Origin of the sequence: Streptomyces sp. NBC_00090 (assembly GCF_045160815.1) — a bacterium.
Taxonomy (GTDB): Bacteria; Actinomycetota; Actinomycetes; order Streptomycetales; family Streptomycetaceae; genus Streptomyces.
In genome coordinates, this window is the sequence record NZ_CP108224.1 from 1547477 (window position 1) to 1778162 (window position 230686).

Here is a 230686-nt window from a genome sequence, read left to right on the forward strand (position 1 = left end):
CCGTCGCCGAGGGCGCCGAGGATGCGGGAGTCGTCGGCGGCGGCGGTGCGCAGCTCGAAGAGCTGTCGCTCGGCGGAGGTGACGGCCTGGTCGAGCATGGAGCGCAGCTCGTCGGCGTACCGGTCGAACTCGGTGACGGTGAGCGGCCCCTGGGGCGCGGCCCCGGAGCCCGCCGCGATGCCGAACGCGGCGCCGGGGACGGTCTCGCCCGGGACGGTGGCGTCCCCGGTGCCGTCCTGCGGGGCGGTGTCGTCGGGTGCACCGGCCCGGGCGGAACCGGCCGGGCCGGTGGTGCCCGCGCGCTGCCCCGGGAGGGGGGATCCGGTGGACGGCAGGCTCAGGAGTTCGGCGAGGCGCTCCTCGGAGGCGAGGGCTTCGGCGGCGCGGCGCTCCGCGTCGTAGGCGTTCCCCGCGGCCTCGGCGGCGTCCGCGGCGCGGGCGGCGGCGAGCTCGGCGCGGGATTCGGCGCCGGCGGCCTCACGGGCGCGGTCGGCGGCGGTACGGGCGGCCTCGCGGGCCGTGTCCCAGACGGCGACCGCGGTCTTCTCCGCGTCGCTCGCGGCGAGGGCGGCGCGGGCCGGGTCGGCGTCGGGCGCGGAGTCGTCGAGCCAGCCGGCCCGTACCGCCTCCGCGGTCTCCTGCTCGACCTCGGCGAGCCGCTGGCGCAGGTGACCCGCCTCGCTGCGGGCCCGCTGGGCCTCGGTGGCGGCGGCCGTGGCGTCGCGGTGGGCGGTCTCGCTCGCGTCCTGGAGGGCCGTGGAGCGCTCCTCCTCCTCGGCGGCGTGCCGCTCGCCCTCCTCGGCGGCGGCGGCGAGGGCCCGTACGAGATCGGCGGCGGCCTCGGCGCGGGCCGCGAGCGCGGGGGCGGCGTCCCGCTCGGCCTCGCGGATGGCGGCGGCCACGCGCGCGGAGCGGTCGCCGGCGGCGCGATGGCGGAGGACGACCTCGGCCGCCTGCCAGGCGGAGTGCATCGTCCGGGCGTCGGTGAGTTCGCGGCGCTGGGAGGCGGCGCCCTTCTCGGCGGCGGTCAGCGCCAGGGAGGCGTGCCGGTAGGCGAGTTCGGCGGCGATGAGGGCGCTGCGGCCGCGGGCGGTCTCGGCCTCGGCGACGGCGTGGGCGGCCGAGGTGACCTGCTGGGCGAGTTCGGCGGCCCGGCCGCGCTCCTCGTCGGCGCGGGCGGAGAGGCGGCGGGCGAGCGTGCGGGTGCGCCGCTCGGCGGCGACATGGACGTCACGCGCGTGGGACCGGGTCTCGGCTGCATCGACGATCCGGCCGAGGAGGTCCACGGAGCCGGCCGTGAACTCGCGCTCGGCGACAAGCTCGGCTCGACGGCCGAGTTTGTTCCCGAAGCCGCCGACGAGGTCGGCGAGGCCGTCGGTGTCACGGGTGTCGGTGACGGCGCGCAGCAGCAGGTCGGTGAAGTCGGAGTCCTTCTTGACGGCGAAGAGGCCGGCGGCCTCGCCCTCGTCGGCGTTCATCTCGCGCTGGTAGCGGAAGAGTTCGGGGTCGAGGCCGAGCTCGCCGAGGTGCTCGTTCCAGCGGTCGTGGATCTCCTCCCAGACCACCTCCAGATGCGGGTACGCCTTGCCGGCCTCGGTGAGCGCGTCGCGGAAGCCCTTCATCGTGCGGCGGCGGCCGCTGGCTCCGGAGGCGCCCTCCACGGGCGGGCGGACCGAGGTCGCCTCGGCGACGGGGAGGTTGTCCAGGCTGAGTCCGGGGCCGGGACGGAAGGAGTACCAGGCCTCGGCGAACTTCCGCGGGTCGTTGGAGACCTGGCGGCCGCGCCACTCACTGGCCTTGCCGACCACGACGAGCTCGCCGGTGAGGGTGTGCTGCCACTCCAGGGCGACGTGTCCGCAGTCGTCGGCGAGGAGGAACTTGCGCAGCACGCCGGAGCTGGCGCCGCCGAGGGTGTTGCGGTGGCCGGGGAGCATGACCGAGAAGATCAGCTTGAGGAGGACGGACTTGCCGCCGCCGTTCTCCAGGAAGAGCACGCCCGCGGGGGCGGGGCGGCGCGGCGGGCCGACCGGCTCCTCCTCGAAGAACTCCGCCTGGGTGGGGGCGGGGTGGGGCACGGGCGCGCCGACCCCGCGCAGGTCCAGGACGGTGTCGGCGTAGCGCGCACCGGCGGGGCCGATGGAGTAGAGGCGGACCCGGGACAGCTCGTACATGGCGGGGGACTCTCGTGCTCGTCGTGCTGAGGAAGGTCGGTTACGCGGCGCGGGGCGGGGCGGCGGCGCTACGCGTGGAAGGGGAGGCCGGCGTCGGCGGCGAGTTCCAGGTCGTCGCCCTCGGGCGGCGGGAGGAGGGTCGCCGAGCCGTCGCTGACGGGCACGACACCGAGTTCGAGGAGCTCGGCCATGGCGGCGGAACCGGCCATGTCACGGACCTGGAGCTGGTAGCGGGCGGTGGTGCGGTAGGAACCGCCGCCCTCGTCGCCGGTGCGCTGGAGGAAGCCCGACTCGGTGAGGAAGGCGGCGGCCTTGCCGACGATGCCGGTGGTGGATCCGGCGAGGCGGCGGGCGTCCTTGGTGGCACCGGTGGCGCTGCGGCGGGCGTAGATCCGCCAGGCGGCCTCCAGGCCGGGGGCGTCGGACGCCGGGTCGGTGTTCTCGCCCTGCTCCTCGGCCCGCTGCTCCAGGCGCAGACAGGCCTGGCGCACGAAGGCGTCGACGCCGTTGACGGTGAGGCGGCCGATGTAGCCGTCGTCGGCGAGGTCCTCGGGGCGGGGGAAGGCCATGGCGGCGACGGCGAGGTGGGCCAGGCCGTGCAGGAACCGGTCCGCGGAGTCCGTGGCGGCGCGGCGGGCGTAGTCGCCCATGCGGACGGCGAAGACGGAGTCCTCGCCGGCGGTGACGGCCATCCCGGCGCGCGGGGAGACCTCCAGGACGACGAGGCCGAGGCCGGTGGCGACGGCGTCGGCGAGCCGCGCGAAGGCGGGGTCCTCCCGGTACCGGCGGAGCAGCTCGGTGTACTCGGCGTCGCGGGCCGGGAGCAGCTTGGGCTGGAGCCCGAAGGAGACGAGCCGGGCCGCGTCGGCCGCGTCGGCGGGGGTGACGGAGGACGGCGAGGAGGGGGCGGCGAAGGTGGGGGCGGGTGCGGGGCCGGCCTGGGGGTGCGGGGGCTCCTGCTCGCTCCACGCGTCGGCGTACTCGGCGTGGGTTTCGCTCACGGCTGGGGCTCCTCGGTACGGCTCTCGGTCGGTTCGTCGCGGGTGACGGTTCGGGGCAGGGGCAGTGGCAGTGGGACGGGGGTGACGGCCGCCGGGGCGGGGGCGGGGCGGCGCGTCGGTCCGGCCGGTTCGGCCGTCAGCCGCACGGCGCGCACGGTCGGGACGCTCCTGCGCCGGGCCGCGGCGTCCGAGCGGGACGGCTCCACCGGGGGTACGGCACCGAGTCGGGGCCGGGTATCCGGCCCCTTCGGCGGCACGGCCCCGAGCTCGGGACGCGCACCGGCCGGCGGGTCCACGAGCACGGCCCGCACGCGTGGTCCGGTGTCCGGGCGGACGGGGCGGGCCGCCGGGAGGACCGGTTCCGGATCCGACTCGGGCTCCGGCTCGGGCTCCGGCTCGGGTTGGAGCTGGAGCTCGGGATCCGGTTGGGGCTCGGGCTGGAACCGGGGCTCGGGCTGGAGCTCGGGCTGGGGTTCAGGGTGAGGGTCGGACTCCGACCGCTGCTCCGGCAGGTCGGTGGGCATACCGGCCGTCGGCGCCGGGAGCGTGGGCGTGGGGAAGACCGGGTCGTGCGGCGCGGCGGGGTCGGAAGCCGCCGTAACGGATGCCTCCGTATCGGGCGCCTCCGTACAGGAAGGGTCCGTACAGGAAGGGTCCGAGGGGGCGACGGGCGTGAGGGTCACGTGGTCTCCGAGCGATCGGCGGCCATGCCTGCCGCGTCGAGGAGGGCCGTACCCACGATCAGGTCGGCGCCGCCGAATTCGGGGTCGTGGAGCGGGGTGCCGTCGTCGACGGCGAAGAGGAGGCGCTCCTCGCCCTGGCGGTAGGCCGTACCGACCGGGGGGCTGGCCGCGTGGACGGCGAGCAGGGCGACGAGGTAGGGCAGGTCGTCGTCGAGGAGGCGGGCCTCGGCCAGCAGACCGGAGAGGCGGCGCGGGGCGTCGTGCTCCAGGTCGAGCAGGCGCATGGCGCTCGCGAGCTGCTCCTCGCTGAAGCGGGAGTCGTCGGGGGTGGCGATGAGGTCCGGCTCGGGCATCTCCGCGCCGAGGTGCTCGCGCTCGACGGGCGGGGTGAGGAGCAGGTCGACGAGGTCGCCGAGGCGGACGGAGGCGGGGGTGCGCAGTCCGGTGCCGCGGGCGAAGAAGGCGTCGGTGACCGTCGTGGCCCGCTCGACGGGGAGCGGCAGGATCGGGGCGAGCAGCTGCCCGTACAGGTCGAGGCCGGTGTACGCGGTGGGGGCGGCGAAGGCCTGCCGGTCCTGCTCGGCGCGGAAGAGCGGGCCGGCCTCCAGGAGGCGGGACTGGAGCTGGGTGTGGCGCCGGATGCAGTCCTTGACGATGTCGACGAGCTCGGCGGCGCGCCGCTTGTGCTCGTGGTCCTCGGCCTCGTCCCGGGCCTTGCGGATGTTGGTGAGGATCGCGTTCTCGTGGCGGTAGCGGTCGGCCACGTGGTCGAGCGCCTCGTCGATCATGTCCGGGACGGCCTGGAGCCAGTCCACCGCGCGGACGTTCCGCCGGGTGGCCTCCAGGGTCTTGCGGAGGGTCTCGGCGTACTGCACGGTCCGGTACCGCGCCTGCTCGGCGGCGAGCTGGGCGTCGGCGAGGCGGCCCCGGCTGATGAGGACCTCCAGCTTCACCTCGGCGGCGATCTGGGCGCTGGTGACGTCGGTGTCGAGGGCGCCGACGAGGACGTTGACCGCTTCGTCGGTGGTGCGGAGGTAGACGCCGCCGCCGTAGCCCGGGACCTCTTCGATGAGCTTGAAGTCGTAGTCCCTGCGGACGTAGACCCCGTCGGTGCCGAAGGTGCCGTAGACGGCGCGGAAGCCCCGGTCGACGCTGCCGACGTTGATCAGGTTCTCCAGGACCCAGCGGGCCACGCGCTCGTGCTCGGCGGCGGGGCGGGTGGGGGCCTGGGCGGCGACACGGGGCAGCAGCCGGGCGACGATCTGCTCGTGGTCGGCGCCGGTGTCGAAGTCCATGTTCAGTGTGACGAGGTCGATCGCGGAGAGGGCCACCTCGGCCATCGCGTAGACCGTGTACTCGCCGGCCAGGTTCGCCTTGCGGGCGTCCAGGTCGTGCAGCGGGGCGGTGCACGCGAGCGCGCGGAGGCGCCGCGCGAGCCCTTCGTCGGCGGCCGGGCCCTGCGCGGGCCGCGGCCCCACGCTGAGCTGGGGCGGAGCGAGGTCCGTCGAGGCAGGCGAAGTCACGGTGCACAGATTAGGTCCTCGAACTGACAACGGTCGAAACGGCGCAGATGCGACCGGCGTCACACGGCTCGTTCCGGGTCCGCCTCGCGGCGCGTTCCGGGTCAGGCCGCCGGGCCCGCCGGGTCGTCGACGGCCCGGGCGTAGGCGGCGGCGACCCGGGTGCGGGAGTCGTCGAGGTAGCGGGCGAGGAGCCGTTCCGCCGAGGTCCGCTCACCGGCGCGCAGCGCGTCCAGAATCTCCCGGTTCCGCAGGAGATAGGGCTCGTGCAGGCCGCGTGGGTCGTCCACGACGTGGAGGGCGAGGCGGAGTTCGGCGAGGACGCCGCGCATCAGCTCGTCGGTGCGCGCGCTGCCCGCGAGGGCGACGAGCTCGCGGTGGAAGTGGATGTTGGCCGTGGAGACGCCCGTCCAGTCACCCGCGCGGGCCGCCGTCTCGCCCTCCGCGACGGCCGCGACGAGGCCGTCGACGGCGTACGGCGGCTGCCCGAGGCCCCGTACGACGGCGCACTCGACGAGCCGCCGGGTGCGGTAGATGTCGTCCACGTCACCGACGGCGAGCACCCGGACGAAGACGCCGCGGTTGAGCTCGTGGACGAGCAGGCGTTCGTGGGTGAGGAGCCGGAAGGCTTCGCGGAGTGTGTTGCGGGACACACCGAGCGCGCCGCCGATGCTCTCCTCGGAGAGCCGGACGCCCGGCGGGAAGTAGCCCTCCGCGACGCGCGTGCGCAGGATGTCCGCGACCCGTTCCGCCGTGCTCGTACGCCCGAGCAGCGCGCGGTCGTCCGCCAGGCCTCCGGCCTCACTCACGTCCACAGCGCCTCTCCCCTTCCGTCGTCCGCGGGCGAGTCAACCGCAGAAACGGGGAAGCGACAACACACGTCTTGTCGGATTGTTGAACAATCCTCTAGCTTGACGGCACCGCACGGTTCGTCTCGCGCGCGTGGTTTCCGCAGGCACCACCGCACGACCGGGTGAGAAGGGGAGCACCACATGACCTGGGCCTCGATCGACCTCAACGCCGACCTCGGCGAGGGCTTCGGCCGCTGGACGCTGACCGACGACGAGCGACTGCTCTCCGTCGTCACCAGCGCCAACGTCGCCTGCGGCTTCCACGCCGGGGACGCGGCGACCATGCGGCGCGTCTGCGAGCTCGCGGCCGAACGGGGGGTACGGATCGGGGCCCAGGTCTCGTACCGGGACCTGGCCGGGTTCGGGCGGCGCTCGATGGACGTCCCTGCGGCGGAGCTGGCCGCCGAAGTGGCGTACCAGATCGGCGCCCTGGAGGTCTTCGCCCGGGCTGCGGGCTCGCGCGTCGCGTACGTGAAGCCGCACGGCGCGCTCTACAACCGGGTGGTCCGGGACGCGGAGCAGGCGGCGGCGGTCGTCGAGGGCGTGCTGCTCGCCGACCGGACGCTGCCCGTCCTGGGGCTGCCGGGGTCCCGGCTGCACGAGGCCGCGGCGGAGGCCGGACTCCCGGCCGTCCCCGAGGCCTTCGGCGACCGGGCCTACCTGGCGGACGGCTCCCTGCTCCCCCGCGGGCAGGAGGGGGCCGTCGTCAGCGATCCGGCCGAGGTCGTCGAGCGCTCGGTGTCCATGGCCCGGTCCGGGGTCGTCACGGCGCACTGCGGGAGCTCCGTCACCGTACGGGCCCGGTCGCTGTGCCTGCACGGGGACACCCCGGGCGCCGCGGGCCTCGCCCGCCGGGTCCGGGAAGGTCTTGAGGCCTCCGGGATCCGGGTGGAGGCCTTCGCGTGAGCGGCGTGCGGGCGCTGCGCGTGGGCGAACGGGGGCTCCTGGTGGAGCTGGCCGGAAGCGCGGAGACCGAGGCGTTCCACGCCGAGCTGCTGCGGCGGCGGGCGGCCGGTGCGCTCCCCGCCGTGCGGGAGATCGTGCCGGCCGCGCGGACGGTGCTGCTCGACGGGGTGGCGGACCCGGTCCGGCTCGCGGCCGAGGTGGAGCGCTGGGAGGTGGCGCCGCTCCACGCGCGCGCGGGCGCGGTGGTGGAGGTGCCGGTCCGCTACGACGGGCCCGATCTCGCCGAGGTCGCCGCGGTGTGGGGGGTGTCCGTCGAGGAGGCGGTACGCGTCCACACGGCGGCCGAGTTCCGGGTCGCGTTCTGCGGGTTCGCGCCGGGCTTCGGCTATCTGACCGGTCTCGGCGAGCGGTACGAGGTGCCGCGACGGGCCACACCGCGGACCGTCGTCCCGGCAGGGTCGGTCGCCCTGGCCGGGCCCTACACGGGCGTGTACCCGCGCTCCTCCCCCGGCGGCTGGCAGCTGATCGGCACCACGGACGTGGTCCTGTGGGACGCCGGGCGGGAGCCCGCCGCACTGCTGACGCCCGGCACCCGGGTCCGGTTCACGGTGGACGGCGGACCGGCGGAGGGCGGGCGATGACCGACCGCGCCGTCGCCGTGGTCAGGGCCGGGGCTCTGACCACGGTGCAGGACCTGGGGCGCACCGGGTACGCGCACCTCGGTGTGCCCCGCTCGGGCGCCCTCGATCCCGGGGCCGTACGGCTCCTCAACCGGCTCGTCGGCAACGTCGACGTCCCGGACGGGGCGGCAGCGGCGGTCCTGGAGACCACCGTCGACGGGTGCGCGCTGCGGCCCCGGTGCGCGGTCACCGTCGCGGTGGGCGGCGCGCCCTGCCCGGTCCGGGTGGACGGGCGCCCCGCCGCCTGGGGGACGGCGGTCCGGGTGCGGGCCGGGTCCCTTCTGGAGGTCGGCGCGGCCGTCGGCGGGCTGCGCTCGTACGTGGCGTTCGGCGGCGGGATCGCCGTCGAACCCGTTCTCGGCAGCCGCTCCACCGACCTGCTGTCCGGGCTCGGCCCGGCGCCGCTGGTGGACGGGGCGGTGCTGCCGCTGGGAGCGGACCCGGCCGTACGGGGTTCGGTCGACGCTCCCCCCTGGCCGGGGCCGCCGGACGAACTGGTCCTGCGGGTCCGGCTCGGTCCCCGCGACGACTGGTTCACCGCCGGGGCGCTGCGCACCCTCGCCACGCGCGCGTACCGGGTGTCGTCGTCGAGCAACCGCATCGGGCTCCGGCTCGAGGGCCCGGCCCTGGAGCGGGCCCTGCCGGGAGAGCTGGCGAGCGAGGGCATGGTCCTGGGCGCGGTCCAGGTGCCGCCGGACGGGCGCCCGGTGGTCTTCCTGGCGGACCACCCCACGACCGGTGGCTACCCGGTGGTCGCGGTGGTCCGTGAGGCCGATCTGGGCGCGGCGGCGCAGGCCGTGCCGGGAACGCCGGTGCGGTTCGTGCCGGTGCGCTGAAGGGGTCCCTCGGTCCCTCGGTCCCTCGGTCCCTCGGTCCCTCGCGGACGTTGTCGGGCGCGGTCCCTCACTCGGCGGCGGGTGGCGGGCCGTAGCCACCGCCGCCGGGGGTGCGCAGGACCAGGACGTCATCGGGGCCGACCTCGGTCGTCGCGGCGCCGCCGAGGTGCTCGACGGTGCCGTCGGCGCGCTCCACGAGGTTCTCGCCGAGGGCGCCCGGCTCGCCGCCGGCCATCCCGTACGGGGGGACCCTGCGGTGTCCGGTGAGGAGGGCCACCGTCATCGGCTCCAGGAAGCGGATGCGGCGCTCCACCCCGTGGCCGCCGTGCCACCGGCCGCGCCCGCCGCCGTCCTCCCGTACCGAGAAGGCGTCGACCCGGACGGGGTGGCGCCACTCGAGGATCTCGGGGTCGGTGAGCCGGGAGTTGGTCATGTGGGTCTGGACGGCGTCGGCGCCGTCGAAGCCGGCCCCCGCGCCGGAGCCGCTGGCGACCGTCTCGTAGTACTGCACGCGCGCGTTGCCGAAGGTGAGGTTGTTCATGGTGCCGGAGCCCTCGGCCTGGACGCCGAGGGCCGCGTACAGCGCGCCGGTGACGGCCTGCGAGGTCTCGACGTTCCCGGCGACGGTGGCGGCCGGGTGGACGGGCGCGAGCATGGAGCCGGGCGGAACGCGGACTTCCAGGGGCTCAAGGCAGCCGCTGTTGAGCGGGATGTCGTCGTCGACGAGGGTACGGAAGACGTACAGGACGGCGGCCATGACAACGGACGTGGGGGCGTTGGCGTTCCCGGGCAGTTGGGCGGAGGTCCCGGTGAAGTCGATGACGGCGGAACGCCGTTCGCGGTCGACGCGGACCGCTACCCGGATGGTCGCGCCGCCGTCGGTCTCGTAGCGGTAGGCGCCGTCGTGGAGGCGCGCGACGATGCGGCGCACGGACTCCTCGGCGTTGGCGCGGACGTGCCGCATGTAGGCCTGTACGACATCGAGCCCGAACTCGTCGACCGTCCTGCGCAGTTCCTCGATGCCCTTCTCGTTGGCGGCGATCTGGGCGCGAAGGTCGGCGAGGTTGGTGTCGGGGTCGCGGGAGGGGTGGCGGGCGCCGGTGAGCAGGGCGCGGGTCTCGGCCTCCCGGAGGCGCCCGTCCCGGACGAGCAGCCAGTTGTCGAAGAGGACGCCCTCCTCCTCGATGGTGCGGCTGAAGGCGGGCATGGATCCGGGGGTGATGCCGCCGATCTCGGCGTGGTGGCCGCGGGAGGCGACCAGGAAGCGGAGCTCGCCCCCTGGGGCGTCCCCGTCGCCGGCTTCGCCGAACACCGGGGTCACGACGGTGACGTCGGGCAGGTGGGTGCCGCCGTGGTACGGGTCGTTGATCGCGTACACGTCGCCGGGCCGCAGGTCGTCGCCGCGCCGCCGCAGGACCTCCTTGATGGACTCGCCCATGGAGCCGAGGTGGACGGGGATGTGGGGCGCGTTGGCGATGAGGTTGCCCTCGGCGTCGAAGAGGGCGCAGGAGAAGTCGAGGCGTTCCTTGATGTTGACCGAGTGGGCGGTGTTCTCCAGGCGGACGCCCATCTGCTCGGCGATGGCCATGAAGAGGTTGTTGAAGACCTCCAGGAGGACGGGGTCCACGTCCGTCCCGGCGGCCACGCGCGCGGGGCGCGGGGTGACGCGGTGGAGGAGGAGGTGGCCCCCGTCGGTCGCGGTGGCCCGCCAGCCGGTGTCGACGACGGTCGTGGCGTCGGCCTCGGCGAGGAGCGCGGGGCCGTCGACGGTGTCGCCGGGGCGGAGGTCCTCGCGCCGGTGGAGCGGGGTGTCGTGGGGCGTTCCGCCGCTGTGCATCCGGACGGTGGCCCGGGGTGCGAGGGGGCTTGTCCGCTCGTCGGTACCGGTGTGGGTGTCGGTATCGGTGCCGGTGCCGGTGCCGGTGCCGGTGCCGACGAGGACCGGGCCGTGCGGTCCGGCGCGGCCCACGGCCTCGACGGAGACCGCCTCGACGACGAGCGGCTTGTCCATGGTGAAGGCGTACCGCGTCCGGTGGACGTCTGTGAACGCGGCCTTCATCGATGCGGCGGGGGCGAGTTCGACCTGGAGGCTCGCGTCCGTCCCCGCGTACCGCAGGAGCACGCGCGCGTGCGTGGCGATCGCCGCGTCCGGGAGGCCGTCGGCGCGCAGCTCCTCTCGGGTCCGGTCGGCGAGTTCGGCACAGAGCGCCGTCACGCGCGCGTGGGTGCCGGGGGCGTCGAGCTCGGCCTCGACGGACCGCTCCCGCATCGCGGTGGCGTCGGCGAGCCCGATGCCGTACGCGGAGAGCACTCCGGCCAGCGGGGGTACGAGGACGGTGTCGACGCCCAGGGCGTCGGCGACGGCGCAGGCGTGCTGGCCGCCGGCGCCGCCGAAGCTGGTGAGGGCGTACCGGGTGACGTCGTGGCCGCGCTGGACGGAGATCTTCTTGACGGCGTTGGCCATGTTGAGGACCGCGATCTCCAGGAAACCCGCGGCGACCTCCTCCGGGGTGCGGCCGCCGCCGGTCTTCTCGGCGAGGGCTGTGAACCGCTCCCGTACGACCTCGGCGTCCAGGGGCCGGTCACCGGTCTCGCCGAACACAGCCGGGAAGTGGGCGGCTTGGACGCGGCCGAGCATGACGTTGGCGTCGGTGACCGTGAGGGGGCCGCCGCGGCGGTAGCAGGCGGGGCCGGGGACGGCGCCCGCCGAGTCGGGGCCCACGCGGTAGCGGCGGCCGTCGTAGTGGAGGACGGACCCGCCGCCCGCCGCGACGGTGTGGATGCTCATCATCGGCGCCCGCATCCGCACCCCTGCGACCTGTGTACCGAGTTCACGCTCGAAAGTGCCGGCGTAGTGCGACACATCGGTGGAGGTGCCGCCCATGTCGAAGCCGATGACACGGTCGTGTCCCGCCTGCGCCGAGGTACGGACCATGCCGACGACGCCGCCGGCGGGTCCGGACAGGACGGCGTCCTTGCCGCGGAAGTGGGCCGCCTCCCGCAGCCCGCCGTTGGACTGCATGAACATGAGGCGGATCCCGGCGAGTTCGCGCGCGACCTCGTCCACGTACCGGCGCAGGATCGGCGAGAGGTAGGCGTCGACGACGGTGGTGTCCCCGCGCGGGATCAGCTTGATGAGCGGGCTGACCTCGTGCGAGCAGCTGACCTGGGTGAAGCCGGCGGCACGGGCGGCAGCGGCGACCCGGTCCTCGTGGTCGGGACGGCGGTAGCCGTGCAGCAGGACGACGGCGGCCGAGCGGAACCCCTCGCGGCGGGCGGCGGCGAGCTCCTCGGCGACGGCCCTCTCGTCCAGGGGCAGGACGACGTGCCCGTGGGCGTCGACGCGCTCCCGGACCTCGATCACGCGCGCGTACACCGCCTCGGGCAGCACGATGTGCCGGTCGAAGAGTCGGGGCCGGTTCTGGTAGGCGATGCGCAGCGCGTCCCGGAAGCCCTCGGTGACGAGGAGGACGGTCGGTTCGCCGCGCCGCTCCAGGAGGGCGTTGGTGGCGACGGTGGTGCCCATCTTGACGACGGCGATCCGGTCGGCGGGGACGGGTTCGCCGGGGCCGAGCCCGAGGAGCGCGCGGATTCCGGCGACGGCGGCGTCCTGGCGGCGGGCGGGGTCGTGCGAGAGCAGCTTGCGGGTGACGAGGCGTCCGTCGGGCCGACGTCCGACGACGTCGGTGAAGGTGCCGCCCCGGTCGATCCAGAACTCCCAGCGCCCGTTCATCTCTCCATTGTGGCCGTGAGCGCGGCGGCGAGGGCGGCATCCGCGCGCGCGTCGAGGGGTGCGGTTCCGGTGCCGTCGGCCCAGTGACGCAGCTCGGCGCCGGCGAGCAGGAGCAGCTGCGGGAGGAGGTCGCGGCTGCGGCGCAGGACCCAGCCGGTGCCCGCGGTGGCGAGCCAGAGCAGCGCCTCCACCCGGGTCGGCGGCGGCTGTACGGGCTCCCGGGCGGGCGGGACGCCGTGGGCGAGCCCACGGGCGGCGAGGAGCCGGTGGAATCCCGCGGCGACGGCACGGTGGCCCCGCTCGCCCGGGTGGAGCCGGTCGGCGCTCCACAGGGTGCGGTCCTCGGTCCAGGCGGGGTCGGCGAGGTGCAGATGGACCGCGTCGTACCGGTCGGAGAGGGCGTGCACGACCGCGTTGACGGAGCGCTGGCGGCGGGCGAGCGGCCGGGCCAGGGGCGGCGGCAGGCCGAGCATCCGGCCGGGATCGGGCAGGCAGGCGGTCAGGAGGACGGCTCCGAGGGCGTCGAGGTCCGTAAGGACCCGGTCGAGGCGGTGGGCGAGGAGCCCGATGTCGAAGGTGTGGCGCAGGGTGTCGTTGACCCCGACGACCACGGAGGCGAGGTGGGGCCGGAAGGCGAGGGCCCGGGGTGCCTGGTCCGCGGCGACGTCCCCGCTCAGGGCCCCGCCGGCGGCGAGGTTCAGGAACACCGTGTCCTGGCCGTCTGCCGCGAGCCCCTCGGCGAGCAGCGGCGCCCACCCGCGCCAGGCCCCGTCGACCCGGTCGCCGACGCCCTCGCTGAGCGAGTCACCGAGCACGACGAAGCGGAGCGGGCCGGGACCAGGGACGGTGCCGGGGCCGGAACCAGAGACGGGACCAGGGCCGGGCTCGATACCGGGAACAGGGACAGGACCGTGACCGTGTGGAGCCGTCGGCGGGAGTGGGGAGGCCGTACGGGTGGCCCCCGCGGGCTCCCCCGTCATCGCCGTGCCCCCTCGGTAGGGGCCGGGACGGACCGTGGCGGGAACGGCGGAAGCGCCGGCCGGGGGCGGGGCGACGGCAGAGCGTCGTGGGCCCGGAGGAAGGCGGTGACCGAGCGGTCCCAGGCGAAACCCTCGGCACGCGCGCGTGCCGCCGCGCGGCGGCAGGTCTCGGGAGCGGCGAGCACCCCCCGTACGGCGTCCGCGAAGCCCTCGGGGGTGTCGGTGGCCACGGCGCCCGCGGTCCCGACGACCTCCGGGAGGGCGGAGGAGTCGCTGACGACCACCGGGGTCCCGCAGGCGAGGGCCTCCAGGGCGGAGAGGCCGAAGGTCTCCGCAGGCCCCGGGGCCAGGCACACGTCGGCCGCCGCCTGGAGGTCCGCCAGGGCCTCCCGGTCGGCGACGTGCCCGAGGAACCGCACCGGGAGCCGCCGCTCGCGTGCCCGTCGCTCCAGGGCACCGCGCAGGGGCCCGTCGCCCGCGACGACCAGCGCCGCCCGGACCCCCGCGTCCCGCAGCTCCGCGAGGGCGTCCAGGGCCGTGCCGGGCCGCTTCTCGACGGAGAGGCGCGAGCACAGCACCAGGAGGACCCGTTCCCCGTCCGCGTACCGGGCGCGCAGCACGGTGCTGCGGCGGCCGGGTCGGCAGCGGTCCAGGTCCACGCCGAGCGGAGCCCGTACGACGTTCCGGGCCCCGATCCGGACGAACTCGCGCTCCGCCCACTCCGTCGTGCAGACGATCCGGGCGAAGGCCCAGGCCGTGCGGCGGTTGAGCCGGTCCGCCGCGCGGGCCGCGAGCCCCGGCGGGACGCCCCAGGTGCGCAGCACCCCGTCCGCCGTCTCGTGGGAGACCATCACCGACGGCACCCGGGCCCGGCGCGCCCACTCCCCCGTCCACCGCAGGGTCGTACGGTCCGATACCTCGATCCGGTCGGGGGCGAGCTCGTCGAGGAGCCGGCGCACCCGGTTCCGGTCGGCGAGGACCCGGTAGCCGCCGGTGCCGGGCAGGACGGGGCCCGGGAGGGTCACCACCCGGCCCTGCTCGGTGTGGTGGTCGCTCGCGACGTCGCCGGGGACGACGAGGACGGGTTCGTGTCCGGCGGCGAGGTAGCCGCGGCCCAGCTGGTCGAGCGCGGTGCGCAGGCCGCCGGAGGTGGGGGTCACGAAATTGGCGAGCCGCACGATCCGGAGCCCGCCGCCCGCGGTCCTTCCCGGGGCGGTACGGATGGCGTTCACGCGGCCACCGCCGTCCGGTCGCGCAGGACCTCCCGGTAGTGGCCTATCAGCTCGTCGCCCAGCGCCTCCCAGGTGCGGCTCTCGACCGCGGCCCGACCGGCGAGACCGTAGGCGGCGCGTACCTCCGGGGCGGCGGCGAGGGAGGCGACGGCCTCCCGCAGCGCCTCCGGGTCGCCGGGCGGTACGAGGATCCCGGTGCGTCCGTGGTCGACCAGGTCCAGGGGACCGCCGGCGGCCGGGGCGATCACCGGAACCCCGCTCGCCATGGCCTCCTGAACGGTCTGGCAGAAGGTCTCGTACGGGCCGGTGTGGGCGAAGACGTCGAGGGAGGCGAAGATCCGGGCCAGGTCGTCGCCGGTGCGGCGGCCCAGGAACCGGGCGTCCGGCAGGGCGGCGCGCAGCCCGGGCTCGCTGGGCCCGTCGCCGACGACCACGGTCCGGACCCCCGGCAGGCCGCGGACCCCGGCGAGCAGGTCCACACGCTTCTCGGGCGCGAGGCGCCCCACGTAGCCGAGGAGGAGCTCACCGGCGGGGGCGAGCTCGCGGCGCAGGGCGTCGTCGCGCAGCCCGGGGCGGAAGCGGGCGGTGTCCACGCCGCGTCCCCAGAGCCGGATGCGGCCGATGCCGTGGGCCTCCAGGTCGCGTACGGCGGCGGAGGACGGGGCGAGGGTGCGGTCGGCGGCGCCGTGGACCGCCCGCAGCCGGCGCCAGGCGGCGCCCTCGCCGGTTCCCACGTACGTCCGGGCGTAGCCGGCGAGGTCGGTCTGGTAGACGGCGACGGCGGGGATGCCGAGCCGGGCGGCGGCCGTCATTCCGCGTACCCCGAGGACGAAGGGGCCGGCGAGGTGGACGAGGTCGGCGCGGTGTGCGGCGATGGCGGCGGCCACCCGGCGGCTGGGCAGGGCGACCCGTACCTGGGGGTAGCCGGGCAGGGGCACGGAGGGCACCCGGACGACGGCGCAGGGGGCGTCGGCGTCCGTGGCCTGGTCGGCGACGGCGGGGGCGATGACGAGCGGGGCGTGGCCCCGGCGGACGAGGTGGCGCGCGGTCTGGAGGGCGCAGTGCGCCACACCGTTGACATCGGGAGGGAAGGATTCTGTGACGATGACGACACGCATACGGGTGTTGTCGTCCCGCTTGGCGTGTACCCGCCGACGTCGATCTGGACGGCGGGGGAACGTCCCATGAGCGTTTCGCCGCGGCCCCGGACCGCCGGTCCGTCTCCCGGGGATCCGGGCCCGCCGCGCCCCGACCGCCGGTCCGTCTCCCGGGGATCCGGGAGACGGCCACCAGGCGCCCGGGGATCCGGGAGGCGGTCACCCGGGCGCCCGGGAATCCGGGAGACGGCCACCGGGCGCTGAGGATCCGAGAGCCCGTCACCCGGTGCCCGGGGCGGGGCCACGATCGGCGGGGTCTCCGCCGCAGGCCGCGCCGCCCCGGGGTCCGGGCAGTGGGACGGGAAGGGTCAGACCTGAGGAGGGGGCAGGCCTGGCAAGGGTCAGACCTGGAGGTCCGGGCCTATCCGATTGCGCACCGCGGTCTGGACCTCGGCTTCCTCGGCCGGGTCGGCGGCGAGGCGGCGGAGGCGTTCGGCGACCCGTACGTCCCCGGTCTCCGCGTGCTGGGCGGCCACCTCGCGGGTGGTCTCCTCGCAGTCCCAGAGGCACTCGACGGCGAAGCCGGTCGCGAAGGTGGGGTCGGTGGCGGCGAGCGCGCGGGCCGCGCGGCCGCGCAACTGGGAGGAGGACGTCTCGCGGTAGACGTGCCGGAGCACGGGGGCGGCGCAGGCGATGTCGAGGCGGCCCGCTCCGTCGACGAGGACCGCGAGCTCGGGTGCGTCGGGGCCCGCGGAGCGAATGGTCCCGCGCAGGGCGCCGAGGACCAGGCCGGCGTCCTGGGCCGTGCCGCGGCAGGCGAGCACCTCCGCGGCGGCGGCACCGAGGGCGTCGGTCCGCCGGACCCACGCTCGGGCGCGGGCGACCGCGTCCTCGCCGCACATGCGCCGGTAGGCGGCGACGGCGGCCTCGGCTACCGCGTGGGAGTCGCCGTCGGCGGCGGCCTCCACGAGGTCGAGGACGGCGGGGTCACGCGATTCGGCGAGGTGGTGGAGGGCGGCGCCGCGCGCGCCCTCCGAGCCGTTGCGGGCGGCGTCGAGGAGCTCGGGGCGGTCCTCGGGTCCGGCGACGGCGGTCAGGCACCTGGCGGCGGGGCCGTAGAGGACGGCACCGCGCTCGTACCCCTCCTGCGCCCAGTCGAGGACGGCCCGCACGCTCCAGCCGGGGCGGGGCCCGGTGGGGCGCATCTGGCGCTGCCAGCGGTCGAAGGAGCCCTGTTCCTGGGCGGCCCTGACCCGGGCGCCGACGGCGTCCCGCTGGTCCTCGGCCCACAGTCGCCACGGCCGGGGCTCGAAGGCGTCCCGCACGGCGCTCGCCAGCTCGGCCTCGCCCGCGGGGTCGGCCGGGAAGCGGGCCAGTACGGGCAGGGCGAGCCCGCGGAGTCCGGCGTCGTCGTCGCGGAGGGCCAGCTCGTCCAGGGCCCAGGCCCAGTTCGTGCCGGTCGCCGCGTAGCGCCGGAGCAGCAGCAGGGCGTCCTGGCGTCCGTAGGAGGCGAGGTGCCCGAGGACGGCGAGCGCGAGCCCGGTCCTGGACTCCTCGGAGTCGAGGTGGTCCTCGGCGCCGAAGAGGTGCGCCTCGATCTCGTCGAGACCTCCGTGGAGGTCCAGGTAGAGACGGGCGTAGTAGAGGGAGCGGTTCTCGACCTGCCAGTCGTGGCGGGGGTCGTCGAGAACGCAGTGGTTGAGGGCCGCGAGGGCCTCGGCGCGTGGCGCGGCGAGCGCGTGCAGGGTGCCGTCGCCGCGGCCCCTCTGCAGCAGGCCGAGCAGGGTGCCGCTCGGCGCTATGACTGGTTCGAACATGGAAGACGCCTCACATCAAGCTGTCGACACGACCGGGGGAGACCGGGATGACCCGGGTCAGGCGATACATCTCTGTACGCCTAGGCCGTGCGGCAACATGTCGGGCCGCTCGTCGTCCTGTGCTTGCCAGTGACCATCTTCCTCTGCCTCTCGTCGGTGGCCCGGTCCGCCGGGCCCGACGTCATGATGACCCACCCATTTCGCCACCGCGACCACATTTACGACGCTGCTCTCACCTGGGGTTCAGTACCCGTTCACCGAGCTCCGAAGAGCTCCAGGAGTTCGGCCTTGCCGAACATGCGGGCGGTGTCCACGGCGGACGGAGTCCCGGACTCCGGATTTGCGCCGCCGGCGAGCAGGGCGCGGATCACGGCGTCCTCGCCCTTGAAGACTGCGCCCGCGAGCGGGGTCTGGCCGCGGTCGTTGGCGCGGTCGGCGTCGGCACCGCGCTCCAGGAGGGCCGAGACCGCGGCCGCGTGGCCGTGGTAGGCGGCGAGCATGACGAGGGAGTCACCCTTGTCGTTGGTGAGGTTCGCGGGGACACCGGCGTCGACGTACGCGGCCAAGGCGTCGGCGTCACCCGTACGCGCGAGGTCGAAGACCTTGGACGCCAGCTCGATGACCTCGGGGTCCGGAGTCTCGCTCATCAGGTGGAACCGCCTCTCTCCTGCTGTGTTGACCTGCGCACGGCAAGCGCGGCCGTACGAGTGAATCGACAGGGTACTGCCCGTTCGGTGACATGACCGCGCCCCACCGAGGCAAAGATCACGGCAGTCCGCCCCCGGCCCGTCTCTAGCGCACCGCCGGGTTTTCGCCACCCGACAGGGCTTCCACCCTCCGCCGGTCAAGTGAAATCACCCGAATTTCACTCTATTGCACCTTTAGTCACATAGATACTTGCTGTGAACCTGGAAGGACTCATGGTGACTGTCCCCTCAACCAGGAGAACACCAAATGATCCTGTCCATCTCAGGCGTGGTCCTGCTCGGCATCATCTGCTTCCTGTTCTTCAAGAAGGACGGGATGAAGGCCTCGCACGCCCTCGTCAGCGCGCTGTTCGGCTTCTACCTCGCGGGCACCGCCATCGCCCCGAGCATCACGGCGGGCGGGCAGAGCCTCGCCGGCCTCCTGGGCGGAATCAAGTTCTGACGCCCCGAGGGGGTTTCCCTCCCCTGCCCCCTCAACCAGCCCCTTCCACGACTCCAGGAGTACGACGTGGCCCGGCGACCACTCCCCCGCATTCTGAGCAGCGGCAGCACACAGATCGCTCGTAGCCGAGAGATCGCGCGCACGGCCGCCGACAGCGCCACCGACGTGCTCCATCCGCTGATCACGGTCTCCCGTGGTCTGCGGAAGCTGGCCGCGACCGCGCGCGCCAGGTGGGCCGCGACCCCCAAGGAACGACGCGGTCCCACGCTGTTCCTGGTCGCGGCCTGCTTCGTCGTCGTCGCCCTCGTGCCGTACGGGCCGCTGCTCGCGCTCGTCACGGTCATGGGCGCCGCCGCGTGGAAGGGGCGCGAACGCCCGGTCGTCAAGACCGGGCCCGACGACGCGGAGATCGCGCGGCTCAAGGGCCTGTACGAGGCCCTCGTGCCGTACTTCTCCGTCCCCGAGGACCCCGCGCCGCTCTTCGCCCACGGCGGCGACTGGAGCGGCGCCTTCGGGGAGTACGCCTTCGACGAGGACGGGCGGCCGACCCGGCTGCGGATCGCGTACCCCCCGTACTTCACCGACGGCGAGCCGGCCGCGCGCGCCCGCATCGAGCAGCTGCTGCACGCCAAGTCGGGGCGCGGCCGCGAGTACCTCTTCGACTGGGACGAGGAGGGCAACCGGCTCGTCATGAGCGTGCTGCCCGCCCTGCCCACCACCATCGCCGCCCAGCGCTTCGTCACGGTGCCGGGCGAGACCGTGCTCGGCTTCACCGACGGCGACGCCGTGCAGCGGACCGTGCCCGTGGTCGCCGCGGACGGCACGGAGGACGCCCCGGCCGTCGTCTGGCGCACCGGCCCCCGCTCCACCGAGCCGCACCTGCTGGCCGTGGGCCAGCCGGGCAGCGGCACCACCTCCCTGCTGCGCTCGATCGCGCTCCAGGCCCTCCCGCACGGCGACGTGCTGATCATCGAGGGCGGCGGCACCGGCGAGTACGCCTGCCTGACCGGCCGGGCCGGGGTCCTCGCCGTCGAGTGCGGGCTCTCCGGGTCCCTGGCCAGCCTGGAGTGGGCGGCCCACGAGACGGAGCGGCGGCTGATCGCCGCCAACCGCGCCCGGCAGGCGGGCCACCCCGCGCCGGAGGACACCCGGCGGCCGCTGTGGATCCTCGTCGACCGGCCGAGCATCCTCGGCCACCTGGCCGCCGCCGACGGCCGCCCCGACCCGCAGGAGCTGCTCCAGGTGCCGCTGCGGCACGGACGCGCGGCGCAGGTCACGGTGGTGGTGGCCGAGCAGTTCGACAGCACGGACACCCTGAGCGAGACGGTACGGACCCACACCCGGGCGCGGATCGTGCTCGGGCCCGCCGCCCCCGAGCAGATCGAGTCCGTCCTCGGTGCCGCGCCGCACACCACGCCGACGCCCCAGGTGCCCACGGGCCGCGGTTACGCCCGCCTCGGTTCGGGACCGGTCCTGCGGCTCCAGGTGCCCGCGACGCCCGACCCGTACGACGACGCCACCAGCGAGGCGCACCGCAAGGCGGTCCTGGAGCTGCTCCCGGAGCGCCGCACGGCGACGGCCGCGGCGGTCGTGACGGTCCCGGGCTCGGCCCCCGACCCGGCCCCCGCGCCGCGCCACGAACCCGACCCGGCCCCCGCGCCCCGACACGAGCCGGAGCCGGCCCCTGCCCGTCGGCCCGAGCCGGAGCCGGCCCCGCGCCTGGGAGCGGATCCGGGCCCCGCACCGCTCCACGCCCCGGTCGCGGCCGAGGGCTGAGCGTCCGGCGGGCATGCCGGGAGGCCGGTACGGACCAGGGTCCGTACCGGCCTCCCGGCATGTGCGCTACGCGACGAACGAGCGCGGCGGTTCGATCCCCCCGCCCACGCCCGACTCGACCAGGCGCGCCGCGGCGGCCAGCCGGGCGGCGGCCTCGTCGGCGACCGCGCCGCCGACCGTGAAGGGCAGCCGGACGAAGCCCTCGAAGGCGCCGTCCACACCGAAGCGCGGGCCCGAGGGGACGCGGACGCCGACCCGCTCGCCCGCCTCGGCGAGCCGGGAGCCGGAGAGGCCACCCGTGCGGACCCAGAGCGTCAGCCCGCCGCGCGGCACCGAGAACTCCCACTCCGGGAGCTCCCTGCGGACCGCGGCGACGAGAGCGTCCCGGTTCTCGCGCGCCTGCTCGCGCCGGAGGCGCACGGCCTCCTCCCAGCCGCCGGTCCCCATCAGCCAGTTCACACCGAGCTGTTCCAGCACGGGAGTGCCGAGGTCGGCGTAGGCGCGCGCGGCCACGAGGGAGCGGATGACATCGGGCGCGGCCCGGACCCAGCCGATCCGCATGCCCGCCCAGAAGGCCTTGCTGGCCGAACCGACCGTCAGGACCGTCGAGCCCGCCGGATCGAAGGCGCAGACCGGCCGGGGCATCTCCAGATCGTCGTCGAGGTGCAGCTCGGTCATCGTCTCGTCGACGACGAGGACCGTGCCGGCCGAGCGGGCCGCCTCCACGAGCTGCCGCCGCTGGTCCTCGTCGGCCAGCGCGCCGGTCGGGTTGTGGAAGTCGGCGACGACGTACGCGAGGCGGGGCGCAGCGTCCCGCAGCACCTGGCGCCAGCGGTTCATGTCCCAGCTGCCGAGCCCCTCGGACATGGCGACGGGCACGAGCCGGGCGCCGGCCTCCCGCATCAGCTGGAGGATGTTGGCGTACGAGGGGGACTCCACGGCGATGCGCTCGCCCCGCCCGGCGAAGAGGTGGCAGATGGCGTCGATGGCGCCCATGGCTCCGGTCGTCACCATGATCTGCTCGGGCATGGTGGGGATGCCGCGGGCGGTGTAGCGGTCGGCGAGCATCTGCCGCAGCGCGGGCAGCCCGGCCGGGTAGTCCCCGTGCGTGTGGGCGTACGGGGGCAGCTCCTCCAGAGCGCCCTGGATGCCCCGGGTGAGCCAGGGCTCGGGCGCCGGCAGCGCCGCGCAGCCGAGGTCGATCAGCGAGCCGAGCGCCTCCGGGGGCAGCGGTTCGAGGCCGCGCGCGGGCAGCGGGTTCCCGGCCGGTACGGCGGTCCAGCTGCCGGCCCCGCGGCGCGACTCCAGGAAGCCCTCGGCGCGCAGCGCCTCGTAGGCCGCGGCCACCGTCGTCCGGCTGACGGTCAGGGCGACGGCGAGCTCCCGCTCGGCGGGCAGCCGGGCGGCGACGGGGACGCGGCCCTCCAGGACGAGCAGGCGGATGCCGTCGGCGAGGGCGCGGTAGGCGGGCGGCTTGCGGACGCCGGGCGCGGCGGGCCGGGCCTGCTGTGCCTGGAGCTGCCGGGCGAGCTGAGCCGGCCCCACCGCCGAAGTCCACTGAGCCACAGAAATCAGTCCACCTTCATCGAATTGGCCATGGTTGGCGCCCTGCCCACCGCCACAGAGTGTCACGAGTCAGTCCACCACGACCACCCTGGGAGACAGTCCCTTGTCCATCGCCTCCGGTCTCCACGGCCGGCACCTCACCCGTCGGCTCGTCCAGCTCTACGCCGGACTGACGCTGTACGGGGTCAGCTCGGCGCTCCTGGTGCGCAGCGGCCTCGGCCTGGAGCCCTGGGGCGTCCTCCACCAGGGTCTCGCCGAGAAGACCGGGCTGACCATCGGTGTGGTGTCGATCATCGTCGGGGCCATGGTGCTGCTCCTGTGGATCCCGATCCGGCAGCGGCCGGGCCTTGGCACCGTCTCCAACGTCTTCGCGATCGGTCTGGCGATGGACGGCACCCTGGCGCTGGTCCCGGACGTCCACGGCCTGACCGGCCGCGTCCCCCTCCTCGCGCTCGGCATCGTCCTCAACGGGGTCGCCACCGGTCTGTACATCGCGGCGCGGTTCGGCCCCGGCCCGCGCGACGGCCTCATGACCGGTCTGCACCGGCTCACCGGCCGGTCGATCCGGCTGGTGCGGACGGCGATCGAGGTGGCCGTCGTCGCGACCGGCTTCGTCCTCGGGGGTTCGGTGGGCGTCGGCACGGTCCTGTACGCGCTGGCGATCGGGCCGCTCGCCCAGTTCTTCCTCCGCCGGTTCGCCGTCCCCGAACCGGAGGCCGTCCACCCCGAGGCCGCCCCGGAGCCCCGGCCGGTACGCCCCGAGGTCGCCCCGGAGCCCGGGCCGGTACGCCGCAAGGTCGCCCCCGAGCCCGGGTCCGTCCTCCCCGAGGTCGCCACGGAGACACCGGGACAGGCCATACTGCGGCCGTGACTCGCGTACGCCACCCCTATCTCGACCACCCCTCCCCGATCGCGTTCGCCCATCGTGGCGGCACCGCGAACGGCCTGGAGAACACCGCGGCCGCCTTCCGCCGGGCCTCCTCGGCGGGCTACCGCTACTTCGAGACCGATGTGCACACGACGACGGACGGCGCGCTCGTCGCCTTCCACGACGCGACCCTGGACCGGGTGACGGACGCCTCGGGCCGGATCCGCGACCTGCCGTGGGAGGCGGTGCGCGAGGCGCGGGTGGCCGGTCAGGAGCCGCTGCCGCTCTTCGCCGACCTCCTGGAGGAGTTCCCCGAGGCCCGCTGGAACGTGGACCTCAAGGCCGAGCCGGCCCTGGCCCCGCTGGTGGACCTGATCCGCAGGACCGGCGCCTGGGACCGGGTGTGCGTGGGCTCCTTCACCGAGTCCCGGGTGGCGCGGGCGCAGCGTCTGGCCGGTCCCCGGCTCGCCACCTCGTACGGCGTCCGGGGGGTGATCGGGCTGCGGCTGCGCTCGCTCGGCATCCCGGCGGCGCTGCGGGCGGGCGCGGTGGCCGCGCAGGTCCCGGAGCGTCAGGGCGGGATCCCGGTGGTCGACCGCCGTTTCGTACGGGAGGCGCACGCGCGCGGGCTCCAGGTGCACGTCTGGACGGTGAACGATCCGGCCCGGATGAACTCTCTCCTCGACCTGGGCGTGGATGGCATCATGACCGATCATCTGGAGACGCTGCGCTCGGTGCTGACCGAGCGGGGGGCGTGGGTCTGAGCGTGCCGCCGGGTGGCGCGGGACGGATCACGGGGACGAACGAGGGGGCTCGGCCTTGACCGCAGACACCACCGAACCGGAGGAGTACGCCACCGATCCCGCCGAACGGCGGCGCGAGCAGCGTGGCTGGTACTTCTACGACTTCGCGTGCTCGGTGTACTCGACGAGCGTGCTGACCGTCTTCCTCGGTCCCTATCTGACCTCGGTGGCGCGGGCGGCCTCCGACGCCGAGGGGTTCGTGCACCCGCTGGGGATCCCGGTGCGGGCGGGCTCGCTCTTCGCGTACGCCGTGTCGGCCTCGCTCGTGGTCGCGGTCCTGGCGATGCCGCTGGTGGGCGCGGCCGCGGACCGTACGGGCCGGAAGAAGCCGCTGCTCGCGGCGGCGGCGTACCTGGGGGCGGCGGCCACGGCGGGGATGTTCTTCCTCGAGGGCGAGCGCTACCTCCTCGGCGCCTTCCTGCTGATCGTGGCGAACGCCTCGCTCGCGGTGTCGATGATGCTCTACAACGCCTATCTGCCGCAGATCGCGGGGCCGGACGAGCGGGACGCGGTCTCCTCGCGCGGCTGGGCCTTCGGCTACACCTCCGGCGCGCTGGTCCTGGTGCTGAACCTGGTCCTGTACTCGGGGCACGACTCCTTCGGCCTCACCGAGGGCGAGGCGATCCGGATCTGCCTCGCCTCGGCCGGTCTGTGGTGGGGCGCGTTCACCCTCGTACCGCTGAAGCGGCTGCGCGACCGGCGGATCCACGCGGCGGGGCCGGAGGGGGCGGCGGGGAACGAGCGGGCGGGCGCGGTCGGCAGCGGCTGGCGTCAGCTGCGGGCGACCCTCAAGGACATGCGCCGGCATCCGCTGACGCTCTCCTTCCTGCTCGCCTATCTGGTCTACAACGACGGCGTGCAGACGGTGATCTCACAGGCCTCGGTCTACGGCTCGGAGGAGCTGGGCCTCGACCAGACGACCCTGATCACGGCGGTGCTGCTGGTCCAGGTGCTCGCGGTCGTGGGCGCCCTGGGCATGGGGCGACTCGCCCGGTCGTACGGCGCCAAGCGGACGATTCTCGGCTCGCTCGCGGTCTGGACGCTGATCCTGGCGGCGGGGTACTTCCTGCCGGCCGACGCGCCGGTGTTCTTCTACTTCCTGGCGGCCGCGATCGGTCTGGTCCTGGGCGGCAGCCAGGCCCTGTCGCGCTCGCTCTTCTCCCATCTGGTGCCGCGCGGCAAGGAGGCGGAGTACTTCTCGGCGTACGAGATGAGCGACCGGGGACTGAGCTGGCTGGGTCCACTTGTGTTCGGTCTCGCGTATCAGGTGACCGGAAGCTATCGGGATGCCATCATCTCTCTCGTGATCTTCTTCGTCGTCGGTTTCGCCCTGCTCGCCCGGGTCCCGGTGCGGCGCGCGGTGGAGGAGGCGGGGAACCCGCTGCCGGAACGAATTTAGACGCGGAAGTGAAAGGCCGGTAGTGTACGTCTTTGGCCTGCCAGGCGGACCGTTACTGCGTGCTGCTTTGGTGAAGACAGTGGGTCACATCTGCCGTCAGATGTGACAAAACCGGCACTGGTGGGTACAACAAGGGGCGGCACGACGGGCGACGCATGACCCGGCACGGGAATCTTTACCGCCGACCGGACGTTGACCGGATAACGACGACAGCGACACCTGTCCTGTGGGCGACAAGCCCGGGAGGCACGATTCATGAGTGAGCGAGCTCTTCGCGGCACGCGCCTCGTGGTGACCAGCTACGAGACCGACCGCGGCATCGATCTGGCCCCGCGCCAGGCCGTGGAGTACGCATGCGAGAAGGGCCATCGTTTTGAGATGCCCTTCTCGGTGGAAGCGGAAATTCCGCCGGAGTGGGAGTGCAAGGTCTGCGGAATCCAGGCACTCCTGGTGGACGGGGACGGACCTGAGGAGAAGAAGGGCAAGCCTGCGCGTACGCACTGGGACATGCTCATGGAGCGGCGCACGCGTGAGGAGCTGGAGGAGGTCCTCGCCGAAAGGCTGGCCGTCCTGCGCTCGGGCGCGATGAACATCGCCGTGCATCCGCGCGACAGCCGCAAGTCCGCCTAGCGGACCTCCGGAAGAACAGAACAACGCCGCGGGGCCCGGTACACGATCTGTGTACCGGGCCCCGCGGCGTTTCCGCATTCGGATTCCGCTGATCAGATCAGGGCATCAGGGGCGGGTGGGGCTCCTCGGGCCGGCGGGGGCCCTGGTGCGCGTCCTCGCGGACGACCTCACCCTGGACGACCTTTCCGTCCGGCCGGTGGATGCGGGCCTGCTGGAAGGCGTCCTGGAGGCTGCCGGGAGGTGCGGCGGCCATACGGCGCTCGACGGCCTTCTCCCCGTACCGCCCGAGGAGCGAGCGGACCTGCGGGATCAGCAGCAGCAGTCCGGCCGCGTCCGAGACGAGGCCGGGGATCATCAGGAGCAGGCCGCCGAGCATCAGGAAGCCGTTGCGGTCCTCCGCGCCGGTCTTCTCGGGCGCCGAGGGCGCTTCGCCGGTCTGGGCGGCCGCCTGGGCCTGCTGGAAGGTCGTGGTGAGGTTCCGGAAGGCGCGCCGGCCCGCCCGCTTGACGACGGTGGCGCCGAGTACGGCACCACCGACGAGCAGGGCGAGCACGGTCAGCGCGCCCACCGCGTTCGCCACCACCGTGAGCAGCCAGATCTCCAGGACCAGCCAGACGGCGATGCCGAGCGGAAGGAACGTGCGCGCGCGGGAGCGCTTCGGGGCGAGGGGAGGCGGTGCGCCGGTCGTCATGGTCCCCAGTGTGCCTGGCACCCCGCCGGAACGTCGTAAGGGAAGGATCAGTACGCGCGACGGGGCAACGGCTCCGGCGAGGGGGTCAGGAGGACTTGCGGCCGAGCAGTCGGCCGACCTTCTCCGCCCGCGCCGTCAGACCCCAGCCGGTGACCCGCCACAGCGCCTCGACGACGATGTTCCGGCTCATCTTGGAGTCGCCGATCTCACGCTCCACGAAGGTGATCGGGACCTCGACGACGTGGAAGCCGGCGGCGACCGCGCGGCGGGCCAGGTCGACCTGGAAGCAGTAGCCCGCGGAGGCCACGTCGTCCAGGCCCAGGCCCTCCAGGGTCTCCTTGCGGAAGGCCCGGTAGCCGCCGGTGACGTCGCGGATCGGCACGTCGAGCATCACGCGCGAGTAGAGGCTGCCGCCCCGGGAGATGAACTCGCGGGACTTCGGCCAGTTCACGATCCGGCCGCCCGGCACCCAGCGGGAGCCGAGGACCAGGTCCGCGCCCTTGAGCGCGGTCAGCAGCCGCGGCAGCTCCTCGGGCTGGTGCGAGCCGTCCGCGTCCATCTCGACGAGGACGCCGTAGCCGTGCTCGATGCCCCAGCGGAAGCCGGCGAGATAGGCGGCGCCGAGCCCCTCCTTGCCCTTCCGGTGCAGGACGTGGACGTGATCGTCCTCGGACGCGATCTCGTCGGCGAACTTGCCCGTACCGTCAGGGCTGTTGTCGTCGGCGACGAGAACGTGCGCCTCGGGTACGGCCTCCCGCACCCGCGCGACGATCGGCTTGATGTTCTCCGCCTCGTTGTAGGTCGGAATGATCACCAAGGCCTTGCCGAGCGGGCCGTAACGCCTCTGGCCACCGTCGTTCACTACTGCCCCTTCGGATACAAACGCAGGACCCCACCATAGCGAGGTCCTCGGAGTGCTCCGGCGCGGCGGGTCGTACGGGGCAGGTGCAGGGCGGATACGGCGCGGGTGCGGGGCGGCGAACGTGCGGCGGGAGCCGTGCGGTGCGGGGCCCGTCGTCCTTCGGTCCGACCTGGGATCCGCTGGCTGCGAGTCGACCGAGAGCCGTTGTCTACTGAACGTCCGGGCCCCACCCGGGTCGCACCTTCCGCCGGAGAAACCTTCCCTCGCGGCCGAGGCGCGGGCGGCGGTCGGCGACTGCGGGGCGGTTTCAACCGGTCGGACGTCCTGTGGTGGACGCAGAGAACCTACCCGCCGGTGACGGTCGACTGTCAACACCGGCTTGACCTGCGGAGAGTTCCCGAAAGGCCAGGCCGGAGGGGAAGATCCGCAGGTCGGGGACAAGCGTACGGAGCGGTGATCCGTGGTCGGAAATGTCCCTACATCACTCGTTCGGCCGTACGAACACCGTCTGCCCGTACACCACCGTGCGCAGGCAGACCGGGAGGGCGGCGCCAGGCGACAGATCGGGCAGACCGGGCGTACCGGAACGGGGGTCGGTGGACCAGCGGGCCACCCGGTCGTCCGGCGCCTGGACGAGGAGCTCGCCGGTGCGCCAGACCGCGTAGTCGGCGGGGGCGCCCGGGACGAGCGTCCCCGCGTCGTCCCGGCCCACGGCCCGCCAGCCGCCCCGGGTGTGGGCGGTGAAGGCGGCCCGGACGGAGATCCGGTGCTCGGGGGTGCGGTGGAAGGCGGCCGCCCGGACGGTGCCCCACGGGTCGAGCGGGGTGACCGGGCTGTCGGAGCCGAAGGCCAGCGGCACACCGACGCGCAGCAGCGCCGCGTACGGGTTGAGGGTCCTGGCCCGCTCGGCGCCGAGCCGGTCGGCGTACATGCCCTCCTCGCCGCCCCAGAGCGCGTCGAAGGCGGGCTGGACGGAGGCGGTGAGGCCCAGCTCCACGAAGGCGGCGATCGTCTCGGGGGTGAGCATCTCGGCGTGCTCGACGCGGTGCCGGGCGGCGCGGATCCGGGCGAGGCCGAGCTTCTCGGCGGCGGCCCGGACCCCTTCGACGACCGCGGTCACGGCGGCGTCCCCGATGGCGTGGAAGCCGGCCTGGAGCCCCGCCTCGGTGCAGGCCACGACGTGGGCGGCGACGGCGGGCGCGTCCAGATGGGCGGCGCCCGTGTGGGCGGAGTCGGCGTGGTCCGCGTACGGCTCGTGGAGGCAGGCGGTGTGCGAGCCGAGGGAGCCGTCGGCGAAGAGGTCACCGGCCGCACCGAGGGCGCCCAGCGCCCGCGCCCGCTCGATGTCGAGGTCGGCCCAGTAGCCGACGACCCGGGGTCCGGCCTCGGCTCGGGCCAGGTCCAGCAGGCCGGTGAAGTCCTCCTCGGAGGAGATCCGGGGGCCGCCGCACTCGTGCAGGGTGCCGATGCCGAGGGAGGCGGCGTGACTCCGGGCGGCGCGCTGCGCCTCGGTGCGCTGCTCCGGGGAGACGGCGGCGAAGGCGGCGGCGCGGACGGCGTGATGTGCGTCACCGGTGAGCGGCCGCTGTCCGTCGTGGAATCCGTCCAGGGCGCGGACGCCGGGGACGAGGTCGAGGAGGGCGGTCGTGACGACGGCCGAGTGGACGTCGATCCGGGTCAGGTAGAGCGGCCGACCGCCGGTGAGTTCGTCGAGCTCGGCCCGGGTGAGCGGGCGGCGCTCGGGCCAGCGGGAGGCGTCCCAGCCGTGACCGATGAGGATGCGGTCCCCGGGGCGGCCGGCGGCGTGGGCCCGGATCAGCTCCGCCGCCTCGGCGAGCGAGGCGGCGGAGGACAGGTCGAGGCCGGTGAGGGCGAAGCCGGTGGCGGTGGTGTGGACGTGCGCGTCGACGAACGCCGGGGTGACGAGCGCGCCTTCCAGGTCGACCACGTCGTCCACGCCGGAGGCGAAGGCGTCGGCCGCGCCCTCCGAGCCCACCCAGGCGACGTGCCCGCGCTCCACCACCATGGCGGTGGCGAAGGGGTCGGCGGGGCTGTGGACTTCCCCACCGCGCAGCAGCACGGTGCGGTGTTCGGCGGGAGACGCAGCAGGCATGGACTCACTCATGCGACCAGGCTAGGACCTACGGGGACCCGGTTTGTCCGGCAGGTCCCCGATTCCGTGTTCGCCCGCGGTCGTCCGGGCCCTCAGCGGCCCTCAGCGGTCAGATGCGCGGCGGCCGGGCCTCGTACGGGGTGGACAGGACGACGGTCGTACGGCTGGAGACCCCGGCCTGGGAGCGGATGCGGCTGAGCAGGTGCTCCAGCTCCAGCGGGGTGGCCACCCGGACCTTGAGGATGTAGTTCTCGTCGCCCGCGACGCTGTGGCAGGCCTCGATCTCCGGGATGTCGGCGAGCCGGTCGGGGGTGTCGTCGGGGGCGCTCGGGTCGAAGGGTTTGACCGAGATGAAGGCGGTCAGCGGCAGGCCCACGGCCTCCGGGTCGACGACGGCGGCATAGCCGCGGATGACACCGCGCTGCTCGAGTCGGCGGACGCGCTGATGCACTGCCGAAGTGGACAGGCCGGTGGCCTTGCCCAGGTCGGTGTAGCTCATGCGCCCGTCCTTGACGAGCAATTCGACGATCTGACGATCCAGCTCCTCCATGCGGTGACCCTAGTGCGCCCCGAGCCGCCGGGCACAGTCGGGGGCGACCCGTATAGGGCGCTTTGGGCGGTCACGGGGCACCTGCGACGGGCATGTGACGAACGCCACAGGTTTGTGTCCGCCCTGAGGTGTCCGCTCACGGTTATGCGGAGTTCCGTATGGGAAGTGCTTGCTGTGGTCGAGGCCGTAAGGACCCGGCCGACGCACCCGAGGGGGAGATTCTCCATGCAGGAGCCTGTTGATTCCGTCGACACGTTCGACGAGCTCGACGCGTACGACACCTTTGAGATGTTCCGGGTCATCTGCCCGGAGTGCGTGCAGCCGATCGCGCTGCTCGCCGACGAGGACGTGCTCCCGGAGCACGCGCTCTGCCCCACGCCGTGGAACCCCTTCGTCCTGACGGTCTGCCCGGGCACGGATCTTCCGGCCTCCGCGGCCCGCCCGGCGGACGACAGCCTGGAGGTCCAGGAGCAGGACACCGCGCTGCTCCTGACGCTCCCCCAGGGTCTCGACTGGCGGACGCAGCCCTTCTCGCACGTCGGCGGTCCGGGCTCGCGTCCGATGCGGGTGCCGCAGATGCGGCGCGCCGCCTAGGGCCTGTCCGGCCCTGATCCGCCGGACAGGCCCTGGCGGTTCCACCGCCCGCGGTCCTGTCTCACCAGTAGCTGCCCCGCACCATCGCCGCGAGCGTGGCGTGGTGCAGGATGAGGGCGTCCGGGTCTCCGGGCACCTCGACCTCTCCGAAGTGAGCCTGTCGGTACGCGATCCTGAGCATCACGATCGCGTGCCGCAGTGCCGCGTAGAGGGTGTGGAACTCCATGTCGCGCGGGGTGTGGCCGGTCAGTTCCGCGTAGCGCCGCTCGATCGCCTCGCGCCGCAGGAAGCCGGGCAGCCCGGGCCCGCCGAAGGAGACCGTCAGGTCCTGGAAGAAGCGGTGCAGGTAGACGGTCCAGCCGAGGTCGACCTCGCGCGGGACGCAGGCCGCCATCTCCCAGTCGAGGACGGCGACGGGCGTGAACCCGTCGTAGACGATGTTCCCGATGCGGGCGTCGCCCCAGCCGAGGACGGCCGGGCCCTCGTCCGCCGGCCAGTGCTCCTCCAGCCAGTCGAAGGCGGACTCGATCAGTGGCGAGGGGGCGAGCCCGTCCACCACCCAGGCGTAGTAGGCGCGCTGGGCGTCGACGTGCCGGCGCAGCGGCGTGCCCGCGCCGTCCGGCAGCAGGAACTCGGCCTCCTCGGCCGGGAACTGCTCGTGCAGCCGGGCCAGTACGGAGACGGACTCGGCCTCCAGGAGGGCGCGCTCGGCGTCGGTGGCGGCGTGCAGCCAGTTCCCCTCGTACGTGTAGGGCATGACGTCCGGCGGGACCCGGCCCTCGGCGCGGGCCATCACGAAGAAGGGGGCGCCCAGCGGCGCCGGGTCCTCCTCCAGCCAGAGCACCCGCGGCACGGGGACGTCGGTGTGCTCGCCGACCAGCCGCATCACACGGTGCTGCCTGGCCATGTCGTAGACGGGGAAGACCGTGTACGCGGCGGGGTCGGCGGCCAGCCGCAGGGCGCAGCCGCGCACGGGGGCGTCGGGGTGGTCCAGGTCGAAGAGGAGGGTCTCGCTGGACATGCCGTTGGAGCCGGGGACGGCGAGGTTGGTGACCCGGGCGCCGGGCAGGTGCCGGTCCAGCCAGCCGGTGAGCCGCCGGCCGAGCTCCTCGGGGTCGCGGGTGGTGGTGCGGGGACGGGGTGCGGTAGCCACGGGAGCCTCCTCAGTTCGCCGTCGAGGTGTGATCGGCGAAGCCGCTGGGGTCGTGGCGGCCGAAGGAGCCGTGTTCGAAGATGCCGTAGCCGGTGTGGCCGTCGAGGGTGAAGCGGGCGGCGTGGTCGGTGACGCCGTAGGCGGCCATGGGGTGCGCGGACGGATCGGAGAGGTCGTAGACGCGCCGGTCGGTCCAGCCGCGGCCCTGCCAGGTGCCGTGCTGCCAGTCGGTGGCGGGCGGGTAGCCCGCGCCGACGGCCAGCGGTGAGGAGGCGAGGATCTCGACGCCGATCTCCAGGGGCTTCCCGGTCGGGTCGGTCAGGTGGATGGTGGCCCGTTCGGGGTGGCGGGTGCCGGGGCGGTACGTGATGTCGGTGCGGGGCCAGCCGAGTTGGGTGTCGCGGTGGCCGTTCCGTACGAGCAGGGCTTCGTTGAGGGTGCGGTAGCCGTCGGCGTCCTCCTGGGCGATGACCATGAGGAAGCGGTCCTCGAAGCGCATCGGGATCCAGAGCCAGTGGAAGCCTTCGGGGCGGAACTCGGCGGCGCGGCCGGGTTCTTCGCCGGGTATCGGGCGTACGCCCCAGCTGCGGTCGCGGGTGCCGGTCCACTCCCCCGCCGTGACCGTGAACTCCTCGCCGCCGGCCCTGATCGTGCCCGCGCACTGTCCCGCCTGGACGAAGCGGCGGCCTTCGAGGGTGAGGCGGCCGCCGTGGCGCTGGGTGTGGTGGGGCTCCCAGACGGTGGGGAAGTCGCCGGTCCAGGTGAGGTCGAAGGAGAGCCCGTCGGAGCCGCCATGGTCATCGGGGGCGGCCTCGCAGCGCAGGGAGAGGCGTTTGAGGGGTTCGTCGACCGTGATGACGAGGGGGCCGACGGAGAGGTTGGTGCGGTCGTCGCCGAGGGCGTCGGAGGCGCGGACGGCGTGCAGCCGGTCGCCGGTGCGCAGCGTCGCGTAGGCGTCGATGACACCGGTGTTCGGGTAGACGCCGAGGCCGACGATGAGCAGGGCCCGCCCCTCGTGGTCGAAGACGTGGAAGATGCAGCGGTCGTAGGCGTTGCGGTCGCTGCTGACGTGGTGCTTCATCGAGAGCGGAGCCTGGTGCACGGGGTACTCGTCGAGCGCTACGGGCCGGTCGTCGACGTGCCGGTTCACCGACATGGCTGACCTCCTGATCTGCGGGCGGTTCGGCGTCGGCGGGTGGATCCGCGACGAGAGCTGACGGTACGTCAGATAGCGGCCGGGGGACCAGAGTCGCGCACCGGGTACCGGACGAACTGCCGCTCGAATCCGGTCGGGGGTGACCCCGGCCGTCCGGAAAGCGTTGGTCCGGGCATGACCACGCTGTACACGACTCCCAGCGGTTACGGTCGGCACCGCCAGGCCGAACCGCACAGTGAAGAATCGGTTCGTCAGAACGCGCCGGTGCCGCCGCAGGCACCCGCCCCCACGCCCGTACCCGCCCCGGTCCCGGTCCCCACTCCCGTACCCGCGCCCGGGTCCGCGCCCGGGTCCGCACCCGCGCCGGTGTCCGTACCTGCGCCCGTACCCGCGCCCGTGTCCGTACCCGCGCCCGTACCCGTCCAGGTCTTCGCCGACCCGCCCATCTACCGGGACGTGCTCAGCCTCTGGGCGAGCCAGGGCCGCACCCTCCCGGGCCATCGCGACCAGGAGTGGAGCCGGCTCGCCGCCGGCCCCGTCTGGGCGGACCGCACCGTCCGCGTCAGCGGGATTCTGGTCCGACCAGGTGACGTGCGATGACGACCCGCTGGATCTGATTGGTCCCCTCGACGATCTGCAGCATCTTCGCCTCCCGCAGATACCGCTCCACGGGGAAGTCCGCCGTGTAGCCGTACCCGCCGAGCACCTGCACCGCATCGGTCGTGACCCGCATGGCGGCATCCGTGCAGAAGAGCTTCGCCATCGCCGCCGACCGCCCGAACTCGCGCCCCTCGTCCCGGAGCCGCGCCGCCTCCAGATAGAGCGCCCGGCCCGCCTCCACCAACGTCGCCATGTCGGCGAGCAGGAAACGGAGCCCCTGGAAGTCGGCGATCGGCCGCCCGAACTGCCGGCGGTCCCGCGCGTACGCGACGGCCTCGTCCAGCGCCGCCCGGCCGAGCCCGACGGCGCAGGCCGCGATGCCGAGCCGCCCCGAGTCCAGGGCGGCGAGCGCGATCGGGAAGCCCTGCCCCTCCGCGCCCAGGCGCCGCGAGTCGGGGACCCGCACCCCGTCGAAGTGGAGCTGGGCCGTGGGCGAGCCCTTCATGCCCATCTTCCGCTCGGGCGGGGCGGCGCTGAGCCCCGGCGCGTCCCCCGGCACCAGGAAGGCCGTGATGCCGCGCGCTCCCGAGCCGCCGGTGCGGGCCATGACCGTGCAGAAGTCCGCGATCCCGCCGTGGGTGATCCAGGCCTTGGTGCCGTCGATCACCCAGTCCCCGCCGTCCCGGACGGCCCGGGTCCGCAGCGCCGCCGCGTCCGAGCCCGCGGAGGGCTCGGAGAGGCAGTACGCGCCGAGCAGACCGCCGCCCAGCATCGCGGGCAGGTGCGCGGCCCGCTGCTCCTCGGTGCCGAAACCGGCGAGGGCGTGGCAGGAGAGCGTGTGGACGCTGACCCCGAGGCCCACGGTGAGCCGGGCCGCGGCGAGCTCCTCCAGGACCTGGAGGTAGACCTCGTACGGCTGGCCTCCCCCGCCGTGGGCCGGATCGTAGGGCAGGCCGAGCAGTCCCGAGCGGGAGAGCAGCGCGAACAGCTCGCGGGGGAAGTGCCCGGCGGCCTCCTCCTCCGCGGCGCGCGGGGCGATCTCCCGCCGGGCGATGTCACCCACCAGGGCGAGCAGCTCGCGGGCCTCGTCGGTGGGCAGCCGGCGTTCCACGCCGCCCTCGGGGCTTTCGGACATGGCCGGGCGCTCCTCCCTGCCGGGCGCGAACGGGCGCGCGCGGGGTCGCGGGGAGTATGCCCGTTCCGTACCCGGGGATCACACGGCTGCCCTCACATGAGGCCCGCCCGGGTGACGAGGACGGCGAGCAGGACGACCAGCGTCCAGCCGAGCACGTGCTCCAGGATCTTGGGGCCGTCGCCGTCCCGGGGGCCGCCCGTCCGGGCGCGGGAGAGGAGGCGGGTGTAGGTGGTCGCGGTCATGGCCACACAGTGCGGCACGGAGGCGGCCCCGGAGTAGGACGTCGGTCACGTCCCCCGGAGCCGCCCGGCCGGGTCAGACGAGGCCGAGGGCTGCGAGGGCCTTGCGCTGGGCGGGCGACGGGCTGTCAGGGAAGTAGAGGTAGCAGACCCCTCCTGTGCCGGAGACCACTTTTCCGCTCGCGTTGTACCGCTTGGTCCGGAGCCAGATGTTCTCCAAATGGGAGGGCGCCGCTTACCACGCGACGCCCTCCCGCACAAACATGCAGGTCAGAGGCGCGGACCGCGCGAGGCAAATCGAGCGCAGACGCGCTGGTGCTGACCTGGTGCTGACTTCCGCTGACGTCCGTTCCGGCCCGTTCGGGTGCGTCGTGCTGGATCGGTGCTGACTCCGGGGCCTTCGCCGCCCGGCAGACCTCCACTCGCTTGGTGCGGCCGTCTTTCCCCACTACCGTCCTCGCGAGCAGCTGAAGCAAGCGTAGAGGAATTGTTTGTGAGTGAGTCGATGTGGGACGTCAAGATGTTTGCCGCCTACCTCGGGAAGCCGGTTTCTTGGGTGTACGACAACCATCTCAAGGAAGAAGTGCCAAGCTTCCGCGTAGGCCAGCAGCTTCGATTCTCTCCGGCGGAGGTTCGGCGATGGCTGGAAGAGCGATGCCGAATGGTCGCATAAACGTCAAGTACAAGGAGACCGCCCGCGGCGGTCTCGCGGTGAACATCATCGAGTGCTGAGGTTCTAGGCCCTGACCAGCGCGTTTCATTCTTTCGGCGCTGTCAGGGCCTTCCCTGCTTGCACGGCGGAAAGTCCCTTGAACCTCCCTGGGACAGACGTGAAAGTCCCTGCAAAGTCCCTGGGGTATCCCTGCCCAGTCGGGGCCCCGGCAGGCATCCGCGTCCTGTCCGCTTGGATCAGCCGCGCTGCACCCGCCCATCCGAGCGGCGATCGAACCTGGCCCCGGACACCCACGTCCCGGGCCAGTTCGCACTTCTCAGATCAGAGCAAGCGTCGCAGTCGTTTCACCCACGTACGCCCCCCGGCACGCTCGCCCCGTCGCTCCTGCACGGGCGTTCACGAGCGTACCTAGGGCAGGCCATCACTACGACCGTGAGGCCAGGCATTCAGATCGCGAGAATACGGACAAGATCGAGCTCGATGCCCACGTCCGACGCCTGCGTCAGGGCGACCTGGTTGAGGTGTCGCCCGCACGCGTGAAACCAGTTCCGATCAAGGGAGTCTCCCTTCCACCGGACCCTCCAGATCGGCCAAGCAGGGCAGCTAGCCGACTCGCTCCCCTCGCACCTTGGGCGGTAACTCATGGACGCCTCCTCCACCACGTCTTGCCGACGGGTGCGCTGGAGGGTTCGGGATCGAACGCCTCACTGCATGAGCGCACCTATCGGAAGCCGGCGGACTTCGCGGGGAGCCATCGCTCCCTGGTCGGGCTACCTTCCCGTTAAGCAACAATGCCCTGCATCGCACGGCCTGTCCACAGAGATCAGCAGTCAAGCGATAGATTCTGTTAAACAGAAACCGAAAGGACGTCATGGTCGGTCGGCCGCGCACAGGGCAAACGAAAGTGATGGGCTTTCGCCCGCCGAGACAGCTCCGCGAGGACTTTGAGGCTCTGGCAAGGCGCGAAGGGCGCAGTCCATCCGACGCACTGATCGAGGCCATGCACGACTGGATCGGGAAGAAGCATCGCGAGAGTCCGGAGGGGGCGCAGGAGTAGGCCGCCCCTCACCGGATCGCAGCTACTGCAACCTGCAACTCTCGCCCAGCCTGAGGGCTGCCCATCGCTACCCTCACTGTTACCTGGCCACAGGAAGGGCGAGCATGACGCGGCAGGCTTGGAGTAGCGACCGGAGGTTGACCGCGATCGGCCGGGCTAGTCTCTCCGTGCCAGCCAGACAAGCATTGATCGACAAGCAGGTAGTTCAGGGCCGCACGGTTCTGGACTACGGCTGTGGCCGCGGTGGCGATGTGCGCGCACTCCGGCAGCTTGATTGCAGAGCGGTTGGATGGGATCCGTTCTATCAGGCCGACACGAAGCTGGAGCCAGCCGATGTCGTGCTCCTCACCTACGTCCTCAACGTCATCGAAGACCCACACGAGCGCCGCAAGACCCTCAAGGAAGCGTGGGATCTTGCTGGCACGGTCCTCGTCGCCTCCGCGCGACTGACATGGGAGAAGTCGAAGGTCAGGGGCGAGGCATTCGGCGACGGGCTGCTCACCAGCCGGCAAACGTTCCAACATCTCTTCGGCGTGAGCGAGCTGCGGACCTACGTCGAGGAAGTGACAGGGGTACGAACGGTCGCAGCCGCACCAGGAATCGTCTACGCCTTCAAGGACGACAGAGCCCGTCTCGGATACCTCGCCAGCCGGATCGTTCCTGACGCAGAGTGGCTCAGTTCCGAGGACACAACCTCAGCGATCGCAGCAGTCGTTGACTACGTCGAACGTCGGGGGCGGCTGCCTCGGATGGAAGAAGTACCTCAGTCGATGGGCGCGCTACTTGGCCACTTGCGAGCCAACGAGGTGCGTCGACTCGTGCGGGACTCCGCCAACGCCAGCAAGGTGGAGCAAGGCGGGAAGCAAACAACCCTCAACACCTTGCTCTTCTTGGCCGTGGAGCTGTTCAACGGCCGAGGCCCCTTCAACAGCCTCCCGCTCAGCGTCCAACTCGACGTTCGCGCCTTCTTCACCTCATACAAAGAGGCATGTCAGCGATCCGACCGCCTTCTGCTCAAGCTCCGTGACGACACGTACATCCGTGGAGCCATGCACGCCTCCGCCGTCGGGAAGCTCACCCCGACTGCGATGTACGTACACCAGCGTGCCGTCGACCGCTTGCCCACAGTGCTGCGCCTCTACGAGCACTGTGCCTCGATCGCCGCCGGCCGGCCGCAATCGTGGACGCTGGCCAAGCTACGCCATCAGGGCCGGGCGGTGAGTTGGCTCGACTACCCGGACTTCGACGCCGACCCGCACCCACGGTGCCAGTCCTCCTACCAGGTAGACCTCAGGACCCTTGAAACATCCCACGCGTCATACGCAAACTCGGAGAACCGACCCTTGCTTCACCGCAAACACGAGTTTCTCGCCCCCGACGACCCTGATGTCGAGCGGTACAAGCGGCTGACAGCGGCAGAGGTGAAAGCCGGGCTGTACGAGCACCCTCACCTCATCGGCACCGAGAACGGCTGGGAGTCGGAGCTTGTCCGCTGCGGCCGATCCCTTCGCGGGCATCGGCTGGTGCGCCGCGCTGAAGGGTGAGCCCTCAGGCTGCGTCGGGCTGCATCTGCGCGATCATCTCTGCCAGTTCATCGACGTCGAGGTCAGCTGCTTGACTCGGGAACCAGGACAAACGGAGCCCGTTCTCTGCCGCTTCCTCAGGCAGTCCCATGGCAGTGAGCACATGGCTGGGGGTGTACGAGGCGCTCGTGCATGCCGAACCCGTAGCAACGGCCACATGCCGCTTCAGGCGGACGATGAGCGCCTCGGCATCCACGCCGTCGAACGAAAGATTGAGGATGTGAGGGACCGAATGGTCCTGGTCTCCATTGATCTGGAATCTGGTCTTCTCAAGCGCGGCCAAGAGCCGGGTGCGAAGCTCCATCGCTCTCGCGCTCCACTCCTTGTGCTCCGCCTGGAAGATCCGCGCCGCCTCCGCCATTCCCATGATCAATGGCACCGGGAGCGTCCCGGGTCGAAGCTTCCGCTCCTGGCCACCACCGAACATGATCGGCTGCAGAGGCAGCCGATCCAGGCGACGACGGCGTGTGACCAGCATGCCGACACCCTTCGGAGCTCCGATCTTGTGGCCGCTCATGCTGATCATGTCGATCGGAGCAGTCAGATCCTCGGGCAGCTTCCCGTACCCCTGCGCAGCATCCACGTGCAGGTAGGTCGGGGTCTCCCGAAGGTGGCCGGCGAGTTCGGCAACGGGCTGGACGACACCCGTTTCGTTGTTCACGTGCATCAGTGAGACAACGAGCGTGTCGGGACGCAGCCGCTCCAGCACCTCCTCGACAGCAACCCTGCCGGACGGACCAGGCTTGATGAAATCGACTTCGAAGCCTCGAGACTGCAGGTGCTCCAGAGGTTCGATCACCGCCTTGTGCTCGATGGCCGAGGTGACGATGTGACGCCGACCACTCTGCTCGCCGTAGGGAGCAAGACCGAGCAGCGCGATGTTGTTGCTCTCTGTGGCCCCGCTAGTAAAGATCAACTCATCCGGTTCGGCACCCACAGTGCCGGCAAGGTAGTCCCGCGACTGCTGCACCGCGCGCTTCGCACGGGTCCCATAGTCGTGCGTCCGAGAGCCGGCGTTCCCGAAGTCCTCGGTCATCCAGTGCAGGACAACTTCAGCCACGCGCGGGTCAACACGCGTCGTAGCCGCAGCGTCGAGATACGTCACCACTAGCCCCACCACACCCTTGTGCGTTAATCCTGCACATCATGTACGTCTTATCTCTGACGTACGATAGCGTTACGCGAGTGGGATCACCGTCATCTTCGCAGGTTGCCGACACCGCTACGTCCGCTGGCTTTGACTACATCTTTCCAGCCATCCGGGGCGTCCAAGCGGGGCGCGAGTTCTACGTATCCATGTGCCCGCTCCGCCTCATCCCGAAGATCTTCCTCTTCGACGAGGACGAGCTGGCCCCAGAGGTTCGCGCCCAGCGCGTCCTGAACAAGGGGCGGCTTCCAGCACTCACCCGGTACATCGTCGACAACCCAGACGACTATGTCTTCAGCGCGCTCACCGCGTCAGTCGACGGCGACATGTACTTCGAGAGCATTGCCGACTCGGGTATGGGGATGCGCGCGGGCCAGATCCGCATCCCCATGGCTGCCCGCTTCCTGATCAACGATGGGCAGCATCGACGCGCGGCCATCGAGCAAGCCCTGAAGGAGAACCCCGACCTCGGCGAGGAGACGATCGCGGTCGTCTTCTTCCACGACACCGGCCTTGCCCGCTGCCAGCAGATGTTCGCGGACCTCAACCGCCACGCCGTCCGCCCCCCACGCTCGATCGGTGTGCTCTATGACCACCGAGATGACCTGGCGATCATGGCTCGCCTCTTGGCGATGAAGTCCCCCGTCTTCAAGGGACACGTCGAGATGGAGAACAGCACCCTGGCCCAGCGCTCCCGCAAGCTCTTCACCCTGAGCGCCGTCTACTCCGCCACCCAGTCACTCCTGCAGGGCTTCGAGATCAAGAAGGACAAGGCCCAGGAGCTCGCAGAGGCATACTGGGAGGCTGTCGACCTTGTGGTGCCCGAGTGGGGGATGGTGCGCAAGCGCGAGCTCGCAGCTCCCGAGGTGCGCAAAGACTACATCCACAGCCACGGCATCGCTCTGCACGCTCTCGGCCGTATCGGGAACTCACTCTTGCGACACTCTGAATCCCCCCAGGTGTGGCATTCGAAGCTCAAAGGCCTGACTTCGGTCGACTGGTCCCGCACCAACCCAGATTGGGAGGGCCGCGCGCTGATCGGCGGACGCGTTTCGAAGAGCCACCAAAACCTGACCTTGACTGTGAACTACCTGCGCCATCGCATGAAGCTCGAACTCAGCCCGGAAGAGCAGCGTGTAGAGGACGCATACCTGCGAGGAGACGCATGAGCACCCCGAAGTCGACGGCCCCCTTCCAAGGGAGGGCCCTCGCCGAAGTAGTCAGTGAGCTCACAGAGGAGATCCGTGAACTCTATACAGCTGACGAGGTGCCGTGGGTTATCGGCTACAGCGGCGGAAAGGACTCCACCGCCGTACTCCAACTTGTCTGGCTCGCCCTTCAGGGCCTGCCGGATGAACAGCGCATCAAACCCGTGCACGTCATCAGCACGGACACACTGGTTGAAAATCCGGTGGTCGCTGCGTGGGTCACCCAGTCACTTGAGACGATGGGGAAGGCGGCGAAGGAGCAGGGGCTGCCTATTGAGCCGCACCGCCTGATTCCTGAGGTGAAGGACACCTTCTGGGTCAACCTGATCGGTCGCGGTTACCCTGCCCCTCGCCCCAAGTTCCGGTGGTGCACAGAGCGGTTGAAGATCAAGCCGTCCAACGCGTTCATTCGCCGCGTGGTACGCCGGCATGGTGAGGCAATCCTCGTTCTCGGCATTCGCAAGACCGAGAGCCAAGCACGCGCCCGCGCTATGGCGCGGCACGAGAAGCGTCGCGTGCGCGACCGCCTTTCCCCCAACGGCAATTTGCCGAATTCCCTCGTCTACAGCCCCATTGAAGCGTGGGGCACCGATGAGGTCTGGATGTTCTTGATGCAGTACTCCAACGCCTGGGGGCATCGAAACAAGGATCTCCTCACAATGTATCAAGGCGCCTCCGAGGACTCCGAATGCCCCTTGGTCGTGGACGACACCACACCTTCCTGCGGTGACAGTCGCTTCGGTTGCTGGACTTGCACTCTTGTGGACAAGGACAAGTCCATGACCGCAATGATCCGCAACGACGAAGAGAAGGAGTGGATGCGGCCTCTCCTTGAGCTCCGGAATGAACTCGATGACGTGTCGAAGGAGAAGGAGACCCGCGACTTCCGGCGGATGAACGGCGCAGTCCAACTGTTCCACGACGGTGTCATCCAAGGGCCGTACACACAGGAAGCGCGTCAGAAGTGGCTGAGGAGGCTGCTGGAGGCGCAGACCCTTGTGCGGAAGACCTCACCGGAGAGCGTGCGGGGCATTGAACTGATCTCGGAGGCAGAGCTCCATGAGATCCGCCGCATCTGGGTCTTCGACAAGCACGAGGTTGAGGACACTCTGCCGGGGATCTACGAGAAGGCTACGGAAGAGAAGTTCCCCGGCCAGCCTCTTGATGAGCAGCTCGTCCTCGGAGCAGAGGAGATGGATCTCCTCAAGGAAGTTTGCGACGGAGACGAAATTCATTTCACGATGACGCGTGAACTCCTCGCGGTCGAGCGACAGCACAGGACCATGACACGACGCTCCGGCCTCCTCAAGGAGCTGGAGAAGACGATCAAAAAGGGATTCTACGAGAACGAAGACGACGCACTTCAGTTCGCGAAGCGTAAGCAGGAGATCCGCGACACCGTCCCGACCTACGTGACGCTGGACGAAGAGAAGACCACCGATGCACCTTCATAAGATTGAACTTCACGACTTCGGCGCCTACCGCGGCAAGCAGTCCCTCGACCTGAGCGTTAAGCCTGGACGACCGATCATCCTGATCGGCGGCCTCAACGGTTGCGGCAAGACCACTCTGCTCGACGCCATCCAGCTGGTTCTCTACGGTCCTCGGGCCCGGTGCAGCGGTCGCGGAAACCGCTCATACGATTCCTACCTGCGAGAGAGCATCAATCGCAAGGCGAATTCAGCCGACGGTGCGCAGATCGCGTTGGAGTTCTCCATCGTCGTGGACGGCAAGGAGCGGCATTACAGGGTGGTCCGGAGCTGGCACATCAGTGGCAAGCAGCTCAAGGAATTCCTGAATGTCCATGTAGACGGCCTGTTTGACCGGATCCTCAGCGAGGGTTGGCCCGACCATGTCGAGGACATCCTTCCGCTAGAAGTGGCATCACTGTTCTTCTTCGACGGCGAAAAAATCGAGTCGCTCGCGGATCCCGAGCGCGCGGCCACGGTTATCCAGTCCGCAGTCCATTCACTCTTGGGAGTGAGTACTGTGGAACAGCTCCGGACGGATCTCGTTGCACTGCAGCGTCGCCAGCGGCTGTCCAACGAAGACCAGGCCGTCATCGACCAGATCCGTGCCCAGGAAGCGGAACACGAAGCGGCGAGACAAGAGTACGCCGACCGCAAACTCACCTTGGGTGGCATGCAGTCAAGGTGTGACCGGCTGCAGTTGCAGCTGGACAAAGTGGAGAAGGCGTTCAAGGAAGCCGGCGGCAACCTCTTTGAGCGCCAGAAGGAGCTCGAAAGCAATCAGAAGGGCATCGCCGAACGCCTAGCGGCGCAGCGTAGTGCGCTGCGATCCCTTGCCGCCGGCCCGCTTCCGCTGCTCATGCTTCCGCAGCAGCTGGCCACGCTTCGTGAACAGGCGGTGCGGGAGAAGGATGCTGACAACGCTACGCGGGTCGTAGGCGTGCTGGACGAGCGCGACGCCTGGCTCCTTGAGCAGCTCCCCGCATCGGTTACGGCCGCCGCACGCACGGCTTTGAAGAAGAAGCTGGCCACAGACCGTCTGAAGCGCGAGGCTGCAGCAGAGCTCAAGCAGACCCTCAACCTTCCGCTTGACGCACTCGAGCAACTCTCTGCTCTCGACGAAGCGCTGTCCCGCGACGCATCCCGCGCTCGTGAGCTCCTCAAGGAGTCAGCCGAGACGAGTGACCATCTCGACGACGCTGATCGTCTCCTTGCGGGTGTCCCGGACGAAAAGCTCATCAAGGACCTCGTTGAGGAACGTAACGCGGCGATCGAAGCTCTCGCCGTTGCCAAGGATGAGCTCAGGCGAGGCAAGGAGCAGTTGGAGGAGATCAAGGGCCGTCGCGATCGCATCGGCGCCGATCTCGAACGAGCACAGCAGAGGCGCGTCAAGACGCTGATCGAGATTGAGGAGCTCGATCGCATCGTCGAGTATGCCGAAAAGGCTCGGGACACACTGGAGAAGTTCGGCGAAGCGCTACTACAGCGCCACATCAGCCGTCTCGAGGTCGCAGTCCTGCAGAGCTTCAAGGCGCTGATGCGCAAGAGCCTCATCCACGACCTGCGGATCGACATGGACAAGTCCAGTCTGACCCTCGCTGATTCAGACGGCGAGCCCATCAATCCCGGACGGCTCAGCGCGGGCGAACGACAGCTGCTTGCGATCTCTCTACTCTGGGGTCTCGCCAAGGTTGCAGGCAATCGCTTGCCCAGTGTGATCGACACCCCTCTCGGACGCCTCGACAGCCAACACCGCCGGCACCTCGTCGATCGCTACTTCCCGAACGCCGGCCGACAGGTCCTTCTCCTTTCCACCGACGAGGAGATCGACGAGACCCTCCTCGGCCGGTTGAAGCCCGCTCTGGCGCACACCTACACGCTTGTTCACGACGACACAACGTTCACTACCACCGTCGAGGCTGGGTACTGGTGGACTGCAGGAGCATCGCATGTCGCTTGAGACAGTCCGCCTCTCGCAAACTGCGAAGGATCAACTCATCTGGCTGAAGCGCAGTACTGGGCTGACCCAGTGGAATGAGCTGTGCCGATGGGCTCTCGCCCTGTCGCTCCGGGACTCGTCCACACCGCTGGTGAAGGAGGTAGTGACGGACTCCAACGTCGAGATGTCCTGGAAGACCTTCACCAGCCCGTACGGAGACATCTACCTTGCCCTGCTGAAGCAGCGGTGCCTCGCTGACGGCGAGGAACCTTCGGACGAGGCTGTCGCCCGGACTCTGACGGTCCATCTGCACCGCGGCATCGGCTACCTGCACGGCCGAAGTGACCTTCGGTCCATCGAACAGCTCGTCTCCACCACCACGGGATAGCTAGCCTCAGCTACCCCTCGTCGGGCCCGCCTTCCTGCTGGAAGGCGGGCCCGACTCGTTGACCAGCACGTTGTGCCGGCCCGTCATCGCAACCACCACCTTCCCCAGGAACGACCGCAACAACCGGCGCTCCCACCCGACCTCTTTAGGTGAGGGCCAGTCAGGCTTGGTACGGGGTAAGGGAATTCGCACCCACCGTGTCCGTGCCATCTAGTACCCTCGCAGGACAACCACATAAGCAACGCTTCACCCTTCGGACGCGCGCCACCGCATGGGGCTCGCCGCCAGTCAAGACGGAGCGAACATGATCAGCCACCCGGTCGAGGGGGCAATTTTTGCGCTGCAAAAGCGTGCCCTGGCCACCTGCGACACCTATCAGCTCGACAGGATCGATCGAGCCCTCGACGAGCTTCTGCGGAACCCCTCTGACGCGTCCACGCCAGCGCCTTTTCGCGTGCGATCCGCGATGGGCCACGCCTACGAGGCACTTGAGCGCCGCAAGACCATCGCTCCCAGCATCTCCCTCGGCGAGGAACACGCCGATCACGGAGCCATGGATCACGGGTACCCCGTCGTCGAAATTGTCGAGTGGCTCCGTGCTGAGCCCGGGATCTCCCATGCCCAACGCGTGGTGCTTCAGGCCCTGGCGCACGGAGACGACGCCGAGACCCTGGCGGATCGGCAAGGGCTTCCCGTGCCTCGAGCAAGAGAGCAGATTTCACGTGCCCGAAGGCATGCCCGTCAGCTCTGGGCTGCATCTGCGGGGGCCGCATGAGGCCCCGTCTCATACGACTGCGGCCCTGGCTCATACGGTCCCTCATCCCGCCAGGCGTCGTCGGCAGCTACGTCCTCTACACGGCCACGGGCCTGCCTCGCTACGTAGGGCGGAGCGATACAGACATCCGCCGACGCCTTCTTCGGCACTGCACTGATCAGCGGGGCGCGTACTTCACCTACGACGTCCACAACAACCCAGTGAACGCTTACGACATGGAGTGCGCCATGTTCCATGCGTTCTCTCCTCAGCTGACCAACCGCATCCACCCTGACCGGCCAGACTTCCACGAGACCAGCTGCGTCTTCTGCCGACCAGAACAACGCGCCACCCGACGGTTCCGCGACCTGCAGCAGACTTCCGCCCCCAAAGAGTGAGGTTCCTCGCCATGACCAACCCCTTGTTCCTATCCCCCGAAAGCCAGCGTTCCAACGTCATCCAGATCGACCGCGCTTTGGAATCGATGCGTGACGCCGGCTTCGACCTCACGGCTGCCATCGGGGAGCCCTTGGACAACTCCATTCAGGCCGAGGCCACGCTGATGCGTGTGCTTCCGGTCTATGGGCCGAAGAAGAAGTCCATCGACACCTTCATCATTGCTGACAACGGGGTTGGCATCGACCCCGCGATCATGCACAACGTTCTATCGATGGGGTACAGCGCCCGCTACAACCAGCGCCAGGGCCTCGGTCGCTTCGGAATGGGGCTGAAGCTCGCAGGGCTGAGCCTGGGCAGGCGCATCGACATCTACAGCAAGCGAGCCAGCGGACCCGAGATCGTCCACAGCTACATCGACCTCGACGAAATCCGGGAAGGCAAGCAGCAGTACATCACTTCTGATGAGGTCAGCACCTGGCCCGAAGAGGCCACCAAGCTCATGGTTGGGCGAGATGGACGTCCACTTGCTTCGGGCACCGTGGTTGTCATCGGCAAGATCGACCGCCTCGACGGCGGAGGGGCGTATGGCACCTCGCTGGAGGAGAAGATCTCGGATCTTCGCAAGTTCATCGCGCGCGCCTACCGTACCTACATCGACACAGGTCGCGCGTTTGAGCTCGACGGTAAGCCGGTAACCCTCCACGACCCCCTCTTCCTTCGGGACAACCCCCGCATCATCTCTCGGTACAAGCCCCAGAAGCTGGACCCGCGAGGCCAGTTGATCGAGGAAGGGGACCTGGAGGTTGACGGGCACAAGGTGCACGTCTCTGTCGCTCTGGTACCCGCCGAGTTCCGCCCTTGGAAGGGAGCCGGTGGCGAAGTTGACCACCGAGGCGAGGACATCAAGGAATTCCAGATCAACCGTGTGAATGCCGCCAGGATCAGCATCCTGCGCAACGGTCGGGAGATCTACTACGACGTGGTTCCTTACCTCCTCGACACCAGCCGTACGGACAAGGTGATTCGGTACATCGCGATCGAGATCAGCTTCACGGCGGAGCTGGACGAGTTCTTCCAGGTGCGGAACGTGAAGCGTGGCGCAGAGCCTGTGACGAGGCTCCGCAACGAGCTGCGAGACTGGCTGAAGCTCCCTGTCCTGCGGGCTCGGAAGGTGATCCGCGAGTACTGGGGAGAAGTCGAGACGCGGGAGCGCCTCGCTAAGGGAGAGCACAGCAGCAGCATGGCAACGGCGGAACGGACCGATCCGAGCCTCCCCAAGGGAGTCGCCGGCAGGACGGCTACCGCGGAGCAGGAGGAGGAGGTTGTCCAGCACGCCGCCCAGGACATGGGGCTGGACCCTGAGACCGACGGCGCCAAGATCGAGACACTCCGCGAGCAGGTTCGAACCAAGCCCATCACCCTGCTTGACGGCAGTTGGCCGGGTAAGGAGTTCCTCGAGGTACACCACCTCAACGGTAAGTCGGTCGTGAAGTTCAACCATCGGCACTCGTTCTTCCGTGACGTCTATGGGCCACTGAAGAAGATCGCCGACGACGGGGCCGAGGGAATGAGCCCCGAAGACGTACTGGATCTCGCGCGTCGGGCCGAGGCGGCCATCGACCTGCTGTTCATGGGCTACGCGCGGGCGGAGGCCATGCACGAGAACCCTGATGAGCAGTTCAGCCAGCTCCGTACGTACTGGGGTTTGTTCACCGGAGTCATGCTCAAGGAAGAACTCAAGGACGAGTGAGCCTGCGGGCTGTGCTGGACGGGCGTGGCAGCCGTCCAGCACAGCCGCACGGGGGGCATCTGTTGTGGCGCGCACTGTGGATGAGGCGAGTCACTTCCCACATCCGCCCACGCGGCCAGCACGTGACCTGCAGGATGTTGTGAGAACGCTCAGCAAGCAAGACGCCGAGACCAGCGCCATGGCCGCTGACTTCGGCACCTACGCAGTTTGGAAAGGCAGTGAAGGATGTTCGGGTCGGGCAGTGGGCTTACGTTCCGAGATTACGTGCAGGGAACGTGGGGCAGCTTCGACACCCCGGCGGGGCGGGTCGACTACATCATGACAAAGGCTCGACTCGGTGGTGACGCCAACACACCCGAGCGCCAACTCACGAAGAACCTCGCCCCGGTTCGCGAAGTCATGGATGCCGGCGACCTTGACTTCAACCAGCTTCTGCAGCGTGACCTCGACGATCACCGAGTAGCTGTCAACCTGATCCCCTACTTGCTCAAGCCCCAGACCACGGGGCCGGCCTTCTTCCCGCCGATCGTGGCTGTTCTGCTCCCCTTCCAGAACAAGCGTCCGACATCCTTTCCGGTGCTGGGGGACGTGACATCGATCAGCGCCGACGAAGCGCACTGGCAGGAGCAGCGTGCTGGTAACGCGTTCCAGGTCCACCGCCTGCTCGGCCCTGATGGGCAGCCGCACGGGGCAAATGTCGGCAAGTTCTGGTGGAACCGCACCGAGTCCAGCCTCGTGGTTCTCGACGGCCAGCACCGAGCCATGGCCCTCCTTGCGATTGAGCGCACCCTTACCAACTCATGGGGAGACACCTCTGCGGTCAAGTACCGGTCCTTCTATGAGCACCAGGTACGACGCGTGCTCGAACAGCACGGCGCCGGCGAACCCGACCTGTCGAAGGTCGAGGTGCCCGTCACTGTGTGCTGGTTCCCGGAGCAAACTGGAGATGGCTCCCGCCCCCACGAAGCAGCGCGGAAGCTGTTCGTCGACGTCAACAAGGAGGCGCGCCCCCCGAGCGAGTCCCGCATCATCCTGCTCTCGGATGCCGAACTCTCCAACGTCCTGACGCGAAGCATGCTGAGTGAGCTGCGGAGCCGCAACGACGACTCGTACCTGCCCCTCTACGCAGTGGAGTACGACAACCCTGAAGTGAACAGCCACCGGCCGGCACGGTGGTCGGTACTCACGAACATCAACCTCCTCAAGATGGCCGTGAACCGCTGCATCTTCGGGCCGTCGAAGTACCTCACCAACGTCGCACAGGGGATCTCTGGTAAGGACAGCGAGCAGCAGCGCGACGACTTCATGCGTAGCCAGCTCGACGTAGCCAGTCTTCTAGAGCGGTACTTCGAGGATGGCGGCATCACGTTCGACCGAGACTCTCTCGGCGACAAGCAGTTCCCCCTCGGCCAGATGGAAGCAATCAGCACCCGGTTCAAGGAGACGTGGGGCCGGGCCATCCTGACGTTGCTCTCGAGGACCGCGCCGTACGCAGCACACGCCAGAGCGCTGACGAAACTCAGGGACGACTGGCATGTAGCGGACACCTTCGCTGCTCTGGCTCACGACGCCCTCTTCGGCGGCGTTGGCGTCTTCTGGACGCTGCGCGATAGCTACGACCACTACACAGAGCACAGGGACAGCGCAGACCGCAGGCTGCCCAAGTCGGATGTCATCCGAGCGTGGGAGGCGCTCAAGGGTAAGGAAGAGGATTTCGACCAGTACCGAGCCCAGGAGTACCTCGGATCGACTCGTCCCGAGCGTGTGAAGCGTGGCAAGGACGCCTACGCTGTGCTCAACACCCACGCCTGTCAGCTCGGTCTCGTCATGACCATGGGCTCGCTGTGGGAAGTACGGAAAACACAGCCTGGCGGCGTCGAGCTCAAAGACCTCCCGGGCTTTGCGGAAGCTCTCGTTGAAGCCTGGAATGCCTTCTTCCAGATCGAGCACAGCCGCGCACGTGACCGGAAGGTCGCCTTCAACAAGGTTGGCATCTCAAACCCGATCAACCAGATCGGGAACATGGAGTCGGCACAAGCCGTCTACTTTCGGTATTTCTGGTTGCAGGCCCTCGCTGTCCCCGCTGCGTGGGTTCACGTGGCCGCATGGTTGCCGGACCGCGAAGAGTTCGACATCAAGCTCAGTGAGGCCCGGCGCATGTACCTTGACCTCTGCATCAAGCAGCAGCTCAAGGCCCTCAAGACGAGCCAGCCGTCAGCTCAAGAGAGCGATCTCCGACCCATCGCCGAGACCCAAGCAAAGACGGCGCTTGGGAAGGCCCTCAAGGACTGGTTCGCGGTGTCCGACGACGACTTCGATGCTTGGTTGAGCAAGCCAGCTCGCCGCAGCAAGCAAGGTGAGCTCGACCTGGATGATGTCGCTGCGGAGGCAGGGTAGCCGAGCCCGGAGAAGGCGCCGGCGGGCGCGACGAGTCGCTCGCCGGCGCCTGCCGTATAGAGGCGGATCCTCGGCCGCTGGTACAGACGCTTCCTGTGTGGCGGTCGTTCGGCTCAGGCGGGGTCATACGTGCACGTTGGCGTTAGCCGCCACCACGGAATAGACACCTCGTGGACTCAATTACATGTTCTGAGATCTGAGAGCCATGGGGGACGTATGAGCAACCTGAAGGTCTTCAGGGTGAGGGGCGGGGAGGCCACCGAGGTGCCGGGAGCAGCCGTGGGAGTCGAGGTCGAACTGCAGCGGCTCATCGAGGCCAACATGGAGACGATGCTCGGCATCCGCTTCCTGGCCACCGAGCACCGCACGGGGCGGCACGGCAGTCGGATCGACTCTCTCGGGCTGGACGAAACCGGCACGCCGGTGATCGTGGAGTACAAGCGGACCCGGGACGAGGCCGTCGTCGTCCAGGCGCTCTCATACCTGTGCTGGCTCCAGGATCACCACCACGAGTTCGAAAAGCTGGTCGCGGGGAAGCTCGGCGAGTCGGTGGCCGAAGAGATCGACTGGAGCGCGCCCAGGATCGTGTGCATCGCCGGCGCCTTCACGTATCACGAGACGGTGGCGGTGGAGATGATCAGCCATCGGATCGATCTGCTCGCCTACCGAATCTTCGACGACGCTCTGACCCTGCAACTCGTCACCTCTACCGGCGGCACTCGGACCACCGCGCGCGGCAAGACCCTGCCTGCGGCGCGCTCCGCGTCATCGTCGTCGAAGACGTTCCAGCAGTACCACGACGAGTCACCCGCGGACCTCAAGGAGCTTTTCGCGGATCTCGACGAGCTGTTGTTGTCGCACCAGGACGTGATCAAAGAGCCGCAGCTCCACTACGTCGCCTATCGGCGCTTCACGAACGTCGCCACGGTGCGTATGCAGCCGCGCAAGAGACAGGTCGTGATCAACCTGCGGCTGGATCCGGGAGCGGTCGAGTTGCAGGAAGGCTTCTCCCGAGACATCAGCGGCGTGAGCGCCCTCGGTCTCCGTGGTGGCGTCGAGGTGCGGATCAGCTCGCGCGAGGAGCTCGCGCGGGCGACCGATCTGATCCAGCAAGCTGTCGAGGCGACCTAACCTCGATCTTTCGTGACGGTCCGTCGGTTCTGCTGGCGGTCCGTTTCGGTGTTCGGGCTGGTCGTGGGCATGTTCATGTCCCGGCTGTCGCGTCGGGTGGGCGCCGGGTTCCACGATTCCGGGCGGTGTGCTGCTGGTCGTAGGGGCGGGAACGTGCTGGTCAGCCAGGGTTCGGGAGGGTTTGGAGTCGTTCCAGTGCGTCGGTGATCACGTCGGTCCAGGGCCAGTGGCGCGCGAACCTCAGGCACCTGCGGCGGGCGGTCGTAATGATCTGGGCGGCGGCGCTGAAGAGGCGGAACCTCAGGCGGCGGGGCTCCCACCTGCGGGCTTTTCCGGTCAGGGCGAGCATCGGCATCCAGGCGAGCAGGTCGAGGGCGAGCTGGACGATCTCCAGCCAGATCTGGTTCTGCGCGGTGTCCTGCAGGGGGAGGTTGCGCAGGCCGGTGGCCCGCGCGCTTCGGATGCGGTCCTCGGCGCGGGCCCGCTGGCGGTGACGCAGCTCCAAGGACGCAATCGGGACATCCACGGTGTTCGTGGCGAAGCAGGTCAGCCGCAGGCCGTCGGCATCGGTGATGCGCAACTGAGCGCCGGGGTGAGGTCGTTCCTTGCGGACAATCAGCCGCATCCCCTTCGGCCAGCTCGTGAGGCAGTCTCCGTCGACCTCAGCGACCCAGGCGCCGTCGCGGACCTCGCCGTCCGGCTCGACAGCCGGCGTCCAGGCCGACGGCGGCACCTTCAAGACGGCCTGGTGGATGGCGTCGGTGAGGGTCATCCCGACCGAGTACGACAGCCACCGGCCACGCTGGGCGAGCCAGGCCACGAACTCATGCGTGCCGCCGCCGGAATCGGTACGGATCAGCGTCTGCCGTCCGCGCTGGTAAGTCTTCGGCAGCTGGGCCAACGCCAGCTGAGCGGTGTGGATGTGATCGCTCGCGGTGTTCGAGCCCGCGTTGCCCGGCCGCAGCCGCCCCGCCACCGGCTCACCGGAGCCACCTGGGCCGTGGTCGACGAAGGCCATGAGCGGGTGGTGGCCGAAGGTCTTCTTCCAGGTCGCGGTCGCGTCCTGTTTCTCGGAGTGCGCGAGGACCAGGACGCCGTCGATGTCCACGATCACCTGCCCGCCCGCGTCCGGCGCCACCTCGCTGGCCAACTTCCACACCCGGTCGCGGACTTCGGCGCGGGCCGCGCGGATTGCCGTCAGCGTTCGCCTGCCGCCCGAGGCGAGTGTGTCGATCAGACGGGAAACCGTCGGGTCGGAGGCCACCGGCCCGAACACACCCGGCTCGGCCCGCAGCATGGCGACGTCGGCCAGACAGTCCCCGCCGAGTGCAACCGTGAGTGCCACGTCGAGGAGGATCTTGCCGGGGTCGTGCACGGCCCGCGGCTTGCGCCAGGGCGCCAACCCCGCCGATATCGCCGCGTCCAGACCGGACTTACGGATCGTCTCGACCAGCAGCACGACGCCGGCCTGCGAGACCACACCGCGACCACCCCCCTCGACACGGACACGCGGATAGAACCCGATACGCTTCTTCACCTGGGAAGTGCCTCCGGCTGGTGCGGGAACAAGGACCTCGACAATCCTCATTCTCGCTGGTCAGAGGCACTTTCTGCTGTTCTGATCACCTGCCGGACAGCCCGCTTCATGAAAGCGCGAGGCTAAAGCCCTCCTCGCGGCAAAGGGCGGCTGCTCCACCAACATGACGGAGCAGCCACCCTTTTCTGCGTTCTGGTCCTGCCGCCTGGGGCTTTTCGGTCTCACTCTTCAGGCCCGGCGAGTTCGAAGTCGTCCCGGGTCAGTGCGCTTCGGAGTCGCTGCTCAGCGATGGCCGCGTAATGGTCGGAGAGTTCGACGCCGACGAACTTGCGGCCCTCGCGCAGGGCTGCGACGCCGGTGGTACCGGAGCCGGTGAAGGGGTCGAGCACCGTTCCGCCCGGCGGGCAGATCTTCACCAGCTCCTGCATCACCTCCACGGGCTTCTGCGTGATGTGCACGCGGTCCTTCCGGGGCTGGCTCGCGGTGTAGAGGCCAGGGAGGTAGACGGGGTTCCGGTCGGGGTCGACCGGGCCCTTGGTGCCCCAGACGATGTACTCGCAGGACTGCTTGAGCCGGCCCTTCTGCGGTCGGGAGACCGGCTTGTGCCACGAGGCGATGCCGCGCCAGGTCCAGCCGGCGGCCTGGAGCGCGTCGGTCGTGGTGGGCAGCTGCCTCCAGTCGGTGAAGACGAGGGCCGTACCGGACTCGACGGTCGCCCGGTAGGACTCGGTGAGCAGGAGGGTGAGCCAGTAGCCGTACGACCGCTGGTCGCGGTTCTCGCCGGGGAAGTTGGCGAGGTCGTGCTCGGCGTCGCCCGAGGTGTACTTCGCCCGGGCGCTGCGGCCGGTTCGTTCGCCGCTGGTTCGGCCGCCGCTGTTGTAGGGCGGGTCGGTGATGACGGCATCGACGCTGTTGTCGGGGATGCCGGCGAGGGCGGTCAGCGCGTCGCCTCGGTGCAGGGTGTACGGCATTGCGCGGTTCTCTCTTTCCGCAGGGATGGGGCGTGCGCTGATTCCGCGTTCCCGGAATGCTGCACACGTCACGGAGCCACTCCCGGGGGGCGCCAAAGGCAGCCATCTAGGGATAGCGATGGGTGGAGATTAACCGTCGTTCCCGGCCGTACCTAATGATGCTCTGGGTCCAGATGGCAGGTCGGGGTCGGCCGTCAAGGTGTCGTTTGGTGCGGCCGGAATTCGTCTCTACAGTCTCGCCGTGTTCGACCGACGGGGCCCAGCTCCTGGCCTGTTGAGCTGTGCTGATGCGTGCTTCCTCGTTCAGATGGCGCCACGCCAGCACCCCCAAAGGATCTGGCATTTCGGCGGGAGGGATCTCCATGTGGCGCGTGAGATTACGAGCGCGGCTGGCTGCCGCATCCTAGTAAGAGGGATTCCAGGGGACGAGAGTTAGCCGCTCCCGACCTCTGGTCTCTCCATTCCCTGATCTCAGGTGATGTGAATCCCTGACCGGTGCGGTGCCGGTGACCTTATCGACGAGAACCCCGGCGCCGCGCTACCTACGAACAAGGAGTTGCTGATGCAGCATGCCCACGCACGCCCGTCGCCGGAGCCCGTCTCCCGCCCCCAGCCCTTGGCGGACGGCCCGCGACCGTGAAGGCGGGCGCGGCGATAGTCGGGGCCGTGGCGCTCGGCCCGCTGCTGCTCGTCGCCCCACTCGTGATGGCTGTTGCTGGTGCCGGCAGCGCCCAGGCCGCCTGCGCGGGCAGCGATGCGCAGGCTGTGGATTCCGCAGCGGTCGCCAAGCAGGTGGAGTCGATCCTGAAGGGCGGCGGCAAGGCCGCGGTGTCGGTCCCGGGGTTGGACGATCCCGCGGACCAGATCCCGAACGCCAGGACGATCCAGGCCACCGGTGTCGCCATGAAGGTGCCGGCACGAGGTCAGATCGTGGCGCTGGCCACGGCCCTGCAGGAGTCGGGGCTGCGGAATCTGGACTACGGCGACCGTGATTCGCTCGGACTCTTCCAGCAGCGCCCCAGCCAGGGCTGGGGAACGGCCCAGCAGGTCCGCGATCCGGTGCACGCCTCGACGAAGTTCTACGAGTCGCTGTTGCAGGTCTCGGGCTGGCAGTCCATGACCGTGACGCAGGCCGCTCAGGCGGTCCAGAAGAGCGGCTTCCCCGACGCGTACGCCAAGTGGGAGCCGCTCGCCACGGCTCTGCAGAAGGCCATCGCCACGTCGCTGTCGACGGGGTCGGGCTCTGGCACCGGCAACAGGGGCGAGCAGGTGGATCTGGCGCCTGGAGGGTGCGACACCGGTGAGGACGGGGAAAAGTTCGGTCCGATCCCCGCCGGCTCCGTCCCCGAAAGTTACGAGATTCCGGCTGACGCACCGAAGTCCGTTCGTACGGCAATCCGTTGGGGTCTGGAACAGCTCGGAACTCCGTATCAGTGGGGTGGCGCTTGCACCGCTCCGCGCGGCCAGGACCCGATGGGGCGCTGCGACTGCTCGTCGCTGATGCAGGCGTCGTACAAGGCCGGCGGCATCTCGATCTCCCGGACCACGTACACGCAGGCCAATGAGGGCAAGGCGGTCAGCGTCCAGGCTCTCAAACCGGGCGACCTCCTCTTCACTCGCGGCACGGCCGAAGTCCCGGAACACGTGGGGATGTTCATCGGTTCCGGACTGCTCCTGCACGCCCCGCGCACCGGCGACGTGGTCAAGATCTCGACCCTCGCCGACTGGCGGCCGGACGTGCTCGCCGCCCGCCGGGTCATCTGACACCCGGCCTCTCTCTCCTCTCCTCGCTTCACCCTTCCGGGCCCTCGCGCACCCAAATTCGTACTGGAGTCCTAAATGAAGCTCATTCAGCACGCCCAGATGCTGGCGTACAACCCCGGCGTCACACCGAGCGAGGGTGGCCTGCCCGGTCTCGACGTCCTCAAGAAGGTCATGGGCAGCATCAACCTGTTCGGCATCATCGCCACGGTCGGCGCCCTCGCCATCTCCGCCATCGTCTGGGCCTGGGGCCACCACAGCGGCGGCCACCAGGCGGAGGCCAACGGCAAGAAGGGCACGGTCGTCGCCGCCGGCTGCGCCCTCCTGCTCGGCGCGGCCAACGGCGTCGTCGCCTTCTTCTCGGCGATGGGGACGCAGGTTCACTGATGCCGAAGGAACGTCTCTCCTCCGCCAGGACTCGGCGGCATGGCGCCCCCTCCTTGGTTCTGCGCCGCGCTTCGATCGGCGGCGTCGTCCTCGCCGTTCTGCTGGCTGTCGCCGGGCTGGTCGCGTACGTCACCCGTACGGAGAGCCCGGCCCCGGCGAACACCGCCCCGGCGCCGTCGCCCTCCTCGGCGCTCCCCTCCCCGGCCGTCACGACGCATCACGGATCGGCGGCGGCCGCGCCGCCCAAGACGACCGATCCGATCGAGTTCGCCAAGGCCGCCACCAAGGTCCTGTGGACGTACGACACCCGGTCCTCCTCGCAGGCCGAGCACTTGGCCGGCCTCAAGCGGTGGATGACCGGCGAGAAGAAGTACGCCGACTGGAAGTCGGTCACGGACCAGGTGCCCACCCCGGTGCTTTGGTCGCGGATGCGTGACAACGGGCAGCATGCCAGCGCCAGTGTCGGCGAGGGGCACTTCCCACAGGCATTCAAAACCGCCCTGGCCCAGGACCCCGGCGCCATCACCGAGGCGTACGTCTACGCCGTCACGGTCACCGGCAAGCAGTCCATCGCCTGGAAGGGCTCCGGAGCCGGAGCCGAATCCCGCTCGACGACCCTCGCCGTCCAGTGCCGGCCACGACACGACTGCGCCCTCGTCGGGGTCCTGCCGAAGGTCTCGCCGTAATCACCCCAACCTATGAAAGGAGGTGCGCTCATGGGAACTTGTGACCTCCCTCTGATGAACACGGTCTGCGACACCGTCGGCGGCGTGGTCGGCGCGACCGGCGAAGCCGTCACCGACGGCATCGGCGCCTGGATCGCCAAGTCGATGGGCGAGATGGCCCAGGCTGCGGCGGACCTGGCCTCGAAGGCCGTCGACAAGACCACGGCCGTCGATCTCGACGCCGAGTGGTTCAGGAGCAACTACGAGCTGATCCTGCCTATCGGCCTCATTTTGACCGTCGGCACGTTCTGCCTGCAGCTCACCCGTGCCGCCTGGCGCCGGGACGAACGCGCCCTGGCGCAGGCGGTGTACGGGACCGTGGCCGGAGTGTTCTTCGCCTTCGCCGCCATCGCCTGCACCACTGTCGCGATCACGGTGGTCGACGCGCTCAGCGCCAGCCTCTTCAAGGCGGCCAACAGCTCCGTGGACGACGCCGTACGCCGCATGATCAAGGTCAACGAGCTGGGGGCGATGTACGGCCTGGGCTGGGGCGTCCCCGCCCTCGTCGCACTCGGCTGCGCGGTGGGCGCCTTCCTCTACTGGGCGGTCATGGTCGCCCGCAAGGTCGGCATCATGGTCCTGGTCACCCTGGCCGTCTTCGCGGGGGCTGGCGGGGGCTGGGAGGTCGCGCAGCGCTGGCGGCGCGGCTGGATCGAGGCGACGAGCACCCTGATCGTCTCCAAGCTCCTGATGACGATCGTGTTCCTACTGGGCGTCTCGGCCATGGGCAAGACCGACGCTAACGACGGACTCGGCGCCCTGGCGGACGCGATCGCGGGCATGGTCGTGATGGTCCTGGTGCTGCTCTGTCCCTACGCCACGTACAAGTTCGTGCACTGGGCGGCCGATGGCGGCGGCCATGACGATCTGCACCGCACCGGTATCGCGGGGATGGCGGTCGCCGCGGGCGCGGCAAAGACCGCGGGGCAGCTCGCGGTCCAGGCCGGCACGGGGATGCGTGCTCCGCAGGGACCGGCGAAGGTGCCGGGCCAGGGGTCGGACGGTGTCGCCTCCGGGATCGATCCGACCGGCGGATCCGGCGGTGACGCTGGTGACACCGGGCCGAAGCAGACCCACTTCCGCTTCGGTGAGGACACGGGCGCAACGGGCGACAAGGGCCGGGCGCTGATCCGTCGACCGCCCACGGACGGCGATCGCGGAGTCCCGCTCATCCAGCGCTCCGGTCAGAACCACGCGGCCGACTCGACACCGGCAGTTTCCGGGGGCGACGCCGCAGGGCGCTTCGGTCGCGCCGCCGCAGGTCACGCACCTGGATCCGCCGGCACCACGGCGCAGTGGACCTCCTCCGGAGGGTGGCGCCACGCCGCAGCGGTGGATCTATCCCGGGCCAGCGGATCGATCGGGCTCGTAGCCCGTAGCTGACGGGGCGGGCCGAGATCCCGCCCGGCCCGCCCCGTCTTCCTCTTCTTCCCTCTCTTCACGCTCCAAGGACGGCTTCGCCATGCTCCCTGACGCTCCACACCCCGACGGCCCGGCCACGGTCAAGTTCCCTCACCGCTCGCGCCGGGGCGTGCTGCTCGGGCTCTCGGCCCCTCAGCTGATCGTCGTCGCGGTCTGCGGTCTGCTCCTGCTCGGCGTGCTGCTCACCTCCGGCGTGACCGGAGCGCTCAAGCTCATACCGCTGTGGGCTCTGGTCCTCGCGGCGGTCTTCGTCCGCCACCGCGGGCGCGCGCTCGCCGACTGGGCACCGATCGCGATCCGGTACGCGCTTCGCCGCTTCCGGGGCCAGCTGGTCTGGCTCGCCCGGCCGTCCACCCGACCGCGGCGCGAGGGCCTGCTCCACCTGCCCGGCACGGCCGCGTCGCTGCGGGTGGTCACCTCGCCGGACGGCCGCCTCGGCGCGGTACACGATCCGCACCACGCCACTCTCACCGCCGTGGTGAAGGTCTCCTCCCGCGCGTTCGCCCTGCTCGACCCCGCCACCCAGAACGGCAACGTCGCCGGCTGGGGCCGCACCCTGGCCGCGCTCGCGCGCACCGGGCACATCGCCCGCGTCCAGGTCCTGGAGCGCACCGTCCCCGACTCCGGCGACGCGCTCAACCGCTACTGGCACGAGCACGGCAACGCACACACCCCGCTCGCAGGTCAGGTCTACAGCGACCTGCTGGCCGCCGCCGGCCCCGCCGCCGCACCCCACGAGGCGTACGTCGCCCTTGCCCTCGATCTCAACGCCGCCCGCCGCCTGATCAACCAAGCCGGTGGCGGACTCACCGGAGCGTTCGCCGTCCTGGCCCAGCTCGCCTCGACCTTCGACCAGTCCGCCCGTACCTCCGGTCTCACACCGAGCGGTTGGCTGGCCGCAAGTGAGATCGCCGCCGTGATCCGCACCGCGTACGACCCCAAGGCGTCGGCCGCCCTCGACCGGTGGTCCGACTCGGGCCGGCCGCAGGCCGACCCCGCTGCCGCCGGGCCGGTCGTCCTGGTCGAGAAGGCCGACCGGATCCAGACCGACTCGGCCCACCACGCCACGTTCTGGATCGAGAACTGGCCGCGCATCGAGACCAACTCCGGCTTTCTCCACCAGCTCCTTTTCACCACCGGCGTCCGCCGCACCCTCTCGCTCACCTACGAGCCCAAGGGACTCGACGCCGCCCTCAAGGACGTACAGCGCAAGAAGGCCACCGTGATCGCCGACGCCGCCGAACGGGCCCGCAAGGGCCAGGTCGACTCCGAGGAGGACTCGGTCGAGTACGCCGACATCAAACAGCGCGAGCGCCAGCTCATCGCCGGACACGCCGATGTCGCACTCACCGGCCTGCTCACCGTGAGCGCGGACACCGACGAGGAACTCAACGCCGCCTGCGCCGCCATCGAGACCGCGGCCGTCGCCGCCCTCGTCGACCTGCGCCTGCTGACCTGGCAGCAGGCCGAAGCCTTCACCAACGCCGCCCTGCCGCTCGCACGCCCGTAGCCCGGCCCAGCACCACCGCCCGCGCTCTACCGAAGGGCACCCCATGCCGACCGAACCCCTATCCGAACTGGCTCCGGACTTCGTCCCGTTCGCCACCGCCGCGCTCGACTTCCACCGGGCCATCAACATGCCCGTCGCCCCGGTCGCCGCCGGCCGCACCGAACTGGACTCCCTGCATGCCCACCTGGTCGCCCTGTACGGACTGCTGGACGCGCACACCGCGCGAACCTCTCCCGTGGACGCCGCCGAGGGCGACCACCTGAGGGCCTGCCGTATCCGGCTGTGGCAGGCGGCCGAGCACCTCCACGCCGCGTATCACGCGGCCCCGCACCCGGTCACCGGCCGCCTCCCCACGCGGGAAGCGTGCCGGGCCCGCCTCCCCGAGGGCGCCCCCGACCTCACCGTGTGCCAGCGCCACCTGGCCACCGCCGCCCGGGTCCGCCGTTCCCACACCCCGGCCGATCTCCGCGACCCCTTCACCGGCCTCACCCGCCACTGACCACCGGAGCACCACCGGCATGTCCACTCGAACCACCCGAGCCAGCGCCAGCCCGCTCTTCGTCCCCCGCAGGACCGACCGCCGTACGGCCCGCGCCGCTCGCGACCAGTTCGCCGCCGCCCGCGACAAGGCCCGCCACGCCAGCCAGCCCGAAGCCCGCCGTACCGAGACCGGCGCCGATTCCGAGCTGCGCGCCACCTATCCGACCGCCGGCCGCCCTGGTCCCGCCTCCGCCCGTGGCAGCCATCTCAAGCTCCCGGCCCACCGGATGACCACCGCCACCGCTTCCGGCGCCTACCCCTTTCTCGCCGAGGGCGGCCTGGGCGGCCAGGGCATCTATGTGGGCCGCGACGTGCACGCCGAGGCCGCCTTCACCTACGACCCGTTCGCGCTGTACGGGCGACTCGACGGATTCACCAATCCCAACATCCTGCTCGCCGGGATCATCGGCATGGGCAAGTCCGCCCTGGCCAAGTCCCTCGCCGTGCGCGCCGTGGCCTTCGGCTACCGCATCTACATCCCCTGCGACCCCAAGGGTGAATGGACCGTGGTCGCCCAGGCCTTGGGCGGTCAGACCATCGCCCTCGGCCCCGGCCTTCCCGGCCGGCTGAATCCGCTGGACGCCCCTGCCAGGCCGTTCGGCGTCAGCAAGGAGGACTGGGCAGGCGAGGCCCGCAAGCGGCGCCTGCTTCTCCTGGGATCGCTCGCGAAGACGGTTCTGCGGCGCGATCTGCACCCGATGGAGCACACCGCCCTGGATGTGGCACTGAACCAGGCGGTCACACATGCCGAAGCCGTCGGGACCACGCCGCTGCTCAGCGACGTGGCGTATGTGCTCGGCTCACCTGAGCGGCTCGACGCCGCACTCGGTGACCTGTCCGGACGGCTCGGACGGGCAGCCGAGGACCTGGCCCACGCGCTACGGCGCCTCGTGCACGGCGACCTGGCCGGCATGTTCGACGCGCCGAGCACAGTCGCGTTCGATCCGGCCGCGCCCATGCTCTCCATCGACCTGTCCCGGCTCGGCGGGGCCGGCGACGACACCGCGCTCGTCCTCGCGATGACCTGCGCCTCCGCCTGGATGGAGTCCGCGCTCGCCGACGCCAGCGGCGGACGGCGCTGGGTGATCTACGACGAGGCATGGCGCGTGATGCGGCACGTCGCCCTCCTGGAGCGCATGCAGAGCCAGTGGAAGCTCAGTCGAGGACTCGGCATCGCCAACATGATGGTGATCCACCGCATGAGCGACCTGCTCACCGCCGGCGACGCCGGCTCCCGGGGGCGCGCACTCGCTGAGGGCCTGCTCACCGACTGCTCCACCCGCATCATCTACCGCCAGGAAGCCGACCAACTCGGCTCCGCGGCTGGCCTGCTGGGCCTCACTGGTGTCGAGACCCAAGCCGTCTCGGCCCTCACCAAGGGGCGCGGCCTGTGGAAGGTCGCGGGTCGGTCGTTCATCACTCAACATCTGCTCCATCTGCGTGAACGCGAGCTGTTCGACACGGACGCCCGGATGCATGCCTGAACGATGCGCTCGTGATCAGGGCCCTATCAGGGGGAGCCGACACGTCGCCTCGGCTCCCCCTCCCCGCCAGCCGCACACCCTTCGTACAGGAAGTCATCCCCATGCACCTGCAGCGCACGATCCGTCGCGGCCTGCGCCGCCTCGCCCAGCTCTACGCCGACGCCGCCCGTGCCCACACCACACAGAGCCGTATCCCTGTGACCACAGGACCCTCCGCTCCCATGGCATCAGCGCGACGAGCAGACAACCGTCGCCCTGCCGAACACGAGGACGGCGCGACCCCCCATGGCTGAACTGGCGTGGATATCGCTGGGCAAGCACCCGGAGCTCGGACTCACTGCCTCCACCGCCCATGACGACCTCGGCGCCGCGCACCAGCTGCTGCTCGACGCCGGCTTCTCCACCGGGAACCCCGACTTCGCCTACGTCCTCGGCGACAATCATCCGGAACAAGTCCGGGCGACGCTTCAGCAGCTGTACACCACTGTGGCCAGCCACTACGTCGCCATCGACGACGCCTCGCTTGACGAACCCGCGCGCACCGTCCCGGCCCCACTCCGGAGTTCGCAGCCCGCGAAGCACCAACCCGTCCCATCACCCCACCGACCGGGCCCACGGCAGGATCTCGCGGAGTTCGCCGAAGACCTGTCAGCCCGACTCCCCGGTTCCTGGGCCTTCGCCGTCCACGAGCACGCAGCGGGCGCGGGCCAGTTCCCGCTCATCGAGCGGGTCTGGGGTCGCGGGCACGTGAGCTGGGCCCTCTCCGAGTTCGCGCCGCACCGGGTTGCGGTGCTCAGCGGCGAGTCGGGCGTCGAGCTACTGGTCATCGACCGGCCCCAGCGCCAGCATGAGTTCCTGGTCGCTGCGCTGGAGCCACGGGGCAGCGGGTTCGCCGCGACCACCGAGACGCCCAACGGCATCGTCGTGAGCGCCGACCCGGCGCGAGCGCGGCGTCCCAGGTGACCACCCGCCTGCTGCCCCTGTACGAGAAGGCCGTTCACCAGGTCCGTATCGAGCAGGTCGCCGTGGCAGTGACTGCCGGACAGCGGGTGCTGGCCGAGTGGGATGCCGTCTCGGACAGCTTGTGCGATGCCGATCACTGGCCGCTCGACGAGCGGTACGGCCTGCGCCAGCAGGTGCGGGACGCGGAGATGTGGGCGCAGTTCGCTCCCTTCCTCGACCACGGCCCCGCCCTGGTCGCGCACGCCGAGAAGACGCTCCCCCTCCTTGACCCCGCAGAGCGTGTTGCCGGGCACTGGTCATACCGGCTCCGTGCCCTGCGCGAGGCGCTGACGGTGGCGCCCGAGTCCAGGCCGAGTTCCAGGTGGTCGCCGAGGCGCTGTTGCCCGACCACCCGCGCTCCAAGGCGGCCTTCGCAGACGCCCTGGCCATGCGTAACGCCGAGGGCTGGCACTACTCCCTGACCTGGGTGGACAACGCCAGCGTCCTCGTCGACATGGCTCGCGCCGAGAGGGCCCTGCCCGCACCAGCGGCCCGACCGAACCGAGGGCAGCAGGTCCGGTCGGCCCGAGCCGAGGCCGCCCGTTCCTGGTCCCCGCACGCCGCTCGCCAGATCACGGCGGCGATCGAGACGAACGTCGGTCCGCCGGCCATCCGCTTCTTCAACTCCAGCAGGCCCCCGCGCTCGCGCTGACCAACCGCAACCTGGGTCCACCCAGGTGAACGGAAGCATGACGTGCACCGCCTTCGCGAAGTACTCGCTCCGCCGGTACCCTCCGCCCCCTCCTGATTCGCTACGCGCGCCGATCTGCCCTCCTGACCCCGCCCCGTCCGCCCGGCTCAGCCCCGGACGAACGCCCGCGGCAGACGATGGCAGCATGCGCAGCGCCAGTGCCCGTCTTCCGCCGTTGGCATGCCCCCCTCACCGAGGAGACGGTAGGCCACATGCCGTCCGTGCGGACCGTCCTCCCTAAGCACGGTGCCCACGGAGACGCTGGCACGGCATTCATACCGCGGGAGGAGGGATCACCGGGTGCTCGCGTGCCAAGGATGGCACGTGACCAGGACGAAGTCCCCGACCGCACGTCACCACGGCGCGGAGATGCTCCCGTCTGCTTCTAGCCCATGCTGATAGATGCGCTTCCAGTCGGGGACTGGGTAGTTACTCCTCGTTAGCTGACGGAGAAGGCTGCCTTCTCCCGCGTCGGCGTTGCGTCGTGCCAAGGCTTCCGCCTTGGTCAGGTCCTCAGGTGCGGGCGGCTGCCTGTGGTTCGGCTTGCTGGCGGGGCGTAGGCGGCTGGGGCCCCAGGTCCTGCGCATGAGACCGACCAGCGCCGTGGCGGCGCTGGTGTCGCCCGCATCGGCAGCCTGCTGATACAGGCGAGCTGTCTGGTCCAGGTCTCCGTCTTCCTGGAACGCAGCAGCAAGCCTGCGCAGAGGACCAGTGTCACCCGCTTGTGCACTTTCCTGGGCTATCTCCTCCGCCTGCGGCCACTGTTCGGCGTCGATTCGCAGGCGGAGGAGATAGCCCGTTGCTCGCCCGTCGGCGAGTCGATGCAGGCGGTTCGCCTCGTCCGCGTTGTCGGCGCGTTCATTCATCACGGCCAGGTCCCGGAGTGCCCGTGATGCCTGGATTTCCTGCCAATAGGAGTGATCATCGAGGATCTCACGTCCCTCATCGGTGATGAACGGAAGCAGTGAGCGCCGGAGCTGGGTGTAATGGGCATCCGTGGCCTGCTCGTACAGCCGAGCGGCTCCGTCGAAGTCTCCTGCTGCTTCCTTACGTCGGGCGACATAACGCAGTGCGTCGGGATCACCGACGTCGGCGGCGGCTTGGTAGAGGCGCTCCGCTTCTGAGCGGTCTCCTGCCTCGGCCCGACGGTGGGCCAGTTCCTGCAAGGGCCCACGCCCGGCCGGCCAGCGCCGGTGTTCGGACCGGTTCCTACCGCGTCCGCGCAGCGCGTGCGGGGACACGGCGGCTTGTCGGGCGAATTCCTCGGCCTCGCCGTGTCTGTCGGCGTCCTCGCACAGCGAGGCGAGATCGCGGAGGGCGGCGTAGGAGCCGGCCTCGCCCGCGATCCGGTACAGGCGCTCCGCTTCCGCCGGATCCCCGTGCTGATGCCACCGTCGGGCCAGATCACACAGGAACCCGTGGCGGCCGGTGTCGGACGCGATCCGCACCATGCGTGTGGTGGTTTCCGAGTCAAGTGGCGTGTGCGGCCCGACCAGGTGATCCAGGGCCCCTGGGTAACCCGCCTGGGCGGCTTGGCAGGCAGTCTCTTCGCCTGCCGCCACGCCGCCCTTCCGGATGCGGAGCTTCACCAACGCACCCCAGGCGCGGCCGCTGCCAGCGTCGGCCGCCATACGGTAAAGACGTGCCGCCTCCTCAACGTCACCGGCCTCACTCGCCTGCTCGGCAAGGTGGACGAGGGCGTCAGGGCTGCCGGCGTCGCCGGCCTGCCGAAAGAGCCGTTCTGCCTCCTCGTCATGGCGGGTGTGCAGGCGAAGTCGGCCGAGGGCCAAGAGAGCTTCGCTGCTTCCCGTATCGGCAGCCCGTGAGTACAGCTGGGATGCCCGGCGCAGTCGCCATCGCTTCTCGGCCCCGACACCGAGAGCGAGCAAGCCTTCTCCACCGATGGATTCGGCGTGCTGGAGGGCCGCGTCCCAGAAGCTGTCAGGCGGGACCTGAAACCGCCGCGACGAGCGAGCGTGATGATCGAGGTAGTCCGCGAGTGCGCACACGCCCGGAACCGCACCCATGCCGGTATGGCGAGGGACATCGTTCAGGGCTGCTGCGACGCCTTTGACCTTGGAACGGGCATATGCCAGGGCGTGGGTGAACCAGTCGTCAGCTGCCGAAGCACGTTGCTGATCAGTGAGATAGCCCGAGGCAGCCGCCTCCAGGAAGCTCAGCGGCACGGCAGGGCCACAGCCGAGTCGGCGGGCGTCCATCGCGGCAGTGATCAGCGCACTGCCGTAAACGCCTCCCGGTCCGACGGGATGCAGCCAGTGGTCGACCAGTTGGGGCCCGGCAGCCAGCGTCTGGGTAACCTGCCGCTCGCTGCTGGTCTGGCAGGCGATCGCCAGCGACGCGTCGCTGGAAGTACGGAGGCGAGTGACGACCGCCGCCGTGAAGTTGGCGGGGACTTCGACCAAGGGCAAGGCCGTCAAAAGCGCACGCGCGTGAGAGTGAGGATCTTCGGCGGACGCCGCCGGGGTGGCCGTGAGCGCTTGGTGGTACTCGGGCCACAGGGTCGCCAGGACCACCATGGGTCCGGGCTGCTCAAGTCTGCGGCGCAGGGCCGCGGCGGCCGCGTCGCCGGCGGGTCCAAGTAGGAACTCCTGAGCCTCGTTCAACCACAGCACAGTGCGCGGAGCCAAGGCGTCCGCAGCCAGCAAGGCCAGGAGGCTGTCGGGACCTTTGGGGAAGACCAGGCGCCAGTCAGGCAGACAGGCACGCACCGCCTCGTACGCGGTGCGGGTCTTGCCGGCGCAGGAGGGGCCCCGCACCACCATCATGGCCGAGTCGGATCCGGTGGCCGCGGCGGTCAAACGACCACGTAGTTCCTCGTCGTGCGGCCGGTCGACATAGTCGGGCAGCACGAAGCCCACGGCGGGTGCCGGTCTCCCAGCAACGGCGGGGTGGACTCCGAGTTGTGCGGCGGTCCATTGAGCCAGGGGCCGGGGCTTGTCCGGCAACGCCACGTAGCGGGCACGTCGTTCCCCATCAGCCAGAGCAGCCAGAGACTGTGAGCGGAGCACGCCCTCGCTCACGACTTGGGCGCGGTGTGTGTGCACGGCTTCCTGCCGCTGTCGCCATGCGTCACGGTCGAGCAGGTCCGCCGGTTCCGGCAGCTCGATACCCGACGTCACCGCACAACCGCGCAAGTGATCGACCAGTTCCAGGAGGCGCTCGGGTTGTTGGGGCACCTGGCGACCGTCCAGCCATTTGCCGACCGTGGTCGCGGATGCGCGCAACGTGCGAGCCAAGGCGCGGTCGGAGGGCAACTGATCCCTGTTTTTGTCATGCCAAGCGCCGAGTTCGCGCAGCGCTTGGAGAAATGACTGCTCAGGGTCCATGCCCAGCGGCGGCGTAGTGGTCGTCATGAGCTCCTCGAACTGTCCAGGTGTCCACCAGACCGTCGGTGGACACCCTGCAGCCTAGAGCGACGACCAGCGCCTCGGCCCGGGAACCGTCCAACATGGCGCTGAAGGCAGACGGACACCGCGGTGGACGGGAACTGTCAGGGGTGCCGCTCAGGACGCAGTCGTCCCGAAGGCGTGTCCATTCGCTGTCTTCCTTTAGAGGGGCTTCCGTGAACCCTGTCAACCTCCTCCACATCAGCGCCGACGGCAACGTGACGGTGCACATCAACGCTCCCGAGTCTGCAGCATCCCAGCCTTGGTGGCACCGCACCGCAGTGATCTGGACTGCGATCGGCGCTGTCGCAACGGTCGCTACAGCGGTCATCGCATGGCTCGCCCTGCACTGATCAGGCGGCCGTCCTGGACTCACGAGGTTGCTTGCTACGGCGCCATCCGCCTGGGAGTTCGCCGACAGCCCGACTCGGACGACGTTTGAGTTGGCTATCTACTCAGGCTACCTGGATGCGCGCCACCCTCTCGGGGGCTGCCCAGCAGGCCGAGTGCGGTCAGAACGGTGACGCACGGACACGGCTTACCGCAATTGTCCGGCCACGCCAAATCCGTCTTCCGGCCGCATCCTCGTCCTCCGCATGGCCCCGACCTCTGCGAGGTGCATCTTCGTGGCGGAATCACGCCCGCACATCACCGTCGGCCACCACGATCGCTACGGCGTCGTGGCGGCGGCGTCGCACGACAACCACGTCGCCGAGCACATCCTGCGGCTCGTCGGCTTCGAGCGGCTGCCCGGCAGCACCCTGTACGGCCTGACCGAACCGGACCGTGACCCGGTACGGCGCGGGGCGCAAGCGGTGCAGTCGTTGCGGGCCGCGCGGTACAGCGTCGCTTCCGACGTCGCGTACGACCTCCAGCCCTACACCCGGCTCGGTGCGGGCCGAGGTCTCCTCGACCGGCTGAAGGAACTTCCCGCTCCGGCGGTCTCCACCGTTGGGGAATCCGTGTCCATCTCAACCCGTGAGCTCGACGCCGTCTCTCCCTCCCACGGCAGCGAGCACCCCGATCCAACGCCCTCTGGTCAGCAGCGCCGGGCGCAGGCCGCCACCGCAGTCTCTCCGGCCAGGGCAGGAACTCCGCCGCTGCGGCAACCCGCCGTCGACGTCGAGTACCGCCTTGCCCCCACCACCCCGCAGCCGGTCCGCGCCCGCTAGACCGCACGCACCAAGGAGCCATCCATGTCCCTTCAGCTCGAACCGGACGTCGCCTTCGGGATGCACCCCGACTTCGGGGTGGCCGCAGCCGTCTCGGACAACCGCCCGTTCCTGGACGAGGTCCTGCGCAAGCACCACTTCCGGTACAGCGAGTACCTCGACGTCTACCTGCTACCGGACGGCACTCCCCACAACACGGCGGTGCGGACCGTCGCCAACGCCACCCGCGAATTCCAGGAGGCCGGCCTCTCGGTCGCAGCCGATCCCAGGATCGTGATTCCGCCGCCAGTCCCGACTCCGGTCGGTGTCCAGGCGCGGCCGACACGGCCGGGCCTGTCGCTGACCGCGTTGACCGGGGAGCTGCACGAGCTGCGCCGTGCCGTGGACGTCTCCGAGGTCTTGGGCGAGATCCTCGACGAGCACCACGGCGTAGTGCTCGACCTGGAGGAGTTCGTCGACACGGCCGCTGCCTGGTGCGAGCGGCTCGACACACCCAACGGTCGCGAGCTGGGCCTCCATCTACGCAGCATCGCCCATCACGTCGCCTTCCTCGGCGACCAGCTCGTCGGAGCCCAGATCGAGCTGTCCGTCATGCCCGACGCGACGCCCGAGAACGCCCCGCCCCTGGCCGACGTACCGCTGCCAGAGCGGCAGGAATGGCTCCGCGTCACGCACACCGCGCGAGCACGCGCCGCCGTCGCCTCGTCCCCCAACCGCCCGACCAGCGCCCCGAAGCGCGAGAGCGAGGCAGCAGCGCCGCGCCCTCGAACTGCCTCGGCCACCCCGAGTCGCACCCTCTGATCCCCGTTCCCGACACGCAAGGAGTCCGACTCATGGCCGTGAAGAAGCTCTGGACCATCGACCACGCCTGCGGTCACACCGCCGAGGCCGATCTCTCCGGCCGCGCAGCCGACCGGCGTAGCGGATACGCCCGCTGGCTCGCTGGCCGGGAATGCACCGACTGCTGGCAGTCCTCCCGCGAGGAGGACACCGCGGCCAGGGCCGAGTGGCTCGCGACGCAGCGTGCCACCGAACAGGCCAGGGCCGAGGAGTGGTCGGAGCAATACCGCATGCCCCCGCTGGACGGCACCGACCGCGCCGTCGCCTGGGCCACCCGCTGTCGCCACCAGCTCGTCTCCGCCGCGTACACCGCGCTCGTCGTCGAAGGTACGACGAGCGAGGCGGAGTGGGCCGCCGTCGAGAACGCCGCACGACCCCTGACCCGTGCCGGCTGGTGGATCGACCAGCGCCACGCCGATCCCGTGGACCTACCCGAACTACTGGAAGCCGCCTCCGCGGGCGACCGGCCGTCCGAGAACCCGCACTTCTGAACGGAGACTCCACGATGCCCACCCCGTCCGCCATCGCCATCACACGCCGTCCGACCGGTGAGGTCACCGCCGAGGGCGGAGACGAACTCGCCGCAATCCTCCTCAAGCGCGCAGACTTCGTCATCGAGACGACACCGCGGTCCTTCTGACACCGCCTGCCCTGGGACATGGGCGAAGCCCGGGAGAACCAGATGGCCAGCCAGGCGGCATGCATGCTCGCCACCGTCGGCTACCGCGTCGACCTCGGCCCCGATCTGCACATCGGCCTTCTCACCACGCCCTCAGACCCACAGGGCAAGCGGGTTCACGGCCATCAGATTCTGCGGCTGACCGACGAACTCAACGGCGCCGAGACCTACGAGACTGCCGCAGATCTCGCCGATCAGGTCCTCGACCCCCACGACGGTGTGCTCGTCCGCCTCAGTGAGTTCTTCGAAGCCGCCGCCGAGCAGGCCAAGGCATCCGAGTCCGACGCCGGCTGGGATCTTTCGCACGACTTCAGGGAGGCCGCCGCGACGCTGACCGACGTCGGCGAGGACCTGCACGTCGCCGCCGAGCAGCTGCGCGCGCTCCACCATCCGGCGAAACCGAGCGGGCAGGCGCGGGTCACCAACTACTTCGCGACCGCCCCCTCCACCAAGTGCGCCGGAGCATCCACCACCCCGACCACGGCGCCAGCCGCCACCCCACCATCCGCGCCGAAGCCGAAGCGGACGCGCTGACCAATCCTCTTCAGCAGAGAGGCCGTTCCATGTCGTTCCTGCACGAGGAGTACGGCACTGACATCGAGATCTACCGCAAACGCTTGAGCACCGAGGTAGTCGCCGACTGCGACAACCCGCAAGCCCACAGGGTGCTCGTCGCATGCGGCTTCGTGGAGAAGGTCCTTCCTCCGCACTACGTCTGGCACCAGCTCCCCGAGCGACTGTCCGAGGAGGAACAGAAGCACCGGGCCACGCGCGCCGTGTGTCTGCTGCGAGCTCAGGACTTCGACGCGAACATCGCCGAGGATCTGATCTCCGACGAGGCACTGGCCGCCACGCTCGACGAGATCCGGCGACACCGGATCAGCGGCGCGGCCATGTCCTCCTCACCGACCGCCGGCGCCACCAGGGCCCTTACGCAGCCGGACCTCACGACCTCGGCCGTAACGCCTGCTCCCTCCTCCCCCGCTCGCCACTGCCATTAGGAGCCCCCTCGTGATCACCAGAAGAACCCGCCGGCCCCAGCTCACCGCCCATCTCGCACCACGTATCGGGACCGCGCTTTGTCTCCTGCACGCACCAGCACGCCCTCGACCACCACCGGCACCGACTTCCTGCTGTACCTGATGCTGTCCGTAGCGGCCCTCGGCACGGGCGCCAGCACGCTGGCCTGGCTGTTCGGCAACGGCGCCAACACCGTCACCGGGTCGGGCCCCTGGGCCCCGTACGAACCGACCGCCGCGCTCCTGCACCCCCACGAGGTCTGGCCCCACCTCTCGCAGCCCGTCCTCGTCGGCGCCTGCTACGTCCTGCCCGCACTCATCCTCCTGGCCACCGCGCTGCTCGGCGTCAGGATGTGGCTGCGGCTACGAGGCAACCCCAAGGGACTGGCCGACCAGCGCGATCTGGCCGACCTGATGCCGAAGAAGATCGCGGCCAAGGCGATCGACCTTCGCCCCAGTCTCAAGGGCACCCGGCCCAAGGACGTCGTACCCGACGACCGCGGCGTTCTGCTCGGCACGCTCGCGCCGGGCGCGCGCGAGGTCCGTTCCTCGTGGGAGGACGTGATCCTCGCGATCATGGCGCCCCGGTCCGGGAAGACCTCCGGTCTGGCGATCCCGGCGATCCTGCGAGCGCCCGGACCGGTGCTGCTGACCTCGAACAAGGCGGCACGCGATGCCTACACCACCACGCTCGCAGCCCGCGCCGACGCGGGCACGGTATGGACGCTTGATCCGCAGCAGATCGCCCACGCACCCCAGACGATGTGGTGGGACGTCCTCGCCGACGCCCGCGAACTCGCCGGGGCCCGCCGCCTGGCCGGGCACTTCGTGACCGCCTCCGTGGATGAGTCGAGTGCCGGCGACTTCTGGTCCACAGCCGCCGCGAACACGCTCACCGCGCTGTTCCTCGCCGCGGCCCGCGACCATCGTCCTATCACCGACGTCCTGGCCTGGCTGGCCTCCCCGGCCGACCGCACCCCCATCGACCTCCTCCAGGACGCCGGCCTCGACGCGGTCGCCGCCCAGCTCCAGGGCACCGTGGCCGGTGCCGTCGAGACCCGCGACGGCATCTTCGAAACGGCTCGGCAGTACGCGAGTTGCCTGCTCGATCCGGCCATCGCCGCCTGGGTCACGCCGCCCAGCGGCCTCGGCAAGATTCACGAGTTCAAGCCGGAGGCGTTCGCCACCAGCCAGGACACCCTGTTCCTGCTGTCGAAGGACGGCGGCGGGTCCGCCTCGGCGATCATCGCCGCTGCTGCCGACGCGGTGATGCGCGCGGCCGTCATCCGGGCCGAGCGCGACGGCGGGCGGCTGGACGCTCCGCTGCTCGCGATCCTCGACGAGGCCGCCAACGTGTGCAAGATCGCCGACTTGCCGGACCTGTACTCGCACCTCGGCTCCCGGGGCGTCATCCCGATCACGATCCTGCAGTCCTACCGCCAGGGCGTCCGGGTCTGGGGCGAGGCCGGGATGGACGCCCTGTGGTCCGCCGCGACGATCAAGCTCGTCGGGTCGGGCATCGACGACGCGGACTTCGCGGACAAGCTCAGCCGCCTGGTGGGCGATCACGACGTCCGTACGGTCTCGGTGTCGACCAGCGAGTCGGGCAAGTCCACCTCGGTGTCCATGCGCCAGGAGCGAGTGCTGCCGCCGGACGCGATCCGCGCCTTGCCGAAGGGTTCCGCCCTCCTGCTGGCCACCGGCATCCGCCCCGCGCTCCTCGGCCTCAAGCCCTGGTACCGGGAGCCGGACGCCGACCGGCTCGGCGCCGCGTCCGCCAAGGAGACCGCGGCGATCACCGAGCGCGCACTGGCCAAGAACCTGCGCCGCGACGACTTCGGTCCGGCCGCATGACCCCGGTGCTGCCAGGCCCCCGGCTGGCGAGACCCGACGGAGTAATCCCCACCTCCCTCCGCATTCCCCGGGCTCGCGCCCCGTCTCCTTGAGGTACTCCCATGTCCCGCCCCGCCCCGTCCTGGGCTTCCGCCCGCCGGCCCGAACGCCTCGCCGGCACACCCGTCGTACGACGTGGCGCCGAATGGTGGCTCGTCTCCCCATCCGGGTCCCTGCTTGCTCAGGACCCCGTGTTCACGGGTGAGCTGGACCGCTTCGCCGCAGACCTGGCGGCGGCTGACCGCGCGGTCGGCGAGATCCGCAACCACGGCAAGACAGCGCGCAAGGAGCGGTCATGATCCCGCTCGTCCATGCCGAGCAGGCTGTGCTGGGCGCGATCTTCCTGGAGCCCGGGCAGCTCGACCGGCTCTCGCCCTGGCTACGGCCGGAACACTTCTCCCGTCCCGCGCACGGCGCGGTCTACGCCACGATGCTCCAGCTCAAGGCCGACGACCACCCCGCAACGGCCACGAAGGCCGGCGCCCCTGTCCCTCTGGCCTGGGTGACCGACACGCTGCGGGAGGCGAGCACGCGGACCCGCGGGCTCACCGCCTCGTACCTGCACTCCCTCGTGTCGGCATGCCCACGCCCCGAACACGCCCCGGTGTACGGGCGGATGGTCCTGGAGGGCGCCATCCACCGGAGTGTCGCCGAGCACGCTGCCCGTCTTCACCAGGCTGCGCTCGCCGACGGCCAGCACGGCGCGGCAGAGGAAACGGTCCATCACGCCCAAGTCCTGTCTGACGTACTCGCCGACCTCGCCCACCGCTGGGGCACTGTTCCCCGTCCCGCCCAGCCGCCGGCCACGTACGCACCGCAGGCCGAGCGTCCACAGCCTGTGGGCGAGCAGGCGCTCGCCGACGAGGAGCTTCTCCTCGGGTGCCTATCCTCCCGGCCCGACCAACTTCCCGCCGTGGTGCGGTGGCTCCAGCCCGGTGACTTCGCCGACCCCAGCAACCGGCAGATCTATCGCGCCCTCGGCGCCCTGCATCATCGCGGCGAGCCCATCGACCAGCTGACCGTGCTGTGGGAGACCCAGCGTCGCGGCGCTCTCGCCGACGGAACCCTCGATCCCGAACGCGTGCTGCGGATCTGCGATCCGCTGACGGGCGGGGCCGCCGAGCACTTCGGCGAGCAGATCGTCCAAGCCTCCCTGGTCCGCACAGCAGCCGTCGCCGCCCGGCAGGTCCGTGCCTTGGCCGACCGGGACGAGCTCGCGCCTGGGCAGCTCATCAGCTACGCCCTGCACACCCTCGGGCCGCTGGACGACGTCCGCCGCCGTCTGCGCCTCGCACACGGCGACGAACCCGGTCCGCGTCGGTCCGTCAGCCGGCCCGGCGCACCACCACCTGCCGACCGGATCGATGCCGCCCGCGCCCGCAGCCGCCTCGCGGACACCACGACGCCCTGGGTACCGACCCCAGCCGCCTCACGCCCCGCGTTTGCCGACCGTCACAACCACCGGAGTCCGTCATGACCGATCACACAGGTCGAGCTGGCCTGGAGAAGGACGAGCTGTACGCGGTGGCCCGGGAGTTCGAGCTGCTCCGCTCCCGGATCGTCCCGTCATACACGCAGAGCTCCCTGCCCGATCTCGTCACCGCGTCCCATCATCTCGGCGCACTGACGGGCCTGGTGAAGGACCTGTCCGACGAGGTCCTCTTCCGCGCCACCAACAGCGACCCCGGACTCGACTTCGGCCCCGTCAACGCCGCCTACACCAGCGCCGTTGCCCCGGCCGGACGCGCCATGACCAAATACACCGAAGCCTTCGAACAACTCGGATTCCTGCGGAGGTACGCGGAAGCCCCAGCGTCGGCGGACCTTCGCGATGCCCGCCGGGCCGCGTTCGACGTCGTGCAGGACCGGCTGGACCTCACCGTGGACTCGCTGCAGGAATCCTTCCTCACGCTGCGGCGCGGCGCCGACCGGATCGACGGCACCCCACCTCGCGTCCTCGCCGCCCTGAGCCGCTCGGCACGCCCCACGAACTCGATCTACCGCGTTCCGGCGGAGTCTCCCTCCGCCAGTCCGATCCGCCTCGCCCACACCCCGGTACCCCGCCATGCGCGCTGACCGCCCCATGCCGTCGGCCTCGCCGTCGATCGGGAGCCTGTGTTCCGGATACGGCGGCCTGGATCTCGGTGTCCAGGCCTCCCTCGGCGGAACGGTCGCCTGGCACGCCGAGATCGATCCGGGCCCGGCCCGGATCCTGTCCCGCCACTGGCCAGGCGTGCCCAATCTCGGGGACATCACGGCCGTGAACTGGGCCGACGTCCCGAAGGTATGCGTCCTGACCGCAGGTTTCCCCTGTCAAAGACGTCTCCGTCGCCGGCCGTCGCGCCGGACTGGCTGATGGCACCCGGTCCGGGCTGTGGCACCACGTCGTCCGTGCCATCGAAGCGCTCAACCCCTGTCTGGTGGTGATCGAGAATGTCCGAGGACTGCTCACCTCCCCCGCCGGTTCCCCTGGCGACGTGGAACCCTGCCCGTGGTGTCTGGGAGACGCCGCAGGCCAGCCTGCTGTGCGCGCACTCGGTGCCGTACTCGGCTCCCTGGCCGACCTCCGGTTCGATGCGCGCTGGTGCGTGCTTCGCGCCTCTGACGTCGGTGCCCCCACCGGCGCGAGCGGGTCTTCCTCGCTTATCTGGATACTTTGATGGTCTGCGGGTGTGGATTCACACGGTCGTGTGTCACTCAGGCGATCCGCGACGAACCGCTCCGGTCGGTCATTGCAGGATGTCCAGCTTGGCGGCGACGAGTTCGGATCGGGTCAGTTCCAGCAGTCGGCCCATCCAGTTCCGTCCTTCGAGCCCGTGTTGCCCCCAGAAGTTCGATCCGACCTCGGTGTAGATCAATCGGGTGGCGCCTGTGGCCATCAGCGTCTCGGCGAACTCGGGGTGCTGCTGGAACTTCGCGCGGAGCAGGCGGGTCATGACGGCGATGCGAACCTGGGGCCAGTCGGCGCGCAGGGTGGAATTCTCGGCGAGCTTCTGCGCGTCATACGGCCTTTCTGCGCTGAGGACCTCGGCCTGCCGGTGTTCGTCGGCGACCGCCAGTGCCCAGTAGGCGTGCGCAACTGTGGGGTAGGTCCGGCTGCCCATGACGATCGGTGCGGGGAACTCGTTGCGCAGCACGTGGGTGCCCGGGTTCTCGGGCCAGCCGCGGGGGAAGACCACCTGGTTGAGGTGGATGCTGCTCTCGACCGGTTCGGTCGGGCCGTCGGCGGGTGTTTTCGTCTCGTGCTGCTTGCGCAGTTGCTCGCCCTCTGCGAAGTACTCCAAGGCGGAGGCGTGCATCTCCTCAGTGACGTCGACGGTCTTTCCGTTCCACAGCTCGATCTGGTTCCCCGGGCCGGTCACGATCACCCGGAGGGGGAAGTCCTTGCGGTCCATGTCGCCCAGGGCGTATCTCCGCAGGTGTTCCGGGATGACTTCGTAGGCTTCTCGAACCGCGGTCCGGTTGGCCTCGGTCGGCTGCTGTCGGAAGGCGTCGACGGCGGCGAGACAGCGGCGGGTGGAATCTGGACGGCCGTTGAGGTTGTCGATGTCGTCGCGGACCTCGCCGAGCAGCATCTCGGGCGTCAGCCAGCTCTTGGGCTCGGCGAACTTCCACGAGGCGAGGTGGTGGGCCGACGCCCGGGCGCCTTCGGGCAGGTCGGTGGCGACCCATCCGGAGGCGAGTTTGCCGGCGAAGCCCTCCAGGGTCTCCAGCCCCCAGCAGTCGACCATTCCGTCGGCATAGATCAGCAGGTCAGTGAGGAAGTAGTTCCCGCCGTTTCGGATGAAGGCGTGCCGCCAGGTGCCCTCAATACGCTCGCCGTCCACGTTCCGCCACGTCCGCTGTCCTATCGCCATGCGCGACAGGGTAGCTGTTGCGCTCTCACAAGATCGGGATATTCCGGCTCGGGTCATTCAGGCAGCTCAGCATGCGGTTCGCCGAGTTCGTCCAGCAGACTGCAGATGCGCTCGGAAAGGCGTTGGTGCCGTTCGACCTCACGGCCCCAGCCTCGCTTTTCGGCGTCGAGAGCCAGCTGTTCCTCGACACACAGCCGTTCGCGAAGCCGTGGCGCGTACTGCGGTGTGGTGACGAACTTGGCGCAGGTCAGGTAGAGATCGCACTCACACGGGCCCTCCTGGGGCAGGCGGAGGCAGCGTCCAAGTTCCAGTTCGGTCTTGTAGAAGTTGGTCTTGAGCCAGTCCAGCGCGTCCTGGTCGAGTTGCCCAGATCGCAGGGTGTCGGCGAGGGGGCCGGCGATGGTGGCGCCGGGCTGGAGCACGGCCTGGTAGTCGGCCAGGACGGTGGGGTCGGAGATGTGCGTGTAGGTCATCGACATGCCGGGGCTCTTGTGGCCGAGGACCTTCATGATGGTCTGGACCCGGGCACCCTTCTCGGCGAGTTGGGTGCCCAGGGTGTGCCGGAATCGGTGAGGGTGGATCGCGGGTTTGCCGACGCCGTTGAGGATGGTCAGCTCTTCGCAGATCACGCGGAGCGGGTGGGCGAAGAGGTAGTCGGGGCCTGCGATCACGCCGTTGCGCAGGAACAGGTAGCGCGTCGGGCGTCCGAGATCGGGGTCGTGGATCCCGCGGTCGGATTGGGCTTGCCGCAGTGCGGCAAGAGTACGGATGGCCTCGGCGGCTTCCTCGTGGAGCGGGACGGTGCGCTCCTTGAGGGCCTTGCCCGCTGCGAGCCGCAGCCGGGGTGTGCCGTCGGGGTAGGCGTCGAGGCAGTCGAGGTGGAGCTTGCGGATCTCGGTGCGGCGGGCGCCACTCCACCGGGCGACCAGGAGCGCGCACCGCTGGAGGGGGCATTCGAGGGCCAGGATGCGGTCCATGACCGGGCCGAGTTGGTCGGCCGGGATGAACCGGGGGACGCGTTCGATGACGCGGGGCATGTCGGCGTGCGTGATCAGGGGACGCGCGGGGACGTCGTCCCATTCGGCGACGGCGGCGTAGCGGAAGAGCACGGCGACGGTGGAGATGATGCCGGCGCGGTAGGCCCTGCTCAGCGGCTGGTCCGGATGCTTGATCTTGTGCAGCCGGTGGACGGACTCCATGAAGTCAACCATGTCGGCCCGGTTGAGCTGGTCGAGGCTCGCGATGTGTGGGCGTTCGGTGCCCAGCCAGAGCCCGAAGCGGCGCAGGCCACCGCGGGTGCTGGACATGCTCTCGGGCCGCAGGACCAGGGCGCGTTCGGCCAGGAAACGCTCAAAGACGGCGTCGATGCGGGGTTTGCCGCTGAGCCGCGTGGGCGGAACGCTCTCCTCCCGGGCCGGCGGTCGGGCAGTGATGCCGGCGTGGAACAACGCGAGACCGGTGCGGTAGGCGTTTGTGCCCCACGACGCCTTCAGGGTCGCGCAGCGTTCCTCGCCGACGACTTGGAGCAGGCCGGGGATGCGCTCGCAGTGGCGGATGGCGTGCCGCATCCCCTCGATGTCGTCGCTGGTGAGCGTGTGCAGGTCCGGGTCACCGCGGTGTATCACCAGCCGGATCAGGCCCCAGGGAACCTTGAAAGCTTCGTCGTCTCGGACATGCCCGAGCGTCAGGAGACGATCGCGCAGGTCCTCGCTCTTTTCACGCAGCGGCAGTTGGAGTTGGTCGGCGACGAGGAACGGCTTGAGCACGCCGATGCCCAGCAGCCAGCCCCAGTCCATGTGCAGACGGCCGGTGAGCGCGAGGTAGGTCAGGTAGTGGCGGGCGTTGAAGTTGATCCATGCCGTGGCCGCGTCGAAGCCGGGTTCGGGGGCGCGCCGCTGGTTCTGCGCCTCTCCGTTGCGCCAGCCCAGGCGATCGCGCAGGGGCAGCGCGAACCAGGTGCGCAGGTCCGGGTAGGTGTGCAGGAACCGCAGGTGGAACTGGGTGTGTTTGCGGCTCCACCGGTCGCTGACCGGCAGTCCCGCGACGAACGCGGTGTATTCCGCTCCCGGGCAGTGCCGGGGGATTCCGAGTGCGGGGGTGAGGGGCGATGATGCCGCTCGCAGCAGGGCGTTCGTGCTCACGTGTCCTGCTCTCCGATCGCCCGGCGGTAGTCCTTGACGACCTCGGGATCACTGACCCGGGTGTAGACCTTCATCGAGTCAGGCGTCGCGTGTCCGAGCCGCGTCATCAGCGTCAGCTCTCGCATGCCGCCCTCGAACATCCTGGTGGCGTGGGTGTGTCGCAGGCTGTGCGGCGTCAGCCAGGCATCGCGCACTCCGGCCCGCTGCGCGGCTCGGGCGAACATCCGCACCAGCGCGTCGTAGCCCAGTGGTTCGCCGCGGCGCTTGCCCCTGCCCCCGACGAGGAAGACCCAGGGGCTGGCCGTATCGGACGGCCGCTCACGCATCATGTAGGCGTTCAGGGCTGCCAGGGCCCGGCCTTCGTGAAGGTCGACCACGCGGTCACGGCGGGACTTCTGCTGCACCCCGCGCGGGTGGTCGAATCGCTTGCGAACCGTCACACGGCGCCGGCCGTAGGAGATGTCCTCCAGCCGCAGCCCCAGGACCTCGCCCGGTCGCAGTCCGCCTTCCCACATCATCTCCAACAGCGCCAGGTCCCGGCGAGTCCGCAGCTCATCGAGCAGAGCCCGGTAGACACCGTCCGGCATCGGACGCGGCACCGGCTCCACCGTTTTGACTCGCAGGACCCGGCGAACCGGCTGCTGCCGGCGGGCATTCATCAGCGGCGGCCGGTACCGGTCCGGCACGCGCGCCGCCGCTTGATCGACCTTCTTGACGATCGGGTTGTCCTGGCCGGCGTACTTCTCGCTGGCGATCAAGAACTCGTAGAACGAGGACACCGCGGCCAGGACCCGGTTGCAGGTCTTCGCCGACAGCACCCGCCCCTCGCTCGTCGCAACGCCGAGCTCCAGGCGCTGAGCACGCCGCGACGACGACACCAGCCGCAGCCACTCCAGGAACTCCACAGCTCGGGCCGGCGTGAACCCGTCCGCCCCGATTCCGCGCTCCTCACAGAACAGGTAGAGCTTCTGCAGATCGTGAGCGTAGGCCCGAACGGTGTTCGGCGAGTACGCCCGCACCGCCAACAACCGCAAGAACTCATCGACTTCAGCTACCGGCTCGCCGAACGCGTCGACCAGCCGTACCTGAGGCTGGCCCGCTGCCGCATCGGGCAGTTTCACCACTCGCATGACCAAAACCCTACGCACACGATGTGGCACGCACAGTCACCTGAAGGAAGGCGCTGTCCAGATAACTTCGTCGCCTGGCCGTCCTGGCGGCGGCTCAGCTCTGCTCAAGACGCCGACGAGCAACCTCGCCACGATCGGCGGGAGTCAGCACCCGGCGAAGAGGAAGCAGGGCGGGCACGGTCCGAATCTGGCGGACGAGGTGGAGTGGCTGCTGCCGACACCGAAGGCGTCGGACGGCGCCAAGGGATCACCGAACCAGCGTCACGGGAACGGGGACCTGACTCTGCCCTCGGCGGCGGCCCGACTGCTGCCGACCCGACGGGCGAGCGACGCTGGCACACCGGGGCGCCGGCCAGGGGCGGACTTCCGGCCGCCCCTGCTCTCGGCGGTGCTACTCCCCTTGTTCGCCCACCCGGCATCAACGGAGGAGGGACATGGGGACCGTACTCCGGCGCCATAGCCCGATGGGAACGGGCAACCCGCCCGGCTCCCCGGCCAACCGATGACGCGGGGCGGCTGAGCCCGCTGTTCGTGGAGTGGATGCAGGGCCTCGAACAAGGCTGGGTGACCGACACGCCAGGCCTCGGGCGACCCGCCCAACTCTCTGCTCTCGGCAACGGAGTCGTACCGCAGCAGGCTGCCCGCGCCCTGCGCACTCTCGCCCCCGCAGGCGCGATCTGCGGCCATCAGTGCCGCCCGTGACGGAGGTCTTCTACACCGGAACCCCGGCCGGGCCAAGCCCGGAATTCTCCGGATCCTCGCCACCCCAACCACCCGATCTTGCGGAGGGGTAGCAATGGCTGAAACCGATCAGGAGAACAAGCCGATACGCGTGCCGGACCACGATCTGGACGACCTGGCCTCCACGGTCGCGCGGCTGGTCGCGGAGAGCCGGAGGCAGGGCGAGACGCTCGCCCGGCTCACCGACGACGCCCCACCTTCGGACGACGACGAAGGCAGCGACTCCGAGCACGGTGCCGCCGAGGGCTCGGTCGCCGCGTCTGCGGCGGCCGAGCCGGGCGGCTCCCCGGAGGGCCCGGTGCCAATCTTCATCCTGGCGCTCGACGGCAAGGCGTACGTCGAGGAACTCGCGGCGCTGGCTCGCTGGGTGCACGACCTGCTGCTGCCTGTCTACGGACGGGAGATCACCACCGGCCGTCCGTGGTGCCAGCAGTGGCAGGAACACCCCGAGGCCGTGGCCCGCCTCCATGCCCTGTGGCTGGCCTGGCAGCAGCTCACCGACGCCGAGGCCGGCCTCACCGGTCCCTCGACGTGGCACCGCGACCACCTCGACCCGACCCTGCTCCAACTCCGCACTCCGGATGGCCCGTTCGGCGCCTGCACCACCAGCCCGACCCGCCCTAACCACCGGCTCCTGGCCTCGCCCAAGCCCGCGGGAGCCTGACATGACCGACACGCACGAGCCCCAGACACCGGACTACCGCATCGACGGCTTCGAAGCAGCCACCGAGCGCATCGAGGAGGACTTCTTCTCGCTCACGCTCACGGACGACATGTTCGTGCCCCTCGCCGAGCACCACAGCTACGACGGACGCAACACCTACCTGTTGTTCTACGACCAGGCGGCCATCTGGGACGTGCCCGGCACAGCGGAGTACGTCGCGTTCCACCTCACCCGAGACGTGGAGCAGCGGACCTTCGACTTCGAATACGACCGGGCTCCCACCGTCCCGCTCGCCCAGAACTGGCTCATCCGCCAGGGTTGCCCGCCCGAGGCCACCACACAGACCCGTAACCACGGACCACGCCCCGCCGACGCGCTCACCTCGCGGCTGGAGGACCTGCTCCGAACCAACCCCGACGGCCGATATAAGGTCATCGACCACTACACCGACAATCCGGGCTCGTTCGACTTCGGCACCGAGGTGCGCACCCTCGTTCGCAACAGCCACCCGGACTCGGCGCACGCCCCCTACCGTCTCTTCCTCGAAGAGACGGCCAAGGACTTCCGCTCCTACACAGTGCGCGGAGGGGCCTTCACCAGCGCCGGGGCAGCAGACGCCTGGGCCATGGATCGCAGCACTCCTCTCCCCCTGGCACCGGCCCTAGAGAGCACCGTCACCCACAGTGCGCAGGCTGCCCGCTCGCGCTCCCCGCTCGCCGGAACAGCCGGCCTCGCGGTCCCCCCGGCGCCCGTCGCGACTTCTCACCCCGCGTCTCCTTCCGTGCCGCACTCTCGCCGGGGTACGCGGTGAGCCGGGCGCGGTACGCCTTCGCGGCGCACCCCGAAGCCCTGGCGGACCTGCGCTCGGTCCCGGAAAGCATCCGCGACTTGGCCCTGCTGGAGCTACAGCACCTGGTCCACGGCAACGAACGCGGCGCAGCGCTGACCCGCGAGCTCGCGGGCTGTCACAAGATCTACGTCGATCCGGAGACCCGCTGGCGCATGGTCGTCCAGTACCGCGACGCCCCGGCGTCTTCGCAGCACCGCCGGGAGATCTACCTCCTGGCGGTCGGTGAGCGTCAGGACCAGACCGCGTACCGCACCGCGGCTCTCCGGCTGGAACGCGAACGCGAGGCATCCGCCGGAACCGCACCGCTGCACGGCCGTCGCGCCCAGGCGGCCCGGTCCCGTTCGCCGCGCGGGAACGCAGGTCCGACACACGCCGGATCGCCGGCCCCCGCCGCTTCCACGGCTCCGCCGCGAGCGCGCCGCCGGGCATGACGCCCCGTCTCTCGCCCGCCACCGCCCGGAGGTCCTTCCCCATGTCGCCTCTCGACCCCGGCGATCTCGCCCCGAGTACCGAGGTCCTCGTCGCCCCCGTCCACCTCGCAGGTCCCGGAACGAGCGAGGCCGTCTTCAGCGTCCTCGACCACGCCGCCGGCTGGACGAAGACCGTCGCGTTCGGCACGGACGCGTACTACGCCAGCCCGTGCCAACGGGTCCGAATCGCCAACCCCGTGGAGAGCCACTACGGCGGCTGGACGATCACCTACTCCGAGGACCCGCTCGGCGTTCCGGACTGGATCACCACCTTCGACCGCAACACGCCCCACGAGATCGTCGCCGCGTTCACCGAGACGCTCGTCCAGAGCCTGCCCAACCACTTCCGGGACCATTTCAGCGACGGCAAGCACTACACCGGCCTCGGCCCGAACGACGTACTGCTCCGCAGCGGCTGGGATCCTGTTCACGGAAGTCGGCCGTACCGGATCGTCTCGCCGGACAACCGTGCGGCCCTGCGCACGCGCAGCGGCTGGCTCGACGAGTACACCGAGCTGCTGACGCCGGAGAAGTCCATGTGGCGCCTGTCCGGCGGCGTCGATCCCCTCCACATGCCGAGCTGGAGGGCCTTTTTCAGCGGCAGCACACCGCCCCACCTGCGCACCGCAGCCGCCGTCGCTCTCACCAGCCCGGACGCGGTGCCGCGCTTCGCCGGCGACATTCCCGAACGCCACCACGGCCTGGTGCACGTGCGCCTCGCCGAGCCCGCGGCCTCCATGCCCCGAGCCCGGGCGGCCCTTGCTCGTCGGCCATACGCCGCCCGCTCACCTGCGGCAGAGGCCGCCGCCATCCCGCCCGCATCGCTTCCTACTCACGGCCGTTCACGCCGCCAGCGCTGACGCCCTGCCGCTCATACCCGGAGGTCCCGCGTGCCCGCGCACACACTCGAAGGCGACGTCTACGTCGCGCCGCTGTACCTCGCCGGGTCCACAGCCATCGGCGACCCGGCGCTGCGGCCACTGCTCGACAACGGCTTCGTCGCGCACAGCGACGAACTCGCGAACGTCTACGTCTCCTCCCCCGATCAGCGCATCCGGCTCGGCTTCCTGCCCGAGAGCCCGGACAACCCGTTGTGGAAGGTCGCCGCCCACCGCGACCCGTTCGGCGCGCCCGACTGGCTGGCCACCTTCGACTCCAACACGCCGACGGAGTTGGTGACCGCCTTCTCCTCCGCCCTCGCCGCCAGCTACGCCGAGGAGCTCGACACGGTGCTGACCGGCTCGCGTCACCAGGCTGAGGAAGGCTTTCGCCCCCTGGAGGACGCCGGATGGAAGCGAGGGAGCTGGCAGCTCACCACCCTCTTCACCGCGCCCGACGGACTCGCCGGCCTCACCTACCGGGGCGGGGTCCTGGATCGACAGGCCGAGCTCCGCGGCGACCAGGACCGCTGGCTGCTCTGGGGTGGCGAGGACGGCTTCAGCTCACGCTGGTACGCCTCGTTCACCTCCGCCGTCCCCATCCCGCTGATCGCGGCGACCACCGCCCGCCTAGCCGACAACGCCCCCGCACTCCGCTACGAGGTCGACATCCCCGAGCGCAACCGCAGCGCCGCCCGAATACGCCCCGTGCCTCACCCGGTGCCGACCCCACTGGAAGTCCGACGGGCCGCAGCCGCGCTCTCGCGCTCCCACGGAGGTCGCCTCGCCAGCCGCGCCCTGGCGGCGTCCGCAACCACCAGCAGCCCCAGTGCCGCCCTGCCGGCCTGCCCCGAACACCATCGGCGGGCTGCAACGGCGCGCTCATGAACGACGACCCCGATCCACGCCTCACACCGATCAGACGTCGCCATCGAGGCTCGCCGACGGCCCACGCTCACTGGCACGGGGCGGCCCTGAACTCAGGTGAACGCGGTTCGTTCGAGCCGTCGTTAACTCAGGTCGGCCCAACGCCGCCCTCAGGCGAGTCCTCCACCGCCCGCGCCAGTTCCTCGACGCTCAACTCGACCCGTCTGCCGTCCGCCATGCGGGATCGACCCAAGGACGACGCAACCGCGTCATCCACGGCCTCGTCGTACGTTCGCATCTCCTGCTCCGACACTCAGCCCTTCCTCCTTCCATCGGTCGCCCCGGAGACAGCTCCCGGGGCGACCGGTCCATTCCCCCCAAGCGTTCATTCGACGGCTCAGTCCCCGGCCAGTTCGCCCACGGCAGACGCCCACTCCCGAGAAGGACTGGAGACCTAGTCCTCGACCATGTCAACGTACGACCACTTCGAAAAACCGCAGGTCAACGAAGGGTTTGCTACTCATGATGCTTACTGCCACCGCACCTTCCCACGCCTCCGCCGCGCCTCCTCGCTCCGTGCTCGACGACCGCGAGTGGCTGCTCGACTGCCACTGCGCGAGCCCGGTCGTCGAGCTCCTCAGGGGCCAGGGGTGGGACGTCATCTCCGACCCGCACGCCAACGTCCACTGCTCCAGCCCTGACCAGCGTGTGTACGTCGGGTTCCTCCCCGAGACCGACGAGGCGGCGCGCGGCGAGCTGTGGCACATCCAGGTCAAGGAGGTCGACGGCAAGGTGGCGTGGCGCCAGGCCTTCGGATCGAACGTTCCGGCGCAGGCTGTAGCGGGTTTCCTCGCGGCACTCATCGCCTTCCCGCACCGCTCCTGGCCCTGCTCCTGACCTACGCCGACCGTCCCTTCACCACTTCAGGAGTCTCTCTTGTCCCACGACGTCACCGTTCGCCAGCTGATCCACCAGCTCCAGGAGGTGAACCCCGATCTCCCCGCGTACTTCGCCATCAACCCGGACTGGCCCCACGCCCACCGCATCGGTAGCGTCGTTCAGATCACCGGCTCGAACGGCGCCGTCTACCTCGCCGAAGACGGCCAAGAGGGCGTCCTGCCGCCTGAGGTCCGTGCTCAGCTCGACTGGGGCAACGTGTGAACCGCCGGTGGCGCACACACCTTGCGGCAGGCGCGAATCACTCCCAGCGCTCATCCTTGGCTCTCAGCGATCTGACCCAGCGCCCTATGCCCGCAGGCATGCGTGGTGCTCTCGTCCGCGCCGTGCCCCGGCACGCCACCGAGCCGACTCCCACAACCTGGGTGTCCACCCAAGACCGCACCCCTCTACGCCCGGGCTCCGTACTACTCCACTGGACACACACCTCTGCCGGCGGGATGGACGTCACCGCGCGTCTCGGCCTGGCCTCGATGGATGTCACCCTCGCCACCTGGCCGAATCTTCACGGGGACTGGGCCCCGGTCGTCCACCCCACGCTGCTGGAGACCATGGGCCTACACGCCGCGCTGTCCGTGGCCATCAACGCTCTGTCCCTCGCCAACCACCTTGCTGACGTCTGACCCAATGACGCGCCTCGCACGCCGAGGGAGCTGCCCCAACCGGGCGGCCCCCTCGGCGCGTGTGATTGCTCGTGCACCGAGGTACAGCTGCACCATGTCAGGACTGTTCGGCCCCGGGCTTCGCCCGCCAGGCAGGTCGAAGGGCCGCTGGCGTCTTCCGTATGTCAGTCAGCTGGCCGCCTCGAACGTCGGGGTGAGCGACCGTGTGGGACACACGAGGTCGCTGCCGGGGCGAGCACGTCCATGAGCCAGCGGACGATCCCTACGACTCCTCGTCCTTCTTGACGAGGAAGGCGACCCGAGCAGCATCATCGCGACCGGCTGCGAGAGGTGTGGGCAGCTTGGTCCACCGCTGGTCATCAAGCCGTCAAAGTCGCTTGCCCATGCTCCCCAACCCCGCCCGGTGAGTGGCTTACACATCCCCAATTGCCACGGCAGCGCCCTGTGTTGGGTATGGTGGGGCAACTGTCAGTTATCAGAGTCCTACAGCTGCGAGGATGCATGAGAGATATCACCAGGGAATACGATGCTTTTCTCATCCATCAGACTCCAGAGAGTAAGCCTCTAGTTCTTTTTGCGGCTTCCGCGGTAGAAATTGAACAGTGGGCCGGTGTTCCGGAGCGCCGGAAGCTGGCAAATGAAGAGACGGCAGGCTTTCAGCGGCAACAAGATCCCCGACGTATCGCCGAACTGATTAAGTTCTTCGGCGATCGCAATAATGTGGTTCAAAACCCGCTGCTTGGCGCCCTTCAGGACAATCAGAGAGTTCAATTCTACCCGAGTTCACCCGACTCACCCTTCGGTCGTCTCAGCATTACTTACGAGGACCACTCGTCGCTGTCGATGATGACAATGCTGAAGCGAATCGTGTCGCATCTTGAATCACGCGTAAGCGGTCTTGGGGATGACGTAGTAGACGAGGCGCGCGTGGCTTCCATCATGCGGTTGGAGAGCGTCGCCACATCACCAGAAGACAGCGAAAATGATGATCGTGAGGATGATTCAGACTCAGACATCGACGAAACGCTAGGCCTAGATGAGTCGACCATAGATGACGCTGAAGCCACTGCGTCTGTGATGCTCGCAGAGGAAACACATCTGGTTGATTTCTATACCGAGCTGCGCGCCCGTATCCGGGTACTGGAACAGCGGGGAACCGAGGACGCCGAGGAAATTCAAGGCTTCACGAAGTCCGCACTTCTTGCCTACTTGAAGCCTGTCGTTCTTGTGGATGGGCAGCATAGATTGATAGGAGCTGTCGAGTCTGCCCGTCAAAGTATTAAGAAGAGTGACGGGAAGCAAAAGATCATCGACGCGGTGAAGGGCGGATCCACCCCTGAACTAGCCGAGAAGGAGCTGATCGAAAGTCAATCTCGTAGACTTCCAGTGTCGCTGCTTATGGATGACAGCCCGAGCGAACATGTCTTTCAATTCGTGGTCGTTAACCAAAAGGCGACCCCGATGGGCAAAGCGCTACTTGGGACAATTGTGTCGACGAGCCTAAGCCGGAGCGAGCTATCGGCCGTTGCAGATCGCCTTCGACGTGCGGGAATCAAGCTGGAAGATTCTCAATCCGTTGCATACTTGACCCGCTCAGAGGACAGCCCGTTTCGGGGACTCGTTCAGACAGGAATGGCTGGCGATCGCGCCGACCTCCTACAGTGGACGGTCCTACGCGGTCTCGTTTCGATTTTCCGCGAGCTGCGAGGCGGACGTCCATTCAACCAAAAGATCGACTACGCGCGCGCCTGGAAGATGGAGTACTTTCCACAGTGCGGCCTTGTGGGTCCGGGTACAGACGAAGAGAGATTCGAGGAATGGTCTCGCCCTGATGGTCCATGGCGGGACATTTTCGTTAGGTTCTTTTCGCGGGTCCGAGACCATTTTGGCGATGCCACCGAAGTTGATACATACAACGGTTGGGGAAGTACAGCCGTAAGCAACCTCTTCAATAAAGTATCGCTTACCATCCTTGCTGCCGACTACTTTGACTTTCTGTACACACAGTCGGAGTCGCTAGCAGATATGGATGATTTCGAGCGGACCCTTAGCGACTGGCTCAAGGATGGCCGGGTAAGCCCCTCATACTTCAATCGAGATTGGAAGCTTGAGAACGTCAAGAAAGATCAGTTGGCCGTAAAAAGGGTTTGGGCTCAAAATTGGCAGGAGTATCGGAAGGTGCCTGCAAGTGGGCTGCCTAGGAAGTTCAAGCCGTAGTCACCATTATGGACACTCACGGGATCAGCCAATTCTACAAGGTGCTCACGGATACGCTGCCGACTCGATGGACGGAAAGCGGACTCCGAGAGGTGGCAGGCCTCAGCGCCCCCTCGGGAATTTTGGGCAAAAATGAGTGGCTCCTAAAGGCCGACTACGCCATCACGGTGGGGCGTTGGTTCCTAGAGGGCATGGTCGACTTGGCCAGGCATGTGGAATCTGGAAGCAATATCGGCCATGTCTATGTAGAGATTTTCTCCCAGCTCCGAATGCTCGCCCAGCATGCACCCGAGGACGAAGTCGAACTGGCGGCTACTCAGCTTGCAGATTTCGCATGGCGCGAAATAGAGGCGCGTAGAGGGATAGGGCGCGAGCGGATAAGCACTACCCTGAAGCAAGCAGTGTGGTTCAACAGTGCCCCAAATCAAAGATGTTATCTCTGCGGGTACCAGTTCACAACGCATGCCCGAGATCTATTTCTCCGTAGAACACGAACGGAGATGACGCCTTTGACTTTGGTCGATTTCACTCGCCCAAGAGGCTTAAATGCGAGGCATCTACGTATTGAACTGGACCACAAGATCCCCGTTGCAGAGGGTGGGGCAACAGATGAGGATAACCTCTATTTGGCTTGCGGATGGTGCAACATCACCAAGAGTAAACTGTGGAGTGTTTACGATGCTAAGGCTTGGGCGGCGGGGGTTGTAAAGCATCCAGATCCTAAGATCGGCGCAGTAACACTCCCACAGCCACTATGGATCTTGCGATTGATCGCGGCCCGTGGGCGCTGTGAGGCGGCAGCGGCATGCACGGCTCGCCTGAACAATAGTGAACTCTTTGTGGCACCTTTTAGACCCGGCGGAGCACTAACGCCGACTAATCTCATGGTTGTTTGCGCTCAGCACGACCCGTGGGCTTCCAGTCGATTCATCGCGCCTTCGTTCTTGCCGAATAGGAAGTAGCCAATATCCTGGGGTGGTTCGTGGGGCAGCTCCGACGCCAGGAAGGTCACCAAGGGCTCCTTCGCCAAAACCAGCTCCACTAACCTCAAAGTTTCATGATGGGTCACCGACGGAGTCGGTGACCCATTTTCGTGCCGTGAGCTGTGGGTGGGCAGGCCGAGGGCCCGAGTGTCGTCTCGGGGTGGCGCCGGGTTCCACTGCTCCGGGTGCTGATGGGCTGTCGTAGGGATGAGGGAATCCGCTGGTCAGCCGGGGTTCGGCAGGAGTGCGAGCCGTTCGAGTGCGGCGGTGATGTGGCCGGTCCAGGGCCAGTGCCGGGCCAGACGGAGGATCCGCCGGCGCCCAGTGGTGACGAGTTGTCCGGCCGCGGTGAACAGACGGAGCCGCAGGCGCCGGGGCTCCCAGAGACGGGCCTTGCCGGTCAGGGCGAGCATGGGCATCCAGGCCAGCAGGTCGAGCGCGATCTGGACGACCTCGAGCCAGACCCGGTTCTGGGCGGTGTCGTGCAGGGGCAGGTTGCGCAGGCCGGTGGCCCGGCCGGCCCGGATCCGGTCCTCCGCCCGGGCCCGTAGCCGGTGACGGAGCTCGAGTTCGGCGGTCGGTCGGCCGACGGTGTTGGTCGCGAAGCACGTGATCCGCATGCCGTCCGCGTCGGTGATCCTCAACTGGGCCCCGGGATGCGGCCGTTCTTTGCGGACGATCAGTCGCATACCCTTGGGCCAGCCGTCCAGCAGGTTGCCGGTGAGCTCGGCGACCCAAGCCCCGTCACGGACCTCACCAATGGTCTCAACGGCCGCCGTCCAGGCCGGGGCGGGGACCTTCAGCACGTGTTCGTGGATCGTCTCGGTGACCATCATGCCGACCGAGTAGGACAGCCATCGGCCTCGCTGGGCGAGCCAGGACACGAAGTCGTGGGTGCCGCCGGCGGAGTCGGTGCGGATCAGGGTCTGCCGCCCCCGCCGGTAGCGCTTGGGCAGTTGGGCCAGGGCGAGCTGGGCGGTGGTGATGTGGTCGGCGGCCGTGTTCGAGCCCGCGGTTCCCCGGCCTGAGCAGAGCGGCGACCGGCTCTCCGGTTCCACCGGGGCCGTGGTCGACGAAGGCCGTCAGTGGATGGTGGCCGTAGACCTTCTTCCAGGTCGCGGCCGCGTCCTCCTTGTCGGAGTGGGCGACCATGAGGACACCGTCGAGATCGACGACGATCTGGCCGTCGGCGTTCGGAGCATGCTTGCCGGCCGACGACCAGGCATGATGACGGACTTCGGAGCGTGCGGACCGGATGGCCCGCAGGGCTTTCTCGCCGGAGGCGGCGAGAGTATCGATCAGGCGGGAGACGGTCGGATCGGAGGCGACCGGCCCGAACACGGCCGGCTCGGCCCGCAGCACGGCGACATCCGCGAGGCAGTCCCCGCCCAGTGCGACCGCCAGAGCGAGGTCCAGGAGGGCCTTGCCGGGATCGTGGACGGCCCGCGGTTTGCACCCACGGAGCCAGAGCCTGGGATATGGCCCGGTCAAGACCGGTCTTGCGGATTGTTTCGACGAGCAAGACCGCACCGGCCCGGGAGACGACCTGGCGGCCGTCGGCCTGAACGCCGACGCGGGGATAGGACCCGATAACGCCCCCGCGCCCAGCGGAGGTCATAGCCCAGCGCGGCCCGGTCGATGAGACGGTCACCGAGATCACGGACCAGCGCCGCCCGCCGGGTCTCACGACTCCCCGGAGTCATCGGGTTCTTCCTTGCCTTGGGCCAGGAACCGGCCTCCAATGAAGACCACCCCCAGAGCGACCGCGGAACCGACACCGACCATGGCCTTCTTCAGCAGACCGTCCACGTGGCGCTTGTGCTCGGTGTCCTTCTGAGAAGCAAGTCTTGCCGTTTCCTGGATGAGTTCGAGGAGGTGCTTCCTCTGCTCCCAGGTCAGGTCGTCCCTGCGGAGTTCCCGCTCGAAGATCTCCCGGTTCTCCCGGAGGGCCTGGTAGACCTGATCCAGGCTGTGCCTGCCGTCCGCGAGAGTGGCCTCGTGGGCCTTCTCGATGGCGCCGAAGGCGTCCGTGGCGAACTTCCTGAACTCGGGGAACTGTTCGACGATCTTCATGGCCACTTCGGTGTCCATGTCAGGCATCATGGCCGCGAACCTGACCGTTTTCTCCTTGGAGAGGTGCCTCCAGGTGTCGATCCCGAGCGCGCGCATGATCTCGGCTTCGTTTTTGTACTTCATGCCGTGGAGCCTCCATTGCTCTCCTTCGCAGCGCGTTCTTCCGCGCTGCGGGCCCGGTAGTCGATCCCCTGGATGTGCACCTTAATGTTCAGACGCGCTGCCGATGTTCTGGAGGAGGTAGAGAGTGGTCGGCCGTGGTTCCCTGGGAGCTGCAGGACGATCCGGGGCTCAGCCGGTCGACCCGAAGGCGGCGACTGGTGCGCGGCTCGGCGCGATGACAGCGGCACGGAGTGACAGTCGGATCTGACGTTGGTCTGGGGTCGTCGTCCCGGTCGGTGACCAGTGCCGCTGGCAGCGGCAGTCTGTACTTGTCGCACAGGAGCCGGGCCCGGCAGTGCCGCTGGACGTCGGCGGCCACCCTGCCGAGAACCGCGGAATTCATGCCGGCACCGACGAGGACGCCCACGAATGGCGCGGCCTTGGCGACGTGCCCTTGGGCTTCTCCCCGGAGCTTCGCACTCCGCCGTTCCCAGCGACGCACGTCCGGGTGGGGACGGGTCATCGGACACGAACTCGGGACTACCCTGTCATCGGCGACACCACCGCCGACCCCCTCTCCAAGAGCGTCCACTCCACGCACGCGACCTCGTGTCGCATCTTCACCGGAGAGGTGCTTCTTTCCACGGCACGATCTGGACCTTCGACAGTCCTATCGTTGCAGCTCAGGAGCGCTTATCGCGTTTTTGATCACGCTTCGGACGGCCCGCCTCGTGAAATCCCGAGGCTGAACATGCCGCCGAAAGCTGGGGCCGTGAGCGTCCAGCTATTTGAGGGGCTGGTCAGCACCGTGAGCCCGGCCTGCGGGTGCTGAGCGTGTCATTGCGAGCCGGTGTCTCGGCTGTCTGGGGCTTTGAGGGCGGAGTCTGAGGTGAGGTTGCCCGCGGCTGAGCTTGTGTGCGGGGCAGGTCCGCGGCAGCGGGCAGCTTCCCGATACGGCGCAAGCGCCAGATGAGTACGTCCGTGACGCTGTCGGCAGTCTCCAGCTCTCGCCATTCGATCGCCTGCTGGAGCAGCGTGCCAGCCTCGTGCCCTGCTCGCTCGGCTTGGGCGAGGGTGGCGGCGAGCGCGTCCCAGCCGGGCTCGCGCCGAGCGCGGCCGGCCTGTCCTGGCAGTGCCACTTCCACAGTGTGGGCGTAGCGGTCGTGTACGGGGGCGGGGAGCCGACGTCCATGTTCGCGCATCGCCTTCATCGGCGTGGCGGACGCGGACTGGTAGGCGGCGCGCAGGTGCTGCGCGGCTTGTCGGGCTGCGGCGGCCTGCTGGGCGTGACCGCGGGCAGAGTGCCAGCGGATGGCGGCGATCGTGACAAGGACCATCGTGGACAGGAGCATGGCCGTAGTGCCGCCGTCCTCTCCTTTGCCGAGGGCGTTGCCAGCCTGGACGATGCCGCGCGCGGCGGCCCGGAGGGCCCGGCTGTCGGCCTGCTCAGCGCGGGTGTGGGAGCGGGTGGCACGTTCGAAGGCGCGGGCGGCCTCGGCGAGCTCCTTGCGAGTGGAGGCCGGGGCGGTCTGAGCGACGGCATCGAGGAGCTCACCGATGCCGATGAGCTGGGCGGCGCCTGCAGCGTCGTCGTCCTCGGTAAGTACGGTGCCGGCCTGTTCGGCGACTTGGGTGGCGTCGCGGCGAGCGCTGGCGGGTCGAGCTACCCGTACGGAGCGTCCCTCAGCGGCCATCGGCTCGTCCTCGGGTAGTCCTGCCGCGAAGCGTTGGCGGATCCTGGGAAGGGAGAGGTCGGGCGCAAGTCGGGAGCCGGGGAACCAGATGGGATCGCCGTCACGGTTGCGGTCGCCCGGCAGGGCAACCTTGTAGCCGAGGATGTCGCCGGAAGGCGCGAGGCGCTTGTCTAGACGGAGGCCGGCTTCGGTGAGGCGGCGGAAGAACTCTTCCTCGTCGGCGGCACCGGCCAGCGCCTGGCGGACGTGCTCACGCAGCGTTTCCCGGGGCGGTTCGGTGCGGCCGGTGCGCTCCGCCTTGGCGCGTTCGGCACTGGTGGGGCGCTGGGCGGCAGTGCCGTCACCCTCGTTGAGAATCTGCAGGCCCCACTCCTTTTCGATCTTGCGGCATTCGGCCTGGGCGCGAATGCCGTCCTGGTGCCGGCGGGGGCTTCGCCCGTCTTCGCGTTTGAGCGTGGCGACGATGTGGATGTGGTCGTCGGCGTGGCGTACGGCGATCCAGCGGCACGCCTTTTCGTCGCCTTCCTCGGCGATACCGGTGGCGTGGACGACGCGGCGGGCGACCTCGGCCCATTCGGCGTCGGTAAGGTGCCGGTCGCCAGGGGCCGTCCGGACGGGGCAGTGCCAGACGTGCTGGGCCGGGCGGCGGCCCTTCGGGAGGGCGAGGACCGGGAGGTCGAGCCGGTCGGTGAGCTGCTTGAGGGTGGCCGCCGGGTCGCGGCCGGGGTCGGGTGCGAGTTCCGGGATCCATGCGGCGACGAGGTGCGGGTCGGTGTGCTCGTCCCGGCGGCCGGGACCGTAGAGGTAGGCGAGCAGTCCGTACGTGCGGCTGCCGGTGGAGACGTCCGGCACCACGGTGTCAGCGCCTCGCCATCTCGACGGCAGCGGCCTCGACCCGGGCTGCAGCGCGCATGACGCGAGTGACCGCGTCGTCGGCGTACTCGGCCCGGCCGTCGGAGTTCAGGATTCGGGCCACCTGGTTGAGGTTGTTGCCGGCGCGGGCGAGCTGGGCGCTGGCGGACATCAGTTCCTCGACGCGTCCGCGCTGGTCCAGCAGCCATGCCTTGGAACCGCCTTGGGCCCGGGCGACCGCGACTGCGGCGTCGGCGAGAAATCCGGCGGTCTTCAGGCCAGCGGCTTCGGCGGCGTTCTTGACGATGTCGAGTTCGTCGCGGGTCAGGCGGACGCTGCGGACTTGGTCGCGGTGCACGCTCTGGCGCAGGCGGGGGCGCGTACGCGGCGCGGAACGCGCGGCTCCTTCTTCCTCCTGCTGCGATCCGCCCTCGGTCGCAGCCCCGGAGCCGGGCGCCCCCTGGTGCCGGGCCTCCCCCGCCCACTTGGGGGCGGGGGCATGCGCTTCCGAAACTCCTCCGCAGCCCGTGGCAGCGGAGGAGTTTCGGAAGCTACAGCTTGCTCGGCCTCGTGCCGGGCAGTGGCTTTCACCAGGGTCAGCGAGGGCGGAGGGCGGATCGGCGGGCGTCATCGGGGCAGTCCGGAGGCCTCGCGGCGTACGTCGCGCAGGACTTCGGCGACGAAGTCGAGGGCGAGGACCGGATGGTGGAGGGTGCGCTGTGTGCTCGCGGGTGTGCGCTGGACGGTCCAGGACCCGTCGGGGCCGGGTTCGGCATGGTGGAGGTGTCCGTACCTGCTGAGCACGGTGATCCAGGCGTCGACTTCGGCTTGGGTGGCCGGGGTGGCCGAGGTGGTGCGCATGGTGGGGGCTCCAGTGCATGGGCGGGGCGGGAGGGAGTCGTGTGCTCGGCGGGTGCCCCGGTCCGGTGGGCGGACCGGGGCACCCGCCGAACGGGCTTTCCGGTCAGCCGGTCTGGGTGTCCGGAGCCTGTTCTGACTCCGTGCGGAGGCACTGCATCAGGACGGTCAGCCGGTCATTGCCGAGGCCGTGTCCGTGACCGCGGATGGCGTCCGCGACGACCTTCCGGGTCAGGTCGCCGGCCTCGGTGACCGCCTGGCGGGCGATCACGAGAAGCTGCTGGTCAGTCATGGTGGCCGGCTTGCGGTCACCGCTGTCCGGACGCCCGGTGGCGCCGGCTTCCCCGGCGGCGCCCGAAGTGGTGCCCGGACGCTTGGCCAGGTCGGGGCGGGTGACCGGACGGGGTCTCGGGGCCGGGTGTCCGCCCTGGTCAGCGTCGCGGCCACCGTGCTCGGGCTCCGGCTCGACCAGCTTCGCCTGCTCGCCGGACAGGGTGTCCGGGGCGCGGGACTCCGAGGTGGCCAGCTCCTTGGTGACCGTGATGCGCCCGGTGTCCGGACGGGGCAACTCGGCGGGGTGTCCGGAGGTGACCGGGACTGGTCCTCGTTCGCCCCGAACCGGGTAGGTGTCCGGACGGTCATCGGTGACCCGCTCCGTCCGGACAGCGGAACTCTCCGCGTGTCCGGACACCCCGGCCTCGGTGGCCCGGCGGGCGATGAGGATGTACAGGTGGACGGCTCCGGCCAGGGCGAGTGGGGCCAGGGTGGACAGGACGCCGACCGTGATGTCGCCGAGCCGGAGGCCCGCACCGTCATGCTGCTGCTGGTTGAGGCGTACAGCGTGTAGGGCGTTGGCCCAGATACTCGCGGCGGTCGCCGTGCCGAACAACGTCCACACGTAGCAGCGTGCGGCAAGCGGGGCCGTACGCAGGACGAGGAGGGCTCGTACTCCGTAGGCGATGAATCCGTCGATGACCAGGGGGAAGACGAAGGTGAGGAGTCCTCGGACGTGGATTGCCGTGGCCATCTGCTGCAGAGCGTCGTACGAGAGGGCGCATCCCGCGCCGCCGAGGGCGACGACGGCGGCCCGGTCCCAGCCGTTGATCCGCGCCGGTATCGGCGCGACGTGACTCACGCCGCCGTCCCGAGGTCTTCGCGGACGGGGAGCTTGGCCTTGGGTTCCCTCAGCGCGTGGGGCTGGCTCGTGGACGTCTTGTCGGCCTTCTTCTGCTGCTCGACGGCCCGGTTGCGGATCTCGCGACGGGTTCGCCGGTAGAGCTTCTCGGCGTGCTCCTCGGTGATCTTCAGCAGCCAGGCGAGCCGAGAGGCGGGAAGCTCGGACTGGTAGGCGGCCCGGACGACGGCGCGGCGCTCGGCCTTGGTGAGGTGGAGGTCGCGTCCGGCCAGGACTTCGTTGACGCGACCGTAGTCGAGGCGGTGCTCCAACTTCTTGTGGAGGAGCTCCCGCTCCTCTTCGGTCATGCCGCCCCGGATGCCGGCGCCGTCGCCGTTTTCGAGGGCGGCGTCGAGGCAGACCCTGCGGACGGGGCACTGGGCGCACAGGGCCTTGGCCTCGCGGATGCGGTCGACCTCGTCGGGCTCGGGGAAGAAGAGTTCGGGGTCGACCCGGTGGTGGGGCGTCGAGTTGCAGGCGGCCCGGTCGCGCCAGGTGTGGTCGCCGAGGGCGCGGGACTGCGGGGTGTTGGTGCGGTGCATGGGGATGTCTCCGTATCCCCCAGGGCGCGTTCGGGCAGGAGCGACCAGGGGGTTGGTGCGGGAAGGAGGCGGGGCCGGTGCTGGCCGCCGTGGGGCAGAGTCAGGCGCGGGCAGCGTCGAAGGCGCGTCGCTCGGCCGCGAGGGCTCGTCTGCGGTCGGGGCCGTCGAGGATGACCCGGTCGGTCATCTCGGTGAGCCGGGAGGCGACGCGGTCGCCGATGTGGGCCCGCAGGTCGGTCATGCCGAGGTTGGTGGTGATCAGGGTCGGGAGCATCGCGTTGTAGCGCCGGTTGATGAGCCGCATCGTGATCTCCTCGGTCCACTCGCTGTTCTTCGCCGCGCCGAGGTCGTCGATGATCAGCAGCGGGCAGCGGGCCAGGTCCATCAGCTCGCGTTCGCCGTCGTGTCCGGGGCGGGGCCGGAGCTCCGCGTACAGGTCCGCGGCCGTGATCGCCTTCCACCGCAGCCGGACCCCGGCGATCAGGAGCGAGCGGACCGCTCCGTACGCCTGGTACGTCTTGCCGGTCCCGGTGGTGCCGACGATCAGCAGCGAGCGGCCCTCGGCAAGACCCGGGGCACCCTCGGGTCCGGGGCGTCCGCCTTCGGCGACCTCGCGGACCCAGGCGGCGATGGCCGGGTGGTCTGCGACGGCGGCTCGGTAGCGGGCCGGGATACGGGCCTGCGCCGCCTGGAGGGCGGGGGAGGGCTCGACCGGGTCCGTGAGCTTCGCGTTGGGATCGATGCCCCGGGAGGTGAGGAGGTGGGCCAGGCGGCGGGCGATGCCGCCGACGGGCTGGGCGTCGTGGTCGCGCATCACAGCTCCTCGGCGTAGGCGGCGGCAGGGTCGGCGGGGTTGGCCCAGGCCCGATGGGCAGGCACGTTAGGCCGGGATTCCGGCCGGACCAAACCGGCGGCGGTGGCGTTCATGGCCTCGTGGACGAGGCTCGGCAGGGTGCTGGGGTGCAGGCCCTTGGCGCGGTGGAGGGCCAGGCCGGCGCGGAGGTGGGTGGGATCGATGCCCTCCGCGAGGAGCTTGGCGGTCTCACGGCCGAGGTGACCGAGGACGCCGCTGGGCGGGCGGTGTGCGCAGGCGGCGGTGTACTCGGCGATGAGCTGCTGAGCAGAGGCGGTCTCCGGTGCGGTGGCGCCTGCGCCCCCCGAAGGGAAAGAAGTTCCTAGATCCAGGTTCCTAGGTCCAAGATCCAGGGCGTGAGGACTCACCGCGGGTTCACTGCGCACTCCGTGAGTGTTCACTGAGGACTCAGTGAATGGCTCGCGACCTGCGGTTTCGTGCTCTTCAGCGGATGCGAGTGAAGGGCGTGCGGCCTCCGTGAATCCTCCGTGAGCCTTCAGTGAGGGCTTCGGGGCGTCTCCGTGAGCCTGCGACGCATCCGCCGTCGTCCTCCCGGCGCCGTGCTTCGGGCACTCGGGGAGGCGGCTGCGGCTCGCACGGTTGATCTTCTGGTGGCGGTACCAGGTGACGATGTGCAGGTACCGCTTGCCCTCGCCGTCCTCGTAACGGCAGACCAGATCGGCGGCTGCGAGCTGGATCAGGTCGTCCTCGACGTCGACCGGAGTGCGCCCGCCCCGGACCGCCCAGAGTTCTCCACACAGGGCTGCGGGCTGGTCGCGGACGCGACCGTGGTCGTCAGCCCGGCTGATCAGACCGAAGAAGGTCCGCTCGGCGTAGACGCTCACCTGGGCCAGGGACTCGGAGGTGAAGGTTTCGGGCTTGAAGGTTCGGATCCTCGCCATGGTCAGCGCCTCCCGTCGGCGATCGCGTACGCCCCGGCGGCGGGGCGCAGGACACCGGTGGCGAGGTCGAGGTCGTACGCCTCGCTCCAGTTCGCCTCGGGGTGGGTACGCATGACCCAGCGGGCGGCCGTCAGGCCCTGGGTCCGATTGAGGGCGACAACGCTCCCCCGCACGTCGTAGGCACGGGCGTGGGGGCTGGGCCAGGTCCGGCCGGGTTCACGCTGCGAGACTCGGATGGTGCGAGCGCCGGGCACGATGTCCGCGAGGAGCGTGGCAAGGCGACGCCGGCGGTCGCTGGTGGCAGGGTCGGGGGCTTGGGCGGACCGGGCAGGGTGCGCCCTACCGTTCCGGGACTCGGGCATGCGAGAATTCCTCACTCGTAGGTGGAGTGGGACGGCCGTTCTCGTCGAAAAGGTCAGCCGACCCGCTCCGGTTATGGATCCGCCCCCTTCGGGTGGCGGGCTCGGCGTCCGGAAGCGGCTAACTTCTGGGCGCCGGTTTCATTTCCCCTGAAGGAAGCGCGTCTGTGGCGCTCGGGATAACTCCTACTTCTCTCCCCTGCGTTGAGCCTGGTGTCGGCTTTTCCGCCGAGGGACCAGCAACATATGCCTGCCCCTTTCGACACTCCAGCGGATAGCTGGCGTTGATCCACTTCGACGCCAACTCGACACCTGCTGCCGGGTCCACGCAGGTCACGGCTTCAGCCACGCCCCCACTCGTCGACCTCTGACCGAAGTCGGAGGCCCCGAGCGACCTCACGCATCGCCCTTCAGCCGACACGGGCACGAAGGCACCTCAAGGTGTAGGTTGGACCCGTTGGTTTGCCAAACTGAACCTACATCGGTTTAAGCATCGGATCAACACACCGAAGTTTCATCAATTTCGACAACCAACCTGAGGGGGAGTCGCGAGATGCCCGCCCGCCACTTCGACCGCGACCGGGTCCGGACACTGCGGCGCTCCCGCGACATCACCCAGAGCGAGGTCGCCGAAGCGGTCGGTGTCGGCGGCTCCACAGTGGCCAGCTGGGAGCTGGGAACCTCGGCTCCGGACGGGGAGAAGCTGCCGGCTCTGGCGAAGTTCTTCGGGCTGCCGTTGGACGAGCTCTTCCCGCGCGGCACCGACGAGCTGCCAGACCTCGCCGATCTGCGTTGCGACGCCGGCTACAGCCAGTACCAGACCAAGGGCCTGATCGGGACGAAGAGTTCCGGTCCCGTCGCGAACGCCGAGCGGGGCAAGCGACGGCTGAGCGAGAAGTTCCACCGCCCCCTGGCCGACGCGTACGGAGTGACCGTGGAGGAGCTGCTGGCCGCGCAGGAGCGGTCTTTCGGCAACGAGGTCCCCGCCCCTGCCGACGCCACGCGCGTGCCGCGCTCCGTGGCCGAGAAGATCACCTATCTCCTGGAGCACTCGTATCCGGGAGCACAGGTCGCACCGTCGGACGCCGAGATCGCCCTGGCGGTCAACGATCACGCCGGCGGGCAGGTCGTCTCGGAGGATGGCGTGCTCGCGCTCAGAACCGGCGCCGAGTCGGATCTCCCGCCGATCGTCGCAGAGGGACTGGCCGAGCTGTTCGCCGTCTCCCCGTTGTACTTCCAGCCTGACGACACGGTGGCCAGGCAGGTCGCCGAAGGGCTGCGGCTGCTCGCGGCTGCCCGTACGGGCGCCGTCAGACGGGTCGAGGCCCGAGGGCTGGGTCCGGAGGGACTGTCGGACGACGTCCTGGCCTTCGTCAACCAGGTCGTCGAGGAGCTTGCGAGCAGAGAGAAGCCCGGGACCGACGGCGACCCCGGGCGTTGACTCCGCGTTTCTGTTACGCGCTCACGGCGGGCTCGTAGCGCCTGCCTGCCGCGATCACGGTCTTGACCGCCTTCAGGGCACCCAGGTCGGTGAGCGGGTCGCCCTCCACAACGAGGAGGTCTCCGCTGAATCCCGGGGTGAGTTGACCGGTCACGTCGGCCAGGCCCAGGGCGCGGGCCGCCTCCGAGGTGGCCATGGCGAGGATGCGGTGGGCGGGCACACCGAGGTGCTCGTAGAAGGCGAGGCTGGAGGGCAGCCCGTCGAAGCCGGACCGCTGCACACCGGCATCCGTGCCCGCGATCAGGCGAGCGCCGGCCTCGGCCATGCGGCGCACGGCGTCGAACATCGCCTCGGCCCGCTCGGCGCCGAAGATCTGGGGCAGCATCCGCCAGTGCGGGCTGACCGCGGGGCAGATGTGGATGCCCTTCTCGACGATCTGGGCGAGCACGTCCTCGCGGACCTCGAATCCGGTGGGCGTCATCCAGGTGCAGTGCTCGATGGTGTCCACTCCGGCCTCGACCGCGGCGACGATACCGTCGGTGCCGTGGGCGTGCGCGGCGACCGGGAGTCCGGCCTGGTGAGCCTCGTCGACGAGGGCCGCCAGCTCGTCCGGGGAGAACTGAGACTCCCAGCTCTTGGCGCCGCCCTTGGTGAGGCCACCACCGGTCTCCATGACCTTGATGACCTTGGCGCCGGCGGCGATGTTGCTCTTCACCAGGCTGCGGATCTCGTCGATGCCGGACACCTCACCCCCGAGGAACCAGCAGTGTCCTCCAGGCGGCGTGACGGGCGTGGCCGCCGAGACGATGTGCGGGCCGGCGACCGTCCCCGCGGCGATCTGCTCGCCCAGGCGCAACGCGAGGCCGTTCCGGTCGCCCAAGTCGCGGGCTGTCGTGACACCGATGCTCAGCAACTGTTCCGCGTGCGCCTTCATGTCACCGAACAGGGCCTCGTCATCCTGGTTCTGGAGCGTGGCGACGGGATCCTGGCCGGCATCGAAGCACAGGTGGACATGGGCGTCGATCAGTCCCGGAAGCACGGTCGCGCCGGGGAACGACAGGCGCGCCTCGTCGGGCCGGGCATGACGCTGCACTTCCTCGCGCGGGCCCACACAGGTGATGGTTCCCTCACGGACGAGGACGGCGCCGTCGGCGATGGCGCGGGCCTCGGGGCCAGCCAGGACGCGGTCTGCGGTGATCAGCATGCTCGTATCTCTTTCGCTCGTACTGGTGGGGGTCAGCTGCTCAGGCGCAGGGCGTCGGACATGGCGAGGAGCTCTTGCACGTCGGCCTCGCGGCTTCGTTGCGGTGGGATGGCCAGTGGCCTTGCCGGGGTGGGCCCGGCGGACGCGTGCTTGTGGGCGTGGACGGCATCGCGAAGTCGTCGCGCGAGTTGCTCGGCCCCGTCGTCGAACCCGGTGGCCGGCAGATGCGGGCCGATCTGCACCAGCCCGTCCCGACATTCGACGAGACGTCGGTGGTAACGGCGATGGACCCCGCGAGCTCGCCATCGGGCGCGCCAGGACAGCGAGTCGGTCGGAAGCACGAACTGCGGGAAGGCGTCGGCCATCAGCGTCCACAGTGGTTCGAGCCGGCGGTGCGCGCGGCGATGCCGGAACCACAGGCGGCAGCTTGAGAACCGTGTACGCACACCGGGATACGTGATGCCGAAGACGAAGAGCAGGATCGACACCACCAACAGCAGTGCCACCGCCGACATCAGCGCGCTGGACACCGACCCGCCGCCCCACCGGATCGCGACGATGACCGCACGGACCGCGCAGGCGACCGCCATAGCGGACATGCCTGCTCCCGCCACCCAGAGCCCGGTGGAGTGGGGCTTGGCGGACAAGCGGGCGTAGCGGCGGGTCCAACGGGCCGCCGTCGCCAGCGCGTACATGAGGTAAAGGCCGGCGACCAGGTAGAACACGGCTGCCTGCGGGATGTTCATGTCGGTGGTCGCGAAGCTCCCCACGAAGACCTCGTGGGGAACCGTCACGGCCGCACCGATGATGGTCGCGGCCACCAGGAGGACGAGGACACCCTCGCGACGGGCCCGACGCTTCCCGACTCGCTCGTCCGCGGCGGAGTACAGGTAGAAGCACATCAGGAAGTACACGGTGGCCAGCAGCAGCACGTTCTGCGCCAGCTTCGCCGCCCCGTGGCCGGCGACCGTGTCAAAGCCCGAGGCCCCACCCGGCATGGCCAGCGGGTACGAGAGCGCCGCACACACGAGGCACAGGGTGACGGACCGCAGGGGCTTGTCCTGGGGTGCCTTAGTCAGCTGGTACAGCTTCCACGCGACCGCGGCGACCAAGCCGAGGAGAAAGACGAGGGTCATCTACAGCCACCCCTGACGATCGCCGAGAGCCGCCTGCACCCGCCGCGCCGAGAGATCGTCGTTGCACTCCGCCGGCGTCACGTGGTCGAGCACTGAGGCCCACTCGCCGACGATCGTCGCGACCAGCTCGGCCTCCCGCTCCTCCTCCGTGTCGTAGGTGCACCGCTGGAGCGCGCGCTTGATCGCCCCTGTCCTGAGGCCGGGCAACAGGGCCTGCCACTGGTCCGCCGCGACGGCGGGTCCACGGTGGTCGGCCAGCATGTGCCCGACCTCGTGCAGCACGATGTGGTCCTGGTGAAGCGAGGTCGTCTCGCGTTGGAAGATGATCAGGTCGGCGGCGGGGGTCTCGAACCAGAGCCCCAACGGCCCGGGGGTCGGCAGCGGGTACGGCCGCAACTCGATGTGCCGCCCGCGGCTCCGCCCGAGCGCCTGGCACAGGTCGGGCACGCTCAGGGGCGGCCGGACATCGAGCGACCGCAGGAGCCGGCGGACCCTCTGCTCCAGGTCTCGGCCTCCGACACGGCCACTGCCGTACCGCTGCCGAAGGCCGGGACGGACTCGCGCCGCGCTGTTGCCGGATCTCTCGGACGCGCTGTGCGCTGAACCAGGTTGGGCTGTACGCCACCACATGGCCGGTAACCCCTCACTCATGCTGCGTTTGCAGTAGCCATCCTGCACAGGCACTTCCGCCACTCCGAGTGGCGCTAGCGGCAGCTGCGGGGCCCGCCACCCATCGAGCACATCAGGGTTGTGACCCCCCACACGCGCCATAATTGCATCGATCATTGGACATAATGACTCATTTCACGCACCCAAAGGGGAGTGAAGGAGCAGTACGTGGGTGACCGAGTCCACAATTCAGAAAGCCCCATTTCAGATGATCTTGGGCAGCTCTTAAGGCATTGGCGCGAGCGCTTGGATCACAGGCGCATTCCCGGTGTGGACGGCTCGCGAAGGCGGCTCAAACCAGGACTGACTCAGGCGGAGGTCGCCCACCTCACGGGAGTCGCCGAGTCCTGGTACCGGCAGCTGGAGGGCAACAGGCCGCGCCCAGTCTCCGAGGACTTCCTCCAGAGGCTGGCCATGACGTTGCGGCTCGACGAGGCCGAACGAGTGATCCTCTTCCAACTGTCCCTCGGTCGCACACCTCCGCCGACCAAACCACTCCCAGAACCGTGCGCAGATGCGAATATGCAGGCGGTCCTGGACGCACTCCTACCTCATCCCGCATACCTCTCGAACCTGCAGTGGGACATCCTCGCTCACAACCAGCCACAAGAGGACTGGTTCCCGTGGCTCCCGTACGAGCCGAACCTGATGCGCTTCGCGTTCCTCTTCCCGGAGGCACGCGAGCAGCTCGTCAACTGGCGGAGCGACTGGGCTGCCCCTTTCCTCGCCCAGATCCGCTACGCCATTGCCATGCACCCCGGCTCCGAGGAGCTGCTTCGTCTGCGTGACGACATCCTCGCGGGCAACAAGGACGCCCGGGAGCTGTGGGCCGAAAACAAGGCCCTGGTGCACCCCGACGGCGACGTGCGCCGGTTCCGGCTGCCCTACCACCGGGGTGAGGAGGTCCGCGTGCAGATCATGGCGTTCGCTCCGCTGCGCAACCAGAACCTGAGGGCGATCGTCCTGTTGCGGGTCTGACGTCACTCCGCCCCGCAGCGAGATGCCACCGTGGGGTGGTCGGGCTGAGCTGCCGGCCGCTCCAGGCATCGGAGCCATGTACAGGCGTTCTCCCCGCGCAGATCTACGGTCGCACTTGGATCAGCGCGTGAGTGCCGCTCGTACGCCAGGCAGCCCCGGCCCGTTCGAGGGCGTCCAGCATTCCCAGCTCCAGGCCGACGATGACGTCGGATTTCAGGGTCCGGAGCGCCGCAACAGCCCCGGGGAAGTAGGCCGTGCGCTCGGCGAAGGGCACGGTCGGGTTCCACAGTCGGTCGCCCACCAGGCGGCGGTAGTTGAGATCACCCTTCAGGATCGTGAGCGCGGTACCCGAGAACTCCTTCCCCAGGTCCTCAGGCATCTCCTCGTACCGCAGCGGAGCGCAGAAGAACGGGTGGGTGCGGACCTCCAGGCTTCCCGCGGCCATGGCTTTCCAGAGTCGGTCGCCGATCCGGCCTGCTTCGCCGGGTGCCTCGGTGAGGCGACGGAGGCAGTCGACCACGTCCGCGGTCATCCCGTCGGAGACGTAGTACGGGTAGGGCTTGACGTGAAGCACGACCTGCTCGGCGTGCCCGTGTTCGAGGAGGTGATCGATGAGGACGAGGTCGGAAATCAGCTCACGTCCCGCGTTGTCGGCCACCACGGCTACGGTGGCCGAGGTGCCAGCGGGCAGGAGCTGCCACAGCGTGGCGCTGTCATCGGCGACCAGCGCCGAGACTGCGGCGTCACCCACTGCCGACTCCCCCGCCGAGACCCGGAAGCCGAGGTCGGCTCGGTTGCCCCAGAGCGAGGCGTGCAGCAGGGCCGTAGCCCGTTCCTCGGCCGGAGCATCGGCGAGAGGGTCCAAGGCCCGCAGCTCCTCCTCCACCGCCTTGCCGCGCAGTTCGGCCTGCTTGAACGGCGCAAACGGATCAACTCCCTGCCATGAGCCGGTTCCGAAGTACCCGACTGCGCCAAGGAGCCTGCGATAGAAGTAGCTCTCCGCCCACAGGAACGGAGCGTCGTACCACGAGCGCCCGAAGTGCTCCTGCCCCCAGTCCGCCCAGCGCGCGTGCTCGTGTTCCGCGGGGCCGAGCGGCTCGATCACACCGTTGGTGATCTCGTCCAGCAGGGCATCGAGGGCCTCGTGCTGCCGGCGGCCGTACGGGGAGGCGTCTCGCACCTGCCGGATGAGGGCAGGGTGGCGCTTGGCCAGCACACCCCGGGCGAACGAGCCGGGCTCGTTACCCAGGACGACCGGAGCACCAACTGAGCCGGCATCGCGACCAGCCTCTTCGCCCGAGGCGCGGGAGCGCTTCTCTGTCATGATGCCCAAGCCTTTCGCATGTCGCTCACGTCGCCATGATCCCCAGAGACATGCTCACTGTCAGTCCAGCCCGCCGGTGGCTTCGAGGTGAGCGAAGAAGGTGGCCACGAGGCGGGGGCGGGGGACGTCGGGAACAATCGCGTCGGGCAGGTCGGCTTCAAGGCCCCACTCCGTATTGACGGTGATGCTGCTGCCTCCCGGGACGACGCTGTCCCACAGCCACTTAGCGAACTCCGCTGCGGCATGGGCCGTGCAGTCCTCGATGGCGATACCTTCCGGGGACCGCTTGGTGATGCCCTCCAGTTCCTCCTCGCCGAGCGTGATGCCGAAGTGCATGACGGACCCGCGCACGGGGCCTTCGTCCCCCTCATCGACACGGACGAACGTGTCCGTCTTCCGCTCGCGCAGCTTGGCCTCGATCCCCTCGTAGGTCAGGCCCCATGCGGAACCCTCAGCAGGGCCGAAGACGTACATGGTGCGGAGTCCGGCCAGTTCGGACGTGTCCACGCACTCGCTCCCTCATCGTGTGCTGCCGTTGGTCAAGGTACGTACCGGGCGAAGCCCTTGACGCCGTAGGCTGTCATCATCACGCGCCAATAGCCCAAAGAATCAGCGTTGTTGTGACCGTCTCTGCGCCCCCGCATCTCCTCAATTCACCCAGGAGCTTGATGTTCGGTACGCCCTTGTGGGAGATCGAGCGGGGCTCCCTCGCGCCCCAGCCTTGCCTGTCACGAGGTCGTCACCGTTTCCTGTAGGCGCGGAGCCGCGCACTATAGTCCGGCTCGTCGTCGCCGTCCGGTTCGTCGTCGCCATCGGGCTCGTATTCCTCATCTGGTTCGAACTCGTTGTAGTAGTCCTCGGGCGAAACGTCCACGTCGACGTCGCCTCCAAGGGGTACGACCAGCAGGTCAAGCTCCCCCAGCTCAAGGCGAAGGTCGCAGACAAAGCACCGAAAGATGCTGGGTGTCAGCACGACAGTCCACCTCTCTTCATCTACGGAGTTGTGACCCATCAACGAGCCCGGTGACGAGCACGCAGGACAGGCTGCCGACGCGGAGTACTCGCCGATGAACCCCGGAGTGGTCACGCGAGCAACGGTGGCCAGCACGAGCTCCCGATCCCTCTCGTTGATGTGTCCATACCGCTCCGCGAAGACGCGCCGGGCTCTGGCAAGCTTGCCCTCCAACCGAACACGAGCAGCTTCCACCTCCTCGCCGAGCAGCTTGTCGTGCAGCGCCTTGTAGTCACCCCAGTAGTCGGGCCCAATCGCAAGCTCAACAAGCAGCTGATCGATCACCGCAATGCAGTCGGTGAAGACCACGTTCACCTCTGCACGGTCGTGGTACCCGCAGTGGGCAACACCATTGCGTGCATCAGCAAGCGGCCAAACCTTGGGCTTCGGGGGGATCTTGCCTTTCAGAATCTTCTGCACTCGGTCATACGCCTCACCGAGTTGGATCGTCTTGACCTGAGACCCCCGAACCTGAAGGAGCGCGCCGTGCCCCGCGGCGTAGAGCATCGAATTGAAGTCCCTGCCGTCGACTATCAGCGTCGGGTGCAGCCTGACGAGGAACGCCTTCAGGAGATGCTCGGTGGCCACACCCGCGTGATGGACCGCCATGTCTTCCGAGGGCGGCCCATCAGAAAGGGCCGCGAACGCGGCGGTCATCCACTTGCGCGAGGAACCTGCGAGCCGTTCTGCGTCCATATGCATGAGATGGACAGTAGAGGTCGATGCCCGGCGTGGGACAGCGATCATGGAACCTGGGAACTCGTAAACGGATCACGGGCGGGTCTTTCTGAGGCATCTCCAGCAGATGTGGCTGCACGCCAACGAGACCAAGGCGTCGTGGAGCTCGGATCGTCATTCCCAGACGGCTGGTGGAGCAGGGCGAATGACTGGTCCAGGACGTAGCGGATCCCTCCCAGGCCCTTGATGTTGGGGCGCCCCTGCGGGGGATCACCGGCAGGGTCCGCGAGACCCCCGACCCGCAGCCGGCCTTGGCTTTCACCTGTCGGGTAACTGGCAGTATGGGCGGGTGAGTGCTGAGGTGTTGAGACGCTGGGTGCCGGATCGTCCCGAGGATGTGGCCACGATTTTCGCCGAGGCGGACTTCCCGTGGTGGATCGCCGGTGGTTACGCGATCGAACTCGCGGTCGGACGCGAGCTGCGCGCACACAGCGATCTCGACGTCCTGGTCCTCCGGCGTGACCAGGCCCGCGTACGGGAACTGCTGGCCAGCTGGGACCTGTACGTGGCGGACCCGCCCGGCCAGGGGAAACTGAGAGCGTGGCGTCCTGGAGAGATCCTTCGGCAGCCGCTCCACGACATCTGGTGCCGGCGAAAGCCGGAGGCGCCCTGGTCGGTGCAGCTCATGCTGGACGAGGCTGACAGCAGCCACTGGGTCTCGCGGCGAGACCCAGCGATCCGGCTACCGATCGACCAGCTCGGGCGGACGAACGAGACGGGCATCCCCTATCTCGCGCCCGAGGTGCAGCTCTTCTACAAGGCGAAGTCGACCCGAGACAAGGACGAGGCGGACTTCGAAGCGGCACTGCCGTTGCTCGATGCTCCGGCGCGCGCCTGGCTGGCGGACGCGATCACCATGATCGCGCCCGACCACCCCTGGCTCCGGCGGCTCCTGCCGATCAGCCGAACGTGAGCTGCAGAACGTCGTAGAGGTCGGGATCCCGGGGCCGTGTCATCGTGGGCGACGTGACCTCCATAATCAGCAGTTCGCCGGGGACTGACCCTTGGCGCTGAGGAAGTGGTTGGTCCCGGTCACACATATCGGTGCTGGCGAAGATGATGCACAGTCGCCCTCAACGCCGCACGTCCAGCTCGACTCAGCCGTAGTCCTTCGAACGCTCCGTCACTGGGCGATCAGCAACCCACCAGTTTCTTCCGCGCATCCCCACGACAGCGTGACGCCGGCGCCTCCGTGCCCGTAGTTGTGCACGACCACATGGCCGTCCCCCTGCAGCTCCGCCTCCACACGGACCATGGCACGGGTCGGCCGGGCACCGATTCGGTGTTCCAAGACGCGTGACTCGGCAAGACGAGGTTCGACCTCGGTACAGCGGGCCAGGATGCTGGCCGCCGCCTTGTCGTCGGGGCCGAGGTCGCCTTCGGCGTCGATGGCGGTGCCGCCCAGGACGACGGTGTCGCCGTGGGGATAGAAGCACAGCAGGTCCGGCGAGAGGCCGGTGTCCTCGGAGAAGAACTCGGTCAGCCCCGGGTTGGTGACGACGACGTGCTGGCCGCGGATGGGCTGAAGGTCCGGGTCCGGGACCAAGTCCTTGGCGCCCAGTCCGGCGCAGTTGACGATCACGGGGGCCGGGCCGGCGTCCGTGAGCGAGTCCAGGCGTCGCCGCTCGACCGTTCCTCCAGCAACATCGAGCCGGCGCAGGAGGTAGTCGAGGTAAGCGGGCATGTCGATGAGTGGCACGGTGAACCGGTAGCCCGCAGTGAAGCCAGTCGGCAGTTCGGCCGGCTCGCACGGCCGGAAGCCGGGCAGAGTAGTGGCCCAGTCCGGCGGGGCCTCGGCCGTGCGGGACGCCTCGATGCCGCTGGTGAGCCGGACACCCGTAGACGGGTCCTCCGCCAGCTTCCGAAAGATCTCCAGGGACCGCTGCCCCCACTGGTCGACCTTGTCCTTCGGCTCGACCAGGTACGGCCCCCACATCGCCCCCGCCGCCAGCGACGTGACGCCCGGCACCTGCTCGGCGATCACATGCACCGTGGCTCCCGCCTCGGCGAGAACGACGGCGGTGGTGAGCCCTGCCACCCCAGCCCCGACAACGACAACACGCTCCCCTGCGGTCATGATCCTGACCCTAACGGCCAGGTGGCGTCGACGGTGCGTGTTCGGCGAGGGCGTGCTCCAGGGACGGCAGGAAGCTGCGCACGTGGGAGTTGCGCTGTCGACGGCGCAGGTCTGCGGCGAGCTGGTGGAGCAGGGCCGCACTGCGAGGCGACCGCACCACGTCGAGCCGGTCGGCAGCGATCTGGCCGATCTCGCAGGCCGCCTCCAGGTCACCGTGAGCACTGTGTCCCAAGGCCAGCCAAGCCCCCTCGAACAGAGCCCTGCGCTGGCTGGGGTCGCCGCGCGGGACGTCATACGCTCCAGAGCGGAGCATCTCCGAACCTTGGGCGAGGAACCGTCGTCCCCTCGTTCCGCCGTCTGCCTTCAGCTGTGCGCGGCCCATCTGAACGAGGCCGTAACCGGCCTGGCAGTCCAGGTGGTTGTCGGTGAGGAAGTACATCCAGCGAGGCTCCTCTTGGCTACCGTCCCGGCTGGCGATCAGGTCGCGGGCGGCTCCGCGGGTGTGGGCGAAGTCGTTGTCACGGCCTGCGGCTGCGTACGCGTAGGCAAGTCGCGACAGGACGGATGCCCGGACGGCCGGCGGGGCAGCGTCGCTGGCGCGGCGGGCGGCCTCGCCGAGGGCGATGGCGTCCGCGGGGTGCCCCCGGCTCGCCGCCTGGAAAGAGAGGTCGCCGAGGATGTGGGCGCAAAGAGGCAGGTCGTTGACCTGGTGTGCTGCCCGCAGCGCGGTGGCGAAGTAGCGCTGCGCCAGGCCGTGATCGGCGGCGTCGAAGGCCATCCAGCCGGCCAGCTGGCCGATCTCCGCGAGCGCGCGGATGAGGCGGCTCGCGACGGCGGGAGCGTGACCGCCTTCTCGGATCAGCAGCCCGACCGCACGGAACTGGGCACCCACATAAGGGAGGTGACGTGCCCCTCCGTGTTCGTCGTCGAGCGCGGAGAGCATGGGCAGGTGCTGTTCGACCTGGTCCACGAGCGGATCGGCGCCCACAGACGGCGTGATCCGGGGCGCGTACTGACCGCGCCCCGCGGTGCCGTCGAGGTACTGGGCGACGATCGCGAGAAGCCCCGCACCCGAGATCGCGAGGAACCGGCGTCGGTCGACGAGCCCTCCCATCACCCAGTCCTCCACGATCGCCTCCATACCCTGCACGGTCCAGGGCCGCGCGAGATCCGTGTCCGCAGGAACGAGGGCTGAGGAGTCGCCCACGCGGCTCTGCCAGAGTTCGGTCACCGAGACAGGTCTACCCAGTTCCTGGGAGAGCACGTAGGCGGCCATCATCGGTAACGGCGAGCGCGGCAGTGAGCCGGAGTCCCGCCAGTGGTACGGGGCCGATTCGGCCACCGTCCCTGCTCCGAACACCCTGTTGAGCTTGCGAGCAAGCGCCTTGGGACTCCATCCGAGTTCGTCCAGGCACCCCGCCAGTACATCGTTGGGTTGCCCTGCCTGCGATGCCACGTGCGACCACCTCTTGCCCCAGTGGTTCATCCATCACTTCTCGCGCCCCCTCATGGTGACGCCCTCGGACGGCTGATTCACCTCCTTCTCAAGGAAGTTGACCGAGTTGACCCGTTGATCGGGTCCTGCGCGACCCGCCTCCTCCGGTGTTCTTGGATCCCGGCGGAAGGCGCCGCCCTCGGTGCCGACGGAGAAAGAGGTGGGCCTTGAGACACCGCACGAGCACCTCCCGAAGCCGTCTCGGCAGTGTGCTGGACCACGACACCGAGCGTCCGGCCTGCGTCCCGGGGCACGGGCACACCGACGACGGCGGCGCGACCACGCTGATCACGGATCTGCCGTACGGGCCGAAGGCGGCCGAGGTCGCCCGGGACGCTGTGGCCGTAGCACTCCACGGCACCGAAGCGGACCTGCTCGATGACGCCCGTCTGATCACGTCGGAGCTCGCGACGAACGCGTTCGCCTCGGGCAGGCCGCCTCTGGTGCTGTGCGTCGACCTCCGGAGTCAGACCGCCGGCGGCCTGGAGGTCGAGATCACGGTCACCGACGGCGGCTGTTCTGACCCCGCGCCCTCCTCTCCTCCGGCTTCCGAGGAGGAGGCCGAGTCGGGACGAGGGCTGGTCATCGTCGAGGCCTTGGCCGATGCCTGGTCGCTGACGACCGGTACCCACGGCACCCGTGCTTGGTGCCGACTCACACGCGGCCGCCTCTCGACCGACGGCACCCATTGATGTCCACGCCCGCGACACCCCGTCTTCGAAGGAGGCACCACACGGTGCGCATCGATCATGCGACTCCACCACCCCCGCCCACGGCCGTACCGGAGCTGGTCCGCCAGCCCCGTGTCGTCGTCGCGCTCCACGAGGGCTTCTACGGCGCGGCGTCGGGTACGGGCTTCAGTAATCGCGCCTTCCTCACGGCCCTCGCCCGCCTGCTGCCGCCGGGCCGCCTCTCCGTCATCACCCCGCACGTGCCGGAGACAGCGGGAGCACACGACCGGCGTTGGGCCAGCGAGGTCCAGCAGATGCTGCGGCAGGCCGAGGCCGACGTCATCACGCTCCCGGAGGTCCAAGCGGCGCCGGACTCGATCCACGGCTCCGTACAGCTGTGCGACCTGGCAGGCGAGGCTGCGGTACGCATCGCTGATCGAGCGAGCCGGTGCCTTCTCATCGGCCTCGACATCCCGTTCCTCGGGCTGGCTCCCTACGCGTCGCCGTCCATGGACCTGCTGCTCGTGCCTCGCTCCACGACCGCCCTGACGAGGCCCAAGGACATGTCCCGAGTCCGATGGGAGCGGGACGCCCTGCGGGCGGCGACGGTCCGAGGCGGGCGGATCGGCGCTATCTCAACCCACATGCGAGGCCACCTCGTCGTAAGCTACGCCGTCCCACGGGCAAGCATCGTGAGCATCCCGAACGGGCTGATCCCGGAGGAGATGACCAGGCCGGCGAATGTGCCGCCCCTGCCCTTCAACGCCCGGGCGGGATTCCTTCTGGCTATGGGACGCGCCGTGCCCAGCAAGGGGTTCGAGGACCTCTTGGAGGCCCTGGACGTTCTGAGGGCGCGTGGGATCCGCGTTCCGCACCTGGTGCTGGCGGCCGTGACCTCGGAGGATCACGAGCGCCCGACGGAGTACCAGGAGGACCTGGCCGCAACCATCCGCGTGTACGGCTTGGACACGACGTTGATCACCCGCTTCACTCCCGCCATACGCGCCTGGCTGCACAGCCCGGCACTGCGTGCGGTCATCGTTCCTTCGCGTGAGGAGCCATTCGGGCGGATACCCCTGGAGGCGTTCGCGGCAGGCGCCGGCCCGGTCGTCGCCACCACCGCGGGCGGACTGGCCCAGACCGTCGTCGAGGGTGAGACCGGATTCACCGCCGCGCCACGGGACTCCAGGTCCCTGGCTTCCGCCATTCACCGCGCCCTCACCTCCCTGCCCCGAGAACGCGAGCGGCTCCGGAACGCCGGGGCGGCCTTGGTGCGCTCGCGCCACGACTACGGGGCCAGCATCGGCTCCGTCATCGGTCGTATCGCTCCGTGGGCCCTTGCGCCATCGCCCACCGCAGAGGACAGGGTCCGATGAGCCGCCCAGTGGTGCTGATCAGTCTGGAGTCCCCACACTCCTTCTGGCGGCTGTCCGCCGAGCACGAGCAGGCGCTCGCTGCCGCCTTCCCGAACGTCGAGTTCCGTACGGCGACCGAGGAGGTCGTCCCGCACCAGCTCGCCGAGGCACACGTCTACTTCGGCTGGACGTTCAAACCGTCGTGGCTGTTCGGCGCACCTCACCTGAGGTGGATCGCCTCCCCGGCCGCCGGCACCGATCATCTGCCCGTCGCCGGGGCTCACTCCGTCGGGGTGGCGCTGACCCGCTCGTACGGGTTCCACGGCAGGCCCATGGCCGAGCACGCCATGGGGATGGTCCTGGGCTTCTCACGCGGGTTGTTCATGAGCCAGCTCGCCCAGCGGAACCGGACCTGGTGGAAGGACGACCTGGCCGAGGAGTTCTTCGACCTGGCGGGGGCGACGATGACCATCGTCGGCTGCGGCAGCATCGGCGAACACCTCGCTCGTGCGGCCCGCTCCTTCGGCATGGACGTCATCGGCGTACGGCGGACACCGCCTGTGACCGCCGAGAGCGGGATCACGTGGATGCACACGTCGGCGGTGCACCAAGCGGTCGCCGTCGCCGACGTGGTGGTCGATCTGCTGCCCGCCACCCGGGCCACCGACCGCTTCTTCGACCACGACCTCTTCACCGCCTTCAAGCCGAAGTCCGTCTTCCTCAACCTCGGCCGCGCGGCGACCGTCGACCAGGCGGCGCTCCTAGCCGCCCTCAACGCCGGCCGCCTTCGCGGCGCCGCCCTGGATGTCTTCGACCCGAAACCGCTGCCCGCCCGCCATCCGCTGCGGCTCCACCCCCGGGTCGTCCTCACGCCGAAGAGCTCCACGCTCAGCCGCAGGTACATGGACGAGGCGGTCGCGTTCTTCGCCGACAACCTGTGCCGCTACCTCACCGACCAGCCGCTTAACGGCCTGGCCGAGGTACCCGTTGCCCGCTCTCCCTTCGTAGGAGGCTGACCGATGCCCACCACGCGCCACCACGACCTCGCCGCCGCCTTCGCCGCGACCGGCCGCAACCACCCCTACCTGGCCTTCACCCTGAACTCGCTCTGCAACCTGGACTGCGTGTTCTGCAAGCCACGCTGCATGCCGGACTACGGGCACAAGGACCGTCCCCTGACCGCCTCCGACTACGCGGCCATCGCCGCCGAGGCCGGTGCCTGGAAGGTCAAGAAGGCTCACTGCTCCGGCGGCGAGCCGACCCTCCGGGCGGACATCCTCGACGTGATCGCGGGCCTCGCCGACGGCCTCGGGCCCGACGCCGCGATCGGCATGACCAGCCACGGCAACCTGCGCCGCGGCCTGAGCGTCGAAAAGCTCCACCGCGCCGGCCTGACGTACCTCAACCTCAGCCTCCACAGCCTCAACCCCACCCGATCCGCCGAGATCATGGGCGGTGGCGACCCACGCAGCACCCGGCGCACCCTCGACACGGCTCTCTCCCTCGGCCTGCGAGTGAAGATCAACTGCGTTCTCCAGCGCACCTACCTGGACGACGCCTTCGCCGTGGCCGAGCTCGCCCGCGACCTGCCCATCGCCGTCCGCCTGATCGAGCTCCAGAACATCGGCCCCGCGCAGGCGCTGTTCGAGACCGAGTTCATCAGCGAGGCGGAGGTCCGCTACCGTCTCCACGAGTGGTTCGCGAACGCCGGCGAGGTACGCAGGGACGAACTCGGGGTACGCAGCCCCGGGCAGTACCTGCGCCCTGGCGGCTGGGCCGGTTCGATCGGCTTCATCTCCAACTCCAGCTGCGCCACCTGCTCCGACGCCAACCGCATCAAAATCACGCCCACGGGCGTTGCCCGCCCCTGCATCCTCCACAACCATGACATCCCCCTGAAGCCCCACCTCGCCGACGCCACCCTCGGCGATGCCTTCGCGCACCTCTTCCAGGCAATGCTCGACCGCAACACCAACGGCGCGTGGCAGGGCTTCCACTACGTCGACTACGACCTGCGCTGGGACCGGATGGAGCGCCCCGAAGGCACCCCGGTCCTGCCCCTGCTCCCCCTCCTCACCACGAACGCGGCCCAGCCCGCTTGCTCCCGCGCCTCCACTGGAGAGCGGTGATGGTCATGGTTGAGGCGCCGCCCCTGTACCCGGGGCTCGGAGCGCTGTACGAACGCGAGCTGAACGCCCACGGCATCGGCGCGGTGATGCTCACCCACAAGTGGCAGCCAGCCGACCTGCTGGCTCCCCACTCCGACATCGACGTACGGGTGCTCCTCTCCCAGGCCCCGGCCGACTGGGAGGAGTGGAACCACCGCCTGGCCGCCGCGCACACCGCCGCGGTCGGCCGGGAGGTCTCCCACCGGCGTCTCCTGGAGCACCCGCCCGGCTTCGCGTTCACCGTGGCCGAGGCGGACGACCGGCTCGTCTCCGCGCCCGAGCTCGCGACCTGGTCGCTGATCAGCGGGAGCGCCCGGGACTTCCAGCGCTGGAAGTCCCGGGCACAGATGGCTCCGTGGTGCGAGGTCGACGAGCGGTTCTACCGGGGAATCCTCCACGGGCGGCTGGACGGCAGGTACCAACTGGCGGCGGACAGCACCGACAACGTGGTCGAGGACATCGCCGCGTACCGGCGCCACTGCGTGGCCTGGCACTACCTCGCCCCGTGCTGGTTCGCCGCAGCCGCGCTCGCGACACGGACCCGCTGCCCCGGCAAGACGGCCGCCCTCACCCAGTGGCGGCCGGACGGGCTGGACGGGTACGCCGACCTGTTCCTCGGGCACGCCGCAGACCGACCCGATGCCCGTCCGCGGAGTCCGCGTCACCTGCTCCGCACCGCCCATGTCGCCCTAGAGGCTGCGATGCGCCGTGTTCCCGACGCGGCCAGCACTGCCAGCAGGATCGAGGAGCGGGCCCGTACCGACTGGGTGATGACCGCCGGGATGCTCCGTGTCCGTGTCGCCCGCTGGCTGTACTACCTCGACCCGCCGCCCGGCGTGGCGACCGACTACCTGATCCGGCGTGAGGCGAAGGAACTCCGAGCCGCCGCGCAGACCCTGAACGCGCTCGCGGAGGACGAGAGCACCCCCGCCCAGCGGCTGGCCGCCCGGATGGTGGCACTGATCCCCACCGGACCGACCACCGCCGGCACCCTGCGCGCGACCCTCGCGCTCTGGCACCGGCAGAAGTCCACCGTGCAGGACTTCCTCAGCCTCACCCCCGCTGACGTCCACCCCTGACACAAGGAGTCCAGCCATGCACGCGCGTGCGCCCCTGCCCCGCGCCCTGAAAACGGCGAAGATCAAGATCACGACGAAGTGCAACCGGTCATGCGACTTCTGCATCTTCGCCGACGGCGCCCAGGGCGAGAACATGTCCATGGAGCTGTTCTCCACCATCCTGGCCCGGCTGGAGACCATCCCCTTCCAGCAGCTGCACATCAACGGCGGCGAGCCCACCGTGCACCGGGACTTCCCCGCCCTCAGCGACGCGGCCCGCACCCGCCTGCCTGACAAGGTCATGGTTCTGGGCACGAACGCCATCACCCTGGCCCGCAACAAGCGGATCATGGAGGCCACTCTCCGCTCGTACGACCAAGTCCTCATCGGCTGCGACGACGAGCACGAGAACTACGACGAGGTCCATGCCGTCGTTCCCCGCCTTCGCGAGGCAGGCAAGACCGTGGTCATCAACAGCGTCCTGGAAGGCATCAGTTCCACCCGCCTCACGCAGCTCGCGATGCTGTGCGACAGGTACGACGCCATCCACGTCACCAACCACGTGCACCACGTCGATGTCGGCCAGCCGGCGAACAAGCTGCGCGGCATCTGCGACCGCTACCTCGACCAGCACCTGATGATCGAGATGGACGGCTCCTGCTACCGCTGCTTCAACGCCATGGCGAAGGACGACAGCGAGTTCAGCATCTGGGACGAGGCCTTCGAGGCCAAGGTGTTCGCGCCGCGCGGCCACCACTTCCGGTTCTGCCTGCGCTGCCACGAGTACACCGACTCCGGCGCCGCCCTCCTCCCTGCCCCGGCCCTCACCGTCTGACTCCAGACCGGAGGTACACCACCATGCCCGCAGTCCTCGGACTGAACTTCCACCACGACACCAGCGCCGCCTTAGTCGTCGACGGCCGCCTCTACGCGGCCGAAGAGGAACGCTGGAGCGGCGTCAAGCACAACCACCCCACCCGCAAGGGCACGCTCACCGCCCCGACCCGCGCGCTCCAGTGGTGTCTGGAGGCCGCCGGCCTCGAACCCCAGGACATCGACGCCGTCTGGGCCGCCTCCATGCGCCCCAACCCCGCCGCTGGCTGGTGGTTGGCCGAGGAGCGAGACGAACTCGCCGCCCTCCTGCCCGCCCCGCTCGGCGAACACCTCCGCCTCCTCTCCCACCACACGGCCCACGTGCTCTCCGGCTACCTGCTCTCCGGCCACGACCACGCGGCGGGCCTCGTCATCGACGCCGGCGGCTCCTCCCTCGGCTCCGACTTCGGCCCGGGCCGCGAGCGCATTACGGGGTACGACCTGCGACCCGATCGCATCGACCGCCTCCACCAGGGCATCCCGACCGTCGTCCCCAGCCCGGCGGGGCCCCGGCGCGTCCACTCCTCCCTCGGGCACCTCTACCGGAACCTCGCCCGGCGAGTTATCCCTCCCGGCGACGAGCCCGAGGGCAGCATGATGGCGCTGGCGTCCTTCGGCGATCCCCAGCGCTACGGAGCCCAGATCCGAGACCTAGTCCAGCTCGGCGACGACGGCGAGGTCCGCATCGACCACCCCTGGGGCTCGGCGGACAGCAGCACACCACTGCTGCTCGGCGGCCGTGCCTGGACCGCCGACAACGTCGCGGAGCAGCCGGAACTCAAGCGGGCCGACCTCGCCGCCGCAACCCAGGAGGTCTTCGCCGAATCGGTTGTTCACATCGCCCGCCACCTGCAACGGCTCACCAGGAGCTCGACGTTGGTGTTCTCAGGCGGGTGTGCCCTGAACTCCCACCTCAACGGCCAGTTGGCCGCCGACAGCGGCTTCGACACCCTGTTCGTGGCACCGGCCCCGCACGACGCGGGCACCGCCGTGGGCGCGGCGCTGTACGGCTGGCACTACCAGCTCGGCCAGGAGCGCCTCCCGGTGCCGACCGACGCGGCCTGGGGCCCGGACCCGGGCTCCCTGCCGACGACGGCGGTGCCGACCGGATACCGCGCACTTACCGGCCTCGGTCCGGGACTGACGCCCGCGGTGGCCGCGCTGCTCGCGGAACACCACATCGTCGGCTGGGTACAGGGGCAGCTCGAGTTCGGCCCGCGAGCACTCGGTCATCGCTCGATCCTCGCCCATCCCGGCCACGCCGCCACGCGTGACCGACTCAACGCGATCAAGAAGCGAGCCACGTACCGCCCCTTCGCCCCGGCCGTCCTCGCCGAGCACGCCACGGAGTGGTTCATGTCGGCCGGCGACCCCTTCATGAACCGTGTCGCCCACGTCCGCCGGTGCCGAGCGGACCGCATCGCCGCAGTCGCCCACCACGACGGCACGGCCCGCGTCCAGTGCGTCGCCGCCGACCACCTGGGCCTGCGTGAACTCCTGGAGCAGTTCCACGACCGCACCGGACTGCCGCTGCTGCTGAACACCTCCTTCAACCGCAAGGGCACCCCGATCCTGCGGACCGCCGAACAGGCCGTGGCAGCGGCGGCGGACCTAGGCCTCGACGCCCTGGCCGTCGGCGACACCCTGCTGCTCGCCGACCACGTGCCCGACCCCCGTGCCACGACCCTCCGTACGAGGTGAGGCGGATGAACCCCATCGACCTGGACCACGTCCTGACCGTGCTCGGCGCCGCCGCGTGGGGCACGGACGAGCAGTCCCGCGCCCGCGTCGCCGGCGCCCTCGCGCTCACCGTCTACGACGGCCGCACCCGCGACCAGGGCACCCCGTACCTGGAACACCCGCTGGCCGTCGTCACGTTCTTGCGCACCGAGATCAGGGGCAGCCACCCCGAGACCCTCCTCCTCGCCGTCCTCCACGACGCCCTGGAAGTGGCCCCCGAATCGGAGGCGCTGCTCGTCCAGCACGTCGGCGCCCCGTTCACCAGTCGCCTGCGGGCGATGACGGCCGACCACCGCCTCGAACAGCGCCCCAAGGCCGTCGGCGACGAGACCCGCTGGCGCTTCAAGCAGGCCGCGCTCCCGCCCGAGGACCTCCTCGTCCGCCTCGCCGACCGCCTCCACAACCTGCGCGATCTCGCCGCCTCGCCCAACCTCGACCGGCGCCGACGCTTCCTCCAGAGCCTGGAGGACTTCTACCTCCCGCTCGCCGAAGCCGCCCGTGGCCTCAGCCCCCAGCTGGAGGCCATGCACGCGCTGCTCCACGCCGAGTACGTCCAACAGCAACAGGAGGTACGTCCGTGAAGCGGGTCGTCTACTCGATGGAGGCGGTCGGCCGGACCGGCGGCCGGGTCTACCTGCGGATGCTCCACGAGGCGACGGCCGACGACGTGGAGTGGCGCACGGTCCCGGACCACAAGCGCACCTACCGCGTCCGCCGCTGGCGCAAGCTCCGCCACCTCGCCCGCCTGGCCCCGACGGTCCGGGCGTTGGACGACGCCAGCGGCACGTTCGTGTGGGACGACCTGAGCCTGCTGCTCTTCACACCCGAGATGCGGGCCCGCACAGTCTTCCTCCTTCACCACTACGAGCCGTTGCAGCACGACTCGGCCCCCGTCGAGGCCATGCTCTGGGAACGGCTGTTCCAGCTGCTACCGCAGTGCGCCGCCGTAGTGTGCGTCGCCCCGTACTGGGCCGACTTCCTCCGCACCCGAGGCGTCCGCGACGTACGGGTGATCTACAACGCCTTCGACATAACCGAGGTCGAGCGGGCACGCGGCTTCGACCGAGCCGAGTGCCGCGCGGAGTTCGGCCTGGCCCCGGACATGATCGGCGTCTACGCGGGCAAAGCCGTGCACTGGAAGGGCATCGAGAGGGTCTCGGCGGCCCTGGCCGACGCTCCCGGGCTACGTGTGATCACCAGCGGCAGCAACACCATCGGCTTCGACGGCGCGCACTTCGACGTGGAGCGTGAGCGGTATTTGCGGCTGCTCTGCGCCTGCGACGTCGGCGTCTTCCTCCCCCGTATGCGGGAGGGCTGGAGCCGTTGCGCGGCCGAGGCCCTGCTGCTCGGCCTGCCCTGCCTCATCCGCCCGGTGGCCGGCCTGGGCGACCTCGCCGCGCTGACCGGCCAGCCGACCCCAGACCTCGGCCGCCTGCGGGCGCAGGTCCGGGAACGCGCGACGGCGCGCCAAACCGAGACCAAGGCCGCGTACGAGGCCCTGGCCCGGTTCGACCTGAACTACTTCGGCAACGCCTGGGGCGACCTCCTCGCGAAGGTCGCCTGACCAGCGGCTACGCCTGCGCGGCCAGCTTCTTGCTAGCGGCGTCCAGACGGGCCAGCACGCGGTCCCGGCCGAGCATCTCCATGGACTCGAACAGCGGGAGTCCGATCGTCCGGCCGGTGACCGCGACCCGGATGGGCGCCTGGGCCTTGCCCAGCTTGAGGCCGTGCTTCTCGCCGACAGCGAGCAGGACGGCCTTCAGGTCGTCCGCCTTCCAGTCCTCGACGGTGGCCAGCTCGGCGCGGGTGTCCGACAGGATGTCGCTCGCGCCCGCCTTCATCGCCTTGTTCCACGACGCCTCGTCCTCGATCGGCTCGTCGAGGAACAGGAAGTCCACGTAGCTGGTGATCTCCGATAGCAGCGCAATCCGGGTCTGAGCCAGCGACGCCGCCGCCTCGAAGACGTCCTTGTCGAACGCATCCGGGGCCCACGGCGCGTACGGGGCGACGAGCCACGGCGCGCACGCGGCGGCGAACTGCTCCGGCGCCAAGGCGCGGATGTAGTCGCCGTTGAACGCCGTCAGCTTCTTCACGTCGAAGAAGGCAGGCGCGGTGTTGACGTCCTCGATCCGGAAGAGCTGCTCCAGCTCCTCGTACGGCATGATCTCCCGGTCGTCGCCAGGGCCCCAGCCGAGGAGCATGAGGTAGTTCACCATCGCCTCGGGCAGGAAGCCCTCGGCGAGGTAGTCCTCGAGTGCGACCTTGTCACGGCGCTTGGACAGCTTCTGCCGCTTCTCGTTCACGATCACCGGAAGGTGCGCCCACACCGGCGGCTTGGTACCGAGCGCCTCCCACAGCAGCTGCTGCTTCGGCGTGTTCGACAGGTGCTCCTCACCCCGGATGACCTGCGTGATGCCCTCGTCCAGGTCGTCGACCACGTTCGCGATCAAGAAGACCGGGGACCCGTCACCGCGGGCGATCACGAAGTCCTCGATCGCGCTGTTCGGGAACGCCGGCTCCCCACGAATCAGGTCGACCACGACGGTCTCGCCCTCGTCCGGCGTCCGGAACCGCAGCGCCCGGCCCTCTTCGAAGGCCAGCCCCCGGTCGCGGCAGAACCCGTCGTACCCGAGGTGGTCCGACCCGGTGCGCTCCTTCAACTGCTCCCGGGTGCAGTCGCAGTAGTACGCCCGGCCAGCCGCGAAGAGCTGCTGGGCCGCCTCGCGGTGCCGGTCGGCGTTATGCGACTGGAAGTACGGCCCCTCGAAGGCCGTGTCCTCGCCATGGATGCCGATCGCCGCGAGCGCGTTGATGATCCCGTCGATCCACTCCGGCTTGTTCCGGGCCGCGTCGGTGTCCTCGATCCGCAGGACGAACGTGCCGCCGGACTGTCGCGCCACGGCCCAGTTGTAGAGAGCGGACCGTGCACCACCGACATGGAACATGCCGGTCGGGGACGGGGCGAAACGAACGCGAACCGGAGCAGTAGACATGCGCTCCAGGGTACCGACGCCGGACACCCCCTCTGGACCGCCCCGCCTGCCCTCGCACCATCGTTTTCCAGCCTTCCTCGCCTCCTACTCGTACGCCTCCTTCCACCTCTCACATCGGTCATCGGTTCCTTGCCCCAGGGCCGTTCACCGCACCAAGTGACAGCAGCGAGGGCCGTGATTCCAGAGCACAAGGTGATCATGAGTTCAACGCGCTGTGATGAACGCCTCCGCCTCGCGTCCTTGTGGCTTCCCACCGCGGTCAGCTGGCCGGCGTCGACCCGGCGTGCGTCTTTGCTGCAGAGCGTGACTGTCCGAGTGCATCGCTAGGCTCCCGCCATAACCAGCGATCTCGGATTCACCTGCACGTGCTGCGGCAGCCACCACGGCGAGCTGCCGATGAACTACTCCGCCGCCGCCCCCTACGTCTCGGACCCGAGTTTCGCCGATGCCCCCGGCTGCCTGCTCTCCTCGGATTCAGTGCGTCATCAAGGCGCAGCACTACTTCGTCAAGGGTCTGATCGAGATACCGGTCATCGGCAGCGACGAGGTCTTCTCCTGGGGTGTCTGGGTCTCCCTCAGCCGTGAGAACTTCTCCCGGGCGGCCGACCTGTGGGACAAGCCCGGGCGCGAGTCGGAGAAGCCGTACGTCGGCTGGCTCACCACTGAGCTGGCGACCTACGCCCCCAGCACCATCAACCTGAAGACCAACGTCCACACCCGCCCGATCGGCGAGCGGCCCCTCATCGAGCTCGAACCCACCGACCACCTGCTCGCTGTCGAACAGCGCGCCGGCATCACCAGAGACCGTGTGCGCGAGATCGCCGAGACCGTGCTGCATTCCACCAACAGTGCTCTGCATGACGAGCACGAGGACGCCCACTAGCCCGCAGACTTCAGCTACAGCGCACTCCAGCCTCCGAACGAGGCGCCTGTTCGGCGAACGGCTTCACCTCGGCCCAGCACAGGCCGACACCCCTCAGCGGCTGATGCTGACGCGCGTGCGACAGGGAGTTCTGATGGATCCCGCAGATGATCTTGCCCGGAGGATCGAGGAGATCAGACGGTTGCTGGCGGACGCCGAACCTGACTCGCTGCGTTCCAGCTACCTTGCCGATCCCTCGGGAGGACGCGCTGTCCTGCAGGGTTCAACGGCTCCAGCTCTCGTCTCCGAGTGGTACAGCAACCATCCACAGACTCGAAGGAGTAGCAGGAGCGAGCGTCCGATTGGTCACATGACGCCCGAAGATGGTGCTGAATGGCGTAGTCATGCGCCCACGAGTACGTAGGAAGCCCAATAGAAGGGGTCCTCGAAGGGACATGCGTCCTGATCGAGCACACCGGTGAGTGCGGCTTCGGCTTTCCGTAGGGCGGTCGGATTGTCTGCTGTCTTGACGGTAGCGAGGACGCTGCGGCAGAACTGGGCAAGTTCGCGTGCGGTTGCGGCTCGCAGCCACAGCTGGGCCTCTCGCAGCGCCCTGGCGGGGTTCGGAGGCGCCTTCTCGCCGTTCGCGGGGAATAGCAGCGCATAGAAGCGGGCCATCAGCAGTGCACTGGACACGTCGCTCACCTTCCATAGCGAGGCGACCACGGCAGCTGAGCCTGCCTGCAGTAGACCGGTGGCCAGTCCCGTCGCCTCGTCCGGGAGCACGGTCGAGGTCGTACCCGTCCGACACGCGGAAGCGACGACGAGGCGGACCCTGCGGAAAGCCCGGCGGCTCATAATCTCACCGAGGGTGAAACGAGCGCCCCCCGCAACCACGAGCGCGGACTCCAGCGGCTGGTCGGAGCGGAAGTCGGCATGGCAGGCGAAATGCACAAAGTCTGCGTCCCGTACGGCTTTGTCGACCTGCGCTATCGAGGCCTCGTCGCCGAGAAGGAGGGTGCGGGTATAGGTGTCCGGCAGCAGTGCGGCGACGGCAACCAGCTCTGACCGGGCGAATGGCAGGTCGCCTGTGGGATCGCCGACCCCAGTGAAACTGCCCGGCACGCGGCCTTCCGCCCCAGCGGCGTGGGAGGCGGCGAGTGCCTGAGCAGAGGGCACCATGACCGTTTCGTGATCGGTGAGCAAACAGTGTCCAGACTGGTCGTACGGCACTGAGGGCAGCGGGAAAAGGCTGAGGAGTCCGCAGGGGACGAGCGCAACGCGGTCGGGGCGAAGGTGTACAAGTCGTTCGGCAAGGGGAGCGGCGAGGCGTTCGCCGAGCAACCGCATCCATACCGGCAACTGGGCCTTGAATTCCTTCTTCGCCGTCTCCTGGGTGGTTAGGTAGCCCGGTAGCCGCCGATCTGGTCGTTTCGGATCGGCAGTGCCGGTGGCCAGGTGCGCCACGGTGTCTCGGGTCAGGTCCGGCAGGGTCCAGCCATCGATATGAAGTTCTCCTTGGGCGTCATAGGCGGCCACGAGGGCTTCGGTGGCCTCGCTCCCGGGCAGTAGGTAGACCAGTGGCTGCCGCGGGCGGACGGCTTTCTCGACGGTTTCCATTCCGGGTGGCAGTAGGAATTGTGCGAACCCGTCGACTTTCCTGACTCGGAGGACGGCCGCCTCGAGGCGGTCAGCAACACGCTCGGCCTCGGCGAGCAAGTGGAGGTGTTCCTGTTCGGTCTCCGCGGCTTGGTCGATGGGCTGCTGTCGATCCCGGGACCTGGTGCGGGCGCTGACCGCTCGTTCTGCTGCCTCGATGGCCGCGGCGGCTTCAGCGGCGGCGCGGTACTCCTCGTATGCGGCAGGATCGGCCTCGGCGACCTGGGTCAGGTCCGCGCGGTCGCGGGCGAGCGCTTCGGCGAGTTCCCGGGCGCGGCCCCGCTCAAGCGTCAACAGCGCTTCCTTTGTCTGGCCAGTCCTTAGCAGGGCAACCACCGTCACTTCGGTGAGCCGATGCAGCTGCACCGATTCCACCTGCTTGCTGGCCCGCAGCAGCGCGGCGCGGTAACTGAACTCGAAGGATGCCAGGCCCCGAAGACCCGTCTTGGCCGCTTCGTCCCAGAGACCGAGCCGGGCAAGAGACCCGGCGACGAAGGTCATGACCGTGTACGAGGTGTGCACGACGCCCTCGTCCTCCAGCACTTCGAGAATCCGCTTACCGAGCTTGAGCAGCTCCTGTGTGCGTGCGGCTTCATCCTGGCCCGGAGCGAAGTTGAGGAGGTCACAAAGCCCCATAGCGGAGCGTGCCCACTCCACACGGGTGCCGGCCGACTCCATGGCGTGCATGCCTTCTCGCAGATACCGCTCCGCCTCTGCTTCATGACTGGCGGCTTCGGGATCCGTGTGGGCGCGGCTCTCGTGAGCCCTCATCATCAGGGCCGAGCCGAGTCCGCTGGTGCACCACGCCCACAGCCAGGGATCGGAGTCGCGATCGATGACGTCGAGTGCGGCCCTGAAGTGCCGGGCCGCCCGCCGGTGATCGGGCTCTCTTGAAGTGTGCGGATCGACGAAGGTCGCCCCTAGATTGGCCTGGATACCGGCCCACCTGAGAGGATCGGCGCGCCGGTCAAAGACCTCCGCTGCGGCGAGATAGGCGGTGACTGCCGCTTGCAGATGCTCTTCTGAGGCGGCTCTGTCGTAGAGATCACCGGCCAGTTGGCTGTAGGCGTTGGCGAGGGTGAGCTGGCTGAGTGCCCAGTCGTACGGCATGTCCTCGCGGGTGTGTGCGCTGAGACTGAGCCGGTAGTGGTGGATGGCCCGCCGTAGGTTTTCCTCGCTGGCTCCGTGCCAGCGGCGGTTGGCGTACGCGACGCCGAGATTGTGCTGTACGGAACCCCAGCTGGCCCGCTGCTGCTCTGGGTCGAGTAGCTGGGCGGCACGGGTGAGCTCCTCGATCGCGCGGTCGCTGTTGTCGGAACGGCGTCCCTCGATGCGCGCGTTGTACAGGTCGCCCAGCACCAGCCTGGCATTGGCCTCCGCCACGTCGTCCCCCTGATCGAGCCGGGCTTGGAGAGCATCGTTCGCACATCGCAGCGCGCGTTCGATGTTCTCCCGGTGGCCTCCTCGGGGCCTGCGCTTCAGCGCCTCGGCGAGCGTAAGGAGCGGTTCGGCCCGGTCTTGCGGGGACTGGTCGGGGTCAAGTTCCAGCGAGCGTTCGAGGTGGGTCACGGCGGCCTCAAGATTTGCCGCCCGGTCCCCAGTCATCCGGACCTTGTACGCCGCCCCCAGCAGGTGGTGCGCCGGCGCAACGAGTTCGGCGGAGGCTTCCGGTCCGAGGGCAGTCAAGGCATCCTCGACGGTGCCGATCACGAGCTCTGTGTCCGCGGACGTCGTGGTGTTCAGCTCGTTGAACAGCCACCCGGCCAGGTGGAGCCGGAGAAGGGCAGCCCCTCTCGGGGTGCCGCCGACCATAGGAGCCTCGGTCAGGAGGTATTTGAGCCGCTCGACGCGGCGCTGGCTGTCACTCTCCTCCTGCACCCAGGCCATTGCCTCTTCCAGGGACTTTGCCTTGTCCTGCCGCTGCTCGGCGTGGGCAAGTAGCTGGCTGGTCGACACGACCCTCGCCGCGATGCCTTCCGCTTCGTCCTGCTGCCCCGCCTCGCTCAACAGCCGGTGAGCCTCGCGGAAGTCATCAACCGCGCTAGACAATTCCTGCTGGGCGGAGCCAGGACCGCGGCTGGCCGTAATGCGCGCGAATCCCAGGTACTTGAAGAGCCGGGCGCGCTGCGCTTGTGTTTCCCCATCCTCCGGCGCCTCCGCCAGCAGTTCCGGGATCGCCTCGATGATGTGCAGCGACCACCGCCAGGGCCGGTCCTCCGGTGCGCGAGCCAGCAGCGTTTCGACCAGGGTCTGCAGAACCATCGCCCGCACGACGGTCCCGCGTGCAGCCTCGGAGGCCGCCGCCCGCAGGATCTCCACGGCTCGCTCGGCGTCTTCGGCATTCTCCGTGAGCCCCTGGCGTTCGCGCAGGGCGACCGCCAGACTGTGCATCGCCAGCGTCCGGACGCTCGATCCTGCAGGCGCGGCCACGACGGAGGCCTCATAGTGGGCCAGGGCTGCGGACAGATCGGCGGGACGATGGGTGCGCTGGTACCGGCGGAGCCTTGCTTCTCCCGCCCGGTCCCACCACACGCAACACCACGTCGCGCTGGCCTGCCTGAACAGCGGGTGTGCCACCACCGCTTCGCAGGCTCTGAGGTGGGCCTCGAGATCGCGCGGGAGGGAGGTATCGCCCAGCTGCCAACTGGCTGCAAGCGCCGTGTTGACGAACGGGAAGAGTTCGTAGGGCACGCCGTGGGTATCCACCCTCAGACCTCGCCGGACTGCTGTGAGGTCTCGGAGGCTTCCGAAGACACTCCCGGCCCCGACTCGGGAGGTTCGGCCGGTTCCTGCTGCTTGTCGACAGGCTGATAGCCTCCACGGTCATCGTTGCCGAGCAGGTCAAGCAGCATCTGCTCGGTGCTGGGCTCCTTACCTGGTTCCTTGAGCCTTTTCCAACCTCACGCTGACGCGTGGTGAAGGACGAGGACGGCCTGGATGATCGCTGTGATGCGGTTGGTGCTGCAGCGGAGCTTCCGTAGGAGACGCCAGCGCTTCAGGGTGGCCATGGCCTGCTCGCCGAGGCAGCGGATCTTGGCGTGTGTGCTGTTGTGGCGGCGCTGCCACCGCTTGAGGCGACGGCCGCGGAAGGGCACCCGGATGGAGCCGCCGGCGCCCTGGTATGCCTTGTCGGCCCAGCACTTGAGGCCGGCGTCGGTGAGTGCTTCGACGATGCCGTGGGTGCGGGCGGCGGTCAGGTCGTGGGTGGAGCCGGGCAGCGCGGGCGAGGCCCACAGCAGGCGTCCGAACGGGTCGGTGAGGACTTGGATGTTCATGCCGTGGCGCTTGTGTTTGCCTGAGTAGTACGGGGTGTCGGCGGCGATCCGGTCGATCGGCAGCAGGGTGCCGTCCAGGATCACGAACGCCTTGGTCCGCGCGATGCGCATCGCCTCGGCCAGGGTGGGCGCGAGCGCGGCCAGCACGTCGACGGCCTCGCGTATGTAGCGGTATGCGGTCGCGATGCCGATACCGAACCCGGCGGCGAGCTGGGCGTAGGTGTCACCGCACCGCAGATGGGCCAGGGCGAGGAGAGCCTGACGACCGGCGGTCAGACGCCGCCACCGGGTCCCGATCTTCCCTCGCCGGGCAGCGAGTCGTCCGGTCAGGTACCGCAGGGTGCGACTGGACAGGTCGATCGACGACGGGTAGACGAGCACACGAAGCTCCTGGTGGCTACGGGCGATCTTGGTCGAGAACCCGTCTACCAGGAGCTTCGTCGTTCCGCAGATCCGTCCAACACGCGGCCAGCGCGGTCAGGTTGGAAAAGACTCAGTAGAGCGGCGCCAAGGAACAGCTCCCTCGCGCAGACAGCAGTTGCAAGGCGTATCGCACCGGCGGGGGAACAGCTGACGTGCTGTGTGAACGGATGCTGCCGAAGCCTTCGGGCGAATGACGGGAGGTCAGCCATCTTCACGGCGGCGACCCAGAGGAGCGCCGCGCCTACTACGAGGCTTGCTGCCCATGCGCGTAGTGAACGGTGCGGCATTCCGCCGTCGCTATGCGCTCCGAGCGCCGTGCCGAAGGCAAACGCAGTGATTGATCCGACGGCGACAAACAGTGACTTGGTGGGAGTCCAACCGCCCGTCGGTATCGCTTCCGCTGGGATACGGAGCACGGCCATGGCGGCACCCCCGGGCTGTGACTGTGACCAACGTTTCATGCTCCTGCATCAGGCAGAAGCGACGTCACAGGGCATTAGCACATCCATCACAAACGCTACACCGACAGGTTCGCCGTACGCCATCCGAGCACCGCCGTACGCAAGGGGTGGTGAGTGAGCCAGCTTCCCTCGTCTGCTGCCCTTCTCTGTGCCTGGTTGAGTGCGGGAGAAGAGCTGGCACGCGCGCCTGACAGCCTTCCAGAAATACCTCGACTCCCGCAGCCTGCACTGGGAATGCTGGTGGTGGCAAGGCAAGTATCCCGACAACCGAAGATCCCCGACAGAGTCGCTCATTGGATCTTGACACCGCCCTGGGCCCAGCGATTGCGGGGCAAGTCACGTTGGGCGTCGGCGTTGACCAGCTCGGGTGAGCACGAAGGCAGGAAGCGCGACTCGATCTCGACGAGACATGCTCGGACGGTCTAACGGCCTGCGGAAACGTCGGTCGCCAAATCTTCCGGCGCCCGGAGATTTGGCGTGGCCGGAAACATCGACTACAACACCACCCACACCGAAAAACACGGCCAAGGGCCGTGTGAGTAGAGATGGGTGAACAGGTTGGCTCAAATCATCGACAACGGTTCTGCCGCGTCGGGTAAACGGTGGACTGTCCGCTACAGGGAGCCGGGCGGACGCACCGGGCGTCAGCGGGAGAAGTCGTTCGCCCGAAAGAAGGACGCGGTCGACTTCGCCACCAAGATGGAAGGCGACAAGCGCGAGAACATCTACGTCGACCCCGACGCCGGCAAGGTGTCGCTCCGCCGGTACGCGGACGACTGGCTTGCGAAGAAGACCGCTTCCGCCGGCACCCTCGAGTCGTACGAGCGCATCGTCCGTCTCCACGTGGTCCCCCACCTGGGGAGCAAGATGATCTCGCAGGTCACCGCAGCGGACATCGAGGGCCTGTACGCACGCTGGCGCCGGGATGGGGCGGCTCTCAACACCATCGAGTCCCGGCACATCGCCCTCTCGGCGCTGTTCTCCCACGCTGTGCGCCACAGGCGGATTCCCGTGAATCCCATGACGCAGGCCGAGAAGCTGGAGAACCCTGTCATTCCTGTCGACGACAGGAAACTTCCCAGCTTCGAAGAGATAACCACCATCGCCAAGGAGATCGGACCTCGCCTGTCTCCCGCGATATGGCTCATGACGTGTTGCGGACTTCGTATAGGGGAATCCCTGGGAGTCTTCCCGGAGGACATGCGCGACGGCACCCTCCGAATCCGGCGGCAGGTGATTCGCTACAAGGACACCTCCGGAAAGTACACGCCGAAATACGCCCCGTTGAAGCATCGGAAAGAGGGCGAATGGCGTGACATACCCGTGCCTGATTCCCTTGAGCCATTCATCGACCGGCTTCCGATCCGCAATGCGAGCGGCGGAATGCCGTATCCCGATCTTCTGCGCAAGTCGTGGGACCGCGCCATCAGGCGGCTCGAGCTTCCCGCATACAACCCGCACGACTTGCGCCACAAATGGACCACCGTGGCCCTGACCAACGGAGTGTCCATTCACGAGGTGTCTCGCTGGCTCGGACATCGTTCGATCAAGGTCACGGTGGACCGGTACGGCCACCTCACGCAGGACGGCCAGGAGCGCTGCCGTCAGGTCGTCGAGACGACCGTCGGGCCGCACATGCTCACACCAGGCCGAGCGCCTGCAGTGCGCGGTGCTGACTTGGTGCTGACCTGACCGGCCAGAAGAGGTAACAGACACCGCCCGTACCGCCTCTGACCTTGCCGTTCGCGTCGTAGCGCTTGGTGCGGAGCCAGATGTTCTCCCACTCGCGTCGGGCGTAGATCCGGCGCACGGCCTCGTTGTCGGGCGAGGCGGGGTCGTTGGCGATGACGTCGCCGTCCGCCGTGAAGCCGATGACGGTCATCAGATGGCCCGAGGTCCCGTATCCGGCCCCGGTCAGCTCCTCCTTGCGGAAGGACTGGGACGTTATGGCCGGGACGCCCGCCCGGACGAGGGATTCGAGCTCCGTGAGCGAGCGCAGCCGGGTGACCACCGCGTTCATGTCGGGGTACGTGGCCGCGTAGGCGGCGTTGAAGGGCCAGTTGCCGCAGCCCTCGTACTGGTGGTCGTAGGTGAAGCGGGCCGCGTGGCAGACCTGGGGGTCGGCGAAGGACGGGTTCACCCAGGCCAGCTCCTCGGACGAGGGGCGGCGCCCCCAGTACTCGACGATCATCTGGGAGGAGGTCGGGCTGCACCAGGCCTCGCCGCCGTTGTCGTACTCGGGGTACTGCCCGACGTGGGTGTTCTGCGAGTAGCGCGGCACGGGCAGCTCGTGGGCGGGGCCCGGCGCGGAGGCCGGGACGGTGAAGCGGTCCGGGATGTCCGAGGCCATCGCGCCGAGCCGCCAGACCGTCGGGGTGAGGTCGCTCCCCGGGATGCGGTAGAGGGTGAGGCGGAGCCGGTACGAGCGCAGCCGCAGCCCGCTCGCCGCGTCGTCGATCGCGAAGGTGTCGGTCCAGACGGAGCTCTTGCCGTCGGTCTGGTCGTCGACCGAGGTGCGCCGGATGTCGCCGTCGCCGGAGGCCCAGCGGCCCAGCACGTACCAGGGGGTGGCGGTGGTGTCGGAGTAGGTGCCGGACAGCTCGACCTGGAGCCAGGTGCCGGGCGGCGTGTGGGCGTTCCAGGAGGCGATGACCTCGGTGGCGGGCACGGTCGAGGTGTGCAGGGGCGAGGTCCAGCTCGCGTACTCCCAGGCCGTGGTCCGGCCGGTGTGCGGGTCGGCGTACTCGGTGCGGCCCGCGGGCGTGGCGATGACCAGGCCGGGGCGATGGCCGGCGACCGCCTTCGTACCGGCGGGGCTGCCGCACCTCCAGTCGGTGTACGAGGACCAGAAGCGGTTGTCGACGAGTCCGGGCGCCGGTGCGTGGCCCCGGCCGGCGGCCTCGGAGGATGCGGTGGGAGCGCACGCGGCGGCGGCGCAGTCGGGGGCGCCGGCCGGGGCGGCGGCTGCTGGGGCGGCGGTCGCGGCCGTTCCCGCGGCGGCCGCGAGGGCCGCGGCGAGGACGGTTCTGCGCGGGGTGGAGCTGGTCATGGGCGGTGACCCCCAGTCGAGAACGGTGGGCGTACGGACCTGTGGGCCTCGGGCGCGCGGGCCCGTCGGCGTACGGGCGCGCGGAGCCGTCGGCGTACGGTCGTGCGGGCGTGCGGACAGGGCTGCGCGGGCCCACTATCCCGGCTCGCGCGGGCCGTCCGCCAGCACTTCGGCACGCGTCGCCGCACCAATATTGGTCTCGACCACTGACGGTGGTACCTCCCTGACCTGCGACGGTCCCCCACTCCCCTACCCTGGGGCCATGACCGACCTCGACCGCGCGGCAGACGCGCTGCTCCGGCTCCCGCCCTCCTGCGGACCGGTCCGGCTGGTCGCGGTCGACGGCCACGCGGGCTCCGGGAAGTCCACCCTCGCGAGCGGCCTCGCCGCCGCGCTCGGCGGCGCCCCCGTCCTCCGCCTCGACGACCTCGCCACGCACGAGGAGCTCTTCGCGTGGACCGACCGGCTGCGGGAGCAGGTCCTGGAGCCGCTCTCCCGGGGCGGGACCGCGCTCTACCGCCCGTACGACTGGCACCGCCGGAGCTTCGGGGAGGCCCGCGCGCTGCCGCCGGCCCCGGTCGTCCTCGTCGAGGGCGTCGGCGCCGGCCGGAGGGTGGTGCGGCCGTTCCTGGCGTGGCTGCTGTGGATGGAGCGCGGGGCTGAGGAGTCCTGGGTCCGTGGGCGGCATCGGGACGGACCGGAACAGGCCGATTTCTGGGACGGATGGACTCTGGCGGAGACTCGCCATTTCGCCGAGGACCCCTCCCGACCCTTCGCCGACACGCTGGTACGGGAGCGCCAGGAGGGGTACGACTGGCTTCCCGGGCCCACTGTGACAGCGGGCCCGGACCAGATCATCACGCATCGTGACGGCTTCATGTCCGTGAACTGAGGGGCCGGAAGTCCACTTCCGCAAGTGCCTCAACTCCGCTTGACCCAAGGGGCGTACAGGTCTTACGTTCTCAATGTGCGGCTTTTCGGAGCTGCCGCAGACACGAAGCCCCCGGTTGTTCCCCCGTGATCGGGGGCTTCGTTCTGCCCCGACCCCCCTCTCCGGGACCACTTCGCACCCCCTGACGATCACCCAGGGTCACTGCTTCCGGATCATGCGCTTCTCCTTAAGCGCGCACCCCCTGCGCAGGTACGATGCCCCCAGGTGCGGTCAAATCCCGTCCATGCGAAGACGGTTGTGGGGGACCCGATGGACATCGGCACGCAGGGCGCGCAGGCCCCGGCCGAGCTCGCCTGGCTGCGCGGAGTCGACGCCTACACCATGGGCGCCTATCCGCAGGCGGAGGACGAGTTCCGGACGGCGGTACGGATCGATCCCGGGATGGCGGACGCCTGGCTCGGGCTGCACGCGCTCCGGGTCGACACCACGACCGCGCTGTTGCGCATGTACCGCAATCGAGAACGCTTCGGCGAGCAGCGCGCCCGGCACCGCCGCACGCTGAACTCCTGGTACTGGCTGGGCTGGTGGGTCCAGCCCGTCCTGGAGAGCCCCCGCGACCTGCTGCTCGCGCACGCCTCCCACTGGCTCGACGGGCGGCACGTGCCGGAGCTGGACCGGGCCCTCGCGGGGCTCCCCCCGGTCGACACCGACCCGCAGGTGCGCTTCCTGCACGCCTGCCGCGCCTATCTCGTCAAGGACTGGGACCAGCTCGTCCGGCACACCGAGACCCTCGTCGACGACCCGCTGCTCGGCATCGAGGCGGGGCTCTTCGGCGGCATGGCCCGGGTGCGCCTCGAAATGTACGGCCAGGCCGAGCCGCTGCTCTCGGCCTCCCTGATGCGCTGCCGCAGCGAACAGCCACAGCGCAAGGAGCTCCGCTACTGGCTCGCCCGGGCCCACGAGGGCACCGGGCGCAGCGCCGCCGCCCTGCCCCTCTACCGGGCGGTGCACCGGATCGACCCGGCGTTCATGGACACCGCCGCCCGGCTCGCGGCCATCGCCGAGTACGACGGCTTCGAGGGGTACGACGGCGTGGACGACCCGTCCGGGCTCGCGACGGTCGCCCTCGGCACCGTCGGCGGCGGCCTCGGCCAGGAGACGGTGGACACCGTGCAGGGCCCCGACCCCGACGCCGGGGCGCTGGGCGACGGGCTGCGGCTCGCGCCCGAACCCGTACCGCCGATCGCTCCCGTCACCCCGCCCGAGACCGTACGCCAGAAGGCACCGCTGCCCTCGCAGCCGGGACCGCCGCGCTTCCCCGCCGGGCCCACCGACCCCGTCCGCCTCGCGGAGGCGCTCGCCGAGCTGGAGGGCATGGTCGGGCTCGATCCGGTGAAACGCCAGGTCAAGGCGCTCTCCGCGCAGCTGGAGATGGCTCGGCTCCGCGCCGACCAGGGGCTCCCGGTCCAGCCGCCGAAACGCCACTTCGTCTTCTCGGGCCCCTCCGGTACCGGGAAGACCACGGTCGCCCGGATCCTGGGGCGGGTCTTCTACGCCCTCGGGCTGCTCGGCGGCGACCATCTCGTGGAGGCGCAGCGGGCCGACCTCGTCGGCGAGTTCCTCGGCCAGACCGCGGTCAAGGCCAACGAGCTCATCGACTCGGCGCTCGGCGGGGTCCTCTTCGTGGACGAGGCGTACGCGCTCTCCAACACCGGCTACAGCAAGGGCGACGCCTACGGGGACGAGGCCCTTCAGGTCCTCCTCAAGCGGGCGGAGGACAACCGCGACCACCTCGTGGTCATCCTGGCCGGCTACCCCGAGGGCATGGACCGGCTGCTCACCACCAACCCCGGCCTGTCCTCCCGGTTCACCACCCGGGTCGACTTCCCCTCCTACCGGCCGCTCGAACTCACGGCGATCGGCGAGGTCCTGGCGGCCGCCAACGGGGACGGCTGGGACGACGAGGCCCGCGAGGAGCTCCGCTCGATCAGCGGGCACGTCGTCGAGCAGGGCTGGATCGACGAGCTGGGCAACGGCCGCTTCCTGCGCACCCTGTACGAGAAGTCCTGCGCCTACCGGGACCTGCGGCTCTCCGGCTACCCGGGCACGCCGACCCGGGACGACCTCGCGACCCTCCGCCTCGCCGACCTGATGCAGGCCTACGGCGAGGTCCTGTCGGGCCGCGGTCCGATCGACCGCGGCCCGCAGCAGGAGCCCCCCGGCTACTAAGGCGTGTGTCGAAAGTCCCGCCTGCCCTTCGGGCAGACGGTGCTACTTTCGACACACGTCCTAGGCGGGAGCCGGGGCGGGGGCGGCGGCGGGTTTGAGTCGGTGGGCCGGGTCACGGACCTCGCCCACCAGCATCTCCAGGACGTCCTCCAGGGCCACCAGGCCGAGGATCCGCCCGGAACCGTCCGCGACCTGCGCCAAATGGGTGGCGGCGCGGCGCATCACGGTGAGGGCGTCGTCGAGCGGCAGCTCGGCGCGGACCGTCGCCATCGGCCGCCACAGCTGGTGCGGCACGGCCCGCTCCCGCTCCTCCAGGTCGAGGACGTCCTTCACGTGCACGAAGCCCATGAAGGTGCCACGCGCCTCGGCGCGGACCGGGAAACGCGAGTAGCCGGTCCGTACGGTCAGCTCCTCGATCTCCCGGGGGGTGACGGACGGCGGGACCGTCACCAGGGAGGCCGAGGTGATGAGCACGTCCGTCACCGGGCGGCTGCCCAGTTCGAGCGCGTCCTCGAGGCGCTCCTGCTCGGCCGGGTCGAGCAGCCCTGCCTGGCCCGCGTCCTCGACGAGGCGGCCGAGCTGCGTACGGGTGAAGACCGCCTCCACCTCGTCCTTGGGCTCGACCTTGAACGCCCGCAGGACGATCCGGGCACAGGCGCCCAGCGCGGCCGTCACCGGCCTGCAGAGCCGGGCGAAGCCGACGAGGGCCGGGGCGAGCCGGAGCGCGGTCCGCTCGGGCGCGGCCATCGCCAGGTTCTTCGGCACCATCTCGCCGATGACGAGGTGGAGGAAGACGACCGCGGCGAGCGCGATGACGTACCCGAGGGGGTGGATCAGGCCCTCCGGGACGCCGACGGCATGGAAGACCGGTTCGAGGAGCCGGGCTACGGTCGGTTCGGCGACGGCGCCGAGCGTCAGCGAGCAGACGGTGATGCCGAACTGCGCGGCCGCCATCATCTGCGGCAGGTTCTCCAGGCCGTACAGGACCTTCTGGGCCCGGGCGCCGCCGAGCGGTTCGATCTGGCTGCGGCGGACGGAGACGAGCGCGAACTCGGCCCCGACGAAGAAGCCGTTGGCCAGGACCAGGAGGACGGCGAAGAGGAGTTGGAGGGTGCTCATCGGACCGCCTCCGCGATCGGTGTGACGGAGCCGACCGGCGTGACGGACGCGTCCACCAGGACCGGTCCGGTTCCGGAGCCGACGTCCGCCTTCGCGTCCGGGACCGTGTCCGGGGCGGGATCCGCCCGGACGATCCGGACGCGCTCGGCCCGGTACCGGTCGACCTGGCGCACCGAGAACCGCCAGCCGGGGAGCTCGGCCCGGTCGCCCGGGGCGGGGATGCGCCCGAGGAGGTCCGCGACGAGACCGGCCACGGTCTCGTACGGCCCGTCGGGCACGTCGAGGCCTATCCGGCGCAGGGTGTGGACCCGGCAGGAGCCGTCGGCCTCCCAGGCGGGCCGGCCGTCCTCGGCGGGGGCGGCGGCCAGCTCGGGGCGCCCGTCGGCGACGGTGTCGTGCTCGTCGCGGACCTCGCCGACGAGCTCCTCCACGATGTCCTCCAGGGTGACGACGCCGGCCGTACCGCCGTACTCGTCGACGACCACCGCGATCGGCTGCTCCCTGCGCAGCCGCTCCAGGAGGGCCTGGGCGGGGAGCGTCTCGGGGACGAGGAGCGGCGGGACGGCGATCCGGCCGACGGGGGTGCGCAGCCGGGCGTGCGGGGCGACGGCGAGCGCGTCCTTGAGATGGACCATGCCGACGATCTCGTCGATGCGGTCGCGGTAGACCGGGAACCGCGAGAGACCGGTGGCCCGGGTGAGGTTGAGGACGTCGGCCGCCGTGGCGTCCCACTGGAGGGCGCTCACCTTCACGCGCGGGGTCATGACCTGTTCGGCGGTGAGACCGCCGAGGGAGAGGGTCCGTACGAAGAGGTCGGCGGTGTCCTGTTCCAGGGCGCCGGCCAGGGCGGAGTGCCGGGCGAGCGAGACGAGCTCGCCGGGGGTGCGGACGGAGTCCAGCTCGTCGGTGGGCTCGACGCCCATGAGCCGGACCAGCCGGTTGGCGACCTGGTTGAGCAGGGCGATGACCGGCCGGAAGAGGGCGGAGAAGCGGCGCTGCGGGGTGGCCACGAAGCGGGCCACCTGGAGCGGCCGGGAGACCGCCCAGTTCTTCGGTACGAGCTCGCCGACCACCATCTGGACGGCGGAGGCGAGCAGCATCCCGATCACCACCGCGACCCCGGAGACGGCCCCTTCGGGCAGTCCGGTCGCGGTGAGCGGCCCGTTCAGCAGCCCGGCGAGCGCGGGCTGCGCGAGCATGCCGACGACGAGCGAGGTGAGCGTGATGCCGAGCTGGGTGCCGGAGAGCTGGAAGGAGAGCTCGCGCAGGGCGGTGACGACGGTGCGGGCGCGCCGGTCGCCGGCGGCCGCGGCCCGCTCGGCCTCGGCCCGCTCGACGGTCACGAGACCGAACTCGGCGGCCACGAAGAAGCCGTTGGCGAGGATCAGGAGGAAGGCCGCGACGAGCAGCAGAAGGGAGACGATCATGCCGCCGCCTCCGGGGAGGGGGCGGCGCGGGTACTACCGGATGATCCGTCCATTGCTGGAGGGAGTCACTCCTCGGGTCGAAGGGCGGCCCCGCGGGCCGCCGCAGCGGCCCTGCACACGCGAGGCGGTGGTGCCGCTCGGCACCACCGCCTCCAGAGTAGTCACGCGAACGCCTCGCGTGGCAGGGGGTCGGCCCCGGATGGGGGACGGATCCGGGTTCTCCCGCCCGGGATCCGTTCGCCGGGCGCCGGGGACCGGGGACCGGGGGCCGGGGGCCGGGGACCCGGACCCTCCCGGGTCTCAGACCGGCCAGGGTCTCAGACCAGCCCGGTCCCAGACCCTCCCGGGTCTCAGACCTGCTCGGCGCCCGTCCCGTGGCTGTCGGCCAGGGCCCGCAGGGCACGGGCGTCCCGGATGGCCGCTTCCCTGGCGATGCCGGGCTGGATGCCCAGCGCGGGAAGGCTGGTGCCGTCGCTCAGGTCGAGGAAGACCCAGGCGTCGCCGGGGCGGAGGTTGACCTTGAGGATCTCCGCCCAGGCCAGCCGCCGGGTCCGGGTGATGTTGACGACCGTGACGCCCTCTTCGTCGGCCACGACCTTGGGGCGGCTCAGCAGGATGAGGACCCCGAAGAGCACCGCGGCGGTGAAGACGAAGCTGGCGCGCTCCCCCGGCCCCAGCCGCTCCAGCATCAGCGCGACGACCGTGATGACGGCGAACATCACGGTTCCCACGCTCAGCAGGACGGCCCGGGTACGCCCGGGACGGAAGGTGACCGGAAGGGCGGGCAGCGGCGGCTGGGACATCAGGGGTTCCTCGGGGCCTTGTGGTCGTACAGGCCGTACCGTCAGAGGCGGCAGGCGTGGATGGCGGTGGTGAGGATGGCGCGTGCGCCGATCTCGTACAGGTCGTCCATGATGCGCTGCGCCTCCTTGGCGGGGACCATCGCACGGACGGCGACCCAGCCCTCGTTGTGCAGCGGGGAGACGGTCGGCGACTCCAGGCCCGGGGTGAGGGCGACGGCCTGCTCCAGGTGCTCGGCGCGGCAGTCGTAGTCCATCATCACGTACGAGCGGGCGACCAGGACGCCCTGGAGGCGGCGCAGGAACTGCTGCACCTGCGGGTGGTCGTCCGTGGCCCCGTGGCGGCGGACGACGACGGCCTCGGAGGTCAGGATCGGCTCGCCGATGACCTCCAGGCCGGCGTTGCGCAGGCTGGTTCCGGTCTCCACGACGTCCGCGATGACCTGGGCGACGCCGAGCTGGATCGCGGTCTCGACCGCGCCGTCCAGGTGGACGACGGAGGCGTCGATCCCCTGGTCGGCGAGGTGCTTGGCGACGATGCCCTCGTAGGAGGTCGCGATGGTCATGCCACCGAAGTCCTCCGGGCCGTTCGCGGTGCCCGGGCGGGTCGCGTAGCGGAAGGTGGAGCGGCCGAAGTTCAGCGCGAGGATCTCCTCGGCGCTGGCGCCGGAGTCCAGGAGCAGGTCACGGCCGGTGATGCCGATGTCCAGCTTCCCGGAGGCGACGTAGATCGCGATGTCCTTCGGCCGCAGGTAGAAGAACTCGACCTCGTTGTCCGGGTCGATGACCACCAGTTCCTTGGACTCCTTGCGCTGGCGGTAGCCGGCCTCATGGAGCATTGCCGACGCAGGTCCGGAGAGGGAACCCTTGTTGGGAACGGCGATGCGCAGCATGGGGTGTGCTTCCTTTGCCTGGGAGTGGTGGGGAGGTGGTGGGTGTCTGAGAGCCGTGCTCAGAGGTGGGCGTAGACGTCGTCGAGCGAGATCCCGCGGGCGACCATCATCACCTGGACGTGGTACAGCAGCTGCGAGATCTCCTCGGCGGCCGCTTCCTTGCCCTCGTACTCGGCGGCCATCCAGACCTCGGCGGCCTCCTCGACGACCTTCTTGCCGATGGCATGGACGCCCTTGTCCACCAGTTCCGCGGTGCGGGAGGTGGCCGGGTCGCCGTTCTCGGCCTTGAGCTTGAGCTCGGCGAAGAGCTCTTCGAAGCTTTTACGGGTTCCGTTCGCCATGATGGTCCTAAGGGTACGGGGTGCGGATGCGCCACTCAGCGCCAGGGTTCGCTGACCGTGCGCAGCGTGGTGGCGGTGGCGACGGCGGCGGTGACCGCTTCGTGGCCCTTGTCCTCGGAGGAGCCTTCGAGGCCGGCCCGGTCGAGGGCCTGCTCTTCGTTGTCGACGGTGAGGACGCCGAATCCGACGGGTACGCCGGTGTCGATCGAGACCTGGGTGAGGCCGTGGGTCACGCCCTGGCACACGTACTCGAAGTGCGGGGTTCCGCCACGGATGACCACACCGAGCGCGACGATGGCATCGTAGCCGCGTCCGGCGAGGACCTTCGCCACGACCGGGAGCTCGAAGCTGCCGGGGACGCGCAGCAGGGTGGGCTCGTCGATGCCGAGCTCGCTCAGGGCGCGCAGGGCGCCGTCGACGAGACCGTCCATGATCTTCTCGTGCCACTGGGCCGCGATGACCGCGACCCGCAGGTCGCCGCAGTTCTTCACGCTGAGGACGGGTGCGCCCTTGCCGCTCATGATGCTCCTTGCCGGATGTCTGTCGTACGTACGTGATGACGTGATTACTGGTTGCCGCAGGTGGAGGCCGGGGAGCCGTCCAGCCAGGGCAGGTCGTGTCCCATCCGGTCCCGCTTGGTGCGCAGGTAGCGGAGGTTGTGCTCGCCGGCCTGGACCGGCATGGGCTCGCGGCCCTCGACCCTGAGGCCGTACCGGGTGAGGGCGTCGATCTTGTCGGGGTTGTTGGTCATCAGGCGCAGGCTGCGGACGCCGAGGTCGGCGAGGATCTGCGCGCCGGCCGCGTAGTCGCGGGCGTCGGCGGGCAGCCCGAGCTCCAGGTTGGCGTCGAGGGTGTCGCGGCCGCGCTCCTGGAGCTCGTACGCGCGCAGCTTGGAGAGCAGGCCGATGCCGCGGCCCTCGTGGCCGCGCAGGTAGACGACGACTCCGCGGCCCGCCTCCTGGATGCGGTCCATGGAGGCCTGGAGCTGGGGGCCGCAGTCGCAGCGCAGCGAGTGGAAGATGTCGCCGGTCAGGCACTCGGAGTGGACCCGGACCAGGAGGTCCTCGCCGTCGCCGATCTCGCCGTGGACGAGGGCGACGTGCTCGACGCCGTCGACGGTGGAGCGGTAGCCGTACGCGGTGAAGTCGCCGTGCGCGGTGGGGAGCTGGACCTCGGCCTCGCGGCGGACGGTCGGCTCGGCGGAGCGCCGGTAGGCGATCAGGTCCTCGATGGAGATGATCGTGAGGCCGTGCTTGCGGGCGAAGGGCACCAGTTCGGGCAGGCGCAGCATGACGCCGTCCTCGCCGGCGATCTCGACGATCGCGCCGGCCGGCCGCAGGCCCGCGAGGCGGGCGAGGTCGACGGCGGCCTCGGTGTGGCCGTTGCGGACGAGGACGCCGCCGGCCTTGGCGCGCAGCGGGAAGATGTGGCCGGGGCGGACGAAGTCGGACGGCTCGTGGTTGCCGCTCGCCAGCATCCGCAGGGTGGTGGCGCGGTCGGCGGCGGAGATGCCGGTGGTGACGCCGTGCGCGGGGGACGCGTCGACGGAGACCGTGAAGGCGGTCCGCATCGACTCGGTGTTGTGCTCGACCATCTGCGGGAGCTGGAGGCGCTCCAGCTCGTCGTCCTCCATGGGGGCGCAGATCAGGCCGCGGCACTCGCTCATCATGAAGGCGACGATCTCGGGGGTGGCCTTCTCGGCGGCGATGACGAGGTCGCCCTCGTTCTCGCGGTCCTCGTCGTCGACGACGACGACGGGGCGCCCGGCGGCGATGTCGCGGATGGCCTGCTCGACGGGGTCGAGGGCGAGGTCGGTGGCGTCCCAGAGGGGAAGGGCGGCGCTCATGCGTGGGCTCCTTCCAGAGCGGCGGAGGTCATACGCGTCCGGAGCCACCAGTCGCGCATGCCCCAGATGACGAGGGCGAAGTAGATGACGTAGACCAGGCCGGAGAAGGCGAGGCCGCTGTTGAAGGCGAGCGGGACGCCGACGAGGTCGACGAGGAGCCAGGCGAACCAGAACTCGACCAGGCCGCGGGCCTGGGCGACCATCGCGACGAGCGTCCCGACGAAGATGTACGCGTCGGCCCACGGGCTCCAGGAGAGCGACGGGTAGAGGGTGAAGAGCCCGCCGACGGCGAGGGTGCCGACGACCGCGCCCGCGAGGAGGAGGCCGCGCTCCTTCCAGGTGGCGAAGCGGACGGCGATGGAGCCGTCCTGGGCCTGCTGCCTGCCGCGGTTCCACTGCCACCAGCCCCAGGCGGCGACGCCGATGACCAGGAGCTGCTTGCCGACGCCGCCGGAGAGATGGGCGGAGGCGTAGGCGCCGACGAGGATCACGCCGGAGAGCAGCTGGGCGGGCCAGGTGAGTATGGAGCGCCGCCAGCCGAGCGCGAGCGCGATCAGACCGATCGTGTTGCCGATCATGTCGGACCACATGATGTGCTGGTCGAGGACGGTGAACGCCTCGGAGTTGAGCCAGTTCACTTGGTGTTCTCCCCGGCGTTCGGGCCGAGCAGCCGCTCGACGTACTTGGCGATGACGTCGACCTCGAGGTTGACCGGGTCGCCGCTCGCCTTGATGCCGAGCGTGGTCAGGGCGAGGGTGGTGGGGATGAGGCTGATGGTGAACCAGTCGTCGGCGACCTCGACGACGGTGAGGCTGACGCCGTCGACCGTGATCGAGCCCTTCTCGACGACGTAGCGCGAGAGGTGGGCGGGGAGGCCGACCTTGACGAGCTCCCAGTGCTCGGACGGGGTCCGGTCGAGGATGGTGCCCGTGCCGTCGACGTGTCCCTGGACGATGTGGCCGCCGAGGCGGTCGCCCACGGCCATGGGCCGCTCCAGGTTGACCCGGGAGCCGGCTTCGAGGGCGCCGAGGCTGGACCGCTTGAGGGTCTCGGCCATGACGTCGGCGGTGAACTCCCCGTCGCCGAACTCGACGACCGTGAGACAGACACCGTTGACGGCGATGGAGTCGCCGTGCTGGGCGCCTTCCGTGACCAGGGGGCCGCGCAGCCGGAAGCGGGAGGCGTCCTCCAGCTGCTCGACGGCGACGACCTCGCCCAGTTCTTCGACGATTCCGGTGAACACGGTCAGCGCTCCTTGGGGGTGGCGGTGGTCTTGGTTGCGGCGGTGATACGGAGGTCGGGGCCGATGCGCACGGTCTCGGTGACGTCGAGCCGCAACGCGTCGGTGATGGTGCCGATTCCCGCGTCGGCGAGGGCCTGCGGGCCGGCGCCGAGGAGGACCGGGGCGAGGTAGCCGACGACCTGGTCGACGGCGCCCGCGGCGACGAAGGCGCCCGCGAGGGTGGGGCCGCCTTCGAGGAGGACGGAGCGGACACCGCGCTCGTGCAGGGCGTCCAGGAGGGCGGGTACGGACAGGCCGCGCTCGGCCCTGGGGAGGCGTACGACGTCGGGCAGGTCCGTCTCGGCGTCCTCGGCGACGGCGATCAGGGTGGGGGCGGTCCCGTCGAGGACCCGGGCGCCGGGCTTCACCGCGGTCGCCTCGGTGTCGACGACGACCCGGATCGGCTGCACGGCGCCCTCGATGCCGCGTACGGCCAGGTGGGGGTCGTCGGCGCGGGCGGTGCCGGAGCCCACGACGACGGCGTCGGACTCGGCGCGCAGGCGGTGGACGTCGGCGCGGGACTCGGCGGAGCTGATCCAGCGGGAGGTGCCGTCGGCGGCGGCGATCCGGCCGTCGAGGGTGGCGGCGTACTTCCAGCGGACGAAGGGCCGGCCGCGGCGCACGGAGGTGAGCCAGGCGATGTTGACCGCCTCGGCCTCGTCCTCCAGGAGGCCTTGCCCGACCTCGACGCCGGCGGCGCGCAGGGTGTCGGCACCGCCCGTGGCCTGCGGGTTCGGGTCGCCGACCGCGTACACGACCCGGTTGACCCCGGCCTCGATCAGGGCCTGGGCGCAGGGGCCGGTGCGACCGGTGTGGTTGCAGGGTTCGAGGGTGACGTACGCGGTGCCGCCGCGGGCCAGGACGCCGGCCTCGCGCAGGGCGTGGACCTCGGCGTGCGGGCCGCCGGCGCGCTGGTGCCAGCCCTCGCCGACCGGGTGTCCGGAGGCGTCGGTGATGACGCAGCCGACGACGGGGTTGGGGCTGGTGGCGCCGAGTCCGTGTGCGGCGAGCTCCACGGCGCGGCGCATGGCGGTGATGTCGGCCTGCTGGGCCACCGGGTCCTCCTGCCTCTTCGGGCACGGACTCCGGGGCCTGTCGATGACGACAGAGAGCGGAAACGACACCTCGCGCAGGGTGCGCCGAGGCCGCGGTACTCGCGGGTACGCCGATCGGGTTCCGACACGGCGACCAGCGGACGTACGGCCGGCACACCCCTGACAGGGGTCGCCCGCCGCGCACTGCCTCCCATCCGGACTTTCACCGTCGGTCCAGGAATCTCACCTGGTCAACCGGCCGCTGGCTGCGGACGGGTCGCGGACTATACCGCCGGTTCGGAATTACACCGACCCCGGAGTGCGCTGCTGCTGATACAGGGCCAGTGTGCCACGGCCCGTGACCGGCCGACCCCGCGGGGCCCTGTGGGCTGGCTCACACGGCCCCCTGCGCACCTTCTTTGGTCCAGACCTATTGACGCACTGGTCTAGTCCTCTTAATCTCCGAGTCACCTCCGAGGTAACGGCCCGACGGTGTGCGCACTCCCCGGGCCCAACACGACCCACCCCCTTGTTCGTTGTGTTTTTCCACCTCCCCAGGAGGAACCGATCGTGTTGTCACCCACGACCAAGAGAGCCTCGCTGCTCGCTTCCGGTGCGGCCGTCACCGGCCTGCTGCTCAGCTCGCTCTCCGGCGGCGTCTCGTACGCGGCCGACAACGAGTCCTGTCGCCCCGACGGGCTGTACAAGACCCCGGGCGTCGACGTCCCGTACTGCTCGGTCTACGACGCCGAGGGCCGCGAGAAGATGGGCGCGGACCACCAGCGCCGGGTCATCGGCTACTTCACCGGCTGGCGCGACGGCAAGAACGGCCAGCCCGCCTACCTGGCCAAGGACATCCCGTGGGAGAAGATCACCCACATCAACTACGCCTTCGGCCACATCGGTGGGGACAACAAGCTCTCCGTCGGCACGGACGGTCCGAACAACGCGGCCACCGGAATGACCTGGCCCGGTGTCGCGGGCGCCGAGATGGACCCCGCGTACGCCTACAAGGGCCACTTCAACCTGCTCAACAAGTTCAAGAAGCAGCACCCGAACGTGAAGACGCTGATCTCGGTCGGCGGCTGGGCGGAGACCGGCGGCTACTTCGCGGACAACGGTGACCGGGTCAACTCCGGCGGCTTCTACTCGATGGCCACCAACGCCGACGGTTCGGTCAACCAGGCCGGGATCGACACCTTCGCCGCCTCGTCCGTCGACTTCATCCGCAAGTACGGCTTCAACGGCGTCGACATCGACTACGAGTACCCGACGACCATGAAGGACGCCGGAAACCCGCTCGACTGGCAGCTCGCCAACGCGCGCCGCGCCGGACTCGTGCAGGGCTACGCGGCCCTCATGAAGACCCTGCGCGAGAAGCTCGACGCGGCGGGCGCCGCCGACGGCAAGCACTACCTGCTGACCGTCGCCGCCCCCTCCTCCGGCTACCTGCTGCGGGGCATGGAGACCTTCCAGATGCAGAAGTATCTGGACTACGTCAACATCATGTCCTACGACCTGCACGGCGCCTGGAACGAGTACGTCGGCCCCAACGCCTCGCTCTTCGACGACGGCAAGGACGGCGAGCTCGCCGCCGCCAACGTCTACGGCTCGGCGCAGTACGGCAACATCGGCTACCTCAACACCGACTGGGCGTACCACTACTTCCGCGGCTCGATGCCGGCCGGCCGCATCAACATCGGCCTGCCCTACTACACCCGCGGCCACAAGAACGTCCAGGGCGGCACCGACGGTCTGTGGGGCAAGGCCTCCGCGACCACCTGCCCGGCCGGAGCCGGTCTGACCAAGTGCGGTGACGGTGCCGTCGGCATCGACAACCTGTGGCACGACAAGGACACCAACGGTGTCGAGTCGCCCGCCGGCTCCAACCCGATGTGGCACGCCAAGAACCTCGAGAAGGGGATCGTCGGCGACTACGTCACCCAGTACGGCTTCCCGGCGAACACCACGCTGACCGGCACCTACGCCCGCAAGTACGACTCGACCCTGGTCGCGCCGTGGCTGTGGAACGCCGAGAAGAAGGTCTTCCTCTCCACCGAGGACGAGCAGTCCGTCGCCGCCAAGGCCGACTACGTGGTCAACCGCGGCATCGGCGGCACCATGGTCTGGGAGATGGCCGGCGACTACGCCTGGAACGCCACCAAGGGCCAGTACGAGATGGGCTCCACGCTCACCTCGCTGATGTACGACAAGTTCAAGGCGGCCACCCCGTACGGCGCGAAGAAGTCCAACACGGCGCTGCCGACCCAGGCCGTGAAGATCGACACCCAGTTCACCGAGTTCAAGCTGGGCGACTCGAACTACCCGATCACCCCGAAGATCAAGATCACCAACAACACGGCGACGGCGCTGCCGGGCGGCACGGAGTTCCAGTTCGACTACGGCACCTCGGCGCCGAGCAACGCCTCGGACCAGTCCGGCTTCGGCACGAAGGTCATCAGCAGCGACCACACGGGCAGCAACGTGGGCGGCCTGAAGGGCGACTTCCACCGCGTCTCCCTGAAGCTCCCGGCCTGGCAGTCGCTGGCCCCGGGCGCCTCGGTCGACCTGTCGTTCAACTACTACCTGCCGGTGTCCACCCCCTCCAACTGGACGGTGAACATCAACGGCACGACGTACGCCCTCGCCGGTGACCTGGCGCGCGGGACGACGGTCGTGGAGCCGGGCTCCACCACGCCGCCGACCACGCCGCCCACCACCCCGCCGACGACTCCCCCGACCACGCCTCCGACGACGCCGCCCACCACGGGCTGCACGCTCCCGGCGTACGTGGCCGGCACGGTCTACAACGCGGGCAACGAGGTCTCCCACAACGGCCGCAAGTACAAGGCCCAGTGGTGGACCCAGAACGAGACGCCCGGCACGACCGGCGACTGGGGCGTCTGGAAGGACCTCGGCGCCTGCTGACGCCCTGTTCCTCCGGCACCCAGCCCTCCGAAACCCCCGGCGGCGGACTCTCACGGCCCTTGGCCGCCGCCGGGCTCCCAGAGCGCCGCGCCCCCCTGTCCGGGGCGCGGCGCCTCCGCATGTGCGGAGGACGCCGAGGGCGGTCAGGCTGGAGGCATGAGCACGATCCTGGTGACCGGTGGCACGGGCACCCTCGGCAGGCCCGTCTGCGAGCTGCTGCGGGCGGAGAACCACGAGGTACGGGTCCTCAGCCGGCACTCACCGCCGTACGCGGTCGACCTGCGTCAGGGCGGGCCCCTACTGGACCGGGCCGTGGACGGGGCGGACGCGGTCGTCCACTGCAGCAACATCCTGCGCGGCGACAGGGAGGCCGCCCGCAACCTGATCGAGGCCGCACGGCGAGCCGGGGTGCCGCACCTGCTGTACATCTCGATCGTCGGCGTCGACCGGGTGCCGCTCGGCTACTACCGGACCAAGTACGCGGTGGAGCGCATGATCCAGGGGTCGGGCATCGGCTGGACACTGCTGCGCGCCACCCAGTTCCACGACCTGATCCTCCAGCTGCTCCAGGGCCTCGCCAAGCCGCCCGTCATGCTGCTGCCCAAGGACGTCCGGGACCAGCCGCTGGAGGTGACGGAGGCGGCCGCCCGCCTGGCCGAGCTGGCCGCGGGGCCTCCGGTGGGCCGGGTGGAGGACATGGGAGGCCCGGAGATCCTCACCTTCGCCGAGCTGGCCCGCGCCTACCTGCGGGCGAGCGGACGCCGACGCCGCCTCGTGGAGCTGCCGCTGCCGGGCGGGGCCTACCGGGGACTGCGGCGCGGCGGGCACCTGGCGCCGGACCGCGCGGTGGGCCGGGTGACCTTCGACGCGTTCCTGGCACGCCGGTTCGGCGGACCGGAGGAGACAGCGGGCGCATAGCGGCTCACCGTTCGGGTGATGGCGGCCGCCCCTCGGCGATCTTCAACGGGGTGTCGCGACCGAATCCGGACGGGGCTTTGTAGCGTTCGGCGTCAATGCCGCGCTCTCGGGCCTGTCGCGTTCGGCTTCTCGCTCCCGTCGACGGCGCCGTGGAAATGCCGGCGCACGCTCGTCGAAAGGCTCTGCGCGATGACCATCATGTCCTCGACGGCGCGCTGTCTCGGATTGGTCATGCTGGTGCTGGGACTGACCACGCCGGCCGCGGCGTCACCGGCACCTCCCGAACTCGGACACGAGGGCCGCTGGCTCACCGACGACCAGGGCCGAGTGGTCACCGTGCACGGCGTGAACATGGTCTACAAGAAACCGCCGTACTTCCCCGCGGCGGGAGGCTTCGGGGAGAAGGACGCCCGGTTCCTGGCGGAGAACGGTTTCAACGCGGTGCGGCTGGGTTTCGCGTGGAATGCGGTCGAGCCGCGTCCCGGCGTCTACGACGACGAGTACATCGAGAAAATCAGGCAGACCCAGCAATTGCTGGCCCGGCACCACATCTACAGCCTCGTCGATTCCCATCAGGACGCGTTCAACGAATCGGTGGGCGCGAGTTGGAGCGGGTTCCCCGACTGGGCGACGTACGCCGACGGGTTCCCGGTGCAGCCGAATCCGGGCTTTCCGCTGGTCTACTTCACGAGCCCCGCGCAGAACCAGACGTGGGCGAACTTCTGGCGCGACCGCGCCGCGCCCGACGGTGTCGGGCTGCAGGAACACTATGCGGCCATGTGGGCACACGTCGCACAACGCTTCACGGACCAGCCGTACGTGCTGGGCTACGACCTGATCAATGAGCCGTGGCCCGGCTGGGAGTACCCGACCTGCTTCCCGAAGGGCTGTCCCCGGTTCGAGACCGGTGTGCTCGCACCGTTCGAGGCGAAGGTCATGAACGCCATCCGCGGAGTCGACCGGAACCACCTGCTGTTCTACGAGCCGTCCCTGACCAACGACTTCGGTACGCCGAACTGGATGCCGAATCCGACCGGCGATCCGAAGGCGGGGATGAGCTTTCACGACTACTGCCTCGGCCAGGTCGACACCTGTGTGACCAACGGACTGGAGCGCTCCGCCGCCGAAGGCGTCGTCGGGGTGGTGACCGAGTTCGGCGCGACCAAGGACGCGACGAAGCTGTCCGCTCTCGCCGACCGGTTCGACGCCAACATGGCTTCCTGGATGTTCTGGTCCCAGGCGCAGGATCAGACGCCCGACCACCCCCAGGAGCCGCCGACCGGTCCCCATCTGATGGACCCGTCGATCGTCCGGCCCTATCCGCGTGCCGTCGCGGGTACCCCGCAGCAGTGGCAGTACGACAGCACGACCGGGACGTTCACGCTCCGGTACAGCACCTGCCGCGCCGATTCCGGTCAGCCGTTCGCCCCGGGAGCCCGCACCGAGGTGTTCCTGCCGCAGAGCAACTACCCCGGTGGCTACCGGGTCGAAAGCCAGGGCGCCGACGTGGTGTCGTCACCCGATGCCCGGCTGCTTCAGCTCACCACCAGCCCCGGGCAGGACACCGTGCAGGTGACCGTGGAGCGACGGTGACCGGCGCCTGAGGCACCCGGACGGGGTGGTGACCGGGGCGGTCCGTCCCTGACCCGCCGGTCCGTCCCTAGAGTCCGGTGGCCGGCGGGCCGAAGAGCGCGTCCTGGGCCGCGTCGCGGGCGAGGAGGAGCGCGCCGCGCAGGACCGCCGCGTCGCCGAGCGCCGTCGGGCGGACCTCGGTGCGGAGCGGGGAGAGCGCCGAGAGCGCGGACTGCACGCGGGCGGCGAGCTCGGCGCCGCCCCGGTGGCCGGTCTCGCCGGCGAGGACCACACAGCCGGGGTCCAGGACGGAGACGACTGCGGCCGCGCCGACGGCGAGACGGCCGGCGAGGGCGTCGAGGAACGGGCCGTGGCCCGAGGCGAGCGCGGTGTCCGGATCGAGGCCGTGGGCGGCGGCGAGGGCGCCGACGGCGGCCGTGCAGGCCAGCTCGTGGAAGCCGCCGTCGCAGTCCGTCGCCGAGGGGAGTCCGGAGGTGCCGGGTACGGGCAGGAAGCCGATCTCGCCGGCACCGCCCGAGGCCCCGCGGCGCAGCCGTCCGTCGAGGACGACCGCGGCGCCGACGCCCTGTCCGAGCCAGAGCAGGACGAAGTCCTCACGGTCGCGGGCCGCGCCCTCGCGCAGTTCGGCGACGGCGGCGAGGTTCGTCTCGTTCTCCACGAGGACATGCGCGGGCAGCCGCTCCTGGAGGACGCCGACGAGCCGCCGGTGCCAGGCGGGCAGCCCGGTGGAGTCGCGCAGCTCGCCGGTCTCCGGGTCGATCAGTCCGGGCGCGCCGACGGCGACGGTGTGCAGCCGGTCGGCGCCGGCCTCCTTGACGGTGCGCTCCAGGAGCGTGACCGCCTTCTCCACGGCCGGGCCGGTGCCTCCGTCGTCGCCGACGGGCGCGGAGGCCTCGGCGAGCGTGGTGCCGAGGAGGTCGGCGACGGTGACGGAGACCGAGCGGGTGCGCACGTCGAGCGCGGCGAGGTGAGCGCGGTCGGCCACGATGCCGTACAGCCTGGCGTTGGGGCCGCGGCGTTCCGCGCCGGACTCCCCGACGACATGGACGAGGCCGGAGTCCCGGAGCCGCTCGACGAGGTCGGCGACGGTCGGCCGGGAGAGTCCGGTGAGCGTCTTGAGCTGAGTCGCCGTCAACGGGCCCTCGTCCTGGAGCAGTCGCAGGGCGAGCCGGTCGTTGATGGCCCGTGCGGTGCTCGGGGATGCGGCCATGCGGCGATCCTCTCAGACTCGATCCTGCCCGGACTCCCCCTGCGGACTATTTATCAGGGAGGGTCCCTGATAGTTTACGCGCCACACCCCGAACCACCACGACCCAGCACGGCTCAGGGAGGGCACATGGCGGCGGAGACCGTCTTCAGTACCGAGCGGTTGCGGCGGGCGCGCTTCGCCGTCGCCGCCGTCTTCTGCGTCCACGGGGCGGTGACCGGCAGCTTCGCGACCCGGATCCCCTGGATCCAGGAGCACGCCGGCGTCAGCGCGGGTCAGCTCGGTCTCGCGCTCGCCTTCCCGGCGCTCGGCGCCTCCCTCGCGATGCCGCTCGCCGGGGCCGTCAGTCACCGCTTCGGCGCCCGCACGGCCCTGCGCGGCCTGCTCGCCCTGTGGACGCTCTCGCTGGCGCTGCCCTCGCTGGCCCCGAACATCTGGGGCCTGTGCGCCGCGCTCTTCGTGTACGGCGCGACCGCGGGCATGTCCGACGTGGCGATGAACGCCCTCGGCGTCGAGGTCGAGAACCGGCTCGGCAAATCCATCATGTCGAGCCTGCACGGCATGTGGAGCGTGGGCGCCCTGCTCGGCTCCGCCGCCGGCACCGTCGCCGCCCACCTCGGCGGCGACGCCCGGATCCACCACCTGATCGCGGCCCTGGTCCTCACCGCGCTCGGCCTGCTCTTCTGCCAGGGCGTCCTGGACGTGCACAGCACCCAGGACGAGGAGGCGCCGCCGCGCTTCTCGCTGCCGCCGAAGTCCGCGCTGGTCATCGGCGCCATCGGCTTCTGCGGAGTGTTCGCGGAGGGCGCCAGCCTCGACTGGTCGGCCGTCTACCTCCGCGACGAGCTGGGCAGTTCGGCCGGGCTCGCGGCCGCCTCGACGACCGCCTTCGCGCTGACGATGGCCGTGGCACGGCTGGTCGGCGACCGGGTCGTGGACCGGTTCGGCGCGGTCCGCACGGTACGCGTCGGGGGCGCCGTCGCCACCCTCGGCGGGCTCATGGTCGTCCTCGCCCCGCACGCCGCCGTCGCGATGGCCGGTTTCGGCCTCATCGGGCTCGGGGTCGCCGTCGTCGTCCCGCTCGCCTTCGCCGCCGCTGCCCGCAGCGGCCCGAACCCCAGCCAGGCCATCGCGGGCGTCGCCACCATCACGTACACCTCGGGCCTCATCGCCCCCTCGGCGATCGGCGGCATCGCCGACGCGACCTCCCTGGTCTTCTCCTTCGGTCTGGTCACCCTGCTCGCCCTCGGTCTCGTGCTCGGCGCGGGCGTCCTCAGGCCCGGTGCGCGCGGGGCGACGGCGAAGGCCCCGGCGGACGGCGCCCCGGCGAAGAGCTCCGGCCCGATCGCATAGGAGCCGATCGCGTAGGAGCCGATCGCGTAGGAGCCGATCGCGTAGGAGCCGGTCGCATAGAACCGGTCGCGTAGGAGCAGGTCAGGCACCCGGCGAGCGTTTCCGGGCAGGCCGTGGCGCATACCATGTGGCTGATCTTTTGCGGTCATGCCACGGCCGCCGGAACCTCGGAACGGGAGCGATTTTCATGAACCTCGGCGTGCGCTGGACCCTGCACGGCGACGGGAGAACACCCGCTCCCGGCGCCGTCGTCCGGCCGGACGAACGGCTCTCCTGGCCCCGTACCGTCGGACTCGGGGCCCAGCACGTCGTGGCGATGTTCGGCGCGTCGTTCGTCGCCCCGGTCCTCATGGGCCTGGACCCGAACCTCGCGATCATGATGTCCGGTGTCGCGACCGCGATCTTCCTCCTCGCGACCCGCGGCACCGTCCCGTCCTACCTGGGCTGCTCGCTCTCCTTCGTCGGCGTCGCCGCCGCGATCCGGGCCTCGGGCGGCACCAGCGCCACCGTGACCGGCGCGGTCCTCGTCGTCGGCCTGGTGCTCTTCCTCGCGGGCCTCGCGGTACGGAAGTTCGGCGCGCGGATCATCCACGCGGCGATGCCCCCGATCGTGACCGGCGCCGTCGTCATGCTGATCGGCTTCAACCTGGCCCCGGTCACCGCGTCGACGTACTGGCCGCAGGACCAGTGGACGGCGCTGCTCGTGATGCTGTTCACCGGTCTGGCCGTCGTCTGTCTGCGCGGCTTCTGGTCCCGGATCGCGATCTTCCTCGGCCTGATCTTCGGCTACACCATCTCCTGGGTCTTCGACCTGGTCTTCGGCAAGATCCACTCGATGTCGCCGAGCGGTCAGATCACCGACCACTGGCGGCTCGACCTCTCCGGCGTCTCCCAGGCCGACTGGATCGGGCTGCCCTCGTTCCACGGACCGAGCTTCGAATGGTCCGCGATCCTGGTCGCGCTGCCCGTGGTCATCGCCCTGATCGCCGAGAACGCCGGACACGTCAAGGCCGTCGGCGAGATGACCGGGGACAACCTGGACGACAAGCTCGGCACCGCGATCGCCGCCGACGGCGCCGCCTCGATGCTGTCGACGGCCGTGGGCGGCCCGCCGAACACCACGTACTCCGAGAACATCGGCGTCATGGCCGCCACCCGCGTCTACTCGACCGCCGCGTACTGGGCCGCGGCCGGCTTCGCACTCCTCTTCGGCCTCTGCCCGAAGTTCGGCGCGATCGTCGCCGCCATCCCCGGCGGTGTGCTCGGCGGCATCACCGTGATCCTGTACGGCATGATCGGCCTGCTCGGCGCCCAGATCTGGATCAACGCCAAGGTCGACCTGCGCAACCCGCTCCACCTGGTCCCGGCCGCCGCCGGCATCATCATCGGCATCGGCGGCGTGAAGCTCTCCTTCACCGACACCTTCGAGCTGGGCGGCATCGCGCTCGGCACCATCGTCGTCATCACCGGCTACCACGTGCTGCGGGCCTTCGCCCCGGCCCACCTCAAGGAGCAGGAACCGCTCCTGGACGCCGGCACCAGCTCGTACGAGAGCGAGAGCACCCCCGGCGTGGACCCTGCGTCGAAGAACTGAGTGATTCGCCCGTTCTGGGTAAGCCGGGCCCCTGGGAGTTCCCTCCGGGCCCGGCGGCTGGGAGCCTGCCCCCATGGCTCAGACCCAGCAGATCGGGCAGGACATCGGGCAGTTCTTGGCGGTCGACCCCGTGGTGGACCGGATGCGGGCACTCCGGTCCGCCTGGCATCCGGCCGACGGGGTCGCCGTCTTCAACCGGGTCTATCTGACGGTCACCGAGGAGATCCGCCACGCCATCGACGCGGGTACCTTCGCCGACCGCACGACCGCCTCGACCCTCGACGTCCGCTTCGCCGAGCGCTACCTCGCGGCGGTCGACACCGTCGCCACCGGCGGCCCGGCGCCCGCCTGCTGGCGGCCCCTCTTCCACTACCGACGCCATCCCGGCGTACGACCGCTGCAGTTCGCGCTCGCCGGGATCAACGCCCACATCGGCCACGACCTGGCGCTCGCGGTGGTCGACACCTGCCGGATCCTGGAGTGCGCGCCCACCGACCTGGAGGACGAGTTCGACCGGGTCGGGGACATCCTCGTCCTCCTGGAGGAGCGGATCCGGGAGGAACTGATGCCGGGCCCGGACCTCCTGGAGATCGCGGACCCGCTCACGCATCTGCTCGGCTGCTGGAGCCTGGACCGGGCCCGCGACGGGGCCTGGCTGGCCGCGCGCTCGCTCTGGCAGCTGCGCGGCCTTCCCGAACTGGCCGGGGAGTTCACGGAGCGCCTCGACCGCTCGGTGGGCCTGGTGGGGCGGATGCTGCTCACGCCGCTCACCAGACCGTGACCCGTACGGAGACTCAGTCCTCCGGCAGCTCGACCGGGGCGATCTCGTCGTAGACGTCGCCCGGACCCGGGTTGGTGGCGTCGGTGCCGCCGCCGAAGTGGTGCATCACGCCCCAGACCGCGTTGAGCGCCGTCTGCACCGCGCCCTCGGCCCAGCCGGCCGTCCAGGAGATGTCGTCGCCCGCGAGGAAGATGCCCCGCTTGTCCTCGGGCAGGCGGTCCTGCATGAAGTGCGTGAACAGGCGGCGCTGGTAGCGGTAGTGGCCGGGCAGGTTCGCCTTGAAGGCGCCCATGAAATAGGGCTCGTTCTCCCAGGAGACCGTCACCGGGTTGCCGATGATGTGCTTCCGGATGTCGACCTTCGGGTAGATCTCGCCGAGCGACTTCAGCATGACCTCCATCCGCTCGTTGGCGGAGAGCGGCAGCCACTTCAGGCTGTCGTCGCACCAGGTGTACGAGAGGCAGATCGTGGCCGGCTTGTCCGGGCCGTCGTCCAGGAGGTACGTACCGCGGGTCATCCGGTCGGTGAGCGTCATCGACATGACGTCACGGCCCGTCGGATTTCCCCTGTCGTCGACGGCCTTGTCCAGCCAGAACGGCCGGTCCACAGGCACGAACAGCTTCGAGGACTCCATGTAGTGGGTGCGCTCGATCGCCGTCCAGTGGTCGATCGGGAAGAGCGAGTCGTCGCAGGCGATCTTGGACAGCAGCATCCAGGACTGGGCGGTGAAGATCGCCGCCTGGTACGTGCGGATGTCGCCGGAGGCGTCGGTGACCGTGATCCGGTTGCCGGCGGTCCGGTTCAGCCGGGTCACGGCCGGCTTCGGGGCGCCCTCGTGCAGGGAGCTGAGCGAGGTGCCCTGCGCCCAGTGGATGATCTTCTCCGGCTCGCGCTCCCACAGGCGCAGCGGCAGCTGCTGCGAGCCGCCCACGATGCCCCGGTGGTGGTCGTCCGCCTCGGTGTAGACGACGCGGAGGATCTCCAGGATGGAGTTGGGGAAGTCGGTGTCCCAGCCGCCGGTGCCGAAGCCGACCTGGCCGAAGATCTCGCGGTGCCGGAAGGACTTGAAGGACTCCGACTCGCAGAGGAAGCCGTAGAAGGTCTGGTTGTCGAGCTTCTCGACGAGCTTCGACCAGATCTCGCGGATGCGCGGGACGTCGCGCTCGCGCATGGCCTGGTTCATGTCCGAGAAGTCGGCGCCCTCCTCCAGGCAGGCGTTCCACGCGTTCATCACGTCGCGGTAGACCTGCGGGAGGTCGTCGACGGTGGTGGCGTAGTGCGACTCGCCCTTGAGGTCGACGACGGTCGAGGGGGTCGACTCGGCCAGCGGGTTCGGGAAGGGCGTGGTCTCCAGGCCGACGAGGTCGATGTAGTGCTGGAGCGCGGTGGAGGAGGGCGGGAAGCGCATCGCGCCCATCTCGGCGGTCAGACCCTCGGTGGCGGTGCCCTCGAAGCCCACCGTGCGGAGCCGGCCGCCGATCTGGTCGGCCTCGTAGACGACGGGCTTGAGGCCCATCTTCATCAGCTCGTACGCGGCGATGATGCCCGAGAGACCGCCGCCGATCACGGCGACCTCGGTGCCGTGCTCGGTGGCCGGTATCTGGCCGAGCCCGGCCGGGTGGGCCAGGAAGTCGTCGTAGGCGTACGGGAAGTCCGGACCGAACATGGTGATCGGCGGCTGGCCGTCGCTGTGGGGGACGGCGGTCGTGGGCACCGTGGACGTCATGGGGTACGGACTCCTTGCACGGAAAAGAAAGACGAGGCAGGTCTGGGGGCGGGGGCTGCTCAGACGAGGGAGCCGTAGAGCCCGGGGCGGCGGTCGGCGAGGTACGGGTTGTTCTCGCGGGAGGCCGCCAGGAAGTCGGGGTCGACCTCGCCGAAGACGAGGTCCTCGCCGCGGCCGGCGCGGGCGCGGGCGGTGCCGTCGGGGCCGGCGAGGGTGGAGAGGCCCACGAACTCGAACTCGCCCTCGGGGCCGGTCCGGTTCACGTACGCCACGTACATCTGGCTCTCGAAGGCGCGGACGGGGACGACCGACTCGGCGACGAACTGGAAGGGGTGCATCTGCGCGGTCGGGACCACGAGGAAGTCGGTGCCGGCGAGCGCGTGGGCGCGGACGTTCTCCGGGAACTCGACGTCGTAGCAGATCAGCATGCCGAGGCGGACGCCGTCGACCTCGGCCTGGACGACGGTCCGCTCGCCGGGGGTGAACCACTTCTGCTCGAAGCAGCCGAAGAGGTGGGTCTTGCGGTAGTTCGCCAGGAGGGTGCCGTCGGCGCCGATCAGCTGCGAGGAGTTGTACAGCACGCCGTGCCGCTCGGTGTCCCGCTCCGGGTAGCCGTAGACGATCGCGAGGCCGTGGCGGACGGCGATCGCGGCGATCGCGCGCGCGGAGGGGCCGTCGGCGGGCTCGGCGAGCTTCGGGACGTCGTCGCCGATCGCGTACCCGGTGAGGAAGAGCTCCGGGGCGATGAGGAGGCCGGCGCCGGTGGCGGCGGCACGGCCCGCGGCCTCGTCGAGGACGGCGAGATTGGCGGCCACGTCACCGGGCTGTCCGGAACTCTGGAGCAGGGCGGTGCGCAGCGCGGGCATCAGCGGTCCTCGGTGGTCTGAAGGGGGGAGGGAGACGTCAAAAACGGTACGGTTCCGGCCTCGCCCGGGACAAGGCGGCAGCGTTGCGGACCGACCGTCGAACCGTTGCGCGATCGGAGGGGGCGGCGGCGATTCGTTGCGTGGGGGCTCCGACCGAGGTCGCAGGAGTCCCCCGCCGCGCGGCGGAGACGGGAACCGTCCTGCGGCGCGACGCCGTGGAGCGGCCGTCGCGGAAGAGTGGTGGTCGTCCGGTTGACCTGCCGAAAGGACCGAGAAACCATGAACCGCCGCATGAACCGTCGTACGAAGATCGCCGCCCTGGCCGGCGCGCTGCTGATCACCGCGGGGGCCGCGGGCTCGGCGGTCGCCTCGGGCGACGGAGGCGAGGCCGCTCCGGCCCGGAGCACCGCGACGGAGGCCGCCGCCCTGACCGGCACGGCCAAGCTGTACCGGCCGGCCGGGGACGACATCACCTTCACCTTCGACGCGCATCTGGCGGAGAAGGACCGGCAGGATCCGATGAAGGCGACCGGCACGTTCCGCTTCAGCCACTACAAGGGCGACTGGGGCGGCTACGCGAAGGTGAAGGTCGACTGCCTCACCACGGGCGGCAAGGTGGCCGTCGTGTCCGGTGTCGTCGTCGAGACCGATGTGAAGGAGTTCCGGAAGGCGCGCGTCGGGGTCACGGTGCACGACGACGCCGACGGCGACCGGCTCGGCTACACCTGGATGACCGCCGACCCGAAGAAGGACAAGGTGCCGCCGTGCATCAGCGGCGCGCCGTTCGAGAAGGTCAAGGAGGGGACGGGCGACTTCGAGGTCACGCCCTGGGAGTTCGTCTACCCGACCGAATAGACCGCCCCACGGGGGTGGGTGGGCGAAGGGGCGGCGCGGGAACCACGGCCCGCACCGCCCCGACCGCCCGTGCCCCGCAGGGCTGGGGCCTGTCCGGCGGATCCTGGCCGGATACGCCGCGGCCCCGGCCATGATCCGCCGGACAGGCCCTAAGCGGGTGAGCCCGAGGAGAAGCGCCGCAGCAGCGGCGAGAGCACCAGGACGGACTTGGTGCGCTCCACGAAGGGCTCGCCCGCGATGCGTTCCAGGACGCGCTCGAAGTGGCGCATGTCCGAGGCGAAGACCTGGACGACGGCGTCCGCGTCGCCGGTGACGGTCGACGCGGACACCACCTCGGGGTACCGCTCCAGACCTCGCCGGATGTCGTCCGGCGAGGTGTTGTGGCGGCAGTAGATCTCGACGAAGCCCTCGGTCTCCCAGCCGAGCGCCGCCGGGTCCACCCGTACGGTGAATCCCGTGATGGCGCCCTCGGCCCTGAGCCGGTCCACGCGCCGTTTCACGGCGGGCGCGGAGAGTCCGACCAGCGAGCCGATGTCGGCGTAGCTGCGGCGGGCGTCTTCCGCGAGGGCGTGGACGATGCGTTCGTCGAGGTCGTTGAGTCGCACTACGGGTGGATCACTTCTCTGTTGATGCCGCTGATTCTGCGGGCGCCTCGGTGGCCAGCCGGGAGCGGCGCATGCCGTACAGGAAGTAGAACACGAGCCCGGCGGCCATCCAGCAACCGAAGACCGTCCAGGTGGAGGCGCCGAGGCTGAACATGTTGTAGACGCAGAAGCCGAAGCCGAGGACCGGGAAGAGCCAGCCGAGCGGGACGCGGAAGGTGCGCTTCATGTCCGGGCGGGTCTTGCGCAGGATGACGACCGCGATGTTGACCAGGGCGAAGGCGAAGAGGGTGCCGATGCTGGTGGCGTCGACGAGCTCGCCGAGCGGGATGGCGGCGGCGAGGACAGCGCAGAAGAGCGAGACGATCACGGTGTTGATCCGCGGGGTGCCGGTCTTGGGGCTGACCTTGCCGAAGACCTTCGGGACGAGGCCGTCGCGGGACATGGCGAAGAGGACGCGGGTCTGGCCGTAGAGGACGGTCAGGACGACGCTGGCGATGGAGATGACGGCGCCGGCGGCGAGCAGCGTGCCCCAGAAGGCCTGGCCGCTGACGTCGTTCATGATCGCGGCGAGGGAGGCCTCGGAGCCCTCGAAGTCCTTCCAGTTCCACGCGCCGACGGCGACGGCGGCGACGAGGACGTAGAGGGTGGTGACGATGATCAGCGAGAGCATGATCGCCCGGGGCAGGTCGCGCTGCGGGTTCTTCGCCTCCTCGCCGGCGGTGGAGGCGGCGTCGAAGCCGATGTACGAGAAGAAGAGGCTGGCGCCGGCGGCGCTGACCCCGGCCATGCCGAGCGGCATGAAGTCGGAGTAGTTGCCGGACTTGAAGCCCATGAAGCCGATCGTGCAGAAGAGCACGAGGGCGGCGATCTTCACCACGACCATGATCGTGTTGGCCCGGGCCGACTCCTTGGCGCCGCCGAGCAGGAAGACCATCGCGAGGAGGACGACGATCAGGGCCGGCAGGTTGATGATGCCGCCCTCACCGGGGGCGGAGGAGAGCGCGTCGGGGATGGTGACACCGATGGTGCCGTCGAGCAGCTCGTTGACGTACTCGCCCCAGCCGACGGCCACCGCGGCGACGGAGACGCCGTACTCCAGGACCAGGCACCAGCCGCAGACCCAGGCGACGAGTTCGCCCATCGTTGCGTACGCGTACGAGTAGGAGGAGCCGGCGACCGGGATCGTGCCGGCCAGCTCGGCGTACGAGAGAGCGGAGAAGAGCGCGGTGAGGCCGGCTATGACGAAGGCCAGGGTGACGGCGGGGCCGGCCTGCGGGACGGCGTCGCCGAGGACGACGAAGATGCCGGTGCCGAGCGTGGCGCCGATGCTGATCATGGTCAGCTGCCACATGGAGAGCGAGCGGCGGAGGCTGCCGCCCTCACCCTGCCCACCCTCCATGACCAGGCGTTCCACCGGCTTGCGCCGGGTGAGTGCGCCAAGGGCGGAGGTCTTGGGGGTGGTCGTGTCGTCGACCGGTGGGGCTGCGCCGTGGTCCAGCACTGCGGAGGCTCCTTATCGCTGCCTGTAGGCGGTGGGACGACCACGGCGGCACGTGGGCATGCCGAAACATGCCCACGGGGGAGGGGAACCGCCGAGCAGGCGGTCGCCGCCACTCCTGGTACGGGGCACGAGCCTAAGGGGAGGAGGTTCGCACTCGTAATGCAGGGTTGTTGCGCAGTGCCGGATGATCATTGCGCGCTTGAGGCGCAGACGGGGAAACATTGCGCGCCCCTGCATGAATCGGCACATTGGGGTCCTGAGGGCCCGCCCCACGCGCGCGTGGGGCTCGTGCCCACGTGCGGGTGCGGCCCGCCTCGCGCGCGGGTGCGACTCGGCCCCGCGTGCGCGTGCGACTCGTGCCCACGCGCGGGTGCGACTCGACCCCACGTGGGTGGGCACGAGCCTTGACTCCTCGTTCGCGATGACCCACGCTGCGAGCCCCCGGCAACCCCACGATCGGAGGCCTCGGTGGGCTGGCTCGCCCCGGCGCCCTTCCTGCGCGGCACGGCCTGGCTCGACGGGGACCGGCCGGTACGGGCCGACCCGGCCGACCTGGAGCGGCTGCCGTGGGACATCGCCGAGCGGGCCGCGCTGCCCATCGGCGTACGCATCGAGTTCACGGCCGCGCCCGGGACGCGGGCGGTGGAGCTGCGCTACCGGGCGGCCGTCCCGGAGCCGGACGACCCACTCGCCGCGCTGCGCCACTGCTTCGCGCTCTGGCAGGGCCGCCGGCTCGTCGGCGAGACCTGTGCCGTCCCGGCGCGGGAGGGCACGGTCAGCCTCCCGCTGCCCCCGTGCGGCGGCGTCTTCACCGTCCACCTCCCGGAGGGCCAGTCCCCGGTCCCGCTCGCCCTGCGGGCCGTCGGCGGCCGTCTCTCCCCCGCCCCCGCCCGGCCCCGCTGGCTGGTCCACGGCGACTCGATCACCGAGGGCTGGTGGGCGACCCGTCCCGCGCACTCCTGGCCCGCCACCGCGGGGCGGCTGCTCGGGCTCGACCCGGTCAATCTGGGGTACGCGGGCGGGGCGCGGGGCGAGCTCCCCCTCGCCGAGCACCTCGCGCGGCTCCAGGGCGAGGTGGTCACCCTCGCCTTCGGCACCAACTGCTGGTCCCGGGTGCCCGCGACGGCCGACTGGCTGTACGCGACCGTCCGGGCCTTCGTCGGCCTGGTCCGCCGGGGCCATCCGGCCACCCCGCTGCTGATCGTCTCGCCCGTCCTGCGCCCGGATGCCGAGCACACCCGCAACGTCCTCGGAGCCACCCTCACGGAGCTGCGCGGGGCCATGGAGCGCGCGGGCCGGGACCTCGCCGCCGAGGGCGACGGACGGCTCCTGGTCCTCCCGGGGCGCTCCCTGCTCGGCCCGGAGCACCTGGCGGACGGACTCCACCCGAACGACCGGGGTCACGCCCGGATCGCGGAGGCGGTCGCGGAGGCCCTGGGGCCCCACGTGCCGCTCAGTCGCCCGGCGCCACCAGGGACCTGACCAGGAAGACGCACGCGTCCGCGCAGGCGTGCGTGCGCCCCTCCGCGTCCGTCCAGCCCCAGCGGTCGGTGTACGGGGCGACGGGTTCGTAGCCGAGCCGCGCGTACAGCGCCGCGGCCCGCGGGTTGTCGTCGGCCACGCCGAGACCCAGGGCCGTCCCGCCGCGCTCCCGCACCAGCTCCTCGGCCGCGTGGATCAGCGCCGTCCCGATGCCCCGGCCGCGGAGCCCCTCGGGCCACACGTCCAGGCCGTTGAGCTCGGGGCACTCCCCCACCACGGCCCGTACCTCGGGCGCGGCGCAGCCGTCCCAGCGCACCTGGCCGTGGCCGACCGGCACGCCGTCGCGCCAGGCGACGAGGTACGTCCCGGCCCCGGCCTCCTGGCGCGCGTACCGGTCGGCGTGACGGGTCGGCGCCCCGGGCGCGGGGATGTGGCGGGCGAGTACGGGGACGTCGGCGGCGCGGCAGGGCCTGATCTCCATGCGGGCGACGGTACGGGAAGGCCGTGGGCCCCCGGGAGGAATTCCCGGGGGCCCACGGCGCGACGAAACGAGAGGTACTCGCCGAAAGCGAGAGGTGCTCGCCGAAAGGAGAGCTACTAGCTCCAGCTGGCGTGCAGCGGCTTGCCCTCGGCGTAACCCGCGGCGGACTGGATGCCGACCACGGACTTCTCCTCGAACTCGGCGAGCGAGCCCGCACCGGCGTAGGTGCAGGAGGAGCGGACGCCCGCGATGATCGAGTCGATCAGGTCCTCGACGCCCGGACGGGTCGGGTCGAGGAACATCCGCGAGGTGGAGATGCCCTCCTCGAACAGCGCCTTGCGGGCGCGGTCGTAGGCGGACTCCTCGCTCGTGCGGTTCTTGACGGCGCGCGCGGAGGCCATGCCGAAGGACTCCTTGTAGAGCCGGCCGTTGGCGTCCTGCTGGAGGTCGCCCGGGGACTCGTACGTCCCGGCGAACCAGGAGCCGATCATCACGTTCGACGCGCCGGCGGCGAGCGCCATGGCGACGTCGCGCGGGTGCCGGACGCCACCGTCGGCCCAGACGTGCTTGCCGTACTTCTTCGCCTCGGCGGCGCACTCCAGGACGGCCGAGAACTGCGGGCGGCCGACACCGGTCATCATGCGGGTGGTGCACATGGCACCGGGACCGACACCGACCTTGATGATGTCCGCACCGGCGTCGATGAGGTCCTTGACGCCCTCGGCGGCGACGATGTTGCCCGCGACGATCGGGACCTGCGGGTCGAGCGCCCGTACGGCCTTGATCGCGGAGATCATCGACTCCTGGTGGCCGTGCGCCGTGTCGATGACGAGCGTGTCCACGCCCGCGTCGAGGAGCTGCTTGGCCTTGCCCACGAAGTCGCCGTTGATGCCGACGGCGGCGGCGATGCACAGCTTGCCGTCGGCGTCGGTGGCCGGGGTGTACAGGGTCGCGCGGAGCGCGCCCTTGCGGGTCAGGATGCCGACCAGGCGCCCGTCCTTGTCGACGGCCGGGGCGTAGCGGCGGTTGGCGTGGTCCAGCGTGTTGAACGCCTCGCGCGGCTCGATGTCGGCGTCGATGAGGAGCAGGTCCTTCGACATGACCTCGGACAGCTGGGTGAAGCGGTCCACACCGGAGAGGTCGGCGTCGGTGACGACACCGATCGGGCGGCGGTTCTCGTCGACGACGACACCGGCGCCGTGGGCCCGCTTCGGCAGCAGGGAGAGAGCGTCGGCGACGGTCTGGTGGGGCTCCAGGACGATCGGGGTGTCGAGCACGTGGTGACGGCTCTTGACCCACGAGATGACGTCGGTGACGACCTCGATCGGGATGTCCTGGGGGATGACGACCAGGCCGCCGCGGCGGGCGACGGTCTCGGCCATGCGACGGCCGGCGATGGCGGTCATGTTGGCGACGACCAGCGGGATCGTCGTCCCGGTTCCGTCCGGCGAGGAGAGGTCCACCGCCTGGCGGGAACCGACGGCCGAGCGGCTCGGCACCATGAACACATCGTCGTACGTCAGGTCGTAGGGCGGCTTGACGTCATTGAGGAAACGCACGTGCTGACATCCCAGTCGTTCGGATCGGCCCCTAGGCATTTCAGCCAGGGGAAAAAGCACGTAGTTCATTGTCCCACGCCTGTACGAATACCAGCCCCGGGCGAATCATCCGAGGCTTGCGGCAGGGGGTTCGTGGGATCCTCCGAAGGCCTCCCCCAGGGAGAGGAGGACGGAGAGGCGGGTGGGGCGCTCGTCGACGGCCGTGGCGAAGACGTCCTGGGCGGTCGCCCACTCGTGGGGCCGCGTCCTTGCGTAGGCCTGCCAGCCGGTGACGACGAGGGTGACCGGTTCGGGGAGGTCGGTGAGGCAGTCGGCCAGCGCGTCCCAGTTCCGGCCGAACCACGCGGGCAGCGCGAGGGCGACGGCGCACCGGTCCATGAGGGCGGCCTTGTCCGTGACTCCGGCCAGGTCGAGGACGACGGCGTCGTCGAGTCTCATTCGAGCACTTCCCGGAAGGTCTCGTAGTGGTCGTCGGTCCAGTAGATCTCGCCGTCCCGCCCGGTGACGATCCGGCGCGCCCCGCGGTCGCGTTCGCCGGGGGTCCGCACGGTGTACTCCCGGTAGTGGCCGCGTTCCTTCCGCGGCAGGACCCGCTCGAAGTTCGAGAAGACGGTGCCGTCCTTGGCGTACGGGTGGGGGCCGCCGCGTGCGATGAGGGCGAGCGTGGCGCGCGCCTCGGGCGGCAGGTCCGCGGCCCGTACGGTGGGCAGTCCGGAGGTGCCGGTGGGCGCGGCGGCCTCGGCCGTGGCGGTGGTGCGGGCGGGGGCGGCGGGACCGGCGCCGCCGCTCGCCGAGGAGCACCCGGCCAGGAAGAAGCAGAGGACGAGCGCGAGGAGCACGCGCAAGGGCCGGAGCGACATGTCCCGAACATACCGTTACGGGATGGCTCCGGCCCGTGATCGATCCGGCCGACCGTGTCCTGGTTCAGCCGTCGTACGGCCGTCGTTCAACCGTCGCCCGGCCGTCGGCGTTCGACTGCCGCCGGTCAGCCGCCGGTCGGCCGCCGTCGATCAACTGCCGTAGTACGGCCGTCGTCGGTCAGCTCCCGTCGGGGTCCGTCCGGTCGAGCGCCGGGTGCGTGCCCGGGCTGGACTCGGTCAGCAGGTAGTCCGCGGCGGCGCGGTCCGTCACCAGGCTGGTGACGAGTCCGGAGCGGAGCACCGCCCCGATCGCCGCCGCCTTGCGCTGCCCGCCGGCGATCGCCACGACCTCGGGGATGCGGCGCAGCCGGTCCGCCTCGACGGTGATGCAGCGCTCGCCCAGGTCGCGGCCGACACGGCGCCCCTCGGCGTCGAAGAGGTGCGCGGACATCTCGGCGGCGACGCCCAGCGAGGCGTAGTGGGCGCGCTCCGCGTCGGAGAGCATGTCGTGGACGGTCGAGATGCCCGGCTCCCAGGAGCCGATGGAGACGCAGGCGACCGTCACCTTGTCGAAGTACTCGAAGGCCCGCGCGATGCCGGTCTGGCTGCGCAGCGCCGCCGCGGTCGCCGGGTCCGGCAGCAGCATGGGCGCGTAGATCGGGTGGGCCTCGCCGCCCGACACCTGGGCCGCTCGCCGTACCGCCTCGACCGAGCCGCGCTCGGCGGTCCCGGCGTCGTACACGCCGGTCAGCTGGACGACCGTGCAGGGCGGCAGCCGGTCGAGCGCCGCCGCCATGTGGATCGTGGAGCGGCCCCAGGCGAGGCCCAGGACGTCTCCCTCGGTGACCAGCTCGCCGAGCAGGTCGGCCGCGACCTCGCCGAGGTTCTCCGGGTCGGGCGACTCGTCCTCGCCCTCCGCCGGGGACTCGACGACGACGGCGTGGCGGAGCCCGTAGCGGGCGCGGAGCGCGTCGGAGCGTTCGGCGTCCAGCTCGGCCGGCACACGGATCTCGATGCGTACGAGGTCGCGCTCCAGGGCGGTCTCCAGGACCCGCGCCACCTTGAAGCGGCTCACGCCGAACTCCTCGGCGATCTGGATCTTGGACTTGCCCTCGAGGTAGAAGCGGCGGGCCATGGCCGCCGCCTGCACCAGCTCCGCGGGGCCCATCCGCAGGGCTGACCGTCCCGCCGACATACCCGCCACCGCGATCTCCTCACTGCTGTTCACGTACCGCTGTTCGCATACGGCTGTCGTTCACACTCTGGCTCGCCGTTCATCCTGTCAGATCCGGCGGGCCTTGATCAGTCCTGTCGGCGGACCGACGGACCCCGTTCATTCGGCGGAGGCTCAGTGGCCACATGCCCACGCGGCGGAGGCCGTCGTGGCCTCGGCCCGGGCCCGCAGCGAGGCCACGGCCGCCGCCGGGTCCGCCGCGCCGTAGACCGCCGAGCCCGCGACGAAGACGTCGGCGCCGGCCTCGGCGCACCGCTCGATCGTGGACTCCGCGACCCCGCCGTCGACCTGGAGCCACAGCTCCAGACCGTGCTTGGAGATCAGCTCGCGGGTGCGGCGGATCTTGGGCAGCATGATGTCGAGAAAGGCCTGGCCGCCGAAGCCCGGCTCGACCGTCATGATCAGCAGCATGTCGAGCTCGGGGAGCAGGTCCTCGTAGGGCTCGATGGGCGTGGCAGGCTTGAGCGCCATCGAGGCGCGCGCGCCCTTGGCCCGGATCTCCCGGGCGAGCCGCACGGGAGCGGCCGCCGCCTCCACGTGGAAGGTCACCGACCCGGCGCCCGCCTCGACGTACTGGGGCGCCCAGCGATCGGGGTCCTCGATCATGAGGTGGCAGTCGAGCGGCGTCGAGGTCGCCCGCGCGAGCGACTCGACGATCGGCACGCCCAGCGTCAGGTTGGGCACGAAGTGGTTGTCCATCACGTCGACGTGCAGCCAGTCGGCACCGTCGACGGCCTTCGCCTCCTCGGCGAGCCGGGCGAAGTCCGCGGACAGGATGCTGGGGTTGATCTGCGCCATGTGCCAAGCCTCCCACGTTCTTGGGTACTTCTTTGCCGCTGCGCGGTTTCGGATCCGGTCCAGACCAGTTTCGGTACGAAGCGACGAGCCCTGGACCGGGACGGACCGGGAGAATGCGGTCAGGTGAGCGAAGGGGCGGACGGTCGGACGGCTCCCCGCGCCGTCAGACGGTGCGGCGCAGCAGCGCCAGGTACATGGCGTCCGTACCGTGCAGGTGCGGCCAGAGCTGGATGTCCGGGCCGTCGCCGAGCGCCGGCACGCCGGGCAGCAGCGGGCGGGCGTCGATCAGCTCGGCGCCGCCGACCTTCTTCAGGACGTCGTCGACGACCACGCGCGTCTCGGCCAGGTGCGGCGAACAGGTCGCGTACCCGACGATCCCGCCGACGCGCACGGCCCGCAGGGCCTCCGTGAGCAGTCCGCGCTGGAGCGGGGCGAAGCCGTCCAGGTCCTCGGGGCGGCGGCGCCAGCGGGCCTCCGGGCGGCGGCGCAGGGCGCCGAGACCCGAGCAGGGCACGTCCATCAGGACCCGGTCGAAGGAGCCGGGGCGCCACGGCGGGCGGGTGCCGTCGGCGGCGATGACCTGGTACGGGCCGGGGTTCCCGGCGAGCGCGCGCTCGACGAGGCGGGCGCGGTGGGGCTGCTTCTCGGAGGCGAGCAGGGCGGCACCCCGCTCGGAGGCCAGGGCGGCGAGGAGGGCGGCCTTGCCGCCGGGTCCCGCGCAGCCGTCGAGCCAGCGGGCGTCGGGTCCGTCGAGCGGCGCGTTGGCGAGGGCGAGGGCGACGAGCTGGCTGCCCTCGTCCTGGACACCGGCCCTGCCGTCCTTGACCGCCTCGATGGCGCCGGGCTCGCCGCCCTCGGCCATCCGGAGGGCGTACGGGGACCAGCGGCCCGGCAGCGTCTCGGTGGCCGCGGCGAGCTCCTCGGTGGTGGAGCGGCCGGGGCGGGCGACGAGGGTGACCTCGGGGCGCTCGTTGTCGGCCTCCAGGAGGTCCTCGATCCCGGCGCGGCCGCCGCCGAGGGCGTCCCAGAGCGCCGAGACGACCCAGCGGGGGTGCGAGTGGACGACGGCGAGGTGGTCCTCGGCGTCCTGGTCGTACGGCGGGGCGACCTGCGCCACCCAGGCGTCGAGGTCCTGCTGCGAGATCTTCCGCAGCACGGCGTTCACGAACTTCGCCCGCCCGTCGCCGAGCACCACCCGGGCGAGCTCGACGCTGGCGGAGACGGCGGCGTGGGTCGGGATCCGGGTCCCGAGCAGCTGGTGGGCGCCGAGCGCGAGCACGTCGAGGACGGGCGGGTCGACCTCGCGCAGCGGCCGGTCGATGCAGGCGGAGATGATCGCGTCGTACGTGCCCTGGCGGCGCAGCGTCCCGTAGACGAGCTCGGTCGCGAGGGCCGCGTCCCGCCCGTCGAAGTTCCCGCCCTCACGGGCCTTCTTCAGAAGGGGCGGCAGCACCAGGTTCGCGTAGGCGTCCCGCTCGTCCACCGCCCTCAGCGCCTCGAAGGCGAGCATCCGGACGGGGTCCTTCTGGGGCCTCCGGTAGGGCTTGTGGGGACGGCGACGTGCCTGCTCGCTCAAAGGTGCTCCGCGTGACGAAATGAAGAGGTCGAACCCTCCAAGACTACGTCCGCCGCGCTCCCACCCGCGCCCGGGTCGGCCTAGGCTCCCAGTCGCTCGCCCGGGGCGATGCGGACGCCACGGGCCCAGTCGGCGGCCTTCATCGGCTTCTTGCCCTGCGGCTGGACCCAGAGGAGCTCGACGGCGTACGAGCCGGTGCCCGCGTACACGTTGTTCTTGCCCACCGCCAGCTCGCCGGGGGCCAGGTTCGCGTGGTCCGGGAGGGGGGTGACCTGGATCAGCTTGAGGCGCTCGCCGCGGAAGACGGTCCAGGCACCGGGGGCCGGCGTGCAGCCGCGCACCACCCGGTCGACCCGGAGGGCGGGGGCGGCGAAGTCGACGTGCGCGTCCTCGACCTGGATCTTCGGGGCGAGGGTGATGCCCTCGACGGGCTGCGGGACGGCGTGCAGGGCGCCGTCCTCGATGCCGTCCATGGTCGCGGCGAGCAGACCGGCGCCCGCGAAGGCGAGCCGGGTCAGCAGGTCGCCGCTGGTGTCGGTCGGGCGGACGTCCTCGGTGACGACGCCGTAGACCGGGCCCGAGTCGAGGCCCTCCTCGATCAGGAAGGTGGACGCGCCCGTCACCTGGTCGCCCGCCATCAGGGAGTGCTGCACGGGCGCCGCGCCGCGCCAGGCGGGCAGCAGCGAGAAGTGCAGGTTGACCCAGCCCCGGGCGGGGATGTCGAGGGCGACCTTGGGGAGCAGCGCGCCGTAGGCGACGACCGGGCAGCAGTCGGGGGCGATCTCCCGCAGCCGGGCGAGGAAGTCCTCGTCGCGGGGCCTGGCCGGCTTGAGGACCTCGATCCCGGCCTCCTCGGCCCGCTGGGCCACCGGGCTGGCGACGAGCCGCCGGCCGCGCCCCGCCGGGGCGTCCGGCCGGGTGACCACGGCGGCCACCTCGTGCCGGCCGGAGGCGAGCAGGGCGTCCAGGGCGGGTACGGCGACCTCGGGGGTGCCTGCGAAGACGAGCTTCATGGGTGGCGGTTGCCTGTCTGTCCGGGGGCGTTGCGGGCGACGCACCAGTCTAGGGCGTGTGCCGAAAGCAGCGCCGTCCGCCCGAAGGGCAGGCGGGACTTTCGACACACGCCCCAGGGGCGTCCCGTCGGTCGGGCCCGATCGGGGAGTGGGGTCCGGTGCCGCGATCCCTGCCTGACCGGCGGGACTTCCCCCGGGCCGGGTCGCGAGGGGGCGTACGTGAGGACGAGCGCCCCGCGCATATGCGTGTACGCCCCCGCAGCGTGACCCAACTCCCGGTGGCGCGTTGGTCAAGAGAGATTGACCGAATCGGGTCGCCGTTCCCCCTGCGACCCGCACCCTTACACGCCGGTTCGAGAGGCTTTCACATGGCCGACCACGCAACCCACGACGCCCAAGCCCGGGCGAGTCTGCATCTGTTGGTGCGGGACATCGAGCGGGTCCGGCGGCAGGTGGACGCACTGCGCACGCTCACGGCCCAGCTGGGCAATGTCTACCGCCCCCGCCGCTCCGGTCCCTCGACGGGCTTCGTCGTCTACGGGCGCGCGCCCGCCCCGACCGTACGGCTCGCCCAGGAGCTGCGCGACAGCGTCGAGACCCTGGTGACCGCCGCGGTCGACTTCGACCGCTCGCTCGGCTTCTCGTGGGACGCGGTGGGTTCCGCGCTCGGTGTCACCAAGCAGGCCGTCCACCGCCGCTACGGTGCCCGCCGCGCGCCCCAGCCGGGCATCGCCGTGGACCAGGAGCACGCCGCGGAGCCGGGCGTGACCCGCACGCTCCCCTCGGTGCCCGCCGCCCGCTCCATGCCGCCGCAGCCCACCTCGGGCAGCGCCACGCTCCGCGAGGACGCACGCCCCTCGGCCTTCCACGGCCCGCGCAACGGCTGACCCGCGACCTCCCGACGGCCGCCCGCCCCTCCCGGGGCCGGCGGCCGTCGCGCATGCCGGGGCCCGAGCCGTCGCGCATGCCGGCCACGGGCCGTCAGCCGATGTCCGGCGGGTCCACGCGGATCCGCACCGGGTCCACGCCGCCGCGCGCGAGGCGGGCGGCCCGCGCCTGCTTGAGAGCCGCCGCGAGGGCCGCGCCGCTGCCCGGCGGCACCCGGACCAGGGCCCGGTCCCACTGCTCGCCCGGGGGCGGATCACCGGGCCGGCGCTGACCGCCGGGACGGACCACCGGCAGCGGCACCGGGCCGAGGACCTCGGCGTCGCCCGGCAGCCCGGCCGCCGCCAGGAAGCCTTCGACGGCCTCCGTCGGACCGGACACCGCCGCCATCCGGGAGACCGGCGGGAAGCCCAGCTCGGCCCGCTCGGCCAGCTCCCGCTGGGCATGCCCCACCGGGTCCCAGCGGACGAGCGCCTGGACCGGCCGGAGTGTCGGCTCGGCGACCACGACGACCGTGCCGCCCTCGGGCTGGCCCCGCACGAGCGAGGCCGCGTCGATCCAGCGGCGCAGGGCCTCCTCGCCCGCGCGGAGGTCGGGCCGGCCGAGCATGGCCCAGCCGTCGAGGAGCAGCGCGGCCGCGTAGCCGCCCTCGGCGACGGGTTCGGCGCCCGGGGTGGAGACGACGAGCGCGGGGCGCCCGGGCACGCTGTCCAGGATGTGGTCGCGCCCCGAGGTCCGCACCGGCACCGCGGGGAACGCCCGGCCGAGCTCCTCCGCCGTGCGCCGTGCACCGACGACCTGGGCGCGCAGCCGGTTCGAGCCGCAGGCCACGCAGTGCCAGTCGGGGGCTCCGCGCCCGCACCAGCCGCAGCGCAGCTCCTGCTGCTCGGGGGCTTCCAGGGGCCCGGCGCAGTGCCGGCAGCGGGCGGGCGTCCGGCAGCGCTCGCAGGCCAGCCGGGGTACGTATCCGCGCCGGGGGACCTGCACGAGCACCGGCCCGGTCTTCAGCCCCTCCCGTACGGTCTGCCAGGCCAGTGAGGGCAGCCGGGCGGCGCGCGCGGCCTCGTCGCGGGCCAGCTCGCCGTCGCCCACGGTCCGGATCAGGGGGGCGGCCCTGCGGACCTGCTCGCGTCCGGCGCCGAGCGCCTTGGCCCAGCCGGACTCGACCAGCTGGGCGGCCTCGACGGTGCAGCTCGTGCTGCCGAGGAGGAAGGCGCACCGGTCGTGGGCGGCGCGCAGCAGCAGCACCTCGCGCGCGTGGGGCTGCGGGGCGTGCGGCTCGCTGTGGCTGCCGTCGCCGTCGTCCCAGATGACGACGAGCCCGAGGTCCCGTACGGGGGCGAACATCGCGGCCCGGGTGCCGACGACGGCCCGCACGGAGCCGCGCCGTACGGCGAGCCACTGCGCGTACCGCTTCTCGGGGCCCGCCTCCGCGGTGAGCAGCGCGTGCCGGCCCTGCCCCAGGACCTCGGTCAGCGCCGCGTCGACCCGTCCGGCCGCGCGGCCGTCCGGTACGACGACGAGGGCGCCCCGGCCGGAGGCCAGGGTCGCGGCGACGGCCCGGGCGATCTCCTCGGCCCAGTGCGGCCCCGGGAGCGCGTTCCACACGGCCCGGGGCGCGCCGCCGCGGGCGAGGGAGTCCAGGAAGGCCGGCCCCCGCTCGTACCGCGTCCAGCTCGCCGGCTCCGGTGCCTGCGGCGGCGGCAGCGGCTCCGGCGAGGGCCGGCCCTCGGCGCGGGCGCTGCGCGGCGGCACGGCGAGCTGGAGCACGTCGGCGAGGCTGCCCGCGTACCGGTCGGCGACGGCGCGGGCGAGGCCGAGCAGCTCGGGGCCGAGCACCGGCTCGGGCGAGACGACGTCGGCGAGGGCGGCGAGCGGCCCGGAGTAGTCGGAGGTGGCCCGCCGCTCGACGAGGAAGCCGTCGATCAGCCGCCCGCCCTCGCGGCGCCCGTTCCTGACCTGATGGGCGCCCGCCCCGAAGCGGACCCGCACCCGCACCCCGGGGCGGGCGGTCTCGTCCAGCTCCTCGGGGACCGCGTAGTCGAAGAACTGGTCGAGGTGGAGCGAGCCCTTGTTCACGACGACCCGGGCGACGGGCAGCTCCTTGGCCAGCGCGGCCCCCCGCCAGGTCCGCGGCTTGGCCCGCGGCACGTTCGCCTTCCGCACGGTCTCCCGGATGAGCGCGAGCTGCTCGGGCCCGTCCGCGGTCTCGTCGTGCTCCTTCTCGCTGCTCACAGCCCCATACCTACCAGACGCCACCGACAGCCGGGCAGACGGAAGCCCGGCACCCCCGAGGGGTACCGGGCTTCCGTCACGTACGGCCGGGAATTCCGGGAACTACAGGCCGGCGGCGATCCTCAGCGCGTCCACGCGGTCCGTGCGCTCCCAGGTGAAGTCCGGCAGCTCGCGGCCGAAGTGGCCGTAGGCGGCGGTCTGGGAGTAGATCGGGCGGAGCAGGTCGAGGTCGCGGATGATCGCGGCCGGGCGGAGGTCGAAGACCTCGGCGATGGCGTTCTCGATCTTCTCGTTCTCGACGGTGTTGGTGCCGAAGGTCTCGACGAAGAGACCGACGGGCTCGGCCTTGCCGATCGCGTAGGCGACCTGGACCTCGCAGCGCGAGGCGAGGCCCGCGGCGACGACGTTCTTGGCGACCCAGCGCATGGCGTAGGCGGCCGAGCGGTCGACCTTGGACGGGTCCTTGCCGGAGAAGGCGCCGCCACCGTGGCGGGCCATGCCGCCGTAGGTGTCGATGATGATCTTGCGGCCGGTGAGGCCGGCGTCGCCCATCGGGCCGCCGATCTCGAAGCGGCCGGTCGGGTTCACGAGGAGGCGGTAGCCTTCGGTGTCGAGCTTGATGCCGTCGTCGACGAGCTGCTTGAGCACGTGCTCGACGACGAACTCGCGGATGTCGGGCGCGAGCAGCGACTCCAGGTCGATGTCCGAGGCGTGCTGCGAGGAGACGACGACCGTGTCGAGACGGACGGCCTTGTCGCCGTCGTACTCGATGGTGACCTGGGTCTTGCCGTCGGGGCGCAGGTACGGGATGGTGCCGTTCTTGCGGACCTCGGTCAGACGGCGCGACAGCCGGTGCGCGATGTGGATCGGCAGCGGCATCAGCTCGGGGGTCTCGTCCGACGCGTAGCCGAACATCAGGCCCTGGTCGCCGGCGCCCTGCTTGTCCAGCTCGTCCTCATCGCCCTCGACCCGCTTCTCGTACGCGGTGTCGACACCCTGCGCGATGTCCGGGGACTGCGATCCGATGGACACCGAGACGCCGCAGGAGGCGCCGTCGAAGCCCTTCTTCGAGGAGTCGTAGCCGATCTCGAGGATCTTGTTCCGGACGAGGGTGGGGATGTCCGCCCACGCCTTGGTGGTCACCTCACCGGCGACGTGCACGAGGCCGGTGGTGATCAGCGTCTCGACAGCGACGCGAGAGGTGGGGTCCTCGCGCAGCAGCGCGTCGAGGATGGTGTCGCTGATCTGGTCAGCGATCTTGTCGGGGTGACCCTCGGTGACTGACTCCGAGGTGAACAGACGACGGGACACAACGCTCCCTGGGGTTGCAGCGGCTGCTGGCTACTCGATACGGACCGGCAGGGGGCTGCCCCCCGCGACGTTCCACGAACAGTCTATCGGTCACGGTCGGGCAATGGACCAGGTGTCTCGCCTGACGAATGGTCGTGGACGGGCGAAACCGGCCTCAGGCAAGGAAGAGCCGTCTCCACGAGTGGGGCGCAAATCACTCGTAGGTCGGCGTTTCTCGCCACCTCAGGGTGACAATCGCGCCAAGGACGCGGTCCAACCCCGGGCGGGCCGGATCCGTCAGGTCAGAGAGCGCAGGCGCGGCAGGACCAGGTCCCAGACCGTCTCGGCCAGCGCTTCCTTGGGGCCGTACGGTACGGGGGTCTCGGCGCCGTCGGCCGCAAGCACCACGGCCTCGTTCTCCTCGGAACCGAAGGTCTTGCGCTCCCCCACCTCGTTGACGACGAGCAGGTCGCAGCCCTTGCGGCGGAGCTTCTCGCGCCCGTTGGCGAGGACGTCGTCGGTCTCGGCGGCGAAGCCCACGACCACCTGACCGGGCAGGGCGCGGTCGGCGGAGAGCTCGGCGAGGACGTCGGGGTTGCGGACGAGTTCGACCGTCGGCGCTCCCCCGTCGTCCTTCTTCTTGATCTTCCCGGTGGCGTAGACGGCCGGGCGGAAGTCGGCGACGGCCGCCGCCATCACCACGGCGTCGGCGTCGGCCACCGCCTTCAGGACGGCCTCGCGGAGCTGGAGGGCGGTGCCGACGTGGACCACGTCGACGCCGGCCGGGTCGGGGATGCCGGTGTTCGCCTCGACGAGCGTGACCCGGGCGCCCCGGGCGGCGGCGGCCCTGGCGAGGGCGTAGCCCTGCTTGCCGGAGGAGCGGTTGCCCAGGTAGCGGACGGGGTCGAGGGGCTCTCGCGTGCCGCCCGCGCTGACCACCACATGGCGTCCGGCGAGGTCGGGGGCGGCCGTGCCGCGCGCCAGGATCCTGCGGCAGACCTCGAAGATCTCCGCCGGATCGGGCAGTCGGCCCTTGCCGGTGTCGACGCCGGTGAGGCGGCCCACGGCGGGCTCGATGACGACGGCGCCGCGGCGGCGCAGGGTGGCCACGTTCTCCTGGGTCGCCGGGTGCTCCCACATCTCGGTGTGCATGGCGGGGGCGAAGACGACGGGACAGCGCGCGGTGAGGAGCGTGTTGGTGAGGAGGTCGTCGGCGAGGCCGTGGGCGGCCTTGGCGAGCATGTCGGCGGTGGCGGGGGCGACGACGACGAGGTCGGCGCCCTGGCCGATGCGGACGTGCGGCACCTCGTGGACGGACTCCCACACCTCGGTGGAGACGGGGTGGCCGGAGAGCGCGGACCAGGTCGCCGCGCCGACGAAGTGGAGGGCGGAGTCGGTGGGCACGACGCGGACGTCGTGGCCCGACTCGGTGAGCCGGCGCAGCAGCTCGCACGCCTTGTAGGCGGCGATGCCGCCGCTGACCCCCAGAACGACCTTCGGCTTCGTCACCACTGCCACTCCCCGCACTCGGATGCGTACGACTCCATGAGACACCAAAGGCCCGGCGGTTGTTCCGCCGGGCCTTGGGTGACAAGCGTTACGTGCTTACTGCGCCGGGCCCTCGATGGCCTCCGACGTCAGCAGACCCGCGTTGATCTCCCGCAGGGCGATCGAGAGCGGCTTCTCGTGGACGTGGGTGTCGACGAGCGGACCCACGTACTCCAGCAGGCCCTCGCCGAGCTGGGAGTAGTACGCGTTGATCTGACGCGCGCGCTTGGCGGCGTAGATCACGAGGCTGTACTTCGAGTCGGTTGCCTCGAGCAGCTCGTCGATCGGCGGGTTGATGATGCCCTCGGGCGCGGTCATGGAAGAGGACACGCTCTACCTTCCGAAGATGGAGAAAAAGAGTCAGACAAGTGCTGGGGTCGGGGGCCCGCGGTGTCAGCCGCTAATGTCCGGGTCCCCTGAAGACAGCACCATCAACGTTAGCAGCTCACGCGCGACGTCCTCGACGGAGGTGTTGACGAGCGTGGTGTCAAACTCCGCTTCGGCGGCCAGCTCGACCTTCGCGGCCTCCAGCCGGCGCGCGATGACCTCGGGCGACTCGGTGCCGCGGCCGGTGAGCCGGCGGACCAGCTCGTCCCAGCTCGGCGGGGCCAGGAAGACCAGCTGTGACTCGGACATCGAGTCCTTGACCTGACGCGCCCCCTGGAGGTCGATCTCCAGGAGTACGGGCTCGCCGGAGTCGAGGCGGTCGAGGACCGCACGTCGCGGGGTGCCGTAGCGGTTGCCCGCGAACTCGGCCCATTCGAGGAGTTCACCGTTGGCGATCAGCTTGTCGAACTCGTCGTCCGTGACGAAGAAATAGTGGACGCCGTGCTTCTCGCCGGGGCGGGGCTTCCGTGTCGTGGCCGACACCGAGAGCCAGACCTCGGGGTGGACCTTGCGCATATGAGCGACGACCGTGCTCTTACCGACCCCTGAGGGGCCGGAGAGCACGGTCAGCCGCGGACGTACCTCTGCTGCCATGCAGCGATTATTCCAGCTTTACCGGTGTGCCCGGGACGCGTGTCCCGGATCAGGCGCCGGTGCTGCCGAACTCCCGCTCCAGGGAGGCGATCTGGTTGGAGCCGAGACCGCGGACCCGGCGGCTCTCGGAGATGCCGAGGCGCTCCATGATCTGCTTGGCGCGGACCTTGCCCACGCCGGGCAGGGACTCCAGCAGCGCGGAGACCTTCATCTTGCCGATGACGTCGTTCTCCTGGCCGGTCTTGATGACCTCGTGGAGGGAGGCGCCGGAGTGCTTGAGTCGATTCTTGACCTCGGCCCGCTCCCGGCGAGCCGCGGCGGCCTTCTCGAGCGCGGCTGCGCGCTGTTCAGGGGTAAGGGGCGGAAGAGCCACGCCTACGTCACCTCGGATGTCGATCTGTCGGATACGGACCGGTGAGGAACCTAGCGCCCCACACCAGTGGAGCAACGTGCAACGGAGTGGCCGTTGAACGCCTGCTCTGCCCCGGAGACTAGCGGCCGAGGCCGCTCCAGTCAGCGGGAACAGCGGAAAAGTCCTGGTCAGCATCGACCGACCAGGACTTTTCCGGCAAAACGACCCTGTTTTGAGCCAAGATTTCGTCAAGTGGTGAGACGGCCCGGTGAGACGGGTCGTCTCACCGGGCCGATCCGCTCCCACCTGCGGATTGACCGCGAGCCCGGCGCGGACCCCGCGCGGACCCGATTACGCGCCGACGGCCGCGCGGATCTCGTCCGCGTACCGGTCCGCCGAGGACCGCAGGGCGGACGCGTCCGGACCGTGACGGAGAACACCTCGGCTGACGTTCGGGACGACGTTGCGGACCGCGGCGCCGAAGACGGCGGGGAGATCGGCCGGCGTCGCGCCCTGGGCGCCGATGCCGGGGGCGAGGAGCGGCCCGTTGATGTCCAGGTCGAAGGAGGAGAGATCGCCGAGGGTGGCCCCGACGACCGCGCCGAAGGAGCCCATGGGGGTCTCCCCCGCGTTCTCCTCGGCGAGGTGGGCCAGCATGGTCGCGCCGATGGTCCGGCCGTCCTCGCGCACGGCCCGCTGGACCTCGGCACCCTCCGGGTTCGAGGTGAGCGCCAGGACGAAGAGACCGGCCCCGGACTCCCGGGCCAGGTCGACGGCCGGCTTCAGGGAGCCGTAGCCGAGGTACGGGGAGACCGTGAGCGCGTCCGAGAAGAGCGGGGAGTCCTTGCGCAGGAAGGTCTCCGCGTAGGCGGCCATCGTGGAGCCGATGTCGCCGCGCTTGGCGTCCATGACGACCAGGCCGCCCGCCGCGCGCAGATCGGCGACCGCGCGCTCCAGGACGGCGATGCCGCGCGAGCCGAAGCGCTCGAAGAAGGCGGACTGCGGCTTGAAGACGGCCACGGTGTCGGCGAGCGCCTCGACGACGGTGAAGGTGAAGCGCTCCAGGCCGGCGATGTCGTCCGTCAGGCCCCAGGAGTCGAGCAGGGCGGCGTGCGGGTCGATGCCGACGCAGAGGGGGCCGCGCTCGTCCATGGCGGAGCGCAGACGGGTACCGAAGGAGAGGGTCACTTGGCGGCCTTTCGGGAGTCGGCGCCGACGGCCTCGGCGAGGGTGGCGTAGGGGGAGGCGGCGAGGCGCGCGGCGAGGCCCTTGTGGATCGCGCGGGCGTAGAACGGGCCTTCGTAGATGAAGGCGCTGTATCCCTGGATCAGGGTGGCACCGGCGAGGATGCGCTGCCAGGCGTCCTCGGCGTTCTCGATGCCGCCGACGCCCACGAGGACCAGCCGGTCCCCCACGCGCGCGTGGAGGCGGCGCAGGACGGCCAGGGAGCGCTCCTTGACGGGCGCGCCGGAGAGGCCGCCGGTCTCCTTGACCAGAGCCGGGTCCGAGGTCAGGCCGAGGCCCTCGCGGGCGATCGTGGTGTTGGTGGCGATGATGCCGTCGAGGCCGAGCTCCAGGGCGAGGTCGGCGACCGCGTCGACGTCCTCGTCGGCCAGGTCGGGGGCGATCTTGACGAGGAGGGGGACCCGGCGGTCGGTGACCGCGCGGTCGGCCGCTTCCCGTACCGCCGTGAGCAGCGGGCGCAGGGACTCGGTGGCCTGGAGGTTGCGCAGCCCCGGGGTGTTCGGCGAGGAGACGTTCACGACCAGGTAGTCGGCGTGCGCGGCGAGGCGCTCGGTGGACTTCACGTAGTCCGCGGCGGCCTCGGCCTCCGGGACGACCTTGGTCTTGCCGATGTTGACGCCGACGACGGTCCGGAAGACCGGTACGCGCGCGTGGAGGCGTTCGGCGACGGCCGCGGAGCCCTCGTTGTTGAAGCCCATGCGGTTGATCAGGGCGCGGTCCGGGACCAGCCGGAAGAGTCGCTTCTTGGGGTTGCCGGGCTGGGCCTCGCCGGTGACCGTGCCGATCTCGACGTGATCGAAGCCGAGCATGGCCATGCCGTCGATCGCGACGGCGTTCTTGTCGAAGCCGGCGGCGAGACCGAACGGGCCGTGCATCCGCAGGCCGAGGGCCTCGGTGCGCAGCTCCTTGTACCGGGGCGCGAGGACGGCGGCGACGAAGGTGCGGAGGACCGGGACGCGGGCCGCCAGTCGGATCCAGCGGAAGGCCAGGTAGTGGGCCTTCTCGGGGTCCATGCGCTTGAAGACGAGGTCGAAGAAGAACTTGTACATGCGGGAAGTCCAGGTGTGCTCATGAAGAGGGGGACACCGCGGTGTCTCCGGTGTCCCCCCTGCTTCGTACGGGCTGCTAGTCGCGGGCCGCGGTCAGATGCTCCGCGTGTTCCTGGAGCGAGCGGACGCCGACGTCGCCGCGGTTGAGCGCGTCGATGCCCTGGACGGCGGCGGCGAGCGCCTGGACCGTGGTGAGGCACGGGACGCTGCGCGCCACCGCGGCCGTACGGATCTCGTAGCCGTCGAGGCGGCCGCCGGTGCCGTACGGGGTGTTGACGATCAGGTCGACCTGGCCGTCGTGGATCAGCTGGACGATCGTCTTCTCGCCGTTCGGGCCCTCGCCCTCGCTGAGCTTGCGCACGATCGTGGCGTTGATGCCGTTGCGCTTGAGGACCTCGGCGGTGCCGGAGGTGGCGAGCAGCTCGAAGCCGTGGGCGACGAGCTCGCGGGCCGGGAAGATCATCGAGCGCTTGTCGCGGTTGGCGACGGAGATGAACGCGCGGCCCTTGGTGGGCAGCGGGCCGTAGGCGCCGGCCTGCGACTTGGCGTACGCCGTGCCGAAGACCGCGTCGATGCCCATGACCTCGCCGGTGGAGCGCATCTCCGGGCCGAGGACGGTGTCGACGCCGCGGCCGTGGATGTCGCGGAAGCGCGACCACGGCATCACGGCCTCCTTGACGGAGATCGGCGCGTCGATCGGCAGGGTGCCGCCGTCGCCGTTCTTCGGCAGCAGGCCCTCGGCGCGCAGCTCGGCGATGGTGGCGCCGAGCGAGATGCGGGCGGCGGCCTTCGCGAGCGGCACGGCGGTCGCCTTCGAGGTGAAGGGGACGGTCCGGGAGGCGCGCGGGTTGGCCTCGAGCACGTACAGGATGTCGCCGGCCATGGCGAACTGGATGTTGATCAGTCCGCGGACGCCGACGCCCTTGGCGATGGCCTCGGTGGAGATGCGCAGGCGCTTGATGTCGTAGCCGCCGAGGGTGATCGGGGGCAGGGCGCAGGCCGAGTCGCCGGAGTGGATGCCGGCCTCCTCGATGTGCTCCATGACGCCGCCGAGGTAGAGCTCCTCGCCGTCGTAGAGCGCGTCGACGTCGATCTCGATGGCGTCGTCGAGGAAGCGGTCGACCAGGACCGGCCGGGTGGGGCTGATCTCGGTGGACTCGGCGATGTACGACTCGAGGCGGGTCTCGTCGTACACGATCTCCATGCCGCGGCCACCGAGCACGTACGACGGGCGCACGAGGACGGGGTAGCCGATCTCGTCGGCGATGGCCTTGGCTCCGGCGAAGGTGGTCGCGGTGCCGTGCTTGGGGGCCGGGAGGCCGGCCTCGGCGAGGACCTGGCCGAAGGCGCCGCGGTCCTCGGCGGCGTGGATGGCCTCCGGCGGGGTGCCGACGACCGGCACGCCGTTGTCCTTGAGCGCCTGCGACAGACCCAGCGGGGTCTGGCCGCCGAGCTGGACGACGACACCGGCGACGGGGCCGGCCAGCGTCTCCGCGTGGACGATCTCCAGCACGTCCTCGAGCGTCAGCGGCTCGAAGTACAGGCGGTCGGAGGTGTCGTAGTCCGTCGAGACGGTCTCCGGGTTGCAGTTGACCATCACGGTCTCGTAGCCCGCGTCGCTCAGGGCGAAGGAGGCGTGGACGCAGGAGTAGTCGAACTCGATGCCCTGGCCGATGCGGTTCGGGCCGGAGCCCAGGATGATCACCGCGGGCTTGGTGCGCGGGGCGACCTCGCTCTCCTCGTCGTACGAGGAGTAGAAGTACGGGGTCTTCGCGGCGAACTCGGCGGCGCAGGTGTCGACCGTCTTGTAGACCGGGCGGACGCCGAGGGCGTGCCGGACCTCGCGGACGACGTCCTCGCGCAGGCCGCGGATCTCGGCGATCTGGGCGTCGGAGAAGCCGTGGCGCTTGGCCTCGGCGAGGATCTCGGGCTCGAGCTTCTCGGCGGCGGCCAGCTCGTCGGCGATCTCCTTGATCAGGAAGAGCTGGTCGACGAACCACGGGTCGATCCTCGTGGCGTCGAAGACCTCCTCCGGGGTGGCTCCGGCTCGGATGGCCTGCATGACGGTGTTGATGCGGCCGTCGGTCGGGCGGACCGACTCGCGCAGCAGCTCTTCCTTCGACATGGACGCGGTCGGGTCACCGACGAAGGTGAACTGCGAGCCCTTCTTCTCCAGGGAGCGCAGGGCCTTCTGGAGCGCCTCGGTGAAGTTCCGGCCGATCGCCATGGCCTCGCCGACCGACTTCATGGTCGTGGTCAGCGTGGAGTCGGCGGAGGGGAACTTCTCGAAAGCGAAGCGCGGGGCCTTGACAACGACGTAGTCGAGCGTGGGCTCGAAGGACGCCGGGGTCTTCTCCGTGATGTCGTTCGGGATCTCGTCCAGCGTGTAGCCGACGGCGAGACGGGCCGCGATCTTCGCGATCGGGAAGCCGGTCGCCTTGGAGGCGAGCGCCGAGGAGCGGGAGACGCGCGGGTTCATCTCGATGACGATGATCCGGCCGTCGACCGGGTCGATCGCGAACTGGATGTTGCAGCCGCCGGTGTCGACGCCGACCTCGCGGATGATCGCGATGCCGATGTCGCGCAGCCGCTGGTACTCGCGGTCGGTGAGCGTCATCGCCGGGGCGACGGTGATCGAGTCACCGGTGTGGACGCCCATGGGGTCGAAGTTCTCGATGGAGCAGACGACCACGACGTTGTCGTTCTTGTCGCGCATCAGCTCCAGCTCGTACTCCTTCCAGCCGAGGATGGACTCCTCCAGGAGCACCTCGGTGGTCGGGGAGAGCGTGAGGCCCTGGCCGGCGATGCGGCGCAGCTCGTCCTCGTCGTGGGCGAAGCCGGAGCCGGCGCCGCCCATGGTGAAGGAGGGGCGGACGACGACGGGGTAGCCGCCGAGCGTCTCGACGCCCTGGATGACGTCGTCCATCGAGTGGCAGATGACCGAGCGGGCGGACTCGCCGTAGCCGATCTTGGCCTTGACGGCCTCGACGACGCCCTTGAAGAGGTCGCGGTCCTCGCCCTTGTTGATGGCCTCGACGTTGGCGCCGATGAGCTCGACGCCGTACTTCTCCAGGACGCCCTGCTCGTGCATGGAGATCGCGGTGTTGAGCGCGGTCTGGCCGCCGAGGGTGGGCAGGAGGGCGTCGGGGCGCTCCTTGGCGATGATCTTCTCGACGAACTCGGGGGTGATCGGCTCGACGTACGTGGCGTCGGCGATCTCCGGGTCGGTCATGATCGTGGCCGGGTTGGAGTTGACCAGGATGACCCGCAGGCCCTCGGCCTTGAGGATGCGGCAGGCCTGGGTGCCGGAGTAGTCGAACTCTGCGGCCTGTCCGATGACGATCGGGCCGGAGCCGATGACCAGGACGGACTGGATATCGGTGCGCTTAGGCACGCTCGGCCTCCATCAGGGATACGAAGCGGTCGAAGAGGTACGCGGCGTCGTGCGGGCCGGCGGCCGCCTCGGGGTGGTACTGGACGGAGAAGGCCGGCTGGTCGAGCAGCTGGAGGCCTTCGACGACGTCGTCGTTGAGGCAGACGTGGGAGACCTCGGCACGCCCGAAGGGGGTGTCGGAGACCTTGTCGAGGGGCGCGTCGACGGCGAAGCCGTGGTTGTGCGCGGTGACCTCGACCTTGCCGGTGGTGCGGTCCTGGACCGGCTGGTTGATGCCTCGGTGGCCGTACTTCAGCTTGTAGGTGCCGAAGCCGAGGGCGCGGCCGAGGATCTGGTTGCCGAAGCAGATGCCGAAGAGCGGCGTCCTGCGCTCCAGGACGGCGCGCATGACGGCGACGGGGCCGTCGGCGGTGGCCGGGTCGCCCGGGCCGTTGGAGAAGAAGACACCGTCCGGCTCGACCGCGTAGATGTCCTCGGCGGTGGCGGTGGCGGGCAGCACGTGGACCTCGATGCCGCGCTCGGCCATCCGGTGCGGGGTCATGCCCTTGATGCCGAGGTCGACGGCGGCGACGGTGAACTTCTTCGTACCGATCGCGGGGACGACGTACGTCTCCTTGGTGGCGACCTCGGCGGAGAGGTTCGCGCCCTTCATCTGGGGCTGCTCCTGGACCTTCGCGAGGAGCGCCTCGTCGCGGACGCCGCTCCAGGCGTCGCCGGAGAAGATGCCGACGCGCATGGCGCCGCGCTCGCGCAGGTGGCGGGTGAGGGCGCGGGTGTCGATGCCGGAGATGCCGACGACGCCCTGGCGCTCCAGCTCCTCGTCCAGCGAGCGCTGGGCGCGCCAGTTGGAGGAGACGCGGGCGGGGTCGCGGACGACGTAGCCGGAGACCCAGATGCGGCCGGACTCGGGGTCCTCGTCGTTGACGCCGGTGTTGCCGACGTGCGGGGCGGTCATGACCACGACCTGGCGGTGGTACGACGGGTCGGTGAGGGTCTCCTGGTAGCCGGTCATGCCGGTGGAGAACACGGCCTCGCCGAAGGTCTCCCCCACGGCCCCGTAGGCGCGGCCGCGGAAGATGCGGCCGTCCTCCAGGACGAGTACGGCGGGAGCAGCCTTGTGCCTCTGAGAGGCGACTCCCTGGATGGAGGTCGTCATCGTGCGATGCCTTCCGTCGTGTTGATCATGGAGTTGATGTCTTCCACCCAGGCGGTGTGTTCGGCCGCCCGGTCGGAGCGGAAGCCGGAGTCGAGCAGCTTCTCGCCGTGGGCCCAGGTGACGATCAGCAGGCCGCCCTCGGCGAGGACCTTGCCGGCGATGCCCTTGTCGAGGCGGGCCTCGCGGAGGGCCTCGGCCGGGATGAAGAAGTCGTTCGCCCCGGGGCGTACGACCTCGATCCCGGCGTCGGTGAGCGTGAGCTCGACGCGGCTGCGGGTGCCGAGGCCGTGGGCGACGATCCGGTCGAGCCACTGCCCGGCGGTCGTGGACCCGTGGTAGCGCCCGCTGAGAGTCAGTCTCGTCTCACCGGGGGCCTCCGGCGCGGTGGGCAGCTCGGGCAGGTCCGACTGGAGGCTGCCGCGCCACTTCCATCCCTGGCGCATGAGCCAGTAGACGAAGACGACGAAGAGCAGCAGTCCGGCGACCCAGCCGATCCGTCCGGCCCAGTCGGTCACCTCCGCCGACTTCTGATCCGCTGCCTCTGCGGCGATTGCGATGAGTGGTGTCACGCCAGCTTCCCGTCCACGACCGTTGCACGGCCCCGCAGGATGGTGTGGGTGACGCGTCCCGGCAGCTCACGACCCTCGTAGGGGGTGTTGCGGCTGCGGGAGGCGAAGTCCGCGGGGTCCACGACACCACGGTAAGCCGGATCGACCAGCGTCAGGTTCGCGGGCTCACCAGCCGAGACGGGTCGTCCGTGGCCCTTGGCCCGTCCGATGCGCGCCGGGGCGAAGGACATCCGGTCGGCGACGCCGGCCCAGTCGAGGAGGCCCGTCTCGACCATCGTCTGCTGGACGACGGAGAGGGCGGTCTCCAGGCCGACCATGCCCATGGCGGCCGCGGCCCACTCGCAGTCCTTGTCCTCGTGCGGGTGCGGGGCGTGGTCGGTGGCGACGATGTCGATCGTGCCGTCGGCCAGCGCCTCGCGCAGCGCGAGGACGTCCTTCTCGGTGCGCAGCGGCGGGTTGACCTTGTAGACGGGGTTGTACGAGCGGACCAGCTCGTCCGTGAGGAGGAGGTGGTGCGGGGTGACCTCGGCGGTGACGTCGATGCCGCGGGACTTGGCCCAGCGGACGATCTCGACGGAGCCCGCGGTGGAGAGGTGGCAGATGTGGACGCGGGAGCCGACGTGCTCGGCGAGGAGGACGTCGCGGGCGATGATCGACTCCTCGGCCACGGCCGGCCAGCCGCCGAGACCGAGCTGCGCCGAGACGACGCCCTCGTTCATCTGGGCGCCCTCGGTGAGGCGGGGCTCCTGGGCGTGCTGGGCGACGACGCCGTCGAAGGCCTTCACGTACTCCAGGGCGCGGCGCATGATCACGGCGTCGTCGACGCACTTGCCGTCGTCGGAGAAGACGGTGACGCCGGCGGCGGAGTCGTGCATGGCGCCGAGCTCGGCGAGCTTCTTGCCCTCCAGGCCGACGGTGACGGCGCCGATGGGCTGCACGTCGCAGTAGCCGGACTCCTTGCCGAGCCGGTAGACCTGCTCGACGACACCGGCGGTGTCGGCGACCGGGTGGGTGTTGGCCATGGCGAAGACGGCGGTGTAGCCGCCGGAGGCGGCGGCGCGGGTGCCGGTGAGGACGGTCTCGGAGTCCTCGCGGCCGGGCTCGCGCAGGTGGGTGTGGAGGTCGACCAGGCCGGGCAGCAGGATCCGGCCCTCGGCCTCGATGACCGTCGCGCCCTCGGCCGACAGGCCCGTACCGACCTCTGCGATGGTCTCGCCGTCGATCAGGACGTCCTGGGCCTCGCCGCCGAGTACCTTCGCACCACGGATAAGGATCTTGCTCATGGTTACTTGCTCTCCTCGGTGCGGGTGGTGCTGGGGGCGGGGGCGGCGGAGTCGTTGCCGCCGAGCAGCAGGTAGAGGACGGCCATCCGGATCGAGACGCCGTTGGCGACCTGCTCGATCACCGTGCAGCGGTCGGAGTCGGCGACCTCGGCGGTGATCTCCATGCCGCGGACCATGGGCCCGGGGTGCATGACGATGGCGTGCTCGGGCATCTTCGCCATCCGGTCGCCGTCGAGCCCGTACCGGCGCGAGTACTCACGCTCGGTGGGGAAGAAGGCGGCGTTCATCCGCTCGCGCTGCACACGCAGCATCATCACCGCGTCGGACTTCGGCAGCACCCTGTCGAGGTCGTACGAGATCTCGCAGGGCCAGGTCTCGACGCCGACGGGGACCAGGGTCGGCGGGGCCACCAGGGTGACCTCGGCGCCGAGGGTGTGCAGGAGGTCGACGTTGGAGCGGGCGACCCGGCTGTGCAGGACGTCGCCGACGATCGTGATGCGCCGGCCGGCCAGGTCCTTGCCGAGGCCCGCGTCACGGCCGACCAGGCGGCGGCGCATGGTGAAGGCGTCGAGGAGGGCCTGGGTGGGGTGCTGGTGGGTGCCGTCGCCGGCGTTGACGACGGGGGCGTCGATCCAGCCGGAGGTGGCGAGGCGGTACGGGGCGCCGGAGGCGCCGTGGCGGATGACGACCGCGTCGACGCCCATGGCCTCCAGGGTCTGCGCGGTGTCCTTGAGGGACTCGCCCTTGGAGACGCTGGAGCCCTTGGCCGCGAAGTTGATCACGTCGGCGGAGAGGCGCTTCTCGGCGGCCTCGAAGGAGATCCGGGTCCGGGTGGAGTCCTCGAAGAAGAGGTTGCAGATGGTCCGGCCGCGCAGGGCGGGCAGCTTCTTGATGGGCCGGTCGGCCACCCGGGCCATCTCCTCGGCGGTGTCGAGGATCAGGACGGCGTCGTCGCGGGTGAGGTCGGCGGCCGAGATGAGGTGACGCATCATCGGGGTTTCTCTCCGTGGTGGGGAGGTGTGCGGGCATGCGGGAGCGCAGGGGTGTGCCCCGGGTCCCGCGGGGAGGCCGGTCCGGCTAGGAGGCGGTCTTGGAACCGAGCAGGACGGTGTCGCGACCGTCTTCCTCGGCGAGCTGCACCTTGACCGTCTCCCGCAGCGACGTGGGGAGGTTCTTGCCGACGTAGTCGGCGCGGATCGGAAGTTCGCGGTGGCCGCGGTCGACGAGGACCGCGAGCTGGACGGCGCGCGGGCGGCCGATGTCGCCGAGGGCGTCGAGGGCGGCGCGGATGGTGCGGCCGGAGAAGAGGACGTCGTCCACGAGGACGACGAGGCGGCCGTCGATGCCGTCACCGGGAATGTCGGTGCGGCCGAGGGCGCGCGCGGGCTTCAGCCGCAGGTCGTCCCGGTACATGGTGATGTCGAGTGAACCGACCGGGATCTTGGCGCCGGTGATCGATTCGAGCTTCTCGGCGAGCCGGCGGGCCAGGAAGACACCGCGGGTGGGAATGCCGAGGAGAACCACGTCGTCCGCGCCCTTGGCGCGCTCGACGATCTCGTGGGCGATGCGGGTAAGGACCCGCGCGATGTCCGGGGCCTCGAGAACGGGCCTGGCGTCATCGTTGTACTGCTGAGCGTCCATGGGAAACGGACCTCCTTCTCCGCCTCACGGGACGGCTCTTAAAGGACGTCGGATTTGCGCGGTCAACGATACCAGGGGCGGTCGGGCGCGCCCCCGGGGCCCCTGCCGCCACTCCGGGCGCCGTCCCCCGGGAGGGGGCGGTACGGACCTTTCGGCTTGACGGGAAAGAGTAACGCTGCGTAACCTCACAGTGAGTTACCAGCCGCGCGGCGCAGCCGCATGTCGTCACAGCGTCCGGGAGCGTTATGTCCAGCGAATACGCAAAGCAGCTCGGGGCCAAACTCCGTGCCATCCGCACCCAGCAGGGTCTTTCCCTCCACGGGGTGGAGGAGAAGTCCCAGGGCCGCTGGAAGGCCGTCGTGGTCGGCTCGTACGAGCGTGGTGACCGCGCGGTGACCGTGCAGCGTCTTGCCGAGCTGGCCGACTTCTACGGGGTGCCGGTGCAGGAGCTCCTGCCGGGCACGACCCCGGGCGGGGCCGCCGAGCCGCCGCCGAAGCTGGTCCTGGACCTGGAGCGCCTCGCCCACGTCCCCCAGGAGAAGGCCGGCCCCCTCCAGCGCTACGCGGCGACGATCCAGTCGCAGCGCGGCGACTACAACGGCAAGGTGCTGTCGATCCGTCAGGACGACCTGCGCACGCTCGCCGTCATCTACGACCAGTCCCCCTCGGTCCTCACCGAGCAGCTGATCAGCTGGGGCGTCCTCGACGCGGACGCGCGCCGCGCGGTCGCCCACGAGGAGAACTGACCCTCCGCTGCCCTTACGAGGCAACAGCAGAAACGTACCGCCGGGCCCGTGGACGTCATCCGACGTCCACGGGCCCGGTGTTTTCCCCGGCCTGTACGGACGCTCACAGGCCCGGTGCCTTCGCCGGCCTGTACGGACGCTCACGAGCCCGGTGCCTTCGCCGACCCGTACGGACGCTCACAGGCCCGGTGCTTTCCCCGGCCCGTACGGACGCTCACAGGCCCGGTGCCTTCGCCGACCTGTACAGGGGCGCTCACGGGCTCCAGGCGCCCCCCAGGGCCTTCCGGGAGCCTCCGGTGTCCCCCTGGAGCCGGACGCGTCGAAGGGGCCCGCAGCGCGTGCGCTGCGGGCCCCTTCGACGGCGGGTGACGTCCTGCGGACTCAGACGTCCGCGTCCCGGCGCAGACGCGGCTTCAAGTCCTTGAAGCGCGCCAGCAGACCGTTGACGAAGTTCGGGGACTCGTCGGTGGAGAACTCCTTGGCGAGCTGCACCGCCTCGTCGATCGCGACCGCGTCCGGCGTGCCGTCCTCCCAGATCAGCTCGTACGCGCCGAGGCGCACGATGTTCCGGTCGGCGACCGGCATCCGGTCGAGGTCCCAGTCCACCGCATAGGTGGCGATGAGCTCGTCGATGCGCGCGACGTGCGCCGCGTACCCCTCGACCAGCTGCATGGTGAAGTCGGTGACCGGCGGCTGACGGTCGTCCGACCGCGCGAGCCGGACCTGGTCCGCGAGGACCTCCTGGACGGAGGCGTCGCGCTGGTCGGCCTCGAAGAGGATCTGGAAGGCCCGCTTGCGGGCCTTGCTCCGAGCGGCCACGGTTAGTCGTTCACCCGGCCGAGGTAGTCGCTGCTGCGCGTGTCGACCTTGATCTTCTCACCGGTGGTGATGAAGAGCGGGACCTGGATCTCGTGGCCGGTCTCCAGCGTGGCGGGCTTGGTGCCACCGGTGGAGCGGTCGCCCTGGACGCCCGGGTCGGTGTGCTGGATCGTCAGCACGACGGCGGCGGGGAGCTCGACGTAGAGCACCGAGCCCTCGTGCTGCGCGACCGAGGCGGTGAAGCCCTCGATCAGGAAGTTGGCCGCGTCGCCGACGGACTTGCGGTCGACGTGCAGCTGGTCGTAGGTCTCCATGTCCATGAAGACGAAGTAGTCGCCGTCCATGTAGGAGAACTGCATGTCGCGGCGGTCGATGGTGGCCGTCTCGACCTTCACACCGGCGTTGAAGGTCTTGTCGACGACCTTGCCGGACAGCACGTTCTTGAGCTTGGTGCGCACGAAGGCCGGGCCCTTGCCGGGCTTGACGTGCTGGAACTCGACGACGGACCAGAGCTGGCCGCCTTCGAGCTTGAGCACCATGCCGTTCTTGAGGTCGTTCGTGGAAGCCACGGTTGCGGAATCTCCTGGACTGACGTGGGACCGAGGAGGCGTACGCGCCTTACAGCGCGAGCAGCTCCTTGGTCGTGATGGTGAGTAGCTCGGGTCCGCCGTCCGCCTCCTGGCGCACGACGAGCGTGTCATCGATCCGGACCCCGCCCCGGCCCGGGAGGTGGACCCCCGGTTCGACGGTGACCGGCACACAAGCGTCCAGTTTACCCATGGCCGAGGGTGAGAGCTGCGGGTCCTCGTCGATTTCGAGCCCGACCCCGTGCCCGGTGAGGGGCACGGCGGCCTCCGCGTGGCCTCCGGAGTCCAGGATCTGGCGGGCCGCCCGGTCCACGTCCCGGTACTCGGCACCCGGCGCGAGGGACTCGCGTCCGGCCCGCTGAGCGGCGAAGACGAGGTCGTACAGCTCGATCTGCCAGTCGGCGGGGGTCGTGCCGATGACGAAGGTGCGGCCGATCTCGCACCGGTAGCCGCGGTAGTCGGCGCCGAGGCAGACGGAGAGGAAATCACCCTCCTCGACCCGGCGGTCGGTGGGCCGGTGCCCGCGGCGCCCCGAGTGCGGGCCGGTCGCCACCGAGGTGGGGAAGGCGGCCCCGTCGGCGCCGTGGTCGACGAGCCGTCGTTCCAGTTCCAGGGCGAGGTGGCGCTCGGTCCGCCCCACCAGGATCGACTCCAGGAGCTCGCCGAGGGCCTGGTCGGCGATCTCGGCGGCGATCCGCAGACAGGCGATCTCGTCCTCGTCCTTGACGATCCTGAGCTGTTCGACGGCGCAGGAGAGGTCGGTGAGGTGGAGTCCGGGCGCGATCGAGCCCATCGCGCGGTGCCGGGCCACGGTCAGGTCGTGCTCCTCGACGGCGAGCGCGTCGGCGCCCGCCCGGCGGGCGAGGTCGGCGGCCGCGACCGCGGGATCACCACCCCCGGTAGGAAGGACCTGTTGTCGGAGCAGCTCGTCGAGCCGGCCGTCGGCCGGCTCGCCACCGGGCGCGACGGGGCAGAGCAGGACGTCCGAGGCCGGCTCGGGGCCGACGAACAGGACGGCTCCGGCGGGCGAACCGCCCGCGAGATAGCGGACGTTGGCGGGGCGGGAGACCAGGGCCGCCGGGCTGCCCGCGGCCGCGCACCGATCGCGCAGCCGTACACGGCGGTCCGCATACACCTCTGACATGCTCCGAGCCTACGAGGAGCTCGGCGCGGTGGCCTGTTCTGTGCGGCCGACCGTGCGGGACCCGGGGGTCACCAGGCGGGCGGGCTCGCTATCGCGCGGGCGAGGACGTCGTCGAGCACCCGCGCGGTGGTCTCGACGTCGTACGTGGAGTTGTCGATGATCGGCAGGCCCGAGCCGTACCAGCCTGCCATCCGGCCGTGGATCGCGGCGACCTCCTCGTCGGAGAGACGCCGGTTGCCGCTGCGCTCGGCGTTGCGCTCCAGGACGATCTCCAGGCCCGGCAGGAGGACGACGGGCAGCAGCCCGGGGCCGACGTGGCGCTTCCAGCCGCCGAGTCCGACGACGGGCCGGTCGGGGAAGACCGCGTCGTCGACGATGCAGGAGATGCCGTTGGCGAGGTAGTTGCGCGCGGCGAAGCCGCAGGTGCGGCGGGCGAGCCGGTACTGCGCCTCGGAGTGCTCGTTCCACCCGGATTGCGGGTCGGCGAAGCCGGAGCAGACCCACTCGCGCACGTCGTCGAGGCTGATGTGCGCGGTGGGCACGCGGCGGCGCTGCGCCCAGTGGCGGGCGACGGTCGTCTTGCCTGCGCCCGCGGGGCCGATGAGCAGGACGGCGAGGGTCGCGGTGCCGGTCCCCGTGCCGTGCTCCGCGGGCGGCGCGAGCGGCGCGCTCACGGGAGGCAGCGGGACGTGACCGGTGAGGTCCGCGCGAGGGAGCGGCGGGGGGCCCGGCCGCTGGGGTGAGGCCGGCGGCTGCGGGGCGGCCGCGTGCTGCGGCACGGCTCCGTGCTGGGGTACAGGTCCGTGCTGCGGTACGGCTCCGGGGGCGCCCCAGCCCGGCCCGCCGGGGCCCGGCGCGGGCGCCGCGGGGTGCGGGGGCGCCGGATGCGGGGGCCGGGGGGCGCTCGACTGGAGGGTGGGGTGCACGCCGAGCCGGGAACCGGCGGGCGATGCCTGGGCCGGGTACGGGGCGGCCTGCGGGGGCGCAGGCGGAACGGGCGGGTGCGCGCCCTGGGCGCCGCCCGCCGCTCCCGAGGCCTGCCCGGTGACCGGCCCCGCCACGGGAGGACCGGACACGGATCCCGCCGTGGCTCCTGCCACGGGAGGCACGGGTCCTGCCGCGGGCCCTGTCGCGGGTCCGGGGGCGGGCGCCTGGCCCGGCGACTGCTCGGGCGGTGGCAGCGGGCCCCCCACTGCGTGCTGCATCCGGTGCCACTCCGTCTCGTACGACTGACTGATGAATCCGTGACGCCGGAACGTTACCGCCCCCGGCCCCCACAGGGGGAACGGCCGGGGGCGACCCGAAGTGCCCTGCCCGCCCCCGCCGTGCTCACGCCCCCGTCAGCCGGCCCCTGCTTCAGCCGGCCACTGCTTCAGGCAGTCCCTGCTTCAGCCGGCCAGTTCCTCGGCCAGCGCCCGCAGGGCCAGCCGGTAGGAGCCGATCCCGAACCCGGCGACCGTCCCGGTCGCCACGGCCGCGACGACCGAGGTGTGCCGGAACTCCTCCCGGGCGTACGGGTTCGAGATGTGCACCTCGATCAGCGGGGCGGTGCGCTGCGCGGCCGCGTCCCGCATCCCGTACGAGTAGTGCGTGAACGCCCCGGGGTTGATCACCACCGGGACCGAGCCGTCCGCCGCCTCGTGGAGCCAGCGGATCATCTCGCCCTCGTCGTTGGTCTCCCGGACCTCGACGTCGAAGCCGAGCTCCGCGCCGAGGGTCCGGCAGGACTCGACGAGCCCCTTGTAGGAGGTGGCGCCGTAGATGTCGGGCTCGCGGGAGCCGAGCCGGCCGAGGTTCGGACCGTTCAGCACCAGGACCGGTCGGGGGTCGGTCACACCGCCACCTCGCCGTACGCCGCGAACAGCACGGCCGGGTCGGGCCCTTCCAGGACGGCCGGCTTGCCGAGCCCGTCGAGGACGATGAAGCGCAGCAGGTCGCCGCGGGACTTCTTGTCCACCTTCATCGTCTCCAGGAGCTTGGGCCACTGGTCGCCGCGGTACGTGAGCGGCAGGCCGACGGACTCCAGGACCGCGCGGTGCCGGTCGGCGGTGGCGTCGTCGAGCCGGCCGGCGAGTCGGCCGAGCTCGGCGGCGAAGACCATGCCGACGGAGACGGCGGCGCCGTGCCGCCACTTGTACCGCTCGTTCTTCTCGATGGCGTGGGCGAGCGTGTGGCCGTAGTTGAGGATCTCGCGGCGGCCGGACTCCTTGAGGTCGCCGGAGACGACCTCGGCCTTGACCCGGATCGACCGCACGATCAGCTCGGCGGTGTGCGGACCGGCGGGCGTACGGGCGGCCTCCGGGTCCTCCTCGACGAGGTCGAGGATCACCGGGTCGGCGATGAAGCCGGCCTTGATGATCTCGGCGAGCCCGCTCACGTAGTCGTTCACCGGCAGCGAGTCGAGTGCGGCGAGGTCGCAGATGACCCCGGCCGGCGGGTGGAAGGCGCCGACGAGGTTCTTGCCCTCGGCGGTGTTGATGCCCGTCTTGCCGCCGACGGCCGCGTCGACCATGGCCAGGACCGTGGTCGGTACGGCGATCCAGCGCACACCCCGCAGCCAGGTCGCGGCCACGAAGCCCGCCAGGTCGGTGGTCGCGCCGCCGCCGACGCCGACGATGACGTCGGTCCGGGTGAAGCCGGTCTGGCCCAGCGCCTTCCAGCAGTAGGCGGCGACCTCGGCGGTCTTCGCCTCCTCCGCGTTCGGCACCTGGATGGCGACAGCCTCGAAGCCCTGGTCGGCGAGGTCCGCGCGGAGCGCCTCGCCGGTGCCGGCGAGCGCCTCCGGGTGGATCACGGCGACGCGCTTGGCCCGGGTGCCGATCAGGGCGGGGAGCTCGCCGAGCAGCTGCCGGCCGACCAGCACCTCGTACGGCTCCGTGCCCGCGCTGCCCGCGACCTGGATACGGGTCACTTCCTGGTCCGTCGTCATGCGTCCTTCTTCAGATCCAGTGCCGAGAGGACCGCGTCCGCGACCTCTTCGGGGGTGCGGTCGTCGGTGGTGACGACCACCCGTGCGACTTCGGTGTAGAGATGGCGGCGCGCCTCCATCAGCTCGCGCCACTGGCGGCGCGGGTTGACGGCGAGCAGCGGCCGCGCGGTGTTGAGGCCGACGCGGCGGACCGCCTCCTCGACGTCCATCGAGAGGTACACGACGGGCAGTCCGGCGAGCAGGGCGCGGGTGTCGGCGTCGAGGATCGCGCCGCCGCCCAGGGCGAGGACGCCCTCGTGCCCGGCGACGGCCGCGTGGACGGCGGCCCGCTCCAGGGCGCGGAAGTGCTCCTCGCCGTCCTCGATGAAGATGTCGGAGATCTCCCGGCCCTCGGCGGCGACGATGTCGGCGTCGGTGTCCCGGTAGGGCGCGCCGAGCCGTTCGGCCAGGAGCGCGCCCACCGTGGACTTGCCGGAGCCCATGGGTCCGACGAGGACGACCAGCGGTCCGGCGGTCACCGGATGTGCAGGTTGTCGAGGTACGACCGCACGTTGCGGCGGGTCTCCGGGACGCTGTCGCCGCCGAACTTCTCGACGACGGCGTCCGCGAGGACGAGCGCGACCATGGCCTCGGCGACGATGCCGGCGGCGGGGACGGCGCACACGTCGGAGCGCTGGTGGTGGGCCGCCGTGGCCTCACCGGTGACGACGTCGATCGTGGCGAGGGCGCGCGGGACGGTCGCGATCGGCTTCATCGCGGCGCGGACGCGGAGCAGCTCGCCCGTGGTCAGGCCGCCCTCGGTGCCGCCGGCACGGCCGGAGGTGCGCTTGATGCCTTCCTCGGTGCGGACGATCTCGTCGTGGGCCTGCGAGCCGGGGACGCGGGCGAGGTCGAAGCCGTCGCCGACCTCGACGCCCTTGATGGCCTGGATGCCCATGAGCGCGGCGGCGAGCCGGGCGTCGAGGCGCCGGTCCCAGTGGACGTGCGAGCCGAGGCCGACGGGCACGCCGTAGGCGAGGACCTCCACCACTCCGCCGAGGGTGTCGCCGTCCTTGTGGGCCTGGTCGATCTCGGCGACCATCGCCTTCGACGCGTCGGCGTCGAGGCAGCGCACCGGGTCGGCGTCGAGCCGCTCGACGTCGGCGGGGGTCGGGTAGACGCCGTACGGGGCCTTGGCGGCCGCCAGTTCGACGACGTGCGAGACGATCTCGATGCCCGCGGCCTCCTTGATGAAGGAGCGGGCGACGGCGCCGAGGGCGACCCGGGCCGCGGTCTCCCGGGCGCTGGCGCGCTCCAGGATCGGGCGGGCCTCGTCGAAGCCGTACTTCTGCATGCCGGCGAGGTCGGCGTGGCCGGGCCGGGGGCGGGTCAGGGGCGCGTTGCGACCCGTCTCCTTGAGCTCGGACGGGTCGACCGGGTCGGCCGACATGACCTTCTCCCACTTGGGCCACTCGGTGTTGCCGACCATGACGGCGATCGGGGAGCCGAGGGAGAGCCCGTGGCGGACACCGCCGAGGAAGGTGATCTCGTCCTGCTCGAACTTCATCCGGGCGCCGCGCCCATAGCCGAGGCGACGCCGCGCGAGGTGGTCCGCCACCAGCTCGGTGGTGACGGGGACGCCGGCGGGAAGACCCTCCAGCGTCGCGACCAGCGCGGGTCCGTGGGATTCCCCAGCGGTCAGCCAACGCAACCTGCTCAACGATGCTCCTCATGCTCGCGCCTGGGCACTGCGACGGCGTGGCCGGGTGCGCGGCCCTGGCCCGCCACCACCGATCCTCCCACGTCCGGGTCGGTCGCTTGGTCTCCGGTCCAGCTATCGGACGCGGGTCTCGTCCTCCTGGACGGCCTCCTCGGCCTCCGGGGCGGTCTCCCCGGCCTCCGTGGCGGAGGAGGAGCGGTTCCGCAGCCAGGAGAGGAAGCCGTACGCCAAGGTCGCGCCGAACAGGGCGAGCACGGTGTACCGCGCCCAGGCGGGCAGGTCGCTGAAGAACCCCACCCAGAGAAAACGCACCACGTCGAAGCCCACGTCCCACTTGGACGCCAGCACCAGTTCCTCGCCCATACCCCCCGTACTCCCCCCGCTTCCCGTACTGCCCCGACTTCCCCGACTTCCCGAGCGGCCTACCGAGCGGCCAGCGCCCGCTCCCCCGCGGCGCGCATCGCCGCGAGCGGTGCGGGTGCGCGGCCCGTCATCTGTTCGACCTGGAGGACGGCCTGGTGGACGAGGAGGTCGAGGCCGCCGACCACCTTGCCGCCGCGGTCGGACCAGGCCGCGGCGAGCGCGGTCGGCCAGGGGTCGTACAGCACGTCGAAGAGCGTGCCGACCGCGTCCGGGACGGCGGCCGCCAGGGCGTCCGTGGTGCCGGCGGGGGTGGTCGCGACGACCAGCGGCGCGGCGAAGGCCTCGGCCGCACGCTCCCAGTCGGCGGTACGGACGTCCACGCCGAGCCGCTCGCCCCAGCCGCGCATCTCCTCCGCACGGGCCTCGCTGCGGACGTACGCGGTGACGGGCCCCGGGCAGATCCGGGCGAGCGCGGCGAGCGCGGAGGAGGCGGTGGCGCCCGCGCCGAGGATCGCCGCGGACTCCACCTTCTCGACGCCCTGCTCACCCAGGGCTGCGATCATGCCGGGGATGTCGGTGTTGTCGCCGACCCGCCGCCCGTCCTCACGGAGGACGACGGTGTTGACGGCCTCCACGGAGGCGGCCGTGTCGCTGATCTCGTCGAGCAGCGGGATGATCGCCCGCTTGAGCGGCATGGTCAGCGAGAGACCCGCCCAGCTGCCGTCCAGCTCGCCGACGAAGCCGGGCAGTCCGGCCTCGTCGACCTCGAAGCGGTCGTACGACCAGTCGCCGAGGCCCAGCTCCGCGTACGCGGCCCGGTGCAGGACCGGGGAGAGGGAGTGGGCGATCGGCGAGCCGAGGACGGCGGCGCGGTGCTGCTTGCTCACTGACCCTGCTTCCGTTCCTTCTCGTACTCCGCGACGTTCCGGTTGTGCTCCTTGAGAGTCACGGAGAAGACGGTCTTGTTCTCGTTGATCGACACGAAGTAGTACCACGGGCCGTCGGCCGGGCTCATCGCCGAGTTCAGCGCCTCGATGCCGGGGTTGCTGATGGGACCGGGGATGAGGCCCTTCACGTCGTACGCGTACGTGTTGTACGGGTCCTTGATCTTGCGCATCTCCTCGACCGTGCCGACGTCAAGGGTGCTCGTGCCCCTGAAGTAGTTCACCGTCGAGTCGAACTCCAGGCGACCCACGGTCTCCACGTTGTTCGGCTTGAGCCGGTTGTAGACGACCCGCGCGACCTTGTCGAAGTCGTGCTTGTACTTGCCTTCGACCTGCACGAGGCTCGCGACCGTCAGCAGCTCCCAGGGCCCCTCGAGGCCGACCGCCTGCGCCTTGGCCTCCATGTCGAGCTTCATGTACTCCTGGTTCGCGCGGGACACCATCTTGCGGAGGACGTCCTCGGGCTTCGCACCCTTCGCGACCGGGTAGCTCGCCGGGAAAAGGAAACCTTCCAGCGGGTCCTTGATGTCGGCGTGGTTCTTGGCCCAGTCGGGCAGGCCCAGGGTGCCCGCCTTCGCGAACGCGATCTTCTTGGTGGTGCCGGCATCGAGGTCGAGACGCTTGTCGAGCTGGTCGTACACCCAGGCGTTTCGCTTGCCCTCGGGGATGACGAAGTTGGCCTGGCTGGCCGGGTTGAGCATCAGCGCGACCGCGCTCTCCGCCGACATCTCCTTCTTCAGCGTGTAGACGCCCGCCTGGATCGAGAGGCCCTTCGGGTTCCGTCCCTGCGCCGACACGAAGGCGTCGACGCTCTTGACGACGCCCGCCTTCTTGAGGATGTTGCCGATCTCGTAGCCGCCGGCGGACTTCGGGATCTCGACCTGGACGTCTCCGCTGCCGCTGCCCGCGTAGTCGGGTGCCGCGCCGAACTCGCCCTGCCAGAACTGGTAGCCGAAGTAGCCGATGCCGCCGACGCCGCCGACCAGGACGAGGGCGACGACGAGGCAGGCCACGCCGTTCTTGCCCTTGCGTTTCTTCGCCTTGCTCCGGCGTTCGCGGTCGCCGCCGCGGGAGCCACGTCCTCGCGCGGGCTCGTCCTCGTACTCGTCGTCGGGGTCGGAGTCGTCGGCACCCGTGAAGAAGGGGTGCTGCTCCTCTTCCGGCTCCGGGTTCGTCTCCTCCTCCGGTGCCCAGTCGATCACCGGCTCCGGCGGGTTCTGCCGGCGGCCGGGAGGCTGGGGCGGCGGGTACGCCTCGGGGGTGCCGTAGAGGTCGGGGTTCTGGCCGCCGTACGGATCGGCCGGGGGCGCGCCGTACGCCATCGCCGCCTGGCCCGACTCCCAGCTGCCGTCGTACTGCTGTCCGGGGTTCCCGGGCGTGTCGTAACCGCCCGGGTACCCCGTCCCGTACTGCTGCTGGTGCTGGTGTGGCTGCTGCTGCTGGTACTGCTGCGGCTGCTGGTACTGCGGATCCACATACCCCTGGGGCTGCTGCGGCTCCTGGTACTGCTGCCCTTGGTACTGCTGCTCCTGGTACTGCGGCTGCTGGTACTGCTGCTGCGGCTGCTGCTGCTGCTGGTACGGGTCACCCTCGTACCCCTGGCCGCCACCCTGGCCGTACTGGCTCGCCTGCTGCGGGTGCTGGTACTGCTGCTGACCTTCCCACCCCTGGTCCCCGTACAACGGGTCCGTGGGGTGCCACGGTTCGGAGCCGGGGCTCCGGCCATACTCAGTCATCGATCCCCAAACAGCCGCGAGGCTTCCGGACGATCCGCCTCTACGTAGTGCGGCAGTTGTTCGAACACCGCCGCATCGCGCGGAACGTTACCGTATCGCGATCAGATGACCACTTCGACGCCCTCGCCGGGCGGATTACCTGATACCCGTTCAGACTCAAGAGCGTTCTGCAGGATGATCACAGCGGCGGCCTGGTCGATGACGGACCGGCCCTTCTTCGCCTTCACGCCGGAGGCGCGCAGCCCCTGGGTCGCGGTGACGGTCGTCATCCGCTCGTCGACCAGCCGGACCGGCACCGGAGCGATGCCCTTGGCCATCTCGCGGGCAAAGGCACGGACCTTGGTCGCGGCCGGGCCCTCCCGCCCGCTGAGCGAGCGGGGCAGACCCACGACGACCTCGATGGGCTCGTACTCCTCGACGATCTGGCGGAGCCGCCGGTGGGCGGCCGGGACGTCACGTCCCGGCACGGTCTCCACCGGCGTGGCGAGGACCCCGTCGGGGTCGCACGAGGCGACCCCGATCCGGGCGTCCCCGACATCGACCGCGATACGGCGGCCGCGACGCATCGTCACGCCGTCTCCACCACGAGACGCTCGACGGCGGCGATGGCCTCGCCGACGGCCTCCGGGTTCGTACCGCCGCCCTGGGCGACGTCCGGCTTGCCGCCGCCACCACCACCGAGGGTCTTGGCGGCCGTGCGGACCAGCTCGCCGGCCTTGAGGCCGCGCTCGCGGGCCGCCTCGTTGGTGGCGATGACCGTGAGCGGCTTGCCGTTGGCCGTGGTGAACAGGGCGACGACGGCCGGACGGCCGCCGGAGATGCGGCCACGGACGTCGAGGACCAGCTTGCGCAGGTCGTCGGCGGTGGTGCCGTCCGGGACCTGACCGGTCACGAGGGCGACGCCGCGGACGTCCTTGGCGGAGTCGACGAGACCGGCGGCGGCCTGGAGGACCTTCTCCGCGCGGAACTTCTCGATCTCCTTCTCGGCGTCCTTCAGCTTGCCGAGCATGGCGGAGATCTTCTCCGGCAGCTCCTCCGGGCGACCCTTCACCAGCTCCTGGAGCTGGGCGACGACCGTGTGCTCCTTGGCCAGGAAGTTGTACGCGTCGACGCCGACGAGGGCCTCGATACGGCGCACGCCGGAGCCGATCGACGACTCGCCGAGGAGCTTCACCAGACCCAGCTGGGCGGTGTTGCGGACGTGCGTACCGCCGCACAGCTCCTTGGAGAAGTCGCCGATGGTGACGACGCGGACCTGCTCGCCGTACTTCTCGCCGAACTCGGCGATGGCGCCCTGGCGCTTGGCCTCGTCGATCGCCATGACCTCGGCGTGGACCTCCAGCTCGCGCGAGAGGATCTCGTTGATCTTCTGCTCGACATCGGTGAGGACCGTGCCGGGGACGGCGTTCGGCGAACCGAAGTCGAAACGGAAACGGCCGGGCTGGTTCTCGGAACCGGCCTGGGCGGCCGTCGGGCCGAGGGCGTCGCGCAGCGCCTGGTGGGTGAGGTGGGTGGCCGAGTGGGCGCGGGCGATGGCCGTCCGGCGCCGGACGTCGATGGTGGCGTAGGCGGTGGAGCCGACGGTCACCTCGCCGACCTGGACGGAGCCCTTGTGGACGGAGACGCCCGGGACCGGCTGCTGTACGTCGCGGACCTCGATCACGGCGCCGCTGTGCAGCTTGATGCGGCCCTGGTCGGCGATCTGGCCGCCGCCCTCGGCGTAGAACGGGGTGCGGTCGAGGACGACCTCGACCTCGTCGCCCTCGGAGGCGGCCGGCGACGGGACGCCGTTGACGAGGAGGCCGACGACCGTGGACTCGCCCTCGGTGTTGGTGTAGCCGGTGAACTGGGTGGCGCCGCTGCCGTCGGCGATCTCCCGGTACGCGGTCATGTCGGCGTGACCGGTCTTCTTGGCCTTGGCGTCGGCCTTGGCGCGCTCCCGCTGCTCCTTCATCAGGCGGCGGAAGCCGTCCTCGTCCACGGAGAGGCCCTGCTCGGAGGCCATCTCCAGGGTGAGGTCGATCGGGAAGCCCCAGGTGTCGTGGAGCAGGAACGCCTTGTCGCCGGAGAGGATCGTGCCGCCGGCGGCCTTGGTCTCGGTGACGGCGGTGTCGAGGATGTTGGTGCCGCCCTTGAGGGCCTTGAGGAAGGCGGCCTCTTCGGCGAGGGCGACGGTCTCGATGCGCTTGCGGTCGGTGACCAGCTCCGGGTACTGCTCGCCCATCGTGTTGATCACGGTGTCCACGAGCTCCTGGACGACCGGACCGGTGGCGCCGAGCAGGCGCATGTTGCGGACGGCGCGGCGCATGATGCGGCGCAGCACGTAGCCGCGGCCCTCGTTGCCGGGGGTGACGCCGTCGCCGATGAGCATGACGGACGTGCGCATGTGGTCGGCGACCACGCGGAGCGAGACGTCGCTCTCGTGGGCCTTGCCGTAGGCGACGCCGGTGAGCTCGGTGGCCTTGTCGATGACGACCTGGAGGGTGTCCGTCTCGTACATGTTCTGGACGCCCTGGAGGATCATCGCCAGGCGCTCCAGGCCGAGGCCCGTGTCGATGTTCTTCGACGGCAGCTCGCCGAGGATCGGGAAGTCGTCCTTGCCGGAGCCCTCACCGCGCTCGTACTGCATGAAGACCAGGTTCCAGATCTCCACGTACCGCTCGTCGTTGACGGCCGGGCCGCCCTCGACGCCGAACTCGGGGCCCCGGTCGTAGTTGATCTCGGAGCACGGGCCACAGGGTCCGGGGACGCCCATCGACCAGTAGTTGTCCTTCTTGCCGAGGCGCTGGATGCGCTCGGCGGGGACGCCGACGACGTCGCGCCAGATCTGCTCGGCCTCGTCGTCCTCCTGGTAGACGGTGATCCAGAGCTTCTCCGGGTCCAGCCCGTAGCCGCCGTGCTCCACCCCGGTGGTGAGCAGCTCCCAGGCGAGCTTGATGGCGCCTTCCTTGAAGTAGTCGCCGAAGGAGAAGTTGCCGCACATCTGGAAGAACGTGCCGTGGCGGGTGGTCTTGCCGACTTCCTCGATGTCGGGCGTCCGCACGCACTTCTGCACGCTGGAGGCGCGCGTGAAGGGCGGCTTGACCTCACCCAGGAAGTAGGGCTTGAAGGGCACCATGCCGGCGGGGACGAGCAGCAGAGTCGGGTCGTCCGCGATGAGCGACGCCGAAGGGACGACGGTGTGCCCGCGCTCCTCGAAGAAGCTCAGCCAGCGGCGGCGGATTTCAGCCGACTCCATCAGTGGTCCTCATTCCGGTTGTACGAGATCGTGGGGATTGAATACGTGGTGGTCGGGCGCGCCGTGGGATCGAGCGCTGCCCTGCGGCGCGGTGACGGAAGCTCGTGGTCCCGGTCGTTGTCGACCGGGGGGACGTCGAGACCGAGCGCCTCGCCCAGTTCGGCCTCCCGCTGGACCATGCCGGCCCGTACGTCGAGGGCGAAGTCCTTGAGTCGGTGGCCGGTCTCGACCGCCTTGTTCGCCGCCTGGGCGGCGAGGCTCTCAGGGGTCAGCTGCTTCAGCTTCCGGTTGACCTTGGTGGTGGCCCACACGCCGGCGGCTGCGCCGGCCGTGAACCAGAACGTGCGGCGGAACATGACGGCTCAGCCCTTCTGCTTCCGGCGCCGCGCGGACGGCACCGTACGACCGACGATCACAGTACGTCGCGCGGTGGCCCGCGGCGCGTCCTCCCCGTCCCGGCCGCGGCCGAGCGCCTTGCGCACGCCGTAGCCGAACGCGGCCACCTTGACGAGCGGGCCGCCGAAGGTGGAGGCGACGGTGGAGGAGAGCGCGGAGGCGTTGGAGGTGACTTCCTGGACGTCCGAGGCGATGGCGTCGACCCGGTCGAGCTGGGTCTGCGCGGAGCGCACGGTCGCGGAGGCGTCGGCGAGCAGGGGAACGGCCTGCTCGGTCACGTCCGCCACCAGCTTGGTGGTCGCCCTGAGCGTCTGCGCCAGCCTCACCAGCACCACGGCGAGGAAGGAGACCAGGATCGCCCAGAAGACGGCCACCAGGATCCCGGCAACCTCTCCACCGGTCACTCTGCACCGCTCTCTGCTGTCGTCGGGCCCCGGGGCCTGTCACCCGGGTCGCACGCCCTGTCAAAAGTAGTCACCCGACCCTATCGCGCCCGGACTGTCCCGCCGTACCGCATTACCGCCCGTGGGACGGGAGTTGCGAGAACCGATTGTACGGAGAGCGTGCGGATGAGTACGCTCCGTGTCCCATGCGACGGAGCAATCTCCCGGCGGAGCTGAACCGGTTCGTCGGACGGGCCACCGAGCAGGCCGAACTGGCACGACTCCTCGAAGAGTCGCGCCTGGTCACGGTGGTCGGGGTGGGTGGGGTCGGCAAGACGAGACTCGCACTGCGGGCTGCCGCGGCGGCGAAGAAACGCTACGGCGACGAGGTGCGGATCGCCGAGCTCGCGCCGCTGCGCGACCCCGAGCTGGTGGCACACGCCCTGGTCGAGGCGCTCGGGCTGACCGACCACACGTTGAGGGCCCCGCGCGAGGTACTGGTCGAGCATCTCGCCGAGCGACGGCTCCTGCTGGTGCTCGACGGGTTCGAGCACCTGGTGGAGAGCTGCGCGCCCCTGGTGCGGGAGCTGCTCGCGCACGCCCCCGGGCTCACCGTGCTCGCGGCCGGCCGCCGCCCGCTGCGGGTGGCGGGCGAGGCCGTGTTCACGCTGGCGCCGATGTGCGAGGCGGACGCGGTGGCGCTGCTCGCCGAGCGGGCGGCTGAGGCGGGCGCGCCGGTTCTGCCGTCGGGCGCGCCGACGGCGGCACCGCGCACGGCGGACGCCCCGGCTCACGGGCGCGTACGGATGTCCGCGCGTGCCTCCGCGCCCGACGCCCGCGATTCTGTCCGCGATGCCGCGCGCGGCTCGACGCACGGCTCCCCCGGCTCCGCGCGTGACTCCGCGTACGACTCGGTACGCGAGCTCTGCCGTCGGCTCGACGGCATCCCACTCGCTCTCGAACTGGCGGCCGGGCGGCTGCCGCTGCTCTCCGTCGAGCAGATGCTGACCCGTCTCGGCGACCGCTTCCGGCTGCTCACGCTCGGTTCGCGCGGGGCGCTCCCCCGCCATCAGACCCTGCGCACGGCGATCGGCTGGAGCCACGAGCTGTGCACCCCGGAGGAGCGGCTGCTGTGGGCACGGCTCTCCGTCTTCGCCGGCCCCTTCGACCTGGAGGCGGTGGAGTACGTGTGCGGCGGCCCCGAGCTGCCGACGGACCGGATCCTGGATCTGCTCGGGGGGCTGCTCGCGCAGTCGCTCGTGGCCCGCGAGGACACACCGGCCGGTCCCGGCTACCGGATCCTGGACACGGTCGCGGCGTACGGGGCGGAGTGGCTGGCCGCGCTCGGCGACACCGAGCGGCTGCGCCGGAGGCACCGCGACTGGTACATGGGGCTCGCGACCTGGTGCGAGCTGGAGTGGTTCAGTCCGCGGCAGGCGGAGGTGGCGGCCCGCACGGACGCGGCGCTGCCGAATCTTCGGGCGGCCCTCGACCTCTGCCTCGAACTCCCGGAGGACGCGCATCTCGCGCAGCACCTGGCGGGCACGCTCTGGTTCGCCTGGGTGGGCTGCGGGCGGCTCTCGGAGGGGCGGCACTGGCTGGAGCGGGCGCTCGCGCTGGAGTCCGGGCACGAGGAGGCGCGGCTGAAGGCGCTGTGGGTGCTCGGTTACGTGACGGTCCTGCAGGGCGACGGCACGGCGGCGGTGGCGGCGCTCCACGAGTGCGGCGAGCGGGCCCGGGCCTCGCGGAACGCGCTGGCGGAGGCGTACGCGACGCACCGCATGGGCTGTCTGGCGCTGCTCTCGGACGAGATGCCGCGGGCGGAGGAGCTGATCGGGCGGGCCCTTGAGGCGTACCGGGAGCTCGGCGAGCTGAACAGCAACGTGCTGATGGGGCAGGTCGAGCTGGCGATGGCGCGGGCCTTCCTGGGCGACCTGGAGGGGGCCGTCGCGATCTGCCGCGAGGTGCGGGAGATCTGCGAGGAGCGCGGGGAGCGGTGGACCCGGGCGTACGCCCTCTACGTCCTGGCCTTCTCGGCCTGGACCCGGGGCGCGTACGAGGAGGCGCGGGAGCTGCTCGCCGAGTGCGTCACGATCAACCACGCCTTCCACGACCTGGTCGGGCTCGTCCTCGCGATCGAGCTGCTCGCGCTGGTGACGGTGAGCGAGGGCGACCCGCTGGAGGCGGCGGTGCTGCAGGGCGCGGCGGTGCCGGTCTGGGACACGGTGGGGATCCAGCTCTTCGGATCGGGTTCCTTCGACGGGCCGAGGACACTGTGCGAGCAGCGGGCGGGCGAGGCGCTGGGGGCGGAGGCGTACGCCGCGGCGTTCCGTGCGGGGCTGGGGCTCTCACTGGACGCGACGGTGGAGCGGGCGCTCGTGAACCGTCGGGATCCGGCCATCGACGGCGGTGCGGCACCGGCCGGGCAGGCGGCCCCACGTCCCTTCCGTACGGCCCGGTCGGCGGCGGTCCCGGGAACGCGGAAGCCCGCCGGCTCCCCCACTCGAAGCGGTGGGGAAGCGGCGGGCCGGGAACCGCGGTAGTACGTGCGCCTGGATCAGCGGGCGTAGTACTCGACGACCAGCTGCTCGTCGCAGATGACCGGGATTTCCTTGCGGTTCGGGTCGCGGTCGAGGCGGAAGGCCAGGGCCTTCAGGTTGACCTGCAGGTAGCGCGGGGTCTCACCGTCGGCGGCGAAGCCACCCTCACGGGCGACCTCGAACAGCGGCTTGGTGCGGCTGCGCTCGCGGACCATCACGACGTCGTCGGGACGGACACGGAACGACGGCTTGTCGACCTTGCCACCGTTGACCTGGATGTGACCGTGCACGACCATCTGGCGGGCCTGGTAGATGGTGCGGGCGATGCCCGAACGCAGGACCAGGGCGTCGAGGCGACGCTCGAGCTCGACGACCAGCGCCTCGCCCGTCTTGCCTTCGGCCTTCTTGGCGCGGTCGTAGGCGCGCGCCATCTGGCGCTCGCTGATGTCGTACTGGGCGCGCAGGCGCTGCTTCTCGAGCAGACGGACCTTGTAGTCCGAGTTCTGCTTGCGACCACGGCCGTGCTCGCCCGGCGGGTACGGGCGGGCCTCGAAGTACTTGACAGCCTTCGGCGTCAGCGCAATACCGAGCGCACGCGACTTCTTGACCTTGGGACGCGACTGGTTAGGCACGTTCTCCAGACCTCCGTTGTAGGTTAGGTTAGGCTCACCTTACTCAAGGAGATCGCATGTCTCGCCCGGGGAACACCACGCGCATCACGGACGGCAACACAAAGAACGATGCCCCATCCATGGATGAAGCCCTGGATGGCATCGCTACGACGGAGGTCCGATCAGCTCATGGTCAGCCGCGTCCCAGCGGGCTTGAAATCGCTCGCCTGCCGTCAGCAGCCGAGCGCACACGAACTCTCGTACAGACTACATGCTCCGCGGTGCTGCTGATTCCGGGGGCCGAGGGATACCGGCCCGAGCAGCTCGCGCCGGAGGCGCGGGCGGTCGGACCCGACGGCGAGATCTTCCTGCTGTACGCGGCCGACGCCCCGCCCGTTCGGGCCGCGACCCACGCCCAGGCCGACGAGCTGCCCGTGGTGCTCGAACTCACCGACGTCGCTCCGGTCTCCGTCCCCCACCGCATCCGCGGCCGGGCCTGGGTCTCCGGCCGGCTCACCTGCCTGCCGGGCGTCGCCGAGCGGGGTCGCACGATGCTGCGCCTGGAGGTCGGCGAGGCCCGCGTGGACGACCTGTGGGGCACGGGTGAGATCGACGCCGAGGAGTTCTCCGCCGCCGCCCCCGACCCCCTGCACGCGTACGAGACCGAGCTCCTCCAGCATCTGCACGCCGCCCACGGGGACCGGCTGCGCGAGCTGACCGGACTCCTCGGCGACCACGCGACCGCCCTCGCGCCCACGCGCGACGTGGCGCCGCTCGCCCTCGACCGCTTCGGTCTGCGGGTCCGCTTCAGCGCGGGCCCGGAGCGCTGCTTCGACGCGCGCTTCGACTTCCCCGAGCCGGTACGGGACGTCAGCGGGCTCCGCCGCGAGATGCACCGGCTCTTCGAGGCCGCCCGCGGCTGAGGGCCGCCCGTACGGGGGCCAGCCGTAGGCACGGGGAACTGCGGGTGCTACTCGTCGCCCCTCAGGCGGGTCCTCACCCGCTCCACCACGTCCGCGTAGCGTGCCTCCGCGCCGTAGCGAGTGGGCTCGTAGTACTGGCGGCCCCGGATCTCGTCCGGTGCGTACTGCTGGGCCGCGATGCCGCCCGGTACGTCGTGCGGGTACACGTACCCCTGGGCGTGGCCCAGCTTGGCCGCGCCCTTGTAGTGGCCGTCACGCAGATGCGCCGGGACCGAGCCCGCGAGGCCGTTCCGCACGTCCGCCAGGGCGGCGGAGATCGCGGTCGTCGCCGCGTTCGACTTCGGGGCGAGGGCCAGGGCGATCGTCGCGTGGCTCAGGGTGAGCGCCGCCTCCGGGAAACCGATCATGGCGACGGCCTGCGCCGCGGCCACCGCGATCGGCAGGGCGTTCGGGTCGGCAAGGCCGATGTCCTCGCTCGCGGAGATCATCAGCCGCCGGGCGATGAAGCGCGGGTCCTCCCCCGCCTCGATCATCCGCGCCAGGTAGTGCAGGGCCGCGTCCACGTCCGAGCCGCGGATCGACTTGATGAGCGCGCTCGCCACGTCGTAGTGCTGGTCGCCGTCCCGGTCGTACTTCACCGCCGCGCGGTCGACGGTCTCCTCGACCGTCTGGAGCGTGATGTCCGGCTCGCCCTTGGCGATGGCGGCGCCCGCCGCCGCCTCCAGGGCGGTCAGGGCGCGCCGGGCGTCGCCGCCGGCGACCCGGAGGAGGTGGCCCTCGGCGTCCTCCGGCAGGGTCACGGCCCCGCCGAGCCCCCGCTCGTCGGTGAGCGCGCGGGCGAGGAGGCCGCGCAGGTCGTCGTCGGTGAGCGGCTCCAGGGTGAGGAGCAGCGAGCGGGAGAGGAGCGGGGATATCACCGAGAAGTAGGGGTTCTCGGTGGTGGCGGCGATCAGGGTCACCCAGCGGTTCTCCACGGCGGGCAGGAGCGAGTCCTGCTGGGCCTTGGAGAAGCGGTGGATCTCGTCGAGGAAGAGGACGGTCTCCTTGCCGTAGCCGCCGACCGCGCGCCGGGCTCCTTCGATGACGGCCCGGACCTCCTTGACCCCCGCCGTGATCGCGGACAGCTCCACGAACCGCTTGTTGGTCGCCTTCGACACGACGTACGCGAGGGTGGTCTTCCCGATGCCGGGCGGTCCCCAGAGGATCACCGAGGAGGCACCGGCCGGGCCGCCGTCGCCGTCTCCCACGAGGCGGCGCAGCGGTGAGCCGGGCTTGAGCAGGTGCTGCTGGCCCACCACCTCGTCGAGGACGCGGGGGCGCATCCGGACGGCCAGCGGGCTGCTGGACGGGTCCTTCTCCTGGCGGTCTTCGGCGGCTGCGGTAAAGAGGTCGGGCTCCACAGTGATGAAGCCTAGGTCACGCCACTGACAGCGCGGTCGCCGTCAGCTGGTCCAGAAGTCCCACCAGCGCGTCAGGATCAGCATCCCGATGATGCCGACGTGCAGGACGGGCAGGAGCCAGGTGAACTCGTCGAAGAAGGTCTTCAGGCCGGCGGGGGCGGGGATGACACCGCGCCGGACGTTGTGCGAGGTCACGTACCAGAACATGACGATGGTGGCGACCCAGGCGAGGCAGCACCACAGGCAGAGCGAGTTGATCTCGTACAGCGACTGGTACATGAGCCAGGTGCAGAAGCCGACGCCGAACAGCGTGCCGGCGTTGAGGCCGAGCCAGTACCAGCGGCGGTAGCGGGCGCCCGCGAGCAGGCCGACGCCGATCGCGATCACCATGGCGTAGGTGACGAGCCCGAGCATCGGGTTCGGGAAGCCGAAGACCGCCGCCTGCTCGCTCTTCATGATGTTGCCGCAGGAGACGATCGGGTTGAGGCTGCAGCCCGGCGTGAAGTTCGGGTCCTCCAGGAGCTTGAACTTGTCGATCGTGATGATCCAGGAGGCGAGCAGTCCGGCCGCTCCGGTGATCACGAGGAGCCAGGAGAAGGCCCGGCCCGCCCCGATCGTGCCGCCGCCGTCCCGGTCGGACGCTGCCTCGTCCACCGCTGCCTTCGCCATGTCACCTGTTCCCTCGCTCGCGGGCCTTGTGGGCACGGTCATTCTGCCGCACCGGGCCCCATGTCCACCGTTCGGTGGACATAAGGACGAGGAGGCTCGGCCGCCGGACCCACGCGGAGGGGCCCGGACCGCGTGACGCGGTCCGGGCCCCTCCTCCGTACGGTCCGTCAGGCCAGCTTGGCCCGCACCGCGTCCAGCAGGGCGTCCAGGGCGACGGCCTCCTGCTCGCCGGACTCCATCTCCTTGAGCTGGACGACGCCCTCGGCGAGGTCGCGCTCGCCGGCGACGACCGCGAGGCGCGCGCCGGAACGGTTGGCGTCCTTCATGGCGCCCTTGAGGCCCTTGCCGCCGAAGGAGAGGTCCGCGGCGATGCCCTCCCTGCGGAGCTCGGTGACCTTGCCGAAGAGGACGCGCCGCGCCTCGTCGCCGATGGCCACCGCGAAGACGCTGGTGGCGGCGGGGATCTCGAGCTCGACGCCCTCCGCCTCCAGGGCGAGGACCGTACGGTCGACGCCGAGCGCCCAGCCCACGGACGGCAGCGCGGGGCCACCGATCATCTCGGAGAGGCCGTCGTAGCGGCCGCCGCCGCCGACCGCCGACTGCGAGCCGAGACCGTCGTGGACGAACTCGAAGGTGGTGCGGGTGTAGTAGTCGAGGCCGCGCACCAGCTTGGCGTCGTCCTCGAAGACCACGCCCGCCGCGCCGACGAGGCCGCGCACCTCCTCGTGGTACGCCTTGCACGCGTCGCACAGGTAGTCACGCAGCAGCGGCGCGCCGACCAGCTGCTTCTGCACGGCCTCGCGCTTGTCGTCGAGGACGCGGAGCGGGTTGATCTCGGCGCGGCGCAGGGTCTCCTCGTCGAGGTCGAGTCCGCGGAGGAAGGTCTGGAGGGCCTCCCGGTAGACGGGACGGCACTCCTTGTCGCCGAGCGAGTTCAGCAGGATGCGGAAGTTCCGCAGGCCGAGCGAGCGGTACGCCTGGTCGGCGAGGATGATCAGCTCGGCGTCGAGCACCGGGTCCTCGGCACCGATCGCCTCGGCGCCGACCTGCGAGAAGTGGCGGTACCGGCCCTTCTGCGGGCGCTCGTAGCGGTAGTACGAGCCGGAGTACCAGAGCTTGACCGGGAGGTTGCCCTGCTTGTGCAGGCTGGCCTCCAGGGCCGCGCGCAGCACGGAGGCGGTGCCTTCGGGGCGGAGGGCGAGCCTGTCGCCGCCCTTGGTCTCGAAGGCGTACATCTCCTTGGTCACGATGTCGGTGGACTCGCCGACGCCGCGGGCGAAGAGGTTCACGTCCTCGAAGCCGGGGGTCTCGACGTAGCCGTAGCCGGCCGTCCGCAGGGGCGCGGAGATCGCCTCACGCACCGCCAGGTACTTCGCGGAGTAGGGCGGAATCAGGTCGTACGTGCCCTTGGGGGCCTTGAAGGTGCTCACGTGGATCGTCACATTCCTCGTCGGGGAGCCTTCGTGCTCCCGAGGCCGGCGGCCACGTCCCGCAGATACGGGTTCGTGGCGCGCTCCTGGCCGATGGTCGTCTGGGGACCGTGTCCCGAAAGCACCACGGTCGAGTTGTCGAGGGGCAGGCACACGCGGGCCAGCGATTCGAGCATCTCGTCCATGTCACCGCCGGGCAGGTCGGTGCGTCCGATGGAGCCGGCGAAGAGCAGATCCCCCGAGAAGAACACGGACGGGACGTCCGAGCTCTGGGGCATCCGGAAGGTCACCGACCCCTTGGTATGACCGGGCGCGTGGGCGACGGAGAAGTCCAGACCGGCGAGCTTCAGCTCGGCGCCGTCGGTGAGCTCGCGCACGTCGTCGGGCTCTCCCACGGTCAGCTCGCCCATGAGGGGCATCCCGATGGAGCGGCCGAGGGCCTTCTCCGGGTCGCTCATCATGTAGCGGTCGGACGGGTGGATCCACGCGGGGACGTCATGGGCGCCGCACACCGGGACGACGGAGGCGACGTGGTCGATGTGTCCATGGGTGAGGACGACGGCGACGGGCTTGAGCCGATGCTTCTTGAGCGTCTCCTCGACTCCCTGGGCGGCCTGGTGGCCCGGGTCGATGATCACGCACTCCTCGCCTGCGGCGGGGGCGACCAGATAGCAATTGGTCCCCCAGGCCCCGGCGGGGAACCCGGCAATCAGCACGTTCGTCCTTAGTTGTCGTCCGGCACAGGGCGCGGAAATCACGGGAATGACGAGATTCAGCAGATCAGAGCCTACCGGCGGTGCCGCTTCCACAGCCAACCCGTATACGGTACGGGCACATCCGGCCAGGACAGGAACAGACGAGCGACAAGGAGCGGACCCGGTGGTCACCAGCGATCAGCGGCGGCGGCAGCTTGCCAGGGAGAAGTACGTACGGCAGCAGCAGCGGCGGGAGGAGAACCGGCGCAAGGCGAAGCGCCGCAACACCGTCGTCGCGGCCGCACTGGCGGTGGTACTGGCGGCCGGTGGCGCCGTGTACGCCTCAGTGGAGCTGACCGACAGCTCGAAGAAGGGCTCGGACAGCGTGGCGGGCGACTCGCCCACCACGCCGGCGCCCTCGCAGAGCGAGTCGGCGAGCCCGGAGCCGAAGATGGCGGTGGACGCCAAGGGCACGTACGCCATGTCCCTCAAGACCAACGAGGGCGACATCACGATCACCATGGACGCGGCGAAGACCCCGCGCACGGTGAACTCCTTCCACCACCTCGCCGCGAAGAAGTACTTCGACGGGACCAAGTGCCACCGCCTCACGACCGGGGGCATCTTCGTGCTCCAGTGCGGTGACCCCAAGGGCGACGGAACCGGCGGCCCGGGCTACACGATTCCGGACGAGAACCTGGGCTCCCTGGGCAAGGCGGGCGCGGACGGCGCGGTGACCTACCCGGCCGGCACGGTCGCGATGGCCAACACGGGCCAGCCGGGCACCGGCGGTTCGCAGTTCTTCCTCGTCTACAAGGACACCAAGCTGCCGCCGAGCTACACGCCCTTCGGGAAGATCGACGCGGACGGGCTCAAGGCGGTCCAGGCCGTGGCCGCGGCAGGTGCCGTGGACGGCGCCAAGGACGGCGCCCCCAAGAAGGCCGTCACCATCGAGAAGGCGACCGTCGCGAAGAAGTGAGCCGGGCGTCCGCACACACGCGTGACCGTTGAATCTCGGTCGCGCTGAGTGCGGACAGCCGGGCCGCGGTTCGCCTAGATTGGCGTTGTGCAGCGTGGGCCGTCGGCCGCGCTGCGGAAGGCGGGCGAGGCCCGCCGGGAAACTGTGGACGATGCCCGGGGGGTACGACCCCGCGACGGCATCATGGTGAGGAGGCGCTGTGAGCAGCGACCCGTGGGGCCGCGTCGACGAGACGGGCACCGTGTACGTGCGGACGGCCGAGGGTGAGCAGGTCGTCGGATCGTGGCAGGCCGGCACCCCTGAGGAGGCCCTGGCCTACTTCGAGCGCAAGTACGAGGGCTTGGTGGTCGAGATCGGCCTCCTCGAGAAGCGCGTGAGGACCACCGACCTCTCGGCGAAGGACGCCACCGCGGCCATCGAGCACATCCGCCAGCAGATCGACGAGCACCACGCCGTCGGCGACCTGGCCGCGCTCGCCGCCCGGCTGGACAAGCTCGTCGCCTCGGTCGACTCGCGCCGCGAGGAGCGCAAGGCCCAGAAGGCCAAGCAGACCGACGAGGCTCGGGCCGCCAAGGAGGCGCTCGTCGTCGAGGCCGAGGAGCTGGCCCAGAGCGAGCAGTGGCGCTCCGCGGGTGAGCGGCTGCGGGCGCTCGTGGACACCTGGAAGGGTCTCCCCCGGCTGGACCGCAAGTCCGACGACGAGCTGTGGCACCGCTTCTCGCACGCCCGCTCGGCGTTCTCGAAGCGCCGCAAGGCCCACTTCGCCTCGCTGGACGCCCAGCGCGAGGACGCCCGCAAGACGAAGGAGCGCCTCGTCGCCGAGGCGGAGTCGCTGTCGAACTCCACCGACTGGGGCACCACGGCGGCCCGTTACCGCGAGCTGATGGCGGACTGGAAGGCGGCGGGCCGCGCGCAGCGCGAGCACGAGGACGACCTGTGGAACCGCTTCCGCGGCGCCCAGGACGTCTTCTTCGCTGCGCGGGGCGAGGTCTTCGCCGAGCGGGACGCGGAGCAGACCGAGAACCTCAAGCTGAAGGAGGAGCTCGCGACCGAAGCCGAGAAGCTGGTGCCGGTGAAGGACCTGAAGGCGGCGCGCGCTGCCTTCCGCTCCCTCAACGAGCGCTGGGAGGCCATCGGCCACGTGCCGCGTGACGCCCGCCCGAAGGTCGAGGGCCGGATGCACACGGTGGAGCGCGCGATCCAGGAGGCCGAGGAGGCCGAGTGGCGCCGGACGAACCCGGAGGCACGCGCGCGTGCCGCGGGTCTGACCGGTCAGCTGCAGGACGCGGTCGAGAAGCTGCACAAGCAGATCGACACGGCCCGCGCCGCGGGCAACGACGCCAAGGCCGACAAGCTCGCCCGCGAGCTGGAGGGCCGTCAGGCCCTGCTCGACCAGGCTCTGAAGGGCCTGGAGGAGTTCGGCGGCTGACACGCCTTCACGCCGATACGGAAGGGCGGCTCCGGTACTCGCGTACCGGGGCCGCCCTTCTCGTACGTGCCGTTACGGCCTGCGCGCCGAGGTCACGCGGTAGACGTCGTAGACGCCCTCCACGCCCCGGACCGCCTTCAGGACGTGGCCCAGGTGCTTCGGGTCGCCCATCTCGAAGGTGAAGCGCGAGGTGGCCACCCGGTCGCGGGAGGTCTGGACGGCCGCCGAGAGGATGTTGACGTGCTGGTCCGAGAGGACCCGGGTGACGTCCGAGAGGAGCCGGGAGCGGTCCAGCGCCTCGACCTGGATGGCGACCAGGAAGACCGAGGACTGGGTGGGCGCCCACTCGACCTCGAGGATGCGCTCCGGCTCGCGGGAGAGCGACTCCACGTTCACGCAGTCGCTGCGGTGAACCGATACGCCACTGCCCCGGGTGACGAAGCCGATGATCGGGTCGCCGGGCACGGGCGTACAGCAACGCGCCAGCTTCACCCAGACGTCCTCGACGCCCTTGACGACGACACCGGGGTCGGCGCTGGAGCGCCGCTTGGAGCGGCCGCGGGTCGGCGGGGCGGCCTCGTCCATGTCCTCGGTGGCCGCCTCCTCGCCGCCGAGCGCCTGGACCAGCTTCTGGACGATGGACTGGGCGGTGACGTGGCCCTCGCCGATCGCCGCGTACAGCGAGGAGATGTCGGTGTAGCGCATCTCGTGGGCGAGCGTGACGAGGGAGTCGCCGGTCAGGATCCGCTGGATCGGCAGGTTCTGCTTGCGCATGGCCCGCGCGATGGCGTCCTTGCCCTGCTCGATGGCCTCTTCGCGGCGCTCCTTGGAGAACCAGCCGCGGATCTTGTTGCGGGCGCGCGGGGACTTGACGAAGCCCAGCCAGTCGCGGGACGGGCCGGCGCCGGCGGCCTTGGAGGTGAAGACCTCGACCAGGTCGCCGTTGTCGAGGGTCGATTCGAGCGGCACGAGCCGGCCGTTGACCCGCGCTCCTATCGTGCGGTGGCCGACCTCGGTGTGGACGGCGTAGGAGAAGTCGACGGGGGTGGCCCCGGCGGGCAGGGCGATGACGTCGCCCTTGGGGGTGAAGACGAAGACCTCGTTGCGCGAGAGGTCGAAGCGCAGGGACTCCAGGAACTCGCTGGGGTCCTCGGTCTCCTTCTGCCAGTCGAGGAGCTGGCGCAGCCACGCCATGTCGTTGAGGTGGTCGTCCTTGCCGGTCCTCTTCGGCACGTCGGCGCGGACCTTGGAGGCGCCGGCGACGGCCTCCTGCTTGTACTTCCAGTGCGCGGCGATGCCGTACTCGGCGCGGCGGTGCATGTCGAAGGTGCGGATCTGCAGCTCGACGGGCTTGCCGTTGGGTCCGATGACCGTCGTGTGGAGCGACTGGTACATGTTGAACTTCGGCATCGCGATGTAGTCCTTGAACCGGCCGGGGACCGGGTTCCATCGCGCGTGGACGGTGCCGAGGGCCGCGTAGCAGTCGCGGACGGTGTCCACGAGGACGCGGATGCCGACCAGGTCGTAGATCTCCGCGAAGTCACGGCCGCGGACGATCATCTTCTGGTAGACGCTGTAGTAGTGCTTGGGGCGGCCGGTGACGGTGGCCTTGATACGGGCGGCGCGCAGGTCGGTCTGGACCTCGTCGGTCACTATGGCGAGGTACTCGTCCCGCTTGGGCGCGCGCTCGGCGACGAGCCGGACGATCTCGTCGTACATCTTGGGGTAGAGGATCGCGAAGGCGAGGTCCTCCAGCTCCCACTTGATGGTGTTCATGCCCAGGCGGTGGGCCAGGGGCGCGTAGATCTCGAGGGTCTCGCGGGCCTTCTTCTCCTGCTTCTCCCGCTTGAGGTAGCGCATGGTGCGCATGTTGTGCAGGCGGTCGGCGAGCTTGATGACCAGGACGCGCGGGTCCTTGGCCATGGCGACGACCATCTTGCGGACGGTCTCGGCCTGCGCGGCCTCGCCGAACTTGACCTTGTCGAGCTTGGTGACGCCGTCGACGAGCAGGGCGACCTGGTCGCCGAAGTCCCGGCGCAGGGTGTCGAGGCCGTACTCGGTGTCCTCGACGGTGTCGTGCAGGAGGCCGGCCATCAGCGTCGCCGGGTCCATGCCGAGCTCGGCGAGGATCGTCGTCACGGCGAGCGGATGCGTGATGTACGGGTCGCCGCTCTTGCGCTTCTGGCCGCGGTGCCAGCGCTCGGCGACCTGGTAGGCGCGCTCGACCTGACGGAGGGTGGCCGTCTCGATCTTGGGGTCGTTGGAGCGGACGATCCGAAGCAGCGGTTCGAGGACCGGGTTGTACGGGGAGGAGCGCTGGACGCCGAGGCGGGCGAGGCGGGCGCGGACGCGGTTGGACGAGCCGCCCGAGCGGGCGGGCGCGGCCGGGGCGGGCCGGGCGGGGGCGGGCGGTGTGGGCGCCGGGGCCGGCGTCTCGGGCGCGGGCCCGGTCTCCGCGGGCTTGTTCTGGGGCGTGCCGGTTCCCTGCGCGGCCTTTTCGGCCTTCGGGTCGGGCTGCGCGGCGGAGAGTGACTGGGCCTCGTCTGGCAAGAGCGCTCCTCGTGCGGTTCCGGGTCCCCCGGTCAGGCCCGGAGAGCCCATCGTATCGAGCCCCGCCCCGCCCTGCTCACGCGCCCGGGGCGCGGACGGCACGGGCGCGGGGGAAGCCCGCCTCTCGGGCCCCGAACGGGGACATAACGGGAAAACAGCAGGGGCGCTCCGGGGATTCCCCGGAGCGCCCCTGCGGGCACCGCTGTCGATCCGCGTGGTGTCGGACCGTGTCCTGTCGGACGGTGTCGTGTCAGACTGTGATCAGCGCCTGGAGCGGAGCGCCGTTCAGGACCGGCTCCAGCCGGGAGCGGCCCGGGAGGAAGCCGAGCTCCATGAGGACCGCGACACCCGCGACCTCGGCGCCGGCGCGGCGGATGAGCTCGATCGAGGCCTCGGCCGTGCCGCCGGTGGCGAGGACGTCGTCGATGACCATGACGCGGTCGCCCGCGGCCAGGTCCTCGGCGTGCACCTCGATCTCGGCGGTGCCGTACTCCAGCTCGTACGCCTGGCTGAGCGTGGCCCCGGGGAGCTTGCCGGCCTTGCGGACCGGGATGAATCCCAGGCCCGCGCGGACGGCCACCGGGGCGGCCAGGATGAAGCCGCGGGCCTCCAGGCCGACGATCTTCGTCGCGCCGTGCGCGGAGCACAGCCCGGCGAGGACGTCGGTGAGGGCCGTGAACGCCTCCGGGTCCGCGAGCAGCGGCGTGATGTCCTTGAACAGCACGCCCGGCTTCGGGTAGTCGGGGACGTCGCGGATGCGGCTGAGCAGGAGCGCGGTGACGTCCTGGGCCTCGGCGGTCATCCTCGGTACTCCTGGGCGCCCCGATGGCTCGCCCGCTGGCCCACGACGGCGGCCTCGGCCTCGTCGACGGACAGCGCGTCCGACGCGTCCAGCGGCTCGCCCTTGGCGGCGGCGGAGGCCCGCTTGGCCAGGACGCGCTTCCTGAGCGCCTTGATCGCCGGCTCGCGCTCCTTGAGGTCGGCGACGAGCGGGGTGGCGATGAAGATCGAGGAGTACGCGCCGGCGGCGAGACCCACGAACAGCGACAGCGAGATGTCGTTCAGCATGCCGGCGCCGAGGACGCCGCCACCGATGAAGAGCAGGCCGGCGACCGGCAGCAGCGCGACGACGGTGGTGTTGATCGAACGGACCAGGGTGCCGTTGATCGAGCGGTTGGCCAGCTCGCTGTAGGTGAAGCGGGTCTGCTTCGTGATGTCCTTCGTCTGCTCCTTGAGGGAGTCGAAGACGACGACCGTGTCGTACAGCGAGTAACCGAGGATCGTCAGCAGACCGATGACCGTACCGACGGTGACCTCGAAGCCGACCAGCGAGTAGATGCCCACGGTGATCGTGAGGTCATGGATGAGCGCGACGAGTGCCGCGACCGCCATTCTCCACTCGAAGGCGATGGCCAGATAGATCACCACGAGGATCATGAAGACCGCGAGGCCGGTCCAGGCCTTGGTGGCGATCTGCTCACCCCAGCTGGGGCCGACGATCTCCGCCGCGATCTTGTCCTCGGGGACGTTCATGTCCTTGGCGAGCTCCGAGCGGACCTGGTCGGACTGCGCGGTGTCGAGGCCGCCGACCTGGATGCGCAGGGAGCCGTTGCCGAGCTGCTGGACGATCGCGTCGTGGCCGGAGGCCTCTTCCGCGTACTCCTGGGCCTGACTGACGCTGACTTCCGACTTCGGGGTCGTGAAGACGGCACCGCCCTGGAACTCGATGCCCATGTTGAGGCCGCGGACGGCCAGGGCGACGATGGCGGTGATGGTGATCAGGATGGACAGGCCATACCAGATCTTGCGGTTGCCGATGAAGTCGTAGCCGACCTCACCGCGGTGGAGCCGGGCGCCGAGATCTCCGAGCTTCGACATCTCACGCCTCCTTCGGGTCGACAGGGCCAGCGGCAGAGGCGTTGGCACGGCGGGAGCGGCGCAGCGGCGGCTTGGCGCCGAGGCGCTTCGGGTCGAGGCCGGACCAGGCGTGGCCGTTGCCGAAGAACTTGGTCCGCGCGAGGAGCGTCATGACCGGCTTGGTGAAGAGGAACACCACGACGACGTCGAGCAGGGTGGTCAGGCCGAGCGTGAACGCGAAGCCCTTGACCTTGCCGACGGTGACGATGAACAGCACGGCCGCGGCCAGGAACGACACGAAGTCGGAGACCAGGATGGTGCGACGGGCACGCGGCCAGGCGCGCTCGACGGCCGGGCGGAGCGTGCGGCCCTCGCGGAGCTCGTCGCGGATGCGCTCGAAGTAGACGATGAACGAGTCCGCGGTGATACCGATGGCGACGATGGCACCACAGACGGCCGGCAGGTTCAGCGCGAAGCCGATGGCCGGGCCGAGCAGGGCCATGAGCACATAGGTGAGGAGCGCCGAGACGCCGAGGCTGAGGATGGCGATCAGCGACAGGCCGCGGTAGTAGGCGACCAGGTAGATGATGACCAGACCGAGACCGATGGCGCCGGCGATCAGACCGGCCTCCAGCTGGTCACCGCCGAGCGCGGCGGTGACGGTGTCGACGCTCTGGGTCTCGAAGGAGAGCGGCAGGGCACCGTAGGACAGGATGTTGCCGAGGTCCTGGGCCGACTGCTGGTTGAAGTTGCCGGAGATCTCGGCGCTGGCGCTGAGCGTCTGGCGCACCGAGGGAGCCGAGACGACCTCGCCGTCCAGGACGATCGCGAAGCGGTTCTGCGGGTCGGCCTGCTGCGACAGCTTGCCGGTGATCGACTGGAACTTCTTCGAGCCCTCGCCCGTGAAGTCCATGGTGACGATCCACATACCGCGCTGCTGGTCGAACTGGCCCTTGGCGTCGTCGACGTCACGACCCTCGACCTCGGCGGGGCCGAGGAGGTACTTCGACCACACGCCCGGGGCGTCCTCGCCACAGGCGACGGCCGGCTCCGAGGGCTTGACGCCCTGGCCGGCAGCGCTGCGCTGCTTGGGGTCGAGGCAGTTCAGGTCGGTGAACTTCTTCTGGAGCGCCGCGCTGGCGGCGTCCGCCGTCGGGTCCGCCGTGGGCGTGCCCGTGGCCTTCGGCTTCGCGGAGGACGAGGCCGAGGAGGTCGCCGTGGGGGTCGGGCTCGGGGCCTTGAGGGCCTCGGTGAGCGCGCGCCCCTGCGTGGTGGCGGTGGCCGTCGGGGTGGCCGACTTCTCACCCACGGACGCGCCGGAGGTGGAGGCGGACGGCTTCGGCGTGGCCGAGGGAGAGCCCGAGGTGGTGGCGGTGGGCGCCGGCTGGGGAGCACCGGCCGTCACGCCGAGGACGGGCCGGAAGTAGAGCTGAGCGGTCGTGCCGACCTGCTCGCGTGCCTGCTTCTCGTTCGTCCCTCGGGGGATGTTGACGATGATGTTCTCGCGGCCCTGCGTCTGGACCTCGGCCTCGGAGACACCCAGACCGTTGACACGACGCTCGATGATGTCGACCGCGGTGTTCATGTTGGTCTCGTTGACCGCGGACTCCTGGCCGGGCTCGGCCTTCGCCTTGAGCGTGATCGACGTACCGCCGGCGAGGTCGATGCCGAGGCGCGGGGTGGTGTGCCCCGACCAGAACATGCCGCCGGTGAGCGCGACCATGGCGATCAGGATGAGTGCCAGGGCGCGGCCCGGGCGGCTCTGTCCTCCCGCCGGCCTTCGGCCCTTCTTGGGTGCTGCCACCTGTCGTATCTCCCTGTCCAACCGTCCCGCGCCGGGTATGCGTGAGACGGCCACGAAGTGTGTGTGGGGACCTTCCCCCGCAGACGTGGAACCGTTCCGGGGACCGCGCACGCCGGTGGGCGTGCGTGGGGTCCCCGGCCGCGACTACTTCGCGTCGGTCTCGCCGTCGGCCTTGCCGTCCTTCTGGCCCTGGGCGCCCGCCTCGGCCTCGTCCGACTTCTTCGTCAGATCGGCCTTCGGCGCGTCCTCGGCCTCGACGGCCTCCGTGTCCTTCTCCGCGTCATCGGCGGTGCCGGTGAGCGAGGAGGCGTCGTCCGGAACGACGGTGTCGGTGTCCGACTCCTCGTCGCCGTGGACGATGCGGTTGTACTCGGAGTCCTCGAGGACGGCGCCGATCGAGTTCTTCGCGTAGACGGCGTGGACGCCGGGCGCGACCTCGAGAAGGACGGTCTCGTCGCCGATCTCCTTGACGGTGGCGTACATCCCCCCGATCGTCCGGACGCCGGTGCCGGGCTGCATCTCATCACGCATCTGCGCGGCCGCCTGCTGCTTCTTCTTCGCAGAGCGGGTCATCAGGAACATGGCCCCGATGAGGACGATGAAGGGGAGAAGGGTCACGATGCTCACGGGACGGGTTTCCTTCGCACGGTCGCGGAGAACCCGCGGCCTGATCTTCGGGGGTGGGCGCGCCGACCAGAAAGGGCGGCATCGGCGGAGTCTAGGCGAGTCCGCATCGATGGAACAACGTCCAGCATCGCACCCCGGTTCCGGTCCGGGCGAGTGTCAGCCCCGTCACGCCCCGAAGAGCCCCTGTTGTCCCCTTCCGGGTACCGCCGGGCCCGCTGCCTGCGGCGGAACGAGTCCGAGATGCGCCCATGCCGCGGGAGTGGCGACCCGACCACGGGGCGTGCGGGCCAGCAGACCCTCGCGTACGAGGAAGGGTTCGGCGACCTCCTCGACGGTCTCGCGCTCCTCCCCCACGGCGACCGCGAGGGTGGAGAGGCCGACCGGTCCGCCCCCGAAGAGCTTGAGCAGGGCTTCCAGGACGGCGCGGTCGAGCCGGTCGAGGCCGCGGTTGTCCACCTCGTACACCCGGAGGGCGGCCTCGGAGATCTCCCGGGTGATCACGCCGTCCGCCTTGACCTGCGCGTAGTCGCGGACCCGGCGCAGCAGGCGGTTGGCGATGCGGGGGGTGCCGCGGGAGCGGCCGGCGATCTCGGCGGCACCCGCGGGGTCGATCTCGACGTCGAGGAGGCCGGCGGAGCGGTGGATCACCCGCTGGAGCTCGCCCGGGTCGTAGAACTCCATGTGGCCGGTGAAGCCGAAGCGGTCGCGCAGCGGGGGCGGCAGGAGTCCGGCCCGGGTGGTGGCGCCGACCAGGGTGAAGGGCGGGAGCTCCAGGGGGATGGCGGTGGCGCCGGGGCCCTTGCCGACGATGACGTCGACGCGGAAGTCCTCCATCGCCATGTAGAGCATCTCCTCGGCGGGCCGGGACATCCGGTGGATCTCGTCGAGGAAGAGGATCTCGCCCTCCTGGAGGGAGGAGAGGATCGCGGCGAGGTCGCCGGCGTGCTGGATGGCGGGGCCGGAGGTGATGCGGATCGGGGCGTTCATCTCCGCCGCGATGATCATCGAGAGGGTGGTCTTGCCCAGGCCGGGTGCGCCGGAGAGCAGGACGTGGTCCGCGGTGGCGCCGCGCTGCCGGGCCGCCTTGAGGACCAGGTCGAGCTGCTGACGGACCTTCTCCTGGCCGACGAACTCGCTGAGGTCCTTGGGGCGCAGGGCCGCTTCGACGGCCTGGTCGTCCCCCTCGGCGGAGGCGCCGACGATGCGCGCCTCGGCCTCGGCCGCCTCGGCGGTGGTGTCGTCGTCGTCCCAATTCACGGTGGATGCCTTCTCGTTCGTACGGCGCGTCAGCGGGCGCGGGTGGGAGGTGGGCGGCCTGCGCCCGGCTCCGCCCGGCCCGCGGGGGGCCGGGCGAGAGGTCAGCGGGCGCGGTTGAGGGTCTGCAGGGCGGCGCGGAGCAGCTGCGGTACGGGGGCGGTGCCGGTCTCGGCGAGGGCTGCCTCGGCCTGGGGGGCGACGGCGCTGACGGCCTCCTCCGCCTCGCGGCTCGCGTAGCCGAGACCGATCAGCGCGGCGGACAGCTGCTCGGTCCACGGCGCGGGCCCGGAGGCCGCGGCGCGCTGGGCACCGACCATGCCGCTGCTGCCCAGGGGGGCGCCGAGCTTGTCCTTCAGTTCGAGGAGGAGTTTCTGCGCGCCCTTCTTGCCGATGCCGGGGACGGCCATGAGGGCCTTCTCGTCACCGGTGGAGACGGCGACGCGCAGTGCGTCGGGGCTGTGCACGCCGAGCATGGCCTGGGCGAGGCGGGGGCCGACTCCGCTGGCGGTCTGGAGGAGTTCGAAGACCTGGCGCTCGTCGTCGTCCGCGAAGCCGTAGAGGGTGAGCGAGTCCTCGCGCACGACCAGGGAGGTGGCGAGCCTGGCGTCCTGACCGATCCTCAGCGCGGAGAGCGTGTTGGGCGTGCACTGGACGGCCATGCCCACGCCACCGACCTCGATCACGGCGGTGGTGGGGGCGAGCGCGGCGACCGGGCCGCTGACGAAGGCGATCATCGGGTTCGGCCTTTCACGGCGGACGCCTGGTGCGGGGCGACCACCTGCTGTTGAGCGGATGCCTGCTGTGGGGCGGATGCCTGGTGCTTGGCGACCGCCTGCTGGAGACGGTTCTGGGCGACGGCCTGTTGGAGGCGGTTCTGGGCGGGGGCCCGCCAGATGTGGCAGATGGCGAGGGCGAGGGCGTCGGCGGCGTCGGCCGGCTTGGGCGGCGCGGAGAGCCGCAGGAGCCGGGTCACCATGGCGCCGACCTGGGCCTTGTCGGCGCGTCCGCTGCCGGTGACGGCGGCCTTGACCTCGCTGGGGGTGTGCAGGGCGACGGGGATGCCGCGGCGCGAGGCGCAGAGCATGGCGACCGCGCTCGCCTGCGCCGTGCCCATCACCGTACGGACGTTGTGCTGGCTGAACACCCGCTCCACGGCGACGAGTTCGGGCGAGAAGCGGTCGAGCCACTCCTCGATGCCGCGCTCGATGCCGACGAGGCGCACGCCGATGTCCGCGTCGGCCGACGTCCGGACCACGCCCACGCCGAGCATGGTCAGGGGTCGGCCGGCGACGCCCTCGACGACGCCGACGCCGCACCGGGTCAGCCCGGGGTCCACCCCGAGAACGCGCACTGTGCCCCTCCCTGGACCGCTGTCGCTCAACTGTTTGTGCAGGCTATCGGCTGCCACTGACAACGCAGCGGGCCGACGGGGGTGTGTCCCCGTCGGCCCGCTGCGGAACGGCCGCGATCAGGCGTCGACCTTCTCCATGACCTCGTCGCTGACGTCGAAGTTGGCGAAGACGTTCTGCACGTCGTCGCTGTCCTCCAGCGCGTCGATCAGCTTGAACATCTTGCGCGCGCCCTCTTCGTCGAGCTCGACCTGCATGGTCGGGACGAAGCTGGACTCGGCCGAGTCGTAGTCGATACCGGCCTCCTGGAGGGCGGTGCGGACCGCGACCAGGTCGGTGGCCTCGCTGATGATCTCGAAGGACTCGCCGAGGTCGTTGACCTCCTCGGCGCCGGCTTCGAGCACCGACTCCAGGACGTCGTCCTCGCTCAGTTCGCCCTTGGGGAGCACGACGACGCCCTTGCGGTTGAACAGGTACGAGACCGAACCCGGGTCGGCCATCGAGCCGCCGTTGCGGGTCATGGCGACGCGCACGTCGGAGGCGGCACGGTTGCGGTTGTCGGTGAGGCACTCGATGAGCACCGCGACACCGTTCGGGCCGTAGCCCTCGTACATGATCGTCGCGTAGTCGACGCCGCCGGCCTCGAGGCCGCCGCCGCGCTTGATCGCCGAGTCGATGTTCTTGTTCGGAACCGAGCTCTTCTTCGCCTTCTGGACGGCGTCGAACAGCGTCGGGTTGCCATCGAGGTCGGCACCACCGGTACGGGCGGCGACCTCGATGTTCTTGATCAGCTTCGCGAAGAGCTTGCCGCGCTTGGCGTCGATCACGGCCTTCTTGTGCTTCGTCGTAGCCCATTTAGAGTGGCCGGACATCTGCCTGTCTCCTTCGCGTAACCCATTTCTGAACGAACCCGAGAGATCCTACCGGGATCGGGTCACCGTGCAGCGCGCGCCATGTCGACGAACAGGCCGTGCAGTCGGTGGTCCCCCGTGAGCTCGGGGTGGAACGAGGTCGCCAGGGCGTTTCCCTGTCGTACGGCGACGATGTGGCCGCCGTGCTCGGCGAGGACCTCGACCTGGGCGCCGACGGACTCGACCCACGGGGCCCGGATGAAGACGCCCTCGACGGGTCCGTCCTCGACGCCCTTGACGGTGACGCCGGCCTCGAAGGACTCGTTCTGTCGCCCGAAGGCGTTGCGGCGGACGATCATGTCGATGCCGCCGAAGGTCTCCTGGCCCGAGCGCGGGTCGAGGATCTTGTCGGCGAGCATGATCAGCCCGGCGCAGGTGCCGTAGACCGGCAGGCCCGCGGCGATGCTCTCGCGGAGCGGCTCCATGAGGCCGAAGAGCACGGCCAGCTTGGAGATGGTGGTGGACTCGCCACCGGGGATGACCAGGCCGTCGACCTCGGCGAGCTCCTCGGGGCGCCTCACCGGCCTGGCCACGGCGTCAGCCGCGGCCAGGGCGATCAGGTGCTCCCGTACGTCGCCCTGGAGAGCCAGGACACCAATGACGGGAGTGCTCATCGGTGCTTACCAGCCCCGGTTGGCGTAGCGCTCGGACTCGGGGAGGGTGTCGCAGTTGATGCCGACCATGGCCTCGCCCAGGTTGCGGGAGGCGTCCGCGATGATCTTCGGGTCGTCGTAGAAGGTGGTGGCCTTCACGATGGCGGCGGCGCGCTTGGCCGGGTCGCCCGACTTGAAGATGCCGGAGCCGACGAAGACGCCCTCGGCGCCGAGCTGGCGCATGAGCGCGGCGTCGGCCGGGGTGGCGACACCACCGGCGGAGAACAGCACGACCGGCAGCTTGCCGAGCTCGGCGACCTCCTTGACGAGCTCGTACGGGGCGCGGAGCTCCTTGGCGGCGGCGAACAGCTCGTTGTTGTCGAAGCCGCGCAGCTTGGCGATCTCGTTCTTGATCTGGCGCAGGTGGCGGACGGCCTCGACGACGTTGCCGGTGCCGGCCTCGCCCTTGGAGCGGATCATGGCCGCGCCCTCGGCGATGCGGCGGAGGGCCTCGCCCAGGTTGGTGGCGCCACAGACGAAGGGGGTCGTGAAGGCCCACTTGTCGGAGTGGTTGACCTCGTCGGCCGGGGTCAGGACCTCGGACTCGTCGATGTAGTCGACGCCGAGGGACTGCAGGACCTGCGCCTCGACGAAGTGGCCGATGCGGGACTTGGCCATGACCGGGATGGAGACCGCGCCGATGATCTCCTCGATCATGTTCGGGTCGGACATGCGGGCCACGCCGCCGTCCTTGCGGATGTCCGCGGGGACCCGCTCCAGGGCCATGACGGCCACGGCGCCGGCGTCCTCGGCGATCTTCGCCTGCTCGGCGTTGACCACGTCCATGATCACGCCGCCCTTGAGCTGCTCGGCCATGCCGCGCTTCACGCGCGCGGTGCCGGTCTCGGGGGACTGGAAGGTGGTGGAAGGCGTGGTGGACACGGATACCTCACTCGTGACAACAGGGGTTGACGACAAGAAGAGGAAACAGGCCACCTGGGGTCCACAACAAGGGCCAATGTGGACCCGGTGGATCGTTTTCGCAGGTTACGGTAGGTCAGGCCGGGCGATCGGCAAGGGCCACCGGCGGCTCGTCGTCCATTTCGAAGGCCAGCGGGAACGGCGCGTGGCCCGCGAGCCGGAACCAGCGGACCTTGCGGTGACGGCGCAGGGCGCGGGCGGCCCGTACGGCGTCGTTGTGGAAGCGGCGGGCCATCGGCACCCGGCGCACGGCCGCGGCCAGCTCCCCCGCGGCCTCCTCGCCGCCGGGCGCCTCCCGTACGACCTCGACCTGCTCGGGCTCGCCGAAGACGGCCCGCAGGGCCTGGCTGAGCTCGCTCTCGGCGACCTCCCGGTGGTCCTCCTCGGCCTGCCGGGCGGCGTGCGCCGCCTCGTACAGCACGATCGAGGCGGCGGGATCGAGGACACCGGAGGTGGCCAGCTCCTGGGTGACCGAGGCCCGGCGGAGCAGTTGGGCGTCCAGGGCGGCGCGGGCGGCGTCGATGCGGGAGTGCAGCCGGTCGAGCCGTCCGGCGGTCCAGCTGAGATAGACGCCGATGAGGATCAGCGCGACGACGGTCCAGATCAGGGTTTCGGTCACGGGCGCACAGGCTACCGGGGCGGCGGCAGCACCCCTTCCCAAAGGTCGCGGTCATGGGCGAACAGGACACGCGCGCGGCGGCCGGCGGCGAGCTCGGCGAGCCGGTCGAGCCAGGGCCGGTACGGGGTGCCGAACTCGGCCGCGAAGTCGTACGCCTGCCCCGCGAGGACCGTCACCCGGTCGCCGTGGTCGAGGAGGAGCGACTGGTGGCCCTCGGTGTGCCCCGGGGTCGGCACGACGAGGACGCCGGGGGCGATCTCGTGCTCGCCGTCGATCTCCTCGTACCGGACGCCGGGGAGGAGCGAGTCGATGGTGTGGCCGCCGGCGCGGGCGGTGGCGAGCTCGGTGCGCTGCACGAGTACCGGGGTGTCGGGGAAGCGCTGGTTGCCGCCGATGTGGTCGAAGTGGAGGTGGCAGTTGACGACGACGTCCACGTCCTCGGGCCGTACGGTCAGCGGCCTGCGGACGGGCCGGTAGTGCGCGTCGGTCTCGGGCGAGCCCGTGCCCATGCCGGTGTCGAGGAGCAGGGCTCCGCGCGCGTGCCGCACGAGGTACCCGAGGACGGGCTCCACGCGCGCGTGGGGCCCGCCCCACTCGGCGGCGGGGCGGGTGAAGTACCCGAGGTCGAGCCGGTGCACGGTGATCGGATCCATGTGCGCAACCTGCCCGGGGGCGCGGCGTGCAACCGCGCCGGACAGGCCCTACAGCCCCAGGCGGGCGCGCAGGCCGACCCGCTCGTCCGTGTCCACCGCCGCCGCGCCGTCCGTGACCGTCTCGTAGACGGCGAGGATGTCCGCGCCGACCGTGCTCCAGTCGAAGCGGCGCACGTGGGCCGAGCCGCGGGCGCTCAGCTCCGCGCGGCGGGGCTCGTCGCCCAGGAGCCGGATCGCCGCGTCCGCGAGCGCGTCCGCGTCCTCGTTGGCGAAGAGCTCGCCCGCGCCGCCCTGGTCGAGGACCTGGGCGAAGGCGTCGAGGTCCGCGGCGAGGACCGGCGCGCCGGCCGACATCGCCTCGACGAGGATGATGCCGAAGCTCTCGCCGCCGGTGTTGGGCGCGACGTACACGTCGACGCTGCGCAGCAGCCGTGCCTTGTCCTCGTCGCTGACCATGCCGAGGAACTCGACCCGGGAGCGCATCTCGGGCGGCAGCGAGGCCACCGCCTCCTCCTCGTCCCCGCGGCCGGCGACGAGGAGCCGGGTGCCCGGCCGCTCGGTGAGGATCCTGGGCAGGGCCCGCATGAGCACGGGCAGGCCCTTGCGCGGTTCGTCGATCCGTCCGATGAAGCCGAGCGTCTCGCCCTGCCACTCCTCCTTCGGCTCGGCGCGGGCGAAGAAGTCCACGTCGACGCCGTTGGGGATGAGGACGGCGTCGCCGCCGAGGTGCTCGACGAGCGTGCGCCGCGCGTACTCGCTCACCGCGATCCGGGCGCTGATCTTCTCCAGGGCCGGCTGGAGGATCGGGTACGCGGCGATCATCGCCCGCGAGCGCGGGTTCGAGGTGTGGAAGGTGGCCACGATCGGCCCCTGAGCCGCCCAGCAGGTGAGCAGCCCGAGCGAGGGCGAGGTCGGCTCGTGGATGTGGACGACGTCGAAGGTGCCGTCGTGCAGCCAGCGCCGTACCCGGGCGGCGGAGAGGAAGCCGAAGTTGAGCCGGGCCACCGAGCCGTTGTACGGGACGGGCACGGCCCGCCCGGCCGAGACCACGTACGGCGGGAGGGGGGTCTCCTCGTCGGCGGGGGCGAGCACGGAGACCTCGTGGCCGAGCCGGATGAGGTGCTCGGCGAGGTCGCGGATGTGGAACTGGACGCCACCCGGCACGTCCCAGGAGTACGGGCAGACGATGCCGATCCTCACGCCTCGCGCACCTCGTCCCGCTCCTCGTGCTCCGCGGCCGGCCGATCCGGGCGTTCCTCCAGGTCGGAGAGCCACAGTCGTTGCAGCATGTGCCAGTCCTCCGGGTGTTCCGCGATGCCGGCGGCGAAGGCGTCGGCCAGCGCCTGTGTCGTCACGGACGTCCTCTCGGCCCGCGTACCCGACTCCGGTACGTCGACGGGCGGGTGGATCTGCCCCCTCATGACCGACGTGTCGTCGTACCAGAGCGTCACCGGCAGCAGCAGCGCCCCGGTCTGCTGGGCGAGGATCGCCGGACCGGCCGGCATCCGGGTCGTGTCCCCGAAGAACGTGACCTCGGTGCCGGACGCCGACAGATCGCGGTCGGCGACCAGGCAGACGAGACCGCCGGCCCGCAGCCGCCGCGCGAGCGTCCCGAAGGCGGAGCCCCCGGTGTGCGGGAGGACCTCCATGCCGAGGGACTCGCGGTAGGCGACGAAGCGGTCGTACAGCGTCTCCGGCTTGAGGCGCTCCGCGACCGTCGTGAACGGTATGCCGAGCGTGCGGGTCACCCACACGCCCGCCAGGTCCCAGTTGGCCAGGTGCGGCAGCGCGATGATGACGCCCCGCCCGGAGGCGAGCCCGTCGAGCAGGTGGTGGGCGCCCTTGATGTCGACGTCGCTCCCGACCCGCTCCTCGCTCCAGGTCGGCAGCCGGAAGGACTCCATCCAGTACCGCATGTACGAGCGCATGCCGGCCTTCGACAGCTCGGCGAGCCGCTCGGGCGTGGCGTCCGGCACCACGCGCGCGAGGTTGGACTCGAGCCGCAGCACGCTCTTGCCGCGCCGCTTCCAGGTGAAGTCGGCGATCCGCCGGCCGAGGCCGGTCGCCACCGGCTCGGGCAGCTTCTTCACCGTCGCCCAGCCGAGGCCGTACACCCCGTCGGTCAACCGGTCCTTCAGTGCGCTCACGATGTCGCCTCGCTCCCCCGGGCCGCGGCGTCCGCCTCGGCCGACTCCCGTCGTACGGTCACCACGCGCTGTCCCAGGGTCACCGCGCTGCCGACGGCCACGATCCACAGGGCGATCGGGAGCAGCACCTGGACGCCGGGCACGCCGAAGGCGTGCAGGCCGGCGAGACCGGCGGCGACCAGCGAGATGACCAGCCGCTCGGCGCGCTCGACGAGGCCGTTGACGGCGACCGGCAGGCCAATCGATTCACCACGGGCCTTGGTGTACGAGACGACCTGGCCGCTCGCGAGGCAGAAGATGGCGACGGCGCACAGGACGTTGTCGTCGCCCTTGCCCGCGTACCAGAGCGCGAAGCCGCCGAAGATCGCGCCGTCCGCGACCCGGTCGAGCGTCGAGTCGAGGAAGGCTCCCCAGCGACTGGAGATCCCCGCCTGCCGCGCCATGTTGCCGTCGACGAGGTCGGAGAAGACGAAGAGGGTGATGACGATCGTGCCCCAGAAGAACTCTCCCCGGGGGAAGAAGACCAGCGCACCGGCCATCACTCCCGCCGTGCCGATGAGCGTGACCGCGTCGGGGCTGACGCCCCGGCGGAGCAGAAACGCGGCGAACGGTGTGAGGACACGCGTAAAAAAGGCACGCGCGTACTTGTTCAGCATGGCCTTCCCGAGGTTCGGTGGGCCGCGCGGCCCCTATGACCACCGGCTCACCCATCGTAGCCACGCGCGTCACGCCGACGCGGCGGGCACCCGTCCCCGCCGCGTCGGCGTCCTTCCGGGGGTCCGTGCGGGTACGACGTATGGACGCGTCCCGAAGGCGGTGCAAAGCTCGAAGAACCACCGCGGGCACCCGCAGGAGCCGCACCGCGACACGCCACTCCCCCGCGCCCGCGTCCCGCCGCACCGTGCGAGCAGTCGGGAGGAACACATCATGGGTGACAAGGCGAACACGGCCGCCGGAGCCGCCGGCAGGGCTTTGACGGCCGACCGGCCCACGGCCGTACGGAACGTGGTGCTGGTCGGCCACAGCGGATCCGGCAAGACGACCCTCGTCGAGGCCCTCGCGCAGACCGCCGGGGCGGTCAACCGGGCAGGGCGCGTCGAGGACGGCGGGACCGTCTCCGACTACGACGAGATCGAGCACCGCCAGCATCGCTCCGTACAGCTCTCCCTCGTCCCGGTCGGCTGGGACGGGTTCAAGATCAACCTTCTCGACACCCCCGGGTACACCGACTTCGTCGGGGAGCTGAGGGCCGGTCTGCGGGCCGCGGACGCGGCCCTCTTCGTCGTCTCGGCCGCCCAGGAGGCCGACGCCGTCGCCGCCTCCACCCGCATGGTCTGGGAGGAGTGCGCCGCCGTCGGCATGCCCCGCGCCATCGTCGTCACCCACCTCGACACGGCCCGCACCGACTTCACCGAGCTCACCGCCGTCTGCGCCGAGCTCTTCGGGCGCGACGACCCGGACGCCGTCCTCCCCCTGTACCTGCCGGTGCGCGGCGCCGAGGGCGCCGACGGGCACGCCCCCGCCACCGGCCTCGTCGGGCTGCTCTCGGAGCGGATCCTCGACTACTCGACGGGCGTACGGCGCGAGGAGGCCCCCGACGAGAACCAGCGGGAGCTGATCGCGGAGGCCCGCGCCCGGCTCATCGAGGGGATCATCGCCGAGAGCGAGGACGAGACCCTCATGGACCGCTACCTCGGCGGCGAGGAGATCGACGTGAAGACGCTCGTCGACGACCTGGAGAAGGCCGTCGCCCGGGGCAGCTTCCATCCGGTCCTCGCGGCCGCCCCCGCCGCCGACGGCGGGACGCAGGGCCTCGGCACCCTCGAACTCCTGGAACTGATCACCGGTGGCTTCCCCTCGCCCCTGGAGCACGAGCCGCCCGCCGTCACCACCCCCGACGGGCAGCCCAGGCCGCCGATCACCTGCGACCCCGACGGACCCCTGGTCGCCGAGGTCGTCAAGACCGCCGCCGACCCCTACGTCGGCCGGATCTCCCTGGTCAGGGTCTTCTCCGGGACCCTGCGCCCCGACGAGACCGTGCACGTCTCCGGCCATGGCCTGACCGACCGGGGCCACGAGGACCACGACGTCGACGAGCGGATCGGCGGCCTCACCTCCCCGTTCGGCAAGCAGCAGCGCCCCCTGCCGCACTGCGTCGCCGGTGACCTCGCCTGCGTGGCCCGGCTCGGCCGCGCCGAGACCGGCGACACGATCTCCGCCAAGGACGACCCGCTCCTCATCGAGCCGTGGAGCATGCCGGAGCCGCTGCTGCCGCTCGCCGTCGAGGCCCACAGCAAGGCCGACGAGGACCGGCTCTCGCAGGGCCTGGCCCGGCTGGTGGCCGAGGACCCCACCATGCGCCTCGAACAGAACCAGGACACCCGGCAGGTGGTGCTGTGGTGCCTGGGCGAGGCCCACCAGGACGTCGTCCTCGAACGGCTCCGGGGCCGGTACGGGGTCCAGGTCGACGCCGTGCCGTACAAGGTGTCGCTGCGCGAGACCTTCGGCGGCGCCTCGGCCGGCCGGGGCCGGCACGTCAAGCAGTCCGGCGGCCACGGCCAGTACGCCATCTGCGAGATCGAGGTGGAGCCGCTGCCGACGGGCAGCGGCATCGAGTTCGTCGACAAGGTCGTCGGCGGGGCGGTCCCGCGCCAGTTCGTCCCCTCCGTCGAGAAGGGGGTGCGGGCCCAGGCCGCGCGGGGCGTCTCCGCCGGCTACCCCCTCGTCGACATCCGGATCACCCTGCGGGACGGCAAGGCGCACTCGGTCGACTCCTCCGACGCCGCCTTCCAGACGGCCGCGGCGCTCGCGCTGCGCGAGGCGGCCGCCGACGTCCCCGTCCATCTCCTGGAGCCGGTCGCCGAGGTCCAGGTCCTCGTCCCCGACGAGTACGTGGGCCCGGTCATGAGCGACCTGTCGGGGCGGCGCGGCCGGGTCGTCGGCACCGAGCAGGCCGGTCCCGGGCGGACCCTGGTCCGGGCCGAGGTCCCGGAGATCGAGATCAGCAGGTACGCGATCGACCTGCGCTCCGTCTCGCACGGCACGGGCCGGTTCGACCGCACGTACGCCCGGCACGAACCGATGCCACCGCACCTCGCGGACCGGATGCGCGAACAGGCCGAAAAGCATTCCTAGTTGACGGAGCGACAGCTGTACACGTCCGCCCGGCGCACGCCGGGCGGACAGCATTCGGCCGACGATATCCACAGGCAGTGACGCATCGACCGGTACCCGGTTACGCTGTGGTGCCCAGCTCAGAAGGTGTGCGGGGCGCGGCAGTTGGGAACAGCCCGCACAAGTACTCGCGGCGATGGGGGCGGCAGTGGCTTTCGACGGATTCGGACCTGGGGCACAGATTCCCCTTCAGGGCTCGGACGGGCAGACGGCGGCGACCCATGCCCTCGCCTCCGTCGCGTACCGCGACAGCCCGGTCGACACGATCCTGGAGGCCAACAACGACCTGCACAAGTCGACGGTCAAGGAAGGCCGGTGGAACAAGCTCTTCCACCCCGACCTCGGCGAGGCCTTCTCCCGCGCGGTCCAGGTACGCATGCTCGGCGGCGGCCGCAAGGCCCTCATCCAGTCCTTCGGCGCCGAACCCCAGCCGGTCGTCGAGCACTGCCTCGCCGCCTCCCGGATCCGCAAGCAGCGCGACATCCGGCTGACCATGGTCACCTTCTTCTGCGGCGTCATCTTCCTGCCCGGCCTGCTGCTCTGGCTGGGCGTCATCCAGCTCCGCCGGGTCGCCGCCGGCTCCGAGAACAGGCGCACCAGCGCCGTCGGCACCGGGCTCCTCGTCGCGGCCGGCCTCTTCTCGCTGCTCGTCCTGCTGAGGCTGCCCTTCGACGGGATCCTGCCGAACTATCTGCGCGCCATGATCGTGGCTCCGGTCCTCGGCTGGTTCCTCGCCCGCCATATCTGCGAGAAGACCGCCACCGACCTGCGCGCCCAGTGGACCTCCCTGCTCAGCGGTGGCGGCGTCGGCCCCAAGATCCCCGAGGCGGTGCCGCAGGACCCGGGAGAGAAGGCCGCCGAAGCCCTCCGCGTCAACCTGGAGAAGCTCTCCGCCGAGCAGCAGTCCAACATCGTCTTCTACGCGGGCACCCGGGGCATCCTCGGCATGGGCACCCGCTGGGGCAGCTGGACCCTCGCCGAGGAGCTCGTCCCCCAGCCCGGCCGGGAGATCCACGACTTCCGCGCCTGGGACGTCGTACGGAAGATCCACGACCAGCTCACGCTGCTGGAGCGCGGCTCCCTCAAGACCGGCTTCCCCAAGCCGACCGTCAAGCACTGGATCGTCTCCCCGGTCGGCGAGGGCGCCGACGAGGTCACCCGCCCCGAGGGCGACAACATCGTCCACTACCAGGTCAAGCCGCACGAGATACAGCGCATCTGCAACGACCAGCAGTTCGGCGCCGGGAACCGCCACTACCTCGGTGTGCAGTTCACCCTCTGGGACGGGAACCTGGTCCTCACGATGCTGGTCACCGTCACCTCGCTCCACCACACCCTGCGGATCGAGGTCACCGGCCACGCCCTCGGCCCCGTGCACTCCCTCTTCACCACGAAGCCCAAGGCGAAGACCAAGGAGGTCTCGAAGGCCGTCCGTTTCTGGGAGACCCGCGAGATCAAGCTGCCGGTGACCGACACCGACGACGTCGTACGGATGGCCGTCCGCGCCCCGCTCACCTGGTTCCCGCCGATCCTGGACTTCCTCGGCGGCAAGCTCGTCCTGCCCGAGCCCTTCGGCCTCCGCCACGCCTGGGCCGGCCCGCTCTGGAAGAACCGCTTCATGGCCGACGACGCCATCCGCATGGCCACCCCGGTGCTGCGGGCCGTCCACTCCGCGACCGTCAAGATGCTCGACGACCACAACGTGGACACGGAGCGCTTCACCAACCGCTCGCTGATCCTCGGCGGCGGCATCCAGGAGCCGGGCCCGAAGAAGGCCGACGTCTACGACGCCTGACCCGCGCACGGCGGGACCCGGGCCGCTCGACCCGGGTCACCGCACACGTACGGATACGGATCAGATGGTGGCCGGCCAGGCGTCGGCCAGCATCTTCCGGGTGTCGGCGAGCAG

General features: G+C 70.5%; 204 protein-coding genes, 5 pseudogenes and 1 riboswitch (2 of these 210 cut by a window edge). Of the genes and pseudogenes, 85 read left to right on the top strand and 124 right to left on the bottom strand.

Features of this window, described 5'->3' with window-relative positions; translation table 11 throughout:
* The 5 genes from OG361_RS06670 to OG361_RS06690 form a co-directional block, all read right to left on the bottom strand.
* A protein-coding gene (locus tag OG361_RS06670; protein ID WP_405852390.1) for a hypothetical protein crosses the window boundary here: on the bottom strand, window positions 1–2171 show its start. Its footprint begins 2587 nt before the window's first position; only the first 2171 of its 4758 coding nucleotides appear in the window; its start codon is at window positions 2169–2171; the stop codon falls past the left edge of the window.
* Between the two features lie 68 nt (window positions 2172–2239).
* Window positions 2240–3172 carry a hypothetical protein gene (locus OG361_RS06675; protein WP_405852391.1) on the bottom strand — a complete coding sequence of 311 codons (933 nt, stop codon included), beginning with the start codon at window positions 3170–3172 and terminating at the stop codon, window positions 2240–2242.
* Window positions 3169–3855, bottom strand: a complete 687-nt coding sequence (locus OG361_RS06680) for a hypothetical protein (protein WP_405852393.1) — start codon at window positions 3853–3855, stop codon at window positions 3169–3171. The genes OG361_RS06675 and OG361_RS06680 overlap by 4 nt, the downstream gene beginning before the upstream one ends.
* Entirely contained in the window at window positions 3852–5378 is a 1527-nt protein-coding gene (locus tag OG361_RS06685; RefSeq protein WP_405852394.1) for a hypothetical protein, read from the bottom strand. The genes OG361_RS06680 and OG361_RS06685 overlap by 4 nt, the downstream gene beginning before the upstream one ends.
* A 101-nt stretch (window positions 5379–5479) precedes the next feature.
* Complete coding sequence (locus OG361_RS06690) at window positions 5480–6190, bottom strand: GntR family transcriptional regulator (protein ID WP_405852395.1); 711 nt, start codon at window positions 6188–6190, stop codon at window positions 5480–5482.
* Between the two features lie 177 nt (window positions 6191–6367).
* Between OG361_RS06690 and OG361_RS06695 the strand changes: the two genes are divergently transcribed.
* From OG361_RS06695 to OG361_RS06705, 3 genes are read left to right on the top strand one after another with little or no spacing between them, the layout of a single operon-like run.
* Window positions 6368–7132: a LamB/YcsF family protein gene (locus OG361_RS06695; protein ID WP_405852396.1), complete on the top strand. Its 765-nt coding sequence runs from the start codon at window positions 6368–6370 to the stop codon at window positions 7130–7132.
* Between the two features lie 5 nt (window positions 7133–7137).
* Entirely contained in the window at window positions 7138–7773 is a 636-nt protein-coding gene (gene pxpB, locus OG361_RS06700; RefSeq protein WP_405862114.1) for a 5-oxoprolinase subunit PxpB, read from the top strand.
* Window positions 7770–8648: a biotin-dependent carboxyltransferase family protein gene (locus OG361_RS06705; protein WP_405852397.1), complete on the top strand. Its 879-nt coding sequence runs from the start codon at window positions 7770–7772 to the stop codon at window positions 8646–8648. Before pxpB ends, OG361_RS06705 begins: the two co-directional genes overlap by 4 nt.
* 67 nt (window positions 8649–8715) lie before the next feature.
* Here the strand turns inward: OG361_RS06705 and OG361_RS06710 are convergent, their stop codons facing one another.
* The 6 genes from OG361_RS06710 to OG361_RS06735 form a co-directional block, all read right to left on the bottom strand.
* Window positions 8716–12381, bottom strand: coding sequence for a hydantoinase B/oxoprolinase family protein (locus OG361_RS06710; RefSeq protein ID WP_405852398.1), 3666 nt, complete (start codon window positions 12379–12381; stop codon window positions 8716–8718).
* Window positions 12378–13196: an SGNH/GDSL hydrolase family protein gene (locus OG361_RS06715; protein ID WP_405852399.1), complete on the bottom strand. Its 819-nt coding sequence runs from the start codon at window positions 13194–13196 to the stop codon at window positions 12378–12380. Before OG361_RS06715 ends, OG361_RS06710 begins: the two co-directional genes overlap by 4 nt.
* Before the next feature lie 161 nt (window positions 13197–13357).
* Entirely contained in the window at window positions 13358–14593 is a 1236-nt protein-coding gene (locus OG361_RS06720) for a glycosyltransferase (RefSeq protein WP_405852400.1), read from the bottom strand.
* Window positions 14590–15711: a glycosyltransferase family 4 protein gene (locus OG361_RS06725; protein ID WP_405852401.1), complete on the bottom strand. Its 1122-nt coding sequence runs from the start codon at window positions 15709–15711 to the stop codon at window positions 14590–14592. The genes OG361_RS06720 and OG361_RS06725 overlap by 4 nt, the downstream gene beginning before the upstream one ends.
* 380 nt (window positions 15712–16091) lie before the next feature.
* The gene (locus OG361_RS06730; protein ID WP_405852403.1) at window positions 16092–17507 is read right to left on the bottom strand and encodes a HEAT repeat domain-containing protein; all 1416 of its coding nucleotides are present in this window, start codon (window positions 17505–17507) and stop codon (window positions 16092–16094) included.
* Between the two features lie 254 nt (window positions 17508–17761).
* Window positions 17762–18154, bottom strand: coding sequence for an ankyrin repeat domain-containing protein (locus OG361_RS06735; protein ID WP_405852404.1), 393 nt, complete (start codon window positions 18152–18154; stop codon window positions 17762–17764).
* Window positions 18155–18461: 307 nt separating this feature from the next.
* On the opposite strand from OG361_RS06735, the gene OG361_RS06740 reads away from it, so the two are divergent.
* A complete protein-coding gene (locus OG361_RS06740; protein ID WP_015032212.1) occupies window positions 18462–18656 on the top strand; it encodes a hypothetical protein in 195 nt (64 codons plus the stop codon).
* 66 nt (window positions 18657–18722) lie between these two features.
* Window positions 18723–20432: a hypothetical protein gene (locus tag OG361_RS06745; protein ID WP_405852405.1), complete on the top strand. Its 1710-nt coding sequence runs from the start codon at window positions 18723–18725 to the stop codon at window positions 20430–20432.
* Between the two features lie 66 nt (window positions 20433–20498).
* Here OG361_RS06745 and OG361_RS06750 read toward each other — a convergent pair whose 3' ends face one another.
* The gene (locus tag OG361_RS06750; RefSeq protein ID WP_384570688.1) at window positions 20499–21998 is read right to left on the bottom strand and encodes a PLP-dependent aminotransferase family protein; all 1500 of its coding nucleotides are present in this window, start codon (window positions 21996–21998) and stop codon (window positions 20499–20501) included.
* Window positions 21999–22101: 103 nt separating this feature from the next.
* Between OG361_RS06750 and OG361_RS06755 the strand changes: the two genes are divergently transcribed.
* From OG361_RS06755 to OG361_RS06770, 4 genes are all read left to right on the top strand, one after another.
* Window positions 22102–22869 (top strand): hypothetical protein, encoded by a 768-nt coding sequence (locus OG361_RS06755; protein ID WP_405852406.1) that lies wholly within the window; start codon window positions 22102–22104, stop codon window positions 22867–22869.
* Window positions 22866–23630 carry a glycerophosphodiester phosphodiesterase gene (locus OG361_RS06760; protein ID WP_405852408.1) on the top strand — a complete coding sequence of 255 codons (765 nt, stop codon included), beginning with the start codon at window positions 22866–22868 and terminating at the stop codon, window positions 23628–23630. The genes OG361_RS06755 and OG361_RS06760 overlap by 4 nt, the downstream gene beginning before the upstream one ends.
* Before the next feature lie 55 nt (window positions 23631–23685).
* Window positions 23686–25068, top strand: coding sequence for an MFS transporter (locus OG361_RS06765; protein ID WP_405852409.1), 1383 nt, complete (start codon window positions 23686–23688; stop codon window positions 25066–25068).
* Between the two features lie 255 nt (window positions 25069–25323).
* Complete coding sequence (locus OG361_RS06770; protein WP_015032218.1) at window positions 25324–25698, top strand: RNA polymerase-binding protein RbpA; 375 nt, start codon at window positions 25324–25326, stop codon at window positions 25696–25698.
* Window positions 25699–25795: 97 nt separating this feature from the next.
* Here OG361_RS06770 and fxsA read toward each other — a convergent pair whose 3' ends face one another.
* From fxsA to OG361_RS06790, 4 genes are all read right to left on the bottom strand, one after another.
* Window positions 25796–26389 carry an FxsA family membrane protein gene (gene fxsA, locus OG361_RS06775; RefSeq protein WP_405852411.1) on the bottom strand — a complete coding sequence of 198 codons (594 nt, stop codon included), beginning with the start codon at window positions 26387–26389 and terminating at the stop codon, window positions 25796–25798.
* An 85-nt stretch (window positions 26390–26474) separates the two neighbouring features.
* On the bottom strand, window positions 26475–27251 hold the full coding sequence (locus OG361_RS06780; protein ID WP_189804327.1) for a polyprenol monophosphomannose synthase: 777 nt from the start codon (window positions 27249–27251) through the stop codon (window positions 26475–26477).
* Window positions 27252–27732: 481 nt separating this feature from the next.
* The gene (locus OG361_RS06785) at window positions 27733–29376 is read right to left on the bottom strand and encodes an amidohydrolase (protein WP_405852413.1); all 1644 of its coding nucleotides are present in this window, start codon (window positions 29374–29376) and stop codon (window positions 27733–27735) included.
* Between the two features lie 97 nt (window positions 29377–29473).
* Window positions 29474–29914: an Lrp/AsnC family transcriptional regulator gene (locus tag OG361_RS06790; RefSeq protein ID WP_017242178.1), complete on the bottom strand. Its 441-nt coding sequence runs from the start codon at window positions 29912–29914 to the stop codon at window positions 29474–29476.
* Between the two features lie 225 nt (window positions 29915–30139).
* Here OG361_RS06790 and OG361_RS06795 point away from each other — a divergent pair, with 225 nt between their 5' ends.
* Window positions 30140–30508, top strand: coding sequence for a hypothetical protein (locus OG361_RS06795; protein WP_384570670.1), 369 nt, complete (start codon window positions 30140–30142; stop codon window positions 30506–30508).
* A 61-nt stretch (window positions 30509–30569) separates the two neighbouring features.
* Here the strand turns inward: OG361_RS06795 and OG361_RS06800 are convergent, their stop codons facing one another.
* Window positions 30570–31661, bottom strand: a complete 1092-nt coding sequence (locus OG361_RS06800; RefSeq protein WP_405852416.1) for a phosphotransferase family protein — start codon at window positions 31659–31661, stop codon at window positions 30570–30572.
* Window positions 31662–31671: 10 nt separating this feature from the next.
* Window positions 31672–32817, bottom strand: a complete 1146-nt coding sequence (locus OG361_RS06805) for a hypothetical protein (RefSeq protein WP_405852417.1) — start codon at window positions 32815–32817, stop codon at window positions 31672–31674.
* Between the two features lie 174 nt (window positions 32818–32991).
* On the opposite strand from OG361_RS06805, the gene OG361_RS06810 reads away from it, so the two are divergent.
* Complete coding sequence (locus OG361_RS06810) at window positions 32992–33417, top strand: hypothetical protein (protein ID WP_405852418.1); 426 nt, start codon at window positions 32992–32994, stop codon at window positions 33415–33417.
* On the opposite strand, the gene OG361_RS06815 is transcribed toward OG361_RS06810, so the two are convergent.
* The 3 genes and pseudogenes from OG361_RS06815 to OG361_RS06825 all read right to left on the bottom strand — a co-directional run.
* Window positions 33380–34552, bottom strand: coding sequence for an acyl-CoA dehydrogenase family protein (locus OG361_RS06815; RefSeq protein WP_405852419.1), 1173 nt, complete (start codon window positions 34550–34552; stop codon window positions 33380–33382). The two genes, OG361_RS06810 and OG361_RS06815, sit on opposite strands and share 38 nt — an antisense overlap.
* 92 nt (window positions 34553–34644) lie before the next feature.
* Entirely contained in the window at window positions 34645–34794 is a 150-nt protein-coding gene (locus OG361_RS06820) for an SCO1431 family membrane protein (RefSeq protein WP_405852420.1), read from the bottom strand.
* A 73-nt stretch (window positions 34795–34867) separates the two neighbouring features.
* Window positions 34868–35008 (bottom strand): annotated as a pseudogene (locus tag OG361_RS06825) (peptidase C39 family protein); the annotation flags it as partial.
* 1617 nt (window positions 35009–36625) lie between these two features.
* Between OG361_RS06825 and OG361_RS06830 the strand changes: the two are divergent.
* The gene (locus OG361_RS06830) at window positions 36626–38065 is read left to right on the top strand and encodes a DNA phosphorothioation-associated putative methyltransferase (RefSeq protein ID WP_405852421.1); all 1440 of its coding nucleotides are present in this window, start codon (window positions 36626–36628) and stop codon (window positions 38063–38065) included.
* A gap of 4 nt (window positions 38066–38069) precedes the next feature.
* On the opposite strand, the gene dndA is transcribed toward OG361_RS06830, so the two are convergent.
* Window positions 38070–39224: a cysteine desulfurase DndA gene (dndA, locus tag OG361_RS06835; RefSeq protein ID WP_405852422.1), complete on the bottom strand. Its 1155-nt coding sequence runs from the start codon at window positions 39222–39224 to the stop codon at window positions 38070–38072.
* 65 nt (window positions 39225–39289) lie between these two features.
* On the opposite strand from dndA, the gene dndB reads away from it, so the two are divergent.
* From dndB to OG361_RS06875, 8 genes are all read left to right on the top strand, one after another.
* The gene (gene dndB / locus OG361_RS06840) at window positions 39290–40420 is read left to right on the top strand and encodes a DNA sulfur modification protein DndB (protein WP_383176065.1); all 1131 of its coding nucleotides are present in this window, start codon (window positions 39290–39292) and stop codon (window positions 40418–40420) included.
* Entirely contained in the window at window positions 40417–41913 is a 1497-nt protein-coding gene (gene dndC, locus OG361_RS06845; protein WP_405852424.1) for a DNA phosphorothioation system sulfurtransferase DndC, read from the top strand. The genes dndB and dndC overlap by 4 nt, the downstream gene beginning before the upstream one ends.
* On the top strand, window positions 41900–43888 hold the full coding sequence (dndD, locus tag OG361_RS06850) for a DNA sulfur modification protein DndD (protein WP_405852426.1): 1989 nt from the start codon (window positions 41900–41902) through the stop codon (window positions 43886–43888). Before dndC ends, dndD begins: the two co-directional genes overlap by 14 nt.
* Window positions 43878–44255 (top strand): DNA sulfur modification protein DndE, encoded by a 378-nt coding sequence (dndE, locus tag OG361_RS06855; protein ID WP_383176056.1) that lies wholly within the window; start codon window positions 43878–43880, stop codon window positions 44253–44255. Before dndD ends, dndE begins: the two co-directional genes overlap by 11 nt.
* Before the next feature lie 304 nt (window positions 44256–44559).
* Window positions 44560–45030, top strand: coding sequence for a hypothetical protein (locus OG361_RS06860; protein WP_405852427.1), 471 nt, complete (start codon window positions 44560–44562; stop codon window positions 45028–45030).
* Between the two features lie 388 nt (window positions 45031–45418).
* The gene (locus OG361_RS06865) at window positions 45419–47158 is read left to right on the top strand and encodes an ATP-binding protein (RefSeq protein ID WP_405852428.1); all 1740 of its coding nucleotides are present in this window, start codon (window positions 45419–45421) and stop codon (window positions 47156–47158) included.
* A 264-nt stretch (window positions 47159–47422) separates the two neighbouring features.
* Window positions 47423–49555, top strand: coding sequence for a hypothetical protein (locus OG361_RS06870; protein WP_405852429.1), 2133 nt, complete (start codon window positions 47423–47425; stop codon window positions 49553–49555).
* A 216-nt stretch (window positions 49556–49771) separates the two neighbouring features.
* Window positions 49772–50686, top strand: a complete 915-nt coding sequence (locus tag OG361_RS06875; protein WP_405852430.1) for a transporter — start codon at window positions 49772–49774, stop codon at window positions 50684–50686.
* 160 nt (window positions 50687–50846) lie between these two features.
* Here the strand turns inward: OG361_RS06875 and OG361_RS06880 are convergent, their stop codons facing one another.
* Together OG361_RS06880 and OG361_RS06885 are read right to left on the bottom strand one after the other, a co-directional pair.
* On the bottom strand, window positions 50847–52223 hold the full coding sequence (locus OG361_RS06880) for an IS1380 family transposase (protein ID WP_405862119.1): 1377 nt from the start codon (window positions 52221–52223) through the stop codon (window positions 50847–50849).
* Between the two features lie 221 nt (window positions 52224–52444).
* Window positions 52445–53194 carry a DNA-methyltransferase gene (locus OG361_RS06885; protein ID WP_405852431.1) on the bottom strand — a complete coding sequence of 250 codons (750 nt, stop codon included), beginning with the start codon at window positions 53192–53194 and terminating at the stop codon, window positions 52445–52447.
* A gap of 636 nt (window positions 53195–53830) precedes the next feature.
* On the opposite strand from OG361_RS06885, the gene OG361_RS06890 reads away from it, so the two are divergent.
* From OG361_RS06890 to OG361_RS06930, 9 genes and pseudogenes are all read left to right on the top strand, one after another.
* Window positions 53831–54958, top strand: coding sequence for a C40 family peptidase (locus OG361_RS06890; protein WP_405852433.1), 1128 nt, complete (start codon window positions 53831–53833; stop codon window positions 54956–54958).
* A gap of 75 nt (window positions 54959–55033) precedes the next feature.
* Entirely contained in the window at window positions 55034–55342 is a 309-nt protein-coding gene (locus OG361_RS06895; RefSeq protein WP_039649441.1) for a DUF6112 family protein, read from the top strand.
* Window positions 55342–56028: a hypothetical protein gene (locus tag OG361_RS06900; RefSeq protein WP_405852434.1), complete on the top strand. Its 687-nt coding sequence runs from the start codon at window positions 55342–55344 to the stop codon at window positions 56026–56028. The genes OG361_RS06895 and OG361_RS06900 overlap by 1 nt, the downstream gene beginning before the upstream one ends.
* A gap of 30 nt (window positions 56029–56058) precedes the next feature.
* Window positions 56059–57439 (top strand): annotated as a pseudogene (locus OG361_RS06905) (ATP-binding protein).
* Between the two features lie 90 nt (window positions 57440–57529).
* A complete protein-coding gene (locus OG361_RS06910; protein WP_405852436.1) occupies window positions 57530–58999 on the top strand; it encodes an SCO6880 family protein in 1470 nt (489 codons plus the stop codon).
* A 43-nt stretch (window positions 59000–59042) separates the two neighbouring features.
* The gene (locus OG361_RS06915) at window positions 59043–59498 is read left to right on the top strand and encodes a DUF6238 family protein (protein WP_405852437.1); all 456 of its coding nucleotides are present in this window, start codon (window positions 59043–59045) and stop codon (window positions 59496–59498) included.
* A gap of 19 nt (window positions 59499–59517) precedes the next feature.
* Window positions 59518–61023 carry an ATP-binding protein gene (locus OG361_RS06920; RefSeq protein WP_405852438.1) on the top strand — a complete coding sequence of 502 codons (1506 nt, stop codon included), beginning with the start codon at window positions 59518–59520 and terminating at the stop codon, window positions 61021–61023.
* A gap of 285 nt (window positions 61024–61308) precedes the next feature.
* Window positions 61309–61986 (top strand): hypothetical protein, encoded by a 678-nt coding sequence (locus OG361_RS06925; RefSeq protein WP_405852440.1) that lies wholly within the window; start codon window positions 61309–61311, stop codon window positions 61984–61986.
* Between the two features lie 361 nt (window positions 61987–62347).
* On the top strand, window positions 62348–62677 hold the full coding sequence (locus tag OG361_RS06930; protein ID WP_405852442.1) for a hypothetical protein: 330 nt from the start codon (window positions 62348–62350) through the stop codon (window positions 62675–62677).
* Window positions 62678–63069: 392 nt separating this feature from the next.
* Here OG361_RS06930 and OG361_RS06935 read toward each other — a convergent pair whose 3' ends face one another.
* Complete coding sequence (locus OG361_RS06935; RefSeq protein ID WP_405852444.1) at window positions 63070–66090, bottom strand: sel1 repeat family protein; 3021 nt, start codon at window positions 66088–66090, stop codon at window positions 63070–63072.
* 209 nt (window positions 66091–66299) lie between these two features.
* Here OG361_RS06935 and OG361_RS06940 point away from each other — a divergent pair, with 209 nt between their 5' ends.
* The 13 genes from OG361_RS06940 (at window position 66300) to OG361_RS07000 (ending at window position 74386) form a co-directional block, all read left to right on the top strand.
* On the top strand, window positions 66300–66476 hold the full coding sequence (locus OG361_RS06940) for a hypothetical protein (protein ID WP_405852445.1): 177 nt from the start codon (window positions 66300–66302) through the stop codon (window positions 66474–66476).
* A 273-nt stretch (window positions 66477–66749) separates the two neighbouring features.
* Window positions 66750–67295 (top strand): hypothetical protein, encoded by a 546-nt coding sequence (locus OG361_RS06945; RefSeq protein WP_405852446.1) that lies wholly within the window; start codon window positions 66750–66752, stop codon window positions 67293–67295.
* A gap of 24 nt (window positions 67296–67319) precedes the next feature.
* Window positions 67320–68096 carry a hypothetical protein gene (locus tag OG361_RS06950; protein WP_405852448.1) on the top strand — a complete coding sequence of 259 codons (777 nt, stop codon included), beginning with the start codon at window positions 67320–67322 and terminating at the stop codon, window positions 68094–68096.
* 32 nt (window positions 68097–68128) lie between these two features.
* Window positions 68129–68626 (top strand): hypothetical protein, encoded by a 498-nt coding sequence (locus OG361_RS06955; RefSeq protein ID WP_405852450.1) that lies wholly within the window; start codon window positions 68129–68131, stop codon window positions 68624–68626.
* Window positions 68627–68640: 14 nt separating this feature from the next.
* Window positions 68641–68775 (top strand): hypothetical protein, encoded by a 135-nt coding sequence (locus OG361_RS06960; RefSeq protein WP_405852451.1) that lies wholly within the window; start codon window positions 68641–68643, stop codon window positions 68773–68775.
* A gap of 42 nt (window positions 68776–68817) precedes the next feature.
* Window positions 68818–69348 carry a hypothetical protein gene (locus tag OG361_RS06965; protein ID WP_405852453.1) on the top strand — a complete coding sequence of 177 codons (531 nt, stop codon included), beginning with the start codon at window positions 68818–68820 and terminating at the stop codon, window positions 69346–69348.
* Between the two features lie 29 nt (window positions 69349–69377).
* On the top strand, window positions 69378–69815 hold the full coding sequence (locus OG361_RS06970) for a hypothetical protein (RefSeq protein WP_405852454.1): 438 nt from the start codon (window positions 69378–69380) through the stop codon (window positions 69813–69815).
* A gap of 78 nt (window positions 69816–69893) precedes the next feature.
* Window positions 69894–71687 carry a type IV secretory system conjugative DNA transfer family protein gene (locus tag OG361_RS06975; protein ID WP_405852455.1) on the top strand — a complete coding sequence of 598 codons (1794 nt, stop codon included), beginning with the start codon at window positions 69894–69896 and terminating at the stop codon, window positions 71685–71687.
* A 101-nt stretch (window positions 71688–71788) separates the two neighbouring features.
* Window positions 71789–72025, top strand: coding sequence for a hypothetical protein (locus OG361_RS06980; protein ID WP_405852457.1), 237 nt, complete (start codon window positions 71789–71791; stop codon window positions 72023–72025).
* Complete coding sequence (locus OG361_RS06985; protein ID WP_405852459.1) at window positions 72022–73203, top strand: DnaB-like helicase N-terminal domain-containing protein; 1182 nt, start codon at window positions 72022–72024, stop codon at window positions 73201–73203. The genes OG361_RS06980 and OG361_RS06985 overlap by 4 nt, the downstream gene beginning before the upstream one ends.
* On the top strand, window positions 73200–73802 hold the full coding sequence (locus tag OG361_RS06990; RefSeq protein ID WP_405852461.1) for a hypothetical protein: 603 nt from the start codon (window positions 73200–73202) through the stop codon (window positions 73800–73802). Before OG361_RS06985 ends, OG361_RS06990 begins: the two co-directional genes overlap by 4 nt.
* A 7-nt stretch (window positions 73803–73809) precedes the next feature.
* Entirely contained in the window at window positions 73810–74082 is a 273-nt protein-coding gene (locus OG361_RS06995; RefSeq protein WP_405862121.1) for a DNA cytosine methyltransferase, read from the top strand.
* A gap of 16 nt (window positions 74083–74098) precedes the next feature.
* On the top strand, window positions 74099–74386 hold the full coding sequence (locus OG361_RS07000) for a hypothetical protein (protein ID WP_405862123.1): 288 nt from the start codon (window positions 74099–74101) through the stop codon (window positions 74384–74386).
* 69 nt (window positions 74387–74455) lie between these two features.
* On the opposite strand, the gene OG361_RS07005 is transcribed toward OG361_RS07000, so the two are convergent.
* Genes OG361_RS07005 through OG361_RS07015 form a run of 3 tightly spaced genes read right to left on the bottom strand, consistent with a single transcriptional unit; the run spans window position 74456 to window position 78854 of the window.
* A complete protein-coding gene (locus OG361_RS07005) occupies window positions 74456–75583 on the bottom strand; it encodes an NADAR family protein (protein ID WP_405852463.1) in 1128 nt (375 codons plus the stop codon).
* 53 nt (window positions 75584–75636) lie between these two features.
* Window positions 75637–77724, bottom strand: coding sequence for a tyrosine-type recombinase/integrase (locus OG361_RS07010; RefSeq protein WP_405852464.1), 2088 nt, complete (start codon window positions 77722–77724; stop codon window positions 75637–75639).
* Window positions 77721–78854, bottom strand: coding sequence for a tyrosine-type recombinase/integrase (locus OG361_RS07015; protein ID WP_405852465.1), 1134 nt, complete (start codon window positions 78852–78854; stop codon window positions 77721–77723). Before OG361_RS07015 ends, OG361_RS07010 begins: the two co-directional genes overlap by 4 nt.
* Window positions 78855–79650: 796 nt before the next feature.
* Between OG361_RS07015 and OG361_RS07020 the strand changes: the two genes are divergently transcribed.
* The 10 genes from OG361_RS07020 to OG361_RS07065 all read left to right on the top strand — a co-directional run bounded on the left by OG361_RS07020 (window position 79651) and on the right by OG361_RS07065 (window position 88083).
* Entirely contained in the window at window positions 79651–80259 is a 609-nt protein-coding gene (locus tag OG361_RS07020; RefSeq protein WP_405852466.1) for a DUF4913 domain-containing protein, read from the top strand.
* Window position 80260: 1 nt separating this feature from the next.
* Window positions 80261–81070 (top strand): hypothetical protein, encoded by an 810-nt coding sequence (locus OG361_RS07025; RefSeq protein ID WP_405852468.1) that lies wholly within the window; start codon window positions 80261–80263, stop codon window positions 81068–81070.
* On the top strand, window positions 81067–81540 hold the full coding sequence (locus OG361_RS07030; protein ID WP_405852470.1) for a hypothetical protein: 474 nt from the start codon (window positions 81067–81069) through the stop codon (window positions 81538–81540). Before OG361_RS07025 ends, OG361_RS07030 begins: the two co-directional genes overlap by 4 nt.
* Before the next feature lie 41 nt (window positions 81541–81581).
* Complete coding sequence (locus OG361_RS07035; protein WP_405852471.1) at window positions 81582–82439, top strand: DUF317 domain-containing protein; 858 nt, start codon at window positions 81582–81584, stop codon at window positions 82437–82439.
* A gap of 30 nt (window positions 82440–82469) precedes the next feature.
* Window positions 82470–83345 carry a DUF317 domain-containing protein gene (locus OG361_RS07040; protein ID WP_405852472.1) on the top strand — a complete coding sequence of 292 codons (876 nt, stop codon included), beginning with the start codon at window positions 82470–82472 and terminating at the stop codon, window positions 83343–83345.
* 555 nt (window positions 83346–83900) lie between these two features.
* On the top strand, window positions 83901–84221 hold the full coding sequence (locus OG361_RS07045; protein ID WP_405852474.1) for a DUF317 domain-containing protein: 321 nt from the start codon (window positions 83901–83903) through the stop codon (window positions 84219–84221).
* 39 nt (window positions 84222–84260) lie between these two features.
* The gene (locus OG361_RS07050) at window positions 84261–84485 is read left to right on the top strand and encodes a hypothetical protein (RefSeq protein ID WP_383169903.1); all 225 of its coding nucleotides are present in this window, start codon (window positions 84261–84263) and stop codon (window positions 84483–84485) included.
* Between the two features lie 236 nt (window positions 84486–84721).
* Window positions 84722–84904: a hypothetical protein gene (locus OG361_RS07055; RefSeq protein ID WP_383169905.1), complete on the top strand. Its 183-nt coding sequence runs from the start codon at window positions 84722–84724 to the stop codon at window positions 84902–84904.
* 501 nt (window positions 84905–85405) lie between these two features.
* Complete coding sequence (locus OG361_RS07060; RefSeq protein ID WP_405852475.1) at window positions 85406–87121, top strand: hypothetical protein; 1716 nt, start codon at window positions 85406–85408, stop codon at window positions 87119–87121.
* Between the two features lie 500 nt (window positions 87122–87621).
* A complete protein-coding gene (locus OG361_RS07065) occupies window positions 87622–88083 on the top strand; it encodes an HNH endonuclease signature motif containing protein (RefSeq protein WP_383169967.1) in 462 nt (153 codons plus the stop codon).
* 245 nt (window positions 88084–88328) lie between these two features.
* Here the strand turns inward: OG361_RS07065 and OG361_RS07070 are convergent.
* The 10 genes and pseudogenes from OG361_RS07070 to OG361_RS07115 form a co-directional block, all read right to left on the bottom strand.
* Window positions 88329–89722 (bottom strand): annotated as a pseudogene (locus OG361_RS07070) (IS1380 family transposase).
* Between the two features lie 65 nt (window positions 89723–89787).
* Window positions 89788–90300 (bottom strand): hypothetical protein, encoded by a 513-nt coding sequence (locus tag OG361_RS07075; RefSeq protein ID WP_405852476.1) that lies wholly within the window; start codon window positions 90298–90300, stop codon window positions 89788–89790.
* Between the two features lie 779 nt (window positions 90301–91079).
* Entirely contained in the window at window positions 91080–92828 is a 1749-nt protein-coding gene (locus OG361_RS07080) for a relaxase/mobilization nuclease domain-containing protein (protein ID WP_405852478.1), read from the bottom strand.
* Window positions 92829–92832: 4 nt separating this feature from the next.
* Window positions 92833–93183: a plasmid mobilization protein gene (locus OG361_RS07085; RefSeq protein ID WP_405852479.1), complete on the bottom strand. Its 351-nt coding sequence runs from the start codon at window positions 93181–93183 to the stop codon at window positions 92833–92835.
* Window positions 93184–93452: 269 nt separating this feature from the next.
* Window positions 93453–93686: a hypothetical protein gene (locus tag OG361_RS07090; RefSeq protein ID WP_405852481.1), complete on the bottom strand. Its 234-nt coding sequence runs from the start codon at window positions 93684–93686 to the stop codon at window positions 93453–93455.
* A 103-nt stretch (window positions 93687–93789) separates the two neighbouring features.
* On the bottom strand, window positions 93790–94818 hold the full coding sequence (locus OG361_RS07095) for a DUF2637 domain-containing protein (RefSeq protein WP_405852482.1): 1029 nt from the start codon (window positions 94816–94818) through the stop codon (window positions 93790–93792).
* On the bottom strand, window positions 94815–95399 hold the full coding sequence (locus tag OG361_RS07100; protein WP_405852483.1) for a WhiB family transcriptional regulator: 585 nt from the start codon (window positions 95397–95399) through the stop codon (window positions 94815–94817). Before OG361_RS07100 ends, OG361_RS07095 begins: the two co-directional genes overlap by 4 nt.
* Before the next feature lie 100 nt (window positions 95400–95499).
* Window positions 95500–96213: an ATP-binding protein gene (locus tag OG361_RS07105; protein ID WP_405852484.1), complete on the bottom strand. Its 714-nt coding sequence runs from the start codon at window positions 96211–96213 to the stop codon at window positions 95500–95502.
* Window positions 96213–97154 carry a hypothetical protein gene (locus tag OG361_RS07110; RefSeq protein ID WP_405852485.1) on the bottom strand — a complete coding sequence of 314 codons (942 nt, stop codon included), beginning with the start codon at window positions 97152–97154 and terminating at the stop codon, window positions 96213–96215. The genes OG361_RS07105 and OG361_RS07110 overlap by 1 nt, the downstream gene beginning before the upstream one ends.
* Before the next feature lie 2 nt (window positions 97155–97156).
* The gene (locus OG361_RS07115; RefSeq protein WP_405852487.1) at window positions 97157–97516 is read right to left on the bottom strand and encodes a hypothetical protein; all 360 of its coding nucleotides are present in this window, start codon (window positions 97514–97516) and stop codon (window positions 97157–97159) included.
* 550 nt (window positions 97517–98066) lie between these two features.
* Between OG361_RS07115 and OG361_RS07120 the strand changes: the two genes are divergently transcribed.
* Window positions 98067–98954, top strand: coding sequence for a helix-turn-helix domain-containing protein (locus tag OG361_RS07120; protein WP_405852488.1), 888 nt, complete (start codon window positions 98067–98069; stop codon window positions 98952–98954).
* A 13-nt stretch (window positions 98955–98967) separates the two neighbouring features.
* Here OG361_RS07120 and OG361_RS07125 read toward each other — a convergent pair whose 3' ends face one another.
* From OG361_RS07125 to OG361_RS07135, 3 genes are read right to left on the bottom strand one after another with little or no spacing between them, the layout of a single operon-like run.
* Window positions 98968–100158, bottom strand: coding sequence for an amidohydrolase family protein (locus OG361_RS07125; protein ID WP_405852489.1), 1191 nt, complete (start codon window positions 100156–100158; stop codon window positions 98968–98970).
* Between the two features lie 32 nt (window positions 100159–100190).
* Window positions 100191–101294: an MAB_1171c family putative transporter gene (locus tag OG361_RS07130; RefSeq protein WP_405852490.1), complete on the bottom strand. Its 1104-nt coding sequence runs from the start codon at window positions 101292–101294 to the stop codon at window positions 100191–100193.
* The gene (locus OG361_RS07135) at window positions 101295–101741 is read right to left on the bottom strand and encodes a hypothetical protein (protein ID WP_383169930.1); all 447 of its coding nucleotides are present in this window, start codon (window positions 101739–101741) and stop codon (window positions 101295–101297) included. It abuts the gene before it with no gap.
* Between the two features lie 390 nt (window positions 101742–102131).
* On the opposite strand from OG361_RS07135, the pseudogene OG361_RS07140 reads away from it, so the two are divergent.
* Together OG361_RS07140 and OG361_RS07145 are read left to right on the top strand one after the other, a co-directional pair.
* Window positions 102132–102395, top strand: a pseudogene (locus tag OG361_RS07140) (helix-turn-helix domain-containing protein); the annotation flags it as partial.
* A gap of 90 nt (window positions 102396–102485) precedes the next feature.
* Window positions 102486–102941: a hypothetical protein gene (locus OG361_RS07145; protein WP_405862125.1), complete on the top strand. Its 456-nt coding sequence runs from the start codon at window positions 102486–102488 to the stop codon at window positions 102939–102941.
* Between the two features lie 103 nt (window positions 102942–103044).
* Here OG361_RS07145 and OG361_RS07150 read toward each other — a convergent pair whose 3' ends face one another.
* From OG361_RS07150 to OG361_RS07160, 3 genes are all read right to left on the bottom strand, one after another.
* Window positions 103045–104265 (bottom strand): damage-control phosphatase ARMT1 family protein, encoded by a 1221-nt coding sequence (locus tag OG361_RS07150; protein ID WP_405852491.1) that lies wholly within the window; start codon window positions 104263–104265, stop codon window positions 103045–103047.
* A gap of 60 nt (window positions 104266–104325) precedes the next feature.
* Complete coding sequence (locus OG361_RS07155; protein ID WP_405852492.1) at window positions 104326–104772, bottom strand: hypothetical protein; 447 nt, start codon at window positions 104770–104772, stop codon at window positions 104326–104328.
* 232 nt (window positions 104773–105004) lie between these two features.
* On the bottom strand, window positions 105005–105979 hold the full coding sequence (locus OG361_RS07160) for a hypothetical protein (protein WP_405852493.1): 975 nt from the start codon (window positions 105977–105979) through the stop codon (window positions 105005–105007).
* Between the two features lie 325 nt (window positions 105980–106304).
* Between OG361_RS07160 and OG361_RS07165 the strand changes: the two genes are divergently transcribed.
* Window positions 106305–106928, top strand: a complete 624-nt coding sequence (locus OG361_RS07165; RefSeq protein ID WP_405852494.1) for a nucleotidyltransferase domain-containing protein — start codon at window positions 106305–106307, stop codon at window positions 106926–106928.
* Between the two features lie 210 nt (window positions 106929–107138).
* On the opposite strand, the gene OG361_RS07170 is transcribed toward OG361_RS07165, so the two are convergent.
* Together OG361_RS07170 and OG361_RS07175 are read right to left on the bottom strand one after the other, a co-directional pair.
* A complete protein-coding gene (locus OG361_RS07170; RefSeq protein ID WP_405852495.1) occupies window positions 107139–108092 on the bottom strand; it encodes an FAD-dependent oxidoreductase in 954 nt (317 codons plus the stop codon).
* A gap of 10 nt (window positions 108093–108102) precedes the next feature.
* Entirely contained in the window at window positions 108103–109548 is a 1446-nt protein-coding gene (locus OG361_RS07175) for a carph-isopro domain-containing protein (RefSeq protein ID WP_405852497.1), read from the bottom strand.
* Between the two features lie 206 nt (window positions 109549–109754).
* On the opposite strand from OG361_RS07175, the gene OG361_RS07180 reads away from it, so the two are divergent.
* The 9 genes from OG361_RS07180 to OG361_RS07220 are packed head-to-tail and all read left to right on the top strand — an operon-like array spanning window position 109755 to window position 119016.
* Window positions 109755–110279: an ATP-binding protein gene (locus OG361_RS07180; RefSeq protein ID WP_405852499.1), complete on the top strand. Its 525-nt coding sequence runs from the start codon at window positions 109755–109757 to the stop codon at window positions 110277–110279.
* A 44-nt stretch (window positions 110280–110323) separates the two neighbouring features.
* A complete protein-coding gene (locus OG361_RS07185; protein WP_405852500.1) occupies window positions 110324–111634 on the top strand; it encodes a glycosyltransferase family 4 protein in 1311 nt (436 codons plus the stop codon).
* On the top strand, window positions 111631–112629 hold the full coding sequence (locus tag OG361_RS07190) for a D-2-hydroxyacid dehydrogenase (protein ID WP_405852501.1): 999 nt from the start codon (window positions 111631–111633) through the stop codon (window positions 112627–112629). The genes OG361_RS07185 and OG361_RS07190 overlap by 4 nt, the downstream gene beginning before the upstream one ends.
* A gap of 3 nt (window positions 112630–112632) precedes the next feature.
* Complete coding sequence (locus OG361_RS07195) at window positions 112633–113742, top strand: radical SAM protein (protein WP_405852503.1); 1110 nt, start codon at window positions 112633–112635, stop codon at window positions 113740–113742.
* Window positions 113742–114860 carry a hypothetical protein gene (locus OG361_RS07200; RefSeq protein WP_405852504.1) on the top strand — a complete coding sequence of 373 codons (1119 nt, stop codon included), beginning with the start codon at window positions 113742–113744 and terminating at the stop codon, window positions 114858–114860. The genes OG361_RS07195 and OG361_RS07200 overlap by 1 nt, the downstream gene beginning before the upstream one ends.
* A gap of 16 nt (window positions 114861–114876) precedes the next feature.
* On the top strand, window positions 114877–115674 hold the full coding sequence (locus tag OG361_RS07205) for a radical SAM protein (RefSeq protein ID WP_405852505.1): 798 nt from the start codon (window positions 114877–114879) through the stop codon (window positions 115672–115674).
* A gap of 23 nt (window positions 115675–115697) precedes the next feature.
* Window positions 115698–117413, top strand: coding sequence for a carbamoyltransferase C-terminal domain-containing protein (locus OG361_RS07210; RefSeq protein WP_405852507.1), 1716 nt, complete (start codon window positions 115698–115700; stop codon window positions 117411–117413).
* Between the two features lie 5 nt (window positions 117414–117418).
* Window positions 117419–118033 (top strand): HD domain-containing protein, encoded by a 615-nt coding sequence (locus OG361_RS07215; protein WP_405852509.1) that lies wholly within the window; start codon window positions 117419–117421, stop codon window positions 118031–118033.
* Window positions 118030–119016, top strand: a complete 987-nt coding sequence (locus OG361_RS07220) for a glycosyltransferase (protein WP_405852510.1) — start codon at window positions 118030–118032, stop codon at window positions 119014–119016. The genes OG361_RS07215 and OG361_RS07220 overlap by 4 nt, the downstream gene beginning before the upstream one ends.
* A 7-nt stretch (window positions 119017–119023) precedes the next feature.
* On the opposite strand, the gene gltX is transcribed toward OG361_RS07220, so the two are convergent.
* Complete coding sequence (gene gltX, locus OG361_RS07225; RefSeq protein ID WP_405862127.1) at window positions 119024–120397, bottom strand: glutamate--tRNA ligase; 1374 nt, start codon at window positions 120395–120397, stop codon at window positions 119024–119026.
* Between the two features lie 444 nt (window positions 120398–120841).
* Between gltX and OG361_RS07230 the strand changes: the two are divergent.
* Window positions 120842–121328: pseudogene (locus OG361_RS07230) on the top strand (DUF2199 domain-containing protein).
* 381 nt (window positions 121329–121709) lie between these two features.
* Here the strand turns inward: OG361_RS07230 and OG361_RS07235 are convergent.
* Both OG361_RS07235 and OG361_RS07240 read right to left on the bottom strand, forming a co-directional pair.
* A complete protein-coding gene (locus tag OG361_RS07235; protein ID WP_405852511.1) occupies window positions 121710–125657 on the bottom strand; it encodes a CHAT domain-containing protein in 3948 nt (1315 codons plus the stop codon).
* 209 nt (window positions 125658–125866) lie between these two features.
* A complete protein-coding gene (locus OG361_RS07240) occupies window positions 125867–126622 on the bottom strand; it encodes a transposase family protein (protein ID WP_405852512.1) in 756 nt (251 codons plus the stop codon).
* Between the two features lie 1052 nt (window positions 126623–127674).
* Here OG361_RS07240 and OG361_RS07245 point away from each other — a divergent pair.
* Window positions 127675–128817: a tyrosine-type recombinase/integrase gene (locus tag OG361_RS07245; RefSeq protein ID WP_405852513.1), complete on the top strand. Its 1143-nt coding sequence runs from the start codon at window positions 127675–127677 to the stop codon at window positions 128815–128817.
* Here OG361_RS07245 and OG361_RS07250 read toward each other — a convergent pair.
* A complete protein-coding gene (locus OG361_RS07250) occupies window positions 128765–130174 on the bottom strand; it encodes a peptidase C39 family protein (RefSeq protein ID WP_405852514.1) in 1410 nt (469 codons plus the stop codon). The genes OG361_RS07245 and OG361_RS07250 overlap by 53 nt on opposite strands.
* Window positions 130175–130436: 262 nt before the next feature.
* Between OG361_RS07250 and OG361_RS07255 the strand changes: the two genes are divergently transcribed.
* Both OG361_RS07255 and OG361_RS07260 read left to right on the top strand, forming a co-directional pair.
* The gene (locus OG361_RS07255) at window positions 130437–131066 is read left to right on the top strand and encodes a uridine kinase (RefSeq protein ID WP_405852516.1); all 630 of its coding nucleotides are present in this window, start codon (window positions 130437–130439) and stop codon (window positions 131064–131066) included.
* Between the two features lie 309 nt (window positions 131067–131375).
* Complete coding sequence (locus OG361_RS07260) at window positions 131376–133295, top strand: AAA family ATPase (protein WP_405852517.1); 1920 nt, start codon at window positions 131376–131378, stop codon at window positions 133293–133295.
* Between the two features lie 60 nt (window positions 133296–133355).
* On the opposite strand, the gene OG361_RS07265 is transcribed toward OG361_RS07260, so the two are convergent.
* The 10 genes from OG361_RS07265 to ribD form a co-directional block, all read right to left on the bottom strand.
* A complete protein-coding gene (locus OG361_RS07265) occupies window positions 133356–134414 on the bottom strand; it encodes a hemolysin family protein (protein WP_405852519.1) in 1059 nt (352 codons plus the stop codon).
* A complete protein-coding gene (locus OG361_RS07270; protein WP_405852520.1) occupies window positions 134411–135841 on the bottom strand; it encodes a hemolysin family protein in 1431 nt (476 codons plus the stop codon). The genes OG361_RS07265 and OG361_RS07270 overlap by 4 nt, the downstream gene beginning before the upstream one ends.
* Window positions 135842–136191: 350 nt before the next feature.
* Window positions 136192–136644: a PH domain-containing protein gene (locus OG361_RS07275; protein ID WP_405852521.1), complete on the bottom strand. Its 453-nt coding sequence runs from the start codon at window positions 136642–136644 to the stop codon at window positions 136192–136194.
* Window positions 136645–136685: 41 nt separating this feature from the next.
* Complete coding sequence (gene hisG, locus OG361_RS07280) at window positions 136686–137534, bottom strand: ATP phosphoribosyltransferase (RefSeq protein WP_189804354.1); 849 nt, start codon at window positions 137532–137534, stop codon at window positions 136686–136688.
* Window positions 137535–137593: 59 nt separating this feature from the next.
* Window positions 137594–137875 carry a phosphoribosyl-ATP diphosphatase gene (locus tag OG361_RS07285; RefSeq protein WP_361968077.1) on the bottom strand — a complete coding sequence of 94 codons (282 nt, stop codon included), beginning with the start codon at window positions 137873–137875 and terminating at the stop codon, window positions 137594–137596.
* 35 nt (window positions 137876–137910) lie between these two features.
* Window positions 137911–138396 (bottom strand): 6,7-dimethyl-8-ribityllumazine synthase, encoded by a 486-nt coding sequence (gene ribH, locus OG361_RS07290; protein ID WP_024760819.1) that lies wholly within the window; start codon window positions 138394–138396, stop codon window positions 137911–137913.
* Between the two features lie 44 nt (window positions 138397–138440).
* Complete coding sequence (locus OG361_RS07295) at window positions 138441–139721, bottom strand: bifunctional 3,4-dihydroxy-2-butanone-4-phosphate synthase/GTP cyclohydrolase II (protein WP_384570635.1); 1281 nt, start codon at window positions 139719–139721, stop codon at window positions 138441–138443.
* Window positions 139718–140311 carry a nicotinamide riboside transporter PnuC gene (locus OG361_RS07300; RefSeq protein ID WP_405862129.1) on the bottom strand — a complete coding sequence of 198 codons (594 nt, stop codon included), beginning with the start codon at window positions 140309–140311 and terminating at the stop codon, window positions 139718–139720. Before OG361_RS07300 ends, OG361_RS07295 begins: the two co-directional genes overlap by 4 nt.
* A gap of 44 nt (window positions 140312–140355) precedes the next feature.
* Window positions 140356–140964 carry a riboflavin synthase gene (locus OG361_RS07305; protein ID WP_384570632.1) on the bottom strand — a complete coding sequence of 203 codons (609 nt, stop codon included), beginning with the start codon at window positions 140962–140964 and terminating at the stop codon, window positions 140356–140358.
* Window positions 140965–140966: 2 nt separating this feature from the next.
* Window positions 140967–142058: a bifunctional diaminohydroxyphosphoribosylaminopyrimidine deaminase/5-amino-6-(5-phosphoribosylamino)uracil reductase RibD gene (ribD, locus tag OG361_RS07310; RefSeq protein ID WP_405852524.1), complete on the bottom strand. Its 1092-nt coding sequence runs from the start codon at window positions 142056–142058 to the stop codon at window positions 140967–140969.
* A gap of 176 nt (window positions 142059–142234) precedes the next feature.
* Window positions 142235–142364, bottom strand: a riboswitch (FMN riboswitch).
* Window positions 142365–142607: 243 nt separating this feature from the next.
* Between ribD and OG361_RS07315 the strand changes: the two genes are divergently transcribed.
* From OG361_RS07315 to OG361_RS07325, 3 genes are all read left to right on the top strand, one after another.
* Complete coding sequence (locus tag OG361_RS07315; RefSeq protein ID WP_405852526.1) at window positions 142608–144965, top strand: chitinase C-terminal domain-containing protein; 2358 nt, start codon at window positions 142608–142610, stop codon at window positions 144963–144965.
* A gap of 156 nt (window positions 144966–145121) precedes the next feature.
* The gene (locus OG361_RS07320) at window positions 145122–145883 is read left to right on the top strand and encodes an SDR family oxidoreductase (RefSeq protein WP_405852527.1); all 762 of its coding nucleotides are present in this window, start codon (window positions 145122–145124) and stop codon (window positions 145881–145883) included.
* Window positions 145884–146072: 189 nt separating this feature from the next.
* Window positions 146073–147476, top strand: coding sequence for a cellulase family glycosylhydrolase (locus OG361_RS07325; protein ID WP_405852529.1), 1404 nt, complete (start codon window positions 146073–146075; stop codon window positions 147474–147476).
* 67 nt (window positions 147477–147543) lie between these two features.
* Here the strand turns inward: OG361_RS07325 and OG361_RS07330 are convergent, their stop codons facing one another.
* The gene (locus tag OG361_RS07330; protein WP_405852531.1) at window positions 147544–148686 is read right to left on the bottom strand and encodes an ROK family transcriptional regulator; all 1143 of its coding nucleotides are present in this window, start codon (window positions 148684–148686) and stop codon (window positions 147544–147546) included.
* A gap of 126 nt (window positions 148687–148812) precedes the next feature.
* On the opposite strand from OG361_RS07330, the gene OG361_RS07335 reads away from it, so the two are divergent.
* The 3 genes from OG361_RS07335 (at window position 148813) to OG361_RS07345 (ending at window position 152411) form a co-directional block, all read left to right on the top strand.
* Complete coding sequence (locus tag OG361_RS07335; RefSeq protein ID WP_405852532.1) at window positions 148813–150036, top strand: MFS transporter; 1224 nt, start codon at window positions 148813–148815, stop codon at window positions 150034–150036.
* A 187-nt stretch (window positions 150037–150223) separates the two neighbouring features.
* Window positions 150224–151630, top strand: coding sequence for a uracil-xanthine permease family protein (locus OG361_RS07340; RefSeq protein WP_405852533.1), 1407 nt, complete (start codon window positions 150224–150226; stop codon window positions 151628–151630).
* 73 nt (window positions 151631–151703) lie between these two features.
* On the top strand, window positions 151704–152411 hold the full coding sequence (locus tag OG361_RS07345) for a DUF5995 family protein (protein WP_384570612.1): 708 nt from the start codon (window positions 151704–151706) through the stop codon (window positions 152409–152411).
* Window positions 152412–152424: 13 nt separating this feature from the next.
* Here the strand turns inward: OG361_RS07345 and OG361_RS07350 are convergent, their stop codons facing one another.
* Both OG361_RS07350 and OG361_RS07355 read right to left on the bottom strand, forming a co-directional pair.
* Complete coding sequence (locus OG361_RS07350) at window positions 152425–154137, bottom strand: flavin monoamine oxidase family protein (protein ID WP_405852534.1); 1713 nt, start codon at window positions 154135–154137, stop codon at window positions 152425–152427.
* Window positions 154138–154196: 59 nt separating this feature from the next.
* The gene (locus tag OG361_RS07355; RefSeq protein WP_405852535.1) at window positions 154197–155003 is read right to left on the bottom strand and encodes a carbon-nitrogen hydrolase family protein; all 807 of its coding nucleotides are present in this window, start codon (window positions 155001–155003) and stop codon (window positions 154197–154199) included.
* Between the two features lie 279 nt (window positions 155004–155282).
* On the opposite strand from OG361_RS07355, the gene OG361_RS07360 reads away from it, so the two are divergent.
* Window positions 155283–155858, top strand: coding sequence for a Repetin (locus tag OG361_RS07360; protein ID WP_405852536.1), 576 nt, complete (start codon window positions 155283–155285; stop codon window positions 155856–155858).
* Between the two features lie 149 nt (window positions 155859–156007).
* Here OG361_RS07360 and OG361_RS07365 read toward each other — a convergent pair whose 3' ends face one another.
* Together OG361_RS07365 and OG361_RS07370 are read right to left on the bottom strand one after the other, a co-directional pair.
* On the bottom strand, window positions 156008–156463 hold the full coding sequence (locus OG361_RS07365; RefSeq protein WP_015032260.1) for an Lrp/AsnC family transcriptional regulator: 456 nt from the start codon (window positions 156461–156463) through the stop codon (window positions 156008–156010).
* Between the two features lie 10 nt (window positions 156464–156473).
* A complete protein-coding gene (locus tag OG361_RS07370; RefSeq protein ID WP_405852537.1) occupies window positions 156474–157964 on the bottom strand; it encodes an amino acid permease in 1491 nt (496 codons plus the stop codon).
* Between the two features lie 468 nt (window positions 157965–158432).
* Between OG361_RS07370 and OG361_RS07375 the strand changes: the two genes are divergently transcribed.
* Complete coding sequence (locus OG361_RS07375; protein ID WP_405852538.1) at window positions 158433–159446, top strand: GDSL-type esterase/lipase family protein; 1014 nt, start codon at window positions 158433–158435, stop codon at window positions 159444–159446.
* Here OG361_RS07375 and OG361_RS07380 read toward each other — a convergent pair.
* The 8 genes from OG361_RS07380 to fmt form a co-directional block, all read right to left on the bottom strand.
* Window positions 159418–159927, bottom strand: coding sequence for a GNAT family N-acetyltransferase (locus OG361_RS07380; RefSeq protein ID WP_405852539.1), 510 nt, complete (start codon window positions 159925–159927; stop codon window positions 159418–159420). The two genes, OG361_RS07375 and OG361_RS07380, sit on opposite strands and share 29 nt — an antisense overlap.
* A gap of 116 nt (window positions 159928–160043) precedes the next feature.
* Window positions 160044–161486 carry a GuaB1 family IMP dehydrogenase-related protein gene (locus OG361_RS07385; protein ID WP_405852541.1) on the bottom strand — a complete coding sequence of 481 codons (1443 nt, stop codon included), beginning with the start codon at window positions 161484–161486 and terminating at the stop codon, window positions 160044–160046.
* A gap of 105 nt (window positions 161487–161591) precedes the next feature.
* On the bottom strand, window positions 161592–161924 hold the full coding sequence (locus OG361_RS07390) for a barstar family protein (RefSeq protein ID WP_405852542.1): 333 nt from the start codon (window positions 161922–161924) through the stop codon (window positions 161592–161594).
* On the bottom strand, window positions 161921–162346 hold the full coding sequence (locus tag OG361_RS07395; RefSeq protein ID WP_405852543.1) for a ribonuclease domain-containing protein: 426 nt from the start codon (window positions 162344–162346) through the stop codon (window positions 161921–161923). The genes OG361_RS07390 and OG361_RS07395 overlap by 4 nt, the downstream gene beginning before the upstream one ends.
* A 178-nt stretch (window positions 162347–162524) precedes the next feature.
* Window positions 162525–163574: a sugar-binding transcriptional regulator gene (locus tag OG361_RS07400; protein WP_185909493.1), complete on the bottom strand. Its 1050-nt coding sequence runs from the start codon at window positions 163572–163574 to the stop codon at window positions 162525–162527.
* Window positions 163575–163694: 120 nt separating this feature from the next.
* Window positions 163695–164378, bottom strand: a complete 684-nt coding sequence (rpe, locus tag OG361_RS07405; protein ID WP_384566252.1) for a ribulose-phosphate 3-epimerase — start codon at window positions 164376–164378, stop codon at window positions 163695–163697.
* A gap of 163 nt (window positions 164379–164541) precedes the next feature.
* Window positions 164542–165954 (bottom strand): RsmB/NOP family class I SAM-dependent RNA methyltransferase, encoded by a 1413-nt coding sequence (locus OG361_RS07410; RefSeq protein WP_405852545.1) that lies wholly within the window; start codon window positions 165952–165954, stop codon window positions 164542–164544.
* An 80-nt stretch (window positions 165955–166034) separates the two neighbouring features.
* Window positions 166035–166967, bottom strand: coding sequence for a methionyl-tRNA formyltransferase (fmt, locus tag OG361_RS07415; RefSeq protein WP_405852546.1), 933 nt, complete (start codon window positions 166965–166967; stop codon window positions 166035–166037).
* A 368-nt stretch (window positions 166968–167335) separates the two neighbouring features.
* Between fmt and OG361_RS07420 the strand changes: the two genes are divergently transcribed.
* The gene (locus OG361_RS07420) at window positions 167336–167854 is read left to right on the top strand and encodes a hypothetical protein (RefSeq protein WP_405852548.1); all 519 of its coding nucleotides are present in this window, start codon (window positions 167336–167338) and stop codon (window positions 167852–167854) included.
* A gap of 94 nt (window positions 167855–167948) precedes the next feature.
* Here OG361_RS07420 and OG361_RS07425 read toward each other — a convergent pair whose 3' ends face one another.
* The 14 genes from OG361_RS07425 to pyrR all read right to left on the bottom strand — a co-directional run bounded on the left by OG361_RS07425 (window position 167949) and on the right by pyrR (window position 184595).
* The gene (locus tag OG361_RS07425) at window positions 167949–170087 is read right to left on the bottom strand and encodes a primosomal protein N' (protein ID WP_405852549.1); all 2139 of its coding nucleotides are present in this window, start codon (window positions 170085–170087) and stop codon (window positions 167949–167951) included.
* Between the two features lie 102 nt (window positions 170088–170189).
* Entirely contained in the window at window positions 170190–171398 is a 1209-nt protein-coding gene (metK, locus tag OG361_RS07430; protein WP_405852550.1) for a methionine adenosyltransferase, read from the bottom strand.
* A 276-nt stretch (window positions 171399–171674) separates the two neighbouring features.
* Window positions 171675–172886 carry a bifunctional phosphopantothenoylcysteine decarboxylase/phosphopantothenate--cysteine ligase CoaBC gene (coaBC, locus tag OG361_RS07435; protein WP_405852552.1) on the bottom strand — a complete coding sequence of 404 codons (1212 nt, stop codon included), beginning with the start codon at window positions 172884–172886 and terminating at the stop codon, window positions 171675–171677.
* A 96-nt stretch (window positions 172887–172982) separates the two neighbouring features.
* Window positions 172983–173255, bottom strand: a complete 273-nt coding sequence (gene rpoZ / locus OG361_RS07440) for a DNA-directed RNA polymerase subunit omega (RefSeq protein WP_017242218.1) — start codon at window positions 173253–173255, stop codon at window positions 172983–172985.
* Between the two features lie 63 nt (window positions 173256–173318).
* On the bottom strand, window positions 173319–173906 hold the full coding sequence (gene gmk / locus OG361_RS07445) for a guanylate kinase (protein ID WP_384566268.1): 588 nt from the start codon (window positions 173904–173906) through the stop codon (window positions 173319–173321).
* A 49-nt stretch (window positions 173907–173955) separates the two neighbouring features.
* Window positions 173956–174279 carry an integration host factor gene (locus OG361_RS07450; protein ID WP_030204477.1) on the bottom strand — a complete coding sequence of 108 codons (324 nt, stop codon included), beginning with the start codon at window positions 174277–174279 and terminating at the stop codon, window positions 173956–173958.
* 330 nt (window positions 174280–174609) lie between these two features.
* Window positions 174610–175446: an orotidine-5'-phosphate decarboxylase gene (gene pyrF / locus OG361_RS07455; protein ID WP_405852553.1), complete on the bottom strand. Its 837-nt coding sequence runs from the start codon at window positions 175444–175446 to the stop codon at window positions 174610–174612.
* Window positions 175443–176552: a quinone-dependent dihydroorotate dehydrogenase gene (locus OG361_RS07460; RefSeq protein ID WP_405852554.1), complete on the bottom strand. Its 1110-nt coding sequence runs from the start codon at window positions 176550–176552 to the stop codon at window positions 175443–175445. The genes pyrF and OG361_RS07460 overlap by 4 nt, the downstream gene beginning before the upstream one ends.
* A 76-nt stretch (window positions 176553–176628) precedes the next feature.
* Window positions 176629–179946, bottom strand: coding sequence for a carbamoyl-phosphate synthase large subunit (gene carB, locus OG361_RS07465; RefSeq protein ID WP_405852556.1), 3318 nt, complete (start codon window positions 179944–179946; stop codon window positions 176629–176631).
* The gene (gene carA, locus OG361_RS07470) at window positions 179939–181102 is read right to left on the bottom strand and encodes a glutamine-hydrolyzing carbamoyl-phosphate synthase small subunit (protein ID WP_405852558.1); all 1164 of its coding nucleotides are present in this window, start codon (window positions 181100–181102) and stop codon (window positions 179939–179941) included. The genes carB and carA overlap by 8 nt, the downstream gene beginning before the upstream one ends.
* Window positions 181099–181671 carry a hypothetical protein gene (locus tag OG361_RS07475; protein ID WP_405852559.1) on the bottom strand — a complete coding sequence of 191 codons (573 nt, stop codon included), beginning with the start codon at window positions 181669–181671 and terminating at the stop codon, window positions 181099–181101. Before OG361_RS07475 ends, carA begins: the two co-directional genes overlap by 4 nt.
* The gene (locus OG361_RS07480) at window positions 181668–182954 is read right to left on the bottom strand and encodes a dihydroorotase (RefSeq protein WP_405852561.1); all 1287 of its coding nucleotides are present in this window, start codon (window positions 182952–182954) and stop codon (window positions 181668–181670) included. Before OG361_RS07480 ends, OG361_RS07475 begins: the two co-directional genes overlap by 4 nt.
* 2 nt (window positions 182955–182956) lie before the next feature.
* Complete coding sequence (locus OG361_RS07485; RefSeq protein WP_384566287.1) at window positions 182957–183946, bottom strand: aspartate carbamoyltransferase catalytic subunit; 990 nt, start codon at window positions 183944–183946, stop codon at window positions 182957–182959.
* A gap of 85 nt (window positions 183947–184031) precedes the next feature.
* Window positions 184032–184595: a bifunctional pyr operon transcriptional regulator/uracil phosphoribosyltransferase PyrR gene (gene pyrR, locus OG361_RS07490; protein ID WP_384566289.1), complete on the bottom strand. Its 564-nt coding sequence runs from the start codon at window positions 184593–184595 to the stop codon at window positions 184032–184034.
* A 245-nt stretch (window positions 184596–184840) separates the two neighbouring features.
* Between pyrR and bldD the strand changes: the two genes are divergently transcribed.
* On the top strand, window positions 184841–185341 hold the full coding sequence (bldD, locus tag OG361_RS07495) for a transcriptional regulator BldD (protein ID WP_015032294.1): 501 nt from the start codon (window positions 184841–184843) through the stop codon (window positions 185339–185341).
* Window positions 185342–185722: 381 nt separating this feature from the next.
* Here bldD and nusB read toward each other — a convergent pair whose 3' ends face one another.
* From nusB to OG361_RS07570, 15 genes are all read right to left on the bottom strand, one after another.
* A complete protein-coding gene (nusB, locus tag OG361_RS07500) occupies window positions 185723–186160 on the bottom strand; it encodes a transcription antitermination factor NusB (protein WP_384566291.1) in 438 nt (145 codons plus the stop codon).
* A gap of 2 nt (window positions 186161–186162) precedes the next feature.
* Entirely contained in the window at window positions 186163–186729 is a 567-nt protein-coding gene (efp, locus tag OG361_RS07505) for an elongation factor P (protein WP_384566294.1), read from the bottom strand.
* Window positions 186730–186778: 49 nt separating this feature from the next.
* Window positions 186779–187891 (bottom strand): aminopeptidase P family protein, encoded by a 1113-nt coding sequence (locus OG361_RS07510; RefSeq protein ID WP_405852563.1) that lies wholly within the window; start codon window positions 187889–187891, stop codon window positions 186779–186781.
* Window positions 187892–187959: 68 nt separating this feature from the next.
* A complete protein-coding gene (locus tag OG361_RS07515) occupies window positions 187960–188817 on the bottom strand; it encodes an AAA family ATPase (RefSeq protein ID WP_405862131.1) in 858 nt (285 codons plus the stop codon).
* Window positions 188818–189279: 462 nt separating this feature from the next.
* Window positions 189280–189726 carry a type II 3-dehydroquinate dehydratase gene (aroQ, locus tag OG361_RS07520; protein WP_405852565.1) on the bottom strand — a complete coding sequence of 149 codons (447 nt, stop codon included), beginning with the start codon at window positions 189724–189726 and terminating at the stop codon, window positions 189280–189282.
* Window positions 189723–190820, bottom strand: a complete 1098-nt coding sequence (gene aroB / locus OG361_RS07525) for a 3-dehydroquinate synthase (RefSeq protein ID WP_384566303.1) — start codon at window positions 190818–190820, stop codon at window positions 189723–189725. Before aroB ends, aroQ begins: the two co-directional genes overlap by 4 nt.
* Window positions 190817–191338, bottom strand: a complete 522-nt coding sequence (locus OG361_RS07530; protein ID WP_405852566.1) for a shikimate kinase — start codon at window positions 191336–191338, stop codon at window positions 190817–190819. Before OG361_RS07530 ends, aroB begins: the two co-directional genes overlap by 4 nt.
* Window positions 191335–192519, bottom strand: a complete 1185-nt coding sequence (gene aroC, locus OG361_RS07535; protein ID WP_405852567.1) for a chorismate synthase — start codon at window positions 192517–192519, stop codon at window positions 191335–191337. The genes OG361_RS07530 and aroC overlap by 4 nt, the downstream gene beginning before the upstream one ends.
* Window positions 192520–192633: 114 nt before the next feature.
* Complete coding sequence (locus OG361_RS07540; protein WP_405852568.1) at window positions 192634–192882, bottom strand: hypothetical protein; 249 nt, start codon at window positions 192880–192882, stop codon at window positions 192634–192636.
* A gap of 59 nt (window positions 192883–192941) precedes the next feature.
* Window positions 192942–193769 (bottom strand): shikimate dehydrogenase, encoded by an 828-nt coding sequence (locus OG361_RS07545; RefSeq protein WP_405852569.1) that lies wholly within the window; start codon window positions 193767–193769, stop codon window positions 192942–192944.
* Complete coding sequence (gene mltG / locus OG361_RS07550; RefSeq protein ID WP_405852571.1) at window positions 193766–195562, bottom strand: endolytic transglycosylase MltG; 1797 nt, start codon at window positions 195560–195562, stop codon at window positions 193766–193768. The genes OG361_RS07545 and mltG overlap by 4 nt, the downstream gene beginning before the upstream one ends.
* 101 nt (window positions 195563–195663) lie before the next feature.
* Window positions 195664–196128, bottom strand: coding sequence for a Holliday junction resolvase RuvX (gene ruvX, locus OG361_RS07555; RefSeq protein WP_351971678.1), 465 nt, complete (start codon window positions 196126–196128; stop codon window positions 195664–195666).
* A gap of 2 nt (window positions 196129–196130) precedes the next feature.
* The gene (alaS, locus tag OG361_RS07560; protein WP_405852573.1) at window positions 196131–198800 is read right to left on the bottom strand and encodes an alanine--tRNA ligase; all 2670 of its coding nucleotides are present in this window, start codon (window positions 198798–198800) and stop codon (window positions 196131–196133) included.
* On the bottom strand, window positions 198800–199156 hold the full coding sequence (locus OG361_RS07565) for a DUF6167 family protein (protein WP_405852574.1): 357 nt from the start codon (window positions 199154–199156) through the stop codon (window positions 198800–198802). The genes alaS and OG361_RS07565 overlap by 1 nt, the downstream gene beginning before the upstream one ends.
* Window positions 199157–199162: 6 nt before the next feature.
* The gene (locus OG361_RS07570; protein ID WP_384566324.1) at window positions 199163–199600 is read right to left on the bottom strand and encodes a DUF948 domain-containing protein; all 438 of its coding nucleotides are present in this window, start codon (window positions 199598–199600) and stop codon (window positions 199163–199165) included.
* Between the two features lie 185 nt (window positions 199601–199785).
* On the opposite strand from OG361_RS07570, the gene OG361_RS07575 reads away from it, so the two are divergent.
* Window positions 199786–202122 (top strand): ATP-binding protein, encoded by a 2337-nt coding sequence (locus tag OG361_RS07575; protein ID WP_405852575.1) that lies wholly within the window; start codon window positions 199786–199788, stop codon window positions 202120–202122.
* 14 nt (window positions 202123–202136) lie between these two features.
* Here the strand turns inward: OG361_RS07575 and rpsD are convergent, their stop codons facing one another.
* Window positions 202137–202751, bottom strand: coding sequence for a 30S ribosomal protein S4 (gene rpsD, locus OG361_RS07580; protein ID WP_024758279.1), 615 nt, complete (start codon window positions 202749–202751; stop codon window positions 202137–202139).
* A gap of 206 nt (window positions 202752–202957) precedes the next feature.
* Here rpsD and OG361_RS07585 point away from each other — a divergent pair, with 206 nt between their 5' ends.
* Window positions 202958–203653: a DUF2470 domain-containing protein gene (locus OG361_RS07585; protein WP_405862134.1), complete on the top strand. Its 696-nt coding sequence runs from the start codon at window positions 202958–202960 to the stop codon at window positions 203651–203653.
* Window positions 203654–203700: 47 nt separating this feature from the next.
* Here OG361_RS07585 and OG361_RS07590 read toward each other — a convergent pair whose 3' ends face one another.
* The 4 genes from OG361_RS07590 to OG361_RS07605 form a co-directional block, all read right to left on the bottom strand.
* The gene (locus tag OG361_RS07590) at window positions 203701–205053 is read right to left on the bottom strand and encodes a replication-associated recombination protein A (RefSeq protein WP_405852576.1); all 1353 of its coding nucleotides are present in this window, start codon (window positions 205051–205053) and stop codon (window positions 203701–203703) included.
* A gap of 42 nt (window positions 205054–205095) precedes the next feature.
* Window positions 205096–205722, bottom strand: a complete 627-nt coding sequence (locus OG361_RS07595; protein ID WP_405852577.1) for a vitamin K epoxide reductase family protein — start codon at window positions 205720–205722, stop codon at window positions 205096–205098.
* 167 nt (window positions 205723–205889) lie between these two features.
* On the bottom strand, window positions 205890–207152 hold the full coding sequence (gene hisS / locus OG361_RS07600) for a histidine--tRNA ligase (RefSeq protein ID WP_405852579.1): 1263 nt from the start codon (window positions 207150–207152) through the stop codon (window positions 205890–205892).
* Window positions 207153–207160: 8 nt separating this feature from the next.
* Complete coding sequence (locus OG361_RS07605; RefSeq protein ID WP_405852580.1) at window positions 207161–207868, bottom strand: MBL fold metallo-hydrolase; 708 nt, start codon at window positions 207866–207868, stop codon at window positions 207161–207163.
* Window positions 207869–208031: 163 nt separating this feature from the next.
* Here OG361_RS07605 and OG361_RS07610 point away from each other — a divergent pair, with 163 nt between their 5' ends.
* Together OG361_RS07610 and OG361_RS07615 are read left to right on the top strand one after the other, a co-directional pair.
* The gene (locus OG361_RS07610; RefSeq protein WP_405852581.1) at window positions 208032–208826 is read left to right on the top strand and encodes a peptidylprolyl isomerase; all 795 of its coding nucleotides are present in this window, start codon (window positions 208032–208034) and stop codon (window positions 208824–208826) included.
* Window positions 208827–209025: 199 nt separating this feature from the next.
* Window positions 209026–210255, top strand: coding sequence for a DUF349 domain-containing protein (locus OG361_RS07615; RefSeq protein ID WP_405852582.1), 1230 nt, complete (start codon window positions 209026–209028; stop codon window positions 210253–210255).
* A 72-nt stretch (window positions 210256–210327) separates the two neighbouring features.
* Here OG361_RS07615 and OG361_RS07620 read toward each other — a convergent pair whose 3' ends face one another.
* The 16 genes from OG361_RS07620 to pgsA form a co-directional block, all read right to left on the bottom strand.
* A complete protein-coding gene (locus OG361_RS07620) occupies window positions 210328–212805 on the bottom strand; it encodes a RelA/SpoT family protein (protein WP_405852583.1) in 2478 nt (825 codons plus the stop codon).
* 250 nt (window positions 212806–213055) lie between these two features.
* Window positions 213056–213607 (bottom strand): adenine phosphoribosyltransferase, encoded by a 552-nt coding sequence (locus OG361_RS07625; protein ID WP_384566346.1) that lies wholly within the window; start codon window positions 213605–213607, stop codon window positions 213056–213058.
* Window positions 213604–214683, bottom strand: coding sequence for a protein translocase subunit SecF (gene secF, locus OG361_RS07630; protein WP_405852584.1), 1080 nt, complete (start codon window positions 214681–214683; stop codon window positions 213604–213606). The genes OG361_RS07625 and secF overlap by 4 nt, the downstream gene beginning before the upstream one ends.
* 1 nt (window position 214684) lies before the next feature.
* On the bottom strand, window positions 214685–216466 hold the full coding sequence (gene secD, locus OG361_RS07635; RefSeq protein ID WP_405852585.1) for a protein translocase subunit SecD: 1782 nt from the start codon (window positions 216464–216466) through the stop codon (window positions 214685–214687).
* 144 nt (window positions 216467–216610) lie between these two features.
* On the bottom strand, window positions 216611–217093 hold the full coding sequence (gene yajC, locus OG361_RS07640; RefSeq protein ID WP_405852586.1) for a preprotein translocase subunit YajC: 483 nt from the start codon (window positions 217091–217093) through the stop codon (window positions 216611–216613).
* A 165-nt stretch (window positions 217094–217258) separates the two neighbouring features.
* Window positions 217259–218350: a Holliday junction branch migration DNA helicase RuvB gene (gene ruvB, locus OG361_RS07645; RefSeq protein WP_405852587.1), complete on the bottom strand. Its 1092-nt coding sequence runs from the start codon at window positions 218348–218350 to the stop codon at window positions 217259–217261.
* A 101-nt stretch (window positions 218351–218451) separates the two neighbouring features.
* Window positions 218452–219084, bottom strand: coding sequence for a Holliday junction branch migration protein RuvA (gene ruvA, locus OG361_RS07650; RefSeq protein WP_384566357.1), 633 nt, complete (start codon window positions 219082–219084; stop codon window positions 218452–218454).
* On the bottom strand, window positions 219081–219701 hold the full coding sequence (gene ruvC / locus OG361_RS07655) for a crossover junction endodeoxyribonuclease RuvC (protein ID WP_405852588.1): 621 nt from the start codon (window positions 219699–219701) through the stop codon (window positions 219081–219083). Before ruvC ends, ruvA begins: the two co-directional genes overlap by 4 nt.
* 117 nt (window positions 219702–219818) lie before the next feature.
* Complete coding sequence (locus tag OG361_RS07660) at window positions 219819–220571, bottom strand: YebC/PmpR family DNA-binding transcriptional regulator (protein WP_384566363.1); 753 nt, start codon at window positions 220569–220571, stop codon at window positions 219819–219821.
* 62 nt (window positions 220572–220633) lie between these two features.
* Window positions 220634–221224 (bottom strand): pyridoxal 5'-phosphate synthase glutaminase subunit PdxT, encoded by a 591-nt coding sequence (pdxT, locus tag OG361_RS07665; protein ID WP_384566366.1) that lies wholly within the window; start codon window positions 221222–221224, stop codon window positions 220634–220636.
* A gap of 6 nt (window positions 221225–221230) precedes the next feature.
* The gene (gene pdxS / locus OG361_RS07670; protein WP_056649994.1) at window positions 221231–222145 is read right to left on the bottom strand and encodes a pyridoxal 5'-phosphate synthase lyase subunit PdxS; all 915 of its coding nucleotides are present in this window, start codon (window positions 222143–222145) and stop codon (window positions 221231–221233) included.
* Window positions 222146–222260: 115 nt separating this feature from the next.
* Complete coding sequence (locus OG361_RS07675; protein ID WP_405852589.1) at window positions 222261–222803, bottom strand: hypothetical protein; 543 nt, start codon at window positions 222801–222803, stop codon at window positions 222261–222263.
* 11 nt (window positions 222804–222814) lie between these two features.
* Window positions 222815–223456, bottom strand: coding sequence for an N-acyl homoserine lactonase family protein (locus tag OG361_RS07680; RefSeq protein ID WP_384566371.1), 642 nt, complete (start codon window positions 223454–223456; stop codon window positions 222815–222817).
* 48 nt (window positions 223457–223504) lie between these two features.
* The gene (locus OG361_RS07685; protein ID WP_405852591.1) at window positions 223505–224656 is read right to left on the bottom strand and encodes a glycosyltransferase family 4 protein; all 1152 of its coding nucleotides are present in this window, start codon (window positions 224654–224656) and stop codon (window positions 223505–223507) included.
* Window positions 224653–225594, bottom strand: a complete 942-nt coding sequence (locus OG361_RS07690) for a phosphatidylinositol mannoside acyltransferase (protein ID WP_405862136.1) — start codon at window positions 225592–225594, stop codon at window positions 224653–224655. Before OG361_RS07690 ends, OG361_RS07685 begins: the two co-directional genes overlap by 4 nt.
* Window positions 225595–225599: 5 nt before the next feature.
* Window positions 225600–226259, bottom strand: a complete 660-nt coding sequence (pgsA, locus tag OG361_RS07695) for a phosphatidylinositol phosphate synthase (RefSeq protein ID WP_405852592.1) — start codon at window positions 226257–226259, stop codon at window positions 225600–225602.
* 271 nt (window positions 226260–226530) lie between these two features.
* Here pgsA and OG361_RS07700 point away from each other — a divergent pair, with 271 nt between their 5' ends.
* Together OG361_RS07700 and OG361_RS07705 are read left to right on the top strand one after the other, a co-directional pair.
* Complete coding sequence (locus OG361_RS07700) at window positions 226531–228738, top strand: elongation factor G-like protein EF-G2 (protein WP_405852593.1); 2208 nt, start codon at window positions 226531–226533, stop codon at window positions 228736–228738.
* 175 nt (window positions 228739–228913) lie between these two features.
* Window positions 228914–230572, top strand: coding sequence for a hypothetical protein (locus OG361_RS07705; RefSeq protein ID WP_405852595.1), 1659 nt, complete (start codon window positions 228914–228916; stop codon window positions 230570–230572).
* Window positions 230573–230632: 60 nt separating this feature from the next.
* Here the strand turns inward: OG361_RS07705 and OG361_RS07710 are convergent, their stop codons facing one another.
* Window positions 230633–230686, bottom strand: the 3' end of a protein-coding gene (locus OG361_RS07710; protein ID WP_384566383.1) for an HIT family protein. Its footprint extends 510 nt past the window's final position; only the last 54 of its 564 coding nucleotides appear in the window; the start codon falls outside the window, past its right edge — the gene reads right to left on this strand; it ends in the stop codon at window positions 230633–230635.

Coding starts and splice junctions, on each gene's coding strand:
- OG361_RS06705 (WP_405852397.1), top strand. CDS start 7,770: ATGACCGACCGCGCCGTCGCCGTGGTCAGGGCCGGGGCTCTGACCACG.
- OG361_RS07130 (WP_405852490.1), bottom strand. CDS start 101,294: ATGACCCTCGTCTTTCTCCTCGGCTTGGTCGCCGCGGTCGCGTGGAAG.
- ribH (WP_024760819.1), bottom strand. CDS start 138,396: ATGAGCGGCAAGGGCGCACCCGTCCTCAGCGTGAAGAACTGCGGCGAC.
- OG361_RS07355 (WP_405852535.1), bottom strand. CDS start 155,003: ATGCCCGCGCTGCGCACCGCCCTGCTCCAGAGTTCCGGACAGCCCGGT.
- OG361_RS07270 (WP_405852520.1), bottom strand. CDS start 135,841: ATGATCGTCTCCCTTCTGCTGCTCGTCGCGGCCTTCCTCCTGATCCTC.
- ruvX (WP_351971678.1), bottom strand. CDS start 196,128: ATGCGTCGCGGCCGCCGTATCGCGGTCGATGTCGGGGACGCCCGGATC.
- OG361_RS06865 (WP_405852428.1), top strand. CDS start 45,419: ATGACCAACCCCTTGTTCCTATCCCCCGAAAGCCAGCGTTCCAACGTC.
- OG361_RS07510 (WP_405852563.1), bottom strand. CDS start 187,891: ATGTCAGAGGTGTATGCGGACCGCCGTGTACGGCTGCGCGATCGGTGC.
- OG361_RS07680 (WP_384566371.1), bottom strand. CDS start 223,456: ATGGATCCGATCACCGTGCACCGGCTCGACCTCGGGTACTTCACCCGC.
- pdxT (WP_384566366.1), bottom strand. CDS start 221,224: ATGAGCACTCCCGTCATTGGTGTCCTGGCTCTCCAGGGCGACGTACGG.
- OG361_RS07005 (WP_405852463.1), bottom strand. CDS start 75,583: ATGGCGATAGGACAGCGGACGTGGCGGAACGTGGACGGCGAGCGTATT.
- OG361_RS07265 (WP_405852519.1), bottom strand. CDS start 134,414: ATGAGCACCCTCCAACTCCTCTTCGCCGTCCTCCTGGTCCTGGCCAAC.
- OG361_RS06995 (WP_405862121.1), top strand. CDS start 73,810: ATGCCGTCGGCCTCGCCGTCGATCGGGAGCCTGTGTTCCGGATACGGC.
- OG361_RS07065 (WP_383169967.1), top strand. CDS start 87,622: ATGACGCCTTTGACTTTGGTCGATTTCACTCGCCCAAGAGGCTTAAAT.
- OG361_RS06785 (WP_405852413.1), bottom strand. CDS start 29,376: ATGAGTGAGTCCATGCCTGCTGCGTCTCCCGCCGAACACCGCACCGTG.
- OG361_RS07480 (WP_405852561.1), bottom strand. CDS start 182,954: ATGAGCAAGATCCTTATCCGTGGTGCGAAGGTACTCGGCGGCGAGGCC.
- OG361_RS07540 (WP_405852568.1), bottom strand. CDS start 192,882: ATGGGCGAGGAACTGGTGCTGGCGTCCAAGTGGGACGTGGGCTTCGAC.
- OG361_RS07250 (WP_405852514.1), bottom strand. CDS start 130,174: ATGACCAGCTCCACCCCGCGCAGAACCGTCCTCGCCGCGGCCCTCGCG.
- fxsA (WP_405852411.1), bottom strand. CDS start 26,389: ATGACGACCGGCGCACCGCCTCCCCTCGCCCCGAAGCGCTCCCGCGCG.
- OG361_RS06830 (WP_405852421.1), top strand. CDS start 36,626: ATGACGCGGCAGGCTTGGAGTAGCGACCGGAGGTTGACCGCGATCGGC.
- OG361_RS06960 (WP_405852451.1), top strand. CDS start 68,641: ATGCCCACCCCGTCCGCCATCGCCATCACACGCCGTCCGACCGGTGAG.
- OG361_RS07260 (WP_405852517.1), top strand. CDS start 131,376: ATGGACATCGGCACGCAGGGCGCGCAGGCCCCGGCCGAGCTCGCCTGG.
- OG361_RS07035 (WP_405852471.1), top strand. CDS start 81,582: ATGTCGCCTCTCGACCCCGGCGATCTCGCCCCGAGTACCGAGGTCCTC.
- OG361_RS06770 (WP_015032218.1), top strand. CDS start 25,324: ATGAGTGAGCGAGCTCTTCGCGGCACGCGCCTCGTGGTGACCAGCTAC.
- dndE (WP_383176056.1), top strand. CDS start 43,878: ATGTCGCTTGAGACAGTCCGCCTCTCGCAAACTGCGAAGGATCAACTC.
- OG361_RS06740 (WP_015032212.1), top strand. CDS start 18,462: ATGATCCTGTCCATCTCAGGCGTGGTCCTGCTCGGCATCATCTGCTTC.
- OG361_RS06955 (WP_405852450.1), top strand. CDS start 68,129: ATGGCCGTGAAGAAGCTCTGGACCATCGACCACGCCTGCGGTCACACC.
- pgsA (WP_405852592.1), bottom strand. CDS start 226,259: ATGCTGAACAAGTACGCGCGTGCCTTTTTTACGCGTGTCCTCACACCG.
- OG361_RS06985 (WP_405852459.1), top strand. CDS start 72,022: ATGATCCCGCTCGTCCATGCCGAGCAGGCTGTGCTGGGCGCGATCTTC.
- OG361_RS06885 (WP_405852431.1), bottom strand. CDS start 53,194: ATGCCGTACACCCTGCACCGAGGCGACGCGCTGACCGCCCTCGCCGGC.
- OG361_RS07145 (WP_405862125.1), top strand. CDS start 102,486: ATGCAGGCGGTCCTGGACGCACTCCTACCTCATCCCGCATACCTCTCG.
- OG361_RS06860 (WP_405852427.1), top strand. CDS start 44,560: ATGATCAGCCACCCGGTCGAGGGGGCAATTTTTGCGCTGCAAAAGCGT.
- OG361_RS07025 (WP_405852468.1), top strand. CDS start 80,261: ATGACCGACACGCACGAGCCCCAGACACCGGACTACCGCATCGACGGC.
- OG361_RS07170 (WP_405852495.1), bottom strand. CDS start 108,092: ATGACCGCAGGGGAGCGTGTTGTCGTTGTCGGGGCTGGGGTGGCAGGG.
- aroB (WP_384566303.1), bottom strand. CDS start 190,820: ATGACGACGGACCAGGAAGTGACCCGTATCCAGGTCGCGGGCAGCGCG.
- OG361_RS06915 (WP_405852437.1), top strand. CDS start 59,043: ATGCCGACCGAACCCCTATCCGAACTGGCTCCGGACTTCGTCCCGTTC.
- OG361_RS07330 (WP_405852531.1), bottom strand. CDS start 148,686: ATGGCCGCATCCCCGAGCACCGCACGGGCCATCAACGACCGGCTCGCC.
- OG361_RS06735 (WP_405852404.1), bottom strand. CDS start 18,154: ATGAGCGAGACTCCGGACCCCGAGGTCATCGAGCTGGCGTCCAAGGTC.
- OG361_RS07300 (WP_405862129.1), bottom strand. CDS start 140,311: ATGTGGTCCGACATGATCGGCAACACGATCGGTCTGATCGCGCTCGCG.
- OG361_RS07565 (WP_405852574.1), bottom strand. CDS start 199,156: ATGTTCCGCCGCACGTTCTGGTTCACGGCCGGCGCAGCCGCCGGCGTG.
- ruvA (WP_384566357.1), bottom strand. CDS start 219,084: ATGATCGCCTTCGTCAGCGGCCCGGTCGCCGCGCTCGCCCCCACCACC.
- carA (WP_405852558.1), bottom strand. CDS start 181,102: ATGACGACCTCCATCCAGGGAGTCGCCTCTCAGAGGCACAAGGCTGCT.
- OG361_RS07285 (WP_361968077.1), bottom strand. CDS start 137,875: ATGGCGAACGGAACCCGTAAAAGCTTCGAAGAGCTCTTCGCCGAGCTC.
- OG361_RS06925 (WP_405852440.1), top strand. CDS start 61,309: ATGGCTGAACTGGCGTGGATATCGCTGGGCAAGCACCCGGAGCTCGGA.
- OG361_RS07195 (WP_405852503.1), top strand. CDS start 112,633: ATGCCCACCACGCGCCACCACGACCTCGCCGCCGCCTTCGCCGCGACC.
- OG361_RS07325 (WP_405852529.1), top strand. CDS start 146,073: ATGACCATCATGTCCTCGACGGCGCGCTGTCTCGGATTGGTCATGCTG.
- OG361_RS07255 (WP_405852516.1), top strand. CDS start 130,437: ATGACCGACCTCGACCGCGCGGCAGACGCGCTGCTCCGGCTCCCGCCC.
- OG361_RS07110 (WP_405852485.1), bottom strand. CDS start 97,154: ATGGCGAGGATCCGAACCTTCAAGCCCGAAACCTTCACCTCCGAGTCC.
- OG361_RS07160 (WP_405852493.1), bottom strand. CDS start 105,979: ATGCATATGGACGCAGAACGGCTCGCAGGTTCCTCGCGCAAGTGGATG.
- OG361_RS07190 (WP_405852501.1), top strand. CDS start 111,631: ATGAGCCGCCCAGTGGTGCTGATCAGTCTGGAGTCCCCACACTCCTTC.
- OG361_RS07295 (WP_384570635.1), bottom strand. CDS start 139,721: ATGAGCGCCGCCCTTCCCCTCTGGGACGCCACCGACCTCGCCCTCGAC.
- OG361_RS07105 (WP_405852484.1), bottom strand. CDS start 96,213: ATGCGCGACCACGACGCCCAGCCCGTCGGCGGCATCGCCCGCCGCCTG.
- OG361_RS06900 (WP_405852434.1), top strand. CDS start 55,342: ATGCCGAAGGAACGTCTCTCCTCCGCCAGGACTCGGCGGCATGGCGCC.
- OG361_RS06815 (WP_405852419.1), bottom strand. CDS start 34,552: ATGTCCGAAAGCCCCGAGGGCGGCGTGGAACGCCGGCTGCCCACCGAC.
- OG361_RS07055 (WP_383169905.1), top strand. CDS start 84,722: ATGGACGTCACCGCGCGTCTCGGCCTGGCCTCGATGGATGTCACCCTC.
- OG361_RS07320 (WP_405852527.1), top strand. CDS start 145,122: ATGAGCACGATCCTGGTGACCGGTGGCACGGGCACCCTCGGCAGGCCC.
- OG361_RS06950 (WP_405852448.1), top strand. CDS start 67,320: ATGTCCCTTCAGCTCGAACCGGACGTCGCCTTCGGGATGCACCCCGAC.
- OG361_RS07205 (WP_405852505.1), top strand. CDS start 114,877: ATGCACGCGCGTGCGCCCCTGCCCCGCGCCCTGAAAACGGCGAAGATC.
- OG361_RS06990 (WP_405852461.1), top strand. CDS start 73,200: ATGACCGATCACACAGGTCGAGCTGGCCTGGAGAAGGACGAGCTGTAC.
- rpe (WP_384566252.1), bottom strand. CDS start 164,378: ATGGCGCAGATCAACCCCAGCATCCTGTCCGCGGACTTCGCCCGGCTC.
- OG361_RS07395 (WP_405852543.1), bottom strand. CDS start 162,346: ATGTCGCTCCGGCCCTTGCGCGTGCTCCTCGCGCTCGTCCTCTGCTTC.
- alaS (WP_405852573.1), bottom strand. CDS start 198,800: ATGGAGTCGGCTGAAATCCGCCGCCGCTGGCTGAGCTTCTTCGAGGAG.
- OG361_RS07460 (WP_405852554.1), bottom strand. CDS start 176,552: ATGTACAAGTTCTTCTTCGACCTCGTCTTCAAGCGCATGGACCCCGAG.
- OG361_RS06795 (WP_384570670.1), top strand. CDS start 30,140: ATGCAGGAGCCTGTTGATTCCGTCGACACGTTCGACGAGCTCGACGCG.
- secF (WP_405852584.1), bottom strand. CDS start 214,683: ATGTCGAAGCTCGGAGATCTCGGCGCCCGGCTCCACCGCGGTGAGGTC.
- OG361_RS07660 (WP_384566363.1), bottom strand. CDS start 220,571: ATGTCCGGCCACTCTAAATGGGCTACGACGAAGCACAAGAAGGCCGTG.
- OG361_RS07420 (WP_405852548.1), top strand. CDS start 167,336: ATGGCCGACCACGCAACCCACGACGCCCAAGCCCGGGCGAGTCTGCAT.
- OG361_RS06965 (WP_405852453.1), top strand. CDS start 68,818: ATGGCCAGCCAGGCGGCATGCATGCTCGCCACCGTCGGCTACCGCGTC.
- OG361_RS07200 (WP_405852504.1), top strand. CDS start 113,742: ATGGTCATGGTTGAGGCGCCGCCCCTGTACCCGGGGCTCGGAGCGCTG.
- fmt (WP_405852546.1), bottom strand. CDS start 166,967: ATGAAGCTCGTCTTCGCAGGCACCCCCGAGGTCGCCGTACCCGCCCTG.
- OG361_RS06910 (WP_405852436.1), top strand. CDS start 57,530: ATGCTCCCTGACGCTCCACACCCCGACGGCCCGGCCACGGTCAAGTTC.
- OG361_RS07595 (WP_405852577.1), bottom strand. CDS start 205,722: ATGGCGAAGGCAGCGGTGGACGAGGCAGCGTCCGACCGGGACGGCGGC.
- OG361_RS07275 (WP_405852521.1), bottom strand. CDS start 136,644: ATGTCCCAGCCGCCGCTGCCCGCCCTTCCGGTCACCTTCCGTCCCGGG.
- OG361_RS07060 (WP_405852475.1), top strand. CDS start 85,406: ATGAGAGATATCACCAGGGAATACGATGCTTTTCTCATCCATCAGACT.
- OG361_RS06820 (WP_405852420.1), bottom strand. CDS start 34,794: ATGACCGCGACCACCTACACCCGCCTCCTCTCCCGCGCCCGGACGGGC.
- hisG (WP_189804354.1), bottom strand. CDS start 137,534: ATGCTGCGCATCGCCGTTCCCAACAAGGGTTCCCTCTCCGGACCTGCG.
- OG361_RS06970 (WP_405852454.1), top strand. CDS start 69,378: ATGTCGTTCCTGCACGAGGAGTACGGCACTGACATCGAGATCTACCGC.
- OG361_RS07700 (WP_405852593.1), top strand. CDS start 226,531: ATGGGTGACAAGGCGAACACGGCCGCCGGAGCCGCCGGCAGGGCTTTG.
- dndC (WP_405852424.1), top strand. CDS start 40,417: ATGAGCACCCCGAAGTCGACGGCCCCCTTCCAAGGGAGGGCCCTCGCC.
- OG361_RS07090 (WP_405852481.1), bottom strand. CDS start 93,686: ATGCGCACCACCTCGGCCACCCCGGCCACCCAAGCCGAAGTCGACGCC.
- OG361_RS06980 (WP_405852457.1), top strand. CDS start 71,789: ATGTCCCGCCCCGCCCCGTCCTGGGCTTCCGCCCGCCGGCCCGAACGC.
- OG361_RS07625 (WP_384566346.1), bottom strand. CDS start 213,607: ATGACCGCCGAGGCCCAGGACGTCACCGCGCTCCTGCTCAGCCGCATC.
- OG361_RS07705 (WP_405852595.1), top strand. CDS start 228,914: ATGGGGGCGGCAGTGGCTTTCGACGGATTCGGACCTGGGGCACAGATT.
- OG361_RS06810 (WP_405852418.1), top strand. CDS start 32,992: ATGACCACGCTGTACACGACTCCCAGCGGTTACGGTCGGCACCGCCAG.
- bldD (WP_015032294.1), top strand. CDS start 184,841: ATGTCCAGCGAATACGCAAAGCAGCTCGGGGCCAAACTCCGTGCCATC.
- OG361_RS07380 (WP_405852539.1), bottom strand. CDS start 159,927: ATGGAGATCAGGCCCTGCCGCGCCGCCGACGTCCCCGTACTCGCCCGC.
- OG361_RS07150 (WP_405852491.1), bottom strand. CDS start 104,265: ATGACAGAGAAGCGCTCCCGCGCCTCGGGCGAAGAGGCTGGTCGCGAT.
- gmk (WP_384566268.1), bottom strand. CDS start 173,906: ATGGCAGCAGAGGTACGTCCGCGGCTGACCGTGCTCTCCGGCCCCTCA.
- OG361_RS06730 (WP_405852403.1), bottom strand. CDS start 17,507: ATGTTCGAACCAGTCATAGCGCCGAGCGGCACCCTGCTCGGCCTGCTG.
- OG361_RS07015 (WP_405852465.1), bottom strand. CDS start 78,854: ATGCGAGTGGTGAAACTGCCCGATGCGGCAGCGGGCCAGCCTCAGGTA.
- OG361_RS06695 (WP_405852396.1), top strand. CDS start 6,368: ATGACCTGGGCCTCGATCGACCTCAACGCCGACCTCGGCGAGGGCTTC.
- OG361_RS07075 (WP_405852476.1), bottom strand. CDS start 90,300: ATGAAGTACAAAAACGAAGCCGAGATCATGCGCGCGCTCGGGATCGAC.
- pyrR (WP_384566289.1), bottom strand. CDS start 184,595: ATGGACGCTCAGCAGTACAACGATGACGCCAGGCCCGTTCTCGAGGCC.
- OG361_RS07210 (WP_405852507.1), top strand. CDS start 115,698: ATGCCCGCAGTCCTCGGACTGAACTTCCACCACGACACCAGCGCCGCC.
- gltX (WP_405862127.1), bottom strand. CDS start 120,397: ATGTTCCATGTCGGTGGTGCACGGTCCGCTCTCTACAACTGGGCCGTG.
- OG361_RS07360 (WP_405852536.1), top strand. CDS start 155,283: ATGAACCGCCGCATGAACCGTCGTACGAAGATCGCCGCCCTGGCCGGC.
- OG361_RS07115 (WP_405852487.1), bottom strand. CDS start 97,516: ATGCCCGAGTCCCGGAACGGTAGGGCGCACCCTGCCCGGTCCGCCCAA.
- OG361_RS06805 (WP_405852417.1), bottom strand. CDS start 32,817: ATGTCGGTGAACCGGCACGTCGACGACCGGCCCGTAGCGCTCGACGAG.
- OG361_RS06895 (WP_039649441.1), top strand. CDS start 55,034: ATGAAGCTCATTCAGCACGCCCAGATGCTGGCGTACAACCCCGGCGTC.
- OG361_RS07340 (WP_405852533.1), top strand. CDS start 150,224: ATGAACCTCGGCGTGCGCTGGACCCTGCACGGCGACGGGAGAACACCC.
- OG361_RS07575 (WP_405852575.1), top strand. CDS start 199,786: ATGCGACGGAGCAATCTCCCGGCGGAGCTGAACCGGTTCGTCGGACGG.
- OG361_RS06790 (WP_017242178.1), bottom strand. CDS start 29,914: ATGGAGGAGCTGGATCGTCAGATCGTCGAATTGCTCGTCAAGGACGGG.
- OG361_RS07390 (WP_405852542.1), bottom strand. CDS start 161,924: ATGAGACTCGACGACGCCGTCGTCCTCGACCTGGCCGGAGTCACGGAC.
- OG361_RS06935 (WP_405852444.1), bottom strand. CDS start 66,090: ATGACGACCACTACGCCGCCGCTGGGCATGGACCCTGAGCAGTCATTT.
- dndD (WP_405852426.1), top strand. CDS start 41,900: ATGCACCTTCATAAGATTGAACTTCACGACTTCGGCGCCTACCGCGGC.
- OG361_RS07335 (WP_405852532.1), top strand. CDS start 148,813: ATGGCGGCGGAGACCGTCTTCAGTACCGAGCGGTTGCGGCGGGCGCGC.
- OG361_RS07125 (WP_405852489.1), bottom strand. CDS start 100,158: ATGCTGATCACCGCAGACCGCGTCCTGGCTGGCCCCGAGGCCCGCGCC.
- OG361_RS06710 (WP_405852398.1), bottom strand. CDS start 12,381: ATGAACGGGCGCTGGGAGTTCTGGATCGACCGGGGCGGCACCTTCACC.
- mltG (WP_405852571.1), bottom strand. CDS start 195,562: ATGACTGAGTATGGCCGGAGCCCCGGCTCCGAACCGTGGCACCCCACG.
- OG361_RS07100 (WP_405852483.1), bottom strand. CDS start 95,399: ATGCACCGCACCAACACCCCGCAGTCCCGCGCCCTCGGCGACCACACC.
- OG361_RS06725 (WP_405852401.1), bottom strand. CDS start 15,711: ATGCGTGTCGTCATCGTCACAGAATCCTTCCCTCCCGATGTCAACGGT.
- OG361_RS07120 (WP_405852488.1), top strand. CDS start 98,067: ATGCCCGCCCGCCACTTCGACCGCGACCGGGTCCGGACACTGCGGCGC.
- OG361_RS06920 (WP_405852438.1), top strand. CDS start 59,518: ATGTCCACTCGAACCACCCGAGCCAGCGCCAGCCCGCTCTTCGTCCCC.
- OG361_RS07345 (WP_384570612.1), top strand. CDS start 151,704: ATGGCTCAGACCCAGCAGATCGGGCAGGACATCGGGCAGTTCTTGGCG.
- OG361_RS06875 (WP_405852430.1), top strand. CDS start 49,772: ATGAGCAACCTGAAGGTCTTCAGGGTGAGGGGCGGGGAGGCCACCGAG.
- OG361_RS07215 (WP_405852509.1), top strand. CDS start 117,419: ATGAACCCCATCGACCTGGACCACGTCCTGACCGTGCTCGGCGCCGCC.
- OG361_RS07485 (WP_384566287.1), bottom strand. CDS start 183,946: ATGATGCGTCACCTCATCTCGGCCGCCGACCTCACCCGCGACGACGCC.
- OG361_RS07020 (WP_405852466.1), top strand. CDS start 79,651: ATGGCTGAAACCGATCAGGAGAACAAGCCGATACGCGTGCCGGACCAC.
- OG361_RS07350 (WP_405852534.1), bottom strand. CDS start 154,137: ATGACGTCCACGGTGCCCACGACCGCCGTCCCCCACAGCGACGGCCAG.